Origin of the sequence: Acetobacterium wieringae, assembly GCF_023700225.1 — a bacterium.
Taxonomy (GTDB): domain Bacteria; phylum Bacillota; class Clostridia; order Eubacteriales; family Eubacteriaceae; genus Acetobacterium; species Acetobacterium wieringae.
Map to the genome: position 1 here is coordinate 1,839,642 of NZ_CP097897.1, position 230,686 is coordinate 2,070,327.

Genomic DNA, 230,686 nt, shown 5'->3' on the forward strand with positions numbered 1-230,686 from the left:
GATGCCCTTACCCTGCTCTGTGCCTTATTATACGCCTGTCATATTGTCGTGGTGGGGATTTACTCAAAAGAACATGATCCTTTTGCCTTAACCGTGATTCAACTGGGTTTTGCGGCAATTGTATCCTTAGCCTATGTTTTACTAACTGGCGAGTTTACTCTGGCGATCCCGATACCTGGTCTGATCAATGGCTTGTATCTGGGGATATTCTGTACCTTCCTGGCATTTTTAGGACAAACAGTGGCCCAAAAATATACCAATTCCACCCATGCCGCCATTATCCTTAGTCTTGAAGCGGTCTTTGGCAGTCTGTTATCAATCATGATCCTTGGCGAAGATTTTACGTTGATGATGTTTTTGGGTTGTCTGGTTATTTTTATGGGTATTCTCACCGCTGAAACCAAGTGGTCCTTTTTAAAGACAGCATTTCTTAAAACAAAACAGGATACTCCGGAAAAAATAACCGAGATTTAGCTTTTTCTTTACAGATTAATTCTCGATATGCTATGATTACCTCCAATCGCAAGAATAATTGCAAAGGAGGTTTTTTTTTGAAAACTCAATTTAATATTGGAAATCTTGAATTTTCCAAGCCGATTGTCCAGGGAGGCATGGGGATCGGTGTTTCACTTTCTAATCTGGCCGGACATGTCTCAAAACTTGGCGGTCTCGGTGTTTTATCGGCAGTGGAAATGGGTAGTGATTACCCTGACTATAAAAAAAATCCCAAGCTGGCCAATCGACAAGCAATGACGGATCACTTTAAACGAGCCAAAGCGCTATCCGGCAATCGACCCATCGGAATTAATATCATGGTGGCCTTAACCCAATACGAGCAACTGGTCAAAGATGCGGTACAAACCGGATATGATATCATTTTTGCCGGTGCCGGCCTGCCCTTAACCCTGCCGGAACTAACCCGCAATTCCTTAACTAGGATTGCACCAATTATTTCATCAAAGCGAGTGGCCAAGCTGATCTTAAAACACTGGTGGCGCCACTACGAAGTTGCTCCCGATGCCATCGTTCTGGAAGGTCCCCTGGCGGGCGGTCATTTAGGTTTTAAAACTGAAGATCTGACGCCCGAACGGTTGGCTGAACAAGCGCTGCCAGCATTAATTCCCGGCGTATTGGAAGAAATCAAACCCTATGAGGATCTGGTTGGACGACACATCCCTTTAATCGCCGGTGGCGGAATTACCACAGCAGCCGATGTCCGAGAAACGCTGGCAGCTGGTGCCGATGCCGTTCAGATTGGTTCCCGCTTCGTCACTACCATCGAATGCGATGCCTCACAGGCCTTTAAAGAAGCTATGGTTAAAGCAACCAAAGCCGACATTGAGATCATTGTCAGTCCTGCTGGTTTGCCAGGCCGGGCCATTCACAACCGCTTTCTGGAAGAAGTCAAAGCTGGATTGCGCCATCCTAAAAACTGTCCCATCAACTGTATCAAGAGTTGTGACTATAAAACGGCACCCTACTGTATCGGTTTGGCATTGATTGCTGGTAGAAAAGGCGATCTCGATAACGGCTATGTTTTTTCAGGGGCCAACGCCTATAAGATCTCAGAAATCACTACCGTGGAAGCCTTAATGAACGAATTAACCAGTGAGCTTGGTTAAAAAGTCGTTTTTAGAGAGCTGTAAAGTCTTAAGAGCTTCTAAGAAACTGTCCAGAGCCAGAGCTTTTCTTGACAAATATTTTTTTAGCGCTATAATTAGTTAGACAATCTAATAAATATGGAGGTGACCCTTTGGACTCTTTTTCTTCCCAACTCAACGCCGTTCTGGTTGATACATTCAATAATATTTTAAAGTTTGAAGAGGATTTACTCAAGCAATCGACAAATATTGATTTATCAATCAATGAAATGCATCTGATTGAGCATGTGGGAAAAAATACAAATGATGGAAGAACCATAAGTGATCTTGCCCAAAGTCTAAACATTACCCTCCCCTCAGTAACAGTAGCCATTAATAAACTGGCCAAGAAGGGGTATGTAAAAAAAGCCTGCAAATAAAAAGTCAATAGGAAATTGAGAGCTTTGTAAAAAAAAGTATATTCAAGAAATAAGCACGACAAAAAGACCAGCAAATATCGTTGGTCTGAAGATTAGGAAATCTGTGGTAAGTGTTACGAAAGAGACAGCAGGTATTCTTTTACTCTACCATAGTAGATACGCAGAAACTTATTAGCGCCTGCAGTCATGTAAACATAGTAAGGTTTACCCTGAGCACGTTTCTTGTCGAGAAACTGATAAACAGCATCATCTTGTGGCTTGGTTTTGATAAGAGCATCCATGACCTGAAATAGCGTTTTACGCAAAGACGAAGAACCTCGTTTGGAAGTATGGACACTTTTTTGTTCATAGGTTCCAGACTGGTTAACACCTGGATCAACGCCTGCAAAGGCAGTAAGAGCACCCTTATGTGTAAACCGTGTAACATCGCCGATTTCAGCAATCAACTGAGGGCCAAGAGATGATCCAACACCTTTCATTCCCATGACGATTGAGTATTCAGGAAGTTTGGATGCGGTTTCATTCATCAGAGTACGAAGTGATTCTACAGTTTTGGAAGCAATGTTTAATTGATCGACAGCTTGTTTCACAATGAGTTTGGTCAAATGATCTTTAGGAAGTACAGGAACAAGTTCCTTTGCTGCTCCATAGATTTCTTCAGCTTTTAATTGACTGAAGTTGTACTTATTTCGCTTACACCATTTCTGATAATGGACGGTGAAAGCGTGAAGAGACATTTTACGAACACAGTCTACATGCCAGTATGCAGCAGCGAAATCAACCCATTTCTGGCTGCCATCATCACGAGCAGGGCTGTTGAAGTAAGTATTGACACCTGGATAGGTTTGATCAAGTATGCCGATAAAATTATTTTTCATAGCCGTTTTGTGCTTCATGTAAAAACCAAACTGACGGTTCATTGTTTTTAACTGATTACGTATTTCATCCATAAGATTATACTGTTTCAAATCATTCCAACTGTCAAGAGCATAACGCGCTATTTTAATAGCATCTGCTTTATCAGATTTGACTTTACGTAGAGAGTTGTCACCGAAATCTTTAATAAGCTTAGGATTTATGGCACTTACAAAAAGATTTGCCTGAGAAAGCTCACGTGCCAGTGGCTCATAATAACGACCCGTATGCTCCATAACGATGCGGGATTCGCCGTCAATGGATTGGATCTGGTTGATGAGAGAACGGATTTCTTTGGAAGTGTGGCGAATCTCAAAAGGCAAAGAAACAATCTCACCATACGGGCGGATAATAGCGATCATGCTTTTGCCCTTGGAAACATCAATACCTACTGCGTTCATGTTCATAAATTTGTCACTCCTTAAAATTATTGCAATGGATAAACACCAGTTTTACTCATTGCCTATTCAATCTACTGTGGTGTGACACGAACGTACTGTAGGACAGCAGTTCAACCTGCATAAAACGAACGCTGCGAATGAGGAGCCGGTTATCAGTCTTTTTTACGGACGCGAAGTCCAAGAAAGGCAGACGATATACCTATTGCTCTTACATTCTAACAGCTTAAGCAACAAGATGGATAATGTCCTAACTGGTTGTTAGGTACTATGACCATAAATATATTGTAGTAGAAAAAAGCAATACCGATGGACGAGTTGTTTACGTCCGTCTTACCGACAAGGGCTTGCGAATCGATAAAATTCACCAGTATTTTCATGTAAAGATGGTGAAAGATATTTCTAAAGAAATGACTGATGAAGAAAAAGAAGTTTTAATTCATGGCATGGAAAAATTAAATGGTTTTTTCAGAAAAAAATTATCAAGACTCGCTGACGAAGATGAGTCGTCTGCGCCTTGATGTTTGGAGGAACAAATGTCCTTTACAATTATCGGAACCGGTTCTGCGTTGCCCAAAACAATTCAGACCAACGAAGACCTCGCCCAGTTTCTAGATACGTCCCATGAGTGGATCGTTTCTCGAACTGGCATTGAAGCCAGGCATATTTGTGTCGATGAGTCCATTTTGGATATCGCTCTGGAAGCCAGTGTGAACGCTCTGGCAAACGCCCAAATCAAACCAGCTGAGCTCGATCTGATTATCTGCCCCACCCTTGGCGGTGATACTGTCACTCCTTCTCTGGCCTGCCTGATTCAGGAACAACTTGGTGCGACCTGCCCCAGTTTTGACCTTAATGCGGCCTGTTCTGGCTTTGTCTATGGGCTGGACGTGGCTGATGCCTATTTTTCCCGCAATGGTGACATGAAAATTTTAGTCATTGCGGTGGATGCGATGTCCAAACTGGTGGACTGGCAGGATCGGGCTACCGCCGTTCTTTTTGGCGATGGTGCCGGTGCGACGGTGCTGACCAGCGGCGACAGCCTCAAAGCGATCCAACTGACTGCCGTCGGAAATCAGCATGCCTTAAGTATTCCTTGGCCCAAGGGTAACCATCCCCTGACCACAGGACAACCCCATCCAGCCCCCTATCTGCTGATGGATGGGCCGGAGGTTTATCGCTTTGCGGTAGCTGCCATCTGCAGTGATTTACGCTCGGTGACACAAAAAGCCGGTATTGCTCTTGCTGATCTTGATTATATTATTCCCCATCAGGCCAACCAGCGGATTATCGAAGGGGCGGCCAAACGCCTGAAGTTATCAATCGACAAATTTGTTCTGCGGGTCGACGGCTGCGGCAATACTTCTGCAGCCAGTATTCCTCTGGTATTGGATGAACTAAACCGCAATGGTTTATTCAAATCCGGTACCCGAATTGCCTTAACCGCTTTTGGTGGCGGACTGACAACTGGCGCCTGTGTAATTGAATGGGCCTGATAGGGTCTGCTAACAATTATAATTACTAAAGCAACTAAACCAATCTCAAGTAAAAATTTATTTTATAATCTTAGGAGGATTAATCAAATGGTATTAGAAAAAGTAGTGGAAATTTTACGGAATTACAAAGATGAACAGGATCTGGAAGTAACAATGGATTCAACCTTCGAAGAACTGGAACTGGACTCACTGGATACGGTAGAACTGGTTATGGAAATCGAAGAAGCCTTTGATACCAGCATTGAAATGGATGGCGAACTGACAACGATTGGTGATGTGGTAGAGCTGATCGAAAAAGCAATCGCTTAGGTGAAATAGGATGATTAAAACACCACTCTGCGATCTATTAAACATTGAATTTCCCATTCTTCAAGGAGGAATGGCGTGGATATCCGATGCTCAGCTTGCGGCTGCCGTGTCAAATGCAGGTGGTTTAGGGATTATTTCGTCAATGAACGCCGATGAAAATTGGCTCCGCACCGAAATTATCAAAGTAAAAAGCTTGACGGATAAACCTTTTGGGGTCAATGTCATGCTGATGAACCCCCATGTCGATAAAATTGCCCAGGTACTGATTGATGAAAAGGTTCCGGTGGTTACTACCGGAGCTGGCAATCCCGGAAAATTTATGAAAATGTGGATTGAAGCCGGTATTAAAGTGATTCCTGTCGTGCCTTCCACCGGGTTGGCACGGTTTTCCGAGCGGGCAGGCGCCACCGCCGTAATTGCCGAAGGTGGTGAATCCGGCGGACATGTCGGCGAAATGGCCACCATGCCATTGATTCCCCAGGTCTGTGACGCAGTTTCAATTCCGGTCATCGCTGCCGGTGGTATCGGTGATGGCCGGGGGATCGCTGCAGCGCTGATGCTGGGGGCCGTGGGCGTTCAACTGGGCACCCGATTCTTAGTCGCCCAAGAAACCAACATCCATGAAAATTATAAAGATAAAATTATTAAAGCCAAAGATATTGACACCATCCTCAGTGGACGAACATTGGGTCATCCGGTCCGATCTCTGAAAACAACCTTCTCAAAAGATTTCATAAAATTGGAAAATGACCCAACTGCGCCACCTGAAGCTCTGGAAGAATACGGTCGGGGTGCCCTTCGCATTGCCGCTCAGGAAGGTGATTCTCAAAAAGGTTGCTTCATGGCTGGCCAGATTGCCGGCATGATAAAAGAAAAACAAAGCGTGAAGGAAATCATCTTAACACTGGCCAAAGAAACCGAAACAGTATTAAAAGGAGGCTTACAATGGGTAAAATAGCACTGCTTTTCCCGGGTCAGGGATCTCAGTATGTTGGTATGGGCAAACCCCTCTACGAACACTGCGTGTCTTCGCGAACGATTTTTGACCAAGTTAATGCCGTTCATCAGGGCACCACTGCCCTCTGTTTTGAAGGGCCTTCCGAAGCCCTCAATCAAACCGAAAACACCCAACCCTGTATTTTTGCTGTCGAATTGGCAGCCCTGGCTGCTTTGCAATGTGTTGGCGTTGAAGCCCAGGGAATCGCTGGATTCTCGCTGGGGGAAGTAACCGGATTGGTAGCCGCCGGAGTTCTGTCAATGGACGATGGTTTAAAGTTTGTTAAAAAGCGTGGTCGGGCGATGGAAGAGGCCGCACAGATGACGCCTGCAACCATGGTAGCGGTTTTAAAACTTGAAAATCCCAAAGTGGAAGCACTCTGCAAGGAATTCAACCAGTGTTACCCGGTTAACTATAATTGTCCCGGGCAGCTGGTTGTCGCACTTTTAAAAGCCGATCAGGAATTGTTTTTAACCCGGGTTAAAGAGCTGGGCGGCCGGGGTATTCCCCTGACCCTGTCTGGCGGTTTTCACTCGCCTTTTATGACCTATGCCACTAAACTGCTTGAAAAGCGGATCTATGAATTGACCTTCACTGAAGCGTCAATTCCCCTCTATTCCAACGCCTATGCCAAGCCCTACCCTGATGCGCCGGTGGATATCCGGTCCTACATTCTGCACCAGATCAATCATCCCGTATTATGGGAACAAACCATGCGCAATATGATCGCCGATGGATTTACTACCTTTATTGAATGTGGCCCCGGCAAAACCCTGGGCGGATTCTTAAAAAAATTGACAAATCAGTAACCTGTCATCACGTTGAAACCCTGTTGACCGATTATCTGGAAGCTAAAAACGCTGGAAAGGAATGGACTTTTACATGCTAACAGGAAAAACTGCACTCATCACTGGTGGTGCCAAAGGAATTGGCCGGGCGATCGCCCTGAAAATTGCTGAAGCCCATGGAAATGTCGCCATTATCTACCGCGGTAGTCAAATAAATGCTGAAGCTACCATTGCGGAATTGCTGGCTTTTGGTGTTCAGGCCAGAAGCTATCAATGTGATGTCGCTGACTTCAGTGCCACTAAAGAACTGGTTGCTCAAATTATTAACGATTTTGGCGGCTTGGACATCCTGGTGAACAATGCCGGTATTACGAATGATAAGTTATTAATCGCCATGAAAGAAGAAGATTTTGACAGCGTCATCAACACCAACTTAAAAGGCGCTTTTAACATGACCAAACACGTCGGGGCCTACCTGCTTAAGCAGCGTAAAGGGCGAATTATCAATATTTCTTCAGTTTCCGGTCTGATGGGTAACGTCGGCCAATGTAATTACGCCGCTGCCAAAGCTGGACTGATCGGCCTGACCAAGTCAGCTGCCAAAGAAATGGCGCTGCGGGGAGTTACCTGTAATGCCATTGCCCCCGGTTTTATTGATACCGATATGACTAAGGCATTAAAACCCGAAATAAAGATAGAAATACTCAAACAAATTCCCTTAAAACGTTTGGGACAGGCTGATGACATTGCCAATCTCTGCGTTTATTTAAGTAGCGATTTATCCGGCTATATTACAGGAGAAGTCATTAAAGTTGATGGCGGTCTCTATATTTAGGAGTAATTTATGAATCGACGAGTTGTTATAACAGGATGCGGTGCCGTTTCTCCAGTGGGTAGCACTGTAGAACGTTTTTGGGAAAACCTGACAAACGGAAAATGCGGCATCGACTTTATTAAAAAGTTTGATACCACCGACTTAAAAGTGAAAATTGCAGGTGAGGTTCATGATTTTGAACCCCTTGATTATATTAAAAAAAGTGAAATCCGCAAAACCGATCTATTTACCCAATACGGCATTGGTGCGGCTGTTCAGGCGATGGAAGACAGCGGTGTCCAGGCTCATGTCGATCCCAGCCGACTGGGTGTTTTTATCGGTTCCGGCATCGGTGGTATTCATACCTTTATTGATGAATGCCACAAAATGGATGAAAAAGGTCCCAGTCGGATTTCACCCTTCTTTATCCCGATGATGATTTCAAACATCGCTGCTGGCACCATTGCCATTCGCTATAATGCGCAGGGACCCTGCTTGCCAATTGTTACGGCCTGCGCCACTGGCACCCATTCAATAGGTGAAGCCTTTCGCAGTATCAAACACGGTTATGCTGATGCGATTATTGCTGGCGGTACCGAAGCCAGTATTTCGCCACTATCAGTGGCCGGTTTCACAAATTTAACGGCGTTAACAACCGTTAACGACCCGGCCCGGGCCTCGATTCCCTTTGATAAGAATCGCAGCGGTTTTGTCATGAGCGAAGGCGCTGGTGCCCTGGTGCTGGAAGAAAGGGAATCGGCCCTGAACCGGGGCGCTAAAATTTATGGCGAAATTGTCGGCTACGGCAATACCTGTGACGCCTACCATATTACAGCCCCCCACCCTGACGCCATCGGCGGAACCCGGGCCATCCATCTGGCGATAGACGAAGCAACCCGGAGCGGTGTCAGTTTCGAAGAAGCTCAGATCTATGTCAATGCCCACGGTACCAGTACCCCCCTTAACGATAAATCAGAAACCATTGCCATTAAAAATGCCCTGGGTGAGCATATCAGCCGCACCCTGGTCAGCTCGACCAAATCAATGACTGGACATATGTTAGGCGCTGCCGGTGCCATCGAAGCGATTGCCTCAGTGTTGGCTTTAAAAGACGGCATTATTCCCCCCACCATTGGCTATCAGGAAGCTGACCCGGACTGTGACCTGGATTATGTTCCCAATCAGAAACGGGCAGTAGAAAGTGATATCGCCCTGTCGATTTCCCTTGGATTTGGTGGTCACAATGCGTGTCTGGCATTTGTTAAGTAGAGGAGAATAAGTAATGGAATTAACGACTGAAACCATTCAAGCCCTGGCGAAAATCATGTCGGCCGAAAAACTGACCAGTCTGGCTCTGGATCAGGGCAACCTGAAAATCGAAATGAAACGGGAAAGCGGTTTGACTTTCACAGGAGAAGCAACTTCTTGTGAACCACAAATAACGATCACTGCGCCACAGCCCCCACAAGATCTGCCTGTGATAGCCGAAACTCCTGAAGTCTCTAACAATGCCGAGTGGAAAGAAATTAAATCCCCGATGGTGGGTGTTTTTTACCAAAGTAGTCAACCCGGGAAGCCGCCCTATGTGACCAAGGGACAACACTTTGCTGACGGTGATACCCTATGTATCATTGAAGCGATGAAGCTGATGAACGAAATTACCGCCGAAACCGCCGGTACCATTATGGAAGTATGCGTCAGCAACGGCCAGGTTGTGGAATTCGGCCAGGTACTCTATCGCATTGTAGAGGACTAATATTTTAACGTAAAATCGATACCGTACTGATCCCATTCGGTACGGTTAAATCTTGTTGTGATTAAGCAATTACAAAAGCGAATTTTAGAAAAATTCAGAAGGAAATCAGAATGAAACGTGATGAATTAAAGAAGATCCTGCCTCACCGTGAGCCGATGCTGCTGATTGATGAGGCTGAAAAAATAGATGACACCACCGCCACTGGTCGCTACACGGTTACCGGCGATGAGTTTTTTTTACAGGGCCATTTTCCCGGTAACCCGGTCGTACCAGGGGTCATCCTCTGCGAAATTATGGCTCAGACCAGCTGTGTCTTATTGGCTGAGTTAGAAGGTGCCAACAAAACCCCCTACTTTACTGGTCTGAATAAAGTAAAATTCAAAGAAAAAGTTCGCGTTGGCGATACCATTGAAATTACCTGCAGTTTGACAAAATCCAAACCGCCGTTTTATTTTGCCAGCGGTTCGGGATCAGTGAACGGCAAGGTGGCGGTAGTCGGAGAATTTTCGTTTGCCCTGATTGAGTAAGGAGGCTTCCGATGTTTTCAAAGATACTGATTGCCAATCGGGGCGAAATTGCGTTGCGGATTATCCGTGCCTGTAAGGAAATGGGCGTTGCAACTGTGGCCGTCTTTTCCACCGCAGATGAAAACAGCCTTCACGTTAGCCTAGCCGATGAAAGTATTTGTATTGGCCCGGCAGCTGTGACAGATTCCTATCTGAATATTTCGGCAATTTTATCGGCGGCCGTATTAACCGGGGCGGAAGCCATCCACCCCGGTTACGGACTTTTATCGGAAAATCCCAAGTTCGCCCGGCTCTGCGCCCAATGCGGGATTGCCTTTATCGGACCGAGCTGGGAAATCATTTCAAAAATGGGCGATAAGGATCAGGCCCGGGCCACCATGGCGGCCGCTGGCGTTCCCATTGTCCCTGGTACCGATATTATAAGTGATCCCGATGAAGCCCATCGCAAAGCCGATGAAATTGGCTATCCATTATTAGTCAAGGCCCGGTCTGGCGGTGGTGGTAAAGGCATCCGACTGGTGGAACGATCCGAGGATTTCTTAAACGAATATTCGCTGGCCCGGCAGGAAGCCCAAAATGCTTTTAATGACGATGGGGTTTATCTGGAAAAGTTTTTAACCCGAGTCAAGCACATCGAAATTCAATTACTTTGCGATCAGCATCAGCATGTGGTGGCACTGGGTGAACGGGAGTGCTCGGTGCAACGCAAGAATCAGAAGTTGCTGGAAGAAAGCCCTTCCCCTTCCCTGACCCCAGAAATCCGCATGGCAATGATGGAAGTTTCCCGCCAGGCGGCGCTGGCCATTGGCTATGAAAATGCCGGTACCATCGAATTTTTAATGGATGCGCAGGGTCATTTTTACTTTATGGAAATGAACACCCGGTTGCAGGTCGAACATCCAATTACCGAAATGGTGACCGGGGTGGATATTGTCAAATGGCAGATCCGGATTGCGGCTGGATTACCTCTGACCTTTGGTCAGGAGGATGTCCATATTCAGGGCCACGCCATCGAATGCCGAATCAATGCCGAAAATCCCCTGCTCGATTTCAGGCCCAACTGCGGCACCATCAACTTTCTTCATGTACCCGGTGGCCCCTGGGTGCGTTTCGACACCCTGCTCTATCAGGGCTATGCGATTCCGCCCTATTATGATTCGATGGTTGGTAAACTGATTGTCCACTCTAAAACCAGGGAGCTGACGATCCGCAAAATGAAAGCCGCCCTGTGTGAGCTGGTGATTGAAGGAATTGACCACACCAGCCAGGTGCAGTTGGATATTCTTAGTCACCCCTTATTTATTGCGGGCGATTACTTTACTGATTTTATGGAAAATGAATTTGGCAAGACTTTGCCGGAATAAAAATGGAGGGTTTAAATGCTTAGTAAAGGTCTATTTAAAAAACCGAAAAATGAACTGGAAGCCCAGCACCGAATCAAGCGTAAAACCGATCCGGCGATTCCCTCGGAATTATGCCGAAGCTGTCCATCCTGCAAGCAGTTGAGCTTCACCTCCGATTTAGAAAGCAACTTCCACGTCTGCCCCAAGTGCGGACATCATTTTCGGATCAATGCCCGCCAACGCCTGAATATGATTATTGATCAGGATACCTTTGTGGAGCAGTATCATGAGCTGTCCTCAACCAATCGTCTGGGTTTTCCCGGATACGATGAAAAACTAGAGCAGGCCGCCCTTTTCAGCCACGAAAACGAAGGAGTCATTATTGGCACCGGAAAAATTGACAATCGGAAGGTAGCTCTATTCGTTATGGAAGCCACCTTTATGATGGGCAGTATGGGACAGGTTGTCGGAGAGAAGATCACGTTAATCTTTGAATACGCCCTAAAACACCAGCTCCCGGTGATTGGCTACACCGTTTCCGGTGGCGCCCGGATGCAGGAAGGGATGCTGGCACTGATGCAAATGGCTAAAACCAGCGGTGCCGTCAAACGACACAGTGATGCCGGTCTGCTTTACCTGACCATCCTCACCGACCCAACCACTGGCGGTGTCACTGCCAGCTTCGCCATGGAAGGCGATATTATTCTGGCTGAACCGGAAGCCTTAATTGCCTTTGCTGGCCCCCGGGTGATTGAGCAGACCATTCGTCAGCGTTTACCCAAAGGCTTTCAACGGGCCGAGTTTTTACTGGAAAAAGGCTTTGTCGATGCGATTGTTCCCCGTAGCACCCAAAAAGAAACCCTGACACAATTATTAACCCTTCACGGGATTCCCAAAGGTGGTGATCAAAATGGAAGCATATAAACGGGTTGCCCTGGCCCGGAAAAAGACCCGTCCGACCGGACAGGATTTTATTGATAATCTCTTTACCGATTTTATTGAATTGCATGGCGACCGCTGTTTTGGTGACGACCCGGCAGTAATTTCCGGTCTGGGTCACCTGATGGACATGCCAGTGACCGTCATTGCCCAGGAACGAGGTCAGAATACCAAATCCCGGGTCAAACGTAACTTTGGCTCCGCTCATCCGGAAGGTTACCGCAAGGCCCTACGGCAGATGAAACTGGCCGAAAAATTCAATCGCCCGATTGTTTGTCTAATTGACACATCCGGTGCCTTTTGTGGAATCGGTGCCGAAGAACGGGGCCAGGGACTAGCCATTGCCAATAATCTGATGGAGATGATGAGCCTAAAGGTTCCGATTCTGTCGGTTGTGATTGGCGAAGGTGGTAGTGGTGGCGCTTTGGCCCTGGGAGTGGCCGACGAGGTCTGGATGCTGGAAAATGCCATCTATTCGGTGATCTCACCGGAAGGCTGTGCCAGTATTCTCTGGAAAGACGCTTCCAAAACCAAAGATGCGGCTAATTGCCTAAAGCTGACCGCTCAAGACTTATTGGAGCTCCAGGTCATCGATAAGATTATATCGGAGAACCATCGTGATTTCAAAAACGTCTATCGGGAATTAAAAATCGGATTATATAAATGTTTTCAAAAAAACCAGGCTCTCGATCACGACCAATTGATCAACAACCGCTATCAACGGTTCCGCAAATACGGTGCCATTGATAGTATGACCAAATGATTAATGCCTGATCATCCAAGCAGCCTCAAAAAGCAGATAACTACCCGTAGTGCTGCTTTTTTTTATTGTTCCAGAACAAAATAAATGCTATTATAGTTAATAAGTAAATTTTCACAAAATTCACAAAAGGAGATGATGCCATGACTGGAGATCGAATTAAATGCGAACTTGTTTATAGTAAATTGCTTACCGCTGTTGAAGACATCATGTTGGAGGAATTTGAATTGCCGGAGGGTTGTATTGACATCGGGATCTTTACCACCCAATATGATGGCGTCGGTTACTGCCGCCGACGAAGCTACCAAAAACTCCAATGTTGAGGTCGCCTACGTAAAAACCCTTTATGGAGCTGGCGCCGGCCTCAACGACGGTCAGGTATTCGGTGTCATTACTGGCCCAACCATCTCTGACGTTGAAAATGGACTGCGCTATATTCGTGACTACGCTGAGAATAAAGCCAGTGTTTACAGCGTTAATGAAGATGACAGTAACCTGATTTATGCCCAGTTGGTTCCCAAGATCGGCAAGTATTTTTCAAAAACCTACGGCCTGCCGATGGGTTCCTCGATTGCTTTTCTGTTTGCTCCGGCCCTGGAAGGGGTTGTAGGTATCGATGAAGCTTTGACAGTTGCCGATGTGGAAGTGGTAAAATTTTTCGGACCACCGACCAATTCAAACCTCAGTGGCGCCATCCTGACGGGTACCCAGGCTAATTGCCGGACTGCCTGTGAAGCCTTTAAAAACGCCATTATCAGTTGTGTCGAAGACCCGGTTGATTATTAAAAGTATCATGAACGTAAAAAGAACCGTCAGCTGACGGTTCTTTTCTTTTTCGGTGTGAATTTTAGTAATAATACATCGACTGCATCATCGATGCGACAATGGCCATTACGATGCTGGAGAAGATAATCGAGAGGACAATCCCGATGCCCATAAAGATCAAGGTTGCCCAGGCAAAGTGTTTTTTCGTGGCTGCAGTTTTTGAATCAACGCTCCAGATAATCAGCATCACGATATTGACAATCGGAATATACAAGAGCAGCAGGGTCAGCATCCAGTCACCAAGTGTCATCGGGGCTTCGGCATTATCCGGAACTGCCTGAGATCTTGGTGGAGCCTGATAGGATGATCCACTTTGCGTCGATTCTGGGGGTGTCGTTGTGATGGTTTCTGAGATAATAACCGTTTCCTCGACAATACCATCAGCAATGATTTCATCGGCAACAATTTCTTGCGATAAGCTCTCTTCATCCGGGGTATCCCCAGGAATCTCTTTTCCGGAAACATCATGAGAAAGATTTTCATTGTCGAAAACGCCTGCCGTGAAATCTTCAACTTCACCAGGATTTTCCTTCAAAACATTACCACAGTTACCACAAACTACATCTTCGGAACTGATCCCGGCGTAACATTTGGGACAATACTTTGCCATTGCGCTCACATCCTTTTTATTTTATTTTATCATAAAAGCAGGATGATTTCAAAATATAATTCAGGACACAACTTCAATTTTTTTGATGACCTGATCGTTATAGGGTTTATCGGATCGATCACGGTCCACCGCCACAATGGCATCCGCTGTTTCAATGCCGGAAATCACCTTGCCAAAAGCGGCATACTGACCATCTAAGAATGGTGCATCATCAACCATGATAAAAAATTGTGAACCGGCCGAATTTGGCATCCCGGAACGGGCCATCGAAATGACACCCTTGACGTGTTTTAGGTCATTGACAACGCCATTGCCGGAAAACTCACCTAATATAGTGTGTCCCGGGCCGCCCATGCCAGTACCCTGGGGGCATCCGCCCTGAATCATAAAACCGGGAATGACTCGATGAAAAATTAAGCCATTATAGAACCCATCATTGACCAGGGTTAAAAAGTTTTCAACGGTGATCGGGGCAACTTCGGGATACAGTTCCACTTCCATGGTCTGGCCATTTTCCATTTCAATTTTTACAATTGGATTTACTGTTTCTGACATTATTTCCTCCAAATATTTCTGATAATTTTCATTTCAATGTAGTATACACCAAATGAAATAAAATGAAAAGAGGCGATCTGAGGTCTTAAGTATTTTGCATGCGATGGTTTTTAGACCGCATATTTGTATTCACCGGTTTGTTGATCGAGATCGTAAAAATCAGCAAAGCTTAAACCAAAGACATCTTTGTTTTTATCGGAAACATCAATTTTATTTTTGATCAGATATTGCCAGAAACCCGTTCCGCCAATATCGCCCTGCATGATTACGCCCTGGACGACGCCATTTTTTAGCACCACTTTCTGATAATTGTGGCGGTCTTCACGGATGAGGATCTCACAGTTTTCTTCCGGTTCCGGGTTGATATTCCCCAACGATAAGGTTGTCAGCCCATAGAAATTAACGGTGTTTTTAAGGGCATAGCGGTCTTCGTATAATAATTTTTCGCCCAGCATGTTGATCGCTGCGATGCGTCCCTGTTTCATGGCATTCGGCCAGATCCCGGCAATCCCGGTAACATCTCCGGCGGCATAAATATCGTCGATATTCGTCTTAAGATCATCACCAACGAGAATCGCCTGGTTGGTTTTTATCCCGGATCCCTGCGTAAAATTAAAGGCAGGGCGCACTCCAGCTGCAATCACAATGACATCGGCAGGAACCGCTTTACCACTGGCCAAATGGATTGTTGTGCCACGACCGACATCATTGACATCCACCGAAACAACCTTGTCTTCCAGGATAAACTCGGCGCCAGCTTCTTCAAACAGCTGCTGGTAGGCCACAGCAGCCTGATGATCAAGCTGCAAACTCATTACGTCCTTAGTCATTTCAATGACGGTGACGTTTAATCCCCGTTCCAATAAAGCCACAGCAGCGTCCATCCCCACCAGACCGGCACCGATAACCACCGCATTCTTTGCTGTTTGACATTCGCGGTCTAAAAGTTTTGCATCTTTTAAGTCCCGGAAGCCATAGACATTTTTCGATTCCCGCAGTCCCGGGATCGGCGGAATAAAGTAGCCTGCTCCGGTGGCAATCAGTAATTTGTCATAGCTGATTGTCTGATTGTCATGGGTTGTCACGGTCTTATGGTCAGGATCCAGGCTGATCACTGTGGTATTATTAAGCCAGGTTATTCCGGTTGTCTCAAAGAAATCATCGGCAATAAAGCTGATTCCTTTGGCATCCCGCTGATGCCCCAGAAACTTATGGAGCATACAACGGGAATGAACGCTGTCTTCCCTGGAAATAATGACGACTTCTGTTTCCGGCGCTGAGACTTTAATGGTTTTGGCTGCACTGATGCCAGCTGCACTGGCTCCGATGATTACAATTTTCATAGGTTTACCTCTTTCACAACGATGGCTTGTTTGGGACAGGCTTTGACACAACTGGGTCCATCCGGTTTATCATCGCAGAAATCACATTTTATGACCTTCGTCCGGGTTTTTTTATCTGGCTTTAACACCCCAAAAGGGCAGTTCATCACACACATATAACAGGCAGCACATTTGTTTTCATCATACTGCACATGGCCGCTAACCGGATCCTTTTCCAGCGCTCCACTCATACAGGAGAGCACACATTCCGGCTCGTCACAGTGACGACAGAAAATTGGCAGATAACCCTTCCCGGCATCGAACTTGATGAAATTCCGGGTTTCGGCATCAGGACTTTGCAGGTTGACGGTGTAAAAATTACTGCCTTTTTGATGGGCGCTGATACAGGCAATATTGCAGTTCAGGCAGCCATCGCATTTTTCACGATCAATGATGATTCGTTTCATGATTACACCTCCTTAGATGTTTAATTCCTGACGTTTCTTTTCAATGATGGCATCCAAAGTTTGGGCGGCTGACTGGGCATTGTCATCAATGATCAATTGTCCACCAGTGAGGCTTAACATGTCCTGAGTAAATACCTGTACCGCCACCGGGCTGCCGGTTACAAACGGTGGTAAACCCAAATGCAGTGGCAGACCAAGGGCTAAACCAAAGGCACCGTCAGCCAGTGCTTGTTCTTCCAGCCATTGCGCCGCTGATAAAACCAACGGCAATTGTGGCAGATCAACGCCGATGGCTTCGGCCAGTTCAGTGGCAACCAGTTCCAGTCGGCCAATCGCCAGACAGGGACCAAAGTTTAAAACCGGCGGAATTCCCAGGCTCTCACAGACGGCCCGCAGCTTTGGTCCGGCCAGAGATGCCGCTGAAGGGGACATTAAACCGACATTTTCCAACCCGCCGGATGAACATCCTGCCGATAAAACCAGAATATCTTTGGCAATCAATTCTTTAACCAGATTGACCGTCAGCACGTCATGACCGCCAGCCGTTAAACTGGAACATCCGACCACCCCGGCAATCCCTTTAATTTCACCTTTGACAATTAAGTCAATCATCGGTTTCCAGGTTCCCCCCAGGAATGATTTCAAGGAGCCTTCACTGACGCCGGTTAACGTATCATCATTGCCGTGTTCGGCATCCAGATTCAAGGCAACCACTCCCCGTCTGGCCTGATACGCTTCGATTACGGAATCGATAATTTCATTACTCTGGCTTTCTTTTTCTTCAAAAACAAAGGGTTTCATTTCAGCGTTGGCTTTTTTGGAAACATCGTCTAAGCAGATTTGTTTGATTTTTAATTCGTCACAGATCGGTTCAATCCCCGGTAAGGTACAGTTGAATTCGGATAACACCGCATCAATAGCGCCAGTAGCAAGAATCGCTTCACTGGTAAAATTGTTACCGGCATGACCGTTGAAGACTTCTTTATAATGTTCGCCGCGCAATTGCAGATCTTGACCGACACAGGTACAACCAACCAGTTTGAACCCTTTGGCCCCAACAGCTTTGGCCTTTTCAATGACATCCCCCTGAATCAACCGCTCCTGTAAATAGGCAAACATTGAGTGCTGATGACCCGTGATCATGATATTGATATAGTCGGTATCAATAACCCGTAAGCCCACTGGCGCCAAACGGATGGAAGGTTCTCCGAGCATCACATCATTTAGCAGATTCGTCAGTGTTAAACCATAGAGACCGGTAGAAATACCCAGCTTCAAGCAGTTAAGATACATATCGACGGGATCTGAATTGAGATTGGTAGACGTTTTGACAACCCCGGCAAACACTTCCGATTTTGCCCCGCCTGGCAAGATGCCCAATTCTTTCCAACGATCAAACCGGGGTTTATAAGCCATTTTTTCGACCAGTTCCATTTTGATATAGTCCGGTTTATATAAATCAGCTAAGACCAGATCGGCAATCTTTTCCGCACGGACGTGCTCATCGGCTTCATCCACTTCAAAAATATCTGCCAGTTTGGCCAGAGCAACCTTGCCTTTTAATACCCCTTTGCTGGCAGCGGTCTTTTTAAGCAACAGAGCTGTGTTTTCAACGATATGGATATAACATCCCGACCCGGCAGAAACCGCACGCAGGAAATTTCGGGCCACGATGGTGTCAGCCGTTGCGCCACAAACCCCTTTGGGTCCGTCTGGTGTGATTCGACATGGCCCATTGGAACAAAGCCGACAACAGATTCCCTGTAGCCCAAAGCCACATTTGACACTTTGCCCCTCCATCCGATGATGCGATGTATCCACGCTGAGATTGGAAATAAACGTTTCCAGTTTTTGATCCGCACTTGCACAGGTTTTACAACTAAAATTTGAATTCATATGATACCCTCCAGTAATTTATATTTGTAGCTGTTTTCGATGTTAATCTTACCTGTTTTCTTTAAAGAACTGTTCCGATTAAAATCATGTTTAAATTATATTTCTGGAACAAGTATTTGTCAAGAATGATTCAAGATAAATATTTATCATAACATTTAAGTCCAAAAATTCAAAAGCCTGATACCACGGCATCAGGCTTTTGATGTTAAAATTTATTTTTGTAAAAGTAGTAAGTTCCTTAATAATGATCAGGCAAAAAGAGAGACTTCCATACGGTTTAGCGACACATCATCCGGTAGTTTATTCTTAAAATAATCGGAAAGTAAGATTTCCAGTTCCGGATCAAAGTAGTCACAAATACCGTTGTTTTCTTTATTATAGATATGTACATGAAACTGAGTATTGGCATCAAAACGCATTACTTCCTGATTGTCCTTTAACTTTAAAATCAGACCTTTTTCAGAGAAGGTTTCAAGAATATTATAAATCGTCCCTACTGACATCACATACCCCTGATTTTCGATGGCTTCCATTAACATATCAGCGCTGGGATGCGAGGTCATTTCTGACAACACTTTTAAAACGCTGATCCGCTGGGGCGTGGCTTTTAATCCGACACTACGGATCATATCTGTATACATTTGGATCTTTTTACTTTTCATGATTAAGAATAACTCCTAACTAATAATTTCTGTTTTAATTATAGTATGATTTACTGATCTTGTCAAACTTCTTTTGATTTTTCTATTAAAAAAGTGTCCGATTCCACACGATCATACAATTACAGACCTTGTCTATGACAAGCTTGTAATTTAATCAGTGTGTCATCGGACACTCCCTCATCTTCACAAATTGCTTTTGATCAATCATCATTTAGTCATCTCTCACCTTCACAACTGCATTGATTTTGGGAGATTTGGTCGATTTTTATTTGCCAAAAATCCATCAGCTGTGATTTCATCTCCAATCATTTCTTCTGCAAAAAGCTCATCATTGCTCGTCAGGATTCGCCTTTCAACGGCAGGTATCATTTCCCGTCCCTGATCCAATAATCCTCTTGATAGACTCATAACTTCAAAAGCTTTTTCCGTTTCATCACTGAACCATTTGTCGCCAATGATCTCGTCAGCAATTAACTCGTCTGTCAAGACGACATCATCCGTTTGTAGTGGCTTTGCTTCTTTAGCCGGTGTCATTTCCCTGCCGCCATCGAGAAATTCCCGCGAAAAACTTCCGCTTGCCATCATTTCCTCTTCAAGGAATTCATCAGCGATCTTCTTATCAACAACGATTCCTGTTGTTATTACCATGCCGCAAAAACTGCATTTTGTATCGTCAATACTCAAAATGTAAGTACATCTCGGACAATACTTCGGCATTTTACTCACTTCCTTCCATCTGTATTTTATCATAGGTTCAGCATTTTTACAAATGAAAGAAATCGCAATCGCATCGAAACTACTTAAATAAAGCTTTGGTTAAGCAATGTAAACAGGCTGTTACAGAAATTTCTATCCTGCAACAGCCTGTTTGGTATTATCTATAAAATGGTTGTAAAAATAAAATTCTTGTTTATACAAATAGGGTGGTTCCGGCATTCTCATTACTGGCGATATAGGTTCCGACGCCGGCAAATTCAATCCCGTCAATCAATTCTTCTTCCTTTATCCCCATCAGATCCATACTCATGGTACAGGCAATGAAACGAACCCCGGCATTTTGCGCTTTTTTAATCATTGTATCGAGGTCATCGACGTGTTTCTTTTTCATGATGCCCTTAATCATCGCCGGGCCGGCTCCCAACATATTCATCATTGACAGTGGCAGTCGGGCAGCTCCCTTTGGCATCATCGCTCCAAACATTTTTTCGATAAAGGTTTTATTGTGACCTTTGCCGTCTCTTCGTCGCAATGCATTGAGCCCCCAGAATGTAAAAAAGAGGGTGACGTTTTTCCCTTGGGCAGCAGCCCCCTGAGCAATGATCATCGAGGCCAGAACCTTGTCCAGTTCACCACTAAAAACCACCAGGGTGGCATTCTTCTGAGTTGAAACAGCAGGCATCAGGCTACAGGTTTCGCCAGCATCACCTTTTCGAATCACACTGACAAAGCTTTTGCCTTGGGTTATCTGCGATACCAGCGTATGGCCGTTGGTTTCGCACCAGCTTTTGATATCACTGACAAAGCCAAAATCGGTAGCAATAATCTGCACCAGATCACCGGCTTCAACACCTTGAATCGCCTCATACGTAGCCATCAACGGCCCTGGACATTGCAATCCGGTGACATCCACCCTTTTTTTGATCACCTGGTTCCCATCACCGCCGTGATCGACATTGCCGCCATCGGCTTCGTCTTTCTTGGGGATGCATTCACCAATAGTGAAATCCGGCTGAGCCAGCTGATAGTGGGCTGTTTTGTAGGTGCTGTAGCCACCCGATAAGTTATAGACATTGGTGAAGCCATGACCTTTTAGGATTCGTATACCCAGATACGCCCGTTGGCCGACCTGGCAACTGACATAAATTGGGGTGTCCTTGGCAATCGGTATTTCATCAATGCGATCTCTTAAGGTATCGAGTTCAATATTGACAGCACCTTTTATGGCACCGGCGCTAAATTCAATTGGTGTCCGGACATCCAATAGAAAGCCGCCTTTTCTAATGATCTCGTCAATCTCAAACCATTCTACTGTTTTATAAACGCCGGTTTCAATGTTGCTGGCGATATAACCCAAAACATTGACCGGATCTTTGGCTGATGAAAAAGGCGGTGCATAGCATAATTCGAAATCCTGAAGATCCAACACCGTCGCACCGGTTTTCATGGCGGTGGCAATAACATCAATTCGTTTTTCAGTGCCATCCTGGCCAACCGCCTGGGCCCCTAAAATTTGGAGGCTCTTTGGATCATAAAGCAGTTTCAAGGCAATATTGGTGGAATTGGGATAATAACCGGCATGATTGGCCCGATGTGCAATGACCACCTGATAATTTATTTTTTTTATATCCAGCTGGGCGGCATTATTGCCGGTGGAAGCAATTGTTTTACTGAAAACCTTGGCGACAGCTGTACCCTGGATTCCCACGTTTTTTGTTTTAATACCATTAATATAATCGGCGACAACCCGGCCCTGACGGTTTGCCGGCCAGGCCAGGGGAATAGCGGTTTGGTTTTTCGTTGCGAAATCCTTTACTTCAATGGCATCACCAATGGCAAAAATATCGGGATTAACGGCTTCGGTATGGGCATTGATGACTTCATAGTTTTCAGTTGTGACGATATGTCCCCGGGGACCACACTTGAGGTTGGCTTTTTTTGCAAGTGCGTTTTCCGGAACAACACCGATGGCTAAAATAACCAGATCGGCCTGCAGTACCATGCCGCTCTCCAGAACCACCTCGGTTCCCTGTTTTTGGAAATGATCCACCCCATCTTCCAGTATCAGATTAACGCAATTGGCATTAATTTCCTGATGGACAAGTTGAGCCATTTCAAAATCCAGGGGCTTTAACACCTGATTCATTTTTTCGACCAAAGTTACGTTGATCCCAAGCTCCTGGAGGTTTTCAGCCATTTCAACGCCGATAAATCCGCCACCAATGACGACCGCCCGTCCGATCTTGCCGCCATCGACAATGGTTTTGATTTTGTCGGTATCCGGAATGTTTCTGAGGGTTAAGACATTTTGGGCTTCTGACAAACCGGGAATCGGGGGCGCAATTGGTTTTGCGCCGGGCGATAAGATCAGCTTATCGAAGCTTTCCGTATATACTTCATCGGTCTGGTGGTTTTTTACTGCCACGGTTTTGGCGATTGGATCAATGCTGATAACCTCGCTGAAATTTCGGATATCCAGATTAAAACGTTTTGACATGCCATCAACAGTTTGTACCAGTAATTTTTGACGATCTTTAATCACATTGCCAATATAATAGGGCAACCCACAATTAGCAAAAGAGATGTACTCATCCCGCTCAAACAAAATAATCTCGTCATCTTCACTTAAACGACGTAGACGGGCAGCAGCAGTCGCACCACCGGCGACGCCACCAACAATTAATATTTTTTTCATGATAAATCCTCTCCGTACAATGCCTTAATAATATTTTGAGCTGGTTTACTGATGACTTCGTAATAAATCTCATTTCCTGTCCGGTAGCCTTTGACAATGCCAGCATTTTTCAGCTTTGATAAGTGTTGGGAAACCCCTGATTGGGAAACTTCAAGGCACTCTTCCATATAGGAAACATTGCATCTGCCATTGGCGATCAACCCCTTTGTAATACATAAGCGGACTGGGTGTCCCAGTGCTTTAAGAATTTCTGCCGTAACCTCGTGATCTTTCAAATCCATTTCCATGAAAAACTCTCCTTGCATCAACATAATAAATCAGCCTATCATTATTATATTAGACTTTTCTAATATGTCAACTCTTTTTTATTTTGTTTTGCTTCCAACGCCTTAAATCGAATTTCTATCGTCAAAAATTCGATTAACGCTTAATTATTCTGAATGACGAAAAATGAACAGTTGTACCTGCTCTGCGAACAGTCAGGAATGTTACTCCTTTAACTGGTTTTTAATTGCTAATTACCTACACATTACCACATTCTAATACTTTAATCAAGGGGATTGTTTTGTCGTCTATTTTAAATAAAGTAATGAATTTTGTGATTCATTGTACAAAAAATGCTCAGTTTAATTTACTGAGCATTTGTTAGTATTTTTTTTAACCAAATAAACGGGGCTAAAGCCTTAGCATAATGAATCAATATGGTATTCCTTATTTAGTTCCTAATAACTTATATAATATATGGTATAGGGTAATTATTTCCTCTTGGGTGATGGGTAAGCATTCTTTAACTTTATCTGGAATCTGACTGGCAGGTTTCTTGAGGGCTTCGCCTTTTGGGGTGAGTTTAATAATCACGTTTCGCTCGTCATTGGGATCACGGTTTCGTTCAATTAATTCGATTAATTCCAGACGCTTCAATAACGGAGTCAGGGTTCCCGAATCCAGATAGAGATATTCGCCCATTTTTTTCACATTGATGGTTTTATGTTCCCACAGTACCATCATGGCCAGATATTGGGTATAGGTCAGTCCGATTTCATCCAGATAGGGTTTATAACGTTTAACCACCTCTTTGGCACTGGCATAAAGCGGAAAACACAATTGGTTTTCCAGTTTCAGTTGATCATTGTTCAAGTCAATCACTCCTTTGAAATAGTATACCAATCATTATACATCACAATTCTGTTGCAGGCAATTTTTCACAGGGGATTATTCGGCTAATAATTTTTTGATATCATTCTCAATTTTTTCGGGCACATCGGTTGGCGCAAATCGTTTAACGACCTGGCCATGTTTATTTACCAGAAATTTAGTGAAATTCCATTTTATATTGGAACCCAACATTCCTCCCTGCTCCTTTTTTAGGAAATTGAACAACGGATCGGCGTTGTCACCATTGACATCAATTTTATGAAAAATCTTAAAAGTGACACCAAATCGGGTTTCGCAAAAACTCTTTATTTCGTCATCAGAACCGGGGGCCTGATTGGCAAACTGATTACAGGGAAAATCAAGAATCTCAAAGCCCTGATCCTTATAAGTATCGTATAGCTCCTGAAGTCCGGCGTATTGTGGGGTTAGACCACAACCAGTGGCGGTATTGACAATCAATAACACCTTACCCTGATATTCTTTCATGGAAACATCCTGGCCAGTGGCGTCTTTTACGGTAAAATCATATATGTTCATGATCGTTCTCCTTTGCGATATTACATTGTATGCAATTATTATACATCACAATTTAATATCGTCAAGTGTTTTTTACGAAGCTTTAGTACGATTTAAACATTGAATGCATAACTCAAATAAATTGAACCGTACAGAATAAAACCCGCTCAAACTGGCTTTATTCCGTTAACCACACTGCGGATATTTCGGAGGCTGTTTTTTACTTCTTCAGGTGAACAGACATGGACACTCTGGGGCAGATAATTTAAGAAATCCCTAAATATAATTACGATTCCAATTTCTCTGACAATCAGTTTTTGGATGCTCTGGTTCATCCGATTGAGTATGATAAATTCAACGACTTCTTCATTGACATGATAGCGGATGCACAGGTTTTTTTCGCTGCCAACTACGCCGTCTCGCAGTACCGAAATACTAGATCGAAGAATGCCACCTGTTTCCTGAGGTGAGATCGTAGTAGCAACACCCTTCTTTTGCGGATTGGCGCTTTGATCCAGGATCGTTTCAAGCTGATCAAATGCAATGAACTTTTCTGAGATGGTGCTTTTTTTTATTTTTTCAAATGCTGGCAGGGTGTGGTCGACCCATTGTGCTGATTCTTTTTCAACAAAAGGTATGCATTTTCCCAGAATCATCTGGGATTTTTTTTGGTAATAGTCTAAAATTTCAGGATCTTCATAAATAATCGCACTTTCAAAATCCCGGTCAATGGTGATTACCTGCTTTGATGTGATAAAATAATTGGGAACAATAATACTGATATCATCATATATTTTGGTTCCTGAGTAGAAATAGTACGGCTCATAATCAATATTTGTGAGACTTTTTAGTAATAGAACGGTTTTGAGGATGTCGAGATTATTTCCCAGTTTTTTCTTATTGACTAAGGGAATAATATTCTGAATTTTTCCGCAGCGATGATTATGACAACTGATCCGCATAATTAACTCATACAAAAAATAGTGTTTGAAATTGATTGACATGATGACATGGGCATCTTCACTCCGCCCCATTTCTTCCATAAAACAACTTCGGATAATTCCCTCAATTTTTACCTGTCCGTTGATAATCCGAACTTTTTCTGAAGCTAACTGGGTTTTTACCAGATACTCTTCCGTCTCAATCCACATTTTCTTCTGATTGGTATGAGCACTGATTGCGTTATAAAGAGCAAAGATATCATGACTGTTTTTGAGAACTTCGCAATCGTCATACTCATTCTCATAAAGGGCGTATAATAACTTCTTTTTATCTTTGCTCAGGTTTAAAGCCACCATAATTTTCTGAAGATCCTCTAGATTAAGACGGCGCTTGCCTGACAAGAAATGCTGAAGGGTGGAGCGATCGACCCCCACTTCTTTAGCAAGTGAAAAATTCGTCATATTCTTTTCTTTTATCATTTCTTTTAGTACATTACCGATTTCCTGGCTCATTTTTTCCTCCGTCTTCCTCCTTCAATTGTGCGTCTTGCTGATATCGGGGTAATTTTATTTAATTCGTATTTTGCGATAATAACGTTTGCAGATTGATGCTTTTATTTTAACATTAAGATGCAAAATAATCAATAACAAAGAGCTAATATTCATGTAATGATTGACATGCGCTCGCTTTTATCCAACTGTTTTTTGAGCGCAAAAAAGCGCACGTCAGCCAAATGCTACGTACGCATGATAAAAATTGGTTCAAAATGGTTTAGAGGTAACGCTTTCTGTAAGAGTGTCTGAAGTTTACTAGATATAATCGAGTTCTTTCTGCCGTTCCAGTTGTCGTTGTGCGGCTTTGATGACCGACTCTGTATTATCTGACTCATCGTACTTGGTATAAAAACCAAAAGAAACCGACAATTTAATGGATTGAACCTTAACTTCGTCAAGACTCTTTTTAAAGCGCTCCAAAGCCCGCTCAACCTTGGCACCTTCGGTTCTGGGCATCAGAACAACAAATTCGTCACCTTCGTAGCGGGCCACCACATCATCGCCCCGAACGCCATACTTAAGAACCTGAACTGCTTTTCGCATGAGAATATCGCCAACAGCGTGACCATACTCACTATTGATCTTGGACATGCCATTGATGTTCATAAAAATGATCGATAGTGGGTAGTATTGCTCTTCATCCATTCGTTGCAGCTCTTTTTCATAGAACTTGCGGTTGTATACACCGGTTAATTGATCATAAAAGGACAAGGATTCCATGTTCTGGTCAAGACTGTTTTTTTCTTTAAGCATCTCCTTGATGAAACTCCGGTGCTCGGTGACATCCTGCATAAAGCAGAGGATCCCGATAATCTCACCATTGCTATTTTTGATTGGTGCCCAATGATTTTTACCAACAATGACATTCCCACTATCACCCTCATACTCTTCAAGAGACGAAAACTGTTCACCAGCCAGCACCCGATCAAAAAATCCCCGTAGATTATCCCGTTCCTCATTACTGTTAATGATATCCAAAATACGGGTTCCAATTGCAATGTCGGCCCCCCATTGATCTTTTGCCATTTCTTTATGTCGATTATTAAAGCTTAAATACCGATAGTCCCGATCCAGACCGAAAACAAGAAACTCATGGGTGGTTTCAAGCATGGTTTTTAGCAGGCTATTTGCCAACTCCAACTTCTCAGTCAAAGCTAGTACGGCTTCTTCAAATGACTGCTCTTCAAGTTTTTTTCGGTTATCTTCATTGATGGTCTCAATATTTACGACACTCATATTTTTACTCACTAAGCCTCAACCTCCAAAATTATTTTAATCTTAGATTTAATTAAAATATTCCTGTATTATTCAGGAATATTTATATATTGTAACATTTCCAACGTTAAGATTCTACTTTTTTTGACTATAATTTTTGCATCATTATTATTTGTAACGCAACCTGACTGAAGGTGTCCTGTAATTTTTTAACATTGTCAAGACCTTAGACTAAAGTTTAACCCCGTCTGGAAATCCGACTGAAAAGCCGGGTTGTTTAAGGATTTTCTGATTAGAGACGTCAATTTTCTCCAGTGCGTTACAGCCATAGAAAGCATATTCCCCGAGGGTTTCCAATTCATCAGGCAGATGAATTACATTCAGATTGTCACAGCCATAAAAACAGCTAATACCGATATGCTTTAACTGATTTGGCAGGATCATTTCACTGATTAAGACGCAATCTTTAAAGACATGACTGCCCAATGTTTCCAGTTGACTATTTTCAAGAAATGCAACGGATTGAAGGCGCTGACAGCCAAGAAATACCGCTTCTTCAATTTCAATTACGGCATCAGGAATGACCAGTTGTATTAACGAGCTGGCAGCCTTCAAACGCAGAGGTGCCAATCCTTTCCAGAACTCTGGCACTGTCTAAATTAATACTTTTTAACGACTCGCAGCCGTAGAAGGCAAAATCTTCAATAACTTTCAGGGTACTGGGAATGATCACCCGTTCCAACTGAGTACATTGATAAAACATACTGCGTTTGATGACCTCAACACCCTCGGGAATAACCACTGACTTTAGCTCAGAATCATGGCGATAGCCATGGCTTGCGGCTGTTTGAAATTCAGCAAAATCTTTAAAAACAAGTTCTTTTGTGCCATCCGCCTGATTAACGAGATCAGTTTCATTGTCAAAGCTGAGACCTGGATTTTTTTGAAAAAATGGCTTCGGTTCAGTTTTTGAGAAAAACCCCATTCCCTTTTCAATTGGTGCCTGCGAGGAGGCTTGGTCGTTAAAGGAATCTGGCTTGGAGTGATAATCGGTGGCTATTGATAAGTACTCATCAATTGTTATATCTGGTACAATCTCCGGCTCAAACGGTTTGACACTGGGTTCTGGCTCAACTGTTTCCTGTTTGACGCTGGCAGGCGTATCTGCTATGGGCTGATCGGAGCCATTAAATTGTTTTAGCACATTTTCTTTTTCTTTGAGGGCCAGGTCTGCCATGAGCATCTCGTTTTTGAGGTTATCCAATTCTGCCCGTAGCGGCAGTCGTTTTTCAGCGATGGGTTGTTTTACTGCTTGGTTTGCTTCCAGTTCATTTTGGGAGGCCAACAATTCGTTCTGGAGAATTTCCAGTTCTTTCTGGGATTGGCGGATTTTCTCTGTCAGTGTTTGAAATTCGGTTTCGGCATCAAAAAGATGCGCCTTCACGGTATGGAGTTTGCTGCGGGATAAATCGAGATCCTGACGGCTAGTCTCCAACTCCGCTGTGATCTGCGTCAGGGCGGCTTTTTTTAACGAAATTTCACTGTTAATCGCCATCAGTTCCTGATCAACTGCTGCGTTATTGCCCAATTCAATACTGTTAACAGTTTCTACTGCCGGATTCTGTTCAAAGATGACCAGATAAAAATCTTCTTTCTGGGCCGGGGAGCTTTCTTTTAAGAGCGGCAACACACGAATGATAAGCCCCTCGGTAGCCTTTTTCCGTCTGACTGCAATGATCGGAGAATCAACCGCTAAGCGACGGGTGATAGCCTGGTAGAGCGTTTTATTCAAATCACGACGGAATTTTTTACGGGCCATTTTTAAAATGTTATTGACCCCGGCATAACCCTGCGTCGGCTCTAAAAATAACCCGGTATGACCGTGAACATAGCGAATCGTTCCCAACTGATCCACCAGCACCGCCACCGGGGCATAGGTTTTTAAAAGTGCTTCTCTGGTCAGTTCCATAACGGTTTGCTCGGCTGACCGAACTCTGCGGGTAATGGTGAAAAAGCACGGCCATTCCAGGGCTCCTATTTCAGATAAAACACGATCTTTAATCCGGTATTTTTTTTCGCCTGCATTCCTGCAGTTACTTTATTTAGTTGTTCCATAACCGATCCTCCTCTACTTTTTGCGTTTGTTCCAGGTGGTGATGGCAAAATTAACAGGGCTTGCGATACACCGCTGGCATAATGAATTTAAAATTGGTCTGTTTCAGATTAAGTGACTCGGCATGACCAATAAAGAGATAGCCTCCGGGCTCCATATAATTGTACATCTTTTCGACTAAACGGTCTTTGGTTGCCTGATCAAAGTAAATCATCACATTACGACAGAAGATAACATCAAACTTTTTCTTAAAAACAAAAGTAGGCGTCATCAGATTGAAACGACGGTAAATCACTTCATTCTTGATCGCATCCACAATCATCATGTGGTTGCTGTCATAACTCTGAAAATACTTTAATTTCCAGTTAGGCGGGAGTACCTGTACCCGATCTTTTTCATAAATGCCTTTTTTAGCGGTATCCAGAACCTTGTTGGAGATATCGGTTGCCAACAGTTTTTTGTCCCAAAGATGTGCCTCAGTTCCGAAAAATTCGGCCATGATCATCGCCAGCGTATACGGCTCCTCACCAGTGGAACTGGCGGCGCACCACAGCCGGATATCACGGTTATTTTCGGCTTCCTTTTTTTTCTTGAGATAAGGTAACACGGTATTCTTAAAGAACTCAAAGTGCTCCGGCTCCCGCATAAAAAATGTATGGTTGGTGGAAACCTTATCAATGAGCACCGAACTGGCTTCTCCGGTTTTATCAGAGATTAAATAATGATAATAGTCGGTAAAGCTATCAAAGCCCAACTCCACCAGTAGCTTGTGAAGCCGCCCCATCAGTAGAAGTTGTTTTTCTTTTTTTAACTCAATACCATACTCACTGTGAATATATTCCGTTAACATGGCAAATTCTTTTTCGGTGATTTGAATCATTTTTCCACATCCTCAATCCTGTTATCCGCATTCACCCGTCGTCTGACGATGCCCAACAACGGCAAATACTTAGACTAGTTTAACTCAGACCGGGGCTCTTGTAAATACTGAATTTTGCCGGTGTTGCTGATGTTTTTTCGGAATTTATCATCTTCTTCAGTAAATAATTTTCTTGTCAATCCGATTAAAAAAAGCTATACTGGAATAAATCTAATTTAGAATGGAGAATGAATATGGCAATCGTATGGACACCAGCTCTGTCAGTGGGCGTAGACAACATTGATTCACAGCATAAAATCTGGTTTGAAAAAGCAGATCAACTTTTTGAAGCCGGCAAGACCGGAAAATCCAAGGAAGTTATTGCACAAATGTTTGATTTTCTTGACGATTATACCAAGCAGCATTTTAAAGATGAAGAAGCTTACATGGCCAAAATAAACTATCCCGAAATTGAAGAACAAAAAAAATTACACAAGGCGTTTATTGAAGAGCTGGCCAAACTAAAAAAAGATTATCAGGAATCCGGTGGAAATATCACCCTGATTATTAACGCCAATCAGATGATTGTAAATTGGCTGACCAAGCATATATCAAACGTTGATAAAAAAATTGGCACCTACGCCAAAACTCTATAAATCATCAAACCGCAGTCGCTGGCGATTGCGGTTTTTTTCTGATTAAGTAGTGCAAACAGTTCTCCAACGGGATAAGCCCATTTAAATAAATCCGATTTTCCCCAATACTGCTGTCAGTTTTTTCATGTCAAGGGGTTTTGATGCATAGGCATTGCAGTTATAATCAAAGGCTGACTGAACCACCGGGGTTTCTCCCAGAACGGTGGTCATGATTATTTTGCAGGCTTCGTTTTCCGGGATGCCTTGCTGACGTTCCAGATCCCTGATGGTTTTTAAAACCTGGATGCCATCAATTTTTGGCATCATCACATCCAGACAGATCAGATCATAGGGGTGGCCATCCTGACTGGCCAGGAGATAGGCATCGATGGCTTCCAGTCCATCCACCACCATATCGCAGTCGCCATAGCGGCTTAAAAATTTGGCCAAGAATTTGCGACTGACCATGTCGTCTTCCACAATTAAAATTCGTTTCATTTCAATTCTCCCGGGCAGCTCCGGCATTCTGCGCATACCAGATTGCTGAGATTTGTTCCATGTATTCACTGACTGCTCCGATCCGGCTTTTGCGGATTGCAAGTTCCATTTTAAAAACCAGATTTTTTAATTCTTCCGCATTCATTCCTTCAAATATTCCTTTTAGCTGATGGGCAATCACTTCCATTAGTTCCAGATTTTCCTGATCCAACAGTTGCTGCAACTGATCAATTTTTTGTGTAACCGCATTCGGATCCTGCCCATTTGGCTTGGGTGGTTTTATTAAAGCAGCTTCCGACATCAGCTGCACGTGCACATCAAAGCGATTGGTTGCGAGTGGCACAAATTGATTTTTTGCTTGCTGCTTATTATCCAGATATTTTTTTAGCAGGCTCTGCATCTCAAAGCGATCCACCGGTTTAGACAGATAACCATCCATCCCGCTGGTTTTAAATGACGCTTCATCTCCCTTCAAGGCAAAGGCAGTCAGGGCAATAATGGGTGTCTTCTGATTAAGATGGTTTTCCTGTTTATATAGATACCCATCTGAAGGATTGTAATGTTGGCCCCCTCGGATGATCCGGCTTGCTTCAAGGCCGTCCATCTTTGGCATCTGGATATCCATTAGAATGAGATCATACTTTTTTTGGGTCGCTGCATCAATACCCGCTACGCCATTTTCCGCCACATCGACAACGGCACCCATGCTTTTAAGCAATTTTGCTACAACAATCTGATTGACCGGATCGTCTTCCACCAATAGGATCTGACATTCTGAAAAACTGCTGTCGTCCCGGGTATCCATAGCAGTTTGCCCAGGTTTTTTAGTAACAAGCATTGGCAGAAAAACGGAAAAAGTGCTTCCGACCCCCAGTTGACTGCTGAAGGTCACACCACCACCCATCATTTCCAAGAGCTGCTTGGTGATCACCAGCCCCAAACCGGTCCCCCCGTATTCCCGGGTATAGGAACCGTCGATCTGGGTAAAGCTCTTGAAAAGCATGGAATAGTCTTTTACATCAATGCCGATCCCAGTGTCGGTGATGGCAATTTTTTGAATAATTTCGTAATTCTTTTCAGGAACGGGTTCCTGACTGACTATAATTTTAACCGAACCGGTATTGGTAAACTTGATGGCATTACTGAGCAAATTATTGATAATCTGTTTAAGGCGCATGCTGTCACCGATGACAAAGTTTGAAATGATGCTACGATAGTCGACCGATAAGTCAAGACCCTTTTCCAGTGCATGTTTTTTATGGGCTTTAACCGTCGATTCGATCAGATCCATGAGATTAAAACTCATCGGATTAATCATCAATTTTCCGGCTTCCATTTTGGCAAAATCGAGAATGTCGTTGATGATCCCAATCAGCGAGCTGACACAGACCTTGGCAGTCCGCAGATTATCCTGCTGCTCCTCGGTCAGTGGTTCCAGGGCGGTCAGATCAATCATCCCGACAATGCCATTGAGTGGCGTTCTTATTTCGTGGCTCATATTGGCCAGAAACTCGCTTTTGGCCCGATTGGCCTCCTCCGATCGGGCAATGTTTAATCTCGGTTTTTTTCTTGCTGTCGATGTCAGATGACAGCACCGCAATATATCCAGCTTCAGGGCTATATATTGAAGCCTCCACCCACTTTTTCAGGCGAATCATATAATATTCTTCCAGTTGGATGTTTTCTCCGCAACTAAAGACCTCCTGAAAGCGATTGAACAAACCCTGACTTTCTTCGGTTTCCAAAAACCCCATTTCCGATAATTTGTGCCCAATAACCTCATCCCGCTTGATGCCAAAGAGTCTTTCCGTAGCAGATTCATTTCCACCAGTTCGGCATCAACCAGATTTCGGCCTTCATCATAAAGGGCTTTGAAATAGGAAATACTGCTGTCCATGTATTTAAACAGCGAGTAGTATTTCTTCTGACTTTTTATAAACAACTCTTCAGCAAAACGTTCGTCATGGATATCCAGAAACATCCCAATCATGCCAGCATATTCCCGGTTTTTATCATATAAGGGTCGACCCATTCCCCGGAAGGTGCGATAGGTATTGTTGGGGGCCAATAGTTCCAGCTCCATATTAAAGTTGGATTGTTCTTCCAGCGAATCTTTGAGAATATCGATAAAGCGGGTCTGATCCGCTTTTTTCATATGACTCTGGATATCTTCCAGAAAAGACTCGCGGGCAATGTTCATAAAGGCTTTAAAGGGCAGTGGCGACAAATGCGCTGACAAATAGCTTTTATGGCCGTCCGGCCGGAGATAATAGCTGCGTCGGGGCAGTCCCACGGCTGTAGTGACTTGATTGTTTTCGCCATATTCCCAAAATTGAATCGGTTCCTGTTGACCATCCCGATACAGACGCAATACGTCATTTAGGGGTTTACCCAAAACATCCGACAGTCGCCGCCCCAGTATTCTTAGGGCTTCAGCATTGGCAAAGTCCAGCTGATTATCCAAATCACAGGTAATGATCGCATCGCCAGCGCTATTTAAAGTTGACACCAGCCAGGCTTTATCTTTGTTTTTGAGATGCAGTCTCATTTCATCCATCTGATTACTCCCGTCACGTTTTTTCTGAAGTCATAGCCCTATCCCGATGACTGGCTGTCAGTATTTACCATACTCATCGTCACTGAGGATGATGGTTTTTGGGACTGGCGCATGGGTGCTCTGACCGGATCGCTTTTTAACCGACTGGCGGTTTTGTTCTTTCATGGTTTCAAACATTCGCATCATATAGGGCTGACGTTTTCATAACCGGTCGCACCCATGAAACCGCTCCGTTTTAGTTTAAACCGGGACACCTGTTCTTTAAGGAGTTCTGCCTGACTGGCCAATTCTTCGCTGGCGGCCCGTTTCTTGAGAGGTCGCCGAGGTTCCTTGAACAACATTAGCAATTTGGGTAATGCCCTGATTGATCTGTTCCACACCAATCGCCTGTTCATTGGAGGCCACCGAAATATTATTAATCAGCCCGTAGACTTGTTCAATCGAGTCTACAATCGAAACCAGTGCAGCCGCCGTTTCATTGGCAATTTTAGTGCCACCTTCGACTTTTTTGATTGAACCTTCAATCAGGGCCGTAGTTTCCTTGGCGGCGCTGGCCGACCGGGCCGCCAGATTTCTAACTTCTACGGCGACAACGGCAAAGCCTTTGCCATTTTGTCCGGCTTTGGCCGCTTCAACTGTGGCATTCAGCGCCAGAATATTGGTCTAGAAGGCGATTTCATCAATTACCTTGATAATCTTGGAAATATTATTGGAGGATTCGCTGATGTCTTCCATGGAGCCCAGCATTTGTTGCATCCGGCTGTTGCCCTGGTTGGCATTTTCTTTGGTATCTTCAGCCAGCTGATTGGCCTGCTCGGCGTTTTCGGCGTTGAGCCGGGTCTGAGCAGCGATCTCTTCAATCGAGGCTGTCAGTTCTTCAATCGAAGAGGCCTGCTCGGTGGCACCCTGAGACAGGGAGATGCTGGAATCCGAAACCTGCCGGGAACCTGAAGCGACCTGTTCAGTGGCTTCGTTAATATTGACCATCACCTCATTGATATTGGTGGCCATCCGATTAAAGGCGCTGGCCAGATCGCCCATTTCATCTTTGGTAGTAATGTCAATGGCGACATCCAGATCGCCGTCGGCCATTCGTTTGGAAGCATCAACCATTTGATTGACCGGTTTTTTGATGGTGGAGGCAATAAAGATCCCCAGCAGAATCGAAAGAACCATCCCGATAACGATCAAGATAATGGTCATAAAGGTTGAGGAACTGGCAATGGCACTATTGCCATCGGCCGTTTCGCCAGCCACCTGAAGTTTTATTTCAATCATCCGGGCAATATCACTTTCCATCTGGGCGGCGGCACTGGCATAGTCACCATTCTTCATCAGCGCAATGGCTTCGGCCTGTTTTCCCTGTCGTACCAGGGCAATGATTGCGGCACTGGCCTGATTCATCTTTTCTTTTTGAGCAATGGCGCTTTCCACCAGCTTTTTACCTTCTTCGGAAATCAGTGTCGTCTGAAAACTCTGCATTTTACCATCAAACACCGTATTCTGTTCTTGAATACTGGCTTCCAACCGGGCGATTTCATCAGCATTTCCGGATAAAATAATCCCGTTGACATCGTTGGTAATGCCTTTGTAAGCATCGGTGATATAAATCAGTTCACCCAGAGGTACTGTCATTTTCTGATAGAGATAGGTGTCCTGACGATCCACCGTCTGGATGTTGATAACGCCCATCACCCCAATACCGCCAGCAATCAATGCAACCACAACAAAACCGAGAATCAACTTTGTGCCAATTTTCAGATTATAAAACCATCTCATCCTTGTACCTCTCATCTTTCTGATTGATTAGAATTTCCACTTCCTGGTTGGATAATAACTTGTCACAGTCCAGCAGTTGTTTGACCTCATTTCCCACCTTGCCGATGCTCTTAATAAACTGGTTGGAAATGCCTGAACTGAGCATTGGTTGTTCAATAATGTCTGCTGCTTCAAACGAAATCACCTCTGAAACACTGTCTACGATCAGACCAACGGTATTTTTTCCGACATCGATGACAATCACACAGGATCGTTCATCATACGCAACAAATTTTTTCTGAAACCGTAGACGCATATCCATTAAGGGAATAATCCGACCCCGGAGGTTGAAGATCCCCCGGACATAGGCCGGAAGCTCCGGCACTTCGGTAAAAGGCAGGATGCCAATAATCTCGGTCACATAACCAATCCATATCCCGTAGTACTCATTAGCCAGCTCAAAGGTTAAATACATCCCCTGTTGATCATCGTCCTGATCAAATTCTTCGGTCGCTTCTTTTATCATCGTACCACTCCTATCCATACAAATATTAGGTCATTGCGAAACTGACGTGAGCTCCAATTTATAAGTTGATTTGATCCATGGCGGTTATTGAACCCGTAAACCAGTCAGGCCGCTGATATCCATAATCAGACTGATACTGCCATCAGGCAGCAGGGTGCAACCAGCCAATCCCAGAACTTTTTTCATGGCATTGACATAGTTGGGGAGTGCTTTAACCACCACCTGTTGCTGCCCCAGGAGTTCATCGGCAAATACGCAGATCACCTTTTCGTCCTGCTCCACCATAATCAGAATCCCCTTGGTCAGATCAGTTTCGGCATTTTTTATCTGATAATGCTTGTGGAGCCGCAGGATCGGGAAGCATTGCCCCCGCACCATCACCATTTCGTTGTTGTCCGGATCCATCATACAGTCCTTTAGATTGGGCCGGAAGGATTCAGAAATCGTCGTTATCGGGATGGTGTAGCGGGACTTTCCGACCCGGATGTTCATCCCCTCAACAATCGCCAGGGTCAGGGGAATTTTCAGGGTGATGGTGGTGCCCCGGTCTATTTCACTGTCCACCAGTACCGTGCCACCAACCTCTTCGAGATTTTTGGTGACCACATCCATACCCACTCCCCGGCCGGAAAATTCGGTAATGCTTTCTTTGGTGGAAAAGCCTGGCAGTAGAATCAGTTTAAAAATCTCCCGGTCGCTCATTTCCGCTTCGGGTTTGGTCAAGAGGTCGTTTTCCCGGGCTTTTTTAAGAATTCGTTCCTTGTCCAGACCCCGGCCATCATCCTTAATAATAATCATCACATCACTGCCAACGTTTTTGGCTTCGAGAATGATCCGCCCGGCTTTTTCCTTGCCTTTTGACAACCGTTCCTGCTCGCTTTCAATACCATGATCAATGGCATTGCGGATGATGTGCATCAGCGGGTCGGAAATGTGTTCGATGATATTCTTATCGACTTCGGTTTCTTCGCCATAGAGATCGAGTACCACTTGCCGGTTGAGTTTTTTACACATGTCCCGGACAATCCGGTTCATTTTGACAAAGGTGGTCGATAGTGGCACCATCCGAATCGACATGACCATGTCCTGAAGTTCCACCGTGATTTTATGAAGCTCAATGGCTGCTTTATGAAAGTTCTCTGACTGAATCATTTCCACTTCCGGGCATTGGGTGACCATCGATTCGGTAATCATCAGTTCCCCCACCAGATTCATCATATTATCCAGTTTATCCACATTGACGCTGATCATCTTCTGGGTGGCCCCACCACTGCTTTTGGGGATATCCTCAGAAGCAGCGGTGGACGATACTGGTTTAGCTGGTTCCGGCAGAACAAAGCTTTCTGGGGGTGCTGTCGGCGCCTGCGGTTGCCTGAATGGATCCAGCCGTTCATCCTCAATTTCCCGGAACAGCAGCTGCTCCACATAGATAATATTTTCAAAATGAGATTTGATTTCTTCATAGCCCAGCTCGGTTCTAAAATAGATTTCAAAACCATTTTCCCGAATATAGGCCGCTGTGTCGGGATTCTCAGCAATGTCGGCTGGTAAATAATAAACCTCTTCGGCCAGCTCGGCCAACCCGAAGACCAGCGTATAAGCGCGGATATTTTCCATTGTGCAGTCGTCTTCATATTGAATAATCACCTGATAGCAGGAACCCGCAGCTTTCCCGTCGCTGTCCTGATTTGGTGACGCAGCAGTGGGCTCTGTTTTTTTTTCTTGAGGGATGTAATACTGCTGCTTTTTTTGCTGGCTCCGGTTTTGGCTGTCTTCCTCGCCAAAGATCTGCCGCAATTCGCCTAAAAACACCTTTAAAGATTCAATTAGAAAAGCAGGGTCACCGTCGGCGTCATAGCGATTGGTAATTTTTTCGATCTCCGCTTTAATAAAATCTACACATGACAACACCAGATCAGAAACTGCCGAAAAATCCAGTCCGGAGGGTTTTTGCTCACGGATATAGTAAAAAACATCCTCCATTGCATGGGCCACCTTTTCGATGTTATCAAATAGCATCATTGCCGATGAGCCCTTGATGGTATGCATAAACCGAAAGATCTCACTGACATCATCCGGGGTGAAACCAACGTTTTTTTCACTGCAGATGATCACCTGCTCCAGCTGCTCCAGATTTTGGATCGTTTCAAAAATGTAGACTTCCACCATTGGTTCGTTTTCGAAATTTCTTGTCACATTTGTCACCTCACGTACTTCGATTTTTCTTGAACTATCTTTTGTCTACCACAAACTGAATTATTTCGCCCAGATCGGCTAAAGCATCCACTTATTTAATAATCTGTTGCAATATCATTACAGATTACCCAATTAAGGCCTATTCCCTGTCATTTATACACCGATTTAGGGAATTTAAACAAAAAAATGATTTAGACGTTAATATTTCGAACAGTTCAGTTTTTTTTATCTATTTTTGCATAAATCCTGAGGCTTATTCATCGTTGACTGAACCTTAGACGGCTAGCTGGGGAAAAAAAGACGTTGTCCAACCAGATCCAAACAATCCGGTCGTGCAACGTCTTTAACACGAAATTTTTTCTATTTTAAAGCAAATAGGTGATCATACCATAGCAACCCACTCCTCGCATCAAAACGCACCATTTTTTATTCTATCGGCACCTTCAGAAACGGGTTAATCTGTGACCAGTTCAGCCAGCATGTTCTCCATTTGTTGCAGAAAATCAATGACACTGCAGATAATGGTGGATTTTTTGCTCATTTTTTGATTAAGCGTATCAATTTTTTCACCAAACGAATCGACAACCTCTGAAATGGCCCCAAACCCTTCTGCTGCACCATTGATCCGCTCGCTGGTGGCATCAATGCCTTTGATGATCTGTTTGCTGAAATTCTTAACCTCATCGGTACACTCGCTAACTTGGGTAATATTACTTTTTACCGCATTAACTTTATGCAGATTTGCCATACTTGCAGACTTTGACGCCTGAATTTCAATATTGACATCTTTGATGCTCTTATAAAGCGCTTTGACGCTGTCATCAATACCATCAACCAGTTCCTTGGTCGATGTCGATAAGACCCGCATTTGCTGGGCGACCACGGCAAAAGCCCGGCCCGCCTCACCAGCCCGTTCGGCTTCAATGGAGGCATTAAAAGCCAGCAGGTTGGATTGCATCGCTATACCATTAATACCGTTGGACATATTCTTAATGTTGGCAAAGTCTTTTTCCAACTGCAAAAAAACCTCGGCAATGTTATCAAGTTGATCATTGGTATGTAAAATATTGTTTGCCAGTTCGGTTACATTTGTGCCGGTTTGATTAATCATCGTATCCGAGTTATCGATAACCGTATTAATCTGATTGGCATAGGAACTGAAACTCTTAAAATCGTCATTAATATTGGTTGTCATTTCACTGATGTTGGTGATTTGCGAATAGGTTTTTGCCACATCATCCAAATAGTTTGAAACTTCCACCTCTTCCTGCATCAGCAGTTCGATTTTTTCTTCAATATGCTTAACGCCAAACTGGATGCTCTTTTCCATTGTTTTATCACGCTTTTTTATCATAAAACCGGTTTCATTTATCATGCTGCTGTTCACACAATTATTTTCTAACAAGTTCATCTCTCCCACTCTATTCAAATACTGCCAGCACCATAGTCTGGTTGAAGTGCTGTTCATTCAGCTGCTCGCCATAGCCTGCAAAACCGACATAATTGCCCAGGGCGTTTCCGACTGTGGTGGCAAACTGATTTAACTCACCATTGGATTCAAAAAGAATCGAACGGGCCAGACAATTGACCATTAGTGTCAAACTGGGGCGGCTGCATTCCTGCCGGGCCTTGTCAAGTGTTTTTTGAAGAACCGTTTGATAATCATCAGGCTCCAGTAGCACCATCTGGGAATTGTTGTAGATGCGGGCATGATATTCCATGCCGCTGCCATTGACAACCTGATTGTTCGCGACAATAAACATTTCATTGCCAATAATCCGGCCCAATGGATAACTATCCAGATATTTGGGCAATTCACTGACCTTGACACCTAAGGCGGCAGCCATTACGGAAGCAGCCGGTTTGTGATCATATTCGTAGACAATCCGTTTGCGCACATCTACCTTGGTGGATTTAAAATAATGACGGGTCGGTTTATAGATATTCTCCCGGTATAAACGGATTTTTCCACCGAGGTTTTCAATCATCACAAAGACGCAGGCATCTTGGTAGACCTGACCGTTTAAAGCGATGATGGTTTTTTCGGCCCGTCCCCGGTCACCAGAAGAGCCGCCAAAAACCGGGATCTTCTTTTTTGACAGCACCGCATTGAGGGTTGACAAAACCAATTCCTCACAGCTGATCAGGGCGCTGGAAAACTCCAGGCAGATGGTATTCTGCGGTTTATTGAACCGGGCTGCCGCTTTTTCAACCTGCTCCACATATTTTAGCGGATATTTATCTGCATCTTTTAAAAGACCCGCTTCACAGACGATCCCATCTTCAAAACCGATGACTAACAGGCTGTCTTTATACGCCCCATCTTTACAAAAGGCGGCAAAGGTGGTAGCGCCCATCGAAACAGCATCCGGAAATCGGGTCTTTATTTCTCTGGCATAGGCGGTAAAATCGTCCACCCCTGAAAAAAACAGAAGCAGCTGAGGCTTTTTCAGCTGACTGGTCGCCTCGGTGACGGCGGCATCGGGATTGGCTTTAGAGCTTTTTCCTATCTTATAATTCATTGTTACTCCCTTTCACATAACTAAACTGTCGATTTCCAAGTCATAGGGACAATACTACACCACTAAAAATATTAATTCAAGCTAACTTTTGTAAAGTTTTTCAAAAAAACAAAACTCAACTAATCGAGATTAGTATCGTCTCGACTAGTTGAGTTTATCTTTAACCAGCACCTATTAGTATCGTACAACAACTGTCAGACCGTCATCACAGCCCAGCAACGTGGCCAGTGGATATAAAACCTGGTTGTTATCGATTATGATTTCCTGCTCGGCGACCAACATAAGCAAGTCGATATAAGCATTCTTATCATAATTTGATTGAACAAACAGATTAACATTCAAATATTAGTTGCTGCTTTTCTTTACGGGAATCCAGATTTCACTTCTGTATTTAGGATTATGCAAATCTATACTTTCGTTCCAGAGTATTTCAGGGCCGTTTACGGATTCATATCCTGATGACGGAAACCATTCTGAATATATTCTGCCCCAAATGTTCTGTAGTGTTTCAGGAAATGGTCCAATTGATTCAAATACGGCCCAGGTATTCGACTCAACTTCCAGTTTATCAAAATATCCGGCATCATTGCTTGGGGTTGCAACACCAATGTAGTGATCCAGTTCGCCCTTTTCTTCCATTCTTCCTTCGGAAAAATTCGTCGATGCACTAATCATTCCAGCTGGTTCAATATTGGATAAACTTTTTAATTGAACAATTACTTCCGAAGTTAGCAGTTCATACATTTTAGTAATCTCTGGATTAACCCCACTAAAAACCATTGGTACTCTCTTTTTATACCCCACCAGTCTAAATGGTTCTTTTTCAACAATCCGATAATTCATTTCACATCCTCCTTGAATTGATAATTGGAAGGTCATTCTGGGAAATGCTTTAATTTGGGCACTTTCGTTTCTTGCTTCAGACGGCAAAATACCATGGACAGAATAAAAGGCTCTAGAAAATGAATCGGCTGATCCATACTCATATTTCATAGCAATATCGATGATTCTTAAATTTGAATCTTTTAATTCCAACGCCGCCAAAGTCAGCCGTCTTCTTCGAATATACTCAGATAAGCTGATGCCAGATAAAAAAGAAAACATACGTTTAAAATGATACTCCGAACAGAGTGCAATTTTTGACAATTCTTTAAAATCAATCACCTCTGTCAAGTGACTTTCAATATAGGTCAAGGCATTATTCATACTGCTTAACGAATCCATTTGATCCCCCCTTCCAATAACATATTATCAAAAGATGACTTCGTTCATCCGACAATTTGTGCACCGTTTAGTCGTTTCTTGCGATATATTCTTTGCTTGTATTAAACAGGGAACTATCAAAAAGAGCATATGCCTTTGATTTGCTCTTCCCATCAATCGTTTCATCGCTATAGCTAAACCATGCAATAAAACGATTTGCCTGTTTGCTCGGAAAATTTTTCGCAAGTTCGATATTTTTTCCCGTCAGCCGCTGTCAGTTTTAGTTGGTTAGCAGCACTAACCAACTCGTTGTTTTCTTTTTTAAGTTTCGTCTTTAAATATTTCCAATAATTTCTGTGTTTTGTGTAGTCGTCCTCGCCACACAAAACACCGATGATATCCAGAACAGAAAACCACCACTTGGCTTTTTGATCGTCCCAAACAGCCTGCACTTCCTTATCATCAAAAAAACGAATGGAGATTTTGCTCATTTCAATCACCCCCTATCAGTTTATTGGCTACCTTTAATCATTTTCGATAAATCTTACTACGCTCTCACCGCACTACTTACAGCGACCTTGCAGAACCAAACCGAATTGATCATTTTGAATACCATAGTCGACAATTGTCGGCACCCCACATTTTGAGCAAAACACATTTTGTAAGAGCCTTTGCTGCATCTCCACGGGAATTTTTGCCCATTTTCTCAGCTCATCCATATCTGATGAGTTACATTGATCTACTAAATTCATGTAGCACTTGCCTTTCTGATCTCGAAATTCTTTAAAAGGCCTTGTTAACAAAACATCTAAATCAACCACTCAACAAGTCCTAAAAACAAATTGTGAAAAAATAGGCGCAGGCCACCACGGGAGAAATCTTATGGTGGCTTTTCTTATGCAGAAAAATATGAACGAGCTCAAGCTTAAAATAAACCTTAATGCTCATCATAAGTTCGTATATGATGCGTACATTGAATTGACAATATGATCATTTCGAACTATAATGATGGTAGATAAGGAGGTGCTTATAATGGCTACTAGTACAAATTTGAATATTCGTACCGATAAAGATATCAAAGAAGCTGCAGAGAAAATTTTTGGAGAGCTTGGTCTTAACATGACAACAGCAATCAATATTTTTCTCAGACAAGCAATCCGGGAAAATGGGATACCTTTTGAAATGAAATTGTCTGTTCCAAATCAGGAAACAGTTGCTGCCATTACCGAAGGTCGAAAACTGGCCAAAGATAGCAGTGTCAAAGGTTATTCCAATATGGATGATTTGCGAGCTGCACTGGAAGAATGAAATACGAAGTTAAATTCACAAATCAGTTTAAAAAAGATCTTAAGCTTGCCAAAAAACAAGGCAGAGATATTGACCGACTTTATGCTGTTATTGAAAAACTTGCCGATGATGAACCTCTGGAACAAAAATATCGTGATCATGATTTAAGTGGTAATTATAAAGGATGCCGTGAATGTCATGTCGAACCCGATTGGCTTTTGGTCTATGAGGTGATGGACGATGTTCTGGTATTAATGCTTTATCGTATCGGAAGTCACTCAACGTTGTTCTGAGTTTATTACTCATAAAAATCTCTTTAAAAATAAAAAGCCCACCGAGTGTGCGTGTCAATGACAGAGGCCCGTGGGATTTGTTAGCGTTATATTACCGCTTTCTTGTGAGGTTGTCAATGCTTTTCAACGACCTTTAAAAAATCACATTTGAAGCAAGTGGAGAGTAAATGAGAGTTGATGTTAATACCCAATGTGTTATAATAGTATTGTGAAAAAAGTAGGCGCAGGCCACCACTGGAGAAATCTGATGGTGGCTTTTCTTATGCCCTGAAGGAGGCGAACACCATGCCTAGAAAGCCTAAACGCCCTTGAAGCTATCCTAGTTGTAAAGAATTAACCGCTGGCCGGTTCTGCGAGGAGCATCAGAAATTATCGGAGCAACACTACAATAAGTATCAGTGCGATCCTGAGACCCGGAAACGCTATGGCTGGGCATGGAAGCGTATCCGCGATTGTTACATCAAAGCCCACCCACTTTGTATGTTATGCCAAAAGAATGGCAAACTAACCCCAGCCCATGAAATTCATCACATCACTCCCCTATCCAAAGGCGGCAACCATGATGAAGAAAACCTGATGGCGTTGTGCAGCAGCTGTCACTCCACTATCACGGCTCAGGAAGGTGGCCGGTGGAAGTGAAAGACTACAAAATACGAAGCCAATCACGACGAGCATAAAGGATTCGTTCAACGTTGATAACTTTGGATTGTTCATCGATGGTAAAGAAAGCGACATAGTTCTTAACCAAAAGTTTCCGGTACCCCATTGAAGCCAGCCGGTCATCAGGAACAGCCGGACATTTCTGTGGCATTTCGGTTAAACCAAGCAGTGCTTCTTCAATCGTATCCATCATATTTATGGCCGTCATTGGTGATGACAATTGTGACGAGATGTACAGGACAATGTCTCGTAGGTCGTTTTCGGCTGGCTCTGAGATCTCAATGCTATACGTTGCCATCGGTTATCTCTTGTCGCAGGTCCTTTATGACATCAGTCAGTGGACGTTTTTTTCCGGCTTTAATGGCAGCTCGACCCTCATCAAGGGCACGATAAAGTTCAACCTTGCCGTTTAACATTTCGTATGCCTCGATGCTCATGACAGCCAAGTCTCCCTGACCATTCTTAGTGATGAAGATGGGTTCCTCGTGTTCGTGACAGAATTTAGAGATTTCGTTGTAATTATTTCTTAGATCCGTACTGGATTTGATATTAGGCATTTGATTGTCCCCCTTTGTTAATCTAAAGATATTATACCAGAATATCTTTAGATTAACAATGCAAGAACCTCAAGCCTGGCGATGCGGAATATGAGAAGCTCAAGCGGTCCATTAAGGAATTCGGCTACGTCGAACCTGTTATCTGGAACCAGCGCACCGGCAACGTCGTCGGTGGTCATCAGCGCTTTAAGGTACTGACCCAGCTGAGCGAAAAAGAAGTGGATTGCGTTATAGTGGATATTAATGAAGAAAAAGAGAAACATTGAATATTGCTCTAAATAAGCTCTCCGGAGATTGGGATATGCCGCTGTTAACGGATCTGCTAAAGGATCTTGATGATAGCGGCTTTGATCTGGCTGAAATCAATGAACTTTTTGGCGAACCCGATGCCCAAGAGTATGACTTTGATCCAGAGCAGGCTTTGGATGAGATCACTACCCCGATGACCCAAACCGGTGATGTTTGGTTATTGGGAAAGCACCGGTTAATCTGTGGCGATTCCACAGTCAAAGCAGATATGGACACCCTGATGGATGGCCGACTGGCTGATCTTGTTCTAACGGACCCCCCTTATAATGTCGACTACCAGGGCGGCACCAAAGAAAAACTCAAGATTCAAAATGATAAGCTTGATGATGTAGCCTTCCTGGAGTTTTTAACGGCCGCCTGTATATTCCGACCGTGAAATCCCATCTGCACGGTCAAACCGTCCCAGCGTCACGATTGAACTGACCCACCTTAACGAAAGGTGAGCCATTCATATAAATTGATCCTATAATGATGTTGGCACACAAATGTGTGACTATCATTACAGGAGGTCGATAATCATGGTGAATTATCGAGAAATTTTGAGACTGAACAGTCTCAATTACACCCAGCGACAGATTGCTGCAAGCGTGCATAGCTCGTGAAATACGATCCGGGAAGTGCTTGAAACCGCAACCAAATCGGGCATCGAATGGCCCCTGGACAAAACGACAACCAATGAAGTACTGATGGCCATCTTCTATCCCGATCGGCTGACAGCAAATAATCACAGAAAGGAGGCTGATTACAGCGCCATCCACAAAGAACTGGCCAAGCCGGGAGTGAATCTTTCTTTGCTCTGGAGCGAATACTGTGAAACCTGTTACACCAATGGCGATACCCCCTATATGTACTCCCAGTTCTGTGACAAGTACCGCCATTGGGCCAGAGTGACAAAGGCAACCATGCGGATCCGGCATAAGCCGGGTGATGTGATGCAGGTTGACTGGGCCGGTAATACCATTCCGATTCAGGATCCCTTTACCGGGGATACCACCGAAGCCTATCTGTTTGTTGCGGTGCTTCCCTGCAGTTGCTATGAATGTAAGCAAAAGCGTCACCGTACTTCCAGCTAGAAAGCAAACCAGAGCCAAAAATGAAGATGAGGAAAATGCGAGGTTACGGGTAGCAGCCTATTGCCGGGTTTCCACTGACAGTGATGAGCAAGCCACCAGCTATGAAGCGCAAATCGAACACTACACATCCTACATTAATAACCATCCGGACTGGGCACTGGCGGGTATTTATGCGGACGACGGTATATCTGGCACCAACACCAAAAAGCGTGAAGAATTCAACCGTATGATTGATGCGTGTATGGCTGGTGATATTGATATGGTCATCACCAAGTCCATCAGTCGGTTTGCCCGAAACACGCTGGATTGCCTGAAATATATCCGTCAACTAAAGGAGAAGAACATCGCGGTATTCTTCGAAAAAGAGAACATCAACTTCACGGATTCCAAAGGTGAAGTCATGCTCACGATCATGGCTTCACTCGCCCAGCAGGAAAGCCAATCGTTAAGCCAAAACGTGAAGATGGGCCTACAATACCGCTACCAACAAGGGGAAATCCAGGTCAACTGTAAATGGTTCCTCGGTTATACCAAAGACGAGAATAAAAAGCTGGTTATTGTTCCTGAGGAAGCTGAGGTTGTAAAACGCATCTACCGGGAATATCTCGAAGGTGCCAGTTTGTTAAAAATTGCCCGCGGTTTAGAGGCAGACGGCATCAAAAATGGCGCCGGGAGAGAAAAATGGTACACCAGCAACATCAACCAGATTTTACGAAATGAAAAATACATCGGCGACGCCCTCCTACAAAAAACTTATACCACGGACTTTCTCACAAAGACGCGAGTTAAGAATCATGGCATCGTTCCGCAGTATTATGTCGAAAATAACCATGAGGCCATCATCCCGCGGGGAATTTACATGCAGGTGCAGGAGGAACTGATCCAACGCCGCACCGTCCACACCAGTCCGAATGGGAAAAACCGAACCTTTAGCTGTACGCACTGTTTTTCAAACATGATTATTTGTGGCAATTGCGGTGAAGTTTTTCGCAGGGTCCATTGGAACAACCGCGGCAAAAAGTCCGTCGTTTGGCGCTGCGTCAGTCGCTTGGAAAACACCGGGCTATTCTGCGATGCCCGTACGGTTTCGGAAAGCCAAATCGAGCAGATTCTAGTCAACGCTATCAATCAGACGCTTGGCAAAAAAAACACCTTTCTTGCCACCCTGCAGAATAATATCGAAACCGTCCTCAGCCGTGAAAATAATCAACCCCTGATTGATATTGAATTGCGACTTCAGGAACTTCAACAAGAGCTTTTGAGACTCGCCAGTTCCAAGGCCGACTATGAAGAAGTTGGTGCTGAAATTCACCGTTTGCATGATGAAAAACAAAAACTTCAACTGGAAAGCGCCGGACAGGATGACGTTAAGAAACGAATTTCCGATATGAGTACTTTTTTGATGGATCAGTCAACCGCCCTGACCCAATATGACGAGGCGCTTGTCAGGCGGCTGATTGAAAAGGTCATTGTCTATGAGAACAAATTCACCGTGGAATTTAAGTCCGGAGTTACGGTAGATGTAAATGAATAAGGTTGAAAACGAACAAGGCACTCTACTGAATTGTGAAGTAGGGTGCCTTGATTATCATAATTCTAAGCGTTCAAAAATCCGATAACATAAATAGGTCAAATATGGTGATGGCATTTTTTTCTGCCCAAAATCCCAATCTTTCAATTTCAGATATACAGATTCAGGTGTGAAAAAACCATCATTATCTTGTTTGTTTCTTATGTGAGCAATCATTTCAAGATAACGCAGGTCATGCCGCACAAACTCATATTTGCTTAGTACTCCGGCTACACTGACAATATCATACCAGCACGATGGCGCTTTCAATTTACGAAAGTCCGTCCCCATGTAGAACATATACGGATGCTGACCAAGGCTGTTTTCCCAAAGGCTTAGCAGCACTTTGACGGAGGAAACTGCAACCTGGGAATCCCTATACTCCGGTATATATGATAATAAATTGGCCATTATCAGTGTCGCGTATGGACAGCAATCGTCCTTTCTCCCAGGACCACGGAATTTGCCAAGCTCAGGAGACACGGCGCAAGGGAATCCGTTATCACAATATAAAGATACCAGATGGTCAACTCCTTGCTTGATGAATTCATGGTATTCCACACCTGCCTTTAAAAGAGCAAGCAGAAGTAGCGGAGCATCGCACAGACACCAACTGAATACATCCACACCCGCTCCGCCAAAATGCTTTGGTACATTGGTCATAGACTGATAAATACCGTGATTATCCTTATGCTTAAGAATTTCATCAATGGCATCATTGATTTCGGGAACTTCTGCTCCGAAGCCGAGGTCCAGCAGAAACAGCAGCTTGTGTATCGGTAAATCGGGATTTTTATGATTTGTTACTAGAGTACCGTGAAAGACTGAAACATCCGCAAGGAACTTTTTGGATACGGCTATCCGCTAGTGTTGCATTTCTTAGTTCAGCAAGAGTTTCCTTTGGCTCATGGAGCAAGTGAAGATTGATCGCATATTTCAACCAGTCATCACTGCGGCTTAGTAGCTTTTTATATTCCATTTTTGCGATCATCCTCCTTTTCGTTAAGCTCAATTTATCTCATGGCCATCCCTTTATCAATGGCTTCCTGAATAATTTTATGGCAGCAAACGCCCAGCGGATTGTTTTCTTTACAATTAGAATTTTTCATAGCCCCGGTAATGGCATTCACTTCTTTAACCGTTTTCGCTCCGTTCTTAACCACTGCTTCAATTACCTGTTCTTCCGTGACTTTGCTGCAATAGCATACGTACTTGGGGTTTGCATCCTTTTTAAACCAAATAGGGACCCTAACTTGATCTTTCACAAATTTAACGCCTTTGTCCGTATCGTAATAGATCACATCACAGCTATCGTTCATGCAAATCCTGTAACGATCTCCTGCTACAGACTCGCGGTATTCGTCAGTGACCAAATGCTCAACAGTTATCTTGCCAACCGAAATCCCCTCATTATTGCAGGCAGGGCAATTGTTTATTTTCGTTAGATCTGCTAATTGAGTATTGCATCCGCAACAGCATTCATTATTTAAATTCATATCCGAATCCTCCGTTTACACATTATTTTAAGTCACGATTGATTTGCGTAACCATTCTGGCCACATAACCTCGGATTTTTCAAAAACATCTAAATCGACCACTGCAAGTCCATGTTATCTAAATCGACCACACGCAAACCCATGTTATCTAAATCGCTCTGTCACGTTCAAAATCATGCCTTTGGACTTGTTTCCACAAACAGATATTTTCACGATTTTCACACATCAGATTTTTACTCTGAAATCCCGGAAAGCTTTTATTTCAAGGCTTTTCTACACTCTTACTTATCTACCCTTGACATCAATACTACCGTCTCAACGTGACCAGTTCCCGGGAACAGATCCACCGGCTGAACGGTTTTAATAGCATAGCCAGCTTCGGTTATAAACTTTAAATCCCGGGCCAGGGTTGAGGGGTTACAGGATACATAGATAAGCTTGGGGGTGCCCAACTCGCTGATGGCTTGCAGCAAGGATTCGTCACAGCCTTTTCGAGGCGGATCGAGAACGATCAGATCGGGTTTGACTCCTTCATCTTTGATGATCTTGAGCATTTCATCTTCAGCCCGACCCAAAAAGAAGCGGGCATTGTCGATCTGATTGAGGCCAGCGTTTTCCCGGGCATCAAGAACTGCATCGCCGACGCTTTCAATCCCGATGACCTGTTTGGCCTGAGCCGCCAGATAAAGCCCGATGGTGCCGGTACCGCAATAGAGATCAAAGATGGTTTCTGTGCCGGTCAAGGCAGCAGCCGACTTGATGGCATCATAGAGTTTTTCTGTCTGCAGCGAATTGACCTGAAAGAAGGAGTTTGGTGAAATCGAAAAACTGAGATCCCCGATCTGCTCCACCAGTCGGGCCGCCCCGTAGACGCAGAGACTTTTTTTGCCCAGAATGACATTGCCTTTTTCCCGGTTGATGTTGGCGTAAATACTTTTGACATTGGGAATTCCGGCGACGATGCCCTCAATAATGGCCTGACGTTGACTTAACTCCTTACCGTTAATGATCAGGGTGATCATGTTTTCGCCCTGGAGGTTGGTACGCTGCAACACCCCCCGGAGATAACCCTTGTGGGTGCGCTCATCATAGATGCTTAAATTCAATTCCTGAACCAGAGCATTGATGGTTTTGATGGCCGCCGCTGCTGATTCCGGCTGGTTGAGGCAATCGTCAATATGAACCAGCTGATGAGATCTTTTGGCATAAAAACCCATTCCCTTGCGATCCAGTTTAAATTGTGCCTTATTGCGGTAGCGTAACGGATCTTCCATGCCGATAATCGGCGCCACTTCGAGCTCTTTAAAGCCCCCAATCCGTTGGAGTGCATCCCCCACCATCTTGGCCTTGGCCTTAAGTTGGCCCGGATAACTCATATGGCGGATCTGACAGCCGCCGCATTGGTCAAAATAGGAACAATCCGGGGTGACCCGAACGGGTGATGCCTGGCTGATTGACAGTAGTTTTCCCTGGGCGTAGGTTTTTTTGACATTCTTGATCTCCACCTCCACCACATCACCGGGCAGGCCACCGTCGACAAAGACAATCATGTTATCAAGCCGACCCACCCCTTCCCCACTATGGGTAATATCAATCAATTCCATGGAATACTGCTGTCCAACTTCTAACGGGTTGCTTGTTTCGTTCATTCTTACTTCCTTAATTTTCTTATTTTTTATTGCTCGAGATAAGCCTTCATTTTTTCGAAGGTTTCATCCGAGATAATATGCTCAATACCGCAGGCATCCTGTTCCGCATTGGCCAGGGACACATCCAGGGCTTTGACCAGAAACTCGGTAATCAGCCGATGCTTTTCATAAACCTTTACCGCCCGGCTTTTTCCAGTTTCGGTGAGATAGATCTGGCCATAGCGTTCATGTTCCACATAGCCTAATTCCTTAAGCTTGCGAACCGCATCATTGGCACTGGCCTTACTGACCTTGAGTTCCAGGGCAACATCGGTAATCCGTACCCCTTTGCCGTGTTTTTGACTCTCCAGATAAATGGTTTCGATATAATCCTCAATGGATTCTGTTAATTTTTTTTCCATTTTTACCTCTGCTTTTATCTTTTTGATTTATTTTTGATTGCTTTGCCTGAGCTGGCTTGGCAGGTCTGGTTTTATTGGTTTTTTTAGCCTGGGGTGACTGCGATTCGGATTTTTTTACCTTAGCCGGAATCAGTGCTTTTTTCCCTGTGCCGATTAAATCGTCCCGATAGGCTTTGGTCAGGGCCTCATGCACCAGCAGATAATTCTCCCGTTTGTTATACTGCACCAGCGCCCGCTGCATGTTTTTTTCCCGGCCCTTGGGTACATAAACCGCTTCCATCGTCAGCGGGTTGACACCAGTATGGTACATGGCCGTTGCCACCGAACCCGGTGTCGGGTAAAAATCCTGAACCTGTTCCGGGAAAAAGCCCATCTCCCGGATGTACTCCGCCAGCTTGACAGCATCCTGGAGGGTGCAGCCGGGATGGCCAGTAATGAAATAGGGCAATACAAACTGGTTTTTGCCCAGCTGCCCATCAATCTGTCTAAACTGCCGGACAAAGTTTTCATAGACGTTAAAGGCCGGTTTGCCCATGTGAGCAAGCACCGTATCGGATACATGTTCCGGAGCCACCCGCAGCTGGCCGCTGATATGGTGCTCCACCAATTCCCGAAAAAAAGCCTTGTCCGGGTCCAGCGCCAGATAATCATAGCGGATTCCCGAACGGATAAACACTTTCTTGATTCCCGGCAGTTTCCGGACTGCCCGGAGTGTCTCCAGATACGGCTTGTGGCTGGGATCAATGTTTTTGCAGGGGGTTGGAGCCAGACACTCCCGATCTTTGCAGTAACCCCGGACTGCCTGCTTTTTACAGGCCAGATGGGAAAAATTGGCCGTCGGTCCGCCGATGTCGTGGATGTAGCCCTTAAAATCAGGCTCTTTTGTCATTCGTTTGGCTTCCCGGACAATTGAATCGCGGCTGCGCATCTGGACATATTTGCCCTGATGTATGGCCAGGGCACAAAAGGTGCAGTTGCCATAGCAGCCCCGGTTGGCAGTGATACTGAACTTGACTTCGTTAAGCCCCGGCACACCCCCGACCGGATCATAGGCGGGATGCCAGCGATAGGTAAAGGGCAGATCATACAGATCATCAAACTCCGCCTGGGAAAGCGGCGGTTGGGGCGGGTTCTGCCACAGATAACGGTTGCCGGTGGGCTGAATATAGACCTGTGGGTCATGGGCATTATTGCTCTGATAAATCTGGGCAGTCGCCTCGGTATAGGCCTTTGTATCGGCGCTGACACTCTCGGTGGACGGCAGCATAACGCCTTCCCCGGCTTCCCGGCTGATTACCGCTGTGCCCCGGATATGGGTCAGCTGATGTACCGGAATGCCAGCTTCCAGATTTTCGGCAATCTCAAGTATCGCCCGTTCGCCCATGCCATAGACCAGCAGATCGGCCCGGGAATCAAAAAGAATCGGCCGTCTTACTTTCTCCTGCCAGTAATCGTAATGAGCGAAGCGCCGCAGGCTGGCTTCGATTCCACCAATAATCAACGGGATTTCACCAAAATTTTCACGAATCTTGCCGCAATAGACAATTGTGGCCCGATCCGGCCGCAGTCCGGCTTTACCTCCGGGGGCATAAACATCTTCCTGGCGGCGTTTTTTGTTGACGGTGAAATGATTGACCATCGAATCAAGGTTGCCAGCAGTGACCAGAAACCCCAGCCGGGGGGCGCCCAGCTGCATAAAATCGGCGTTTTCCTGCCACTTGGGCTGAGCAATAATCCCCACTGAAAAACCCCGGGACTGGAGCACCCGGCCGATAATCGCCGCCCCAAAGGAGGGATGATCGACATAGGCATCGCCAGTCACGAGTATAAAATCGCATTGGGTAATACCCTGGGCCTGCATTTCTTTTTTGGACATTGGCAGGAACCCCTTATTTTCTTTGGGGGTTTTATCGGCTCGGACTTTTTGCCCGGAATCCTTGCTTGACTTATTCATTCATACCCTTTCTTAATAATTTTTCACATTTTTTATATTAAACCGCTAAAAAGATTGAAATATGCCGGGAAGTTAATCAGGATGATTGCAAAGACCACCATAAAAAAGGTCTGGTTAAGTTCAATGGTCATCCCGATGGTGTCACCTGTCATCCCGCCGATTTTGTGCTGGAGATTTTTCATCAATAGCAGCGCTGGCAAGAGACAAATCACCGCTGTCAGTAGTCCTGGCAGACCCAGAATCAGGGTGGCATAACCCAGTAGCAGCACCAGATAGATAATAAAATGGTGGAGCTGGGTCATTTCCACAAAGCGTTTGCCCAAACCGCCACCGCCAGGGGCATAGGTCGAAAAGCAGGTCGACATGATCGCCATCGTTCGACCAAACACCGGCATCACCAGCAGGGCACTGCTGTATTCCGGCAGAATCATCGTATAAGCCATCCAATTGGTTAAAATAATCAGGATCAGTCCAATGGCGCCAAAGGCTCCAAGGCGGCTGTCTTTCATGATTTCCATCATCTTTTCCCGATCCCGGGCTGAGAACAGGGCGTCGGTGGTATCCGCAAAGCCGTCCAGATGAAGGCCGCCAGTAAGCCAGATATAGGCAATCACCATCAGCAGCGCCTGCAGCTGAACAAAGTGGATCAATGAAAACAGCTGGGCCGCTCCATACAGCACCACCCCGATAAAAACCCCCACCAGAGGAATCAGAATCATCGACTCATAAAACTCCTCGGCACTGACATCATTAAGCTTGATTGGGATGCGGGTAAAAAAAGATATTGCAATCAGTAGTTTTCTCATGTTGTTCTCCAAATATACTCTTAAAAATTCATAGTTTTTTGTTGTTTTAAAAATTAACACTGAGCTTACGCCAGTTTTTCCCGAAAAAAGAAAAGCATGAATTTGCATTCATACTTTATCCGGCCATGGTTTCTGAATTTTTGTTTTTAAAAGATTTTTATTATCTTAAACTTCATCCACAAAATCAAAACGATTTTCAATCATTTGTTTCAATTGTTCAATGGCCCGCTTTTCGTCATCGCCATTCGCTTCGATTTGTATCTCGTCACCTTTTTGAACAGCTAAAATCATCACACCCATAATGCTTTTGGCATTAACCCGGGTTGTTTCTTTTTTGATATAGATTTCGCTTTTAAACTCATTGGCTTTTTGGACAAAAAGAGAGGCTGGTTTTGCATGGAGTCCGGCCTTGTTATCAACGATTACTTTATCAACTATCACAATAATCCACCCCTTTACTATAAAATTCCCCTATGTTAGTATTATAACCCTAGACTGCAATTTTAGCAAGTCAACGACTTTTATTTCTTTTTAACTTGTAAAATCTTTTTTTAAGTTTTATAATGTATCATATGTCAAATGTGATTAACACTTTGCGGAGGTGAAAAAAATGAAAGTTACTAAAGATATGGGTATCCTTGATGCCGTTAACGCATATCCGGATTCTGTCAACGTCTTCCAGGCTTATGGCATGCATTGTTTTGGTTGTATGGCGGCACGTTTTGAAAGTATTGAAGAAGGCGCATTGGCCCACGGGATTGATGTTGACAACTTGATTAAATCAATCAATGACGCCATCGACGCGGTTGATCTGACAAAATAGTTTAAGCAAAATTAGCAACGTATTTTAACAGTACGTTACTCTATCTATCAAAAAGTTAAAGTAGTACCGACAATTGTTACATCATATTGTACGCATCGGAGCGGACACGGCGTAGCCTGTCCGATTCCGCGACGAACAACAGATTAACAATTGGTCGGTACGGTAGTTTAGAGCCAACCTTAGCAACGTATTTTAACCAATACGTTGCTTTTTTTTATTTTATTTATATTTTTCCCTTGAAATCACCAGGAATAATTGTTACAATGGTCAGAATCGAATACAACGATAGAGGTGCGGACTTTAAGATTAACGGCGGTGACCATGGCTAATGGGATGACACGTTGTGAAAGGAAAGCTCGCCGAAGGATCATGTTTTGCCAACCTTGTTCCTGGGCTTACTGTTAAGAGCAGTGAGACTGTCATCATTTTTTAATGATGGAGTGCTATCTAAAACCCAATGGAAGCTTTTTTGAGTGTTTTCTTTGTTTTTTAGCCGGTACCCGTTACCGGCTTTTTTTTAATTTCAAATGGAAGATTGCGAAAGGGATAAACACCTAACAATGATTGCTTTGGGTTCAGTTTCCACAAACAATTGAGTAACGTGTAGGCGAACTGGCGATAGCCTGTACGCCGTACAGTGTAGCAATTGTTTCGTGGGAAACTGAATCCAAAGCTCACGGCACTTTCGCAATTAACTATAATTTCAATTTTTGGAGGTACTATGAAATCTTATAATGTTGCAGTTGTTGGCGCCACCGGTATGGTGGGACAGAAAATGCTTCAGGTCCTGGCGGAACTTAAGTTCCCGGTCAAGAACCTGTATCCGATGGCATCGAAACGATCGGCTGGCAAAGAAATTATTTTTAACGGAAAACCCTACGTGGTTCAGGAGCTTTGTGATGAAGCCTTTGACCAGGATATTGATATTGCCCTATTCTCGGCCGGTGGTGACACCAGTGAACGATTCTCGCCGGTGGCGGCAGCTAAAGGCGTCATCGTCATTGACAACAGCAGCGCCTTCCGGATGGACCCAACCGTCCCCCTGGTGGTACCGGAAGTCAACCCCGAAGATCTGGACTGGCATAAAAACATCATTGCCAATCCCAACTGCTCGACGATCCAGGCGGTGGTGGCTTTAAAACCACTCTATGATGCCTTCGGTATCGACCGGATTGTCTATTCCACCTACCAGGCCGTGTCCGGTTCCGGGGTCAAGGGCTATGCCGATCTGGAAGGCGGAATCAAGGGCGAAGCCAATGCCTTCTACCCCCATCCGATTGCCTATAACGTCCTGCCCCACATCGATTCCTTCCTCGACAATGGCTATACCAAGGAAGAAATGAAGATGATCAACGAAACCCGCAAAATCCTCCATGACGACAGCCTGCGGATCACCGCCACCACGGTCCGGGTGCCGGTTTTCTACAGCCACAGCGAAAGCGTCAACGTCGAGCTGAAAAAACCCTTCGAGCTGGACGCCGTCCGCAAGCTTTTCAGCGACGCCCCGGGGATTGTCCTCCAGGATGACCCGGCCAACAACGTCTACCCGCTGGCCCGCACCGCTGAAAACACCGATGAGGTCTATGTCGGCCGACTGCGCCGCGATGAAAGCATCGCCAACGGCCTGAACCTCTGGGTCGTCGCCGACAACATCCGCAAAGGCGCCGCCTCCAACGCCGTCCAAATCGCCTTCGAACTGGCTAAACGGGGCCTGATCTAGGCTCATTAATTTAGTGCCGTTGGCTTTGCTACCGCTATACAGCAAACAGTTTCTACACTGTACGGCGGACAGGCTACCGCCTGTTCGCCTACACGTTACGAAACTGTTTCTGAATACCGGCATCAAAGCAATCAAGGTTATGCTCGTTAACGAACATAGATTAGAACACTAACCCAGTACCGACAATTGTTACATCATGTTGTACGCATCGGAGCGGACACGGCAAAGCCTGTCCGATTCCGCAGCGAACAACAGATTAACAATTGGTCGGTACGGTATTATACACAAAAACCACAATCAAAGGAGATTGAAATGAGTATTTTTACAGGAAGCTGTGTCGCCCTGGTGACCCCGTTTAAAGATGGGAAAGTTGATTTTGAACGCTTTCATAAGCTGATTGACTGGCAGATAGAAAAGAAAACCGATGCCATTCTGATTGCCGGCACCACCGGTGAAACCTCAACCCTGACTGATGATGAGCATCTGGCGCTGCTCCGGGATGCCGGTAAATACATCAACGGCCGGGTGCCCTTTGTGGCCGGAACAGGCAGTAATGACACTGCCTATTCGATCATGCTATCCCAGGAAGCCGAAAAAGCTGGTGCTGATGCCTGCCTGATTATCAACCCCTATTACAATAAATCGACCCAACGGGGCATCATCGCCCACATCACGGCCATTGCCAATGCCATCACGATTCCGGTGATCATCTATAATGTCCCCAGCCGTACCGGCATGAACATCTCGGTAGCCACCATTAAAGAGCTGAGCAAGATCCCCAATGTGGCGGCGGTTAAAGAAGCCAGCGGCGACATCAGCCAGGTCACTGAAATTGCCCGGGTCTGCGGCAATGACATTGACATTTACAGCGGTAATGACGACCATGTTCTGCCAATTATGGCGGTTGGCGGCAAGGGTGTGATCTCGGTCTCGGCCAATATTATCCCTGAAGACATGCACGAGCTGGTGGCTAGCTTTATGGCTGGGGATATCGAACGGGCCCGGGAACTGCAGTTTAAAACCAACCTGGTTAACCTGGCAATGTTCTATGAAACCAACCCGATTCCGGTTAAAACCGCCATGGGCCTGATGGGTCTGGATTCCGGTGAAATGCGACTGCCACTGATTGAGATGGAAGAAGCCAATAAAGCCAAACTAACTGCCGATTTAAAAACCTATGGTTTACTATAGGAGGTCGCAATGATCAATATTTTACTCAGCGGCGTCTCCGGCGCCATGGGTGGCACCCTGCAGCAGATCATTGCCGCCAACCCCGACACCCAGGTGGTGGCGGGCTTTGATCAGCAGGCGCTGACCACCCTGCCCTTTCCGGTTTACAATGATCTGACCAAATGTAACGAGGCGATCGATGTAATTATCGATTTTTCTCACTTTGCGGCCTTCCCGGCCATTTTCGGCTTTGCCCGGAGCCACAAAATCCCGATTGTGATCGCCACCACGGGCTTGTCTGAGGCTGATCTGGCCGCCATTGATGAAGGGGCCAAGGAATTTCCGGTCTTTAAAACTGCCAACCTGTCATTAGGCATCAACCTGATTGCCAAGATGCTGACCGAAATGGTTGCCAAACTGGAGCAAGGCTTTGACATTGAAATTATTGAGAAGCACCACAATAAAAAGCTGGATGCCCCCAGCGGCACCGCCCTGCTTTTGGCCGACGCTATCAACGACGGTCTGGCCACCAAAAAAGACTACACTTACGGCCGTTACGGCCGGGATGCCAAACGCAGCGACAACGAGCTGGGCATCCACGCCATCCTTGGCGGCACCATCCCGGGTGAACACTCGGTGATCTTTGCCGGTAATGACGAAATCATCGAAGTCAACCACATTGCCCTGTCCAAAAAAGTATTTGCCGAAGGCGCTGTCAAAGCCGCCCAATTCCTGGTCGGCCAGGCCCCTGGCCGCTATGACATGGCCATGGTCGTCAACGACTAGTTGACGACCATGGCCCTCAAGGCGCTTATATTAAGTACTGTTAGCCTAGCTACTGGTTTTCATAAAGCAATTTCTACACTGTACGGCGTACAGGCTATCGCCAGTTCGCCTACACGTTACGAAATTGATTATGAAACCCCTATCCAGGCAATTGAGTCTAGCTGTAAGCGCCTAAAAAAAAGCACGCACCAGTACCGTTAACAAGAAAACACTGTTTTTAATTCTTACCTTGAATCGTGAAACGTTTTGTATTATACCCAAGTAGTACCGACAATTGTTACATCATGTTGTTCGCATCGGAGCGAACAGGTTGATAAACCTGTCCGATTCCGCAGCGAACAACAGATTAATAATTGGTCGGTACGGTATTAAGATGCAACCCCCGATCTTAAGACCTCCGTGTAAGAATTACAGAGAACCGTATCGGTACGGTATTTCACATCGCTCCCCACACCATTAACAGAAAGGATCACATAACAGTCGACTTATCATAGCTGCTACTGATTTAGAGGTTCATCACATGAATATTGTTGTGCAGAAATACGGCGGAACCTCAGTAGGTTCCACCGAACGGATTATAAATGTTGCCAAGCGCATCATTGCCAAAAAACAAAGCGGCCATCAGGTTGTTGTGGTGGTTTCCGCCATGGGCAAAACCACCGATGATCTGGTCAAGCTGGCTTATGACATCAACCCCACCCCCCCCAAGCGAGAGCTGGATCGGCTTTTGTCCACCGGCGAGCAGATTTCCATTTCGCTGCTGTCGATGGCCCTGCAAGCCCTGGGTCACGACGCCATTTCCTTTACCGGCCCTCAAGTCGGCATCCGCACCAGCGGCCGCCATACCAAGTCCAGGATTGAAGGAATTGACACCACCAAGATTTTAGAATCGTTAAACGACGATAAAATTGTCATTATTGCCGGGTTTCAGGGCGTCAATGAAAATGATGATGTCACCACCCTTGGCCGGGGTGGGTCGGACACCAGTGCCGTGGCGCTGGCCTGTGTGCTTGAGGCCCCCTGCGAAATCTACACCGATGTCGAAGGCATCTACGGGGTTGATCCCCGGCTTTATCCCCAGGCCAAGAAGCTCGACACTGTATCTTACGAAGAAATGCTGGAAATGGCCAGCCTCGGCGCCGGGGTCATGCATCCCCGAGCCATTGAGTTGGGCAGCAAGTACGATACCCCCATCTGGGTCGCCTCCAGCGAACTGGAAATTCCCGGTACCATCATTACAAAAGGAGAAAACAACATGGAAGGACAATCCATCACCGGCGTGGCCATTGACAATGACGAAATTATGATCACCATCCGTGACGTTCCCTTTGACCGGAACATCACCTCCCAGTTTTTTAGTCAATTTGCCACCAAAAGCATTAACATCGATATGATCAGCCAAAGCGCCCCGATCGATGACCTGATCAATATTTCATTTACCGCCCCGGCTTCCGATCTGGCTGATGCCAAGAAAGTTCTGGCCGCTTTTCAGGACAAACACCCTGGCATCGGGGTGATTATCAACGAACAGGTTTCCAAGCTCTCAGTGGTTGGGATCGGGATGCGCAGCCAGTCCGGCGTCGCCGCCAAGTTTTTTTCCCTGCTGGCCGATAACAACATCCAGATGCTGATGATTACCACCTCCGAAATCCGGATCAGTTGTATCATTCCCGAAAAAGACAAGGATCTGGCAGTGACAGCTACCGCCCAGGCCTTCGATTTATAAAACGTATCGGATCACAAACAAAATAAGCCAGCATTTCAGACCCTGAGGTTTGAGATGCTGGCTTTTTATTGTTGGGCAGCGGTTTATGATTGTTTGGGATGACGGGGATTTTTTGAGACGATATCAATGGCCCGGGTCAGCTCGCTGGTCAGATCGGCCTTATGTTGGGTCGTCATTTCATCGATTTTAGAAAACAAGAGCCCTTCATGAGTCACAAAATAAGCGGGTTTTAGCTTGTTCAGGGCAATCGCTTTAATATCTTCAACACACAGCTCGCAGCGGCAAATATCCGGATACTGTTTGAGCATGTGTGGTAAAAATGAATCAACCGCATCCTCCATGTAATTTTTTAACATCTTTTCCCTCCAAAGTTTGTCGATTTAGTAATTGATTTTATCGATTCAGATAAACACTTTCCTGACATTAGTATACTATTAAAACAACGCCATTTCAACCGTTTTCAGCTCACGATTCGATATTTATTGTAAACATGACTAAATTTGCCTTTGCCCGCATCCCGTTTGCTCCGTCAGCACCCTGCTTACAAAAACCCCGGCAATGGTCGGGTCAAATTGGGTACCAGCGCCATGAACGATGGCATGAACCGCCTGACTGGGAGACAGGGCCGGATGATAGGGCCGGTCGCTGACCATCGCATCATAGGCTTCGGCAATGGCGATAATCCGGGCCAGCCGAGGAATTTTTTGGCCAGACAGACCCTTGGGGTAGCCACTGCCATCCCACCATTCGTGATGGCTAAGAATGGCTAGGGCAATTTCTACCATATCGGCGGCAATGTTGGTAATATGGTAACCGATTTCCGGGTGGCGTTTAATCGCCAGCCATTCTTCCGGGGTCAAGGTCCCGGTTTTATCGAGCAGGCCCGGGGCCAGGGTGACCTTGCCGATATCATGGAGCCGGGCCGCCCATTCCAGAGCTGCCAGCTCTTTTTCGCCCAGCCCCATGGCCTCTCCAATTTGCCGGGCATACTGGCTGACCATCTTGCCATGGTTTTTCTCAGCCCCGCATTTCTGATAAAGCGATGCCATAATCAGGTGGATGGTCGTGTCCCGAACCTGGGGTTTCATCTGTAGTTTATGTTTATACATGTAGTTTTCGGCGTTCTTAAAAACAGCCAGGACATCTTCGGACAGATTTTTTTTTGTGTCCCAGCCAAAGGCCATTGAAAGCATTCCCTGATCAACCGGGGCCAGGGCCACAGCCTGGTTCATCCGCTCGACGATTTTGGCGGTGGTTTCTGTATCGGTATTTGGTAGCAGCAATACAAATTCATCGCCGCCCCAGCGGGCCGCCACGTCGTTGGGGCGACAGAATTTTTGAGCATTTTACCGGCAGCATAGATCACCTGGTCGCCGGTCAGGTGGCCAAAGGCATCATTGATCATTTTTAAGTTGTTGATATCGCCCATGATAATCGATAGCGGAAAATGACGGCGGCCATCGATCCGCTTGAGTTCCTCTTCGAAATAGCGGCGGTTATAAAGGCCGGTCAGGTGATCATGGTAGCTAAGGTATTCAATCCGTTTATTTTGCGCCACCCGCTCGGAAACATCCCGAAAGATCAGCACCACCCCGGTGGTTGCCCCGTCTCCGTCTTTTACCGGGGTGGCACTGTCCTCGATATGAAAGCAATGGCCTTGGCGGTCCGTAATCACGGCATGGTGGGATGAGACGGTGCTGTGATCAGTTTTTAGGACCTCATCCACCGGATTGGAAACCTGATATTCGGGATTCTCATGGGACAGCTGAAAAACCAGCTCGAACCGTTTTCCCTGGGCCTCGTCACTTGACCAGCCGGTCAGTTCTTCGGCGACCCGGTTGAGCAGCGTCACCCGCTTCTCCAGATCAACCACGATAATGCCATCACCGACGCTTTTCATCACCCGGTCGAGATTTTTGTGACTGCTTTCTAACTGGTTGATCAGAAAATAAATCCCCGAGGCGACAAACAGCAGGATGCTGGCCCGCAGAATCGGCGCCATCAAGAATGCTCCCTGACTGAGATAATCCATGATGATGTGGAAGCCCCCCAGAAAAATCGCCACCTGAATGACGTAGCGTTTGTACCAGAGACCGACTAGCACAATCACCACATAAAAGAGGTGGGTGTAAACCACATCAATGCCTTTAAAGTAATTAAAATACACCGCCACAAATATCGTTCCCAGAAGACAGAGGCCGACGATGGTCATCCGGATTTGATGATTGGCGGTAATTGATTGCGATCTTTCCATAAATGTACCCTCTTTTCATTGCTTTGCTTGCCGGGACAATCACCGGTCGGTTGCTGCTGGCCTTTTTTAATTGGGACTGCTTCTTTAACAAACTGCGGCTGTCGATGCATTTTTGTTGTTTTGTCCCATGTATTTCGCTTTTTTTACTACTTTAACTAAACTTTTTTCTATTTTACCATAATAGCCCACCCCTGAACAGACTTTTAATCAACAAGCCTGTCTCTTTCCGCCGGGGTTTTTAATAATGCTTCGGGTGCTCAATCTAAAAAATAGTCTCGCCAAACAAATGTTATGATATAATAACAATAGAAAAAACTACGATCTCAGCAAAGCACCATCATTTTTGCTGGTTCTCATAAAATTTTGCATCCAGGAAGGAATAATTGCCCCATGAATGATCTTAACGACAAACAAGCCCAGCAAACCGCAAACGTTTCCGCCACCAGCGCAGCTGCCGCGGATGAGAGTCTTCGCTATTTCACCGGCATTTTTAGCGGACTGGAAATTGATTCCAAGCCGATTTATGATTTTCCCGAAAACTTAAGCCGCACGACCGTCCCCGAGGCCTGGGTGGGCAGCGATTTTTCCCGCCGCTTTGCCCCGGCGATAATCAATACCCGGCTGACTGCCGCTGGAATCACCGCCCCGGTACTTTTTTTGACGGCCTTTGCCTTCACCCTGGCCAAGTTTAGCGGCCAGGACGAAAGTGTTTTTGTATTTTGCCCAAGTGATAACGCCGATGGCATTTTGCCTATGTATCTTAAAATCGATGAAGACGCATCAATTAATGACTACCTTAAGACTGTTCAGACGAGCTTCTTAGAAACCCGCCGCCATAGTGGCTGCGCTTTTTCGCAGCTGGCCCGGGAGCTTAGTTTAAGCTCTGATCTGCGTTTTGTCTTTAATGAAAACCCGGAACAGCCGCTTGATCTTGGCCACGCCCATCTGGCTGCCGTGCTTGCGCCAAAGGGCGACAGCTTTTTTTTGCGCCTCCACTACCGGGCTGATCTTTACAAAGAAGAAACCATCCTCAGCTTTGCCGATCTGTTTGAGCGCACCATTGAGGGCTTGCTGACGGCTCCAACACTCTCGGCGATCACCCTGATTTCTGCGGCCGATACGCTGCGCTGTGAGGCCTTTAACCGCACGACCGTGCCCTACGACACCAGCCTGACGATGGTCTCGATGTTAAAAAACCAGGCCTTAAAAACCCCGGACAATATTGCCCTGGTCTATCAGGAGGTCAAACTTACCTATCGTGAGCTCGACGCTGTCACCGACCGACTGGCCAAACACATCAAAAGCTTTGGCATCGGCCGGGAAGATATTATCCCGATTCTGCTGCCCAAAAGCGAGCTGATGACAATTGCCTCCATTGGCGTGCTTAAGGCCGGGGCAGCCTATCAGCCGCTTGATCCCTCCTACCCCAGCGAGCGGCTGAGCTTTATGATTGGCGACACCAGCGCCCGACTACTGATTGCCGATGAAGCGCTGCTGGGACTGATCCCTGACTACAGCGGTCAGCTGATCCTGACCAAAGACATTAAGGATCTGCCAGACAGCACTGTGGTGCTGAGTGACCCTGCGCCTGAGGATCTGATGGTGATGCTCTACACCTCCGGCTCCACCGGGGTGCCCAAGGGCGTGATGCTGGAGCACCGCAACCTGGTCTGTTTCTGCCACTGGTACAACCGCTACTATGATCTGGACGAGACCGCCCGGGTGGCCGCCTATGCCAGCTTTGGTTTTGATGCCAATATGATGGACACCTATCCGGTCTTAACCGTGGGCGGCACCCTGCACATCATCGCCGATGAAATCCGTCTTGATCTGCTAAGGCTAAACGACTATTTTGAAGCCAATGGTGTCAGCCACATCTTTATGACCACCCAGGTGGGCCGCCAGTTTGCCGACACCATTACTAATCATTCACTTAAACACCTGTCGACCGGGGGCGAAAAGCTGGCCACCATCCACCCGCCCCATTATCATTTCCACAACCTCTACGGCCCCACCGAAACCGCCGTCATTGCCACCAGTTTTCTGGTTGATGGCGACTATGACAACATCCCGATTGGCAAGGCCCTCGATAACGTCAAAACCTACGTGGTTGACCGCTATAAACGAAAGCTGCCCATCGGCGTCCCCGGGGAGCTCTGTATTGCCGGGATGCATGTCGGCCGGGGCTACTTAAACCGCCCCGAGGCCACTGCCGCTGCCTTTGGGGTCAACCCCTTTTGTGATGTCGCCCCTGATGACCGGATCTATTATACCGGCGACATTGTCCGCTATCTGAGTGACGGCAACATCGAGTTTGTCGGCCGCCGGGATGCTCAGATCAAGATCCGCGGTTTCCGGGTCGAACTGACCGAAATTGAGGCGGTGATCCGCCAGTTCCCCGGTATTACCGATGCCACCGTGGTGGCCTATGATGACCCCAGCGGCGTCAAGTATATTGTCGCCTATGTGGTGGCCGAGATGCCGGTTGATGTCGCTGCATTAAACGCCTTTATCGAAGCCGAGAAGCCCCCCTATATGGTCCCGGCGGTAACGATGCAGTTAGAGGCCATTCCGCTTAACCAGAACCTGAAGGTCAATAAAAAGGCGCTGCCGCTGCCGGTTAAACAGCAGACTGATTTGACCCCACCGCAAAACCCCACCCAGAAACAGATCTTTGACTGCGTTGCCAAAATTCTCGGCCACGATCAGTTTGGCATTGCCACTGACTTGCAGGAAGCCGGGCTGACTTCAATTGGCACCGTGACCTTAAATGTGCGGCTGTCCCAGATCTTTGGGGTAGCGGTGCGGAACCGGGATCTGAAAGAACATAACACGGTTGCCAAACTGGAAACCTTCCTGACTGCCGCCGCAGCCACGACCCCGGATAACGATGCCCCCAAACTGACGGCCTATCCGCTGACCCAGACCCAGCTGGGCTTGTTTGTCGAATCGATGGCCAAACCCGATGAGCTGCTGTATCATATTCCCTTTTTGTTTAAGCTCCATCCCGATGTCAACCTGCCGCGGTTTAAAGCTGCCGTTGAAACGGCCATTTCGGCCCACGCCTACCTCAAAACCCGCTTCTTTATGGATGATGATGGCGAAATCATGCAGCGCCGCAGGGATGAGGCCCCCTTTACCCTGCGGATTCGGGATTATCTGGATCGCGACAAGCTGGTCACCCCCTTTAAACTGATTGATGGCCGACTCTTTAACGCCTCATTGTTTGCGACCAGAGACGGCAACTACTTCTTTATCGACATCCACCACAGCATCTGCGATGGCACTTCGCTGGTGATTTTAATTGAAGACATTAACCGGGCCTACGCCGGGCAGCCGGTGGAGCCGGAAAGCTACAGCTCTTTTGACGCCGCCCGGGACGAACAAATACGCCTGGCCAGCGCCGAGTACGCCCAGGCCGAGGCTTATTTTGCCGACCTGTTTTACGGCTGCGACACCCATTTTTTACCCGGCCCGGACAAAAGCGAGAGCGAAAAAACCCTTGGGATTGTCAGCCTGATCCCTGATCAGCTTACAGTCTCTGCCGTCGAGCACTACTGCGAAGCCCGGAAGATCACCCCCAACGCCTTTTTTGTCGGTCTGTTTGGTTACCTGCTGGGCCGCTACACGAATAAAAACCACAGCGTCTTTACGACCATCTACAATGGCCGCAGCGATTCCCGGACGGCCCGGTCGATGGGGATGTTCGTTAAAACCCTGCCGGTTACCTGCTGGCTCGATGCCCCGGCCAGTGCGCTGTTTACCGCCACCAAAAATCAGCTTATCGACAGTATGGATCACGATCTCTATTCCTTTGCACAAATCAGCCGGGCCTTTGGCATCTCAGCCGAAGCGATGTTTGTTTATCAGGGCGATAACTTTGAGTTTGAGACCCTGGCCGGTCTCCCCACCGAAGCCCTGGAGGTGATGAGCGAAGGGGTCATTGCCGCCATTTCGGTGGAAGTCTCAATCCGGGAGGGCCGCTACTATTTCCGGGCCACCTTTGAGAGTAACCGCTACGAGGACAGCTCGATGGATGCCCTGCTAGCCAATCTGGCACTGGCCGCAAAACAGGTTCTGACCACGGACGATCTCAATCAGATAAGGCTGCTCTTTGATGAGCCGCGGGAGATGGTCAATGACCCCCGTTTTTACGGCCACACCTTTGTCGATCTGTTTACGGATGCGGTACGCCCAATATCCCGAGCAAACAGCTATTGCCGACCGCAAGGGCAGCATCAGCTATGCCCAGCTTGACGCCGCTTCGGATGCGCTGGCGGTGCAGCTGCTTGGCGCCGGGGTCAAAAAAGGTGACTTTGTCGGCGTCCTGTCGGGCCGCACTCGGGAATTTTTAATTGGTGTCATTGCCACCATGAAGGCTGGCGCCGCCTATGTGCCGCTTGACCCCGAGTACCCGGAAGACCGGCTGCGCTATATGCTTTCCGACTCAGCGGCCGATATTTTGCTTTATGTCGATGACTACCAGCACCTGACCCGCTTTTTCCCGAACAGGCTAGTCAGTCTGGATGCCGTCACCGCCAGCGGTTTTTTGCCGGCTGATAAAAGCTGGCAGACCGCCAAACCCACCGGCAGCGATCTGGCCTATATGATCTACACCTCCGGCTCCACCGGCAAGCCCAAGGGGGTAATGATTGATCACGCCAACCTCAGCAATCTGATCATGAACGAAACCATCAATCAGCAGGTCAGTGAGCAGACCCGCTGCGCCCAGTATTCGAGCTTCTGCTTTGATGCCTCGGTCTTGGGGATCTTCCCCTATCTGGCAAACGGTGCCCTGGTCTATCTGTTTGCCGAAGACGACCGCAAGGATGCCGTCAAGGTCTGTCAGATTCTAAAAGATGAGGCCATCAACGTGGCCATCTTCCCGACCCAGATGGGCGAAATCATCATTGACAGCCTGACTGGTGACTGTAGCCTGACCCATATCATCGTCGGTGGCGAAAAGCTTAAGCATTATTACGACCGGCCCTATACCGTTGTCAATGCCTATGGCCCCACCGAAAGCACGGTGGAGACCACCTTCTTTAATGTCGATCAGGAATACCGCAATATTCCGATTGGCAAGTCACTAATCAACGTCCGCTCTTATGTGGTCGATGACCAGCTTGTGCCGGTGCCGATCGGGATGCCCGGCGAACTCTGCCATGCCGGTCGCCAGATTGCCCAGGGCTATCACAACCTGCCCGAAAAAACCGCTGCCGCCTTTGTCCCCAGTCCCTTTGCCAGCGGCCCTGATGATGGGGTACTCTACCGCACCGGCGATATGGTAAGGCGCCGGGGCGACGGCCTGATTGAGTACATCGGCCGGATCGATTCCCAGGTTAAGATCCGGGGCTATCGGATTGAGCTGTCAGAAATTGAAGGGGCGATGCTGGCCCACCCGGGCATCAAGGAAACTGCCGTGACGGTGCTTGAGCAAAGCGGCAACCAGTACATTATCGGTTACTATACCGGGCCGGAAGAAGCGCTTGACCCCAAGGTCTGGCACCATCTGCTGCTTTCGCAGCTGCCCGAATACATGATTCCGACCTTTTATGTCCTGCTTGACACGATGCCGCTGACCCCCGGCGGCAAAGTCGATAAAAAAGCCCTGCCCCAGCCGGAAACCGGGATTAAGACCGCCGACTATCTGGCCCCGGAAACGGCGCTGGAAAAACAACTGGCCGAAATTTTCGCCACCACCCTGGGACTGGAAACCGTCTCGGTGCTGGACGATTTCTTTGCCATCGGCGGCACCTCAATCTCGGCCACCAAGGTGGCGATGAAGTGCCTGAGCCTGCAGATCCCGCTGGCCTACGCTGACCTGTTCGAGTACAAAACGGTCAAGCAATTGGCGGCCTTTGTTGAAAAACACGTCGCCGCAGCAATTGACCCCAATGACCGCATTAAAAACTTTGACTACCCGGCGCTGGCGCAAGTGCTGGCGGCCAATACGCCCGACAGTCTCCCCGGCCTTAACACCAGCCCGCTGGGTGACATTATTTTAACCGGTGCCACCGGCTTTCTGGGGGCCCATATCCTAAAGGAATTCCTGGACCATTATGACGGCAGCGTCACCTGCTTTATCCGTCAGGGCAAGGCCCGGTCGTTACAGCAACGGATTGAAACGATGCTGGTCTACTATTTTGACCGCGATTATGCCGAGCTTTTTGGCAGCCGGATCTTCTGTGTTGAGGGCGATATCACCAATTTAGATAGTGTGATGGCGCTATCTGATGTAGCGGCCGATACGGTGATTAACTGCGCCGCCTGTGTTAAGCATTTTGTGGCCGATGATACGCTTGAGAAAATCAATGTCGAGGGGGTAGAAAACCTGGTGGCACTGTGCCTGAAAACCGGCAAGCAGCTGATTCAGGTTTCTACCGTCAGCATCGCCGGCGAAGGCATCAATGGCGCCCCTCCCCGGGAGAAACGGATTAACGAAAACGAGCTCTACTTTTCCCAGAGCCTTGAAAACGCCTATGTCCACTCCAAGTTTCTGGCTGAGCGGGCGGTACTTTCGGCCATCGCCAAGGACGGCCTGCGCGGTAAGATCATGCGGGTCGGCAATCTGATGAGCCGCAACAGCGACGGCGAGTTCCAGATCAACTTCCTCCACAACGGCTTTATGCGGGGGCTCAAGGGCTATAAGATTCTAAAATGCTTCCCCGTCGGGGGGCTGAGTCAGGCGGTTGAGTTTTCACCGATTGATCTGACCGCCCAGGCGATTTTAAGGCTGTCCCAGACCAACCGCGACCTGACGGTGTTTCACCCCTACAATAACCACACCGTCTATATGGCTGATGTACTGGCCGAAATGAACGCCTACGGCTTTGCCATTAAGGTGGTCTCTGATGCCGACTTTGACGCCGCCCTGCGGGCCGGAATGGCCGATGCCGAGGTGGCCCCGGCGATTTCCGGGCTGATTGTCTATTTAAACAGTGATACCGTTAATCACATCTACCCGATTGACCCCGAAAACCACTTTACCACCGAAGTGCTCTACCGGATCGGCCACCGCTGGCCGCTGACCAACGAAATCTATCTGCATAAGTCCATTGCCGCCCTGGATGGGCTGGGCTTCTTTGATATTGACGAAAATTAAGGGCCTAAAAAACAGGCCGCAGCACATCGCTGCGGCCTGTTCTTGTCGGTACTGAGTTATCTTATGTTGCTGTCTGAAGCCGGTCACCCGGCTATTTTTGTTGCATCCGTTTTTCACCCTTCACAAAAATGCCCCGCTTGTCAAGCCGATATTCCGATACCATCTCAGGCCCTTCCGCTACCGGACAGGTTGGTCTGATCCCACTCATTGGCGCTGCCTGCGGCGCTCAGGCCAGAGGCTGTTTTTTATCAAGATACGCCACCACCGCCCAGGCCGTCAGGCTGGTCAAAAACAGTAACGGTGTTCCCGGAAAAACCAGCATGATCGCAAAATTGACGGTGTTGTTCAGGGCGTGGAACCCCATCACCAGTGGCAGTGACTGGGTTTTCACGTATATGAAATTGGTGATATAGTTCATCGCCACGATTCCGGCAGTGAAACCGACCAGGGTTGGCAACAGCACCCAGGGGCCCTGACCGAGGTAGAGGATCACCATCAGCGGATAGTGCCAGACCGCCCAGATGATCCCGCCCTTCCAGGTGGCCAGCCAGAAACCGGCCGCTTTCTGGCGCAGATAGGGAAATAAGAAGCCCCGCCAGCCCAACTCCTCGGTACCACTGGTTAGAAAATTAGAAATAAAGTACAGCCCAATCAGACCCAGCAGTGCTCCGGGGGTTGCCTCACCGGGGTTAAAATAGCCCAGTATCAAGCTGACGACCACCGTGGGAATGCCGATCATCAGAGGCAGCAGCACCGCCAAGACAGCAAACCGTTTCGCCGCAGGTTTACTGATTGGTTTCTGTTCACCCCGGCCCACCAGCAGGAAGCCGATTAACGGGCCATAGACCCCCACCGCAAACAGCAGTTGCGGCAACCAGCCTTTGTCCGCCGGGACTAACGCCAGCAGATCAAAAAGGGTGCCCCCGGTAAGCAAGCTATAGCCGCTGGTCAGGCTGATCAGATAGGCTCCGATCCAGCAGAACCAGGTCCAACCGAAGGCAGCAATAAGATAAATGCGCAGGTTTTGTTTCATGGTGGGTACTCCTTTAGTCAATCGAAATCATGATACCCGATCAGCCGGGTCAATTAACAGTGCTTTATCTAAAAGCGCAGTTAAAAGGCCACCCCAAAGATCGCCCCGGAAACAAAAGGAATCAGCCAGATCAGCCAGACGATCAGACTGAGTTTATGAAAATTGGCCCGGGCTTTCTGATCATTCCTGACCAGCACCACCGTGGCCCAAACGGCATGAAAGAGCATCAGCAGAATCGCCAGCAGGCCGGTGATACCATGAAAGCTCAACAGCGTGACCCCGCCAGCCAGTTCGCCCATCAGCATGGTTCCGATGGTATCACACACCAGTCCAAGATAAAACACGACCAGATGCCACACTTTTAGCTGGCCCTGAAGCTTCTCGCTCCAGACCCCAATCGAATAGAACACCAGTGCCATCGTAATGGCGGTACTTGCATAAACTAACATTATTGATCCTCCTGTTTTTGACCTTCATAAAAATGACCCGATTTGGGATCAACGACAAGTGTATGCGGGTGGGACGGCCGCTCCCGGCCCGTTTTTATCAATTACTGTCCGGCCCGCCCTCGACTCGATTCCGGCCCCGTTTTTTGGCTAGATACAACGCATCATCCGCCCGCTTCATGACGGCATTAACCGCTTCTTCCGGAATATATTCCGCAATCCCAAAACTTGCTGTCTTGCGCACCACAATCGGAAATGAGTGTGCTTCAAGGGCTTTCCTTAACCCATTCGCAAGTGTTTTTGCACCGTCAAGATTTGTTTCGGGACAGATAATCAAGAATTCCTCCCCACCCCATCGCCCGATGAAGTCGGTTGGCCGGATCTTCTTCTTTAAAACAGTCACAAATTCTTCCAGCACCATATCGCCGACTTTATGACCATAGGTATCATTTACCGCCTTAAAGCTATCAATGTCCAGCATGATAATTGCCAGCGGATGGCTCGTCTGATTTACTTTTTGAATTTCCAGGCCGAGGATTTCTTCCGTTTTTTGCCGATTATAGATCTGGGTGAGTTTATCGATACTCGAAAGTAAGACCAGTTCTTTCTCCCTGATTTCGATGGCATCAGACATTTTTCCGATACTCTCAAGTATTTTTGAGAATTCAATAATATTGTTCGGGGGATATGTGATTTTATAATTTCCTTTACTGATTTCCTCAGTAATGCCAATGATCTCATTGAGCGGTTTAAATAATTGTCGCAACACCGAATAAAGGATTAAAAAAAGCACCAGTGAAAAAATCACAATCACCGGAATAAACCGAATCAGGTTATTGATAAAAATATCATTAACGGTATTCATATCAAAACCGGTACCGATATAAGCAATTATATTGCCATCGAAATCTTCAACGGGGTGGAAGGAAAAACCCATTTCCCGGTTATCGGTTGTTACCGTTGTAAATAGAATTTCCCCACGTTCAGCGGTGTCGAGACGATTCCCGAACGCATTTTTGTCAATCGGGATGGTCGATAACATCACCCCATCTTCGGCCCAGATGACGATTTCCTTATTTACTGAATTTTTAATCTGTTCCAGAATGGGGTCCCCTAATGCTTCTGTGACCACGGTCACGCCCTTGGGTTCACCCGAATAGATCCGGTCAACCCCTTTTAAGAATAATCTTCCTTCTTTTAAAGCGATGACGCCGAAGGGCTCAATGCTTGAAAATTTGTTATCGGCGCTGATCATGTACTGGATGTAGTTCTCTTTGCCGGTATCCATAAAACTGTCTTCAATACCCGGTACATCCGCCAGGGGATTGGCGTTGCCATCAAAAAATGCGACATTTTTGACCGAACTACTCGCTGCATATAAGGTCTTACCAAGGATTCTGCTTAATTGAAACGATAATTCTTTGTAGTTAAAGGGGCTCATCGCTTCAAATTCCGGGTTGCTTAAATTAAACGCGCTCTCATCATTAAAAGCGATATATTTCCCGTTAACAAAGGCAAAATGTGTTGTCGGGTAATTGACCACAAACCGGGCATCTTTGGCCATGCTGTCTTTTTCAGCATCCAATAATTGCTTCGCCGATTGGGCCGAATAACTGTTTTCGGAAATCAGCCGTTCTTTGATGTCCTGATAAGAAATTTTTTCAAAATAAAAAAACATAAACAGTGAGAACATCAGAAAAACCGCAAAGCTCACGATCATGATTGCTTTTCTAAATGAAATTTTTCCCATAGCCGTCTCCTTGGCATTCATTTAATTCAGGTAATTGCAAAACTGCCGTGAGCTTTGCGCCCAGTTCCGCAATTTCCAATCAATTCAGTTTAATTTTCCCGCTGATGATGTCCTTCTTGATTTGATCAAGTTTTGCTAATGCATCAGCCGGTAATTGATCTCGGGTATGGGTAAACGGACTGGTGTCAATTCCGCCATTGGCAATATTAAATTCCAGTATTCCTGATTTCAGTTCCCCTTTCATTGCCAACTCGATCGCCGTGTACACAGCGGTATCAATTTTTTTCATCATACTCGTAATGACCGTCCCCTTGGCAATATAATCCTGATCACTGTCAACACCAATTGCATAGATGCCTTTTTCCTTACAGGCTTCAATCGCCCCGATCCCGGTTGCCCCCGCCACGGTATAGACCACATCCGCTTGCTGGGCGATCAGCTCATTGGCCAGTTCATAGCCACGGTTGGGAACCGCAAAAGGGTTATCACCACCCACAATTCTTGAAGCAATCGAAACCTCGGGATTCACATAAACGGCACCCTGTTCATAGCCATTTCGAAATTCCTGAAAGATCTCCGTATCCTGAGCCCCGATATAGCCGATGGTATTGGTTTTGGTCACCATGCCAGCCACTGCGCCGACCAGAAACGAACCCTCATTGGTCTTAAAAGTCAGGGAGGTGACATTGGGGGCTGCGACAACGGAATCAATAATGACAAACTGCACATCCGGATATTCCTGGGCAACTTTTTCACAGGCATCTTTAAATAAAAAACCCGTGGCGATGACCAGGTCATAGTCTTCCTTGGCATACTGTCTTAAATGATGGGCCCCATACTCGATTTCAGTTTCAATCGAGGTGGCCGGTTCTGTATAACTAAATTCGATTCCCAGTTTTTCCTGAGCCAGTCGGGTACCTTCATAGGCTAAGTCGTTATATGATTTGTCGCCCAAACCACCAATCGATAACACAATGCCAACCTTAAAGGGCCTACCCGCCGCACTTTGTCCAGATTCGGCACTGTCAATTTTGATATTTTCATTATTTTCTCTATTTATTGCCACATATTGAGCAACGGCACCGGTTATCACAATACAGAGTATCACAATAAGTAACTTAGAAGTTTTAGACATAAGTTCCCCCTTTACGCCCGTGTGTGTTCTGGTCTTATTATAACTGATTTGTGCGGTTAATGAACAGACTTTTAATTTGACATTTACAGTTAAAACGTCACCAAAAAGCCATCATTATTGTCGATCCGCCGAGTCATCACCAGTGGGATACCTGGTCAATAAAACGGTCGACCAGCCGGGGGTCAAACTGGCTGCCGGACTGAGCACGTAATTCCCGGATGGCGTCTTCGTGAGACCGCGCGAGCTGGTAAACCTGATCATGGGTCATCACGTCATAGGCATCGACAATAGCCAGAATCCGGCTGTTAAGCGGGATCTTCTCACCACTAAGCCCCGAAGGATAGCCAGACCCGTCCCATTTTTCATGATGGTGGAGGATTTCCTCTGTGACAACATGGAGCTCCGGCACATTGGCGGCGATCCGGTAGCCGATTTCCGAATGGGTCTGCATGATCTGCCATTCTTCCTCGGTGAGGCGGCCGGGCTTGCCAAGGATGTGATCGGGAATCCCCACTTTGCCGATATCATGGAGCATCGTCAACAGAATCAGGCGGTTTTTGGCTTCAACGTTCAGGCTAAGCCGCTCGGCCAGCTTCATGACGTGATCGGACAGGCGCAGGGTATGGGCCTTGGTTTCGGACCGTTTTTCATCGAGGGCGGCCAGCAGGGCGTTGATGGTGGTGCCCCGCATGCTTTTGCTTTCGAGCAGCTTGATCTGATACATCATTTCCTCGGCTTTTTTAAGGACCGGCCCGGGTTCATCATCCCGGCTTTGTTTGAGCGCCATCCCAAACGAGACACTGGCTTCAATGGTGCCGTTTATGCAGATGTCCTTCAGCTGCTCCTTAATCTGTCTGACCAGCACTTCGGCATCCTTTAAGTCCGAGCCAGGCATCACAATCATGAATTCATCGCCACCCCAGCGGATCACCTGATGGCGGGCACCGGCGGTGCGCTTAAGGGTCCTGGCAATATCCTTAAGCAGCAGATCGCCGATGGTATGACCAAAGACGTCGTTGGTCATCTTCAGGCCATTGACATCGCCCATCACAAAAGCCATCGGATGGATCAGTTTGATCTCTTTCTGGCTGAAATACTGCTCATAAAAGCGCCGATTGTAAAGGCCGGTGAGCTCATCGTGATAGCTTAAATATTCAATGCGGCGTTTCTTTTCCCGGGACAGGGTAATATCCCGAAAGACCATGACCACCCCACCGATGCTGCCGTTTTGGCTGCGGATCGGGGCGATGCTGGTTTCGATGGGAATCATCACGCCATCCTTTTTAAACAGCACGGTTGGCGCGGTGATTTCGATGCTCTGGCCGTCTGCCAGCACCCCGGCCACAAGCCCGGTCAGGGGCTCTCTTGTATATTCATGACAGATCCGAAAAATCGCCTCAAAGGGTTTACCCAGCACCTCTATGCTTTGCCAGCCGCAGGCCTGCTCAGCCGCCGGATTGAGAGTGCTGATGCTGCCTTTGGCATCGGTGGTTATGACCCCGTCATGGATGGCCTCCATGGTGGTTTTGTAACGCTCCTTTTCCTGATAAAGGGCGGTACCGCGTTCTGTTCCCGTTCGGTGGCGTCGGTGATCACCGAAAAGAGATAGGGCTGACCGTCAAGCTCCAGCGGACTGGAATGGACATCGACCATCCGGATTTCGCCGTTTTTAAGCCGATGGGGAAATAAAAAGTACCGCTGCTGCCCCGCTAACGCCTGGTGGCGTAGCGCATCAACCGCCGCCTTAGACAGGGTGTTGATCTGGTCAATGGTCATGGCCGTGATCTCCTCCAGGCTATAGCCGTAAAAGGCCAGGGCCGCCGGGTTGGCCTCGACAATCCGCCCGGACACCGGTTCAATCAGCAGCATCGTGGCGGTGTGGGTCTGAAACATCGCATCAAAGCGGGTCGTGGCCAGATGGTTTTTTGCCATCCAGTCCTTAATCACTGTGGTATTTAGCTCTGTCACCACAATATAGTCCTGGGTAGCACCGGAAACCGGGGTCATCCGGCACATCCGCTCTCTGATTTGCCCATTCCAGCAGGCCTTGGCCTTAAAGAGAATGGTTTTTCCGCTTTTTAGGCAATCGTCGGCATTTTTTTCGTAGACCTTAAAATAGGCTTCCCCGAGGACGGTTTTTAAAGGCTGATTGCGAATCGCTTTCTGGCTGTAACCGGTTAGTTTTTCGTGCTCCCAGTTGTTATGGCAATAGACCCAGCCCGCTGTAGTTTTAAGCAGCAGCGCCATCGCCTCGGAATTGTACTCCACCATCATCTCCAGATAGTCTGCTTCGGCTGGCCGTCGGCGCCAGCCTTTTTTGACTTTGGGGGTCATCGTCGCGGCCTGAGCCCCGGTGTTTTTCTTTTTGGTAATCCGTTTTAACAAAAAGTTCTGGTCATGCTGTTTCATCGTTTCCCCTCTTTCTCCCAAAAGATAGTTTGATTTCGATTCTTCTTTAAACGTATATACCCCGGTTTGGTGGTTTCTATCGTTTCAGGTAACAGGGCGGGTGATTACGATGGCGGACAAAAACCAAAATGCAGCGCCGTCGCTGGCGGGCCGCATCACCTAAAGTTTAGGCCTCCGGGCCCTGATAGCGGGGGAATTTGTTGGGATCGGAACGGACGCCGTCGATGGTGATGGCGCCGGTGGGGCAAAAATTATAGCAGCGCATGCAGGCCGTGCAGCCGGATGAAAAAAAAAACCGGTTGCCCTTAAGCTGAATGCTGGCAGTGGGACAATTGTTGACACAGACCAGGCAGCGGGTACAGCTGGCGCCATCGACACCGAGGGTCTGATAAAATTCGGCAATCGCCTCGGGGATTTTTGCGGATCATCGCCCCGATCATCAGTTGCGGCCCATGGCCTTTGATCCGCTTGCGACCGGCCATCAGGCAATCGACCAGGCGCTCCAGTTCCTTTTGATCCTTTACCATCCGCTTAGCCAGCTTGGCCCGGTCCAGCGGTTTGCTGCTGGTGACATTATTGCAAAGCCGAATATTGACATAGGCCGACAGGGTCAGCCCCGATCCGGCCAGCAGCTTTTGCATCTCGGTGGGGCCAAAAGCGTTGACATAACCATAGGTGTTGATGGCATAGGCGCTTTTGGCCATTTTCTGCGGCCCGACCAAGCCCACCACCCGGCTTATAAAGGCCCGCATGATCGGGGGAATGTCGCCACCGTAGATGGGGTTGGCAAAACCGATGGCATCGGCTTGGGCGATCATCCCCCGGAGCTCTACATCTGTGAGGCTGATCTGGATATCGATGGATACCACATCGGCCTGATGGCCTTTTTCCCCGACGATTCTGGCAAATTCCCGGACAGCCCAGCGGGTGTTGCCGGTGCCGCTAAAATAAAAGGTTGTAAAGTTCATTGCATCTCCTTTTAATCTTATAAAATATCTGGGGAAGGATCATAGTCATTGACCCATTTATAGCGCTGTTCTGCCAGCAACAGATTGACCATTTTATGATAGCTGCTCACCCCATCGGTCTGGTTATTCGCCTTCAGATAGGCATCATTAACATTATTTGAAACATCTGAAACGATACCCTCATATTTAGACCAATACTGATCGCGCTCTATCATATCCTGCCGCACTTGCTCGGGCAGACTGGAGATAATCGCCAGGGCCTTTTGTTCATCAACTTTTGCAAGCGCCGAGATGGAATAATCAAAGGCCTGAAAAAGTCCACTATAACGGATCATGGGATCGTCCTGCTGCCGGCAGGCCAGATAGGAGATGAAATTCGCCTCATCTTCATACATAAAACCACACTGATGGGCCAGTTCATGGGTCATCGTGGCCGGTATCATCGAAACTGGCAGATCCGCATTAATATCCGATTCCAGCGTAAACGGGATAAAAATACCCATTATCCCGGCCCGCGACATCAGTTTTGACATGACCACTGGTTTTGGTGTTGAGTATAACGACCGCTCCAAAATCGGATACTGCTTTGCCAACAGCTGCATCGACAACACCGATTGTTGTGCATAATAAAAAAAATCATCGGGAGCATTTAGCATCAGGTCATGATTTTCATCGATTTTTTCTCTTGTCTGTCCCATTTCATCGGCAAGTGATTGACACAGTTTCACCAGTTCCTCCTCGCTGTAGGTCTCCTCATGATATGGGGTATAGGCTAAGAAAGAATCCCGATAATAATTCAAGCCCCCCAAGAAAGTAAAACAAAAATAGATCACGCTGGCCATCGCAACGATGCCCAAGCTAGCACGATAAACGGCCATCCCCCGGTCACCTTTACTGATGATAACCTGGTGCAGATAATAACCAAGGTATACTGGCAAAAATAATAAAACCGCGACCGCCAGCCATTCACTGACCGAAAATTTTACCAACGAAGGTAAAAAACCCACGGCATTTGATACTATCGGATATGCTGTCCGGCTGTATTGTTCCGCCCAGTTTGGATGATATTGGGCATATTGATTAAGCAGATAGGCCACCACTCCCGGTAAGATAACGAGCCATCGCAGCGATAAAAATTTTTTCATGATGCCCCCCTTTGATATAGTTTAAGATTGACTAGTTAATATCTCAATATCCATTTTCATTATCAAGGGTTTTTGGCCATAACGTATGGTATAATATTATCACTAAAAGCGGACTCCGCTTGTCTTGGAGGTAATACGATGGATGCTCACCCTAATATCGGACTGCTGGATAAAAGCAAACTGCTGGAAATATTCGACTACCTGAACCAGCAGCTTAAGGAAAATGCGATGCAGCTGGAACTGACCATTTACGGTGGATGTATTATGACCATGGTGTTTGATAATCGCCCGGCCACCAAAGATATCGACTGCGTGTTCAGCTTGGCCAATGACAAACTGCTGGAACATATCCTGAAGAATACCCAGTTTGTTTTTGACCTTTCTGATGGCTGGATCAATGATGAAATTAAAGAACCGCTAAAGTCGATTATCGCCGAAGAACTGGAAACCTTCAAAACCTATTCCAACCTGAAAATCCTAAAGCCCAAAGCCGAACAACTGCTGGCCATGAAAGTTCTGGCTGCCCGACCGGAACCGGCCAAAGATTTTACTGATGCGGCGCTGCTGTGTAAAACCTTGAACATCACCACCAAGGCAGCGCTGCTGGCGACCATTAAAGTTTTTGTCCCGCTGCGGCTGCTGGGGGAACGACAAATCAATTTTATAAAACATCTGGGGGAGGATCTCGGTTATGATTGGCAATAAGTATCTGAAAAATTTGTACAACTATCCCGATCTGGACACCAGCCTCAACCAACTGCTGGAGCTGCTGTTATCAAAAGACCCGGCTTTTCTGGAGAGTCTATCCGTGCCACTTGATATCGCCGCCCTGGACAAATCCGAACGCCACTATCTGACGATTATTTTTGCGATCATTGACCATCAGCTCCAGCTTTTACAAATCCCGGTTCCCAACTGGATCAGAGACCGCGCTTTTTGTTTTGATGAACCCTACTTCCACTCGCGTCACCTCAGTGACTTTGACAAGGTCAAGCTCCAGTACACCGTCCCCGGCCCCTTCCGGGCCCGACAGGTTTATCTTGACCCGGATGGTCTGAAACGGGTTTAGTCATCAGCATCCCGACCTTCGGTGCAGAGCTCATCCAGGTAGCCATCATCGATAGCCGAACCGGGGCTATTCGACCCGGTTTTTGCCCAGCTATTTCGCCAGATACAAGCGTTCATCGACCCGGTGCAAAACCGTATCCAGATTATCGCCATTTTTAAAGGCCGCCTTTTTCCCACTCTAACAAACGACACACATCTTCATAAGAATACTTTTGATACAGGGAGAATGACGATTTTCGATAGGGCTTGCCATAATATTTAGCATTGCGATATAAACCATACTCAACTAATTCCATCAGACCGGTTTTAAAGCGGTCATCCTTTAGTTGTTCATAAAACGAAGCGGCTGGGCGTTGGTCTTCTAAAAAAACGGCATTTTCAAAGCTGTTTCTGGCCGCCCCAACCTGAAATTGATTGGATAAGATATTATGGATTCTGCATTTATCAAATCAGCACCTCCAGATAGGTTTTTAAAACATCACTACACTTTAAACGTTCGGCATAACGATATAGTTTATTGATGTTGCGATCTTCTTTTTTTAAATATTTGGTCAATATTTCTTTAGTTTCTTCAATCCCTATCTTGTTACGGTAATAAATAATATCTACCACCGTTTTTTCAATGTCATAAATCTTAAATCTATTTTCTCCTGTCCATTGCTCAAGAATTCCAGTTTCATAACGTTCTTTCTGGAAGTAATATAAATTGAATGTTGGCCAGTCTGGTAAAGTTGTGATGTTTTTTCCCCTCGGTAAGGCAACATCAATTGAATCCGGCCGATAATTGGACAAACCATAATATACCGCGGCGCTCATCAGGCAAATAACACCAGTTGGCGCATAAGCATAAACATAGATTAAATCTGAAACTTCGCCGTTGAAATTGCAATTTTCATAGTTACTTTTATTCAACCTGTTGAGCTTACCTTCTTCAACAAATTTATTAATTTTGTAGTAGCTAAATCCCAGTTTTTGTAGTTCTTTTGTATTAATGATTTTTTTATCTTCAGGTATTTGTAGTTCTTTTTTCATTTGCCCTCACTCCATAAGCCAATTATACCCAGAACGCCGGTTATTATCAGTATTATTTTAAATTGCTGGTTCACTAGTCAAACCCTCAAGATCTAAATCAACTTACCCACCAAAATGCTGTGCTGACTTAGGTTAATAAGTTGTCGTCAGGCACTGTCAGAATTATGGGATCGTCCTGCTGCCGGCAGGCCAGATAGGCGATGAAATTATCCTCATCTTCATACATAAAACCACACTGATGTGCCAGTTCATGGGTCATCGTGGCCGGAATCATGTATAAATTGATGGCAGGCACCGTCAGCCTTCAAAAGCCCAGGATTTTTTCAAATCGCTGGTAAATCTGTTCGGGATCAATGCTGACCGTTGCCGGAGCATCACTGACTCATCTGTTTTTGTCACACAAGTGGTAAGCGGCAACGATATCTTTTATGGCTGTGGCAATATCTTTTGCTTTTTGATCCTTGATCCCAATTTTCCTGGCGACTTCCAAAATATCGCTAAACCCTGGATTTTTACCGTTGCCATTAACGCAGGTGGCATGTTCGCCGCCAATCGAAACACTATCCGTTAAATCATAAGCGGGTGAAAGAATCCAGCCCTGTTTTTTTTCATCATAAAGAAACGTGAAGTTCTTCGAATGATCATCGCGATTATGGGCAAAAACATTGAAACACATCAGCCGATACATCTTTTCAACCTCAGAAAAATCTTTTGTCAATTCCAGCGTCAATTTCATCAGAATGTTGTAATCCAAATTGGGGATACGATGGGAAGTTTCCAGCATCCCACTTACTGAAAGCATATGAATCCGTTTTTTCTTACCCTGTTCGTCCTGTTTTCGGTCAAATCTTTGGGTGCCAAAATATCCCGGACCAGTATTTGAGGTAAAGAGCTTTGTTTCCTCCATCTCAATACCGCATTCTCTGGCACACAAAGAATATCGATATTCCTGGACCCCAATGCTTTTTATATCTTCTGATGAAGGAAATTTGATGATCCAATCGATATCATTGATCTTTGTTAAGATCTTCGGTCTGGCCCCGCCGGAAGAACCGCCAAGACTGAAGAGATCATCCAGATTATCCGAATCGTCCGTTATGAGCATCTTTGCACACTCAGCTGCAATTTCATCAAGATCAACGGCCGGATTCGATAAATCAAAGTGATGAACCGGTTCATAGGTCAATGCGCCCATCCCCGATGAACCAACGATGGCCAAACGATCCAGACTACTGATTTCAAAGGGATTGATATGATTTTTTAATAACAACCGATCAACCAGCAACCGCCCCCAGCCATCCGGAAGACTATCCGCAAACACTCCAAATAAGCCTTCAAAGGGATCAACCTTGGGAATAAAGACACGCTGCACCAGTGGCAGTGAAAATGGGCTGATCGAAAAGCCATCAGACAACCATTCTTTGGTATATTCGAAAGCTACCTGCCGATTCTGGTAAAGTGCCATGACCCCCACAGGCCGATCATGATACCGAACCGTCAGTTTTTTAATCCTGTTCATCGATTACCTCCTGGATGGATAAAAAAGGTTGCTCCGCAAATAAGTTAATCAGTTCATCTTCACAGTTTAAGGCAATAGCGATTTTTGTCAGGGATAATAATGAGATTTCCCCACTGCGTTCAAACCGTTTCAGCGAACCCAGGCTGACCCCTGATTTTTCACTCAGTCTTTCCTGTGACAGCTTCTGCCGTTTACGGATGCTGCGAATTCGCCGGGCAATTAATATACCGATTTCGAGGGGTGTTTTTTGAGTTAAAAATTCTATATTCATAGTTAATATATTAGCTGATACGAGTGTTTTTGTCAATAATTAGCTATTATATTAGCTGACTTAATTCGTTTTTTGCAATATGTTGATAAGTTGCGGTCAGGTACCTATCCATCTTACAGGTAGCCATCAGCGATGGCCGAACCGGGACTATTCGACCCGGTTTTTGCCCAGCTTTTTCGCCAGATACAAGCGTTCATCGACCCGGTGCAAAACCGTATCCAGATTATCGCCATTTTTAAAGGCCGCCACCCCGAAACTGCAGGTAACCTGGCCGGCGGTTTCGAAGCGGTGTTCGGCGATAATCTTCTGGAGCCGCCAAGCCACTACCATCGCCGCCTCGCGCTGGCTGTCCGGGAGAATGATGACAAACTCTTCCCCACCCCATCTGGCAAAAAGATCGCTTTGATTGAGATTGCGCCGGACGATCCCGGTCAGTTCCTGCAAAACCTGATCGCCGATCAGATGCCCAAAACGGTCGTTGATGGCTTTAAAATCGTCAATATCAAACATGATCACGGCCAGATTCCGGTCGGTGTCGGCGATACTGTTCGCCAGTCGGGCATATTCCTGATTAAATTTGGCTTTGTTATCGATCCCGGTCAAGGCATCGGTTTCGGCCATTTTTATCAATTCAATGGTATGCAGATATTGGATTCGTTTATAATAATTGACACTGTAGGACGAAATACTGCTTAGCACAATGACGATCACGATGTGAATGATCGCAGCCAGAAAATCAGACCGATTGATTGCGGTAAAACTGACGCTGACAAAGACGAAATAGCCGATGCTGACAAACAGCGCTGTAAAAATAGAAAAAAGCCACCGGTTATTGATCAAAAAAACAGCCAGAATAATAATCATCACGCCAAAGGCCTGAATCAGGATATTCGGGTTGGGAATTTGGTTGGAGATATAAATAAACGACATGGCAATCAAGATTTCCAGTCCGGTAAACCAATAGATCAGCGATTCATAGCGGGTGACCCGCCTGACTTTGAAATACAAAACAAGCATGGCGGCCAGCACAACACTGCGACTGATAAAGACCGCCCTGAAAGCATCGGCCGCAGTGATCAGAAAATACTCCGGGATGATAAACGAAAAATAAACCATGGCGGTTATGAGAATGGTAAACGACACATAATTGATATTCCTGGCAATTTCGGCATTATAAAAGGCTTTTTCCAGTTCCTTATCCCGAAATTGGCCCCATTGAAGTGCCCCACTGGCGTTATTTTTTTTGTTCCGACGGTGTTATGGTCTTCCATTGCAACCCGCTTTCCATAAATTTGAATAGTTGGTTCTATTCTACCATAATGTGGGCCGGGCTGACAGGCTTTTTAATTCACGGTGGCGTCGTTGTCATAGCCCCGCTTTTCCCAATACCCTTTGTAGTTTTCATCACTGGACAGTTCGATTTCACTGACCCAGCGGGCCCACTTATAGCCCAGTTTATCTTCGGCCACCACAATAAAGGGAAATCCCATTGACGCTGGCAATACCACGCCATTGGCTGCATAGGCCAATAAGATCTCCTGGTCTTTAACGGTGGCCAGGGGCAGCGAGGTGGTATAGCCATCGACACAGTGAAAAATCACCGTGGTGGCTTCGTCTTTAATGCCGGCATCAGCCAGCAAATCGGTGATCCGCACCCCTTCCCAGAGCACCGTGGCCTGCCAGCCTTCGACACAATAGAGGGTGATCAGGCGCTGTTCCGGCGCTTTGGCCAGGACCTGATCATAGCTGAAGCTGACCGGCGTCTCAACCAGCCCGGTCAGCTTTAGCTGATAGCTGTCAAGGGCGACGGTTTGAATCCCGGCGATTGAATTATCCCGGGGACCGATGGCCGGGTCCAGCCGAACCCCCTGATAGTCGCGGATTTCTTTTTCCTGATAGCGGTCGGCCGTCGCCTGGGAAACCCCATCTGGGCCGCCCTGGTTATTGCCTGAAAACAAGTTCATCGTACTGACCAGGTAAACCGTTATCGCAATTGCGATAACCGCCCCCACCACCATAATTGTTCGTCGCATAATCAGATCTCCTTATCATTTTTTTACGCCGGGCCGCTTGAAATTGCTGCCCTGGACAAATCCGAACGCCACTATCTGACGATTATTTTTGCGATCATTGATCATCAGCTCCAGCTTTTACAAATCCCGGTTCCCAACTGGATCAGAGACTGCGCTTTTGTTTTGATGAACCCTATTTTCATTCAAAACGACTCAGCAACATCGACAAGGACAGGCTGCCATTTTGCCGGGACAGAGCGTTTAGATAACCCAGGAAAGCCCCCTGACGATCCGGTCGCGGGCGTTGTCGAAATGGTTGCCAGGGTTTTTCTCAAAGATCGTCTCAGCACCCAGGCTTTGCAACCGCTGTTCGATTTTTATGGTGTGATCCTCGACCCGGGCCATGCGTGGGTTCCGGGCGATCTTTTCGCGGTCACCCAAGGAAAAATAGACCCGCTGCAAAACCACAGGCGGCTGGTTATTTAAACAAAATTCGAGAAAGTCATCGTACCATAACGAGCCGGAGATTGAAGCAATGCGCGTAAACAAAGAACTGCGATAACCGGCATACAGGGCAAACAGACCCGCCAGCGAATACCCGGCCAACCCCCGGACGGTCGGGCTGATACCCAGAGCAGCTTCCACCGCCGGGACAATGGTGTCTGTCAGTTCCGCCAGATAGGCGTCGGCCCCGCCGCCAAAATCTTCGCCACCCCGGAAGGCCCGTTTGGCCGGCCAGGGGGTTAGCTCACGGTTCCAGTCAACCGCATCGATGGCCACCAGAACCGCCGGCTCACCAGCTTGTTTAACGGCCAAATCGGATAGCTCCGCCCCCGCCATGTGGAGGTAGATGATTGGGCCACTTTTTACTTTTGGGTCAGCCATCACTGTAACGTGTCGTTTACCAATTTCGATAATCTGTTGATTCATCCTCTTCTCCTTTTTAAAACACACCTGTCCAATGCCAGGTCTCATGGAAATGCCGGCCCGTTCGGGGCTTAGCGCGACAGTTTGGGGGAGTGCGTAGATGTGAGCCGCCTTTTTAAGATAGGCAATCAGCGTCAATCTGCGCCGGACCTCCTTTGTCGTCATAATCGATGTCAACTTAATATTTTGGGTTTCTTACCACCACGGGTAAACCGTCACCGTCTCTTTGTCAAAATCTACCTCACTCAGAACTTTCGCGATGACTTCTCGTCCATCTTCTGAAATGTTCTTGCTGGTTAATTTTTCTAAGTCTTCTTGGTAAAAAACAGTGTATTGGCAGTTTTCGACTTCTTTATCATCGTAAAAAGCGATCAAACTCAGTGCATCGAGCAGCTCATAATCATTTTTGACCGAATCAATGGTCCGCATTTGGCAACGCTCATTAAAGGCGATCTCATCGTAATCATCGTTATTCATATACTCTTCATTTTCATAAAACGTTTTTGTTTCACACACATCAAATATAATATCTAATCCCATCTTAGTCCCCTTTTTCTAATCATAGTCTGGCACATCACAAAGATATGCATAAATATCTTCTCTTACTGGCACATCCAGCTGATAATGAATCTCCACGGCTTTTTTATTGGCTTCTGCCATGACAATTTCAGTGGCTTTGCCAGTGGGAAACATTTTTCCCAAATAATAAAATTCTTTTGAGGTTTTATCGTCCTTATTTTTTCGGACAAACAATTCCACATCAACCCCTAATTGTTGAGCATTTAAGGCCACTTGGACGTCGTTCGAGGCGATTGAGCGGCCGGACTTCGAAATGGCAATCAGACTAGACGGTGCAATAAAACGATCTTCATAATTAATCGAGGATTCAATTGCATCACTTTTGTGATAATTAATAAAGACCGGATAGGTCGCTGATTTTTCATCGTATTTGTAGCCACCAATATTTAAAGAGACCTCATTTTTTTCCCACTCTAACAAACGACACACATCCTCATAAGAATATTTTTGATACAGGGAGAATGACGACTTTCGATAGTGCTTGCCATAATATTTGCTATTGCGGTATAAACCATATTCGATTAATTGCTGCAAACTGGCTTTAAAGCGATCATCTTTGAGCTGTGTTAAAAAAGACGCGGAGGGCCTTTGTTCTTCTAAAAAAACGGCATTTTCAAAGCTGTTTTTAGCCGCCCCTACTTGAAATTGATTGGATAAAATATTACTGACATTAATGATGGTTTTCGCTTTAACCGCAATGTTATACTCTTCAATCAGCGAATTTTCCATCTGGCGGAGGGGTTCAGGGTTTCCCGCTAAAATATATTTTAGCACCAATAATTCATGGGGGCCGTTTGCCCACCGCAAATTTTTTGAGATAAATGTCAGCATTTCTTCCTGGATCGGATTAAATTCTATTTGATATTCAGGTTCATATCGTTTTAGAAATTCATGATATGAGCCGATGCTACCCGTAAATAATACTTCTAAATCCATCGCATCGTGGGTTTCAAAATCGATTAATTGAGGAATTCGACCTAACAGGTATTTGAGGTTGGTATAGCTTTCACGCAGGTATTTAACACTTCTAAAATTGACCTGATCAATGGCCTCATAAATTTTACTGCGGGAAATCTCATCAAAATTGATGGTTGATGCGCCGGGGATCACCCGGGTCCCCTCGACGGTGTAACGGCGGATGGTATCCTTGTTATAACTCCGATCATCGGAGAGCGCCATCGGGATCATAAAATTATTTTTATAGTTGCCAATAAAATCGAGGATCACCACAAATTCTTTATTTGCCGCCTTTCTTAAGCCCCGCCCCAGCTGTTGGACAAAAATAATGGCCGACTGGGTTGGCCGCAGCATCACGATTTGATTCAGGGTGGGGACATCTAAGCCCTCATTAAATAAATCGACACTAAAAATATAGTCTAAGGCATCATCGCCGTCTGACTCGAGACGCCGAATCATTTCTTCCCGGTACTCGCCTGAGTCACTTCCGGATAAAGCCACAGTTCTGAAACCATATTGATTAAATAAAGCCGACAAAGCCGCGGCTTCGTCATTTCTTGAACAAAAGATAAGACCCGTAACCCGCGGGCCATCATGACCATAACGCTGGATTTGTTCAATCACATTTCTAGCCCGCACATCAGAGGTTAAATATTTAAATTCCGTGGTGTCATCAATTAATACCCCCTCAACGGTTATTTCGGAGATGCCAAAATAATGGAAGGGACACAGCATATCTTCTTGCATCGCTTCTTGCAAACGGATTTCGTAGGCAATGTTATAATCGAAATCGGCACAGATATTATGTTCATCGGTTCTTTCCGGGGTCGCCGTCATACCCAGTAAAAACTGCGGTTTGAAATAGTTTAAAATCTTTTGATAGGTGTGTGCCCCAGCGCGATGACTTTCATCAACAATAATATAATCAAATTCATGGGGTTTAAACGAATAGAGCTGTTCATCTTTGGAAATGGTTTGGACCGTGGAGAACAAATAGGGGCAACCGTATTGCTGGTACCCCCCGGTGAGTTTGCCACAGGTGATTTGGCCGCCAAACACCCGCTCAAAACTCTCAATGGCCTGGTTTAATAGCTGCTCGCGATGGGCTAAAAACAGTAAGCGATGCGGCCGAATCTTTTTGACATCAAATGCCGCCAGATAGGTTTTGCCAGTACCGGTTGCAGAAATGAGCAAGGCTTTATTTTCGCCGTCCTGACGAATTTTTTGAATCCCCGCCAGGGCTTTGACCTGCATTTTGTTGGGCATGATCGGTTCGAGTTGCCAGGTTGTAGAAGGCGGTACTAAATTCTGATGATCAACGTGATAGTGTGATTGGTTATCAGCGACATTTAAAAGTTCCGGCTTTTTTTCTTGATTTTTCAGGTTTTGCTTCACTAAGTTTTGGAGATAGATTTCTTCATACTGATCAATCCATTGGGCGTTGACTGTTACAGCCGCTTGATATAACCCATCAAATTCAGCCAACGTTTCATGGATTAACGAACCCTGCTCCATCGACGTTACTTTTAAATTCCATTCTTTATTGGTCGATAAAGCGTTTTGGGTCATATTACTGCTGCCGACGATCAGGCTATAAACGTCTTTTTTTCGAAAGATGTAGCCTTTGGTATGATGGTTACCGGTGGTGACGATTCGCAAATCGATATTCTTGAAGGCCAGCAGTCGTCGTAAGGCTTTGGGCTGGGTAAATTCCAGATAGCGGGAGGCAATGATCCGCCCTTTAATATTTTTCTTTTCCAATTCGATCAGGGTATTTAAAAGAGAGACCACCCCACTTTCAGTAATAAAGGCCACCGAGAAAAAGAACTCGTCGCATTGACTCAACTCACTAATTAAGCTGGTTAATACTTTTTGACCCTTGGTGATATCATTAATCAAGAGCCGGGGCCGGTATTGTTCTAAGGAGATACTATTTTTATCAATTAAGCCGGAATGAATCCCGGCTTGAACCGCTTGTGTCGATTCCATATTGCCACCTTTTCTCGCGATGCTATTTTAACATCAGTTTTTCCATAATGGGGATATCTGCTGGCGCCCAGTCCAGTTCGCTTAAGCGTTCGGCGGTCAGCCAGCAATGATGATGGTGTTCTAAGCGCTCAAAGGCTTTATTATCGACCCGAACAATATAGCTATGCATTTCGATTGAAAAATCGGGGTACTGGTGATTGACGGTTAAGAAAAAATCTTCCGGTTTCACCGTCACGGCCAGGGCCATTTCTTCTTGTAATTCTCGGGAAAGAGCGGCCTCGACAGTCTCCCCGGCTTCGATTTTGCCACCGGGGAATTCGTATTTATAAGAAAGATAGGGATAGCTGGATTCGGGGCGCTGCATGCATAAAATTTCGTTTTGGTAGGTGATGATGGCTGCTGCGACTTGGTAGTGTTTCATGGGGTACTCCTTTGAATAGAAGATTTACTAAAGCTAATTATAACATTTCGTTCATTGTGCTTCTCTTTTTTGTCTCTTAAGTTTCTCCATCCCTTTAGATTTTGGGTTGTTGCTGTTTTTAAAACAAAGTGATGGGCTATACTTTCCCTTATAAACTTTGCTGTGTACGTCTAATATTAAACTTCTCAGTTCATTATCCATACTATTTGGAAAATAACAAAATTTATAATAAAATTGCAATTTGAAATATGTGATTGTGAGCATACTTCTTGTCGTAGTCATATTAGCAAATTTCCTGATGTACTTCAATCCATCTTTTAAACCAAGATCTGCACATAAAAATGTAATCACAAGATTTTCGAAATCACTAAAATCTTGTCGATTTTCAAAGGCTTCTGACAAAATTATCTTTAGTTTCTCCGTTCCAATATTTTCTAGCGCCATGTTTTCTAGCACTAAAGGAAATGATATTTTGAAAACATCGCTTGCTATTCTAGAAAATTTTCTTTCTTGTGCTTCTTTTTCATCATCGGCACATGAATCAATCTTATTTTTATAGTAGCTCTCCAAATTCATTTTTAATTTTGCTAAGCAAATACTTAGGCCTTTTAAATAATTCTTTAATATTCTTTCTTTTTGATTTTTTGACAGAGTTTCGCAATTCTTTAATATTTGCCCATAGAGTAACATAGTCACCAGAAATTTCTCATCTTCTTTTTTTCTATATCACCTTCGACTCTTTTTTTATTAATCGAATCGTCTTGTGATGAATTATCATTTTTGTCGGTAATTTCATCCCGTTCTTCAATAGTTAGTCTTTTTTCTGCCAATAATTCAGTTTCTAGTTTTTCCTTTGTTATTGTGTGTTGAAACATGATGTTATAATCAGTTAGCTCATCTAATATAGATTCGTAATTATTCAACAGATTTTCAAATATATTTTCTATATATGCTAGTATTCCCTTTCCGTTTTTTACTAATCCTGTATAAAATACAAGTTCATTATAATAATCAAGATATCTGTCTTCACACATAATTTCATCCAAAAAATCAGTATTGTCTTTTGCTTTCTTTGCTATTAGATATTCAATCATACACGAATATCTAAATTTGATCTTTTCATCATCTTGTAGCAATATATTTTTTTTGAAAAACAAAGTATTAAATTGACTTGATCTCAGATCAAAACCATGATATTTATGATAATCAAGGGTAATTTGATTAAACTCCAAGCAAGAAAAATAAAATCTATTATTCTTCTTCATCTCCATTACTAAATACTGTAAAAAATCGATTTTTAAATTATAGTCATATTGGCTTCTTATGGCATCACCAGCAGAAATTTTTTCAAGCAGTATTTCCATAAAATTATCCATTATTATAGCTTCATTAACTGGTTCAAATGTCTTGTTTTCTTTACATACTGAAAGAATCAAAGATGTAACAAAAGGAGTTTTTGGTAAATTTGTGTTTTGAAAACACGTTAATAGTTTATCCACAATTGGCGTACATTTCTCGCTATCTGAAATACCAATAAGCCTTTCCGTTAGAGAACGAATCTGATTCTTGGACATCGATTGCATATATATTTTTTTATATTGACACGCGATATAAAGTTCATCTTCATAATCAAAGTTTCTTATAGTTTCATCTTCAGTAAAAAAATATCTACAATTTGGGTAGTTTGACAGAAATTCATTTATTGACTTTATACTTTTTTCATCTGAATCTTTCTTTAATGAATCAAAGTTGTCAAAAAGTACAATAACTAGACCTTTATTTAGTAAGCAAATTATATCATTCATATTAATCTTGAAATCATTATCAGCATAATTCATAATAAATGTTTGAATTAACTTTTCTATTGGTGTGTTTCCTCTAAATTTTTGCCCCAGACACTCAATTATTATAGGTACTTTACCAAATGTTTTAAAATTCTCACAGAAATGTTTAACAAAGTAGTGTAATAGAGTGGTTTTCCCAATTTCTTTTTTACCATTAATGAAATAATTATTATCATCTAAAAACAATTCTTTTAATTTAATTTCTTTATCACATTGTTCATCGATACCAGTTTCTAATTCTACATTTTCAACCGAATCGTGTTCCACCGTCAATTCTTTTTTATATTCAGTAAGTAATTTAAATTTTGGTTCTATGAAAAGTTGATCAAATGTATTTTTGTTGTAGCCTTCGACAACATTTGTCACCAGATAACTGTTAGCATATTCCATAAATGGTGTATTTATTGAATTAACTATTAAGTAAGCGTTCTGTTTATCTTTATCTTTGGATTTCAAATCTATCGAAAATTCCCCTGTACTATTTAAGTGTGCCGCTTTTTCATAACAGTTTCTCTTGTCTTGAAAATGACGTGCAACTATATTACAATTATATGAATTAGGATTGATTGCTAAAAAAGAGTAGCCATTATAATAATCACATGAATTATCAAACTTGCCCGTAACATTGTAAAGTGTTTCCCCAATAAAATCAGTAATATGTTTCGAATCCAATTCATGTATATGTCCATTTAATACCATGTCGAATCCATTTAGCTGTTTTTCTACATTTAGTTGTTCACAATCTGCCAACCAACTTGTGGGATGATGAAACATGCATATTTTTATATCACACTCATCTAATGCATTTGCACATTCTCTAACTTGATTTTCCCCTATAATCATTAAACCTTTTTCAATGCCCCCCCTACCACTTGATCTCCAGGCAGAATTTATGCACGCTAACCCTATTTCTAGACTACCTACTTTTGTTATATAGCATGAAGCCAATTGATTAATAACAATTTCTTTTTCCTTCTTAAAAAGCTTATTGAACTCATTAAATTCTGTTATTCTTTTTATGTTTTCATTTTCAAGATTCTTCATGAAACCATTAATTTTTTCTTTATCAATTAATGTGCTAATCATTCCACTTTCAGTAAATTCATTTATTTTTTTTGTATCTACTTCATGATTACCTGGTACTATAAAAACTCTTTCTTCTGGTATATGCAGTTCTTCAATTATCGGTAATAAAATATTTTCAAAAAAGAGATCATATTCAACTGAACCTTTTGAACCATCGTTTATCATATCCCCCGTGATACACAAGATCTCTATTTTTGCTTTTTTTTCAGCACTTACTGTTTTTGCATCATCAATAAAAATTTTATTTAAACGACTTAGTTTAGTTATACTTTCTTGACTTGTATGAAAATCTGATAGATGCAGAATACCAATATTTTCCATTTTAACTCCTTATAGTCTGAATTATGTGTTTTTTATAAAATAGATTTATACTTCAAGTTAATTTACTAATTTTGTGTTATTCACGATAATATTCAACCACCGCTCATCCCCCCGGCCTTCCCGCACATCCCCAGTCACAAAGGTCTCCACCACCGTCAATCCTGCCACCGGCTCAAGCACCGCCGCCAGCCGTGCTTCGGTCAGATCGGTAAAATAGCGGCCATTCCGCTCCCCTTCAAAATCCCCATATTTAAAGGAAGCGTATAAAAATCCGCCGGGTCGTAAGGCCCGGGCAATTCGCTCAAAGATGTCGGTCAGTTCGGCATAGGGTACATGTAAAAGCGAGGCACAGGCCCAGACGCCATCAAAGGACTGGTCAAAATCCAACTCGTCAAAGGTCTGGCAGAGCACCGGCTGGCCGATGTAATCGCCAGCCAGTCGGCAGCAGCCCTCAGAGCCGTCGATGGCGGTAACCTGATAACCGGCATCCATAAAGGCTTTGGCATCCCGGCCGGAGCCGCAGCCCAGATCGAGGATGTGGGCCTGGATCGGCAGCAGCTTTAAAAAGCGGCGGTGCAGCTTGCCCAGGTCGGCATCGATGGTGCCCTGGACAAAGGACTGGGCAGTCTGATTATAGTATTGCAGGGTTTTATTGGTTTTTCTCATGATGGTCTCCTATTATCTGGTGGTTTCGGCGACTTGCTCCTGAATTTCCAGTTTTTCCAGCCGCTCTTTATAAAATCGCTTGGTGCGGTAATCGATGATGTCTTTGAAATGTTCAACAAACACCGGGTTGGTCACAAAGACGCCCAGTTCCGGCGCCAGACAAAAACGGTCATCCTCCTGATAAAAGAACTCCCCGGCGGTTTGAGCCAGAAAATGCACCGGGTTGCGCCTGGCCAGACTGACGTATTCGCTTTTGCCCCAGTCCATGGCACCGGCGGTGGCTTTGTCCCGGAGCAGATCGATGCGGTTGGAGCCTTTTTCGTAGAAGGCTTTAAAGCTACGGTAGAGATCATCGTCATCAATCTCCCGTTTGATCTCGCCGACGTTATAAAAAGCCAGCAGCACCGGCATCTTATAGGTTTTGGCCATGGCGGTGTTTTCGATGGTGTTAAGAAACTGGTGGCCGAAGCTGCCCAATAGTTCTTTTTCAGCCGGGGTGGTCTGACCGATGGCCTCCAGAAAGCCCAGATAATCCCGAAAAACATTGAGTTCTTTTTTGCTGCGGATCTGCCGGTACAGGGTTTCATCCAGATGAATGTAAAGATCCCGGCGCAGCGGGCGGCGTCCCAGCAGATCGGCAATCCGGAAAAATTCGTCGCTGACCCGGTCTTTTAGTTTCTTCTGGTCGGCGGCCATTTTCTTAAACAGATCAATCAGCTTGAAATCAAAATCCACCAGGCAGTCCTCGGGATACTCCGTTTCGCCGGGCAGGGTATATCCCCGACGACCACCGCTTTCCGGCGGGGCGGTGCCGGTCAGGAAAAAGGGCACCAGATTGGCCTTTTTATAGTTCCCGATAAAATCCAGCACCTTGACATGGGTTTTGCCCCGGCTCTTACGCAGGCCCCGGCCCAGCTGCTGCAGAAAGACAATCGGCGACTGGGTCGGGCGCAGAAACAGCACCATGTCCAGTTCGGGAATATCCAGCCCCTCGTTGAACATATCTACCGAAAAAATGACCGCAAGCTTCCCGGTTTTCAGTTCGCTGATGGCGGCTTCCCGTTCCCGGGTCAGTTCCCGGTGTTCCGCATTGACGGCACCGCTGATCACCGCGCAGCAATTGATCCCCTGCTCCCGGAAATAAGCGGTCATATAGAGGGCGTGGCGGCGGTTGATGCAGAAGCCCAGGGCCCGGCGGCTGCCATATTTGGCGTAGTGTTTAAAAATCAGGTTGCCCCGTTTGTTGACGCTGGCCAGCTCGGCCAGCTGCTCGCTGTCATACTGGCCGTTACGGAAATCGACCTGGTCATAATCCAGAGCGTCATAAATGCCATAGTAGCGGAAGGGCACCAGCCAGCCCTTGTTGATGGCTTCTTTGAGCCGCACCTCGTAAACCACGTTGTAGTCGCAGAGGGCAAAAACATCCTGATTGTCCAGCCGTTCCGGGGTGGCGGTCAGGCCCAGCAGAAAGCGGGGCTTGAAATAATCAATGATGTGCTGGTAAGAGTCGGACACGGCGTGATGGAATTCATCGATGATCAGATAATCAAAGGCTTCCGGGGCAAAGGGGCCGTTTTCCAGATAGGCGGGATTCCCCAGGGTCTGGACCGAGGCAAAAATAATGTCAGCCCCTGTATCTTTGCGGCTGCCGTTGAAGTGGCCGGTGGTCAGCGCCGGGCGCACGCATTTAAAGCTGTGTTCAGCCTGACTGAGAATTTCATCGCGATGGGCGACAAACAGTATCCGCTTAAAGTCCCGGGAGACAAAGGCCGCCAGAAAGGTTTTGCCGATGCCGGTGGCAGCCACAATCAGGCCCTTGTCCAGCCCCTCCCGGCGGAACTGCTTGAGGGCATAAAGGGCTTCCACCTGGGCACCGGTGGGCTGGGGAAAGGCAATCAGCGGCGCCGGGGGTGTCGGTTCGTCCCCGGCCACGGCATAACCGGCCCGGGGCTGGGCCACCCGGTCAGTGGTATCCGGGGTTTCTTCGCCCGGCGCATCAGCGGTATCAAAGGCCTCCAGCTGGTTGTAGATTTTGGGCCGCACCCATTGTTTGGCATAGCGTTTCAGTTCCCGGTCATCAATGGGGATGCTGTGCTGATTCAGCAGGGTTTCGAAGCTCTGACGAAAAAAGGCGCAGTCGTCGGGACTGGTCCGGCCATCAATCCGGTAATTCCACTCGATGCCGCTGGTCAGGGCCGAACGGGACAAGTTGGAGGAACCGACAAAGACCTCCTCGTAATCGGGATAGGTAAAAAAATAGGCCTTGGCGTGAAAGGACTGGTTGGGAACATTGTAAAAACGCAGATCAAGCCGGTCCCCCAGGGCATCTTTAAGCAGAAACAGGGCTTCGGGCTGAGTAATGTTGAGATAATTGGTGCAGAGAATGGTCATCGGCACCCCGGCGGCGGTTGCGGCCTGAAGATCTTCAAGGAGCAGCCGGACACCGGAGGTCATTAAGAAGGATACGTTAAACTCAATCTTAACGGCCCGGCGGATGGCCTCCATAAGCTGGGGGTAAAAATGATCAGTCCCCCCGGTGATACAGTTGTGGGTGACGGCGCGCCGCCGATCTGATAGCTGCTCATACGGTCCTCTTTCTGTCTGCTGTTTCGCCGCCAGCTGCTTCCCTGTTGGGAAAGTAGGGGGCGGCTGCGGCGAATGATCTGTAAACGAATCACATCATTTAATTATACGCTTTTCCCGGCCGATTTCAAAACTTTCTCACAAAAAATCCGCCATTTTTGTCAACAAAAACGCCCTGTCCAGCATAGCGCGCTTTCAAATCGTGACATTTGCTAAAAAACCCGGTGCGGGCCACCACCACGCACCGGTTGAAACACCTGATCCTATTATTACATCCTTTCTTGGGCCTGACAAGATGTGGCACGGTGTGTGCCAGAATTTTTCAGCCCTAACTGATTGGCAGCTTGAAGCTGGCCGGGTAGGATTTGTAATTGTTGCCATAGACCTCCACCTGAACAGTGATTTCACCGCTGGCATTGACCAGCCCGTAAGCCTGCTGGGCGCCGACACAGCGGGCCCCGATGGGGGTTTTCTGGGGGTTGCCGGAGGTGCTGGCCGGGTAGGTGGCAGCCATCACTCCAGCCCCATCAATGACCTTGAAATTATTGGATGAGATATAAAGCTCCATGAAGTTCTTCTCGACCCCCAGATTTTCATAATCGTAGCTGAGAATCACTACCTGAGCCGGGTTTTGTTCAGAAAATTGGTTGCGCTCGTCAGTCAGGCTGGCGGCGGTGAAGGTCAGGGCAAACTGACCGTCAACAGTCCAGGTTTCACCGGGACCGTAGACCTTCTTTTCCGGGGCCGGTTTTGCCGCAGACTGGGCGGTGTTGCTGGTTGTGGTGGCATTGGCTGCCGGGACTGTGGTGCTGTCGGCAGTGACGGGTGTCGTGGTAGAAAAGACCCCACCGAGATTTCCCAGTATGATCAGAAAACCGAGGGCGAAAATAACGGTGGAAATAATTTTCGGCGCCAGGTTAAAACGCTTGCTGATCCAAAGCAGCACGATCCCCGCCGGCGGAAAGACGATCAGGGCCAGCGTAATCAGCCAGGCCTGCTGCCACCAGCGGCTTTCTTCCCAGACAGCATCGTCATAAAAGCCATCGACAATAAAAACCCGCGGCAAAGGCCCAGGCCATAAAAGACCAGAAATACAGATCGGTATAATTGCCGGCCTGGATTCCACCGAATAAGGCGGCGACCAGATAAAAGCCGGCGGCCGTAAGGGTGCCGCCTTTGCGGGTCGAATTGCGGGTGGCAACGCCGACAATCCCGGCGATGATCAGACACACGGCAACCATCACCCCGGCCGTCCCGCTGACTTGACCGCTGCCTTCTAACGAATTGACAATCCCGGCGGCGCAGGACTGAAACAGCACAAAGACCGAAAGAACCATCGAAATAATCCCAATCACTAATTTTGCAGTTTTCATTTTGTACCTCTTTCTTTATTTAATGCTTCCATCATACGCCCCGTCCCTGGTCAAAAATGGGACAGGTGGATACTTTTTTTCAAAAAATAAAAAAAATCCGGCCCTGTTCCGGATAAAGCAATGCCCGCAAGTGTCTGATCGGCGGGTCGGCAGCGGGGCGAGGCGCTTTTTAAACCTCGTCCCTCTTGTTGGGTCGTGTCATGACCCGGACCCGCTGCTTTTTGGTGTCGTCGCGATACTGATCCAAAGTCGCCCGGAGGCAATCCAGCAGTTCCTTTTTGACCGCTTCCGGAGCCAGCACCTTAACCTTGCTGCCATGCTGCATCAGCCAGTAGATCAGGCCCTGGCTGTGCATCACCCGGATATGGCATTCAAAGCCATCAGGGCGCTTGTTGTGAAAGTGGTCGCTGCCGAAATAATCGCAGATTTCATCCTCCATGCCGTACTGGCACAGCAGCCGCAGATTGATCTTTTTGCCGGTATGACAGTAGATCGCGGTGGCGATATAGTCATCAATCCGATGGCGGGGGTTTTTCCCCAGCAGCGCCACGGCATCTTTGACCGGTTCATCGAGGATGGTCAAATTGACGATCCGGTCGAGCCGGTAATAACCGAGGTTGTCATACTTGTCGAGATTGCAGATCAGATAATAGTGTTCGTCCTTCCAGGTCAGCGCATAGGGATTGATCCGGTAGCAGTAGCCGCCTTTGCGCAATTCTTTTTTCATTTCGGAATTGGTCGACTGATACTGAAACTGGACCTTCCGCTGCTGGCGGATGGCGGTGAGCAGGGCGCCGATGGTTTCTTTGATCTGCGGGTTATCCTGCTTGATGTGCGTATTGACCGGTGTTACCCGGGCTAATAACTGAGCGTTAGCCTGACTATCCTGGGCCATCAGTTTGGCGGCAATGGCGCGACTGTCCGCCTCGGTCAGAAACTTGGCACTGACGATGGCATCGATTAATACCTTCAGTTCCCAGGTTTCAAAGCTGTGGCTGGCCAGATAATAGCCCCGCTTGTTGTCCGGACAGAGCCGGATGTCGTAACCGGCCTGCTTAAGAACCTGGATATCGCGGTTGATTGCCTTGCGCTCGGCGCTAAGGTCGTAACGATTGAGTTGATCAGCGATCTGCGCGGTGGTCAGCGGATGATCAGCATCGGTTTGCCGGAGGATATCAAGCACCCGCAGCAATTTTAGTTTTGTATCAGCCATCGTATCTAGCCTTTCGATCTGATTAATTTTGACATGCTCAAGCCGGGGGAAATATGATCATTTCACCCGGTGAAACCGTGGTGGTTGACGGCAGCTGCTTCCCTGTTGGGAAAGTAGGGGCGGCTGCGGCGAATGATCTGTAAACGAATCACATTCTTTAATTATACGCTTTTCCCGGCCGATTTCAAAACTTTCTCACAATAATTCCGCCTTTTTTGTCAACAAAAACGCCCTATCGATTATATTGCTCCCGCAAACCCTGACATTTGCTAAAAAAAGCACCAACCCGTAAGAGCTGGTGCTTTTTGTGGCAAGATCGTCCTGAAAAATTTGATCCCGATTACCGGGCATCTCGGCTGGTCTTTGCTGATTCTCTACTTAATTTCCCCCTGCTGATAAAGCCTCTCTATATCCTCACAGCCTTCCCTGATTTCATCCCGGGAAAAGCCGGCCTCTGTCAGGGCTTCATCGTTGAGGGTCTCAAGCTGGGTATAAAAATCCCGGGCAACCGGCAGATAAGCCGGGTCGGGTCGGGCGGCGATTTTCTCAAACAGCAGGTTTTCAGCGTCATTGAGCCGGCCTTCGCCGATCAGTGCGAGCAGCTGCAGCTGTAATAAACCACTGGCGGAGAGGTTGCCCTGTTCGTCAAAGATTTCAATGGCGGCGGCGTTTTTGTGAAAAACCACATTGGCTAAAAAAACCGACATATCTTCAATCATCCGCATGATATAATCGTTGTTATACATTTTTTCTTCTTTCATGGGGGATTACCGGTCACTGCCGGGCAGCGAACCAGTCTATATATTATCAGTATATCTGATTTCTCTTAAAAAGCGATTATATTGGTGCTGCGCAAAATCACAAAAACCCCCATCCGGCAGTGTGATCCGGATGGGGGATGAAATGATGGGCTTGTGATGGCGTTAGCCGGGGCCTGTTATCACAATGGTGGTATCAACCACACCGTTGGTCATCTTGTAGCGCTTTGATCACGGCCTGGGCGTCGCTGTCACGGCCAGCCGGAATCAGCAGGCAAACCCAATCGTCAAAGGCCGCCTGACCGTAGCGCAGGTGCTCGGTACTATGATAGTGGATCTTCAGATAATGCCGATCCGTTTCGGTGTCCAGCTCTGCCGCCACCGCCGTCAGGGTATTGCGTTGATTAAAGACCGGGCGGACATTGCCCCAGATCAGAAAATGACGGCCGATTCGGGTTTCGCAGGGGGTGCTCAGAATTTGCTGTCGCAGATAAAGGTGATAAAGGCCCCGGATAACCCCGGGCAATCCCGCCGGCAGCAGCAACCACAGCCATTGCCAGAGTGGCGGTTCGGGAAACTGCTGATGCAGCACCACCACAAAAATACCGCCCATCAGGGCCAGACAGCCAGCTGTAAAGGGTGCCAGCCAGCGGTTTCGCTGGCGCTGCCAGGCTAGCAGATCCCGGGCTACCTGGCGGGCTTCAGCCCGGGAATAAGACCAACTGGCCAGCTCCGGGTCGGTTTCCGACCGGCCCAACCGCTTGGCTCGCAGCACCAACACCGGAATAAACAGCAACCCAAACACTAAAAAGCCCAGCCCCAGCCCCCAGACCAGCTCGTCCCCCAGCAGCAAGCCGCCAACCAGCGCTCCACCGGCTGGCACGATCAGTAGTAGCAACCACCAACCCTGTTTAATCATCAAGCTTCCTCCCTCCCATCATCCTGGGTCCGCTGATGCCAGCGGGCAAAACCACCCCGGGCCCGCTCATCGGGCCGCCATCTCCGGGATCACAAACTGACCGGGCAGGTGGTAACGGTGACAGAGTTCTTCATAAAGCCGCTCCATCGGAAAACCGGTCATGGTCTCATCCCACCGCCAATTGCCGTCCTCAAGCTGCAGTACAACCTCCAGCCCCAGGGCGGCCGGGGCATAACGCACCGCTGTGGTCATCGCTTCCCCGCGATAACGGTAACCCACCGCCAGTTCCCGGATCATCGCCTGCTCCAGAACCACCGCCTGCATCGCCGCTACCGGAATGAAGGTGGTCCGGCCCCAGGCGCGACAGGTGATCCCTGCTTCGTCTAGGTGGTAGGACCGTCTGATCCGCAGCATCGCCCCCACCCCCAGGGCCCCGGCCAGCCCAAAAATAACGGCGACGGTGCCGGTCAGCACAGTGGTCTGTCCAGCCGGGATGACCAACCCCAGCAAAATGGCGGCAGTCCAGAACAACAGGATTGCCGCGGCGATGGCGCCCTGATGCTGGGTCCGATGGCAGTTAAACCGCAGTTCGCGGTTTGATGGCCAAGCCTGGGCCAGCGTTGTTGACAGCTGTCCCCATAGTAACGGATAGCCCGGCAGCGCTTTATAGATGACCCCCCGGGCTGATCCGGCTTGCAGTTTGAGACAGGGCTGGAAAACACCCCCAAAGACGACGGGTTCCATTGCCGACCACGGCAGGACCACCCGCTGCCGGCCCCGCTCAATGATCAGCGCATCAGCGGTGATGGTGACGCCGCCGCGACCGGATCGGGACAGACTGACCCCATATAAACCCAGGGTGAGCATCATCAGGCTGATAACGCCACTGGCCGGCAGGGACCAGACAGTGTCCCCAAAACCAACCAGCAGAAAAAAGGTGAACAGCAGTTCACCGATCACCGCCGTCACCACCGCAGTGATCCCCCGGTGATGACGGGTGACCGGATACTGCCAGTGCGTCTTTTGATTTGTCATGTTCTCGCTCCTTTCCTGACCGACCGTTCACGCTGTTATCACAACCGGTTCGCAGTAAAACCATCATAGCCGATCAGGGCGTGGACCAGTTCGTTGGTATCCTTCATCGGAATGCAATAAAACGGCAGCACGGCTAGCTGGCAACGTCTGATTAATGATTTATTATACGTCATTCTGGCGATAATGCCAACCCTAGCCGGGATAAATGTTCGCTGGGGATAAGCAATGAACCCACAAAAGCCCCGCCAACCCAACCGTATGAGCTGATTAAACAGATCAATTATTTTTTATTTAAAGATACTGTCATGGAGTAATCAAAAAAGGATTAACAAACAGCTGATTGTTTATTCTCATCCTGACTCTTACAGTTCCCGCTGACCCGGCACTTGCATCACATCCGCCAGCCCCCGGGCATGGAGGCGGTAGACCCAGCGCAGATCATAGCCCATGCATCAGCAATCTTGGCAAAGGGCTGGTCATTGATGTAGCTGCGGCATGAGTCAGCAACTTTTACGGATACATATTTGTCATCACATCACTCTTAATTAATTTATCTCCGGAGTAGTTTAGAATCATTGCAATCGTTTTCCTGGTGTGGTAAAATAAACCATTCATAAGTCACAGTAATGCAATTGAGGTGATAACATGCTAGCAAAAACGATGGCCTTCATTAAGCAGAATTCCCGGATCCTGATCGTTGACGATACCCCGGCCAATGTCTTTTTATTGGAGCAATTATTAAAAATCAGCGGCTATACCCATATTGTCACCCTGACGGATTCCCGGGAGGTGGTGGCCACCTATCAGACCTTCAAGCCGGATCTGCTACTTTTGGATTTAAAAATGCCCTACCTTGACGGCTTTGACATTCTTAACCAATTAAATGCCTTGGAGAACGATGACTATCTGTCAGTGATTGTGATTACTGCTCAGAGCGATAAAGAAAACCGGCTAAAGTCGCTGGAGCTGGGCGCCCGGGATTTTATCGGCAAACCCTTTGATCATGCCGAAGTAATCATGCGGGTAACCAACCTGCTGGAGATTCGCCTGCTCCATAACGCCACCAAGCAAAATAATCGTCTGCTGGAGGAACGGGTTGCCGAACGAACCCGGGAAATTGAGAACATCCAGCTGGAACTGGTCAATAAACTGCTGATTGCAGCCGAATTCCGGGACGATGATACCGGCAACCACATCATACGGATCGGACAGTACGCCGCTGTGCTGGGCCTGTTGGCGGGACTTTCAGCAAGCCATTGCCAGCGCCTGACCCCGGCGGCGATGATGCATGATATCGGCAAAATCGGCATCCCTGATGGGATTCTCTTAAAACCCGGGCCCTTGACCGCCGCTGAAATGGCCATCATGAAAACCCATACCCAGAAGGGAGCCGACATTTTAACCGGCAGCGCCGGGGCGGTGCTGCAGCTGGGCGAGGTCATTGCCTTGAGTCATCACGAAAAATGGGATGGCAGCGGTTATCCGGCCGGATTAGCAGCTGACGCCATTCCCTTAGAGGGACGCATTACGGCCATCTGCGATGTTTTTGATGCACTCTTGTCGGTGCGCCCCTATAAACCAGCCTGGACGATGGTAAACACCCTGGACTTAATGACCCGGGAAGCCGGGCATCATTTTGATCCGGAGCTGCTGGGCCTGTTTTTGGACAATGTGGACCGGTTCATTAAAATCCGTACCGATTGTAATTAAGGTTTACTGTCAACACATCACCAAGGAGACTGGAGCAATGAAAAAAAATAATACCGAACCAATCCCGGTCTTTAAGTGGATTTGGCAATCCTATCTTAAAACAGCCCTGATCCCGCTGGTGGTGGTCGAGCTGGTTTTTGTGGGGATCTATTTTAGCGCCAACAACTGGTCCCGCTGGGAAACCACGGCGGCTCTGGAGGAATCCGTCAATCTGGAACTCAATCTACTGGCTGAAAAAGAAGCCGAGCTGATTGATAAACAGATTTACGATGTCGGCCAGGTGGCGGCGTTGTATCAGCAACAAACCAGCCAGGCCCTGGCAAGCCCATCGGCTTTGGGCAGTGACGATGCTACCCGTCTGGCTTATGCCGACAACGGCGCCTATGTAACCACCAGCGATAAGCCTGATGGCGGGGCGGCGGTTTTTTACAGCGGCGTCCTGCCGATTGATGCCCCCGAACGGGATAAGACCGCCCGGCTACTGGCGCTGCAGCCACTGATGAAAGACATCATTGCCACCCATCCCTTAACGACCTCCGTTTATTTTAACAGTTTTGATTCCCTCAACATTATCTATCCCTATTTTAATGTACTGGAACAATATCCGGAAAAAATGAACATCCCCGACTATAATTTTTATTATGAGGCCGATTATATTCATAATGCCCAGAAAAAAGTGGTCTGGACCGATGCCTACCTTGATCCGGCCGGTCAGGGTTGGATGGCTTCGGCGATTGCCCCGGTTTATAACGGCGATTTTCTGGAAGGGGTGGTCGGCATCGATGTCACCATCAGCACCATTGCCAACCAGATCCTCAACTGGGAATTTCCATGGCAGGGCTATGGCATCCTGGTTGGTAAGGACGGCACCATTCTGGCCCTGCCCCAACAGGGTGAGGCCGACTGGGGACTGCATGAATTAACCGACCATCATTACGACGAAGCCATTACTCAGGACACCTTTAAACCGGATGATTTCAATGTCTACAAACGGCCGGAATTTGCCGCCGTGGCCGAACGATTAAAACGCGCTCAAAATGGCGCAACTGAAATTACCTTAAACAACCAACCCCAGCTGGTTTCCTGGAATACCGTGGCATCAACCGGTTGGAAACTATTGGTAATTGTCCCAAAGGCCCATGTCTATCAACAGACCAATGCCATCAACCAGTCGCTTAACCAAATCGGGCTGTTGATGATTGCCGGGCTGATTCTGTTTTACTCGGTGTTTTTTATATTTTATTCAAGCGCTCCTATGTCATGAGCAAAAATATCTCGCAGCCGCTTAATAAAATCAATGCCGTTCTGGAGCAAATCGGTCAGGGTGATTATTATCAGCCGGAACCACCAATGCCGGTGACTGAGCTCAAAGAAACCGCCCACAACCTGATTGCCATGGGCCAGAAACTGGGCGCTACCAACCAGGAGCTGGAAAAAGCCAATCGGGCCAAGTCGAAGTTTTTATCCAGTATGAGTCATGAATTGCGGACCCCGCTTAACGCAATTTTAGGCTTTTCTCAGCTGATGGAACTCAATCCCAAGGAACCCCTTTCCGAATCGCAAAGACAATATGTCACTGAAATCATCCGGGCCGGGGACCATCTGTTGAATCTAATCAATGAAATTCTCGATCTGTCCCGGATCGAATCCGGCCGGTTTTCGCTGTCTAATGAACCGGTGGAGCTGATCACACTTGTGGGCGAAATCCTCTCGCTGATGCAGCCATTGGCCGATCAGAACCAGGTCACACTCAGCTTTGAGCCCCCGGAACCGGCTACCCTGACCACCGTGACCGACCGCACCCGACTCAAACAGATCCTGATCAATCTGATTTCCAATGCCATCAAGTATAACCGCCCAGACGGCCAGGTAACCATCCGCCTGGAAGAAAACGGCGATCACCTGTACTTCCATGTCATCGACACCGGTCTGGGCATTCCCGCTGACCAGCTGAGCGCGATCTTTGAGCCCTTCCTGCGGCTGCCCGAAACCAGTAACGTCGTTGAGGGCACCGGCATTGGCTTAACCCTGGTTAAGCAGCTCAGCCAACTGATTAACGGAAGCATTGAGGTGACCAGCACCCCTGGCGATGGCAGTCATTTCTGTCTGACAATCCCCTTTACCGAGCGGGCTGACCGCCCTGATGATGCCCTTCTGATCGCTGACGACGTGCTTCAAACCCTGGCTGTCCACCCTTGTCGGCTGCTGTATGTGGAAGATAATCAGACCAACCTGAAACTGATGGAATCGACCTTTGCCAAAATCCCCAACATTGAGCTGCTAACGGCCAATAGCGGAGAGCAGGGGCTTGAGCTGGCTCATAGCCAACAACCGGATTTGATTATTCTGGATATACATCTCTCCGGAATGGACGGTTACGAGGTGCTGGCACGGCTGAAAACCACTGCCGAAACCAGCAGCATCCCGGTGGTGGCCCTCAGCGCCAGCGCCATGGCCCCCGATATCGACAAGGGCCTTGCCATGGGCTTTGCCGATTACTTCACCAAACCGGTGAACATCACGATGTTTTTGTCCCGAATTCTGGCCCTGTTAAACCCGCCGAAATAAAGAGTGCCCTCAGGGCAAAAAAAGCACCAACCGTTTTTGGTTGGTGCCTTTTTTTATCGGCTCCTCACAGCACCCGGTTCTCGGCAAAACTGTAATAGCCATCCCCGGCCACAATGATATGATCCACCACCGGGATGGCGATGGCCTCGGTGGCCTGCCTGATCCTCCGGGTGACATCAAGATCGGCCTGGGAGGGCCGCTGGCTGCCGCCGGGGTGGTTGTGGGCCAGAATGATGCTGGCGGCCTGATGGCGCAGGGCGGTTTCGACAATCAGCCGGGGGTAAACCGGAGCTTCGTTGATGGTGCCTTCGTGAAGCAGGGTGGCCTGGTTGACCTTGTTCTGGCTATCCAGACAGATCACGTAAAAGACCTCGTTAAGCCGCCCAGTAAATAACGACACGGCGTATTCACCGGCGGCGGTGGTACTGCCAAGCACCGCCTTGGGCACCAGCTTGCCCTGCTGATAGCGCCGGGCCAGGGCCGGGATCAGGCTCAGCAGCAGGGCGGTGTTTTCGGTGACCCCGACCAAAGCGCTAAGATCCCGGGGATTCGCATCAAAAACCCCGGCCAGCGAGCCATAATGGCCAATCAGCCGATGGGCCAGGGCGTTGGTGTCCTTCATCGGGATGGCGTAAAACAGCAGCAGCTCCAGAATCTGATGGTCCTCAAAATTGTCGATCCCTTCACTTAAGACCCGGGCTTTAAGCCGCTGACGGTGGCCCTGATGGGGGTTTTTGGGGTTTTTATCCATAGCGTGTCCCTTTCCTGATGCGCAGTTTGCCGTTGGCGTGCATTGCTTTCATTATAAGCCATCTGCCCTCGGATGCAACAAAAAAATTGGTCTGTTGGCAATTTTTATGAAGCGCACAAAAAAGCAGCCCCAAAGGAGCTGCCGGGGCTGCCCGACAACCTGACCGGCCGGTCAGGCAGGGCCAGCCACAAATTCCGACCCAACCACCAGTCCCTGGGGCAGGTTAAGATAAACAACCGCATAGGAGCCATCGGGATTGAACCAGCCCAACCCGGTAACCTGCTTGGTACTTCCGGCTTCCGGTTTGCTCAGGCTGACTTCAATGCCATCGCTGCCCATCACATCCTGAACCTCGTAGAAGGGCATGCCGGCGGCCATCCGATAGGCCTGTTTGTCGGTCACCGGAAAGGGGTTGAGCGCCGCCAGTTCCGGGGATCGGCCCGACGGCAACAGCCGCTTGGCAAAAACGGCATCGTCTTCCCCAAAGCGGATCAGTACCCCATAGCCGCTGTCCGAATCCCGATAGGCCACCTGGCCATCGGCCTGGATTTCACCGGGCACCCCCAGCATTGTTTCCAGCTGGGCCCGGGACTGATCCAGGGTTACTGCCAGATAAAATTTCATAGCCGCCTGGTAGCCGCCGCATTGGCCGGATTAACCGTGGTGGTGACGGTGGTTTCCGGTATTTTGGTGGGATTATTGGTGGCGGTGGAAGCGGTGGTGCAGCCACTTAGCAGCAGCCCTCCCAGCACCAGGGCGGCCCCCAGTGGCGCCAGTTTATATTTTAAGGATCGCATCAGTAGTTCCCCCTTTTATTATTTAGATTAGTGAGCGGATGTTTTTATTGATACCCCCAAACCCGGCGCTTTAAACAGTGACTTTTTGAATAATCGTCCCCAAAGGTGGTATATCATGAGTAACACCCATCGGATTAAGACGTCACGTAATCGTTCTTTGCCATGCCCGATTCATTCACACCTGATCGCTTGGTCATTGTGAAGCGGGGCGCAACGCTTGCGGCAGTTTTGCCATGACCCAACCTGATCATGTCTGAAAGAAAGGATGATCAAAATGAAAAAACGAGTAAAACACGCTTTGGCGGTGCTTCTCCTTGGTCTGGCCAGTTTTCTGATCGTCTCGCCCGGTGTCTGGGCGGATGATCCCCCCACCCTCACCAAAGCTCCGCAAAATCCCGAATTTGTCCAGTATCTGTCCGACCTGGAAGCCGGAACGATTGCCACCGCCACCGCCACTGGTTATGGACTTGGCTATATTCCCGAACCACTGGCCCGGGTCGAAACGGTGACAACCGACAGCATCGACACCGCCAGCTTCCCGGCCAGCTATGATCTGCGCTTAACCGGCCGCCTCACCCCTGTCAAGCATCAGGGTAACCTGGGGGTCTGTTGGACCTTTGCCAGCCTCGGTTCGCTGGAATCGACACTGCGACCATCTGTCACCGCCGATCTGTCCGAAAATAACATCCGCTGGAATCACGGCTTTGACAACGGCCCCGAAAGCGGTGGCAACGCCAGCATGTCGCTGGCCTACATGGCCCGCTGGAACGGTCCCGTCAGTGAAAGCAGCGACCCCTACCCCACCGGCCAAACCGGTCTGGCTCCCATTTATCACATCCAGCAGGCTGAGTTTCTGCCCAAATCAGCTACCGCTTTAAAGCAGGCGCTGATGGATGGCGGCGCTGTCTTTACCTCCCTTTACGCCAGCGCTGTGGATAACCCCAGTTACTTTAACCAAAACACCTCAGCCCTCTACTACAACGGCTCAGCCGGTACCGATCACGCCGTGCTGGTGGTCGGCTGGGATGACAACTACGACCGCAGCAATTTTGCCACCCCACCGCCGGGAAAAGGCGCCTGGATCATCAAGAACAGCTGGGGCAGCGATTGGGGTGATGGGGGCTATTTCTATCTCTCCTACTACGACACCTATGCCACCAATTCCTTAGCTGCCTTTAACAATGCCGAAGCCACCACAAATTACAACCGCATCTACCAGTATGATCCCCTGGGTAGAACGGCATCCCAGGGCTACAACACCCCCGACGGGTCAGCCTGGGGAGCCAATATCTTTACCGCCGCCGCCAGTGAAAACCTGACCGCCATTTCCACCTATTCGGCTGGCCCCAATACCACTGCCGAAATCCGGATCTATACCGACGTTGCCGCCAGCAACCCCAGCAGCGGTCAGTTGCGGGCCACCCAGACTGTCACCTTTGCCCAAGATGGCTATTACACCGCAAAACTCAATACCCCAGTGGGACTGACCGCCAACCAGAAATTTGCGGTGGTGATCAAGTACGTAAGTCCCCAGACCAGTTCGCCGATTCCGATGGAAACGGTCATTTCCAATTATACCAGCCAGGCCAGAGCCAATGCCGGGGAAAGCTTTATCAGCTATGACCTCAATGGCAACTGGTATGACACCGGCGCCAATGATGGCGACAATGTCTGTATCAAGGCCTTTACCGGCGGCCAGAGCGCCGTCACCTTAACCGGCATTGCCATTACCACCCCAGCCAATAAGCTGGTCTATCAGCTGGGTGAGTCCCTGGATCTTTCCGGTCTGGTGGTCACCGGCAGCTACAGCGATGGTTCCACCCGGACCGAAACGGTGACGGCCGCCAATGTCAGCGGCTTTGATTCATCCACCACCGGCACCAAAACCCTGACCATTGCCGTCGGCGGCCAGACCACCAGCTACACGATTACTGTAAAAGGTGCCGCAACTTCCGACGTAGATGTCTATTACCGCACCCATATTCAGAACGTGGGCTGGCAGTATGACTGCAAAAACGGCGAAGTCTCCGGCACCTCCGGCATGGGTCTGCGCCTCGAAGCGATCCAGATTCAGTTGGTCCAATCCGGCTACGACCTGGGCGTCGCCTATCGCACCCATATCCAGAACATCGGCTGGGCCCCCTGGCACTACGACAAAGAAGTCAGTGGCACCTCCGGCATGGGTCTGCGGCTGGAAGCCATTGAAATTCAGTTAGTCGGCGCCGACGCCGACCAGTTTGATGTCTATTACCGGGTCCATTGCCAGAACTTCGGCTGGATGGGCTGGGGTAAAAACGGCGAAATGGCTGGTACCTCCGGCTACGGCTACCGCCTCGAAGCGATCCAGATCGAGGTCGCCCCCAAGGGCACCTACTTTAGTGTTGACTCCGCCGAGCAACCGCCTTATCAGGTAGCCAATTGACCACTGACCGGGCTGAGGCCGGCGCACAATACCGTACCGACCAATTGTTAATCTGTTGTTCGCTACGGAATCGGACAGGTTACGCCGTGTCCGCTCCGATGCGTAGGGTCTGACCCCTAGGTCACAACATGATGTAACAATTGTCGGTACTGGATTAGTTTTTGAAGTTCATCTGGGCGAGAGTCTGACCTGTGGTCATTATTAATCGCCCGAATCACCAAACCGGTATCAAGACAAACCGATGAAAGCGAGGTTAACAAAATGAAAAACAAATTGTACCGGCTTGCGGTCATGTTGGTGACAATCCTGATGGTGCTGACACTGCCCCAGAGCATTCTGGCTGAAACCATCGGCACCGAAACGGTGCTGCCCACTGCCAACTATCGCACCCATGTCCAGAATATCGGCTGGCAGGACTGAAAAAGCGCCGGCCAGACAAGCGGCACCTCGGGCCAGTCCCTGCGGCTGGAAAATACGAAAACAACGTCACCGCAGCGATTACCTATAACAATAACAATATCATCTCAGTGACCCAGGAACAGTATCGCTATAGCGGCGGCGCCCATGGCAACAGCGAGATCACCGCCCACAGCTTTGGCACCAGAACCGGGGATGAACTGCTGCTGGGGGATCTGCTGGCAATCCCCGATAGCCAGATCAGCACCAAACTGACCGCCGAATTCCAGCAGCTTAAAAATACCGACCCCAACTACAGCGACATTGACCTGACCGCCATTGCTGGCAAGCTGGGGACCAACTCCCCCTACTACCTCACTACCACCGGGGTCTGCGTCTTCTTTAACCCCTACGAGGTCGCCCCCGGCGCCGTCGGCCGGGTTGAACTGATCATCCCCTATACCCGCACCGATCTGCTGGTGGAGGTGGAGACCCTGATTTAAACAGAGCCCGCCCGGTTTTCATTTAACCAAAAATCCGCCCAAAAATAGCGGCCAAAAGGCCGCCATTCTCCCCCGTCCCGGCAATAGCTGGGGCGGGGGAATTTTTTAGGAGAATACTATTTAGACCAAGCCGCTGATCCTGAATCATACTGATAGATGCCAGCACCGCCAGCTAGATATGCTGCCAGAAACCCGGTGCCATTGGTGCCCATGGTTGCGGGATCCCCACCAATCGACACCCCGTCTGGTAAGGTGATGGTGGTCAGAGGCTGGAATTTAAAGGCTGACGGCCGAATATTAACGCCTCCGGTGCTCTGAATGGTCAGGGTTTCCAGGCTTGACAGATGGGTTGCCCCATTCATTTTTCCTTCAAAGGCATTATCACCGATATAGGTTACCGTCGCCGGAATCGTCAGACTGCCACTTAGGTGGTTATGATAGAAGCTGTAATTACTGATGATTTGCAACTGACTCGGCAGCATCAGGCTGGTTAGTGGGCATTCGGAAAAACCATCTAAATCAATGCTGATTAACTGTGAACCGGGTGAAAAATCAACGGTTGTCAAATTATGACACATATGAAAAGCCGCTTCCCCAATACTGGTAACACTCGCGGGGATGGTCACTTCGGTCAGGGTTTGATTAAAGTAAAATGCCTGTTTACCAATGGCCACCACCGGTTTCCCGCCTATCGTCTCGGGGATCGAAACAGTAGCTGCACTCCCCAGGTATCCGGTAATGGTCACCTTTCCGTCGGTTACCGTGAATGAATAAGGCAGCACCGTTACCGTACAGGAAGCGTAAGCACCTCCGCCATCGGCGGCGGTGGCGGTAATTTCCGCAGTTCCAGGCTTTTTCGCCATCACCAGACCGTTACCATCAACCGTGGCAATGTTAGCATCGCTGGTTGTCCAATTGAGGTTTTTGTTAATTGCATTATCCGGTGTCACGGTCGCCGTTAAGGTGTCGCTGCTGTTTTGACTCAGATCCAGGGTCGTTTTATCCAGAGTGATCTCAGTCACCGCCACTAGGGTGTTCAGATTGACCACCCGTGATGGCCCGTCATTATCACCGCCGGTGACCAGCAGCCGGAAATCGTAGCTGGTGCCGGGGGTTAGCCCGGTGGCGATGGCGGTCGTTGAGGCGCTGGTAAGCGCTTCAGTTGTTGCGTCGGTCCAGGCGCTATCTGTGTGGATCTTCTTCTGCAGTTTCACCTCAGTCGCTTCATCCTGAGCATCAAAACTGAAGCTGGCCGTATTGATGGTCACATCGGTCTGGTTCAGGCTGATATTGCGCAGCACTAAATGATACTTACTATTTGTCCAGGGGGCGCCCGTAAAGCCGGTTTTATCTTCCCAGTATGCAAAGGTCGTCCCGTCAGGAAAGGCTGTGCTGTCAACCGAGCCCGGGGCATTGCCATCAAAACGCAGCACCAGATTAGCTGGACAGCCGCTAAAGGCACTCACCTCAATGGTGGTGACCGTTTCGGGAATCCTCAGACTGGTCAGGGCGGTACAGGCTTGAAAGGTATAGCCGGGAATCTTAGTCAATCCTGGCGGCAGGGTCACGTTGTTTAGCTTGCTGCAGCCGTTGAACAGCCCCCATGCATTAAAGACCGCTTTAGAGTCAGCCGCAAAGGTCACAGACTCCAGGGCCGTACATCCCGAAAAGACCCAGCCATTGAGAGTCTGCGCATTTTCGCCCCCTAAAAAGATCACTGTTTTTAAGCCAGTACAGTCTGCAAAAACACTGCTATTAATCACTTTAACCGAATTGGGAATCGTCAGACTTGCTAAACTATTACATTGACTAAAGGCCTTTTCGCCAATGGTCTCAACGCTCCCCAAATTTAAATCTTTCAGGGCGAAACACTGCAAAAATCCATATGCACCAATCGTCTTAACACTGCTGGGGAGACTGACACTTTCCAGTATCTTACAGCCCTGAAAGGCTTTGTCGCCAATGGACACCAGCGTCGGGCTGCCCGTAAAGCTCAGTGTCGTCATCTTGTTGCAGCCTTCAAAGGCGCTCACCCCAATACTGGTCACCGTTTGGGGAATCGTTACTGCCGTCACGTTGGTTTGGCCTTTAAAGGCATTATCGCCAATCCCGGTGATGGTTTTACCGCCGACTTTTTCCGGAATCACCACCGCCCCGCCGGGGCCGGTATAGGCAGTGATCACGCCATTTGCATCGATATTCGCCGGGTCGATGACAGCCACACTCATATCCGCCGTCATCTCATTGGACAACAGTGATTCGCCGTCAGCATCCCTGGCTTTGATCACAAAATAGTAGGTCTTGGTACTGTCCAAACCGGTGATTGTTGCCGTCAGATCAGCAGTTATGATCGCCGTTGTTGGATAACTACCCGAGGTATCACCGTATAAAACCTCATAATCAGTGGCGCCAGCGACGGTGTTCCAGTTAACCGTAACGGATGGGCTGCCAGAATTTGCTATTTCCAGGCCGGTCTGGATCGGAGTTGTTAAAATAAATTCCTTAGTACACCCACTCCAATCGCCGGCATTAAACCCGGAGCAATTTGCATAATAGCAGATCGTCGGTTTTGGTGTTGTCGGGATCGCTCCGGCCCCCAGTGTGGTCGGCGCATTGCCCCGGAAGGTATAGCTGCGACTGCTCGGTTCTTTGCCCCCTTCATACCCAAAGGCGCCACTGCTAATCGTATTGACCCCTTTAGGGATGGTGACCGTTGTCAACTTGGTACAATTGTTAAAGGCACCCATCCCGATGGCGGTTAGCCCCGATGGTAAGGTCACTGTTGTTAAAGCACGACACTCGGAAAAGGCCTCCAGAGGAATAGCGGTGACCCCGCCGGAAATCGAAATGGACTCAAGCAACGAGCAACCTAAGAAAGCCCGATCACCAATGGTGTTAAGGCTTGCCGGTAAGGTCAGGTTCATCGCCCCAATACCGACAAAGGCAGCGGCACCAATAGCGGTAAGGCTTGAATCCGCCGCAAAGGTCACGGTTGTCAGATCAAGACAATCATAAAATGCCATAGAACCGATTGTTTTAACGGTTCGGGGGATTGTCACACTGGTCATGTCGCTATTATAAAAAGCCTGGTCACCGATCCCCGAAACGGTTACCCCGTCAATGGTTTCGGGAATAAGGATAACCTTGCTACTGCCGTTCATCCCGGTGATCACAGCGGTTCCGTCAGCGATTTGAGTCACCTCAAAGCTGGTCGTCACGGTTACCTTGCAGCTGGCGGTTTTGTTGCCGTCATCGGTCTTAACCGTGATGGCGGCCTGCCCTTCTTTCTTTCCGGTGACCTTCCCGGTGGCATCCACGGTGGCAATGGTATCATCACTGGATGTCCAGGTTACTGTTTTATTGGCAGCATTGTTTGGTAACACCGTGGCGTTTAGCTGTGCCGTTCTGGATACCCCCAACGAAAGGTTCGCCTGATCCAGGCTGACCCCAGTCACGGCCACCGGTGCTGGCGAGTTATAGCCCCCACCGCCATCACTGGGCGTCGGAAACACCGGCGGAATCACCACCCCCGGCGCCACCGTGTAGCTGGCCGGTTTCTTATCAAACACCGCACCATCGGCCTTGACTTCGGCTTTAACCACATTGCCCTGGCCTTTGATGGCAGCTTTGCCATCAAGCACCAGTTCACTGACCGTGGTCCCGGGATTCAGAGTCACGGTGCTGCTGCCACCGGTTTCCCCTACCGTCATCTTACCGATGGTGGTGGTATTGCCCTGGGTGGTGACGGTCATGTTGGGGGCGTTAATCTCCACGCTGTCAAAGGCACCTTCTAAAATAATCGTCTCGCCACTGGCATCTTCAGCAATGATCACATCCAGACCATCCACGCCCGTGGCCACAATCCGCACCGCACCGCTGGCGGTTTTCTCCATTACAATGCGGCTGTAACGGCCGCCATTAATATGAATACTGTTGGCTCCGCCGCCCCGAACAAGAGTGTCTCCATCCACCGTCACATTGTTCAGGGTTACGGTGCCATTTCCGACGGCCTCACTGATTAACATATCCCCGGTGATGGTCAGATTCTGCAGGATCACCCCATCAGCTGCGATCCTCACATCGCCATCAATGGTCTGGGAGCCGGAAGCCGGGCCATAGGTACCCGCTTTGTCATAGACTGTCGGTCCGGTTTTCTTCGTAAGCCCCTCATAAGCCGCCTGGATCATTGCTACGGCTGCATCCACCTCTGCTTGTGTCCGGTCGGCCGTAACCGCATGCTCTTTTAATGCCATTTGCAGAGCTGTCCAGGACGGGGCCGTAAAATCGGCTTCGTTGAGCTTATCTACCTTTGCCACCAGGGCATTGTAAGCCGTCAAGTCGGCATTATTCTTAACCACCCGCACCAGCAGCGCTTCCAGCCGCAGGGAGCTCCCCACGGTACCCAGCTGAGCGCCATCAGCCAGCCAGATATCGGCCGCCTGTGGCTGATCGCCAAGGTTCTGAACATGGCCCCGATACTGGACACTGTACCCCGGCACCGGTTTTCCGGCGCTGTCAGTCAGCACAATTTTAACCGCTTCAATCCGCAAGCTTTCGCCCCGGGTTCCGGCATAGACACCATCCCGAGGCCAGTCCGTCGGGTCATTCTCGTCATAGAGCCAGCCCCTGTTCTGAACATGGACATTATAGCGGATCGACATCTCCATGGGCAGATCCTCATTGAGTTTGATTTCAAACCCCTCAATCCGCTTGCTCTGACCAGTGGTTCCAATGATTTCAGGGCTGTCCACCCAACTGCCGTCACGCGGATAGTCCCCCCGATCCTGAATATGCCCCCGGTAGGCAACCCCTACCGGCAGTTCCGTCGCTGTAGCTGACAGCGGCACCGCCAGAAAAATCAGTGCCCAGCAGACACACCAGTATACTAATTTCTTCTTCATTTTCTTTTCTCCATTTTATTTTTTTACATCGAATCCATTAATGGTTTAATCATATCACAGAGTCGATTCTCAAAAAGGCGTAGATTTCTTTTTAAATGGCGTATTTTTTAATTCTTTCTGTCAATCAGACCCAAAGCCACTGTCCCAATCCGGCAGATTCTGTTATACTGGAAGTATCACAAGAGCTGTCTGATAAAGGCCCAATTGCAGGCCTTTAAACCAGCCGATTCATGCCTTACCCGCCCCGAGATCAAATAACCTAATTTTATTGAAGGAGCACCTCATGAAAAGAAGAAAATGGATTTCCCTGATGGTTTCTCTGCTGGCCCTGATTCTTTGCGGTTGCACCGCTGCCCAGGACAAAGCTCCCCAGACCGAAACGTCGGATGCCATTGTGCCCACCGACTATAGTGACAGCGCCCACTGGCTTGCCCTACCCACCGCCCTTGACAAGGATGTCGATGTCTTCTATCTCTACCCCACCGCCTGGGCCAGAGCCAATGCCGATGCCCCGATTGTCAGCACCGTCGATGACCCGGTCATGATCACCAATGCCAATCTGGCTTATGCCCGTCAGGCCACCGCCTTTGAAACATCGGCCAATATCTATGCCCCCTATTACCGGCAGTTCGATCCATCCGCCACCGCCAACATGTCCTACGACGAACAGCAGGATGTCTTAAAAGGGACCACCTTAACCGATGCCACCGCCGCCTTTGACTATTACATGGAGCACTACAACAACGGCCGCCCCTTTATTCTGGCCAGCCATTCCCAGGGCTCCAACGTGATGATCTATCTGCTGTCGAACTACATGAAGGCGCATCCCGAGGCTCAGAAGCAGATGGTGGCAGCCTATATTATTGGTTATTCCATCACCGACGACTATCTGGCCGATAATCCCAACCTTAAGTTTGCCACCGGCTCCGGGGATACCGGGGTGATCATTTCCTACAACACCCAGGCCCCCACCATTGAAGGCACCGATTTTGTGGTGCTGCCCACCGCCCATGTCATCAACCCCCTTAACTGGACGACCGATGAAACCCTGGCACCAGCCAGTGCCAACCTCGGTTCACTGCAGATCAATGCCGATGGCACCGTGGCTAAAAATCCCGACGGCAGCAATGTCAAGGTAATGAATTTTGCCGATGCACAGGTCAGCCTGGAAAAAGGCGTACTGATCTGCAGCACCGTCGATGTGGACACCTACGCTCCCGGCAGCGCCGCCTTTGGCCGAGGCGTCTTCCATAGCTACGACTACCCCTTCTATTACTACAATATCCAGGCCAACGCCGAAGAACGGGTCGCCAACTACTTAAAAGCCCACAAAAAATAGCCAAAAAAAAACTCCCAACACTGGAAGGTATAAACTGACAAAAAAGAAAACCCAGTACCGACAATAGTTAGATCATGTTGTCCGCATCGGAGCGGACACGGCAAAGCCTGTCCGATTCCGCAGCGTACAACAGATTAACAATTGGTCGGTACGGTAGATTTACAACAACCTCAACCGCCCATTTAATGTGGCGTTTTTTTTACATCAGCACAATCAGACTCAGGGCCATGATCATCATCCCGGCAATCAGGCCGTAGATGGAGAGGTGGTGTTCGCCGTATTCCCGGGCGGTGGGCAGCAGCTCGTCCAGCGAGATAAAGACCATGATCCCGGCGATCCCGGCAAAGAGAATTCCAAAGACGGTATCATTCAAAAAAGGGCAGCAAAATAAAATAGGCGGCAATCGCCCCGACTGGCTCGGCCATGCCCGAAAACAGCGACCAGCCGAGGGCCTTTTTGCGGGATCCGGTGGCACAAAAACCGGAATCGCCACTGACATCCCCTCGGGAATATTGTGAATCGCCACCGCAATGGCAATGGCCAAACCCAGGGAAGGCTGCTGGATGGTTGAGACAAAGGTGGCCATCCCTTCGGGAAAATTATGGATGGCGATGATTACTGCCGTAAAAATCCCGGTCCGCAATAGTTTCTGGCTGCCATCCACCGGACAGGATGCCGTTTCTTCCAGCATGTGGGTTTCGTGGGGATTTTCATAGGACGGCACCAGCTTATCGATAATGGCAATCAGCAGCATGCCCCCGAAAAAAGCGATGACGTTGACCCAGACCCCGGCCTCCGCACCCAGATTGGCAATCAGTAGCCGCCGGGACTCAAAAAACAGCTCCACAAAGGAGACATAAATCATCACCCCGGCCGAAAACCCCAGAGCGATGGATAAAAGTTTGGTATTGGTTTTTTCAAAAAGCAGCACAATCAGCCCGCCGATGCCGGTGGATAAACCAGCCAACACCGTCAGCAGAATGGCTACCCCTAAATTGGAAAAATTCATGGTTCACATCCTTATGGTATCTAACAAAAATAGCGCAACAAAAATAATATACCACGAATGGTCGAAAAATGAAACAGTAAAAAGTCATCACACTTCGGAAACAGGCATAAAAAAAAGAAGCGTTCACCGGATGATAGAGATCCGGCCCGGTGCTTCTTTTCAGGTTTATGCTTGTCTATCTAAGCATCAAAAATGCAAGCATTAAAAAATACTGTTAGTGCCCTTACGGCGGAGCTGACCGGCAGCCAGGTTCTGCAGCTGCTGAGTTTGCTGCTGTGGTGATGGCGGGGTCGGCAGTACAGATGCCGTCAGGTCGGCCGCCTGGGATGACGCTGCAACCGCTTTCTCCTGGCGATTCTTGATTTCGGCATTATAGGTGGCCATGGTAATCTTACCAGCTAAAACCAGACCCTTCAGCTCCGAATTGGTGTAGCTGCCCAACTGATTGCTGGCAACGGCCTCGTCCTCGGTCTGCTCGGCTTTGGCAGCCTGGCGGCGGGCGTCTTTCTCCTCGCGGGTGTCGTCGTCATCGCCGGGGATGCGCTTGAGCTTCTGATCAATGGTGGAAGTCTCCTGGTCGGTATCACTGTTTATGTTGCTGTTCTCGCTTTTCATCCGGTAACCGACATATTCACGGCTCAGCTCCATGCTGTCAAACTTGTAGTAGGAATTAGCCTCGTTGGCGGCCTGCTGGGGGTTGACACTGTCAGCGGTGGGCTTAACGGTTACTGTTTCAACTTTCTTGGCTAGCGAACTGGCAGCAGCCTGTGGCGCAGCGGCGTTAATAATTATTGGATCCATCCTGATTCCCCTTTCCCGGCAATTTTCTCAGACCCCCTGATTCGGCACCTGAAAATGATCGCATGATTTTTTTGTATTATACCACAGATCCCCGCACATTTCATCAATTTTTCGTAAAATCACCGGCAATTCTTCAAAAAAACACCCCGGCAAGCCGAGGTGTTTTGAACGATGATCGGTTAAAATTTTTTATACGCTTTGGCCCCGGCCAGCACCTCGACGACTTCTTCAAAGGAGGAGCCGATGGATGCTTCCACTGAACCAAAGATGGTGCCTTCGACAATCGGAGCATCGATGATCTTGACCTGGCTGCTGTCACTAAGCATTTCCATGGCCATTTCCGAACTCATCACAGCACTGCCCAGATCCACCAGAATCACCACGCCATCGCCTTCTTCAACGGTCTCGATGGCGGCTAGAATTTTGGAGACATCGGTGCCGATGCTGCCATCTTCCATCCCGCCAGCGGCGGCAATTCGGGCTTCCGGCGCCATTTGCCGGGCCAGTTCCACGGCCCCTTCAGCTACCTTCTGACTATGCGAAACAACTACGATTCCAACCACTTTTAGTTACCTGCCTTTTGCGCCACTTCGTTGATGGCCTGAAAGGCATAGGCCATCGAGGTTGCCCCGGGATCCTGATGGCCGATGCTGCGTTCGCCCAGATAAGAGGCCCGGCCTTTGGTGGCAATGATTGTTTTGGTATACTCGACCCCGTTCCAGGCAGCGGTTTCACCAGCCACCAGAGCCTCAGCCATGGTTTGGCCATCCGCCAGACTGGCTTTAATGGCGTTGATGGCGGGAATCATGCTGTCGAGAATGGTTTTTTCACCTTCGACTGCTTTACCCCGAAACTGGATACCGCCCACTGCTTCATCCAGAGCCAGCAGAATATCCTCGTTGGATAATTCTTCTTTACCTTTAACAGCCGCTCCGGCTTTCATAAATGCGGTACCATAAAGTGGACCGGAAGCCCCGCCAACGGTGGATACCAGGGTCATCCCCACTGCTTTTAAAATATCGTCGATATTTTTCTCTTCAACTGTTGGTAATTTTTCGATGACCGCCTTAAAGCCTCGGCTCATGTTAATACCATGATCTCCATCACCAATGGCCTGGTCATAATCGGTCAATTCTTGTCGATGTTCAGCCATCTTATCCGCATAAATCCGGATAAAATCCAGCACTTCTGCCTTTGTTGCCATGTATTTTCCTCGTTTCTATGTTCTTCTCATTTAGTTCTCTAAAAGCCTTTATGTTAACAACCAAACTAAGTACCGACAATTGTTACATCATGTTGTACGCATCGGAGCGGACACGGCGTAGCCTGTCCGATTCCGCAGCGTACAACAGATTAACAATTGGTCGGTACGCCAGCGAAGTGCTAACCAATTAGTATTGCGAAATTTTAGTACATTTTAAAGCCGATGGTATCAGCCTTGGCCAGTAACAGGTCTTTAAGTTCAGCATCCAGTTTTAACAGTGTGATGGAAGCCCCAGCCATATCGATGGAAGTCATGTAATCACCAACGAAGGTTTTAAAGACTTTAATGCCTTTGTCAGCCAGAATCTGCTGAACCCGACGGTTTAAGATATACAGTTCCATTGGTGGGGTTGCGCCAGCACCATTGATCATCACGGCCACTTCGTCACCAGCGGCGGGAGCCATATCTTTTAAGATCCGTTCCATCAGGTAATCAACGATTTCGTCAGCGGTCTGAATCGGTTTACGTTCGGTTCCCGGTTCGCCGTGAATCCCGATACCCAGTTCCATTTCTTCTTCGGTCAGCTCAAAGCCCGGTTTTCCAGCAGCTGGTACGGTACACGGTTTTAACGCAACGCCCATGGTGCGGACATTAGCAATAACCTTTTGGGCCACGGCTTTAACGTCATCCAGGCTGGCACCGGTTTCAGCTTTGGCACCGGCAATTTTATGAACAAACACGGTACCGGCCACGCCCCGACGGCCAGTGGTGTATAGACTATCTTCAACGGCAACATCATCATTGGTAACCACGTTGGCAACCTTGATGCCTTCAGCTTCGGCCAGTTCAGCGGCCATTTCGAAGTTCATAATATCCCCGGTGTAATTCTTGATAACTAATAATACCCCTTCACCGGCATCAACCGCTTTGATCGCTTCAAATACCTGATCAGGTGTGGGAGAAGTGAATACCGAACCGGCTACAGCGCCGTCAAGCATCCCCGTGCCGACAAATCCGCCGTGAGATGGTTCGTGGCCGCTGCCACCACCGCTGACTAAAGCGACCTTGCCGACTTTTTTGTCAGCCCGAACCAGCACGTCAAAACCTTCCAGACGGGCTACATATTCAGGGTGGGCCAGAACGATACCTTCCAGCATTTCATTTTCCACATTTTCGACATCGTTAATAAATTTTTTCATAAGACTTCCTCCTATAAACATTATTAGTACTCTAAACCATACTATAACACGTTTCTACCCATTTGGCAGGTAAAAAAAACGATATCAACTGATTTATTTTGGCCAATGTTGAGTGATTCCTGAAAAATAGCACGTTAAATCTGCAAAAATTCGATCCGTCAAGATGGTTGGGGAAAATAATATCCAATTTGTGTTAATCTTTTGTAAATTTTAAGCGCTTTCGTCAAACCAAACCACGATTAAAGCGCTCCGATAAAACACTGAACCACGCCCTAAACCAGCGCCGCCTTCATCGTACGAACGTAGTCACTCAGGACTGGGGTGGCGGCGGGGCCGTGCTCGGCGATGATGCGGACAATGGCGCTGCCGACAATGACGCCATCGGCAAGCTTAGAAATCGTCATCGCCTGTTCCGGGGTGGCGATCCCAAAGCCTACTGCCACCGGCGTCTCGGTCACCGCCCGGATATCGCTGATGATGGCGGCCAGATCGGTTTTGATCTCGCTGCGGACCCCGGTAACCCCCAGCGATGAGACCAGATAGATAAAGCCGGTTGCTTCACTGGCCAGCATCTGAATGCGATCCTGGGAGGTCGGGGCAATCAGGGTAATCAGATCCAGGCCATGGCTACCGGCAAGCTCCAGGATCTCACCCTTTTCCTCAAAGGGCAGATCGGGAATGATCACCCCATTGATCCCCACTTCCTCGCAGGTGGCAAAAAAGCGTTCCCCACCATATACAAAAATCGGGTTCATATAGGTTAAAAAGACCAGCGGGATGGCGGTTTTCGCCCGGATCCGTTTAACCATGGCAAAAATCTTATCAGTGGTGGTACCGACCCGCAGAGCCCGTTCATTGGCGGCTTCAATCACCGGCCCTTCGGCGATGGGATCCGAAAAAGGAATCCCGATTTCAATTAGATCGGCCCCGGCATCCGCCATGGCCAGAATAAATTCTTCGGTTTTATCGAGACTGGGATCGCCCGCAGTCAGAAAAGCGATAAAGGCTTTCTGATCGGCAAAGATCCGGGATATTTTATTGGTTTTTAAATTATTTAGCTTACTCATAGATATTTTCCCCCTTGTAACGGGCAATCGCTGCCACATCCTTGTCGCCCCGACCAGACACATTGACGATGATGATCTGGTCTTTACTCATCGTCGGCGCCAGCACCATGGCATAAGCAATGGCATGGGCCGATTCAATGGCCGGAATTATTCCCTCGGTCCGGGACAGGTAGAAAAAGGCCGCAACAGCCTCATCATCGGTGATCGGCACATACTCGGCCCGTTTGCTGTCGTGAAGATGGGCATGTTCCGGGCCAATGCCGGGATAGTCCAAACCGGCGGAGATGGAATACACCGGGGCAATCTGGCCGTATTCATCCTGACAGAAATAGGACTTCATGCCGTGGAAGATCCCCAGGCTACCCCGGGCGATAGTGGCTGCGTGTTCCTCTGTTTCCACCCCTTTACCGGCGGCTTCACAGCCGATTAATCGGACGGATTCATCGGGAATAAAATTGTAGAAAGCCCCCATGGCATTGCTGCCACCGCCGACACAGGCGATAACGGCATCTGGCAGTTTACCTTCTTTTTTAAGAATCTGCTCCCGGGCTTCTTTGCTGATGACACTTTGAAAATCCCGAACCATTTCCGGGAAGGGATGGGGTCCCATTACCGAACCGAGAACATAGTGGGTGTCGTCCACCCGGGTAGTCCATTCCCGGAAGGTTTCGTTGACGGCGTCCTTTAAGGTCATGGTGCCGGAGGTAACGACATGTACCGTGGCCCCCAGCAGTCGCATCCGGAAAACGTTGAGGGCCTGACGGTCGGTGTCTTCCTTACCCATAAAGATCTCGCATTCAAAACCCATCAGTGCCGCAGCGGTGGCGGTGGCGACCCCATGCTGACCAGCCCCGGTTTCGGCAATCAGCCGGGTTTTTCCCATTTTCTTGGCCAGCAGGGCCTGCCCCAGGACGTTGTTGATCTTATGCGACCCGGTATGGTTTAAATCTTCCCGCTTGAGATAGATCTTGGCACCGCCCAGATCGGCAGTCATTTTTTTGGCAAAATACAGCCGCGAAGGGCGACCGGCGTATTCGTTTAACAGCTCGGTTAACTCATCCTGAAAGGCCGGATCATTTTTATAGTGTTCATAGGCTTTTTCCACTTCAATTATGGCATTCATCAGGGTTTCGGGGGTGTACTGACCCCCGTGGATCCCATATTTTCCTTTACTCATTTTCTTTCTCCTTTTTGTATCATGTCTCCGTGCATTATAAACAGCGCCGTCAATCACGTTTTGTAGGGGCGATTCGCATTCGCCCGAACGCTGTTGATTTTTAGATTAACGTTTGGCATTAAATCAACGTTCCGGGCGGTCAATGACCGCTCCTACGGAATAATGCTCTGGGTTAGGGCTTTTATTTGGATCATTTATTAACGGTTAATCGTCCTGATCATTTCCACAATCTCAATAATCTTGTCCCGGTCTTTGACCCCATCGGTTTCGACGCCGCTACTGATATCGATACAATAGGGGCCCACCTGGTTGATGGCGGCGACGATGTTGTTGCTGTTGAGGCCCCCGGCCAGAAAAAAGTCGCCGCTGACACCGGCCAGCAGATCCCAGTTGAAGACGGCTCCGGAACCGCCGTATTGCTTGGGGTCGTAGGTGTCAAAGAGGCGGTAGTCGGCGGTAGTTTCCTTAATGTCGGCCGGGCTCTTGATCCGGAAGGCCCGGATCACCGGCAAACCGGTTTGGGCCTGCAGCAGCCGGACGGTGGCCTCGTCCTCATCGCCATGGAGCTGGATCAGGTCAATGATGCCGGCCCCGGCCAGGGCGCTGATCTCGGCCACCGGATGGTTGACAAAAACCCCCACCGCGGCAATGCCGGGGTCCAGGGCCTGCTTTAAGGCCCGGGCCGTTTCGAAATTGACCTGGCGCTTACTTTTGGCAAAGACAAAGCCAATATAATCCGGCCGGGCGGCGTTCACCGCGGCAATGTCTGCCAGGCGGGATAAGCCGCAGATTTTTATTTTTGTCATGGTAACCTCCTCGTTCTTTATTACATCCGCAGCTGTTTTTATAATAAATGTTTAGCATAAATTTCACGTGCCGGGCGGGTACGATCCACCTCTACAATCTAATGCATCATATCTGTGCATTTATTAAACAACGCTGCCGATCATTGGTTCGTAGGGGCGAATCGCATTCGCCCGAGAGTTATTGATTATTAAGATCAACCTTTATTATAAAATCCACGCTTGCGGGCGGACACTGTCCGCCCCTACAACCTAAGACATCACGTTGGTGGATACTATTTAAACAGCACCGTTTATCATCAATTCGTAGAGGCGATCCGTGATGACCAAGGGGTCAGACCCTCGCCCGCACCACAGCCAGCCGCTACCCCCGCAGCTGATCCAGCGCCGCCTGCTTATCCCCACTTCGCATCAAGGTTTCGCCAATCAGCACCGCATTGGTTCCATTTTCCCGCAGTTTAACCATGTCTTCCGGGGTTTGTATCCCACTTTCCGACACAAACAAAATTTCCGGGGGCACCAGCTGGCGGAGTCGGATGCTGTTGTTTAAATCCACCGCAAAAGTCTTCAGGTTGCGGTTATTGACCCCCATCACCCGGGCCCCGGCAGCCAGGGCCTGGGCTACTTCGGCTTCGTCATGGGCTTCCACCAGGGCTGACAAACCCAATTCATCGGCCAGGGCAAGGTATTCCCGGATCTGTTCGGTGGTCAGAATCGCGCAGATCAGTAAAATCGCATCAGCACCGATCTGGCGGGCTTCAACAATCTGAATCGGGTCGATGATAAAATCCTTGCGCAGCACCGGGATGCTTACCTGAGCCTTGATTGCCGTCAGATAATCATTAGACCCCTGAAAAAAGTCCGGCTCGGTGAGCACCGAAATGGCATCGGCGCCGGCGGCCTGATAGTCCCGGGCGATCTCGACATATGGGAAATCAACCGCAATCACCCCCTTCGATGGCGAGGCTTTTTTCACTTCGCAGATAAAAGCCATCGTCCCGGCATCCCGGCGTCTGGCCAGGGCTTTTTCAAAGGCAAACGGCGTTTCCGACCGTTTGACCTGACTTTTCAGGTTTTCCAGTGATGTCGTTTCTTTAAGCGCCGCCACCCGTTTGGCGGTAGCCGCCACAATCTGATCCAAGATCATGCCAGCACCTCAATGGCCAGCGCATTGCTGCGCTTGACAAAGGCCTCCAGCTTGGCCTTGGCCTTGCCGGAGTCAATCAGATCCTGTGCCATCTTGACGCAATCCCGGAGGGTGATATTGTTGTGAGACATATACAGACAGAAGGCCGAGTTGAGCACCACCACATCCCGTTTGGGCCCTTTTTCGCCGTTTAGGATGCTCAGGGCAATGGCGGCATTTTCTTCTTTCTCGCCGCCAATCAAATCGGATAATTCACAGCGCTTCAGACCCAATTGTTCCGGGGTGATAAAGAAGCTGTTGATCTTACCATCAGCAATTTCGCAGATGGTGGTGGTGTTAGTCAGGGTAATCTCATCCAGACCGTCGTGGCCGTGAACCACCATCCCCCGCTTGACCTTAAGCCTGTTGAGCACATTGGCCAGGGGCTCCACCAGATTTTCGTCATAGACCCCCAGCAGCTGCATATTGGCCCCGGCGGGATTAGCCAGCGGGCCGAGAATATTAAAGATGGTCCGGATGCCCAGTTCCTTGCGCACCGGTCCGGCGTATTTCATCGAGGCGTGATAGGTGGGGGCAAACATAAAGCAGATCCCCAGTTCGTCCAGCAGCACGGCGCTTTTTTCGGCCGACAGTTCAATGTTCACCCCCAGGGCTTCCAGCAGATCGGCCGAGCCGCATTTGCTGGAGACACTGCGGTTACCGTGTTTGGCCACCGGCACCCCACCAGCGGCAATCACCAGGGCGGACACTGTGGAAATATTAAAGGTGGACACCTCGTCGCCGCCGGTACCGACAATGTCCAGCACATCAGTTTTGGGGAAAATCTTGGTGCACTTGTCCCGCATGACCATGGCGCAGGCGGTAATCTCATCGATGGTTTCCCCCTTCATCCGCATGGCCGTCAGAAACGAGGCGATCTGGGCGTTGGTAGCCTGCCCGTTCATAATCTGATCCATAACCTCCCGGGTCCGCTCCAGAGACAGGTCTTTGCCGTTGACAATATCGTAAATGGCTGACTTAATCATATTTCGCCTCCAATCTTTAAAAAATTCTCAATCATCTGGTGACCGGCCTCGGTAAGAATCGATTCGGGATGGAACTGCACCCCGTAAACATTATAACTGCGGTGTTTCACCGCCATGACCTCGCCCTCGTCATCCTCGGCGATAATCAGCAGCTCATCCGGCAGGGTACTCCGCTCAGCACTGAGGGAGTGATAGCGACCGGCGGCAATAATCGGCGGTAGCCCCCGAAAAATCGGGCTGCCGTTGGCGATGTGAACGGTGCTCTGTTTCCCATGCATCAGGGTGCTGGCATAGGTAACGGTACCACCGAAGACCTCGCAGATGGCCTGATGCCCCAGGCAGACCCCCAGAATCGGGGTTTTGTCCTTGAAATACTCGATGACCTCTTCACAGATCCCGGCATCAGCGGGTCGTCCCGGCCCCGGTGAGACGATGATGTGATCCGGCGCCAGGGCGGCGATTTCAGCCAGACTCAGTTCATCATTTTTAATCACCCGGATATCGGGATTGATCATCCCCACATATTGATACAGGTTATAGGAAAAGCTGTCGTAATTGTCAATCAGTAAAATCATTATTCCACCTCCTGAGCCCGTTCCAGGGCTTCAAACATCGCCCGGGCTTTGTTTTGTGATTCGTTATACTCTTTTTCGGGGATGCTGTCAGCGACGATGCCGGCCCCGGCGGAGACATAAACCCTGTCGTTCTTTTTAACCGCCATCCGAATGGCAATGCACATGTCCATGTTGCCGGAAAAGTCGATATAACCAACGGCTCCACCATAAACACCCCGCTTCTGACCTTCTAACGCATCGATAATTTCAATCGCCCGTTTTTTCGGCGCTCCGGACAGGGTTCCCGCCGGAAGCACGGCCCCCAGGGCATCCAGCTGATCCAGGCCCGCTTTCAGGGTGCCGGTAACGGTTGAGGAAATGTGGGAGACGTGGGAATAGCGAACCACCTCCTGATAGGTTTCCACCTGAACCGAGCCAAATTCACTGACCTTGCCTAGATCGTTGCGGCCCAGATCGACCAGCATGTTGTGTTCACTGAGTTCTTTTTCATCTTTAAGAAGCTCGGCAATCAAAGCTTCATCTTCCGCCGGGGTGGCGCCCCGGGGACAGGTACCAGCAATCGGAAAGGTCGACAACTGGCCGTTTTTAAGCGATACCAGGGTTTCCGGTGACGCCCCGGCTACCTGCATCCCTTCAAAGTCGATATAAAACATGTAGGGCGAGGGATTGATGGTCCGCAGTACCCGATAGGCCGACAAGAGATCGCCGGAAAAATCAGCTTCCAGGCGGTTGGAAATCACCGCCTGAAAAATATCCCCCTGATAAATGTGCTCTCTTGTTTTTTTAACCATCTCGCAATAATAGTCTTTCGTGAAAAGTGAGCGGTACTCCGAAGTTACCTGCCCCCGGAAGGGCACGGTGCTGCTGCCGTTTTTAATCAGCGCCTCAATTTCCTTGAGCTTAATCACCCCGTCGATATAGTTTTTCTCAAAGTTGTCGGTTTTAATATTGACGATGACCACAATTTTCTGGCGTAGATGATCATAGGCGATGACCTTGTCAAAGAGCATCAGATTGAGGTCATCAAAGTTTTCGGTATTTTCATTGGTCAGCACCAGATTGGCTTCGGTGTATTTGACAAAGTCATAGGCAATATAACCGACAAAGCCGCCGGTAAAGACCGGCAGAAAATCTAGTTTGGGGCTTTTCCAATCCGCCAGAATTTCCCGGAGCACCGTTCGGGGATCATCGGCCAGGGTATCCTTTGTCTTGCCATTTTTGACAACTACTTCCCCATCCAGACAGGTCACCGCCAGGGTCGGGTCAAAACCGAGAAATGAATACCGCCCCCATTTTTCGCCGCCCTCGACACTTTCCAGCAAATAACACATTTTGCCCGTAGCTTTTAAAATTTTAAGCACCTCAATCGGTGTCTTGATATCTGAAAATAGCTCCAGACTGATCGGGATGCTCTGATAATCCCCGCAATACCCTCTGGCCTCTTCCATCGATGGTTTAATCATAATCGTATCCTTTCGTTCATTGGTTTTGTCTCTGCTATTTTATGCGCTTTTTAAGTAATAAAAAAACGCCCGCCCCTGATTAATAAAAATTAATCAAGGACGAGCGCAAAAATTCTGCCCGCGGTACCACCTTCATTTACAGAGAAAAATCCCTGTACACTCTGCAGGATACTAACATATCCCTCGCAACTGACGTATGCGTCACGTCGCAGAATACTCGGAAAATTTTATTTCCTTTGACTGCGCCCTCAGTGGTCCATTTGATGCTCTGCGTTGTGCGAGGCTCTCAGCCTTCCCCGCTCTCTGTAACTGCACGATACACCGTTATCTCCACGTCAACGGTTTATTGATGTATTAAATTAAATAAAGCATAATCGATCTAGCCGCTTTTGTCAAATGTTTTTTGGCAACGTATCTTTTTTTGAGGCATTTCTCAGAATCAATTAATAATTTTCGCTACGACTCAGGCTACCATCCGAATACCAGTAGGTCCAGGTTCCGGTTTTTTGATTGTTGCTATAGTTGCCTTCAGCCTTTTTGACCCCATTGTCATGCCACTGCGTCCAAACCCCGGTCTTTTGATCATTGCTGTAGGTGCCGCTTTCCTGAAGTGTTCCATTTTCATACCAGTAGGCATAACTGCCATTTTTCAAGTCATTGAGATAGACGGTTTCTTCACGCTTATAGCCATTTTCATACCAGTAGGTATGGGTGCCAATCCGAGCTTCATTGTCGAAGTTGCCTTCATATAAGCGGTTACCATTTTCCCACCAGGTTTTGGTCAAACCATGCTGCATCCCATACTGATACTCGATACGCTCGCCGATGGTGCCATTTTCATACCAGGCGGTGGCGATGCCATGAATCTTGTTTTCATAATAAGCCCAGGCATATTTTGGCTTGGTCATTTCCGGATCATAGTAGAGGAGATAGAGTCCATGTTTCCGACCGGCGGAATCATAATGGTAGTATCCATAATTACCCAGACTGCTATCCAGATCTTCCTTGATCAGGTTGGCATAGTCCGGTTGCCAGCCACAATCGTAATCGTCAGGTGCAGTGGCACCTTTTTGCAGCTTGCTTAGTGCTTCTTTGAGCTTGATAACTTCCGCATCAATAGCGGTCTGACTGTCAGCTGATGTCAGCTTCAGATTACAGCCAGCCAGATAAACCTGATACATTTCCCAGCTGTTTCGGGTATAGGTCTGGCTGTCATTATTTGTCGGCAACGAAGCCACCAGGGCATCATAGGCACTGGTATCAGAACCAAAAATGATTTCGGCATCAATGATTGCCGTGCGAGTTTCGTTCATCCCCGCTGCAGTTGGCTGCCATTTAGTCGCCGTTATCAGACTCAGGGTTTGTATTCCTTCACTAGGCAGATCGCCCAGCACATATGGCGTATCCGAGTCGATAGTAGCGAGCAACTCGGCATCGCCGTTGTCTTTCTTTTTAAACAGGTAAACCGTCACGTCGGCACTATTGCCGTTGGTTATTTTTAAACTGGCCTTTTCACTGGGGGCAAATCCTTTGGTGTTATACCGCAGAAAAATCATATGCGTCTGAGCCGAAAGCGCATAAACTTCCGAGCTGAACCGATATTTCATCTGGGTGTAGGGATCATCGACCTTATAACTTTTCCCCGAGTCAATCACCGCATTGGTATGGATTGACCAGGTGGTATCTGGCATCGCTTTGGTCAAGTCCCCGGAAAACAGTTTTTTGACAAAATCCGGCCAGTTATTATACCAGTTGATATCATTAAATCCCGCACTGAGTGCCTTAAACAACTCATCATCGGTTTTAACCGCTTGCCAGAGCTTACCCATCGCCTGGGTGCCGTTCTTCTCACTCATGTATTTGAGATAAAGGGCGGTGGCGTAGGCGTGGGCATCCTGATTATGACAGGCGGTTTTACTGACCCGCAGTAAGCCATATTTACCGAACCAGCCGACATTTTCCGGATCCAATACACTGGGCCAAAAATTAGGATAGTTTTTCATCATTTCAAATTCCATCCATACCGCTGAGGCTTCCTGCAACAGGCTCTGATTGCGGCCATCAGTTGGGAGATACAATTGCTCGTAGTAGTGGAAAAGCTCATGGGCGACTGTTGCCCGAATTTGCCGGGCCGCATCAGCGTCTTTAAATTTACCGGAGTTAATGCTGATCCAGGCATTGGACAACTGACTGGCCCGGGTGTAACCGGATACCTCCAGATAACCCCAGGCTGTGGCACTGCGACCGCCAAGATAACGTTCGATCAGACAATTAAAATCAAATATATCTACCGGCAACGGATTCCGCCCCCCAGTATAAGGCAGATTTACCCCGGTTTCGCTTTTAATGAAAGCGGCCGTCTCGGTTAGGGCCGTTTTTATTTCCGCAATTAACTGCGGATTGGCTTTGGCCACCGATACCGGAACGGTCAGATTAAAGCCGCCAACCGTTTCAGTCCGGACATCCGGCATGACGTAAAAGAGCAGTACATAATTGGGTATCGCCGTCTCAATGGTGCCTTCATCACCCAAAGTCGTGACAATATCGGTATTCATAACCGGTAACAAAATTTTAGCCTGGCCGTTGACGACCTCCGCTTTAATCAACTGGCGGTTGGTTCCCCCGCTATCCGATGACGGCTGAAAACTGCTGTTGTGATAAACTGCCACATAGGTATCGCCCGTGTTTGCCGGTAGCGTATTTAGCGGCAGGGTCACTTCAAAATTGCCCTGCCAGACATCGGGAACCCCATTGAGCTGATAAAAAGATTCCCCGCCACTCCCTTCGGAAAGTCGACTGAAATGGAAACTGCTGGTTTGGCTTAAGGCCCCGGACGGAACCGTCACCGCTGCGCCGTCAGAAAGACTGACCACACCGCCAGTTGACGAAACTTCCGCCGTCCCGGTTAAATCGGTCACCACCGATACCGCATCCTTTACCAGCCGGATCTGAATTCCTTCGAGCCGTAGTCCCTGTCCCTGAGTTCCGGCGATTTCGCCATTTTTAGCCCATTTGCTTTCCCAACCGAGATTCTGGACATGGGTTCGGTATTCCACCGAATAGCCTGGCAGATCAATCAATTGGATTTGAATTCCCTCCAACCGTAGACCCTGACCCTGGGTACCGGCCGTCGAACCGTTGATTGCCCAGAAATTCTCCCAGCCAACATTCTGGACGTGGGTTCGATATTCAATGGCGGCGCCGTCCGGGACATCGCCGGTCAGTTCAATTTCAATCCCTTCCAGCCGGTATCCATACCCCTCGGTACCGGCACTTTCACCGTTTTTTGCCCATTGTGTTTCCCAGCCAATATTCTGGACATGGGTATGGTAACTTATCCCGATGGCTTCACTTGTTTCGATAGCGGCAGTCGTTGAACTAGCTTGCGTCGTTGGCAAATTTGATTCGGCCATAACGGGACTGACACCAAGGCTTACCAAGCCCACTAGGATGGCCAGGATGCTGATAACAGATGCTGTTCTCTTTTTCATTTTTTCCTCTCTTTCATTCTTTTCTTTCCCACTTATATTGATTACTTAACTTATTTTGTAAACCTTACCATCTGTCGGGAATTCTGTCAATTACATATACTTCAGCAATTGCTAAACTTTTTTCCAGAATTATTCTTTTAGTTGTGGTTTCAAATCAAAAGAAGCGCTTTGATGATCCTCAATGCGTATCATCAAAGCGCTTTTTATTATTTCTCTGGCGAGTGTTTCGCGGCCATTTTGCCTAACCGGATCAGTTACTCGTGTTGATTAATTGTCATCTTCATCGGTACAAAGCGGATGCCGTTATTTTCCTGTTCCCCGGCGATATCCACAAAGCCAAAGCGGTGGTAAACGGCCACCGCATAGGGGGACGAATTAACGGTCAGGACAAAGGGGTCTCCCGGGTGCTGGCTTTTTAGTTCGGCCAGTACCGTGTCAAAGAGCGCCCGGGCAATGCCCCGGTGGTGATAGTCCTTGTCGACAAACATCAGTGAGATATGAAGTTCATCCCGGGTACCAATCACCCCGACGATCCGGCCCTCCTCATAAAAACCCCAGAGAATCTTATGACCGCTTTCGAGATCCTCGGTCATTTCTTCCAGCTTGAAGTCCAGATAATTGGTAAAGGTCTGGCGACCTTCTTCGCTGTAACCCTCGGCAATGAATTCGTGAAAAACTTGATTGGCCAGATTCACTGCGACTTCTAAATCAGTATTGTCAATTTTTTTAATCATCTAACCCTCTCTCCTGGATGTCAATTCGAATTCACCCGCTTAGTTCTAATTATTTGTTATTGGTCGGAAAAGTCGGCAAGGCATCGACTCCGGAAAAAGCGTGCCGGATCTTCATATCTTTGCCACCATGCCGCTAATCACTCCACTCTTTAGCGTTTGTTTTTATTCTTGGCATGACGCATCAGCTGTTTCATTTCGCCTTTACTGCCAAACATTTTTTTGATCTTTTCAGCCTCCAGCTGCCGGGAATTAAGCCCCTCATAACCTAATTCCTTTTGCAGCTTGCGATAGTTTTCCAGCCGCTTTTCAGACAGGTGGCCGGATTCTACAGCCGCTTTTACCGCACACCCCGGCTCACCGAGGTGGCTGCAATCCCCAAAGCGGCATTGCGCAGCCAAGCCTTCAATATCCTCAAAGGACCGGGACAAGTCCGCACTGTCCAGATGGAGTTCCCGCATCCCCGGGGTATCAATAACCACCCCGCCGCCTGGAAGTCGCAGCAGCTGCCGATGGGTGGTGGTGTGCCGACCCTTGTCATCACTTCTCAGGCCCTTGGTCGCCAGAACCTCGGCCCCGATCAGATGGTTGATAATGGTTGATTTGCCAACCCCGGACGAACCCAGAAAGACAATCGTTTTGCACGGGGCCAGATAAGCGGCAATCTGTTCGTAACCACGGTTATCGACACTGGAGCAAACCACCACATCGGTGCCCACCCGAACCGCCGAAATCTCCCTGAGCCGGGCTGCTAAATCATCGCAGAGGTCGGCCTTGGTCAGAACAATCACCGGTCGGGCCATGCTGTTCCAGGCAATTGACAAATAACGCTCCAGCCGCCGCAGATTAAAATCATTGTTGAGTGACATGCAAATAAAGACCAGATCAAAATTAGCCGCCACAATCTGGCTGCCACCACTGGTACCGGCGGCTTTTCGCTCAAACAGCGACTTGCGACTTAACACCTGATGGATCACCGCATGACCAGAATCTGCCTCGGTGCGATCAATCATCACCCAGTCGCCAACCACCGGAAAGCTGGTATTATCCCCGGCATCAAAGGCAAACTTCCCCGATACCTCAGCCAGCAGTTCGCCCTCCTCAGCCATTACCTTATACAGGTCGCGATGCTGTTCCGTCACCCGGGCCACAAACAAATTGCTATATAAACTGGCTTCCTGCAAAAACCGCTGATCCAATCCGTAATTTTCCAAATCGATCTTATTCATTTTTTCCTCCAAATTTTATTGATCTAGATAATTGCGAGAAATTTTCAAACGCCGAACAATGATTGCTTTGGGTTCAGTTTCCACAAACAATTTTGTAACGTGTAGGCGAACAGGCGATAGCCTGTACGTCGTACAGTGTAAAAATTGTTTCGTGCGAAACTGGACCTAAAGCTCACGGCACTTTCTCAATTACCTATATAAATTTCATCCTATTGGAGGGCTAAAGGCCTAGTATCGTGCTTTGCCCTCCGGCGTCACGACACTATCCATTTGATTGATTTTTTTCATAAATTCTCCTTTTTTAAGCGATTCAGGTGTATTCGAAACATCGAACGATGATTGCTTGGTGTTTAGTTTCCACAACAATAAGAAATCGCTATGCGAATTTCTCAGACTGTCAAAAAAGCTAACCCAGTACCGACAATTGTTAGATCATGTTGTACCCAAAGGGCAGACCCTGTGCCTCAAGGCGAACAGTTGCGCTGAAACGCCTATAATTAGCCGTATCTTTAATAGCAACTGTACGAATTGTGCGCATACAACAGATTAACAATTGGTCGGTACGGTAGCACTGCATTTCTCGATTAACACCCGGTGCTATTATTGTAAATGATTCTTTTTAATCAAGTCAAGGTAAATAAATTGCTTTCGCGGGGATAATCTGAAAACTCCCCAAGAAAATAAATGCATTCCAGTCTAAAATCGGATAAAATAGAAGTCAATAACTATTTGACGAAAGGCTTAAACACAATGAGAACACTAAAATATGCCATCCTCGGCTTAATCAACCGGGAAACCATGACCGGCTACGATTTAATGAAGGTCTTTAATATGGAGCTGGTCAATTTCTGGTATGCCAGACATAGCCAAATCTACCCGGAACTCAAAAAACTCACCGACGAAGGTCTAATCACCTACGAAATTTTACCCGAAGATGAAAAGCTCCGCAAAAAAATCTATTCGATCACCGAGAAAGGCCGCCAGGAATTTCATAACTGGGTTTTACAGCAGGATTTGCTGGAGCCCACCCCCAAGGATATTTTTCGGCTGAAAGCTTATTTTATCGAATCCCTGTCCCACGACGAAATTCTGGCCCACTTTCACTACCAGCTGACCCAGCGACAGGAAAAGCTCCACAAGCTTAAGCACAACATGACGGTGCTGCTTGACACCAAAGACATTTCCAAAATCCAGAGCCCGGAATACGGTGACTACATTGTCTTAAAGTCAGCCATCAAGCGGGAAAAATCCTACATCGAATGGCTTTGCGAATGCATCGAAGAAGTGTCCACCAACACCCGCATCTATTGATTTTGACTGCCGTAAGCTTTGCTACAATTTTGCAGCTAAAAAAGGAACTTGGTTTAATAATCAGACCTAGTACCGACAATTGTTATATCATGTTGTACGCATCAAGGCGAACAGGTCATCGACCTGTCCGAGCTTGCGTGAAGGCAACGAGCCAATCACAAACTTGCTTGTAGTTGGCGACTGCCCGCGACCAATGCGAAAGGAGCTAGCGGATTTCGCATTGGTGTGGCGAACAACAGATTAACAATTGGTCGGTATGGTAGCGAAGTGCCAACCTCAAGTTTTATCCAAAATTGTTTTTAGAACCACCGGCATTGTTCACTATTTTCAACTATATAAATTTTTACATCCAAGGAGGCCTTTATGAGCCCAATTATCTGCCCGAAATGCGGCGGCGCCAACACCAGCCCGGCGACCCGGCCCTTGCTTTATTGCGTAGACTGCCAGTCTGAATTTGGCGGCGATCACCGTGACCTTATGGCAACCACCCGTCAGATTGTTCTTACCACCAATCAAAAGGGTACTGCCAGCCAGAATCTGACCTTTACCCGAACCCCGACCGGGGCCACCATTGAAGGACCCTTTCTCTGTTACTACCCGGATCTGCCGGAGATTTACATCGACCCCCAACAGTGGCAGCAGTTGCTGGCCGATTTTTTTAAGCTGTACGTTCTTGACTGGCGGTCCGACTATCAAAATGACGTCAAAAACAGTGACACTGCCTTCAGCTGGGAGCTAAAAATCAGCTTCGATCACCAGCAACCCTTTTGCTCCCGGGGCCAGGATCTCTACCCGCCCTACTGGGAAGCCCTGATGACGCTCTTTACCAAGCTCGGCCTGCCCAACATCGGAAAAGCCCTGGGCCAGAATTTTTTACAGCTCCAGACCCAAACTGTTTCGTAACCCAAAATTTAACCGGGATTTTATGGCACTCTCGTTTAGAATACGCTAAAATGTGGTATAGAATAACAATACAAAAAAATTCAAAGGCGGAAATCACAATGAAGATTTTTAACAAGCATTCCATCGGTAATAAAATCACCTCGATGGTGATTATTTTTGTCGCCCTGGCCTTCTGGTGATCGGTATCACCGTCACCGTTTTAAGCATCACCACCGAAAACCAGCAAATCAAAGAACAGATGAATCTGCAACTCACTCAGACCATCACCGAGGTGGAACAGGCCCTGGACAAACACAGCAAGGTGGTCGAAAGCCTCGGCACCACCATTGGGGTCAACGGCACCCAGATGACCCCAGCTGAATACAGCGCCCTGCAAACCCAATTTGTGGCCCTGAATCCCGATACCTACGGGGTCGGAGTCTGGTATGACTATAACGGCTATCAGCCGGGAATGAAGTATTTCGGTCCCTATGCTTATCGGGATGGCGAGAATATCAGCTTTGCCGAAGCCCTGTACAGTACCGACGACTACGATTATCCTAACCAGGAATGGTATCTGGCCGGGAAAAACGACAACAAGGCGGTGGCCTGGTCACCACCCTATCAGGATGAAACCCTGGGGATTTCTCTGGTTACGGCCACTCAGGGCTTTTATGACAGCAACCAGCAGTTTAAAGGCGTGGTCACCGGCGACATCGATCTTTCCAGCCTCCAGCAAATGATCAGTGAGATCAAGGTCGGCGAGACCGGTCGGGCCTTTCTGGTTGATCGGGACGGCCTTTATATTGCCGATGCCGATGCCGAAAAGGCCATGAGCGTCAATCTGCGGGAGGATCCCAACACCAGTCTGGCCGCCCTGAGCGAAAACATCCTCAGTGGAGACGCTGGATCCGGAGCGTTCACCGATGCGGCCGGTAAAAACAACATTTATTATGCGCCAATTCCTGCCACTGGCTGGACGCTGGCCATTATGGAACCCCAAAGCGAACTCAACGCCCCGATTATGATGCTGATTTTTCAGCTCATTGGACTGTTTTTTCTGACCCTGATTGTGCTGAGCTTTATCATTATCAAACAGGTCAAAGGGGTGGTCAACCCGATTGTCCTGATTACCGACCTTTTCCAAAAAGCCGAACTGGGTGATTTTGACAGTCAAATCCCCGCCGACATTGTCAACCGTCAGGATGAGTTGGGACAGCTGGGGCTGTCCTTCCAGAAGCTGTCGGAAAATATTCAGGAAAATATCGCCACCCTTGAACAGATTTCCCTAGGTAATCTGAATGTGGCCGTCGATGTCAAGTCTGACAAAGACATCCAATCCAAGAGTCTGATTGAGGTGGTGGACAACCTTAAAAACCTCGAAAACGAAGTCAACATGTTAACCCAATCGGCCACCGATGGTCACTTATCAATTCGGGGCGATGCCGATAAATTCCAGGGCAAGTACCGGGATATTGTAGTCGGCGTCAATAATACCCTGGATGCCGTGGTTGAGCCGCTCAACATGTCGGCTGACTACGTCGATAAGATCAGCCGGGGCCAACTGCCGGAAAAAATCACCGCCACCTATCACGGCGATTTTAATACCATTAAAGAAAACCTGAACGCTTGTATCGATAATATCAAGGCCCTGGTTGCCGATGTCAACATGCTGGCCCAGGCGGCCACCGCCGGGCAACTGGAAATCCAGGCCGATGCCACCACCCATAGTGGCGATTACCGCAAAATTATCGAAGGCTTTAACAACACCCTAAATTCCCTGCTGGCACCGATTAATGAGGCCCGCCAGGTGATGACTAAAATGGCCGCCAATGATTACACCCTGTCGATGACTGGCCATTATCAGGGCAGCATGGCCGAGTTTGCCGCCGAAATCAATCTGGTTCATTCTCGACTGCTTACCGTTCAGGATGCCTTTATTGATATTTCCAATGGCGATACCAGCCAATTGGCCGAGTTTGTGGCCGTCGGCAAACGTTCGGATAACGATAAGCTGATCCCCTCAGTCATTGCCACCCTGACCACCATCGAGAATTTGATTGCCGAGTCCCGCAATCTGGCCGAGGCAGGAATCAGTGGTAATCTGCAGATTCGCAGCGATGCCTACCCGCTTTTCCGGCGGATATCGGGACATTGTTTCAGGCTTTAATCAGACTCTGGACGCCATCGAACAACCCATCAACGAAGCCGCCATCGTGCTGGCTCAAATGGCCGCTGGCAATCTGACCCAGCCGATGGAAGGCGATTACCAGGGCTCCTATGCGATTATCAAGAATTCCTTAAATGATACGATGGCCTCACTTAACGAGATCCTTGGTAACATCAATCATTCTGCCGATGAGGTCGCCTCCGGTTCCCGGCAAGTTTCTGACGGCAGTCAGGCCCTGGCGCAAGGCGCCACCGAGCAGGCCAGTTCCATGGAAGAGCTCAATGCCTCCATTGAAGAGGTGGCCGTCCAAACCCGGGAAAACGCCATTAACGCCAATCAGGCCAACCAGCTGACGCTGGCCGCCCAGCAGAATGCCCAAAACGGCAATCGCCAGATGCAGCAGATGCTGGGTTCGATGGCCGAAATCAATGACGCTTCAGCGAAGATTTCCAATATCATCAAGGTTATCGATGATATCGCCTTCCAGACCAATATCCTGGCCTTAAATGCCGCCGTTGAAGCGGCCCGGGCCGGACAGCAGGGCAAGGGCTTTGCGGTGGTCGCCGAAGAGGTTCGAACCCTGGCCGGTCGCAGCGCCGAAGCCGCCAAGCAAACCACCGAGCTGATTGAAGGCTCCATTAACAAGGTCTCTGAAGGCACCCGGATCGCCAACGATACCGCCGTATCCCTTGATGAAATTGTATCCGGCGTGGCCAAGGTCGCTGCTCTGGTTAGCAAAATTGATGTCGCCTCCAATGAACAAACGGCCTCCATCAGCCAGATCAACGTCGGCATCGACCAGGTGGCCCAGGTGGTTCAACAAAACTCTGCCACCGCCGAAGAAAGCGCCGCCGCCAGCGAAGAGCTCTACAGCCAGGCGGAACTGCTTAAAAACATGGTCAGCAAATTTGAATTGAACAGGTAAACATCCTATCTCCCACCTACCTATAATAAAAAAAGAGCCTCATCCACATTGGAAGAGGCTCTTTTTCGTATTATTTAAAATAATTTAATGCTTAATCCAAAGCCACATTGATTTCAATCTTGATACCATCGACATCAAATTCCACACACATGACCTGATCCTTACTCATACTCAGTTCAATGCTTTCACCCGTCAGCATGGTTGGCGGCGAAATATCGACCACGATATTTTCATTGGAGAAATTGATGGCGGCATTGGCGGTTAGCATGTTGGACAGCTCGGAAATGGCACTCTTGGCCATATCATCAAGTTCCTCCACCGGCATCCCCATCATCATAATCGAGGCAATCTGTTTCGCCCCTTCTGTATCGATGGCATAGGCGACATTGCCCTTTTTATCGCCAACAATCCCCAGCGTTAAAACAATCCCGCTGGCCACAATTTTTTTTGTTTTTTCGCTTTGTTCTTTTAAATTAATGTTCGAAAAACCCAATTGCGGCATCACATCAGTAATGGAAGCGATAAAAGGATTAATAATTGTTACATCCATTCCACATCCCCCTTTTGAAAGCCGACATTCATAAAGACGTCCCCAAGATCGGTTTTAATCACAAAGGATTCGCTCATTATATCCCCAATCGAAATAATAATGTCCTTGCCCCGAAAGACGGTTGGCGGTGAAACCCGTAAACCAAAGGAACGATTAAGGCCATTTAAGAGCGAACAGGCATTGCCGCCAATGACATTGGTAAATTCGCTTAAAAAGTTAATGGCGTCATCAATCTGTTGGCCATCATCCTGTAATATTTTCCGGGTCATGGCCAGCGCCGTATTCTCGGACATATCCATAATCAGGCGGCCGTCGTGACGGCCAATGATCCCAATGGCTACCGAAATTCCCGAAGAACTGGTGGTCATCGGATGATCTGCAAGCTTTTCAACGATCACTTCTCCGCCGATTTCCCGTTTTAGAAAACTGAAAATTGATTCTTTAAAGGCTTCTTCGAAATTATTTTTTAGGATTCCATACAGCTCTTCACCCTCAAAAAGCCGTTCAATGGCAGCATCCAGATCAGTTTGATCCACCGGTTTCTGCAGATAGCCTTTGATCCCGACCTTTCGGGCCCGCTGGATGATTTCCTCATCCATCATGGCACTGATGGCAATTATTTTGGTGCCCTGTAAATGTTTTAAAATTTGTTTTGAGCACTCGATGCCGTCACCATCCGGCAAGGTCATATCCATTGTTATCAAATCTGGTTTAATTTCCTGAGCTTTCTGGATTGCTTCGCTCATATTCAGGGCTGTGCCCACTATTTCAATTCCGTCTTTTTGGAGCATCCGCTTAAGCACTGCTATTGAAAAAGTTGAATCATCGACTATCATCACTCTAATATTTCCCATAAATCCACCGCCTTTTTAATCGAATCGAAAAAATCCCTATTTGTTAATTTTACTGGTTATGACCAGCATTCGTCAAGCACTATTTAAAGCGTGCTCAATCTTTTGATACCCCGATTAAGCCTAATTATTCAGGCTACTGCGATTATCTTTTTTCTTGCTTTTGGCATAAAATCGATCCCGCTCTTTTTTGCCCCGGCTGTCACCATGGCTGCGTCGATTTTTGGGGGCAGCCCCCTGATGACCGAGCGAGCGTCGGGATGGGCCAGGATTGACTTCCACTGGCCCAGGTACCATCGGGAAGGGATGAACTTCTACCACCGGAATGGATTTTAAGGTCAGTTTTTCGATCCCTGCCAGTAAAGGCATTTCGTCCTGGTCACAAAAGGCAATGGCACTCCCGCCCAGGCCCGCCCGACCGGTTCGGCCAATCCGATGAACATATGTCTCCGGCACTTCCGGCAGGTCGTAATTAAAAACATGGGACAGTTCATCAATATCAATCCCCCGGGCGGCAATATCGGTCGCCACCAGTACCCGGGTTTTACGTTCTTTGAAATTGTTCAGGGCCAGTTGTCGGGCGTTCTGGGATTTGTTGCCGTGAATGGCCTGGGCTTTGTGTCCGGCTCGTTCCAGATGTTTGACGATTTTATCCGCCCCATGCTTGGTCCGGGAAAAAACCAGGGCCGAAACAATTTCCTTGTTTTTTAGCAGATGGTTAAGCAGATTGATCTTATTGGCTTTATTGACATGATAAACATTCTGCTCAATCACTTCAACCGTAGATGACACCGGAGTAATCGTAACCTTGACTGGTTTATTTAACATCGTTCCTGCCAGTTTGGCAATTTCTGTTGGCATGGTTGCTGAAAAAAGCATATTCTGCCGCTCCACTGGCATATGTTTGATGATTTTCCGAACCTCCTGGAGCATCCCCATGTCCAACATCATATCCGCCTCATCCAGAACAAAGGACTCGATCTGGTTCAGACGAATGTACTTCTGATTGATCAAATCCAACAGTCGGCCCGGCGTGGCGACCAGTATATCAACCCCGGCGGATAAGGCTTTGGTCTGGGGATTCTGCGATACGCCGCCGTAAATTACCAGGGTTTTAAGGCCCAGAAACTTGCCATAGGCTTTAAAGGAATCACTGATCTGCAAGGCCAGCTCCCGGGTCGGTGCCAGTACCAGCGCTTTAATCGGGCGGTTGCCCTTGAGATTCCGCTGTTGATAAGAAAGCTTCTGTAAAATCGGAATCGCAAAGGCGGCGGTTTTGCCGGTACCGGTCTGGGCGCATCCCAATAAATCGTTACCTTCCAGCAACGGTGGAATCGCCTGCTCCTGAATTGGTGTCGGCTGGGTATAACCTTCAGCTTTTAAAGCCTTCTGAATCGGTTCAATAATATCTAAATTTTTAAATTGCAATCGGTACTCCTTTTTATATCTATACTATACGGGTGATCCGTAGTCGATCAACCCTGATCATAAATAAAGAACGCCAGTAGCGTTCTTTAAGAAAATTACTTTACTTGTCGAAGAAGCCGCCACGCTTGGTTGTTTTAAAGGCTTTTCGCTGACTGACTCTGGTTTGACCCGCTTTGTCAGTTTTGTTGCCCTGCTGGGCGCTCTGTTTTTTCTTCGCTTCAATAATTTTTTTCATCGCTTCTATGTTATTGGTCGACATAAAACCCCTCTTTTTCTCTGGTCATAAACGGCAACCCCAGGGCTCCGCGCGAAATTGATGACAGGATAAAAAAAAACTTATGCCGTTTTCAGGCATAAGTTTAAACGTTCTTGTTACTTAAATAACTTGAATATTTTCGGCTTGTGGGCCTTTAGGTCCTTGTGTGATTTCGAAAGAAACTTCCTGACCTTCTTCTAATGTTTTATAACCGCTCGATTGGATTTGTGAGAAATGTGCAAATACATCTTTACCATCTTCCCCTGTAATAAAACCAAATCCTTTTTCTGCGTTAAACCATTTTACTGTACCATTCATCATGCGTACCTCCTAATTTTATTCCCTAAATCCTGGTAATACGGATAACAACTACATTTCTAAATTAGGATAATACTGTAAAGCATAGTACCAATTAAAAATAAAACTGTTAAATTCATTTACTGTTAATTTAAGTTCTTATACATAATAACACGAAATAATTAATTATGCAAACTTTTATTTTTAGCTAACTTAAAACGCTTAATTAAACGCCCCATTGTTCCACTATTTTTTTCTTTGAAAGGATGGCAAATCTTTCTCTAAAATGGTACAATATAACAACTGTTTCTAAATTCTTACTGACATTAACATCCTAAAGGGCATGCGGCTTGTAGACTTGTGAATAAAGCAGTACCGACAATTGTTATATCATGTTGTTTGCATCGGGGCGAACACGGCGTAGCCTGTCCGAACCCGCAGGAAACAACAGATTAACAAGGGTCTGACCCCTTGGTCATTGGTCGGTACGGTAGTTTGTCGACACCCTGTGGCCCCGGAGGCTTTTAAATTTAAGGTAGCATTTAGCTAGTATTTTTTCTTAGGAGGTTTCATATGCGTTTAGTTACTCGTTCAGATTTTGACGGTTTAATCTGCGGCATGCTGTTAAAAGAAGCCGGCATTATTGACGATTGGATTTTTGTACATCCCAAAGACCTGCAGGACGGGCTCTTTTCCCCCACCGAAAATGATGTGCTGGCCAATGTTCCCTATGTGCCCGGTTGTGGGATGTGGTTTGACCACCATTCATCCGAGCAAGACCGGATGGGGTGGCACCCCGGGGTAGCCGGTGAAAGCCGTCTGGCACCATCAGCCGCTCGAATTATCTATGAATATTATGGCGGTGCCGAAAAATTCCCCCATTACGGGGACATGATTGTTTCTGTCGATAAGGTGGACTCCGGCAATCTGACCAGGGACGAGATTTTAAACCCCACTGGCTGGATTCTGTTGGGCTTTATCTCCGATCCCCGCACCGGTTTGGGCCGCTTTCGGGATTTTCGGATCAGCAACTACCAGTTAATGGAAGAACTGATCAACCTGTTTCGCAATCTGTCGATTGAAGAAATTCTGCAATTACCGGATGTTAAAGAACGGGTTGAGCTCTACAATGACCAGGCCCGCCTCTTTACCGAAATGGTCAACGCCCACACCCGCATCGAAGCAAACGTGATCGTCACCGATCTGCGGGACGTCGAAACCATCTACACCGGTAACCGTTTTATGATTTACAGCCTCTTCCCGGATCAGAACGTCAGTCTCTGGATTGTCGATGGCAAGCAAAAACAGAATGTTTCAATTGCCTGCGGCTACAGTATCTTAAACCGCTCCTGCACCGCTGATATTGGCAAGCTGATGCTCAAATACGGCGGTGGCGGACATCACATGGTCGGCACCTGCCAGGTTCCCTACGCTGACGCCGATGCCACCATCACCGCCATTGTCGACGTGCTAAAGGGCGCATAAAAAAAGCGCAACCGTTACTGGTTGCGTTCAGACTGTCAAAAAAAGCTAACCCAGTACCGACAATTGTTAGATCATGTTGTACGCATCGGAGCGGACACGGCAACGCCTGTCCGATTCCGCGGCGAACAACAGATTAACAATTGGTCGGTACGGTAGTTTATTGATAACTTCAGCGCAACCGTTACTGGTTGCGCTTTTTTTATTTCGCCGGCCGGAATTCAAAGACTTTCAGGGAGCCCTGATACCCCTGAAAGGTCAGGTAGGCCACCGAGTGGTCGGGGTTAAACCAGGCCATCACCGAGTAGGCGTTGGCGGGATCTTTTTTGTTATAGGCTGAGTTGATTTCGGTTCCGTCGACGCCGCCCATAATGGTCTTGACCTCTTCATAAGCCATCCCCTCTTTAAGGGAATTAACCTGATCTGCCGTGACATTAGCATTAACCAGGCCGTCCAGATAGGTGTCGTCAGGTACATAGAGCTGTTTGAAAACTGCGATCTCCGGGGCTTCTTCCGAATCGGCTGTTTCTTCACCGGTGTTGGCCACCGTATCATAGCTTACCGTCACACCATAGCCGGTGTTTTCATCAATATAGTTAAAACCTTTTCCCTTGGCCGAACCCTCAACCGCCAGAATTTTTTCCGCTTCTTCTTTGGTCATGCCCACCAGCACCTGATTATAAAGGTTCAGGGGATCGGTGCTGACCTCTTTCTTGGCACCGCCGAAAATCACAAACACCACACCAGCAACAACAGCTAAAACGATCAGGGCAATACCGCCGATCAGTAGTGGTTTGGGAATTTTCTTGTTCGACATCTTGGGAATTTTTAATTTCATAATTCTTCTCCTGTTTAACATTTCAATACTTGTGTCAACACGGGCAGAGCCCACCGCCGGTTGCTAAAAAAAGTGATATCGTCCATCTCTACAATACCACTTTTCGCTGAACTAATTCTAAACAAAAGCGATCCCTTTGTCAATTCTAAAGAACACCTCGGCTTTCATCTTCCCATAATCACTGCTCTTTTGACGTCTCACTACTGCAACACAAAATAATATCCTTTCAACTTTTGAATGCTCAATTATTTCCAGATTGATGTAGATTTTTTTTCATTCAATTTGTTTGACAGCGTCTTCATCTCGTGATAATGTTTGCATATGTAAACAAACCGCCGGGGTATATGTAATATTTTCAGATCAGTGGGATCAATCTGTATAACTGATGGTCTGGTATTCGCCAAGAGTGGATTGCTTGATTTATTCTGAGATGACCCGGTCAATTTAAAAGGAGGCTATTTTTATGGCAGCAAAAATTTTATTAGTCGGCAGTGTAATGATGGATCTAATTCTTCGGTGCGAACGGGCACCAGAACCCAGTGAAAGTGTTTTAGGACACGATTACCGCAATGCTCCCGGTGGTAAAGGCAGCAATGCCGCAGTGGTCGCCGCCCGCACCGGCGCCCAGGTTTCTGCTTATGCCACCATTGGCGATGATGCCAATGGTGAATACCTGTTGGATTGCTGGAAAAAAGAAGGGGTTGACACCACCTTTACGATCACCAAGCCTGGTGCCAACACCGGTTTTGTGGCCATTACCCTGGAAGACAACGGCCAGAATCGGTTGATCATCTTCCCCGGAGCTAACATGCTGACCCCTCCCGATGAACTCGAAAATGTTTTTGAAAACGATTTTGATGCGGTTCTACTGCAATTTGAAATCCCCCTGGAAACCAATGCCAAAGCCATTGAACTGGCCAATAAAAAGGGCATCATCACCGTGCTGGATGCCGGTCCGGCCCAGGATTATCCGCTAGAAAAACTGCCCCCGGTCACCATCCTGTCCCCCAACGAGACCGAAACCAAGGCTCTGGTCGGTATCTATCCCGCCGATCACGCATCCTGCCGGGAAGCTGCCCAAAAACTGATGGCCCGCAATGGCTGCAAATTCGTGGTCCTGAAACTGGGCGAACGGGGCTCCTACCTTTACGGAGAAGGTTTGGATGTGATGGTTCCCCCCTATAAGGTTGATGCCATCGATCCCACCGCCGCAGGGGATGCTTTCACGGGTACCCTGGCGAAAGCCTTTGTGGAAATGGGCGATCTGGTTGAAGCAGCCAAATATGCCAGCGCTTCTGGGGCCCTGACCTGTACCCAGCTCGGCGCCCAGCCATCCCTGCCCACCGCCGCCGAAATTGACGCCTTCCTGGCCACCCAGAAATAAGTCTTAAAACACAAAAAGCAACAACCACTGATGCCGGTTTGTTGCTTTTTTTGTACCAGTTTTTATGCCAGTTCCAGCCCGAAATAGCTTTTTAGGGTATCTTTGATGGCGGCGTCGCCGGTGATGGTGGTTTCGGTCAGGGTTTCACCGTCAATGATCTTTAAGTGGCCATCAAAATAGGTGATCTTGCCGGTTTCGGTGACCAGAGCGCACATCATTGCCTGCCGGAAAAAGGATTCCGGGTAGGTGGCGGTATAATGATTGGCAATCAGATAATCGGCCGGACAGCAGGCTTCCCGGGTAAAGGCGTAGATTGGCTCAAAACCGGCTGCAGTTTTAAACTCCACCCGGTAACCGTAATCCGGATCGGTCATCAGCCGATGACAGCGGCCCAGATGCTCCTGCTCCAAACCTTCTTCAAACAACAGTGGGGCCACCAGGCCATTACCACCAAAGCCCACATCACAGAGCCATGCCTGGCCATCGGCTTTTACCAGCAGCACCCGGTGGGTTTTTCCCGAATGGTCAAAACTGCCCTGATAGACCCTGGCCAGATGGCTGCTGACCAAAAATCCCATTTCGGTCAGCACCCCCGCAAACAAGCCGTTCATCTCAAAGCAGTATCCACCACGATGGTTGATGACAATTTTTCTAAAGAGATCGTCAAGCTCCAGGGAAATGGGTTTTCTGGCATAAACGTCCAAGTTTTCAAAGGGAATCGCCTTCACATGTCCAAGATGCAACTGTTTCAGGGTTGCCGCCGACACCTGGGTGCCACCGCTATAGCGAATTCGTTTAAAATAGTCCTCAAGTTTAAATAATTTTTCTGGCATTGGTTCTCCTCTTTAATTCGTTTTGTTTAAAAGATAAGGCTAGTATAACAGAATTATCAGAAAAACAATAACACTTTTAATGTTGCTTTTTGTCAGTTATAGCACTAGCCAATCTAGAAATACAGATTTCCAATAAAATATAGTACCACGATATGGAGCGGATAAAAGACATAGAACAGGTATTTCAGTCCCCGCCCTTTTTCACCATTATAGGACAACATCAACGGCAATGAAGCGATCATCATCCACTGATAATTATTGTAAAGCAGCGCCGTTGGGCGGGGGTCAAGCGACCATTCCAGGCCCAGGAAAGCCAGACAGAACAGCCCATAGGACAGGATCAGCCGCTTCTTGTCGGTGCGGTTAAAATAGATCAGCACTCCCAGAAAGACAAAGATAAAACTACCCTCATTAAAAATCAGATTGCCGGTGATGGCGCCGACAAAGCTCATCATCCCCATCAGCGGCACGATCTGAGCAATCAGAATACAAAGAATCGTGGTCAACACCTGATAGCCGGCGAACAGAGCCAGGTAGCGGTTGCCTTTGGGCTTGTCGGTTTTGCGCAGCTCAATCAGCCAGACAAGCACCGCCACCAGCAGCAGGGTTACAAAAATATTGTTGGTCATCATGGCGTAAGGATCAGCCACGATATTATTACAAATAAGGGCGATCATTGCCATGCCCACCCCAAATAAATACATCCTGAGCAGGTATTTCTGGCGGTCATGGGTGTAATAAAATCCCCAGGCCATACAAAACATAAAGACCGGGGCTGAAACCCGCCCCACCCAGTGGAGCCACAGCGGAGCACCGGGAATAAACTGCCCGATGTGGTCCAGCAGCATCAAAATCAGGGCAATCAGTTTTAAGCTTGTCGAGGTCATCGTTTCTCCAATCTACTGTAAGCCATTTTTATGGATCACAATTTTAATCTCGGCATAGGAATAGTGCTCCGGCAGGGCTTCTTTGATCGGTCGCAAGGCTTCCAGGCCAACAGTGCCGATGGCGTTGATGATTTCCAGCTCTTTCTCGGGATCGACAAAATCCGACCAGTCAATGGTCCGACCTTCCTGATCACAGCGGATCAGGTGAGCCAGGACGGTGTTTTCCGTCAGCTCCCGCTGCCTGGCGATTTCGGCAATCGTCAGCCCCCCGGCAAACAGTTCGTAGCTGATTTCCCAGGAAGCGGTCTTCGGCTCCTTTTCTCCCGCTTGCGGCCGGGCCACCCGGAGTTCCGGCGCGACTGGCTCCGGCCGGGGCCGGAGGGTAATCGGATTGTTATCAGCAAAACGGCTAATCGCTTCGATAAAGACCGAACCATAATGATCATAGCGGGCCTGACCGACGCCGGTGATGTTTAGAAATTCGGCTTCGGTGCGGGGAAAATAGGCGGCCATCTCTTTTAAAGCCGCATCGGGAAAGATCACATAGGGTGGCAGGGCTTTGTCCTTTGCGATCTCCCGGCGCAGCGTTCGCAACTGTTCAAACAGAGCGGCATCACAATCCACCGGGGCGATGGCCTTGCCTGCGCTACGAGTTTTGGCGACCGTAAGATTAAGCAGGTGTTTTTTATGAAAGACGGTCTCGTGGCCTTTCAGGACCCGCCCCGCCGCTGGGGTCAATTTCAGTACTGGGTACTCGTCGGCAGTGACGACAAGATAGCCCTTGGCCACCAGGGTCATAATCATTTCCCGGAGGCTTTCGGCGCTCTGTTCGCCCATCAGGCCATAGGTGGACAGCTGATCAAAGCCCAGCTCCAATACCTTTTTGTTTTTGGAGCCCCGCAGCACCGCAATCACCATATTCAGACCAAAACGATTTTTCATCCGATAAACACAGGACAGGATCTTCTGGGCATCCCGGGTGATGTCCACCATTTCCGACTGATCCAGACAGTTGCCGCAATTGCCGCAGCGCTCATAATCGGCCGCTTCCCCAAAATAGTGGAGGATGCTTTTTCTGAGGCAGTCATTGGTGTGACAATAATCGACCAGATACTGGAGATTCTCAAACAGCAACGTTTGCCGCTCCGGGGAAGTCTGATTAAGCCCAATCAGCTGCTTCTGCTTAACAATATCCGCTGGCGAATAAAGAATGGTGCAGTGACTGGGCTCGCCATCCCGGCCCCCGCGACCGGCCTCCTGATAATAGGCCTCCATATTCTGGGGCATATTGTAATGGATGATAAAGCGCACATCCGGTTTGTTGATCCCCATCCCAAAAGCATTGGTGGCTACCATGATCGGCAGCTGGTCATTGATGAAATCCTGCTGATTACGCTCCCGTTCCTCGGGACTCATGCCACCGTGATAAGCGCCAGCAGAAAACCCCAGACCAATCAGCCTGGCCGTGACGCTTTCAACGGTTTTGCGGGTGGCACAATAGATAATCCCCGCCTGACCGGGAAAGATCCGGGTGATGGTGTCGGTAATATAACCAAGCTTATCCCCGGTCTTAACCACCTGATAAAGCAGGTTGGGCCGATCAAAGCCGATAATTGATTCCACCGGATCACGTAGTGCCAGCAGCGCTTTGATTTCCTTTATAACCGGGATCGTGGCGGTGGCGGTATAGGCAGCCACCACCGGCCGGGGTGTAAGACTCCCGATAAAACCGGGGATCTCCCGGTAATGGGGCCGGAAATCATGACCCCATTGACTGATACAATGGGCTTCATCCACCGCCACCAGAGATACCGAAAGCGCTCTCATCAACTCTACAAAGGCTGGAACACAAAGCCGTTCCGGAGCAATATAGAGGAGCTTGTAGCGATTTGCCCGGATCTCCGTCAACCGTTTTTGATAACTGGCCTCATCGAGACTGCTGTTTAAAAAGGTGGCCGGGATGCCCATTTCCCCCAGGGCATCGACCTGATCCTTCATCAGTGAAATCAGCGGTGAGATCACCAGGGTGATGCCGGGCAACTCGATGGCCGGAAGCTGATAACACAACGATTTTCCCCCGCCGGTGGGCATAATCCCCAGCACATCCTGGCCACTAACCACTGCCGTTATGATTTTTTCCTGCCCCTCTTTAAATGTATCGTAGCCAAAATACTGGCTCAGGTTTTTTTTAAGCGTCAATCGATACCTCCTGTGAATCCTTGTCTCCGAATAGACGGTTCTCCTGAGAACCCTGACTCTTGTCATCTGCTTTATTATAAGATAAAAGACCGCCCCTGACAAGGAAAGCGGCGCTGATAAACTGCCGTATCAACCAATTGTTATTCTGTTATATTTAACAATCTTCATTAAACCTTAACATTTTGTTCAAAAGTCCTTAACAAATTTCGTTTATACTAAAAACAGATCAGCAGTCGATCTGTTACACACCAAATTAGCAACAAAAATTTGCACTACTTTTACAGTTATATGAATCTTGTTTAACGAAAGGAAATAACAATGGTACAGTCACGATTTGCAACCTATTATGAAAACCATCCAGAGACTAACGATATTTCACTGATTCTAAAAACAGGCAATAATCAAACGATCACGCCCTGTCACACCAGCATGCCTTCAAAAAGGAAATTGCTTTAGTTAAAAAGCAACGATCTGATGAATGGGATTATCTTAAAAAAAGCATCGAAATGAAACTGGAGTTGGCTTTGCTTTATCTCAATCGTTCCAACGCCCATCTGCAAACCCTGTAACAACACAAAAGGAGCTTATGCCATCGTGACCGATGGCATAAGCTCCTTTTATTTTAGCAATCGTACTTAATTCCACCCTTTACAGATCAAAATGGGCAACCCGTCGATACTCAGCATTGTCTGAATCATCCTGGATAAAATGCCAGTTAGATGGGAAACTCATTTCTTTAGCCAGTCCCTCCAGGAAAAACAGCATAATCCCGGCATCGGTATAATTTTCTTCCTGCTCCGGATTAATCACACACAGTTCTCCATAACCATCTTTAAGAATCAAACGGCACGGTTGCGCATTCTGATAGGAAGGCGAATTTCTGACATAATAGAGCAAATCCAGCACCCCCCGTTTTTCCATTTCTTCATAGGGAGCCACATTTCCCCAGGTCTTAAGAAAAATGGTCTCAACCACGGACAACCGACTTTCATCAGGCGTGGAAATAATCGCCAGTCCATAGGGATCCTGCTCATACTTGGCATCACAATTAACAATCGTTTTATGTTTATCGCCTTTGCTGTCTTTTTTCTCGGGTTTACCGAACACCAGTAAATGCTGAATGATCCCTGGCTGACCAGCCAGTAATCGTTCTACCTGCGACGGAATGATGCCATCAACGGTGATCCAGCAACTACCCAGACCCATGTCATAGAGTTTTTTAACCACGGATTGCAGGTAAAATGCTCCGTAAACTTCAATCTCATGATCGAGCCGATCCAGCCGCAGGGCGATATAATGAGGGCCCTTGATCATAACTCCACCATAACCACCAAAACCTTCCAGATCCTCAAAAACCTCAGCACCATTTTCCAGTAGAATCAAGGAAAAGCCTTTTTCTTTTCCGTTCGTACTGTTGAGCTCATCTAAATAGGCTTTAATTGCACCGATATCCACTTGGTTCACGCGGTCATCCATAAATTCTCTCGTAGAGTGATTATTTACCGTAAATTCTCTGAATTTCATAAGTTAGACCTCCTTGTATTGGCTGATTATTATATACCCCCTTTGACGGGGATTAATCGAAGGAAACCTAAAACCGCCGTGAAATCCGATTAATTACTAAGGCGGTGACTAAAACGCCAAGCAGCGCCCCGGCACCATCAATGAGTACGTCCCGGAACTGGCCGGAGCGACCGGGCACAAACAATTGATGGAATTCGTCGGAAATGGCGTACAAAAGACAGATCAGTAGGGCCAGGTTAGCCGCTTTGGGAACGGCGCTTTGAAGAAGCGCCAACAGCATCAAAACCGCCAAAATAAAGTAGGCAATAAAATGAGCATTTTTGCGAATATAAAAATCGAGACTGCGAATTTCCAGGGTTTCGATCCCTGGGATAAAATGTCCCAATATCCCCAGTAATTCATCTTTCAAGCCGGTGCTGAGATGTGCCGACTGGGTGGCTGGCTGACTGGAAAGATAAAAGATGACGCCCATCCAGATCAGGGTAGCCGTCCAGGTCAATAATAATATTAATCGCTTTTTATCCATTTCTTCACCCTTTCTTGATCCCGTCCATCAGAAGTCATTCTTTTTATCCGCTTCTTTCCAATCCATCCAATCAGTAGCGACCCATTAATTTTATCACGACCACTCCCCTTTTGGCTGGAATTATGTTAAACTGAAGAAAAAACTGGAGAATGCCATGAAACGACATGATTATATTACCTGGGAAGAATATTTTATGGGGATTGCGCTGTTATCGGCCCGTCGCAGCAAGGATCCCAACACTCAGGTTGGGGCCTGCATTGTCAATAAAGACAATATTATTCTATCCACCGGTTACAACGGCATGCCCAAAGGCTGCAGCGATGATGTTCTGCCCTGGGAGCGGGACGGTTCTTTTCAGGATACCAAATATGCCTATGTCTGCCACGCCGAATTAAACGCCATCTTAAATTCCGACGGCCGCTCACTGGCTGATTCGATTTTGTATGTTACCTGTTTTCCCTGTAACGAATGCGCCAAGGCGATTATTCAGGCCGGGATTAAAAAGGTGGTGTATCTGGAAGACAAATACCCGGATGCCGATGCCACCCAGGTTTCCCGGCGGCTCTTTAAAATGGCTGACATTACCCTGAAAGAATTTCTCAATCCCACCTTTTACAGTGACTTGTCGCTGTATTAAAAGCATTCTGAAACGACCCTCCCGACCAGCGGACAGATCGCTGCAGTTAGTGGCTGGCGATCTGCTCCAGCATTTTGCCGAGTCGGCGATTGAGTTTGGCAATCGGCAAGCCGACGATATTGTTGTAGTCACCTTTAATCCACTTGACCCAGAGACCGGCTTCTTCCTGAATACCATAGGCGCCAGCCTTGTCCATGGCCTTGCCAGAAGCCACGTAGTCCGCCACCTGCCGCTGCATCTGGTGATCCCAGGGATAAAAACGGATCGTTGAGGTAACAACAAAGCACTCTTCCTGATCCCGGTAGCGGATGCTGACTCCGGTTAAGACCTGATGGGTATTCCCGGCCAGCGCTTTAATCATCTGGTAGGCCGCCACTTCATCGGCTGGCTTACCAAGAATCTCCTCCTCAAGAACCACCATTGTATCGGCACCCACCACCAACGCCCGGGGATTAAGCTTCTGGATCACCCGAGCTTTTCGGTTGGCCAGCTCCACGGCCAGTTTTTTGACCGTTTCCTGAAAGTCTCCGTCACACTTTTCCAGAATTTCCGCTTCAATTCGTTTTTCATCGATTTCAGCCGCCTGAATACTAAACTCATTGATGCCATAACTGCTGAGAACTAGCTTAAACAGTTCCCGGCGGCGGGGCGACTGACTGGCCAGAATTATTTGGGGTTGCAAGGTATACCTCCAATTTTTCAAAAAGATAGGGCTATTGTATCATTTTTTCGTAAACAAAACCACCCGTCGATGTTTTTGTCTTCATCGACGGGTGACCATAAGCATCAAAAAAAACAGCTCAATTACGTTTATTTCGGTGAAAATAGTCTATAAACACAACAGGCATGTATTTTTTGCGATCACGGGATGACTAAACAACGAACCGCTATGTTACCAATTCCCGTGGGTGCAAGCGTCAAAATGAAAGGATCAGGATATGAACAGAAAAATAATATGGATTGGTTATTGTCTTCTCATCGCCGGACTGGTTCTGGCCACCACCAGCTGCACAACAAGTGGCTCGGCTACAAAAAAGAATCGGCGTACGCAAAAACCATCGCTGCCACCCGAACCGAAATCTGGCAGACGATCTCTGCCGGTGGAGCGTCCAGTGCTGCAGTGGCAATCTGTGAAGACGGAAAAATTGTCTACGAAGAAGGTTTTGCCATGGCCAACCGTACCGCCGCTATTCCAGTTGACACCGATACCCAATTTAATGTCGGCTCGGTCAGTAAGATGTTTGCCACCATGGCGGTGCTTAAGCTCTGTCAGGATGGTCAGCTGGATCTGGATCAGCCGGTGACTGGCTATCTGCCGGAATTCACCATGGAAGATCCCCGCTACCAGCAGATCACGGTGCGGATGCTGCTCAATCACACCTCGGCTCTGAACGGCACCTACAGTTATGACACCAGCACAGCGGCACCCAGCGCTGAATTCATGGACTATTTTCTGGCCAACTTAAACGCATCCTCGTTGAAAAGTGATCCCGGGATTATCAGCATCTACTGCAATGACGGCTTCACCCTGGCCCAGGCCCTGGTTGAAAAGGTTTCCGGCATGCCTTTTGCTGATTATCTGAGTAAAAACATTTTAACCCCTGCCAGCCTGGACAATACCAGCTGTTACTTCAAAGAAGGCAATGACAATGTGGCCCTGGCCTACAACAATGACGGCAGTGCGTGCGCACTGGAGTATCTCAACAGCCTTGGTGCCGGGGGGATTGCCTCCAACGCCCATGATCTTGCTAAATTTGGAGATGCCATCCTGGCTGGAAAAATCGTTGAGCGCAAATGGGTGGACGAATCTTTCACCGCCCAGTACGGCCCGCAGACGGTTCCCGCCGGCACCCCCAAAATGGCCTTCGGGCTGGGCTGGGACAGCGTCACTGATGAAGCCTATGAAAAACTGGGCGTCCGCCTGATCTATAAAGGCGGCGATACCAGTTATTATCATTCGATGCTGTATCTGCTACCCGATCAGAACATCACCATCGCCCTGACCTTTGCCGGTCCGGCGGACACCACTGCGATCACCGATGTGATCGCTACCACCCTGCTCGCTGAAAAAGGCGTGATCCCCAGTGGATCAACAACCATTGCCACCGCACCACAAGCTGCAGCAGTCCCGGAGCAACTGCTGGCCTATGCCGGATATTACACGCTATCTGGCAATATTCTCAAACTCGACTTTAATCAGGCCGCCGGAGTGATGAATCTCTACAGCAATTCCGACGCTGGCTTCACCCTGGTGGATACCCTCAACTACAAGGATGATGGCTTCTTTTACGGCACCGACAAACGCCTGAAACTTGAAGAAAACTTTGGCACCAAATTTCTGATGTCCTATGCCCTGACTGGAGAGACCGGCTCGATCAATGCCACCATGCTACCAGCCCGAACCGCTGGCATCAGCCCGGATCAGTTTGCCAATAAACAGTGGATCACCATCAATACTCTGCCGGAGGATACGGTTTTTCTGGCCGGTTCAACCTGGGTGATGGATGAATTCCCCGGCGATGTGCTGTTTGGCGGTAACGGATACTATCTGATCAATCAACTAATTGATGAGCGCATCACCCTGCCCAATCTGAAATATACCCGGGACACCATGGAATTCAAACTGATTGAAGAACAGGGCCAGACCCTGCTTGATGTGGGCAGCTTTAAACTGATCAATACCGCCACCGTACCAATGCTGCAAACTGGCGAAGTAATCACCATTGGAGCACAGAATGTCTGTCGCAAACTACCATCAGACGGCTTGATCAAACCCCGTGAGGGAAGGCTTGTGGTGCTGAGCCCAACCCTTGAAGGGCAGTATGACAGCCTACTTAACGGCCCCGAGGGTACGGCTGTGACCGCTGGTTCCTATGTGGTCTTTATCGGTGATGACGGTGATACGATCAGCTATGATTACCAGATTTAGTGCGATAGCCTACGTTTACAAAGATCTGTCGTGGATCTTCCAATGATGAGATCTTAACAAAATCTATTCAAAGAAAGGATCTGAAATGAAAAAAAGTATGTTCAAATCCCTTACCGGCCGTCTTGTGATTCTTGTGTTGATGCTGTCGATGATTTTTACCACCGGGGTTTTTGCGGCGGTGGACGTTAACAGTAATGATTCAGCCGATGGTACCGCCATTGATACCCAAGCTACGACAGACATTGGTGTCCAGTATCGCGGCCATGTCCAGAATAAGGGCGATGTACCGTTGCCGGTTGGCAGCTTTGTTACCGGTCCCGACGAACTCGGCTCCCGGGGCGAAGGACTCCGTCTGGAAGGCCTCCGGATTGAGCTCACTGGGGATATCCCGGCCGGTGCTGGCATCAGCTATGATGTCCATGTCCAGAATAAAGGTTGGCAAGGCCCTGTATCAAATGGTGCTTATGCCGGAACAACTGCCCAGGGTTTGCGGATTGAAGCCATCAAAATCAACCTGACCGGTCTTGATGGCTATGAGGTTTATTACCGGGGCCACGTCCAGAACAAAGGCGATATCCCGGTAGTCGATGAGTCCTGGGGTTGGGTGAAAAACGGCGCCCAATTGGGAACCACCGGCGAAAGTCTTCGGCTGGAATCGATCCAGATAAAAATTGTTAAAACGGAAAACTACACTGCCCTGGGCGATTCCATTGCCTATGGGATGAGTGCTACGCCGGGTTCCGGTTATGTTAATCTGTTCTACAACCATTTAACCAGTCAGACCGGAAATGAAAATCTGCAGCTGGTTAATCTGGGGGTTCCCGGTTACACCTCCAGTCAACTGTTAAACCAGCTCCAGAACGATCCGGCCACGATGGCGGCGCTGAGCCAGGCCAAAGTAATTACCATCAGTGTCGGCGGTAACAATATTCTTGCACCCGTTATCGCCGGTTTGGCAGTCGCTTTCCAGTTGGATCCCAACTCACCAACCTTCCCCGCTGATCTGGCCACCGCTTTAGCCCAGCCCGGAGCTGCGGATATCATAACCGCTGCTCTCCCTGAAATCCAGACCTCCGTAACCGCCAGTGTTACCCAATTTGGAACCGATTGGCCGCAGATTGTCGCCACTGTCAAAACCCTGGCACCCCAGGCTGATATTTACGTGACCACCCTGTACGATCCGATTAACCTCCAGGATCCGCTCTACACCGTATTTGATCCAGCCATCCAGACCATTAACACCGCCATTAAGACCCCCGGGGCCGGTTATAAAGTAGCGGATGTCTACACCGCCTTTGCCAACTACCAGGGCAGTGAACCACTGGTCAATTTCAACTGGTACACCGGTAATCTGGATCCCCACCCGACTACCGCTGGCCATGACGTGATTTACCAGTGCCACCTGAGTGCCGGATTTATTAATTAGGACGGCATCAACAATTACCAGTCTATCTGATCTACCTGCGTGCGTGTCATTTGAGATTTGATCAGCATAATACCAAATAAAAAAGCGAAGCGGTTTTCACTGAGCACTGGCTTCGCTTTTTTTATTTACATCTGTGAGGCAGTTATTCTTAAAATCGATCGCCCACCATTTAGGCAATAAAAAACCGACTCGCTACGAGAACCGGTTTTTGGGACTGATTGGTTATTCTTCGGATTCATCCAGGGTCGCACTTTCAATGTAGTTGATATGGCGACGCAGCTTCCGGGATTGCTCGATGGTGATCTTACCCGACTCATACATTCGCTGGATTTCCTGGCGTTCGCTGTCCATCGCTTTAATCCGCAATTCTTCTTTTAATACTTCATTTACTTCTTTGTTTTCTGGGCGCTCACGGGTCAGTCGCCGAATCATTCCCTGATAGCCAAGGATGACAGCAGCAATGATCTCACCATCGGCTTGGTTTTGTGGCTGCAGCTGTTCCTGCTCGAGACTGGCAATGGCGGCCTGAAAGGCATTGATCTGGAGTTCCTTGACCGTATTGATGGTCGCCTTCAGTTTTTCCGGTTCCTGTTTGAAATGGCGACGGAACTGATGCCAGAGTCGCAGGGTTTTGGCCAGAAAATAGCGTACACTGAAGCGGACATCATTGGACAGGGCTTCTTCCCGGCGATCCAGGGTGGCTTCAAATTTTTCGTAGACAACCGGATCAATGCGATTATTTTCCCGGGCGTCACGGAGATAGTCCGCTTCAGCCCGCAGCCCCTTGTACTTCATTTCATTGAGCTTTTTTAGATAGACCTGGGTTTCGGGAGAATTTTCTTCGTTTTGAATCCGCTTGACCATCCGCTTGTATTCACCAATCAATTCATCGGCAACCAACTCGTTTTCCGGGGTAATTTCCGCTCGGATCCGCTTGATCGTCGCCAGAAAAATCCGCATCATGGCGGCATTGAAGTCCAATTGTCGGGGAGCACTGAGCGGCTCCCTGGCAGTTTTACAAAGCAGCGGTAAAAACAGGGTAGCGGCTACCAGGGTCACCAGGATTACCCCGGTGGCGATAAACAAAATCAGTGATCGCTGGGGGAAGTCTTCGCCACTGGCCAGCAGGGTCGGCACCGACAGTACCGCAACCATCGTCACCGCTCCTCGAACCCCAGTGAGGCTGATCAACAGGCTGGTTTTAATGCTGGGGCTCTCGGCACCCTGACGTTTTGCAAACCAATAATGGACTGCAGTGGAGAGATAGGAATACACAAAACGAATGCCAAAAATTCCCAACCAGATCACCAGAACCCCGGCAATGGCCAGCCAATTGTTGATGTCCTCACTGGCCACCGCCGCCCCCATCGATAAGGGTATGTTTAAGCCCAGGAGGATAAAAACCACCCCATTGAGGACAAACAACAGCACCGACCAGACATTTTCAGAAATCACCTTTTCTTTGGCCAACATTGTCGACGTGTGTTCGGTAATGGCGGCGTGAGCGATTCCCGCCACGACTACAGCAATAACCCCGGATGCATGAAACACTTCTTCAGTGACAATATAAATGATAAAAGGCGTTAAAATCTGCAACAGACTGTGGAAGGTGGCGTCCCGGATTCCTTTTTTTCGGAGAATAAAACCAATCCAGTCAATCATCAGACCCAGCGTCAAGCCCAGAATAGCACCAACAATAAACATATAGGTAAAATTAAGCGCCGCATCCCGCAGCGAAAAATAACCGGTAACCACTGCCGCAATGGCATAGTTAAAGGCGACCAGTCCCGAGGCATCATTAATCAGCGATTCTCCCCGAACCAGGGTCAACACCTTGGGGGGAATATGAACCCGCCTGGCAATCCCATTAACTGCCACCGGATCGGTGGGCGAAAGCACTGCCGCCAGGGCAAAAGCCGCTGCCAGTGGCATATAGGGCATCAGCCAATGAATGAAATAGCCACCCAGAATGGTGGTCAGCAGCACTAGAATAATGGCATTGCCAAATATCGGTTCCCGCATTTTCCAGAGATTTTCCCGGGAAAAGTGACGGCCATCATCATATAAAAGCGGGGCCACAAACAGAATCAAAAACCATTCCGTTTCCAGTTCAATGGCTCGGCTATGCATGATAAAGGCAATGCCCAGGCCCAAGCCAATCTGGATCAGGGCGGTGGGAATAAAGGGGATAAAATGACTGATGACATCTGAGATCAGTAAGCACAGCAGCAACATTAAGATAATAAGCAGTAAATTCAAGCCAATCTCCTTTGAACCTTTTTTTATTATCTTACCGCATGATCCGTTTTTTCTCAAGAAAATCCTGATGGTTTCATAATATTATACGGCCTGTTTTTGCTTCACCGTTATCAGTTTTTTTCATCCATTTCTTTGTATATAAATTCATTCTGTGCTATAATACACTGGAATTTATTTGAGGAGGAAAAGAATGAGTACTGATAACATCCAAATACTGATTGCCATGATTATTTACATTGTGGCAATACTCGGTATCGGCGTCTATTTTTTAAAGATCGCCAACGAGAACAGTGACAATTATTTTATCGGCGGCCGTTCCCTGGGTCCCTGGGTAGCGGCAATGAGTGCAGAAGCATCCGACATGAGCGGCTGGCTGCTAATGGGATTACCGGGGGTCGCCTACTGGTGCGGCTGGAGTGATGCCTTCTGGACGGCTTTAGGCCTGGCCCTGGGAACCTACCTGAACTGGAAGATTACCGCCAAACGTCTGCGTAATTATTCGGCCATTGCGGGGGATGCCATTACCATTCCCGAGTATTTCAGCAACCGTTTCAAAGAAAAGAGCAAAGTCATCATGCTGATTGCTTCGGTGTTTATTCTGGTTTTCTTTACGGTTTATGCCGCCAGTTGTTTTGTTACGGTGGGCAAGCTGTTTAATTCACTGTTTGGCATTCAATACCAGGTTGTCATGATCGCCGGTGCATTTTTTGTTATTTTATATACCTTACTGGGTGGCTTCCTGGCAGAAAGTGTTTCTGACTTTCTGCAGGGCATCATCATGTTTATTGCCCTGACCCTGGTGCTGGTTCTGGGGATAACTGCCGCTGGCGGTATCAGCGGCGTGATGGAAAACATCCAACAGATCCCCGGCTTCTTTGATTTCTTTGGCATTGCCAACCCCACCGTGGTGGACGGTACCCAACAGGTTCTGGCCGGGAACCCGGTGTTTGGCCCGGCCCTCCCCTACACCTTTTTAACGATCATCTCGACGATGTCCTGGGGTCTTGGTTATTTTGGGATGCCCCAGGTATTGTTGCGGTTTATTGCCATCAGGGATTCAGCCGAGATTCCTAAAGCACGTCGGATTGCCACCACCTGGTGTGTGATTTCACTGTTTGCAGCCGTCATTATCGGTCTGATTGGTCGGGTACTTTTCCCAACTGAACTGCTCACTGCCAGCCAGGCGGAAAGTATTTTTATTGTCATGTCCACCAACCTGCTGCCCCCTTTGCTGGCCGGTTTTGTCATGGCTGGGATTCTGGCAGCAACAATGAGCTCGTCAGACTCCTATCTGTTGATTGCTGCTTCGGCTTTTTCCAAAAACATCTACGAAGGCATTCTCAAAAAAGATGCCACCGAAAAACAGATCATGCGGGTTTCCCATCTGACCTTGATTGCCGTGTCAATCATCGGTATTCTGCTGGCTCTGGATGAAACCAGCGTTATCTTTAACATCGTCGCGTTTGCCTGGGCCGGTTTTGGGGCCACCTTCGGACCACTGATGCTGTTCTCACTGTTCTGGAAACGGACCAACCGGGAAGGTGCCATTGCCGGCATGCTGGCCGGTGGTGGAATGGTCTTTATCTGGCGACTACTGATCAAACCAATGGGTGGCGTCTTCGGGATCTATGAACTGATGCCAGCCTTCCTGATCTCCTGCCTCTTTATCGTGGTGGTTTCCCTGTTGACCAAGGAACCCTCCCAGGAAATCCAGGATGAATTTGAACAGGCCAAGGCCGCTTCACTGTAGTAAATAACCTACCCATTTAAAAAGCCAGCGGTTACGCTGGCTTTAGACTGTCAAAAAAGCTAACCCAGTACCGACAATTGTTACATCATGTTGTACGCATCGGAGCGGACACGGCAGAGCCTGTCCGATTCCGCAGCGTACAACAGATTAACAATTGGTCGGTACGGTAGTTTAGCGACAAGTTCAAGCCAGCGTCTACGCTGGCTTTTGTTTTTGGCTCTGTTTTGTCACTAAATATATTTTTGCGACAAAATGATGTTTTTTTTCTGGCCGTGTCGCTAGCTGCTGATGGCGGCCTTCTTCTCAATCTCGGTGACACAGGTGGTCTTGATGGTTTCAACCAGAAACTGCAGGGCATCGATGACCCGGGGCCGAATATCGCCACCGATCAACACGACCATGATGTCATCGCCAACCGCCAGTTCACCATCAGCCAGCCACACCCGCACGTGAAAGATACCTTCCCGCGCTTTGGTGGCGGCGATGGCCGCGACCACTTTTTCTTCATCGTAGCTAAAGGTCATTCCGGTGATCTGGGAGCCGTCATCGAGCCCCTGACGCACCTGCGTCTTGGGGGTCTGGCGAACCGTGCCGTTATGAACCAGATACATCCCCTCCTGCCTGGCTTGTGGGTCGCTTTTGGCCTCTTTCAGCCAGGCATCAATGGAGGGTGGGGTGTTCTTTTTTTGCATTGTCATGGTTCTATCTCCTTTTTGTAACGGTATCCGTTAATTACTTCGGGTTTTTTCAAATCATCTGCTATGTTATCATTCTCCGGCCATATTTTCAAGGGACCATTTGCCCAGACACAAATCCATGAACTCCGTTTTCTCAAGCGGCTTGGAAAAATAGTAACCCTGATAAATTCTGCCGCCGTTCTGGCCATGAAAGTCCACCTGTTCCCGGGTTTCCACCCCTTCCACAATGGTTTGCAGATTGAGCACCTCGCCGATGGAAATAATCATCGCTGCCAGTTTTTTCTCCTTTTCCAGGCCGATACCCTGGGTAAAACACTTATCGACCTTAATCAGATCAAAAGGCATCTGACTGATCAACCCCAGAGACGAATAGCCCTTGCCAAAATCATCCAAAACGATTTTGATCCCCAGCTCTTTTAAGGCTTTAATGGCCGTCAGTGTCTTTTTTTCATCCTCCACAAAAATATTTTCAGTCAATTCCATATACAGTAATTGCGGATCAATCCGGTTTTCTTTAACCGCCTGTTTAACAGTCCCAACCAGATCGTCGCTTTTAAATTGCGTCACTGAAACATTAATGCTGATGGGAACGGCAATCCCCAGCGCCATAAATTCCCTGATGGCCTGGCAGGCTTCATTAATAACCCATTGCCCCAGGGCATTGATCATTCCGGTTTCTTCCGCCAGAGCGATAAAATCGTCCGGCATATAGGTATGACCGTCTTCATCGGTCCAACGAATCAGCGCTTCGGCCCCGAAGATTTGGCAACGACCAGCTTCCACGACAATCTGAGGCTGATATGAGAGATGAAAGGCATTGCTGATAATGGCCCGTTTCAGGCGATTAATCATGACAATCTTGGGAATCTCCAGCTGCTGCTCGGGACTTTTGGCAAAGGTATAGCAATTTTTCCCGCTGGATTTAGAAACGTACATGGCCTTGTCGGCATTAATCATAATCTGTTCAATGCTGTCACCGGCATCGGGAAAAATAGCAATTCCAACGCTGGCACCAATGCTGATGCACTCTCCGGCGATCATTATTTCCCGGGAAATATGATAGAGCAGATCGCTGACAATTTTTTTTACATCAGACTTTTCCCGAATATTATCAAGAATTACCGTAAATTCGTCACCACCCCAGCGGGATAACAAATCCGTTTCCCGGATATGCTGGCCGATCCGTTTACCCACCTCAATCAACAGCTGATCGCCGTTACTGTGCCCAAAAGTGTCATTGACCAGTTTAAAACCGTCCAGATCAATAAATAAGACGGCCATTTTTCCCCCATCTTGTTTGATTCGGGATACCACCTTGCGCAAATGAATATAAAAAAGAGAGCGATTGGGCAAGCCGGTTAACCCATCATAAAAAGCCATCTGCTCCAACTGATCCTCCATCTCTTTCTGGCCGGTCAGATCGGAACAGGCCCCAACATAATGGGTAATTTTCTTGTCCTCATTCCTAATCGCATTGAAACTAAGCCAGATCGGCTTGATGGTATGGTTTTTGTGAAGATAGCAGAGCTCGCCTTCCCAGCTGCCCCGGGTTTTTAACGCATCCCAGAGGACCTCATAAAAGTCGCTTTGATCAGTAACCGGATTGACTAGCTGAGGCTTTTGCCCCACCAGCTCGTCTCTGCTGCAGCCGGACAGGGCCGAAAACGCCTTATTGCACATGATAATGTGCCCCTGGGGATCGGTAACCAGCAAGCCTTCGCTGGTTTCTTCAAAGGACTCTCCATAAAGAATCAGCTTGGCATTGGCTGCCTTCAGGGCTTTAGTCCGATCCAATACCATGGTTTCCAATTGATTGTTAATGCGCTTGTTTTCGGCATTGGCGGCTTTGATATCCGCACTGACATACAAAAATTTCTGATACAGCTCGCCAATTTCATCCTGGCGCCGCTGCAAGCCGGGGTTATATCCTGAAGCCGGGATCGCCCCCGGATCAATCAGCGTATCCAAACCAATTTTTAAATGATTCAAGGGATCGATAATAAAGCGGCGGACAAATAATGCCGTCAGAGCAGCAATGGTGATGCCAAACAACACCAGGATCACGCCCGTTTGATGGAGGCTGTTCTGGCCTTCGGCAATGATATTGGCCGATGTTTTAGAACGGATCACGGCAAACCGCTGACCCTCCAGATTGGTTAAAAACGAATAGACCACCAGCTCCCGGGCATTGATTGGCTCGCCAAACACCAGCCGTCCCGTAGCCGCATTGGCGCCCTGGCCCAGGTAGTTCTGAAAAACACGCTCGATGTGAAGCTGCTGCGCTTCTGTCATACCCTGAAATTCGATGATTTCCAGCTTCGCCCCGGGAATCTCAGCCAGTTTTTGATTGACTGTTTCCAGATAGTCACGCAGAAAAATGATGTGAAAGTCCGCGTGCTGACTTTCATCGGTGGTTGAAATTACTTCGCAAGAAAACATATAGGTTTTATCACCCACAGTGATAAAACCGGTTCTTTCATGCTGTTCGGGATCAAAACGGGCCACCACTTCATTTTTAATGGCCGCTGCTTGAGAACTGTCGGCAAGTCGATCGTAGGAAAACAAAAAGCCATCTTTTCCGTAAATACCAACCAGGGCCATATTCAGGTTGTCCATGGTTGCATCCGTAAAATTATTCGCAATAAAGTTCTCATCTCTGGTAAAGGTGTAGTTATAGGTGTCATCCCAGATGGCATAGTCACTGACAATCATGGCAATATTATCAAGCTCATCCCCCATCACCCGGAGCCCCTCGTCCACAGTGTCGGTGGCTTTTTCCAGATTGATCTTTTCAAATCGGGGTAGAATTAAAAAAATCTGCTCTGCAGAAATAATCAGAATAAAGGCGATGACGATGATTAAAATACTGATGGTGGTTTTATTTTGTAGTTTCATCAGATAATCCTACTTAATCTTTCTTATGGTTTATTGATTTTCCCGAGCCACTTCAGTTACCTTTTAAATTTCTTACCCAATCTGATTAAAAATATCCATACTGCTTGATCACTTTATCAGGATTTTGCCAATCAAAAAAGAACCCGATCGCCCAGGTTCTTTTTGTTCAGATGGTGATGCCAATTGCCCTTAGTGAATAATGTAGGCGATATTGCCGGACTCGGCCCAGGCAGCGGCAAACTGATCGAGCCGGTATTTTACCCGAACACCCGCATTGCTGGCGGTACGCCGGATCGTTGATGATGATATAGTCGGTGCCATTTTCCTGGGTGAAACCGCAGACCACAATCAGGTGGCCCGGAGTCTGACGAATCGGGGCGCCATCGATTACCGGCAGATTGCCACTGACGGCAGCGCTATTTTTATAAGCCACCGCCACCGCCACCGGATGGCCCCCGACGATTTCCCGCTTGAGACCCTCGATGGTGGAATAATCGACATAGGCCTGGTAACCCAGACTGGCCGCATAGGCAGTGTTAAAGGGCCAGTTGCCAAAATCCTGATAACCGTAATCATAGGCCCCCCAGGCCGCCGTTTCCGGCTGGACAACGGTGCCATAATACGCAAGCATCATCGTCACACTGGTGGGGCTGCAGATGGAATCGGCAATGGCCGGATCCCGAACCATCTGGGAAAGTTGGGGCACATTGAGTACCGGCAAATTAAACAGATTGGGCGTGTCATAAAAAACCTTGGTGATCTCCTGACCAGGGTTCTGATTGCGCAGAGCAAGAGCTACCAGTCGCAGGTTTGGGGTGATGCCGGGGCTGCCGGAGTGAAGAATCACCCGGTATTGGATTTTGTTGGCAGTCTTGCCATTTTTAACCACCAGCGTATCAACATCCAGTTTAGCCAGCGGGCTATCGGTCGTTCCGATGCCGGAAGCCCGGTTGATACTGCTTCCCCAGCGTCCCCAGGAGAGCCAGTCCGACCAGTTTTCGGTGGACTGGCCGTTTGCATCCACGGCATTCTCACAAACCCGGGCTTCCACCTGAACCAGGCTGCCCGCTGGGGTATCAGCATTCCAGGACAGCACCGCCTTGGTAAAAGGGCTGGTATTAAAGACATTGGAGGTATAGACGCCAGCCTGGTTCCCGTTATTCAGAACAATGGCCCCGTCACCGGCATCCGAAACAATCGCAACCCGATCCAGCCCCAGAGCATTGCTGTTAAAGTCACTGGCGGTGGTCTGGATCAGCAGGTTTCCCGGCACTGACTTGCGTTCGACAAAGGGCGTCGGCTGATCGACGATACCCTCCGGCGGGTTGGTGCCGCGGGGCTGGATGATGATATGAATCCCTTCCAGTCGATAGGCATAGCCAGCGGTTCCGGCGCTTTCACCGTTTTTGGCCCAGCCCAGCCAGCCAAAATTCTGGGCGTGCACCTGATAATAGACATCAAAGGCATCGGCAGCAGCCCCGGTCAAACTGATCTGGATGGCCTCCAGGCGGTAGCTAAGCCCCTCGGTCCCGCTCATGGCGCCGTCATTCTTAAAGCCCCGATCTGTATCCGCTTCCCAGCCGATGTTCTGGATATGGGTCTGGTAACGAACGCCGAGGTCATAATCCGCAGCCTCCAGCTTGATTTCAATCCCTTCCAATCGCAGACTGCGGCCGGCAGTGCCACTGAGGACGCCATCACTGACAAAATCCTGCCAGCCATCATTCTGAACATGGGTGCGGTAGAGCACCCGGGGGGCGGTCGCCGCCAGCACCCCGGATGATAGCAGACCGGCCAATACAGTCAGGGTCAACAACAGCACTAATTGTATGAGTAAGTATTTCTTCATCGATTTCTCCATTTTTTCTGTGATCCTTGAGTCTGTGGCGCCGATAACCATTCAGACGCCACTTCGTCCAGTTAGCGCATCAGGCAGGCAGTTAAACCCTCCCGGTCGAGAATCCGAAAGGAATTCTGGTAATAATCCAGCAGGCCTTCGTCTTTCATCCGGCTCAGTTCCCGACTCATCGATGTCCGGGAAACATTGAGGTACTCGGCCAGCTCATTGCGGTTAAGGACAATATCAAAGCTGTGGCTGTTGTTTTGGCTGGCCTGATCAAGCAGATAGGTAGCCAGCTTTTCCCGCATCCCCTTTAACATCAGTAATTCGATTTTTACATTCATCCGAAAGTTTTTTTCACCCAACAGCATCATCATATTCTGAATCAGCTGAAAGTGAAAACCACAGGACTTGCCACAGGTTTTAATGATCCGCTCAAAGGGAATCACAAGAATTTGTGACGCTGCTTTAACACGGACACTGACCGGGGCAATCCGGGCTTTGGTGCAGACGATTCCCTCCCCAAAAATATGACCCGGCCCCAGCACATCCATAATCAAACGGGCTCCGGCAGGATTTTCTTTGATGATTTCGACTGCCCCGCTCAGCACAATCCCGACAAAAGCGATCTGGCTACCGGCCAGAATTACATAATCATCACTGTTGTAGTGACGGATACTGGCGTTGATGCAGGTCATCAGATTTTGATACTCGTCTCTATTGACCATATCAAACAGGGGGCATTGTGCGATCACCGGATAAAATTGCTCCATTTTTTTCTCTCCTTTTTGCAATTAACCCTATTATATGACAGCCACCCGATTCCGTAAAGGCCGAAAAAAAAGCGCCGGTTACGGCGCAACAGACTGTCAAAAAAGATAACCCAGTACCGACAATTGTTACATCATGTTGTACGCATCGGAGCGGACACGGTGCAACCTGTCCGATTCCGCAGCGAACAACAGATTAACAATTGGTCGGTACGGTAGTTTATCGTCAACCTCAAGCGCCGGTTACGGTGCTGGGGGGTATGGTGCGTTAGGCGTTAAGCGAAGCCAGATGGGCGTTGAGCTTGTCGACCAGGGCATCGGCGCTGGTGCTGTGAACCTGGCAGGCTTCTTCAATGGTTTCCATTTGTGAGGACGGACAGCCCAGACAATGCATCCCGATTTCCAATAGAATCGGAGCAAAGCCACCGTCAATTCTTAATAACTCACCAATTTTCATATCTTTACTTACTTTTTGCATGGTAAAACCTCCTGATATAATTGTTCAAACAATTATTTGTTTTTTAACTTGAACCCAGTATAGCACAAAAATAGCAGATAATTGTAGCCATAGCTACAATTATCTGTCTGAAAGTGGTTATAATAAAATCATCAAATAAAAACACCGCGCGAAACGATAGGCGCAACTCAGGAGGACGAACATGAGTAAATTTTTAGGACCGATTCATTTTTGGGTATATCATAAAATTCAGTTACAGGAAGCGATCATCACCGAAATCATCGCTTTAAATGGTAACCAGGCAAATCAGCTTCAGGCCGAGCTGGATCACCGTTATGGAGTTTCCGAAACCCGGCCGTTGGAGACGGTCATTGATCCTGGCAACATTCACGGCTGGCTCCAAACCAATGTCACCCGGGCCGAATACAAGCTGGCAGCGGCCATCACAACACTACTTGACCAGAACCCCGACAGCTATCCTCATATTGAAGCGATTTTCCGGTCCCAGGGACAGGCTTTATCGCAGTCCGATTTAACCCCAGCGGTACCGCCTATAAGCTGCTGAGCGACAGTCTGCTGGACGGAATGCCCTGTGATCACGCCAATGTTCTGATTGAAGAGGGGGATAACCAGGTTGTCTGGCAACGTAACCGCTGCGTTCACAGCTCCTACTGGCAGGCTGTCGGTGGTGACATTGCCGTCTATTATCGACTACGGGAAGCTCTAATCGAGGGCCTGCTGGCTGGCACCGGACAGGTTTATCAAAAACGTGACGCGCTCACCAGTATTATCAGGAGGTCTAACCAATGAACAGTATTACGTTAATGGTCGATGAGCATACCCATATTATCCGAATGCTGGCCGTGGTTCGCAAAGCCAGTACCCAGGTGATGCAGGGCCAGCCGATAAATTACGACGACTTTGACAAGATGATTGATTTCATCGCCAATTACGCCGACGTCCACCATCATGGCAAGGAAGAAGCCTTTCTTTTTAAAGCAATGGTCGATCACCTCGGTAAAATGGGCAGTAATCTGATTTCCCATGGGATGCTGGTGGAGCACGACTGGGGCCGCCTGTTTATCGCCGAGCTGAAAGCCGCCTTAATCCGGGTTCAGGCCGGAGACGACGACAGTCGTCTGGACGTCATTGCCAATGCCGTTGGTTACGCCAATCACCTGACCCGTCACATTGTCAAAGAAGACACGGTGGTTTATCCCTTTGCTGAAAAGCAACTGGCCCCAGAAATTCTGGCCCGGGTCAATGTCCAGACCGCCGAATTTGAAACCGCGGCTAATCAGCAGGGCATTCCCGCTTACTACCTGGGGATTTTAACCGAGCTCGAAGCCAAATACTGATGGCCGTTGACTGAACCAGCCCCACACTTGAGCAACACCACGAAAAAAAGTCCACTGTGTTTACAATGGACTTTTTTAAATTTAATTAACTGATCTGTTCATAACTGACAAAGGTCACATAGTCGTATTCACAATCCATCCGGGATTCATCACCTTTGGGAATGGACTTAATCCCACCCACCAGTTTGCCGCCTCTTTCAAACGCCTCACTGAGTTTACGGTGAAAATCCCGTGCATTGCTGCTAGTAATAATGCTAACTTTACCCATTTTTTTACCCTCCTGTGCTACTTCGAAGTTTTCATCCAGTATAGCACAGCAAATAATTGTTAAATAGCAGTAATTTTTATGCAAACCTTTACCAGTTCAATTTCTTAAGGTTTCTTTCAATTATCCTAAACGGATCGGTTGGACAGCATCACTCCGGCGACCCCGCTTTGTCATCGGGGACATAATCCCGAACAATTTTTAAGTTCTTTTTCAGGATTTTCTTTTCCCGATACATTTTCTCATCAGCCTGGTTGATAATCGAATCGATGTATTCATTGGAGCTGCCACTAATGGTTTCAATGCCGTGGCTGGCGCTAATCAGGTAACGGCGGTTTTCTGTGGCATTGATCTGTTCATATTCGGCCACAATCCGCTGCCACGCTGCTTCGGCCTCCGCTTCGTCGAGTCCTTCAAAAATAATCAAAAACTCGTCCCCGCCCAGTCGGGCCAGAAAGTCATTGCTGCGGATATTATTTTGAATGCCCCTGGTTACCGCGATAATCAGTTCATCACCGGCATCATGCCCGAGAAAATCATTAACATCCTTGAGGCCATTGATATCAATAAAACAGACCGATACCAGCTTTTCGTTTTTCTCAATATTTTTATAGAGCTGCTTCAGTTTTTCAAAGCCAGTGCGACGGTTAAAGACCCCGGTCATGGCGTCGTACTCCGAGTAATATTTGATTTCGTCATTCTTCACCTGATTGATGGTCAGAATCACTCCGGCAAAGACTGCCAGCGTCAAGATCAGCAGATAGGCAAAGAGATTATTACGCAATACCAAGAGCATTGTTGCAGCAAGACTACGGGTCAACAGCTGGCCTTCCGGGGTTGTGGCCGGAATAAAGGAGACCATTGTCCAATCTCCCAGCCCCGGCGCCAGGGTATGGTGCAAATCCAGTTCCAGTTCGGTAGCGGTAAGAATATTGGTATAGGCAAATACCCCGGCGGTCGTAGTCAGGGTACTATTTTTTTGGCTTTGGATGGTCGACCAGACTTCTGGAAAATCGGTTTTAAAGCTGTCGTTTAGGCGGTTGTCGTACATAAATCCCCAGGCCCTGTTCGGATCAGCACTGTTATACAACCAATAGCCATCGGCATTGAGCATAAAAACCTGGCCTTGGCTGGCAGTAGCAATTTTTTCCACCTGCGCCAGCAGATCATTGGCGGTATAATTCAGTACCACCAACCCCAGCAGCTGGCCTCTGGCACCATAGTAAGGGGTTGCCAGGCGGATCATCGGTTTGATTGGCTGCTCAATCTGGTCGTTTTCCTTGTTTAAATCCAGTGGTGACACATAAATCTGGTTTTGGGCCAGATTTATGCCCGCAGTAAAATAATAACGGTCAGCCTTGTTCTGAAGATCGTCGCTATCGGTCAGAGTCGCACCATTTTCATCATAATTAACCCGAATCACCTCATTACCATCAACATCGATAAAACGAATCTGGTCATAGATCATTTTACGGTTGGCAAAGGCCAGCCAGTGGTCTTCGGCGTCCGAGTAATCCCCCCGGCCGTTATCCCCCAGGGCCAGGGCATCAGTGGCGTAGAGCAGATCGGTGGCCAAACGGTTAACCTTATTTGAGATAATCGTTTTTTCGACTGCTACCAGCTGTTGCTGCTGAGCCAACAGCTTATTTTTTGGGCGGTATCGGCATTGATCTGGATCACCAGGGTGATCAGAAAATAGCCCAGACTGAAAATCAGGAATACCCCCAGGGTATAGAGTATCGTTTTTTTGGTATCTTTAAAGGTTTTATCGATCAAGGTTTAAACTCCTTTGTGGTAATCAAATCGCTCATTGCAAAACCGCCATGAGCTTTGCGCCCAGTTTCGCAATTATCCTGTAATCACGGTCATTGGCATCGGGCCCAGTCATTTCATTTTACCCCAATCAAGCCCTTAAAACAAGGGTGGCCATCAGCTTTTCTGTTAATCCCAAGGTTTTAAAGGCGCGGAATTTTCAGGCCATGCCCAGAAAGCGCAGCCACTTGGGCAAATCCCGCTGGCCCTGAGCATAGCCCTTTTGGTAGCTGTCGGCCAGTTTGTCGAAACTCACCTCCCGGTTTGATACCGGCATGGTCTCAGGGTAAACAAGAAAGGCCCGGCCCTGGCGCTCCAGAGCTTCCAGCTCATCCAGCGTTTTATTATAAATGACGTGACGATTAAGCATGGCCTGGGCCACCTTGGGATAGTTGCGATAGTAGGCTCTAATTGCGTGTTTAAATTTAAGCGGTGATTTCCGGTAGCCCTTTTCCCGGGTCAGCACCACAAAATATTTCTGATATCCGTCCTGTTTGGCAATGTCCAATGCAATCCCGCCGCCCAATCCGCCATCCACAAAGGAGCGGCCATCGTAATCGGTAGGCGGCATAAAAATCGGCAGGGATGAAGACCCCCGGACGATTTTCATCAGGTCTTCCATTGCGGTGATGTCTTCCTTGCGGTAATAGATTACCTTGCCCAGGCGACGCTCAAACAAACCAATACGCAACTGCGCCGGATTGGTCATAAAGGTGTCAAAATCCAGCGGCAGAGTGCCCCCCGGCAGGGAGGTTTCTTCATAAAGATAAGAGGACCTGAAAAAGCCCTCTCCTTTTATAAAGGACTTCCAGCCACCGAAATTAGGATCCTGAGCAATTTCCACGAAGGAACGCCGGGCCCGTTCCGGATCCCGGGATAAATAATTGACGCAATGGCTGGAACCCGCCGAGATTCCGGCCACATAGTCAAAGTGAAGCTGATTTTTAAGCAACGTATTTAAAAAACCGGCGGTATAGCTGGCCCGCATCCCCCACCTTCAAAGATCAGGGCGGTATCCTTGATATTACTTTTAATGGTCTTGCTGGCTGTCTTTTTTTCTTCCATTTTGTCTCCTGTATCTGTGTTTCGTGTTTGTCCCTGCTTAGTTTAACTGAAAAAACCGTCAAATTCAATCCTTATCACGGGGAGCCAAAACAAAGCCATCCTCTCAGAAAGAAAGAACAGCTTTGTGACGAGGAAAACTTTAGCGATGCCCAACCGCTTTTTTTGATTCCATTTATTGCTGCTTAAACCATTTTTGATTTTTTCGTTACCAGCGCAACGCCACCGACCAGCAGGATGGCCAGAACAAGGGGAATGACATTTTCCCAGACTTCGGTCTCGACATAGGCCGTCGGGTTCCCGGTCAGAACGCCATAGGCCTGGCCCATCAGTAGGTGCTCATAGCCGTCACCACTGTTGTTTTTGGCGGCAGTCATCGAAAAACCGGCGCCATTCTGGAAGATCATTACATAATCAGAGCCACCAAAGAGGAAATAGCCCAACATATCTCCTTTTTTGACAACCATTCCGGGTTTGATATTCTCTTCAAAAAGCACCGATGAAACCTGTGACATGCCCACCGGAATCAGGGCTACCAGTCCATAATCAACGGTCTCAAGAATAACACTGCCCCGGGTTTCAACTGCCTGCCAACCATAGTCCTCGGCATTAAGCATATAGCGCTGGGCTTGTTCGTCCCAGTAGGTGATCCCGCCAACAGCATCGTCCTGATAAATGCTACGGACTTCACGGATCGTCCCGCCGACTGGAAAGTGGAAGCGATGATAATCCTGAACGTTCAGGAAGGTATGGGTCAGCACCCCACCGGCAAAGGCATCGCTGTATTCACTACCGGCCCCGAGCAGCGCCGGGATCGAATCAAAGGTCAGCGATTTTATTTTCACACCATCCCCGACAACCCGGGAATCGCCGTCGATCTGCCAGACACCCTGAGGAACCGAATCCGCTGGTGCCACTACGACAGCCTCGTCCTCCGGTGCCGCAATCGGACGAACATCTGGCGAAACCAGGTAGCGGCTAAAAAAATCGTTAAAACTGTGCCAGTTGGCAGGATCTTCATACCAGCCATTTTGTAAGCCGAAATCGAGATTGTTATAGGCAGTCTGATAATAGCTGTCATTCCAGGACGCTGGAGTGCTCAGGTATTGGCCCCACTCTTTGGTGAATTTAATCATCCAGGAACGGTAGGGCTCATGGTATTGCAGCGAATTATTATAATACCCCATATCCGCCAGCTCTTCTAAGGGCTGATCGGTGATGAAGTAAAAATAATCCAGACTCTGATCGATCTGGTCATAGAGGGCCGGGTAAGTCTCACCGACATTGGGGAGAATCGTCCAGGGCATGGCTTTTGAAGCCCAGTCAATGTAGTCATAAAACGCCTCCAGCGACTGCACCGGATTGGAGTTTTTATCAGGATTAACGGTTTTTGCCTGGTCAATCGATTTTTCCAGGAGTGTTTGCAGCTCCGGGTTATGGTCTACCATTAAGATCAGTTCCTCAGTGATGGGCTCATGTACCGGGTTTTGGGCCCAGGCGACAGGGGTTGACAGCAGCAGTAAACTGACAACCAGAAACAGTGATACCAGCTTTCTCATTCGCTTCCTCCAAAATAAATTTGCGATCCATTCCTGAATCTGAAATCTATATACCCCGATCAGCCCCAACTATGTCAGCGCTCTGAAAAAAAGCAGTCAAACCGATAAACCTGTCTGTTTACTCTGCGACGCTTTATAAAGGGCTCACTAAACACTGATTCGCCGAGGCGGCAGCAAGCAAATCCGATACTTTTGGGTTGTGTTAATCCCGCCATCCTGTTAAACTGAAGCTGGTACCCTGGCAAAAGCACTTAAGCCCTGGTATGGATAAAATTTTAAAAGGAGTCATCGATGTTAAATGATACCACTAATAATTACCTGAAGGCCTGTGAGACCTGGCGGCAAAAGATTCTGGGGATGCATATCCCGGAGCTGCTTGACAAACTGCCGGAACTTCAGTGTGAAGAAGACTATCTGACGGTGAAACTGTTTGCTAAAAAATTTGGGATGGATTTAAAAACCGGCGTTATTGTCAATCTTGACGATTTTTCGCCTGCGGAGATCATCAGTCAATTAAATATTTATACCTTTCTGTGGTTTTCGAGCCCCCAGGCCCGTTGTACCGATTTATGGGTGCCATTCCGGGAATTATCCGGGGCCTCCCCGTTTGCCATGGCCTTTGAGAAAAATGTTCTGGAGCCCCTGGCAATGACTTTTTCCGGCCAGACCGAGGCCCTTTCCCAGGCCTACGAAACCCTGGGTGGCACCCGACTGTCCCATTCTGATGCCGGTGGACTGGTCAAGTCGTTTGACAGCATTCCCCTCAAATTTCTGTTCTGGGATGGCGATGATGAATTCCCGGCTCAGGCCAATATTCTCTATGACCGCAGCGCCACTGATTTCATCCACGTAGAAAGCACCGTCAGCCTGGCCATGGAGGGCATCGAACGACTGGCCGCAGTGGCTGGGGTGGCGATCAAGGGGCCGCTTTTTAAGATGTAGCGGCAGGGGGGCCGCTGATCCAAGAACCACAGATTTCGACTGATCTACCCCCATATAGCCTGGTTCAGCCCTGAACAACTCTATTTTTGCCCTGGGTTTTGGCCGTATCCAGACGCTGGTCGGCCCGACGGACGAGACTGTCCAGTTGATCCCCTTCTTCAAAGGCAGCCACCCCAAAACTGCAGGACAGGTGGCCGACTTGGGCAAAATCATGATCGCCAATGAGCACTCGCAATTTTTCTGCGATTTCGGCCGCCAGGGGCAAGGGGATGTCGGGAAACGTCAGAATAAATTTATCGCCACCCCAACGCACAAAAATATCCGAGCTGCGAATATGCAACTGAATGAAATTGGCCAGCTCTAATAAGATGGCATCGCCGACCAAATGACCGTGCTGTGTATTAATTTCTTTAAAATTATCAATGTCAAACATCACCACCGATAAATGGCCCTGCTGGCGTCGGGCCCGTTCGGTCAGTCCGTCGTAATCCTTATTGAATTTTGCTTTATTATAGATCCCGGTCAGGGCGTCAAATTCAGCCAACCGGATCAGCTCGAGCAGATTCAGATAATGAAACCGCTTGTAGGTGTTGCTGCGGTAGGACGCCAGACTGCTGATGACAATAATCAGCAACACCCCCAGACCTGCGACCCAAGCATCGGCACTCAGGCCATTTTCGACCACCACCATCACAAAATAACTGACACCCAGCAAAAGCGTGGTAAAAACAGCCAGTAACCAGCGACTATTAATCAGAAAAACCACCAGGATCATCACAATCAAGCTGAGCACCTGAACCAGTGGGGCCACCGGCATCAGGTTGGTGAGCAGATAAAGCAGGGCCAGCCCAACAGCAATTTCGTACCCGGTAAACCAGTAGCTCAGCAAGGTACCTACGGTAGCGAATGAGACCTTAAAAAATAAAAAGAACAGCGCCACAGTCACCACCACAATCATACTGGCAGCGATACGAAAATCATGGTGATCGACAATCCGATCATACACCGGCAGTAACAGTACCAGAAAAAATAATGCCGCCGCCAGAATCCCCAGCCGAATCCAATTGAAATGAGCCACGATTTCTGCCTGATAAAATTCCTGTTCCAGCCGTTCATCCCTGAATTCGCCTAAATAGATCGGTGCTTTGGATTCCTGTTCCGAATTCATTTTGATCACCCTTTCTGTATCGATTGGCGCTCATTATGATCTGCGTGACGCTTCCCACTCTGATGACCATGTCTATTTTTATTATACCCGAAATGCATGAGGATACGCAGAACGGCGATTTAAAAACGCACCATCCGCCACTAAAAATGCGACTGGTCCCACCGCAAACAAACCCACTGGATTAATCCCAGTGGGTTTGTTTAGGTTTGATTAAACGCTCATACGCACACGATCTGATTCTTACCGGTTTTTTTGGCCCGATACATGGCATCGTCCACCAATTTAAAAACATTGCGGGCATGATCATCTGCCCGGGAACCGGAAATACCAATACTTAACGTAATTGCCAGGGTAATGGGATAATCCCCATTCTCTACCGCCTGCCGCATCGCTTCAGCCAGCTCATAGGCGGTGTCAACACCGGTTTCCGGCAATAGGATGACAAACTCATCGCCACCCCAACGGGCCACAACATCGGTTTTTCTAGCAATATTTGAAATGGTGGCGGCCACTGTTTTTAATATATCGTCCCCAATTAAATGGCCGTTCATGTCATTAATCTGTTTAAAGTCATCGATATCCAACAAAATCAGGGCGTAATTTCTTTGAAAGTTTTTAAAACGCCGCTGTTCGTTTAGCAGGGCTTCCTCAAAATAGTGACGGGAGGCTACCTTGGTCAGACGATCGCGGTTGATCAGATCGCTGAGTTCGTCATAGGCCTGCTTTAAACTTTTGGTGCGCTTTTCCACCATTTCCTGGAGCAGGTGGGCCCGTTCTTCCAGCTCTTTTAACGGAAAGGACTCCTCATCGCCATGGACATCGGTGGGAAAGGACAGGTGCATCCCGACGATAGCGACCGTGTCTTGGTTGCGATGCATCACCAGCAGCAGCCGTAAATTGTTGAATTTGACCCACTGCTCAAGAATCACGGTTTTCATATCAAGCTCCGCTGCCACCAGGGCGTTGTCGGCATCCAGCAACAGAAATTGTTTCTGATGGAAGGTAACCGCAATCGGGTTGGGAGCTGATTCAATATCCTGCTGGTAGAGCAGCATGGCTTCGGCCTTGGTATAGGTTCGTTCTGCCAGACCGGTACCAAAACCAAAAAACGATTCGGCAAACAAGCTTGCTGTTTTGTTAAGATCACGTTCTGTTAAATAAGCGGTGATAAAGTCGTCAAAGTGTTTCTGGAAAGGGATCAGTTCTTTATTTATCGTTTCATTCATAATTCACCGGGCTGATCTTGACTGCGGCAAGTATCAACCTGTTCCTTTCATAATAGTTTATGTGTTCGGGGGTGTGGGAAAATGGCATTTACTGCCTGACTAGCCAAGTCATTAAGCCTTCTTACCCGGAATAATAACGCCATCGCGCGACGATAACATTACTCCACAAAGATGCTTAAATTGTCCATATAGTTACAGTTTAATCGATTACCAGTCGAATGTCAATCATTGTCTGAACAGTCGGGTCGCACCATTTCATCACCCAATAATCAATTGCATTTAATAACTGTTCGTGCTATACTGACTCAACACCGTCATTGCTTTGGCAGTGGCCTTAACTAATCAATGAACAGGAGAAATAAGATGGAAGACTTTACCGCACTAACCAACGAAGAATTAAAAAATCGGTTGGCATACCTGAAAGAAGAATTACAGGATGTTGAAAATGAACGTAGCTTTATCTTTAAGCAATCCGGCATGCATGTTTCCAGCAGCAAAATATCGATGCAGATGGAAGAATTTGACACCGAAATCAAACGGCTTAAAAGTCAGATTGATGCCTGTTGTGAAGCCATGACCAGTGGCCAGGCCTAAGGGCTGACCCCGGGACAAGAGCAACCGAGGTACAACCGTGACCGCCATCGAAAGGAACCTAACTACCCAACAGCTTGAAAAAATCCAGGCACTGGTTGGCACCATTTCAGAAGATGATTTAAAATACGTCGATGCCTATATTTCTGATTATCTGGGGATTTTTATCCCCAGTGTAGGCTTCTGTCAATATGCCATCCGGGTGGGACATACCCACCCCAGCTATTCCTTTGTGGTTTTTTTCACTGCCGAACAACAGTTTTTAAAAACCACCATTGCCCTTGCCGACGACCATTATCTAGGGGCCTGTCTATCACCGGGGCTGCCCCATGAGGAAGAAGAAACCGACCAGTTCACCCGCTATGCCGCTCTTTTTATTGACCGGAACTATTTTGAGCTACGCTGCCGCCACTATCTGGCCGCTGCCCCGACGCCGGTTTATTTCTGGCAGCAGTTTGCGGTTTCACCAGAAACCATGATCGACATCAAACGCTTTATTGATGCTGGTGACCGACCCACCCGCTATAGCCTCCCCTACCGCAACGCCCTAGCTGAGTTGATTACCCAGGGTCTGTTACAGGGGCTGTTTCCCAGTGATTCCGGGGTCTCGCTTCTGTCCCCAAAAATGGATGTGGTAGCAATCATCGACTACATGGAAGATCATTTCGGAGACAAGCTGACCGTCCCCCTACTGGCCCGCAAAATGGGGCTGTCGGCATCCCAGTTCAATCGCCGTTTTAAACAGGAGACCGGTTCGTCACCAATGGACTTCTTTCTCGAACTTCGTCTTAAAAAAGCCCGGAAGCTGCTGCGGAGTAGCACCAAGACCATTACTGAAATCGCACAGGATTGCGGATTTGCCAGCGCCTCCCATTTTTCTACCGCCTTTAAAAAACACACCAGCCTCAGTCCCAGTGACTATCAACAGCTCTATCAAAGAGCTACATAGCCGAATCATATAAGTGGATGCGTGTTTTTTGAAAGCAATCCCTGCAGTTTTTCGATATAGTAACCTCCAAGAAAGATATCGGTGGGGTATTTGCCACGTTACGGCCGTTTCCGGACTGTGCCGGAAAACCGACCCCTGGCGCCCCCTTGAAATTAAGACGAGGTGATTGTAATGAACAAACAGGAAATGTATACCCTAATGAATCAGAACCCAGCCTTTTATCTGGCCACCGCTGACGGCGATCAGCCCCGGGTGCGGGGCATGTTACTCTATCGGGCCGACGAAAACGGGATTATTTTTCACTCCGGAACCATGAAAGACGTTTATGCTCAGATCTGCCAGAACCCCAAAGTCGAACTTTGTTTTAACGATTATCAAAGCGGCTGCCAACTGCGGGTGCGGGGCCAACTAGAAATTATTGATGACAACAACCTCAAAGACGAAATTGCCAACCATCCCAGCCGGGCTTTTTTAAAACCCTGGAAAGAAAGTGGTGAACTGTCGGATTTTTATCAGACCTTTGCTGTCTTTAAGCTCACTGGCGGCACCGCCATCACCTGGACGATGGACACCAATTTCGCTCCCAAAGTGGACACCCTCCTCTAAACGATTTAACCGCCGGGGTTTATTTTAAACCCCGGCGGTTTTTTTTCGCTATCCGTTGCTGCCAACTGCTTCGGCAGATTAACCAATTCTTGACAGCTTTTTTTATAAATGATTGTTTTTCTGATTAATTTTATACTATAATAAGTCGTGACTGAGATTACTTACAGAAAGGATGAAAAATTGAAAACACACATGTATAATAATATTTTGGAAACCATTGGCCATACGCCGATGGTTCGGATTAATCATTTAAATCCCAACCCTCAGGTGGAAATGCTGGCCAAGTATGAGGGTGTTAACCCCACCGGCAGCATCAAGGATCGGATTGCCTTAAAAATGGTGGAACAGGCCGAGGCCGAAGGTATTTTAACCAGAGATAAGATTATTATTGAGCCCACCAGCGGCAACACCGGCATTGGTCTGGCGATGATCGCCGCTGTCAAGGGCTACCAGCTGGAAATCGTCATGAGCGAAGCCGTTTCCATCGAACGCCGAAAAATGATCCAGGCCTTCGGGGCTACTGTCACCCTGACTTCCCCCAACGAAGGTACCGACGGGGCCATCCGCAAGGTTCGGGAGCTGATTGCTAAGTACCCGGATCGCTACTTTAATCCCGATCAGTTCAGTAATAAATATAATAAGCTGGCCCACTACTCCACCACCGCCGAAGAAATCTGGGCACAGACCGAAGGAAAAGTGACCCACCTGGTGTCTTCCTTAGGCACCTCCGGCACCATTATGGGGGTGGGCATGGGCCTGCGCCATCATAACCCTGAGGTGAAAATTGTGGAAGCCCAGCCGGTGCTTGGTCATTATATTCAGGGCCTGAAAAACATGGAAGAAGCCATTGTCCCAGCCCTCTACCAGCCTGACGCCATTGACGAACATATCATGGTTGAATCGGAAATCGCCTTTGATTATGCCCGCCAGATTGTCAAAAAAGAAGGGATTTTTGTGGGTATGAGCAGTGGCGCCGCTATGTATGCCGCCACCGAAGTGGCCAAGAAAATTGATTCCGGCCTGATTGTGGTAATCTTCCCGGATCGGGGCGAAAAATATCTCAGCACCGATTTATTTAAGCTGTAACAATTATTAATCAGTTTAATGTAACTTTGTAAAAAAACAAAATTCAACTGCGTTATAAAAAGTCTTCATGGGATCTTTCGTTTCCCGTGAAGACTTTTTTCAAGCTCTATTCAAGTTCCATTGGCTATAAATAATCGGGACACTTTTTCGGTCACCGTGATCGACGCTTCGGACTGTGGGCTAAAAGCTAGCCATCGTCGTTTTTGGAGCCATCGCTTCACTCTCAAAGTGATCCCCAGACAGTCAGCAGTGAACGATTCTGTGGCCATCCGGACAGGTTTCTTGAATCGTCAGGTGAACTCATCCCAGATCGTTTCTCTTGCCTGCTGAAAATTTTACGAAAGGAGAACCAAAAATGATCAGTTCAATCAGTCAAAGTGGTAGTGCTTCCAGTATCTGGCAGGCTTATCAAGCCAAACTTACGGCCGCCAGCGAGACCAGCGATACTGGCGAGACCAGCCAGGTCGATGGCTCCATGCCGCCTCCGCCAAAAGGTCCGCCACCACCGCCACCACCAGATGCCAGTGCCACATCCGACTCCACCGACTCAACCATCCTGACAGCGGAACAGGAAGATTTAATCAGCTCGCTGCTTGAAGAGTACGACGCCGCCTCACTCAGTGAAGAGGATGCCAGCACCATCGTATCAACCTTGCGAGACGCCGGTATTCCGGCTGGCAGCGCCTTAGCTGATGCGGTTGAAGCAAACGGCTTTGATCTCCAGGAAATCCTGGACCTTGTTCCTGCGACAGAGAGCATGCCTAATGGCGGTATTTCGCAAAACTACATGCAAATCCGGGAATCAATGGGCAGCTTAAGCTTCCTGGATGATACCGAATCAAGCCAAAGCACCCAGACCAACCAATCATTACTATCGCTATTTCAACAATACCAGAACAACCAGAACACCAGTCAGGCCAGTGTGAATGTCCTGGCGTGATATGAATTAACACATTTACTAAACCCAAAGACACCCCTGGCGGATTATCGGCCAGGGGTGTTTTAGTTGTATTGCAACGGAAACGTAACATAATTAAAGAAATTTAAGACAGGGGGCCATGATATAAAAAGTTGCTATTCAAAGTTCTAAGCGGTTCAAAAAAGCCAAACATGGTGCTGTTGGATCAAGTTGAGAACATTTTAATTCTACTCTTTTAGTTCTTCAATCACCGCCACAAAGGTATCCACTGGTTGCGCGCCACTGACAGCCGTTGTTCCGTTAAACAAAAAATAGGGGACGCCATGTATCTGGCGGGAACGGGCATTTTCCTCATCTTGACGGACTTCTTTTTCATACGCCGATGATTCTAAAATGCGTAAGACTTCCACTTGATCTAATCCCACTTCACCTGCAATGGCCGTTAACACGTCAAAATCTGAAATGTTCAATCCCTCCGTAAAATAGCTTTTCATCACCGCTTCGGTATAGACCTGCTGCTTGCCCTGATCCTTGGCGTAATGGGACAACCGGTGCGCATCAAAGGTATTGGTCGGCTGCAGTTTGTCAAAATTAAAATCCAGGTCAACTTCTCTGGCCGCATTGATGATATTGTTGTTAGCCGCTATGGCCTGTTCCAAACTCATTCCATATTTCTTGGCAATCAGTTGATTAATGTTCTCATCATAGCTCTTCCTGGCATTTGGATCCAATTCATACGCATTAAAAACGATCTCGGCTGCTGCTGTCATCCCTGTTTTTTCGAGGGCTAAGGCAAGTTTTCTTTCTCCGATATAACAAAAGGGACAGACATAATCTGACCAAATTTCTACTTTCACTGTTATTACCTCACAATTCTTACCGCTGGCAAGACCTTTCCATTAATTTTGCGTGCCTGACATACCAGCCACTGGTTTACAAACGTTGTGATCCCCTATGTTCGCTAATTATTGGGGCGAATCGAAGCGCAGGATCATATCATACCATTTTGAGCCACCATGCACCGATTGCGATTCGCCGGAATTTTCAAACCCGAATTTTTGATAATAATCAATCAGCGAAGCTTTGCAGGTGAGAATCACGCCTTTGCGACTGGCTGATCGTGATACTGCAATCAAATGCTCCATTAACCGGGCGGCGATTCCCTGATTACGATAACCGGGGATCACATCGAGACCAAAAACGGTCTGGTAAGCGCCGTCTGGAACATGTCGATCAGCGTCCTGAAATAATTCATCCCCAATTGTCGTTTCATTGATGACACCCCCATTGATAAACCCGACGATTTTGTCATCCATTTCGGCGATAAAAAAACTCTCCGGAAAGACCTTGATGCGTTGTGCAAATGCGCTCCTGGTTGCGGCCTCGGCTGCCGGAAAGCAGCTGGCTTCCACTGCGGTGACTGCTTTTAGATCTTCAATTGTCACGTTTCTGATTTTAGTGTCATTGTTTTATTGCTCCTTTTGCATGAATGATTGGGGACTTGCGAAACAGATCGTACTTTTGCAATTCGTTTGGAATGGCACTATTGTATCATTTAATGGTGTTGTGGGAAAGATCATATCTGCTTTCTGGCAAAAAAACAAACCCACCGGTTTGATACCTGTGAGTATGTCTAAATATGATCCGGATGAAATTTTTATTCTTGACGCTGGTTTTAAACATATTGACATAAAGATGATTGCCAGCTATACTGTGCTTATCGTGCATGCACAGTATTTGAATCTGGAGGTAATAGGAAAGTGAACATCATCATTAAAAATTCTGCTGAAGTGCCTATTTACGAGCAGATTATGAACCAAATCAAAGCTGAGATCCTGTCTGGCGAATTAAAGGAGGGCGATCTTCTGCCTTCTGTCAGAGGCCTGGCCAGGGATTTGAATGTCAGCGTGATTACGACCAGAAAAGCCTATGACTGCCTCGAAGCTGAAGGATTCACCATTAATATGATGGGTAAAGGCTCTTTTGTTGCGCCTCAAAACATGGAGCTGTTGCGTGAAACCCGCTTGATGGAAATTGAAAAAAGGTTGACCGATATCCTTGACTATGGTAAACCTGTCGGCATTTCAGGTGCGGATTTAAAAAATATTATCGACGTGTTAATCAGGGAGGAATAAACGTGAATGCAGTTTTAGAAATCAATAACCTTTGCAAAAACTATGCCGATTTCAGCTTGCAGAATATCAATATGTCGCTGGAAAAAGGAACACTGACCGGCTTTATCGGACCCAATGGCGCCGGAAAAACAACCACGATCAAAAGCATTCTGAACATGATCCAACCCGATCAGGGAAAAATCACCGTTTTGGGTTTGGATAGTGTCCACAACGATCTGGCAATCAAATCAAAGCTGGGGGTTGTGCTGGATGACGGTCATTTTTATGAAGACTTGACCTTACAGAAAATGACACGCCTGATTGCTCCGATGTATTCAACCTGGGACAATCAGGCCTATCATGCTTATCTGGATAAACTTGAATTGCCCGAGGATAAAAAGATCAAGCATTTGTCCCGGGGAATGCGGATGAAATACGCCCTGGTGCTGGCCCTTTCCCATGGGGCTGAGCTTTTTATTCTGGACGAGCCAACAGCTGGCCTCGATCCGCTGGTACGAAGTGAACTGATTGAAATCCTCAAAGACATTGTGTTGGCGGACAACAAAACGGTATTAATGGCGACGCATATCACCTCCGACCTTGATAAAATAGCGGATTATTTGTTTTTTATTGTTAACGGCCAAATTATCCTCCACGGGCCAAAGGACGAAATAAAAGATCAGCACGCCATAGTTAAAGGCGATCCTGCCCTGTTACTGCCCGATCACGCCGATCACTTTGTCGGCCTGAATAAATCCAGCTACGGCTTTGAGGGGCTAACCGATAATAAAGCCGCCCTCAAAAAAGTTCTGCCCAGCCAAACGGTCTATGAAGTTCCCTCAATTGAGGATATTTTAAACTACTATGCCAGGAGGCCATCATGCTAAAGTCAAACTTTCTTCATTTCACCAAAATGCAGATTTCGACATTCAGTCAAATTGTCTGGTTGCAGCTGCTCTGTATTGTGTTGTACCCAATGTATTTTAATCAGATTAACATAAACAATGATCGTGCCAATGTCATTGTTTTTGCAGTGGGACTTTTGATGCTATCCTATTTGCTTTTGCGGAATTTTGCTTTTAACGACGCCAAATATAAAACGAAGTTTCTATTTTGCCTCCTCCCGGTTACCCCGACAATCATTATCGGAGCCCGGGGCATCATCCTTTATCTCTTTTGTCTGGTTGCCACACCGCTGATCATTTTGTTTTCTCACATCAACCACGCCATCAAACCGGACATCTTTGCGATTGTGCAAACCGCTATTGTCCCTGATGGGTTATTGTTTGTTGCACTGTTTTTACCCCTCGATTTTCTGATTTTTTATCTGTTCGAGGCCCAAAAATCCGATATTATCGGGGTGTTAGCGCTATTCCCGGCGATGGGCCTGATGTTGCTTTTATATAACGTGCTGCAGAGCAGTCTTTGGATTGCCGTGTTGATCCTTGCCATTTTTGCCAATGTCATCAGTTTCCGGTTTTCCCGGATGCTTTATCAACGCAAAAGTTAATGTGTAATTCTAGCTACTTGCATCGGAATACTCGGAACGTATCATTAAAATTTCTTCCCAGTTGTCAAGAAACAAGGTGATTACCCGAGGATCAAACATCTTCCCGCATTGCTCCACCAGATAGTGTCTTACCTGATCCAACGGCCAGGCCTCCTTATAGCAGCGCTTGTGAGAAACGGCATCAAAAACATCGGCTACCGATACGATGCGACTGAACACATTGATCTGCTCCCCGGCTATTCCCTGGGGATAACCGGTGCCATCCCAGCGTTCATGATGGCTTAAGGCAATGATCCCAGCTATTTTTAAAATTTTGTGGCTTGATTTTTTCATAATATTATAGCCGATGGTCGTGTGGGTTTTAATACAATCGAACTCTTCCCGGGTCAAGGGGCCCGGTTTGTTGAGAATATGATCCGGTATCCCGATTTTGCCAATGTCATGCATCGGTGCTGCGATTTTTAACAGCATAGCGTCTTCCTGATTCAAGCCATACTTAAGCCCGATCAGATGTGAGTATTCCGCTACCCGCACCACATGCTTGGCAGCCTCCTGAGAACGGGTCTCGATGATCTCACCCAGAGTATAAATGACTTCTTTCTGGGTATCAATTATTTCTTCATTCACCTTCTGTAGATATTCCTGAGCCTGTTTCATCTCGGTAATGTCCTGAATAACACCGATGATCCCCGCCACTTCACCAGCCTGGTCAGTAAAGATAGATTTGTTAAAAATAACACTTTTATTTTTGCCAGTCGAGGACACGATTTGGAAATCATAAACCTGAGGTTTTTTAGTCTTCAACAGTTCGACATCGGCCTGATGATAAGCCTCTGCCAATTCCCGGGACGAAATATCAAACACCGTTTTACCGATATAATCCGATGGCGCCAAACCAATCGCCTCTTCGAAGGTTTTGTTGCCACCAAGATAGACCAGATCTTTATTCTTGTAAAAAATCGGTGAAGGTACCGCATCCATTAGAGCATTTTGAAAATTCATGACATTATACAGTTCAATCATGGTTTGATGGATCTTGATGTTGGTAAAACTCAATTGCGAGATGTAACTGGCCATCTTGGTATAAAACTTCATAGCGGTTTCCACCTGTCGATGACTAAAGCGTGGAACCCGCTCCAATGCCGCCATATAAGCTTCCTCATCAAATCCAAATTCTCTGGCTTGATTTTGAAAATAGTCGTAATCGATGGATTCATCAGTGTAAAAAAACTGACCCAGGTAAATATGCCCCATCCGCTGATTTCCCAGATAAATCGGGGTGGCAATGTCCCAAAGGTTATTTTTACACTTATAGCTCCGGTATTCACCCACTTCGATTCCTTTGGTTATTTCAAAATCACTTTCCAGGCAGTTTTTACAGGAAGCCGGATTAAGCCGATGAAAGTTGACACAGATATCCTGCCATCCTTCTTTGACAATGATATTGCCATTCATATCAATAATCCCCACCGGGATCCCGGTCAGTTCGTAAAAATAGTCCATGATATTCTGGAACAGGGTGGCGTCCATCACATCACCCAGACTCAATTCAACAGCGGTAGTCGGGAATTCCATCAGCAGCTTTTTGGGATCGCTGAAATAATTTTTTGTTTCTTCCGGAACACCTGCACTGATGTTTAGTAGCACCAACTCCTGAGAATCCACATAAATTCCCCGCACGTCGATATGAATCATGTGGTTAGCCTGATTGGTAAAATAAGTTTTGAAAGCAAAGTGATGGTCCTTTTTTATCTTTTCAAAATATGCCAAAAATTGGGTTAAGGTTAGGCCGAAATTCAGATCTAAAATATAAATGCCGTTTAGTTGCTCAAGCTTCTGCTCAAGAAATTCGGCACAGGCGGCGCTGGCACCCAGGACAATCCCCTGGGCATTGACCATCATGATCTTGTCATTGATTGTGTTTTGTTCCATCACATTCTCCTTTTGGCGGCATCCAATTCTGGCCGAGATCAACAGCGCTACCTCCGTTACTACAACGAAGGTAGCGCTGCACCACGGCTTCCCAGGTGTAGTTGTCAACACAAATTTTCCGGGCCCGGTTGCGGACTTCCTGTCGGGCACTGTTGCTGAGCCCCGCATAATAGTTAAGCAGATAATTTAGCGACCCTGCTAGGTCAAAAACCAGCTCACTATCAAGTGCTGGCGGCCTAAAAGCCCCATCGGCTTCGCCCTGGTCAAAAATGTCTCCAAAAATCTGGCGATAGATGCTGATCACTTCGGCAAAACCACTGTGGTTGGTCAGCACCGGGATGATCCCTGATGCCAGTGCTTCAACGGCCACCAACCCAAATGCCTCGGGAAAAATTGATGGAGCTACGGTAATTTTGCAACAGGCAATCAGGCTTTTTAAATGTTGATGATCAAGATAGCCGGTGAAAACAATCGCTTCCCGGATGGCTCCGGTGGCGGCTGCTAGATAAGCGCTGGCAAAATCCGGGTCATTCAATTTATTTAACAATGCTTCAAAATAAACGGAAGCATCGGCAGCAATGGTGGCATCGACACTGTCCGGTTTCCTGATTAGTGTGATAAAGGTGCCAGATCCCCCTGATCCAGAGCCTTTATCAGAGTTTCAAAATAATCCCGGGATGACCCAAAGCCTACCAGAATGATTCGCAGTCGGTGATTTTTCATCAGCATCAGCGGCGCTGCCGCAATCAGTAACTGTACCCCTTTTGTCCACAAATACTTGCCATAATATAAGATGATTTTTTCATCCGTAAAGTCAATCCGACCCAGCTTACGAACGACGTCTTCATCGGTCTGCAAGAGCGCCGTCGCAGCTGAGGGCTGTCCAGCGATCAAGGGGGGCGCTGCCAGCCTGGCCAGCAGACCATCGATCTCGGCCTGTTTCTCACTGCTATCATTTAAACTGATAAAATTCTTCAGATCCACCCCGCCCGGAATCACCAGCGATTTTGCGTAAAGACTTGGGTCATTGTCAAAAAACGCCAGAAACTCCAGTCTGGAATACTGACTGATAAAAACTACCCACTCGGCATTGGCCAGAGCTTCCCGGGCGTATTCCTTTAACAAGAGACTGTGGCGCACCGAAAAATTCAAACAGCTACCGTGAACGGTCATCACGTGGCGGCAGTGGCCCAGTCGACTCCGGGCTACATAAACCGGCTGCATAATGCTATGGTTGCTTAAGACCAGAGCGGTGCGCCCCGGGTCGACGACAGCATCCAGCGCTCAACGGTTATCTTCAATATAGGCTTCAATTTCTGCTGGGGTACAGTCAGAATAGGTTTTTACCACATAACCCGGGTAATTGTCATAAACATAGACTGGTAAAAAACCATTCAGATTGGGTCGATACAACTGACATTTCCCCGGATAGGGGGTCGCTTGTTGATAAACTATTGTAATATTGTGGTTGTGGCGATCAAAGTCCCAGGCGGTTTCGATAAAGTCAAACAACTGGGGCTTTTCTTCCTGACAGAACAACTTTACCTGATGCCCCAGCTTACACAATTCCCGACAGGTATTTGCGACAAAGAGGTTACTGCCGGTACCTCGTAAAAAGTATCCGTGTACCATTACAATCTCCATCTTTCTTCCCCCATTTGATCGTAAACTAGCCTCAGTTTTGATGCTGCGACAAGGCCAACCGGCTTGCTCGTTGTATACCCCATCCTGTTATTTTTTCTCAAAAATATTTTTAAAGCGATACCTCTGGGCAAATTTTTTTATCATTTCACAATTTTTTATAATTTTTGGTGACAGTGCTGATTATTTGTACTTTGATTGGTTATAAATATAACAAAATAAACAAATCACTTTCACCGTAACTTGTTAGGAGAATACCAATGAATAAATATGGAACCCTGAGAGAAAAAAAGGCAACAGCCTGATTGACTTTCCCGATAATTATGTCATCATTGACATCGAAACCACCGGATTCAGTCCCCACAACTGCGAAATCATCGAAATCGGCGCCGTCAAGGTACGGGACAATAAAATCGTTTCGGTTTTTCAGATGCTTTGTAAACCCCGCAACCCCATCAGTTCCTATATCACCAGCCTGACGGGAATCACCAATAACATGCTGGCCGATGCGGCCCCCATTGCAGAAGTGCTTTCCGCCTTTACTGCGTTTATCGGCGACCTTATTTTAATTGGCCATAAGGTCAATGCCGACGTCAATTTTTTGTATGATCACTGTAAGCTTTACATCAATCATGATCTGACCAATGATTTTATCGACATCCGGGAGTTGTTTAGGGAACGGCAGCGTTCGGTTCTCAATTCCCAACTGACCTCACTGTGTGAAAAATGCGCCATTCAGAACACAAATGCCCACCGGGCTCTATCCGACTGTCTAGTCAGCAATAATCTTTATCAGTCCCTGAAATATCATCAGGGTTCTCTGACCTGTGTGGATGAACTCAATACCCTGATCCTGGCCAGGGAGTTTAATCACAAACATTCCCCCTATAAAAAGAAATGCCAGCATCTGACCACCAGCAGGGATCAGTTTGCCCGGATTTCGCTGTGATTGCCAACTTTCTATTTTCCCCTCAATAAGGGCGACGGCTGCTTTGGCACCGCCGCCCTTTTTTAATCAGCACCACGGCATTTTCTGGATGTCTCGATCATGAAAGGAAGGAATTTATGAAATTTCGCAATCTTTCCATTAAATACTCAATGATGATCGTCCTGGTTGCGATCATTACACCCCTTTATTTTCTCTTTGTGATGATCAACTACAACAGCATCCGCAACGGCATTCTGAATAATACCCAGCTGGCCATCAACCAGACCCGGATCAACATCATTGATACCATTATCAGCACTGAAAAAAGCTACGAGCTGGTATCCACCTATTATGATGAGATGATGGCCGAGAGTCTCCAGCTGTTTAATGCCGAATATGAGACGCAAAAGGGCAATGTCTCGGCCATCGATCTGGACGCCATCAAAGCGCGTTACCATAATAATCTGGATCTGTATATTATTGATGAAAACGGAGTCATCATCCGGACTACCTTCCCCTCGGCCCTGGGCATTGATTTTAAAACGGTACCGGATTTTTTTAAGACTCTCACCGAACTGCGCCAGAGGCATGATCCGGAAATCTCCCATGTCACCACCGATTTAGTCACCGGGGAGCTGCGCAAGTGGGGGTATATCCCCACCGCCGACCATCGTTATGTGCTAGAGGTGGGCATTTCGCCCGGCTCGCTGTCACAATTTATTACCCAGCTCAACTACACCGATATGGAAAAAACTGTACAGGACAATAACCCCTTTATTGCTGACATCACGGTCTATGACAAAAACCACATCATGCTGGGTAGCGGTCAAACCGAAACCGACCCGGCCCGGATCGCCATGATTGATACCGTCATCAGTAATGGCACCGACCAGATCATCACGGGCGACCTGGGCCTGCTTGATCAGGAATACATTTATGTCAACACCTTCCCCGGCGGCATGAACGATTCCCAGAAGGTCATTGCCATCCGTTATCAGTATGACGATATTATCCGCCAGATCAATGGCACCCGGATGGCCACCCTGCTGGTCTTTCTGACTTACACCGTCTTTAGCCTGCTGCTGATCTATTTCCTGGTGACCCGCTCCATCACCGAGCCTTTGATCCGCCTGACCAACCGGATTAAAGGGGTCTCCGGCACCAACCTGGATTTTTTCATGCCGGTTTCCGGCAGCAACGAACTGGGCCAGCTGACCCAGTCCTTTAATGAGCTGTCGGCCAAGCTGCAGTCGACCCTGGTTACCAAAACCTACCTGGAAAACGTCATCGATTCGGTCGGTGATATTCTGATTATTATGGATAGTGATCTTAAAATCCTCCGGATCAATCAATATACTAGGCTGTTTCTGGGCAAGCACTGTGGCCAAATCGTCGGTAGCCCGATTGACACCATCTTTGACGGCAGTAGCAGCCTGCGTGATTTGCAGGCAAAGTTGATTTTAAACCCCCGCCTGGAAAACATCGAAGGCACCATGATTAAAGACAACCATCAGAAAACCACCGTAATCGCCTCGATTTCTGCCTACCGCAGCGAGGATGGGCAAATCCTCGGCTATATCTTAAACGCAAAAGACATCAGTAAAACCAAGCAGATCTTAAAAAAACTGGAAGAATCCAACCTGTTTTTGAAAAAGCAGGAGTCGATTCTGCTTACGCAATCCACCATCGATGCCCTCACCGGAGCCTGCAACCGGGGCTGTATCTTTAACATTCTGGAGGATATCCATGCCAATACCCCATTACTTTATTCGACCTTTTCGGTGATGATGATCGACCTTGATCATTTTAAATCCGTCAACGACCGCTTTGGCCATCAGGCTGGTGATACGGTACTGGTGGAAACTGTCCAGATCATCATGGATAACCTCCGCAAAAGCGATTTTCTGGGCCGCTATGGCGGCGAAGAGTTCCTAATTGTGATGCCGGACACCACCCTCAACGAGGGCTACCAGATTGCCCAGCGGATCCGGATCAAAATCAAAGATACCCGTTTCTACCACGATCGCATCGAGCTGACCATCAGCGGCGGAATTGCCGAGTGGGATCACAACAGTGTCAGCGAGCTGATCGAAACGGCCGACCGGCTCCTCTATCAGGCTAAAAAACAGGGCCGCAACACCATTTTGCGGACCGAAAAATCTTAATCAAATTAACTATATTCAAAACATTGAATTATCCCTTGCAATCGCTTGCGATCTGATTTATAATAAAATCAAATATCTCCGATAATGGCAAACCTGGTGAAAGTCAGGGACGCAAAGCCACGGGTCTAAGGCATTTTGCTACGACAGCCGGGTTGCCGAAGAGGGCGCAGGGTCTTTAACTGTATGCCTTTTTAGGCATACAGTTTTTTTAATGGAGATCAATTGAAAGGAGTCTTTTATGAAAAAAAGATTGTTTCTCGTTTTGGTCCTGGCACTGGCCCTTTCCACCCCAGCAACGGCTTTGGCTGCCCCAAAGAATTCAGACAAAAGCAATGGCAATGCGTCCCCTAAAAAGGATGTCGTCGTTGCTCCCGCTCCGGTTCCTGAACCGGTGGTGGTTCCGGTTGAAACTGGCACCCCTGACAGCAGCGAACCGACTGTGACTGATCCGGTCACTGAACCCGTTGAAGATGGGACCACTGAAGCAGTAACCTCCCCGGAAGTCAGCAAACCCGGTAAAAAACCGGCCAAACCGCAACAAGTCTTCAAACAGGAACTGAACGAAAAGAAAAAAGAACTGACCCAACAGAAAAGTCTTTTAGCTGAAGAAAAAGAAGCCCTCGAAGCCGAACTGGCCGATCTGCTGGCAGCTGGCGACACGGCCGGAGCCGAAGCCCTGCAAGCCGAGCTGGACAGTCTCCAAAGCGAACTGGCGGGACTCCAATCACAAATCAAAGCGATCATCAATCAGCGCTATATGGTGGTGAAAACCATGTATAGCGATGAAGAACTGGCCCAGTTTGAAAATGTTTCGGCTCTGATTGAAAAGATGATGGAAGATGCCAAAGCCCTGGATGCCGGCAGTGTTACCATTAACAATCAGCTGATTAAATTTGATGCGCCCGCTTACATCAAAGGCGGTGACATTATGGTTCCAGTTAAGGCCATCACTGAAAAATTGGAAGCCGAGGTAGTCTTTAATGAAGAAACCAAAACCCTGACCATCACCAAAGACACGGCCGTGATCGAAATCACCGCGGCTGGCATCACCGCCACTATCGATGGCACCCCGGTGGATATCACCGACCGGGTTCAGGTTACCTGCGGTCGTACCTTTATTCCCCTCGATCTGCTGGCAGAAATCCTGAATCTTGATGTCAGTTACGACAGCGACACCGGTATCGTCGATGTCGATGATCCGGCGACTGAAACGCCTGTCGATGACGGCAGCACCGATCCCGCCACCGAAACCCCAGTTGACGATTGCACCACCGATCCAGTCACCGAAACCCCAGTTGACGATGGCACCACCGATCCGGTCACCGAAACCCCAGTTGACGACGGCACCACCGATCCAGCCACCGAAACCCCGGTTGACGATGGCACCACCGATCCAGTCACCGAAACCCCGGTTGACGATGGCAGCACCGATCCGGCCGCTGAAATCCCGGTCATTGAACTGACTCCCGACCCCGTTGTCCCGGAATTGGAACCGGTTGTTTAATTCATTTAATCATCTATTCTGAATCAAGATATCTGGCAAAAGCAATTTTGCTGAGATAAATTTTCTTCTTCTTTTGCCAGCCTGAGCACTCAGTTCAGGTTGGCCTTTTTTTGTGTAATTTTTCGATCGTATTTGAATCCTTTTTGAGGGTAATAATATTCGCTACAATAAAAAACCATTTGATGGGAGCTTACCGTTTTTTTTTTAACTGCGCTATTTACACCAAATGATTTTTTTATTATTATTCACCACCAAGTCTTTAGATGATTGCGTTAACCCTGAAACACCTTGATAGCCCGGATCACATCGGCCTGCATGGCCGCCTGGCCAATCTCCGCAATCTCATCAAAGCGCAGCACCTGGCCGGGCTGCTGTTCAAACCAGGTTTTGACAGCCTGCCCCCCAGCCAGCGACATGTAGGTAAAATAATTGATTTTGGTGATCCCGGCAGCAATGGCCTGGCGGAAGTCGCTATCACTGACTCCCGAACCGCCGTGCATCACCAATGGGACATCCACCTGCTGATGAATGGCGGCGATCCGCTCAAAATCGAGACAGGGTTCGGCCTCGTAAAGACCGTGGGCGGTACCAAAGGCAATCGCCAGGGCATCCACTCCGGTAGCCTCTACAAAGTCGCTGGCCTGCTCGGGATCGGTGTAGCATGCTGCCGGAGTCAGCTCTTTTTCTTCGGGATCAGCAGCCCCGCCACCTTCCGGCCGCAATACCCGGCCCAACTCAGCTTCCACCGAAACGCCGAGATAATGGGCCACCCGGACAATTTCCCGGGTGTTGCTCAAATTTTCTGCATAGGGCAGTCTTGACCCGTCATACATCACCGAGGTGAAACCCATTTTCATGGCATGAAGCAGATAGCCCAGGTCTTCACCGTGATCGAGATGGACACAGACATCCACCCGGGCCTGGTCGGCCAGCCGGATCATCACCGGGCCGATGACTTCCAGGGGAATCAGGCTTTCATGGATCTGGGCATGCATGATGATCACTGGCTGGTTTGCGGCTTCGGCCGCTGCGATCACCGCCCGGACGCTTTCCAGATTAGGGGTGTTAAAAGCTCCCACCCCTGTTCCGTCAGCCTGAGCCTGCTTTAAAATCGTCGTCAGATTAACACGCATGATTCTCCTCCTTAATACTCCGGCAGGCCACCACATCCACCCCGGTACCGCAGATGTTTGAGATGACCACATCCCCCATCTGACAAGGCCCGATGAGTCTGGCTTTGCGGATGACATTCATGGCCATCGCCAGATCTTTTTTAGGAATCGGGTCAGCCGTTTTGACTGGCAGTAGATAAACCTTGTCTCCATATTCCACCAGTATCGTAGTGGTTAAAGTTCTTTCCGGGTTTGTTAACTCTTTTTCGGCAAATTTTTTGCCCCGTTTACAGCCTTGTCCCTCTACCCTGTCGATTACCCCATCTGTTAGAGAAACCGTGATCACACATTCCTGAGGACAGGTGGTACAGCAAACTTTGATCGCTGTTTTATCGGATTCTTTAATCATTTTTTCTTGCTGTTTCATGTTTTTCTGTCTCATTTTTTTACCTCTCGAACTGATACGGTGATGGGTTCGTCGGACTCGTTTAGACGGTTGAGTTCTTCCGGATGCAAGGCTACTGCCTCCATCACACTGGGTTTATAGGCCTGGACTTTACCCTGGTAAAAGATTTCTGTACCGGTGTGAATCACGACTGCAGCCTGATCCAGAGGTGTTCGGACCCGGAATAAAATCCGGATTGGCTTTTGTGGCGGAATGGTCAGCTTGGCCGGTACGGTATAGCCGACATTTTCGCCGGGACTGATTGTGATCGTTGCTTTATTTTCGGCCGGCCTGTTTTCGCTGACCGCCGCCTTTTGCTCTAACGCATAGACTGCGGCAGCGGTTCCGGCCTGTTCAGCTTCCAGGGTCACATTGTCGACCAGATCGTGAACGTGGAGAACATTGCCACAGGCAAAGATTCCCGGTTGGTCGGTGGCCAGCTCTTCATCAACCAGCGGACCGTTGGTCCGGGGATTGAGGCTGACTCCGGAATTTTGCGACAGCTCATTCTCGGGAATCAGACCAATCGACAGCAACAGGGTATCACAGGCAATCACTTCCCGGGTCTCGTCAATCACCGCAAAGTTCTCATCAACCTTAGCCACCTCGACTGCTTCCAGATGCGGGTAGCCGATGATATTTGTTACCGTGGTTGACAGATGCAGGGGGATATCAAAATCGTCGAGGCAATTTTTGATGTTCCGGTATAGCCCGTTGGCATAGGGCATCAACTCGTAAACCCCCAGCACCTGCATCCCTTCCAGGGTCAGCCGTCGGGCCATGATCAGGCCGATGTCGCCGGAACCGAGAATAACAATGCGTTCGCCTGGTTTGCGGTTTTCAATGTTGACATAACGCTGGGCCAGCCCGGCGGTCAGCACTCCGGCCGGTCGGGAGCCGGGAATCTTAATCGCCCCCCGGGTTCGTTCGCGACAGCCCATTGCCAGCACAATCGCCCCGGCTGCCAGAACCAGCATGCCGTCTTGATTGACTGCGGTGATCCGGTGGTCTGGTGCTAAATCGATAACCATGGTGTTCAGATAAACATCAATATCGCTATCCTTCACCCGGTTAATAAACAGATCGGCGTATTCCGGGCCGGTTAACTCCTGCTTGAAATAACTGAGGCCAAAACCGCTGTGAATACACTGATTGAGAATCCCCCCCAACTCGTCGTTGCGTTCGATAATCGCCACGGTGGCGCCCTTTTCGTTGGCTTTCAGAGCTGCCGCCATGCCGGCCGGGCCGCCGCCGATGACGACCACGTCGTAGTCTAACTGTTTCATTTCGCACCTCCCTTGACTGCCCCGCAAAGCAGTTGCGAGCCGGCATCTTCAAGACAGATGGCATCCGCCGACAGGCCCAGCTCCCGGGCCAGAATCGCAATCACCTTATACTGGCAGAAACCACCCTGACAACGGCCCATCCCCGCCCGGGTCCGGCGCTTAATCGCATCCAGGGTGTGGGCCGGAATCGCCCCATGGATGGCAGCGATGATTTCACCCTCGGTTACCGTTTCACAGCGGCAAACAATCCGACCATAGGCGGGATGCTCATTAATTAGCGCATCCTGTTCAGCAAGCGACAGCTCCGTAAAAACCGTCAGTTTCTCCCGATAGGGATTATAATCCGCTTTAGGCACCATTTCCAACCCGGCATTATCCAGCAGATCCCGAACTAGCTCGGCAATCGCCGGGGCCGAGGCCACCCCCGGAGACTGAATTCCAGCCGCATGGATAAAACCTTTAACCGTCGGGGATTCGGCAATGTAAAAATCATTGTTGTTGTCCAGCACCACCGGCCGCAACCCGGCAAAGGTGCGGATGATCTTAGCGGCGTCGAGTTCTGGCAAAATCTTGTGAACCCCGTCAATCAGAGCCTGAATCCCCGGCGCATAATTGTTGACGGCTTCCTTGTCATCCAACATCGTGGCCGTGGAACCAACGATGGTGTTACCATGCACCGTAGGTATGCAGGCAATCCCCTTGGTGTCCGGCCCGGGACAGGGAAACATCACCGTTTTGGGCTTATTAACCATGTCCTTATCCAACACCAGCAAATCGCCATGGCGGGGTTTCATCTGGTATTCAGCGATCCCGGCCAGCCTGGCCACATCATCGGCATGATTACCGGCGGCGTTGACGATATAAGTACAGGTAAATTGCTGATCGGGGGTGTTCAGCAGAAAATTGCCGTCCGTTCTTTTTTTAATGGCGGTAACTGGCTGACTGGTCAGAATCTCGACGCCGTTGGCTTTGGCATTTTCAGCAAAAGCAATGGCCACCTCAAACGGATCAACCACAGTAGCCGTCGGGGCGTAGAGCGCATGTCTGGCAGTGGTGGCCAGCTGGGGCTCACGGTTGCGCATCTGCACGGCATCAATAATCGCCAGATCTTTAACCCCGTTTTTGATGCCGAAATCCAGTTTGTGTTTTAGCACCGCCTCATCGGCATCACTAAAGCCGATCACAAAGATTCCCGGATTGATGATGCCAAAGTTCAGGTCCCGGGCCAGCTGCGGATAGCGGTTGGCGCCCCGGACATTGATCTTCGCTTTCAGACTCCCTGGGGTGGGATCATAACCCGGGTGAACCACCCCGCCATTTCCTTTGGTGGCCCCGATCCCGATATCGGTGCCCCGCTCCAGCAGCGCTGCCGTCAATTGATATTTTGAACACTCATGGGCAATGGCGGTACCGGTAATACCGCCGCCAATGATGATGATGTCATAATGATTCATGTGATTTCCTTTCGTTAGTGGTGTGAGTATTTTGTGCCGTTGTTTATTTTGGTTCGTAGCGGCGGGTTGTACCCAACCGCATTCATTTGGTTGGTGATCAACGTTTCGGGCGAATACTATTCGCCCCTACAAGATAATGCGTAACGCAGCTGGTGAGTTTTTTACGTCACTGCAAATTCTGGTTCGTAGGGGCGAACCGTGTTCGCCCATCCGCAGATAATGGCTACCGCATCAACATTCCGCCAGTGGCGTCGATGGTAGTACCAGTGAGGTAAGACGCCGGTTCGGAGGCCATAAAGACGACGATATTGGCGATATCTTCCGGCTGGGCGACCCGCCCGATGGGAATCCGACTTTCGTAATAGCCGGGGTTAGCGGCAATCTTATCCCGGATCATGTCGGTATACACCACCCCCAGGGCGATGCCGTTAACAGTAATCCCATAGGACGATAGTTCCCGGGCCATCGAAATGGTCAGGGCCACCATCCCGGCTTTGCTGGCAGCGTAATGAGCATGGCCGGTGGTGGAACCGTTAAAGGCCGCCTGGGAATTAATGTTGATGATCCGCCCGGGCCGCTGCCTGGCCAGATTGATTTTAGCAAAATACTGAGAGGTCAGAAAGGGTGCTGTCAGATTGACATCCATGGTCTCTTCCCAATCCGATAAGGGAATATCCTTAATCCAGCCGGTCAGCCAGATCCCGGCGTTGTTGATCAGAATATCCAGATCCCCCAACAGTGCTTCGGCCTCCTTCATCATCACCTGGACATCATCGGCATTATTCATATTTGCCCCCAAAGGATAGGCTTTTACCCCCATCGATTTGGCTTCTTCCACCACTTCCAATAATTCTTTCGACGATTTCCGGGCTGTGACTACCACATTAACCCCTTCCGCCGCCAAGCCCAGAGCAATCGCCCGGCCCACCCCCCGGGAACCCCCGGTAATGATCGCATTTTTTCCGTTAAGTTTCAAATCCATTTTAATCTCCAATCTTCACTCAGCCATCCAAATCAGTAACTTGCTTTGATGTTATTTGAATAATTCTTAAAACAAAGCAACGAACCGTACCGACAATTGTTACATCATGTTGTTTGCATCGGGGCGAACATGGCGATAGCCTGTCCGATCCCGCAGCAAACAACAGATTAACAATTGGTCGGTACTTGTTTTCGTCGTTGTCTCTTTTAGCATCATCCTGACATCAAAGCTCAGCGGAACTGATCTTAATACTCGTCCCAGATCCCATCCAGGGCCTTGATGACCTTCAGGTAGCGGTTGTACTTCTTTTCGTACATCGCCCGTTTATCCGGGTTGGGCACCGCCGTAAAGGCAATTTCCACCATCACGTCCGAAGCCGCCTTGAAGCTTTCGTAGGCACCAGTGGCGACTCCGGCACAGATGGCCGCACCCAGGGCCCCCAACTCGGTACATTCGGTGACTTCGATGGGCACCTGCAGAATATCGGCAAACATCTGCACCCACACCCGGGATTTGGCCACCCCGCCAGCAATCCGGATGCTTTTGGGAGCCTTCCGATATTTCAATAACTTTTCAATATGATACTTATGGCTGAAGACAATCCCTTCATAAACGGCTCGCAGCATATTGTCCCGGTTGTGGTAGCTGGACAGCCCAACAAAACAGGCCTTGGCGTTAATGTTGACATTGCTGGCATAGAGAAAGGGCAGGAAAACCACACCGCAATCTTCATCAGCGACACAGTTGACACAATTGTTGGAATACTCATAGACATCCTGCTCTTTTAAGTCAATGTCCCGGAGAATTTCAGTTAAAAACCATTCCAGATTGCTGGCCGAGGTCGGGCTGCCTTCGAGGATCATCCAATAGCCCGGAATCGGATAAATGGAGGTCATAAAGAGATCCTTGTCGACCACCGGCTGCTTGCTGATATATTCGTTAATGCTCCAGGTGCCGGCCACCACGCACAGCTTATCTTCATCAGTGATCCCCACGGCCATCGCTGAGGCATGAATATCCATGCAGCCCCCGGCCACTGGCGTGCCTTCAGCCAGACCAGTCAGTGCGGCTACTTCTTTGGTGATGGTGCCGCAGACTTCGCCGGAATATCGCAGTGGCGGCAATTTATCATAAATGCTTTCCAGCCCCATATCACGAAGCAGCTCCCGATCGTATTTAACGTCTCTAACATTCATCAGGCTGGAACCGGACATATCGGCAATTTCCCCATAGGCTTCGCCGGTTAAGCGGAAACGGATGTAGTCCTTGCACATAAAGATCCAGCGGGTTTCCTCAAGCACTTCGGGCTGATGATCAATAAACCAGCGCAATAGCGTGGTCGGCTGTCCGGCAAAGACGCTCTGCATCGTTTTCGGTAAGATCTTGTCGTGGGTGCCGTCGTTTTGCCATTTGATCACGTATTCACGACCCCGGACATCGGTGGAGATCATCCCGTTGGTCGTCTGGCTACCATCCGCCCGAACCAGATAGAGGCCATTGCCATGACCGGTGGCCGCAAGGCCGATGATCTCACTGCCGTCAATGCCAGCTTTGGCAATCACCCCTTTGATGGCAGTGACATTGGCCTGCCACATTTCTTCGACATTGCGCTCAGTAAAGCCCGGTTGCGGCTGGTACATCACCGTTTTAGAACTGGAAATGGCTACCTCATTGCCTTTTAAATCATAAAGCGCAGCCTTAATCATCGTGCCGCCATTGTCCAGACCCAATAAATATTTACCCATTTTGTTACCTCCAATGTATTTTTTGAATTTTAAACGAGTTAGTGTTCGACGCTTCGAGCGATTGACAATGACCAAAAAATCAGACCCTTGCCCGAACATTATGATGCCCGCCGCTTTTGTTGATACTTTACAGCGTAGTCGATCATCGGTTCGTAGGGATCATTGACCGCCGACATCCCCCTGCTTACGAAAAAAAGTCCTGCTTAATAAATGCGACATATCATCACATTTATTAAGCAGGACTCACACAATTACCATCCGGCACATGCTATTCTGTTTTATTATAAATTCATCGCCAACCTACCACAGTGACTTGTCGCTAACCGTCAAACCTTTAAAGCCGCAGCCTTTGATCTTGTCCATCATCTTCCGGTCACGGATAAAACCACCGGCCAATAAGGGAATTTTGGCCACCGTCATCAGTTTTTGATAACAATCCAGGGCCATCACTGCCGGTAGCAGCTCAGCGCCGTCAACCCGGGAACAATCTATGATTTTAAGGGCTGTCTCAAACGAGCGTGAATCATGCAGAAAAAATCGTTGAAAGGTTACCAGACCGCATTGTTTGGCCATCCCCAGCTTGCCACTGTCGGTTGACATCACCCCATCGACATGATAATAGTTTTTTAATAGCTTCATGCCAACCTGGTCTTTGCCAAAACCACCCAGTAATTCCAGATTAACCAGGGCTTTTTTATCCTTAGCGTGAACCAGCTTGACCAGCTCCTGGAGATTGGCAATATGGGCTTCGGTCAGTAAAATAACCTGGGCCTCGCTGTTTAGGGCAATTTCCAGATCACCCAAGCGACGAATCGAAGGGATCACCTGAAATTCTGAAAAATCAATCCAACTCATTTGCTCTCCTCATTGTCTAGATCATAGCACAAGGGGAATAAAACCGTCAACTTTTTTTTAAGCGGCGACCCTGATTGAGTGGCATAATTTCCTGGCGCTACTTATCGCTTAAAAACTCCCGGACAATCGTTTTGTAAATAAGCGGCTGTTCAATATGATGGAGATGGGCCGCACCGGGAATCACCGCCATCGCCCCCTGGGGAAAGGCCATTTGAAAATCCTTCACCATTTTGACCCCGGCTTCATCGTTGTCGCCACAGGTCAAGAGCACCGGCACCGGGATTTCGTGTAGCCGGGGCATCAGGTCAAACTGTTTGAGTTTACCGTTAACCGTGAATTCGCTGGGGCCCCACATCGGTAGATAAACATCCATATTCAGTTTACCAAATGATGCCATCACGCTATCCGGCCAGGGCTCCAGGCGACAGAGGTATTTTTGGTAATAAACGCCAGTGGCCATCTCATAGTCGGCACCAAACTGCTGATTTTTTTCGGCGGCAACGATGATCTTTTGGATCGCTTCGGGCAGGTTGGAAATGTTTTCGATGGCACATTCCTCCCACAGCGGGGTGCTCAGATAGGGCGCCGAAAGAATCAGCGCAGTAACAAACTGCAGCTTTTTATCCAGCATATAGGCAACACTGAGCCCACACCCCCAGGACAACCCCAATAAAATCACCTCGCTGAGCTGCAATCCCTGAATCACCGCATCGAGCTCGGAGACGAAGTACTCCAGGCAATAATCATCGGGCTGATCAGCTTTGTCCGAGTTTCCGCAGCCCAATTGGTCATAAAAATAGACCGGCCGCTCGTCACTGAAGTCAGCCAGCACGTCCGGGATACTTAAAAATCCCGGCCCCCCATGAACCACCAGTAGCGGCGTCTGCTGTAACGACTCGCCATAAGCGGAATACCAGATTTTCTTGCCCTGATAATTGATATAATCTTCTCTCATCATAATTCTCCTCAATTTTATTTTGTGTTTATCCTGGAAAAAGGTCTTGCGTTTGATAGCTGTTTTAGGCTTTTACTTACGCATTACCCGTTTTTTTATCATACTAACAATTTGAGCTATCAATCCCATCGCTTAATGGCGTATTTTTGGTCATTTTCATTCTACGCCTTTACAATCCCGTGAAAGGATTATATATTATAGCCATATCAATTTTATAATTAATAGAGGTGTAAACATGAGCCATTCATACGATGATAATGATTATCGTAGACATGATCACCATCATGGTGTCGTCGGAAGTATTTTAGATTTCATTGAAGATGAAGATGCCTTGAAAGCGGGCCTGAATCAGTCACAGACTGCTGTTCATCAGGACACCATGGTTTGCAGTCACTGCAAAATGGTGATTCCTTCGCACTCCAAATTTTGCCCGGAATGCGGGTTCAAACAAACTGAAGCCCTGCACTGCAGCAACTGTGGTACGATCCTGGCCGCCGACTCGAAATTCTGCTTAAACTGCGGTCAGAAAGTCAGTCCCTAAATGCGATTTCCGCAAGCTGCAATTGTCTGACCGCACTGATCTAAGCCTTAACAGCAAACAGACCTGAAAAGCCACTCCGTATTTTCAGGTCTTGTTTTGGTTCTGAAAATAGATAAGGGATTTTGTCATCATGTGTTCAAGTCCGCAGGGTCGCCACGATCCGATCCTTGTTCAACAGCAAATCAAGCGCATCCAATGGGCTATTTACAGCGATATCCGCTGCTAGCAGGGACTTCACACAACAGCCTTCTTCTCCCATCACCACAATCGCCAGTTGACTGACCGCAAACATTTCCCGATCATTGTTGCCATTGCCGATGGCAACATTGGTCGCACCGCCAAGCGCCTCAACAAAGGCCTTTTTCTTTTGGGCAATATTGTCCCAGGTAAAAATCTCAATCGTCACCGGCAGATCACCGCATTGCTCACGTACCAACCCAAAGGTATCGGCAGTGAGAATATGCACCTCTACCAATTCCGCCAAAGCCACCAACCGTTCTTTGAGCCCCGCCACCAGATAGCCATCGACCGCCAGGGTGCCATTATAATCAAAGGTCACATGTTCGACCACCATGGTCTCATGACCAGGAATTTCCAGATTAATCATTTTTCACCTCGTTGTTTTCGTTATCTACATTTAAAACAATCACCGTCACCGCTTTCTTTTGGCAGTCTTTTTTGAGTCGGTTACACATAACCTGATAAGCTGCGGGGTTGAGTCCCCGGGGTGGGGGATTGACGATGATCAGTTTAGGGCCGCCGGATCCGGGCCATGCCATACTCCAGCCGGATGTATTCGGCTTCGCTGAGATCGATGATCCGGGTTTTCAGTTTATCATCAAGCCCCATCATTTTAGCCACCATACTGAGATTTACCCGGTTTTCCCGGAGCTGGAGCAATAGCCTCATCAGCACCGTGCTGACCCGGGTTCTGGCCTGCCGCAGCTGAGGGTGCTCAAAGATAACGGCATACTCCTGCCGCCGTAATCGCTTTAACTGCTCCGGTTTGTCGCAGGTAAAGGTGATCCGGTTAAAAATCAACCGTTCGTTGGGTTCCAACGACAGACCTGATATCTTTTTTAGGAAAGCATTCTTGTCAGTCTGGGAGCCAAAGGTTTTTTCCTTAAAACCGTTTTTTTCGACCGCAAAGATCCGCTGGCCACCTTTACGGATCTGCAGCAACGAAAAATCCCGGTAACTGTCCAGCGACTGTCCAGATTTTTTAAACAAATCCAGCATCGCCAGGGTCATCTCATTGACCAGCGCAAAATCTTCCAGTGAAAAGACCCCGTCCAGCTTGTTTACCAATTCCAGGGCGCCAAATACATCAGCTTCATCAATCCCCAGCGGCACCGCAATCTCGGAGGTGATGGTCAGGCCCAAGACCCGGTTCAAACTAGCAACTGGCAGCCGATAATGTCGGGAATCTCTGATATACAGTGGCAATCCCTCAAAAACGGATTGGGCGGCAATCCCCTGGCCTGGCCGCAGTTTCAGCTGATAGAGATCCTCCGCCCCGGGACTCTTAATAATCAGCGGATAAATAAAAGGGCCCCGGTCATCTTCATCCTTTAACCAGATTATCGCCACCCGGGCTTCGGTGACCAGCAGGATCTCGTCCAGGGTGGTGCTGAACAGCCGCGGCAGCGAGGTGATTTCGGAAAGTTTTTCCTGAAAGCGGGCCATGCATTCGTCATGAGTCAGTCGCTTTTCGGCGGCATAGTCATGAAACAGCCGGGATTTCAGCTGGCTGGCGGTTTCCCGGATAACCCGGGCCCCTTCGAGATTTCCAAATTCGTCAAATTTCACCTCAGCAAAGCCGTGAATATCAATAAAACGCCGGGATGCATAGCGATTAAGGGGGGCCGTCCGGCTGATATAAGAAACATAACTGGCCTTGCGGGTGGGATCATTCTGATGAACAATGTACTCAAAACGGTCCGTCTTCAGAGCTTCCTTCTGAGTATCATTCATGGTATACCAGCAGTAGGGCTGGGCGTTAACACAGTAGGCCCGGGTGTTTTGGTCAAGGCGGTTGATATAAACATAGGTCGCCAGATTGCCGCCTTTGGAATGTCCCAAGATATTGCGTTCACCGAGGATTCCGGCCATGTAATGGTCGTAAAAGTTCATGGCCTGATGATGGTGTGAAGTAACCACACCCAGCGAGGCAATCAGGCATCCGCCCCAGTCCAACACAATGCTACTGGGATACATCTGCTCGCAGCCACTGAAAACTACAGCCCCATTATTGTCCTGGTCAGCCAGGGCGAGGCCCACAAAGCTGGTTTTATTTTTGTCAGTCGTGTTGCCAAAGCGGCCATAATTATCATTGACATAACCCGTTATCACAACGTCATCAAGATTCTCACTGGATGCAAAGATTCGTTTAAAATGAGCCTGCCGGCGTTTTTTATATTGATAGCCATTTGCTGAACAGCTGATAAAGCCAGGATACACCGAGTAACCACAGTATTCCACCAGGTCGATATACTCGTCCAGCTTCATCGGGGCTTCATGGCTAATCCGGTTTTTGTGCTCCGGCGGTAAATGAAAATAAACCAGTTCCAGTAACAGATATTTTTCCACATCCAGCAGGTTGCTCATTTTTAGGCTCATGATATTCCTCTTTTCATTGCTTATTGTCAAATGATATCATAATCAGTTTCGGAATAAAAGACGTGATTGCCTCGTCTCAACATAAATTAATTTAATTTTTTTTAATATATGTTGCATTTGCAACTGACAAAAGAGCTGATATGTAGTATCATTACGTCATCGTCAGTGATACTACCACTGATAGCCCAAAAACCCATCACCCAAACTGCGGAATTTTTTATGAATACGATTAAAGTTTGTAAAGACAAAAAATTGTAAGCTTTTAAGAATAAAGGGTTATAAGGCAATGTTTCTGGGTAGACTATAAGTAGTTGTGCTATTGCATGGTTATTTCCCGTTAATTCGGGTTAACAGATAAAATATTTTACGAGAGAGGTAAAAAGATGAAAGATATGTTTTGTTTTCAATGTGAACAAACGGCCAAAGGAACTGGATGTGAGGTCAGCGGTGTCTGTGGTAAAACACCGGTTGTTGCCGGCGATCAGGATAAGTTAGTCGGTGCCTGTATTGGACTGGCCAAAGCCGTTCAAAAAACGGCTGCCACCGAAGCCACTGATGCATGTATTAAAAAAGCCCTGTTTACCACGGTTACTAATGTTAGCTTCGATGACGAAAGCATCAAAGCGATGGTCGCCTGTGTCGACAAAATGAAAGCGGATCTTGATCCAACCGCTGAAGATTATGACATGGCCCAATTATGGGACGACAACGAAGACATCCGTTCTTTAAAAACCCTGATCCTGTTAGGGATAAAAGGGGTTGCGGCCTATGCTCATCATGCCGAAATACTTGGTTACAAAGACGCTGACGTTGATGCTTTCTTCTATGAAGCTTTAGCTGCTGTAGGCTCTGACTTAGGGATGGATACACTGCTACCACTGGTGCTTAAAACTGGAGAAATCAATTTAAAAGTAATGGCGCTGCTTGACAAAGCCAACACCGAAACCTACGGCACCCCAGTCCCCACCGAAGTGCCATTAACCATTGAAAAAGGACCATTTATCATCATTACCGGTCATGATTTACATGATTTGAAATTATTACTGGAACAAACCGAAGGCAAAGGCATCAATATTTACACCCACGGTGAAATGTTACCTGCCCATGCTTATCCAGAACTCAAAAAACATGCCCACTTAAAAGGAAACTTCGGAACCGCATGGCAGAATCAACAAAAAGAATTTGCTGATGTTCCAGCACCAGTTCTGTTCACTACCAACTGCATTATGCCAGTAAAAGAAAGCTATTCAGACCGTATTTTCACCACTGATGTGGTTCAATACCCCGGAATGATCCATGTTGGCAAAGAAAAAGACTTTGCTCCTGTGATTGCCAAAGCGCTGGAACTGGGAGGATATCCGGAAGACAAAGCCATGACTGGAATCAATGGCGGTACTAAAGTCCTGACCGGATTTGGCCGGGGTACGGTGCTGGGCGTAGCGGATAAGGTCATCGACGCTGTTAAAGCCGGCGCCATCAAACACTTCTTCCTGGTTGGCGGATGTGACGGTGCGAAACCAGGCCGTAACTACTACACCGATTTCGTTAAACAAACTCCTGACGACACCGTTGTCCTGACCCTGGCCTGTGGCAAATACCGCTTCAACGACCTGGATCTGGGCACCATCGGCGGCTTGCCACGACTGATGGATATGGGCCAATGTAATGATGCTTACTCAGCGATTATGGTTGCGGTTGCCCTGGCTGAAGCCTTCGACTGTGGCGTCAACGAACTGCCGCTGTCGATGGTATTGTCCTGGTACGAACAAAAAGCGGTTTGTATCCTGTTGACCCTGCTGCACCTCGGCATTAAAAACATCTTATTGGGACCATCACTGCCCGCCTTTGTTTCACCAAATGTATTAAACGTGCTGGTTGAAAACTACAATATCGGACCAATCTCGACTCCAGAAGCTGACATGGCAAAATGTCTGGGTCAAGCTTAATCTAAAGCAATAGCGTAGCAGTACCATCGGGCTTTTCTGATGCTGCCGTACCGACCAATTGTTAATCTGTTGTATGCGCACAATTCGTACAGTTGCGCAGACAGTTTTTGCTGATCCATCAGCCATTTCCCGCAACTGTTCGCCTTGAGGCACACAACATGATATAACAATTGTCGGTACTGGTGTAACGCTGTGCTTATACTATTTGGCACACTGATGGTACCTTATTGCACATCATAATACTCACCAATTTTTAACATCTTCTAACCAATAATAAGTCTGTCAAAGATCCCCTAAAAAGGACTTTTGACAGACTTCAGTTTTACCGCAACAATCACCAAAAAACTTGAAGGAGGACTTGTTTATGGGTTACCAAACTACTGCAGCGAAAATGAATACGATTTTTGCTGACTTGTCAAAAGACTACCTTATCTATGCCCCCAAACGGTATGTCGGCGATGGCACCTTTGTCCATATCGACACCATCCGTTACGGTGAAATCACCGATCTTGCTGAAATTGAATTTGCCGAAAAATCAAACTATTCGTTTAAAGAGGTTTTACTGCCCATTTCTGAAACCCTATTTTACTTTACCGAAAATGAAATGAAAGAAGCAGATGCTCCAAAAAAAGGCGCCATTGTTTTCTTGCGCAGCTGTGATCTCCACGGTCTGAAACGAATGGACACCATCTATCTGGAAAACGGTGCTGTGGACACCTATTACAAACGGCTCCGGGACAATACCAAATTTATTCTAATGGGCTGCGAAAACTCCTTTGAAAATTGTTTCTGTGTGTCCATGGGCACCCAGACCAGTGATGATTATGACGCTTATCTTAAAGTAACTGGCGAAACCGTACTGGTGAACAGCCATTGGGATGCTCTCGATGCTGCCCTGGCTGGAGCAACTCCAGCCTCGGTCATTCCGGATTCGGTCACCGCCAATGAGACGGTGGTGACAATTCCCGAAACGGTTCCCCAGACCCTGTTTGATGACCCCTTCTGGGAGGATTACGGCAATCGTTGCATTGCCTGCGGTCGCTGTAATTTTGTCTGTCCCACCTGTACCTGTTTCACCATGCAGGACATCTTCTACACCGACAACGGCAAAGCTGGCGAACGGCGGCGGGTTTGGGCATCCTGTCATATCGATGGTTATACCGATATGGCCGGCGGTCATGCCTTTCGAAACGACAAGGGTCAACGGATGCGTTTTAAGGTACTGCACAAGGTCAACGACTATAAACGGCGCTTCGGCACCCATATGTGTATCGGCTGCGGTCGCTGCGACGATGTCTGTCCCGAATATATTTCTTTTGCCAATTGCATCAATAAGCTCAACACCCTAGTCAATGACACCGCAAAGGAGGAAAACTAAATGGCTGAACTTAATCCTTATATTCCTTTTCTTTCGGAAATCACTGAAGTGATCAAACACACCGAAATCGAATATACCTTCCGGATGACCTACACTGGTGATGTCAAACCGGGTCAGTTTTTTGAGGTATCCCTACCGAAGTTCGGGGAAGCACCAATTTCAGTCAGCGGCATCGGTGATGGCACCGTCGATCTGACCATCCGTAAAGTCGGCAAGGTTACCGATGAGATCTTTGAAAATTATGTGGGTGACACCCTGTTCTTACGGGGGCCCTATGGCAATGGTTTTGATATCGAGAACTACAAGGGCAAAGAAATTCTGCTGGTGGCCGGCGGTACCGGTCTTTCCCCGGTTAAAGGGATTGTTGATTATTTCTCGGCCCATCCGGACGACTGCAAAAGCTTTACCCTGCTGGTGGGCTTTAAATCTCCCAAGGATATGCTCTTCAAGAAAGACTTTGAAGAGTGGGAAAAGAACATCAAGGTGGTCCTCACCGTTGATTACCCGGATGATGACTATTCCGGCAATTGCGGCCTGGTCACCCATTATATTCCCGAGCTGCTGGTCAAAGACCTTAAAGAAGCCGTCGGCATCGTCGTCGGTCCACCGGTCATGATGAAATGCGTCATCAGTGATCTGCTGGCCAAGGGCTTTTTCGAAGAAAACCTGTGGATCTCCCAGGAACGAAAAATGTGTTGTGGCATCGGTAAATGCGGCCACTGTAAAATTGATGATACCTATATTTGTCTGGATGGCCCGGTATTTAATTACACCAAGGGAAAATTTTTAAAGGATTAGGAGGAGCGCTATGTTAGATCTGAATACCAAGAAGATAAAGAAGAATGCCTATCGCATCACCAAGGTTCGTGGGGAAACCGCTTCCCGAATCCGGGTTCCCGGGGGACTGTTAACCGCCGAGCTACTACCATTGATCCAGAACATTGCCCAAACCTATGGCAATGGCAAGATCCATTTAACCACCCGTCAGGGCTTTGAAATCCCGGGGATTAAATACGGGGACATCGACACCGTCAATGCCCTACTGCAGCCGATTATCGAAAAGCTGGAAATCAATCAGGAAATCCCCGGCAAGGGTTATACCTCCGCCGGTACCCGGAATGTTTCGGCCTGCATCGGCAGCAATGTCTGTCCTTTTGCCACCTATAACACCACCAATTTTGCCAAGCGGATGGAGAAGGAAATCTTCCCCAACGATCTGCATTTCAAGGTGGCCTTCACCGGCTGTGCCAATGACTGCATCAAAACCCGGATGCATGATTTTGGGATCATCGGTATGACCGAACCCCAATATGAAAAAGAACGTTGTATGGGCTGTCAGGCCTGCGTCAAAGCCTGCAAGAAAAAATCGGTGGATGCTTTGTCGGTGGAAAACTACCGGATTGTCCGCAACACTGAAAAATGTGTGGGCTGCGGCGAATGTGTCATCAACTGCCCCACCCGGGCCTGGACCCGCAGCCCGGAAACCTACTACCGACTGGTGATCATGGGCCGTACTGGCAAACGGAACCCGCGGCTGGCTGAAGACTTCCTGGTCTGGGCCACCGAAGATGCGATTATCAAAATTGTCAAAAACACCTACAGTTTTGTGACCAATTACATCGACCGGGATGCTCCTGGCGGCAAAGAACACATCGGCTACATCATTGACCGCACCGGTTTTGAAGAATTTAAAAAATGGGCCATGGATGGCGTGGAACTGGATTCCCGCACCATCGTCAAAAACCCCGTTTACTGGAGCGGCATACACTATGTCTGATTTTTAATGATCGAACAAAAACCGACCTCCAATCGTTAGATTTTTTGTCTAACTTTTGGGGGTCGGTTCAGTTCACGATTAAGTCGTTTTTTATATTATGTTCTTATTATTCACAAATCGATTTCTAAGCTTTGGCGATTTGTTTGCCAAAGTCAATGGCCAGTTCCTGTTGGGCGGTGTCCGGGTTCCACTGATTGCGGATACCCTCGTTGATGATTTCAAAGCCGGCACCAGTCAGCCATTCATTTAATACCTTGGTGGACTCGCCACTCCAGCCGTAACAGCCAAAGGCGGCGGCTTTTTTATTTTTAAACTTCAGCTCTTTCATCAGGTGAACAAAACCAGCAATGGAATGAAGAATACTGCCGCCGATGGTCGGTGAGCCAATCAACACCGTTTTTGATTTAAAGACCTCGGTGATCAGATCATTCTCATCGCTTTTGGCCAGGTTGAAGACCTTCACTTCGACATCCGGGTCGGTCAGACCGATGCCCTCAGCTATTTTTTCAGCCAGGGTTTTGGTGCCGTTCCACATCGTGTCGTAGATAATGGTAATCTGATTTTCCTGATAATCTCCGGCCCACTGGGCATATTTCTCAACGATCTGCATCGGGTTGTCGTTCCAGATCACGCCATGGCTGGTGGCAATGATATCAATGGTCAGATTGAAGGCAATAATTTCGTCCAGTTTTTTCCGCAGGATGGCACTGAACGGGGTGAGAATATTGGCATAATATTTCATCGCTTCTTTGTACAAGTCACATTGATCAACCAGGTTATTATACAATCTTTCGGTGGCATAATGCTGGCCAAAGGCGTCATTACTGAATAGTATATTGTCCCCTGTCATATAGGTAGCCATACTGTCCGGCCAGTGGAGCATCTTCATTTCCACAAAAATCAGTTCTTTGCCATTACCCAGATCCAGCTTGTCCCCGGTTTTAACCACCTGGAAGTTCCAGTCCTGATGATACTGACCCTTTAACGATTTAACTGCGTTTTCGGTACAGTAAATCGGTACATCGGGAATTTTCTCCATCAGTGCTGGTAAGGCCCCGCTGTGGTCAACTTCCCCATGGTTGGCCACAATATAGTCGATCTCACTCAAGTCAATGACCTGGGCGAGATTTTCAACAAACTCTTTGGCATAGGGCATCCACACCGTGTCAATTAATACCGTTTTTTCTTCTTGAATCAAATAGGAATTGTAGGTGGAGCCATGATTTGTTGAAAATTCATTGCCATGAAACTGCTGCAGTTCCCAATCCACTTTACCAACCCAGCTAACATTGTTTTTGATTAATTTTTTCATCATTTTCCCTCTCATACACTACTAAATTCACAAAACCTTACGCTTAAAAATATCCTTTAATGATATCTACCCGGAATTCTTATAAATAATCGGTTGTTTTACCCAACCTGTGGATAAAAAAACACCGATATTACAACCAATCACTGTAATACCGGTGTTTTAAATTATTTCAAATGCTTAGCAAGCCATTTTTGACTGCAGTTTTGATGGCAGCACTTTTACCATTTACTTCGAGTTTTTTATAGACATTCTGGAGATGGGTTTTTACCGTGCCCGGAGCAATAAAAAGCCGATTGGCGATTTCTTCACGCTTTAACCCCCTGGCGGTCAGCAGTAACACTTCGTGTTCCCGTTGGGTCAGCGTTACCCGGAACAATTCGCCATTTTTCAGACTCTGACAATAGCTTTCACTCAGTGACACCAGTTTGTGGCGATATGGGTCCTCCGGGTGCTCGGCCGCCGACGCTTTGAGCATTGGCAAAAGCTGCGGTGCATTCTCCACAAAAGGCATGACAATCCCGTCCGGCTGTGCTTCGGTGAGCACCCGGTTAAGGACTTTTTGCCCAGCTCCCAGGCCGTTAAGATGGTATTTGGCAATGGCGTCAAAAATGCCGTTATGAATAAAGCCCAACTGGTTATGATAGATCGAAAAATACTCCCCAAAGCTTTCAACCAGTACCTCAAGCTTGACAAAATTCCGGGAGGCCACAACCGCCTTGCCATAAACCAGATAATTAAAGGCCACCCCCTGATAAAACAGATCCGCCGTTGTCATATTGCCGATCTGGAGCCAAAAGGGAATTTTTTCCACCTGATCCAGGCAGGCATAAATATAACCCTTACAAATATCCAGTGTGGTGTTGAAAATAGGGTTTTTGACGGCCAGAATTTCTTTTTCCAATTCCCGGAAGCGATTCAGGGCGTCATTGATATGCCCCTGAAAAATCTCCAGCCGAATTAAATTAAAGTTGGCGCAAATGATAATGCTGTACTGCTCTTTGGTTCGGGCTTTATAAATCGCCTTGTCACTGTTTATTTGCGCCTCGGTCCAGTTGCCGGTTTCCAGAGCAAATTCAGCCCTGGCCAGGTGTTCTGAACCGGTGCCATTGCCGTTGGCATAGCGGGGGTAAACTGGAAATTTCTTGATCACCAGGGCGGCGGTTTTTTCGAAGGCCCCCGGATCCCGGAAATAATTGTAAAGTAAATGGGGCGAGCCAAAGGTAAACTCATTATCCCGCTGCATAATGTAGGACTGCTCCCCATTTAGCAGCTCAATGATCAGATCATTCCGGGCAGTGGACGCTTCGACATGATTAAAGAGGGTGAACTTGCGGACAATATTAAGCTCCGCCAAAATCCGGTTTTTATCGGGTCGGGTGTGATCATCCAAAGCGGTAAAATACTGCTCCAATTCGGCCAGCTGTTGGCAGCAGACCGCCGCCGTTTCGTCATTTCCCCGCAGCAGCGAAACCAGAATATGCTGCAAATAGGCCAGCGGGTATTGATGCAGCACTGCGATCGGGGTTTTGGCAAACAGCTCCCCGGCGCCATCAAATTCAGCCAACTCATTGCGGATATTTTCGGGATTATTTAAATGCTCAAGGATGCGCCGATCGGCGCCGGCCTGATAAAAATAACGATAAGCTTTGGGAAACTCCTGCTGCATCAGATACCATTCCCCCAACCGATAATACACCATCTGTCGTTGTTCTGGGGAAAACCGCTGTCTGGTTCGCAAAAAATCCAGCAGCACATGATGAATCTGATAGCTTTTATTGATCTCATCAAAATAAATAAAGGAGTTTTCCTTTTTCAGATGACCAAGAATCACGCCAGCCTTGGCTTCGCTGGTAATAAACCGGGCCTGTTCTTCGGTAAAGGCGTCCATCACCGACAGTTGAATCAGAAAATCCTGGATGGTGTTGTCATAACCGGAAAAAATGGTTTGATTGATCAGCTCTTCAATGGTCATGTTCAGGCCCACTGGAATCCCCTGCTCCAGTCCAAGCAGCAGCATATAGGTCAGGGTTATCCAGCCGCCGGCATAGTCGTTTACTTGCTGTACATCTTTTTCAGAAATGGTGTCCATCATCATCAGGCAATAATCCCGGACTTCTGCCTCGGTGAATTTGAGCAGATCCTGATTGATCAATTGACAATATCCTTTGGCCACCAGTTCGGCGCTGTTTAAATGAACCGTATTGCGGGTGATCAGGATCAGAGTAAAATTTTCGATCCCCTCCGAAACAATCAGCGCCACCAGGCGATTCAGCGGTTCGCTATTGGTCAAGTGATAGTCATCCAACACCAGAATAATTTTCTCATCACTAACCATGTCCGACAGCACCGAAATTACCTGATCCATCTGCGGGACATCCACCGGAAAGCCCAGCTGTTTCAGGGTCTCGCCACTGGCTTGATCGATCCGGCTAACTGCGGTGGCAAATTTGTGCCAGTAATAATCAATAAACCCCGTCTCCGGCTGAAATGTGATCCAGATCGGCTGATGCCCCGCTGCTTTAAGAAAATTCCGGACTGCCGTTGTTTTTCCGTAACCCATGGGCGCTTCGACGATGGTCAACGGATAATCAAAAAGATTGGCCAATATTTTATTGATGCGTTCTCGCTGTAAAAATTGTATTTTCACGAATGTCTCATTTCATTGTGTGATTTTATTTTCGATCAGGCAAATTATAACTACCGATTAATTTATTATAGCCGGATTTTTTACATCTGTTAAGTTTTTTTTGAGGACATCGTTTATTATTGGCATTAACCTTCTATATTGATGATCGCATCAGCCCAGTCCTCATAAAAAGAGGATTCATGGGAGACCAGAATCAGACTGCCAGTCCATTTGATCAGCTCTTTTTTTAACACCTCTTTGGCATCGGCATCGAGGTGGTTGGTCGGCTCATCAAGGATTAAAAAATTGGCCGGTGTCAGCATCAGGATGCAGATTTTAACCTTGGCCTGTTCCCCACCGCTAAGGGTGTCGACGCTCTGAAGCATACTTTTGGCCTTTAAACCACACTGGGCCAGATAGCGCCGCAACTGACTCTGAGACAGTTTGGGATAAGCATCGGAGACCACCTGAATGGGGGTCAGGGTGGGATTATCCCAGTTGAGATCCTGTTCAAAATAGGCGACCTTGATATTGTCGGCAAATTTAAATTTGCCGGAAATCGCCGGGATCTGCTTGATCAGGGTTTTAAGCAGGGTGGATTTGCCAATCCCGTTAAACCCGGTAATCACGGTTTTCTGACCTGACTCGATTTTAAAATTAAGTTTAGATAGCAGCGGATAATCATAGCCAATTTCCAGATCTTTGGCACTCAAAGAACGTTGGGCCGAAATGTGCAATGCGTTAAAGCGGAAATTGGGTTTGGGCACCAGTTCCGGTGGTGGCAGCCGATCAATTTTATCCAATTGCTTCTGCCGGCTTTTGGCCATACTGGCGGTGGCAGCCCGGGCTTTGTTTTTGGAAATATAGTCTTCAAATTTCTTGATCTCCTTTTTCTGGGCCTCAAATTCCCGGATATAACTTTCCCGTCTGAGACCTTTCAGCTCAATGAACTTTGAAATGTTACCGCTGTATTTTTTAATGGTGCAGAATTCGATGTCGCAGACACAGGTGGTAATCTTGTCCAGAAAATCAAAGTCATGAGAAATCACCAGAAAGGTGCCCTCATAGGTTTTTAAATAATCGGTGAGCCAGGTCACATGCTCCTTGTCCAAAAAGTTGGTGGGTTCATCCAGCAGCAGCACATTGGGTTCTTCCAACAGCAGCTTGGCCAGAATAACCTTGGCCCGCTGCCCTCCGCTGAGCGTCTCCAGAATGGTGTCCATCCCCAAAGCGGTAATTCCCAAACCGTCAGCAATTTTTAAAACACGGCTTTCCAATTCGTAAAAGCCCGAGTTTTCCAGTAGGCTCTGCAGATCTGCGGCCCGGTTCATGGCTTTTTCACTGCAGTCGCTGGCCATGTTTTCATAAATTCTGGTCAACTGGGCTTCGGTTTCGTAGAGCTCATGAAACGATGTTTTCAGATAGTCAAACACCGTAATCTCCTGATCAATCTGGGCATGCTGATCCAGATATCCGACCTTAATGCCCTTTTGCCAGCGAATCTCCCCACCATCGGGAATGATTTCACCAATTAGGGTATTTAACAAAGTGGTCTTGCCAGTACCATTACGTCCGACAATCCCCATGTGCTCACCTTTGAACAGTTCAAAGGAAGCCTCTTGATATAAAATTTTATCACCAAACGAATGTGATAAATTGATAACGTCCAATAGTCCCATTTTTTTCTCCTTTAAAAATTCACAAAATAAAAACAGAGAGTCACCCTTATACTGACTCTCTGTCATTATAAAAGGCCATAACGAGCATTGCGTTATGGCCTTAAAACTTTTTGTATGGCTATCGGTTTAGGCGCAGTAAAACAAAGTATAGCATGCTATAGCCTATAATCAAACAAATAACGTAGTACCGACAATTGTTATATCATGTTGTTTGCATCAGAGCGGACACGGCGATAGCCTGTCCGAGTCTGCAGGAAACAACAGATTAACAATTGGTCGGTACGGGAGTTTGCCAATAAACTCTAGTAAACTGCTATCCTATCAAGCGCTTAGACCGATGAGAATAAAAGTTTTACACTTTATCTTTAGGCTCTAAACAATGTCTCATCGATAATCCCATTGTCAGAGCTGCTTCAATTGTTAAAATCATCATCTCATACCTTTCAGTTACTGTTATTAGTGTAGCAAAATTGCCAGCACTTGTCAAATAGCACTGGCATCTCGGTAATTGTTGTGATTGAAAATAAGGTAAATTAGCAATAACGCAGTACCGACAATTGTTAGATCATGTTGTTTGCATCAGAGCGGACACGGCGATAGCCTGCGCAAAGGCAACGAGCCAATCACAAGCTGGCTTGTAGTTGGCGACTGCCTGCGACTAATAAGAAATTTATAATTTCTTATTAGTGTCCGATTCTGCAGCAAACAACAGATTAACAATTGATCGGTACGGTATCTCAAGCGAATCTCTGATTACATCAGCTTGCTGATATTTTTGGTAAAGGCCACCACATCGTCCAGTGGCAGTCCGGCAATCAGGCGGGCTTGATTGTAAAGCAGTTCGGTGTAAAGGGCAAATTGCTCGTCGTCGGCTTCATAGAAAGTTTTCAGTTTTTCATAAACCGGATGGTTTTTGTTGATTTCCAGCACTTTCTTGGCCTTCACATCGCCACCCTGGGGCATGGTGTTTAAGGTCATTTCCATTTCAATGGACAGATCCCCTTCAGTGGACAGATAGGCCACGTCATCTTTTAAATGAGCGGTGGTTTTAACCTTGACCACCTCATCACCGATCAGTTCTTTCATTTTTGCCAACAGCTTTTCATCCATTTCGGAAGTCTGCTCAGCATCATCTTTCTGATCTTCTTCCGGTGCCTCCAGGCCCAGATTCTGGCTGGATACGGAACGGAATTCTTTTTCTCCGTATTGTCTTAAAGTCTGGGTAACAAACTCATCAATGGTTTCGGTTAAATACAGGATCTCATAATCTTTATCCTTGATGATGGAAACCTGGGGCAGCTTTTCAAGCTGACTGACCGATGAGCCGGTGGCATAATAGATGTATTTCTGATCTTCCGGCATCCGCTCGACGTATTCCTTGAGGGTGACCATATTGCCTTCTTTAGACGAATAGAAGAGCAGGAAGTCCTGAAGTTTTTCTTTGTCCTGGCCCCATTTATCATAGGTTCCTACTTTTAACTGATTGCCAAAGGCTTTAAAGAATTTTTCATAGGTTTCCCGATCGTTTTCCTGCATTTTCTTCAGTTCTTCGGAGATTCGGGAATCGATTTTACGGCTGATCAGACGCAGCTGACGATCCTGCTGGAGCATTTCCCGGGAAATATTCAGGGAAATATCTTCCGAATCTACCACCCCTTTGACAAAGCTGAAGTAATCCGGCAGCAGCTCACTGCATTTTTCCATAATCAGCACGCCATTGGAATAAAGCTCCAGACCTTTTTCATAGTCCCGGGTGTAGTAGTCAAAAGGCGCCTGACCGGGAATATAAAGAATCGCCTTATAGCTCATGGCCCCTTCAATACTGAGGTGGACATGAGCGAGCGGTGCATCAAAGCCCAATCGTTTGTCATGATAGAAATTGTTGTAATCTTCATCGGTGAGCTCATTTTTATTTTTGCGCCAGATCGGGATCATCGAGTTTAACACATCATCCGATAGATAGGTTTCATATTCCGGCTTGTCGCTGTCTTTGGTTTCTTCTTTAATACGGCTGTTTTCAACTACCATTTTAATGGGGTAGCGGATAAAGTTGGAGTAATGCTCTACCAGATGACGGATTCGGTAGGGCTCCAGATAGTCGTCATAATTGTTGTCTTCGGTATTTTCTTTGAGATGCAGGGTAATTTTAGAGCCATGGGTTTTACGGGTTCCCGGTTCGATGGTATAACCGTCAGCCCCTTCTGAAACCCATAAATAAGACTGCTCGGAATCAACCGCCCTGGTTTCCACAGTAACCTTATCAGCCACCATAAAGGCTGAATAGAAACCGACCCCAAACTGACCGATGATATCAAAATCTTCTTCCATTTCCTGTTCACTTTTGAAATCGCTGGAGCCGCTTTTGGCAATGGTTCCCAGATTGTCGTCCAATTCCGCTTCGGTCATCCCGATCCCAGTGTCTTCAATGGTCAGGGTGCGGTTGTCCTTGTCGGGATGAATCCGGATATAGTAGTCGTCTTTATTAAAGGTTTTATCTTTGTCGGTTAATGTTTTGTAGTAAACCTTGTCAATGGCATCCGATGCATTTGAAATCAATTCCCGTAGAAAAATTTCTTTATTGGTATAAATTGAATTGATCATCAAATCCATCAGACGTTTGGATTCTGATTTAAACTGCTTCTTTTCCATAACATACCTCTTCTTCATTTTGTATATTGTTAGCACTCTTTCTGAAAGAGTGCTAACAATATTGTAAGTAACTTTATTAAAAGTGTCAACACTTTTAATGATTTTTTAAGGCTGAATGACTGCTTTGGGGTAAGTAACTATTCCCATAAAAAATACCCGGACAAGCATTGTTGCCGGGTATCTTTTGTTTAGCAGGATCTTATAATTTAAATTCGGTGGTGAAACGCCTTATCGCTTCTTCGGTGTTTTCTTTGCTGCCGAAGGCGGTAAGCCTAAAATAGCCTTCACCGCTGGGACCAAAGCCCACCCCAGGAGTTCCGACAATGTTGACCTCGGTGAGGAGTTTGTCAAAGAAGCTCCATGAATCCATGCCCTCTGGCGTTTTCAGCCAGATATAGGGAGCATTGACACCGCCAAAAACTTCAATGCCAGTACTGGCAACCCCTTCACGGATCATCTTGGCGTTATTCATATAGTATGCCACCAGAGCCTTAATCTGCGCTTGACCGGCTTCGGTATACACCGCTTCAGCGCCTTTTTGAATGATGTAGGGCACACCATTGAATTTAGTACAGTGGCGACGGTTCCATAGTTTATTGATTTCAACCGGCTCCCCGGCTTCAGTGTAGCCCATCACTTCTTTGGGCACCACCACATAGGAGCAACGGGTTCCGGTGAAGCCAGCATTTTTTGAGAAGCTACGGAATTCAATGGCAACCGCTTTGGCACCTTCGATCTCATAGATACTATGAGGGACATCATCTTCCTGAATATAGGCTTCATAAGCTGCGTCATACAGAATAATGGCCTGGTTAGCTTTGGCATAATCCACCCACTTTTTCAGTTCGGTTTTATTAATGGTGGTGCCAGTCGGGTTATTGGGAAAACAAAGATAGATCAGATCCACCTTTTCGGTTGGTAATTGGGGAACAAAGCCATTTTCAGCGGTACAGGGAATGTAGACCATGTCGCTCCATTTGCCATCGGCCCCTAAGGTACCACTGCGACCAGCCATAACGTTGCTGTCGACATAGACCGGGTATACCGGATCGGTGATAGCAATTCTGGTATTCTGACTGAAGATTTCCTGAAAATTGGCAGTGTCGCTTTTGGAACCGTCACTGACAAAGATTTCGTCCACCGCCAGTTCAACGCCCCGGGCTTTAAAATCAAACTCGATAATTTTTTCCAGCAGGAAATCATAGCCCTGTTCTGGGCCATAACCCTTAAATGTTGCTTCGCTGGCCATTTCGTCAACAGCGCTGTGCAAACCAGCAATCACGGCTTCGGGTAGCGGTTTAGTGACATCACCAATCCCCAACCGGATAATGTTCGCCTCGGGATTTGCATTTTTGTAAGCTTCAACCCGTCGTGCGATTTCTGAAAATAGGTAGGAACCAGGTAATTTTAGATAATTTTCATTAATTAATGCCATTTTATTTTTTTCCTTTCGTTATCGTCTCTTGATAATTTAATAAAGTCCTCTTGAAAGAACCGTACCGACAAATGTTAATCTGTTGTATGCTGCAGGATCGAACAGGTCAATGACCTGTTCGATCCTGCAGCATACAACATGATGTAACATTTTTAGGTACTCAGTTTTTTTAATATTAGTGTTACTATTTAAAACTACTTTTTCCACTTGGAAAAATCCAGGGTGGCGAAATAGTCCGCTGGGGTTTCAGCCCGACGGATCAGTTCGGTGCTGCCATCTTCTTTTAGCAGTACTTCTGCAGAACGCAGCTTGCCGTTGTAGTTGTAGCCCATGGCAAAACCGTGGGCCCCAGTATCGTGAAGAACCACCAGATCACCGATATCAATTTTAGGAAGCTTGCGGTCGATGGCGAACTTGTCGTTATTTTCACATAAGCCCCCGGTGACATCGTAAACGTGATCCAAGGGGGCATCTTCCTTACCCATCACGGTGATGTGATGATAGGCCCCATACATGGCCGGTCGCATCAGGTTGGCCGCACAGGCATCAAGACCAATATATTCTTTGTGGGTATGTTTTTCATGGAGGGCAGTGGTAATCAGATGACCAAATGGTCCCAGTACAAAACGGCCGAGTTCAGTGTAGATGGCAATATCGCCCATGCCAGCCGGTACCAGTATTTCTTCAAAGGCTTTTTGAACGCCCCGGCCGACTTCATAAATATCGGTGGGTTGCTGATCGGGCAGATAGGGAATCCCAACCCCACCGGACAGGTTGATAAAGGCAATGTGAGCCCCCGTTTCCTGATTCAGCTCCACCGCCGTCTGAAACAGAATCCGGGCCAAAGCCGGATAGTATTCATTGGCAATGGTGTTGCTGGCTAAAAAAGCATGAATTCCAAAATGCTTAACGCCTTTATCTTTTAAGATCGCAAATCCTTCTGACATCTGTTCCCGGGTGAAACCATATTTAGCCACCTGGGGAGTATCCATAATGGCGTTATCGATAACAAAGTCGCCACCGGGATTAAAGCGGCAGCTGATCGTTTCCGGCAGTCCTGCCACCTCTTCCAGAAAGTCAATATGGGTAATATCATCCAGGGTAATCAGGGCATTAAGCTTTCGTGCTAAAACAAAATCTTCCCGAGGCGTCACATTGGAGGTAAACATGATATCCTCACCAGCAAAACCAACTGTATCTGACATCATCAGTTCCGTATAGGATGAGCAGTCAACCCCACAGCCTTCTTCTTTTAATATCTGCAAAATAGTCGGGTTGGGCGTCGCTTTGACGGCAAAGTATTCTTTATAACCCTTATTCCAGGAAAATGCCTCCTGGAGGTTACGAACATTTTCGCGGATACCTTTTTCATCATACAGATGGAATGGAGTTGGGTATTGTTTGACAATTGCTTCTAACTTTTCTTTGTTAACAAACGTTTTTTTCATATTATTGATTTCCTTTCGTCATTTCAATCAGCTTTATTTCATTTTTCATGGCGTCTTTAAACAAATCCACCAGATTCTGTTTCCGGGAATAAAGGCAGGTGGAATACTCGCCATTATTGATATCTCCGGTAAGGACATTGGTGGAATCGGCAATCAGCCGAATCTGCTGGAGCGGTTGATCGGAACGATGGATAATCGTTCCTGCCAGCTCCCAGCTACCATTAGTGATGATCACCATCTTGATACCCCGGTCAATCGCTGCTTTTATATCCGGGGTTACGGTTTCCAGAATCTGACCGGGTACCGAAATGTATACCCGCTCCCGGGCTTCCAGAATCATATTGCGCAGTTTATTAAGGATATTCCCTTCTCCTTTGATGGTGATATAACCTTCCACCGCATCCCGTTTGCGGGGAATGGTATCAATCAGCTCCTGCCTGGCAGCCTGGAGCTTTCGAATCTTATTGTCACAGAATTCAGAAATAGCTACCGGGGTATAACGGATGGTTGCTTCCTCGATCACGTAAGCCCCCCCTTTTTCCACCAGGGACGCCAGCGAGGTATAGGCATTGGATCTTGAGATACCGGTCGTCTTGGCCACCTCATACCCGTTCAAATCGCCTTCGGACAGCAGGGTTAAATAAATCACCGCCTCATGGCGGGTCAGCCCAAATTGTGTCAATCGTTCAACTATTTCCATAATCATCAGTCCTTATTACTAGTCTGTTGGCACTTTTACCATAACACTTTAATCACCAGTTCCGTTTTTTAACGTGTGTAATATATAGTGTTCCTACTTAGTAAGTCTACACTAGTTTGTCGCTGCTGTCAAGAATGATTATAAAAAAACAGCATGAAAAAATCATGCTGTTTTAAATCACTGTCTCGATTACTTACGGCCCCACGTATTGATCATTGGCAAAAGTTCCCACATAAGTGGTTCCGTCAGCCATGGTCAGCGTACCTTTTCCATGCATCATGCCTTCTTTAAACTCCCCCACATAGGTGTTGCCCTGATCCGTCTTGGTTCCGTAACCATCCAGCTTGCCATACTTCCATTCGCCCTGAAATTTTGTTCCCTCATATCCAGTGGCTGTCCCCTGGCCATGCAGCTTGCCATCCTTCCATTCGCCTTCATAGATCACATTCTCAGAATACTCAAACTTGCCGTAACCGTTCGGCATGCCATTTTTCCATTCTCCGGTATAGACGCCACCACCAAAAGTATGGGTGCGAACGCAACCACTGGTTATCAACAGCAGACTTGACACCATTAATAACGTAACTAATCTTGAAATCATCTTTGTGCTCATTTGTTCCCCCTATTTTTTTGCATCCTTTTCTGCTGTCTCAGCTAATCAAGAATTATGATTTCATTATATCGCATCGAGAGCAGTTAATAAATATTAAAACGGCTCGTTGGGTAATAATTTACACATTTTTCTGATCAACCAAATAGATGAAGTCACCCAAGCAGTCAGCTGCCGATCAAAAACAGCGTTCGAATTAATACCATATACAGTCCCGTTCCGGCAGCAATGCTTAAAAAAACATTATTTCTGAGGCAATGAACAATAATCACCGCAGCCACACTTAATAGCTCTGCTAATCCATAGGGATAAGCAGTCAAAATCGTATTTCGCAAACAAAAAACCACCAATATAATCATGATTGCTGCCGGTAAAACCGTTCCCAGATAGCTGACCGTATCTGGTAATTTTTTTGCCGCCAAAAACAGGAACGGCAGTGCTCGGGTAAAAATCGTTACCAGCGCTACCACTGCCAATGCTTCGATGGTGCTGATCCAGTTAGTATTCATAGATGATCTCCTCTTCCCCGTCAATTGACGCTGGCTTACACTCTTTTACCGGTTGCATTTTTTGTCCAGCTGTTAATCTCGGTTTCATCATAATCAGCACCAGCACACTGAGGGTTAAGGCTGGCAAAATAAACTGATTGGGGCCCAGAATAGTATAAAATACCACGGCGCTGATTAACCCGGTAAGAGCTGGCCAGTGTGAATTCATCGACTTCCACTGATTCATGCAGACGGTAATAAAAAAAGCCGTCGCAGAAAATTCGATTCCAGTCAGATCATAGGGGATCAACTGTCCAAATAGAGCCCCTGCCAGACAGCTTAAAATCCAGACCAGATGCAGAATCAGGGTTATATAGAAATCACTCTGCCGGGCATCCACATCCACTGGATATTTAATATTACACAGGATGGAGTACACCTCATCAGTCAAGGTTACAACCATATATGGATACTTTCGTCCCATCTTCCGGAATCGCTCAATAAAGGCAAGACCATAAAAAATATGCCGGGCATTGACAAAAAAAGTCATCATCGCAATGGTACCCAGTGAAGCGCCAGCGGTAAGCAGCGAAACCATCACGATCTGCATCGATCCGGCATAAATAAAAAGACCCGAAATGAGTGACCACCCCGCGGTATAACCCGCCTCATCCATCAAAACGCCAAAAGCGATCCCAATAAACAAATATGGAAACAGTACCGGAATTGTTTGTTTAAAGGCAAAAATAAAACTCTTCATGAGACACTCCCTTACTATTTAGTACGATTTTTGCTTTATTTTAACACGCAAAAATACGCCATACAATAAATTAAATGTATGGCGTACAAATTAACAGCAATCATCCAGAAGGTTTTTTAATATGATCAGTCCCTGTTCCAATTCAGCCAGGGTTTCCGGAGCACAGACCGACATCCGGACTGCCCGACTGGGGATACTATTGCCGACGGTAAATCGCTCGGCACCGTAAACCCGAACCCCCTGCTCCATTGCCAGCGCCTCAAAAACAGATCCGGTTATCGTCCCAGGCAACTCCAGCCACCGAAAGATGCTGGTTTCGTCGCCGTGACAGAGATAGTCGCTGAGGGTGCGATTTACCAATTGATTGCGCTGTCTGGCATTTTGCTGATGGCTTTTAATAAATTGATCCAGCTGGCCCGAGACAATAACCCGGGCTGCCAGCACGGCCATTAGCGGCGAAACGGAGATATTGAGGTTATACAAAGCCTTTGATACTTGTTTGCGATAGGCCTGGGGCACCGACAGATAGGCCATCCGTAAACCGGGTGCCAGGGTTTTTGACATACTGGCGATATAAATGGTCTGCTCCGGAGCAAAGGATGCCACGGCTGGCCGGGCATTTTCTGCCAGTAAATGATAGGCCCCGTCCTCGATGATAAAAATATTCTGCTCTCTGGCAATCTCTGCCAACGCACGACGACGGTCAATGGACATCGTATGAGTGGTGGGATTGTGATGATCCGGAATCAGATAAATCCCCTTAATGTTTTCATTGCGACAGCTATCCATCAGTGCATCACCATCCATTTCCCCATCACGATGACGAATGGGAATCAGCTGTATCCCCAACATTGAAGCAGTCGTTTTAAGCCCGGAATAGGTGTGGGGATCAGCTCCGATTTTGTCACCATGACGGCATAGTCCAGCCAGAATGGCTGATATGGCGTTTTGACCACCGTTGGAAAACAAGATGTTTGCCGGTGCTGGACAAAATCCTCCTTTTTCCATCAGCTTCACTGCCGTATCTTTCAACCAGATATTTGCGTTGGGTCGGCTGTAATTAAATAGTTTATCGGCATCAGCTTCGTTAAGCATATCTTTCAAACAACCAATGAGTGGCGAAAAGGTGGCTGTATCCGGAAAAACTGCGCCCAACTCAATCAGATTCCGGGGTTTATCATCTGGCAGCAGATAAGCATTAGCCAGGGCATCGAAGGACACAAAGGTGCCACTCCCGACAGTAGCACTGAGGAGCCCTTTTAACTCACAAACCTTGCAGGCCTTGGAGACGGTGCTGACATTAATATCCAGAAAATCTGCCAGTTCCCGCTGCGGTGGCAGCTTTGTTCCCGGTAAGAGCTTCCCGGTTTTGATGTCTTGCTCCATTTGCCGGGCCAGGGAGAGGTACAAGGGTTTTACCTGATGATTCAGGACGGGTTTCCAGGACATTGGATAATCTTCAAATGAATTAACTGGCATGGCTCTAACTCCTTTAAAACACTATTTTTCCCATTCTATCGAAAACCCCTGCAAACGTCAAGTTGGCAGGGGTTTTCTGGTTTAATCAAATCATGTTAATTTTTAATCATGATTTTTAATTCTTCGCAAGTTTTTTTAAGATCTCTAGTCAGAGCCTCGAGGTCTTCCACTTTTTCATCTGGAAATGCCTCACTCATCTCTACCCCAGGAATAGCCAGCAAATTATCCAGTTCATCATGGATGTCGCCCAGATTATCCTTTAGTTTATTGATCTGATTTTTTAAATCAATCCGTTCTTTGATTCCGTCCACCGTCAAAGCATCGTCATCCAGGCTGTATTCGGATACATCCTCAACCACCGTACAGTCAAAACCCAAAATTCTTTTTACTGTATTGGCAAAGGTTTTTTTTGCTTCTTCTTCCCCGTGCACCAGGAATATTTTTTTAGGTTTCTCTTTAAATCCTGACAGCCACTTCAGCAGATCATTTTTATCGGCATGGGCTGAGAATCCTTCCAGAAAATATATTTCGGCACTGACATGAATACGTTCACGGAGAATGCGAACGTACTTTTCACCACTGATAATTGCCCGTCCGGTGGTGCCTTCTGCCTGATAGCCGACAAAAATAATGCTGGATTTCGGTTTCCAGAGATAGTGTTTCAGATGATGTCGAACCCGACCAGCATCAGCCATTCCGCTGGAAGAAATAATGACCTTCGGTGAAGCATTCTCATTGAGGGCCTTGGACTGATCGATGCTCTTTGTAAAATTGAGATTTCTGAAATAAAAAAGTTCCTCGCCATTTTTGATCCGCTCTTTGATTGCATCATTGAAATAATGGGCATTTTTCCGGAAAATGGCCGTGGCATCAGTGGCCAAAGGGCTGTCAACATAGACGTTTACTTTGTCCAACTGATTCTGATGAAAGTCATGGTGGTCATAAAACAGTTCCAGTTCATGAATCAGATCCTGGGTTCTCCCCAGCGCAAAGGCCGGTACGACCACCGTCCCCCCCCGGGCCACTGTTTTAAAGATAATTTCCAGAAACCGCTTACCACTTTCCTGTTGTGTTTCATGGGCACGATCGCCGTAAGTCGTTTCCATAATCAGATAATCGGCCGCTGCAATCAGGGTCGGATTATTGAGCATTCGCTGGTTAACGGCTCCAATATCCCCAGAATAAACCAGCTTGGTGGTTTTTCCACCGTCCTCAATCCACATTTCGATGATGGCAGCACCCAATATATGGCCAGCTTCATTGAGACGAATCTTGATTTGGGAATTAATCTCAAAACATTGCCCATATGCTACCGGAAAGAAATACTGGGAGCAGCGGGCCGCATCTTCCTCGGTGTACAGCGGTTGAACCTGTCGCTGTCCGGAACGGCTTGTTCGTTTATTAATCCATTTCGCATCCATTTCGTGAATAGTGCCGCTGTCCTGAAGCATGATATCGGCTATTTCGGCGGTTGCCCCGGTACAGTAAATTCTCCCGGTAAATCCCTGTTTAACCAGCAACGGAATCCGGCCGCAATGATCCACATGAGCATGACTTAATAGTATAAAATCAATCTCAGCCGGATCAAAATCAAATGCCTGATAGTTTAATTCTTCCAGTGCTTCACTACCCTGAAACAAACCGCAGTCCATGAGAAATTTACTGTGATCGGTCGTCACCAGATGACAGGAACCAGTGACAGACATCGCCGCTCCTAAAAATTTTATTTTCATTTTCTTACTCCTGTTCGTGTAATTTCCAATTCAAGCAGGTCGTATTTTAAACAATTAACATAATCGCTATTTACACCCCCGCATTTTTTCTTGTAACGCTTTCCAATGCGGTGTTAAATCCCTGGAGTTTTTTATTGACACAGTCATAGATACTCCCATCCGGATAGTTGCCATCTGCATCCATTTTTCCTGCTGGAATACCCGTGAGAATCTCCAACCCCTCTTCGATATGATTGATGGCATAAATGTTGAAGCGTCCCTGCGCAACTGCCTCGATCACCTCATCTTTTAACATCAGATTAATGGTATTGCTGGCAGGAATGATAACACCCTGGTCTCCGGTTAGTCCAGCCGTCTGACAAACATCAAAGAAACCTTCGATTTTTTCATTGACACCCCCAATGGGCTGGATTTCACCGCGCTGATCCACCGAACCGGTAACAGCCAGACACTGCCGGATACCAACTCCTGCTAAACTTGAAATGATCGCATAGAGCTCGGCACTAGAGGCACTGTCCCCCTCGACGCCATCGTATAATTGTTCAAAGGTAATCTGGGCTGTCAATCCCAGTGGTTTATCCTGAGCAAACTTTCCGCCCAGATATCCGGCCAGCGTCAATACACCCTTGGAATGAATATTACCGCTCATTTCGGTTTCCCGCTCGATGTTCACGACCCCGCCGTGCCCCACATGAGTAATTGCAGTAATCCGGGAAGGTAGCCCAAATGTATAACCACCGGTCTGAATGATAAACAACCCATTAATCTGCCCCACTGTTATTCCCGTCGTGTCAATGATAATCCGTCGATCCGCAATCTCTTCCTGAATTTTTTCCTCCAACCGGTTAAACCGATAGTTACGATCATTGACGGCCTTTTTCACATGAACCATGCGCACGGTCTCACTACCGTCTGATTTTGCTCGGGCAATGGATTCATAGATAACCTCCCTGACATCGCCAAATCGGGTTGACAATTTTTTCTGGTTTCCCGCCAGTCGTGATCCATATTCAATGATACCGGCCAAACCGGTCTGATCAAAACAATGAACATCTTTTTCCTCGCAAATTCCACTGACAAAGGAAACATACTTACGAATATTCTCCTGATTACGGGGCATTTCTGAATCGAAATCAACTTTCACCTTAAAAAGCTCCCGGAAATCCTCATCACTGGAAAGAACCAGATAGAAAAGCGGACTACCAATGAGAATGACCTTAATGTTGAGTGGAATTGCTTCCGGTTTCAACGTAACCGTCGGAACGGTTCGATATTGCTCCCCAATATTTTCAATTACTGCAGCCCTGTTCCTGAGCATTTTTTTTAAAACATTCCAGACAAAGGGATCAGTCAGTAAATCTTTTGCCTGCAAAACCAGATACCCTCCGTTGGCCAGATGGATGGCTCCAGGTTTCACCATGGTAAAATCGGTATTAACCAGAAAAAGCTGACTTTTATACTCAATTTTTCCAAAGATATTGTAATAATATGGATTTGACTCCGTAATAACGGGTGCCCCCTGCAGATTTTCATTATTGATAAATAAATTGACGCGATAGCGATTATATGGATCAGTTTCACCCTGACCGGTAAACCCATTAAAAGTAACTGGACTGTCACCATCACTCTCCTGTTGATTTGTTTCATCCGGCTGATGAGTGGCAGGATGTGTTTCCTGATTAGTAAAGATGCCATAGCGATCTGCCACATCATGCAAAACATTATCGAGATACTCAACAATTTGTGAGGACGCCTGGTATTTTTCTTTTAATGAAACAATTAGTGGTTGCGCCCCACGATATGCTGTTTCTCTGGTCAGCTCGATAATTTGAGCAGTCATTTTTTTTTCGGCCTGTTGACCATCTGCCAATATTCGTTCCAACTTTTTGACCAATAGATAACGCTTTTCGTTGATGATATTGCGCTGTTCGTCGCTCAGGTTACTATACTCTTCCGGTTGATAGGGTCGGCCATCATAGAGTGGAATAAACACAAATTTCATCCCCACCGTTTTGACACCAAAACCATCCTCAAGTGCTTTCTGATTGATGATCATCACCAATTCTTCCATTTTAAGCTGATAGGTGTTAAAGATCCGATCTTTTTTGAGTTCATAATCGGTGCTTTCAAAATTTTTTCCGAATTACATTTTTAAGTTCTAGAATCAGCTTGTCCATATCCTTCTGAAAGATCCGGCCCTTCCCTGCTGGCAGTGAAACCGCCAATGGTTTGTCCTTATTGCTGAAATTGTAAATATAACACCAGTCGTCAGGAACCGGACGCAAGGCTGCCGCCCGATTAACGACATCATTGGTGTACTCGCTCTTGCCCGTCCCTGATGGACCAACGACAAAAATATGATATCCATCATCCTCCATGGCAATACCAAATTCCATGGACTTGACTGCCCGTTCTTGTCCGGCAATCGCATCCAGGGTCGAATTGCAGAATTTCAATTCTTCTGCGTTGCAGACTTTTTTTAGTTTATCGATGGGAACCCGATACTGATCATGTATTTTCATATCCTGCCACCTTTCCAATTTTGAAAGCAAAGAAAATCAACAGTCTCTTTTTCGTTAAACCTTTATTATATTGATATCCAACTTGTTTGAAATTACGCAAGTTTTGCAAATAAAAATGCACCATAGACGCATTTAGTCGACGGTGCATTTTGTTACTGCTTAAGGGTTTATTCTAATTATTCATCTGTTTGTTGATCTATCGCAATTGAAACTGGTCAATCATCTGTTTTAACAGAATCGACTGGCCGGAAAGCTCTTCGCTGGCTGCTGCACTTTCTTCTGCCGTGGCCGAGTTCAGTCGGTCATTTTTTGCGGACAGTTCATACATGCTATCCTTTTCTGTTCTCTGCTCCTGCGTTTGCTCTCGTTTGATTTCTCCCTCCGTATCTTCTTGGCACAAGCAGGACAATACCTTGATGCACCAGAGCCCGGGACATATTCAACGCCGCACACCGTACAATTTTTAGCGGGCATTGCTGCCCACCGTTTTGTAGGTATGATATGTAATTCATCGACAAAGCCGATGAATTTATAGTAAATCTTGATTTCCTGCTTCACTGTTCCGTCTGCCATCTTCTCACGCTCCGAAACAAGTATCTTGTCTATGAGTGCGTTTATAACTGTTGCATCCAGTTCTTTTAAGCCTTGATAATTTCGGATAAGGGCGAGGAAGTCACGGATTCCCCGTGATTTCTCGTAGCTTTCATTAAGAGTTTCCGTCACCTCTTTCAGCCTTGCTTCAATTTCAAGCTGCTCTTTCTGGTATTTCCCCGACATCATCTCAAAATTCCGCTCGGTAATACGCTCCATGACCTTATCCTCGTAGAGAGAGGAAAACAGCCTGTCCAGTTCCGCAAGGCGTTTGTTCAGCTTCTTACGTTCTTTCTCTAATGCTTTCGCCCTGCTCTGGTCTGTTTCCGTGAGCCGCTTTTCTATGGCCCTGACCGCCTTTTCATCATTCACTGCCATATCCGCAAAACAGTTGATGTCGGCAAGAACGGCATTGAATAAATCCCTTGCTTCTATATTGTGGGCACTACACTCGCTTCTTCCGTTTCTTGCATAATTATTACATGAATACTGTACACAGTCGATAATCTCTGGGCGTTTCCTCCTGTGTACGTTCATTGCCCGCAGAGCACATCCGCAGTCCACACACTTGATAACGCCTGCAAAAATATTTACAAATCCTCCCTTGTTCTGTGGAAGCCTACGACTTGTAATAAGCTGTTGGACAATATCAAATTCCTCCTGCGTGACTATTCCCTCATGGGTATTGGGTATCACTTCCCATTCTTCGGGCAGCTTAGAGGGGCGTTTCTTGCTTTTCATATTGGCGGCAA

217 protein-coding genes, 3 pseudogenes and 2 riboswitches (2 of these 222 only partly in view) are annotated in these 230,686 nt (G+C 47.6%); of the genes and pseudogenes, 71 read left to right on the forward strand and 149 right to left on the reverse strand.

From position 1 onward, the window contains the following. From CHL1_RS09000 to CHL1_RS09010, 3 genes are all read left to right on the forward strand, one after another. Positions 1-474 carry the 3' portion of a DMT family transporter gene (locus CHL1_RS09000; RefSeq protein ID WP_228879696.1) on the forward strand. The gene continues 456 nt to the left of window position 1, outside the view, so the window shows 474 of its 930 coding nt (coding positions 457-930); its start codon lies beyond the left edge, outside the window; the stop codon is at positions 472-474. A 77-nt stretch (positions 475-551) separates the two neighbouring features. Next, on the forward strand, positions 552-1,622 hold the full coding sequence (locus tag CHL1_RS09005) for an NAD(P)H-dependent flavin oxidoreductase (protein WP_250936179.1): 1,071 nt from the start codon (positions 552-554) through the stop codon (positions 1,620-1,622). 131 nt (positions 1,623-1,753) lie between these two features. Then, a complete protein-coding gene (locus CHL1_RS09010; protein ID WP_250936181.1) occupies positions 1,754-2,020 on the forward strand; it encodes a MarR family transcriptional regulator in 267 nt (88 codons plus the stop codon). A gap of 113 nt (positions 2,021-2,133) precedes the next feature. Here the strand turns inward: CHL1_RS09010 and CHL1_RS09015 are convergent, their stop codons facing one another. Continuing rightward, a complete protein-coding gene (locus CHL1_RS09015; RefSeq protein WP_187389181.1) occupies positions 2,134-3,336 on the reverse strand; it encodes an IS110 family RNA-guided transposase in 1,203 nt (400 codons plus the stop codon). A 533-nt stretch (positions 3,337-3,869) separates the two neighbouring features. Between CHL1_RS09015 and CHL1_RS09020 the strand changes: the two genes are divergently transcribed. The 13 genes from CHL1_RS09020 (at position 3,870) to CHL1_RS09080 (ending at position 13,848) form a co-directional block, all read left to right on the forward strand. Then, positions 3,870-4,829, forward strand: a complete 960-nt coding sequence (locus CHL1_RS09020) for a beta-ketoacyl-ACP synthase III (RefSeq protein ID WP_070372238.1) — start codon at positions 3,870-3,872, stop codon at positions 4,827-4,829. A gap of 87 nt (positions 4,830-4,916) precedes the next feature. Further along, on the forward strand, positions 4,917-5,138 hold the full coding sequence (locus tag CHL1_RS09025; protein WP_070372239.1) for an acyl carrier protein: 222 nt from the start codon (positions 4,917-4,919) through the stop codon (positions 5,136-5,138). Between the two features lie 10 nt (positions 5,139-5,148). Further along, a complete protein-coding gene (gene fabK / locus CHL1_RS09030; RefSeq protein WP_070372240.1) occupies positions 5,149-6,096 on the forward strand; it encodes an enoyl-[acyl-carrier-protein] reductase FabK in 948 nt (315 codons plus the stop codon). Then, positions 6,084-6,944 (forward strand): ACP S-malonyltransferase, encoded by an 861-nt coding sequence (locus CHL1_RS09035; RefSeq protein WP_250936183.1) that lies wholly within the window; start codon positions 6,084-6,086, stop codon positions 6,942-6,944. The genes fabK and CHL1_RS09035 overlap by 13 nt, the downstream gene beginning before the upstream one ends. 73 nt (positions 6,945-7,017) lie before the next feature. Further along, positions 7,018-7,758, forward strand: coding sequence for a 3-oxoacyl-[acyl-carrier-protein] reductase (gene fabG, locus CHL1_RS09040; protein WP_250936185.1), 741 nt, complete (start codon positions 7,018-7,020; stop codon positions 7,756-7,758). A 9-nt stretch (positions 7,759-7,767) separates the two neighbouring features. Beyond that, entirely contained in the window at positions 7,768-9,006 is a 1,239-nt protein-coding gene (gene fabF, locus CHL1_RS09045; protein WP_250936187.1) for a beta-ketoacyl-ACP synthase II, read from the forward strand. 13 nt (positions 9,007-9,019) lie between these two features. Further along, positions 9,020-9,493 carry an acetyl-CoA carboxylase biotin carboxyl carrier protein gene (gene accB, locus CHL1_RS09050; protein ID WP_070372244.1) on the forward strand — a complete coding sequence of 158 codons (474 nt, stop codon included), beginning with the start codon at positions 9,020-9,022 and terminating at the stop codon, positions 9,491-9,493. 110 nt (positions 9,494-9,603) lie between these two features. After that, a complete protein-coding gene (fabZ, locus tag CHL1_RS09055; RefSeq protein WP_250936189.1) occupies positions 9,604-10,020 on the forward strand; it encodes a 3-hydroxyacyl-ACP dehydratase FabZ in 417 nt (138 codons plus the stop codon). Positions 10,021-10,031: 11 nt separating this feature from the next. Then, positions 10,032-11,384 carry an acetyl-CoA carboxylase biotin carboxylase subunit gene (accC, locus tag CHL1_RS09060; protein ID WP_070372246.1) on the forward strand — a complete coding sequence of 451 codons (1,353 nt, stop codon included), beginning with the start codon at positions 10,032-10,034 and terminating at the stop codon, positions 11,382-11,384. Between the two features lie 15 nt (positions 11,385-11,399). Continuing rightward, entirely contained in the window at positions 11,400-12,287 is an 888-nt protein-coding gene (gene accD, locus CHL1_RS09065; RefSeq protein ID WP_070372247.1) for an acetyl-CoA carboxylase, carboxyltransferase subunit beta, read from the forward strand. After that, complete coding sequence (locus CHL1_RS09070; protein ID WP_148637122.1) at positions 12,274-13,065, forward strand: acetyl-CoA carboxylase carboxyltransferase subunit alpha; 792 nt, start codon at positions 12,274-12,276, stop codon at positions 13,063-13,065. Before accD ends, CHL1_RS09070 begins: the two co-directional genes overlap by 14 nt. 140 nt (positions 13,066-13,205) lie before the next feature. After that, positions 13,206-13,385 carry a hypothetical protein gene (locus CHL1_RS09075; protein WP_250936191.1) on the forward strand — a complete coding sequence of 60 codons (180 nt, stop codon included), beginning with the start codon at positions 13,206-13,208 and terminating at the stop codon, positions 13,383-13,385. Further along, positions 13,306-13,848 carry a BMC domain-containing protein gene (locus tag CHL1_RS09080; RefSeq protein WP_250936193.1) on the forward strand — a complete coding sequence of 181 codons (543 nt, stop codon included), beginning with the start codon at positions 13,306-13,308 and terminating at the stop codon, positions 13,846-13,848. Before CHL1_RS09075 ends, CHL1_RS09080 begins: the two co-directional genes overlap by 80 nt. 61 nt (positions 13,849-13,909) lie before the next feature. Here CHL1_RS09080 and CHL1_RS09085 read toward each other — a convergent pair whose 3' ends face one another. The 16 genes from CHL1_RS09085 to CHL1_RS09160 form a co-directional block, all read right to left on the reverse strand. Next, positions 13,910-14,497: a zinc ribbon domain-containing protein gene (locus tag CHL1_RS09085; RefSeq protein ID WP_084633734.1), complete on the reverse strand. Its 588-nt coding sequence runs from the start codon at positions 14,495-14,497 to the stop codon at positions 13,910-13,912. Between the two features lie 60 nt (positions 14,498-14,557). Beyond that, complete coding sequence (locus tag CHL1_RS09090; protein ID WP_070372250.1) at positions 14,558-15,052, reverse strand: peptidylprolyl isomerase; 495 nt, start codon at positions 15,050-15,052, stop codon at positions 14,558-14,560. A gap of 110 nt (positions 15,053-15,162) precedes the next feature. Continuing rightward, positions 15,163-16,395: an NAD(P)/FAD-dependent oxidoreductase gene (locus CHL1_RS09095; RefSeq protein ID WP_250936195.1), complete on the reverse strand. Its 1,233-nt coding sequence runs from the start codon at positions 16,393-16,395 to the stop codon at positions 15,163-15,165. Next, on the reverse strand, positions 16,392-16,841 hold the full coding sequence (locus CHL1_RS09100; protein ID WP_250932453.1) for a 4Fe-4S dicluster domain-containing protein: 450 nt from the start codon (positions 16,839-16,841) through the stop codon (positions 16,392-16,394). The genes CHL1_RS09095 and CHL1_RS09100 overlap by 4 nt, the downstream gene beginning before the upstream one ends. A 12-nt stretch (positions 16,842-16,853) precedes the next feature. Next, positions 16,854-18,737: an anaerobic carbon-monoxide dehydrogenase catalytic subunit gene (cooS, locus tag CHL1_RS09105; protein ID WP_250932455.1), complete on the reverse strand. Its 1,884-nt coding sequence runs from the start codon at positions 18,735-18,737 to the stop codon at positions 16,854-16,856. A gap of 248 nt (positions 18,738-18,985) precedes the next feature. Beyond that, entirely contained in the window at positions 18,986-19,399 is a 414-nt protein-coding gene (locus tag CHL1_RS09110; protein WP_070372254.1) for a Fur family transcriptional regulator, read from the reverse strand. Between the two features lie 228 nt (positions 19,400-19,627). After that, positions 19,628-20,116 (reverse strand): zinc ribbon domain-containing protein, encoded by a 489-nt coding sequence (locus tag CHL1_RS09115; protein WP_250932457.1) that lies wholly within the window; start codon positions 20,114-20,116, stop codon positions 19,628-19,630. 193 nt (positions 20,117-20,309) lie between these two features. After that, positions 20,310-22,811, reverse strand: coding sequence for an FAD-dependent oxidoreductase (locus tag CHL1_RS09120; RefSeq protein ID WP_250932459.1), 2,502 nt, complete (start codon positions 22,809-22,811; stop codon positions 20,310-20,312). Continuing rightward, positions 22,808-23,098, reverse strand: coding sequence for an ArsR/SmtB family transcription factor (locus CHL1_RS09125; protein WP_070372257.1), 291 nt, complete (start codon positions 23,096-23,098; stop codon positions 22,808-22,810). The genes CHL1_RS09120 and CHL1_RS09125 overlap by 4 nt, the downstream gene beginning before the upstream one ends. 424 nt (positions 23,099-23,522) lie before the next feature. Further along, entirely contained in the window at positions 23,523-23,948 is a 426-nt protein-coding gene (locus CHL1_RS09130; protein WP_276520374.1) for a MarR family winged helix-turn-helix transcriptional regulator, read from the reverse strand. A gap of 75 nt (positions 23,949-24,023) precedes the next feature. Beyond that, positions 24,024-24,503 carry a glutathione peroxidase gene (locus CHL1_RS09135; protein ID WP_070372258.1) on the reverse strand — a complete coding sequence of 160 codons (480 nt, stop codon included), beginning with the start codon at positions 24,501-24,503 and terminating at the stop codon, positions 24,024-24,026. A 146-nt stretch (positions 24,504-24,649) separates the two neighbouring features. Further along, positions 24,650-25,936, reverse strand: a complete 1,287-nt coding sequence (locus CHL1_RS09140) for a helix-turn-helix transcriptional regulator (protein ID WP_250932461.1) — start codon at positions 25,934-25,936, stop codon at positions 24,650-24,652. A gap of 297 nt (positions 25,937-26,233) precedes the next feature. Beyond that, complete coding sequence (locus CHL1_RS09145) at positions 26,234-27,226, reverse strand: sensor domain-containing diguanylate cyclase (RefSeq protein WP_070372260.1); 993 nt, start codon at positions 27,224-27,226, stop codon at positions 26,234-26,236. 198 nt (positions 27,227-27,424) lie between these two features. Beyond that, positions 27,425-27,808 (reverse strand): leucine-rich repeat domain-containing protein, encoded by a 384-nt coding sequence (locus CHL1_RS09150; protein WP_250932463.1) that lies wholly within the window; start codon positions 27,806-27,808, stop codon positions 27,425-27,427. Further along, the gene (locus tag CHL1_RS09155; protein ID WP_250932465.1) at positions 27,768-29,162 is read right to left on the reverse strand and encodes a leucine-rich repeat protein; all 1,395 of its coding nucleotides are present in this window, start codon (positions 29,160-29,162) and stop codon (positions 27,768-27,770) included. Before CHL1_RS09155 ends, CHL1_RS09150 begins: the two co-directional genes overlap by 41 nt. Positions 29,163-29,358: 196 nt before the next feature. Continuing rightward, positions 29,359-30,186, reverse strand: coding sequence for a CheR family methyltransferase (locus tag CHL1_RS09160; RefSeq protein ID WP_070372262.1), 828 nt, complete (start codon positions 30,184-30,186; stop codon positions 29,359-29,361). 233 nt (positions 30,187-30,419) lie between these two features. On the opposite strand from CHL1_RS09160, the gene CHL1_RS09165 reads away from it, so the two are divergent. Further along, positions 30,420-30,821: a bacteriohemerythrin gene (locus CHL1_RS09165; RefSeq protein WP_070372263.1), complete on the forward strand. Its 402-nt coding sequence runs from the start codon at positions 30,420-30,422 to the stop codon at positions 30,819-30,821. An 81-nt stretch (positions 30,822-30,902) separates the two neighbouring features. Here CHL1_RS09165 and CHL1_RS09170 read toward each other — a convergent pair whose 3' ends face one another. From CHL1_RS09170 to CHL1_RS09220, 11 genes and pseudogenes are all read right to left on the reverse strand, one after another. Continuing rightward, positions 30,903-31,298 (reverse strand): response regulator, encoded by a 396-nt coding sequence (locus CHL1_RS09170; RefSeq protein WP_070372264.1) that lies wholly within the window; start codon positions 31,296-31,298, stop codon positions 30,903-30,905. 1 nt (position 31,299) lies between these two features. Beyond that, positions 31,300-32,898 carry an ATP-binding protein gene (locus CHL1_RS09175; protein ID WP_250932467.1) on the reverse strand — a complete coding sequence of 533 codons (1,599 nt, stop codon included), beginning with the start codon at positions 32,896-32,898 and terminating at the stop codon, positions 31,300-31,302. A gap of 54 nt (positions 32,899-32,952) precedes the next feature. After that, positions 32,953-33,855 carry a PAS domain-containing protein gene (locus tag CHL1_RS09180; protein ID WP_250932469.1) on the reverse strand — a complete coding sequence of 301 codons (903 nt, stop codon included), beginning with the start codon at positions 33,853-33,855 and terminating at the stop codon, positions 32,953-32,955. Positions 33,856-33,912: 57 nt separating this feature from the next. Continuing rightward, positions 33,913-35,634: pseudogene (locus CHL1_RS09185) on the reverse strand (methyl-accepting chemotaxis protein). Further along, positions 35,618-36,139, reverse strand: a complete 522-nt coding sequence (locus tag CHL1_RS09190) for a chemotaxis protein CheW (RefSeq protein ID WP_148637107.1) — start codon at positions 36,137-36,139, stop codon at positions 35,618-35,620. The pseudogene CHL1_RS09185 and the gene CHL1_RS09190 overlap by 17 nt, the downstream one beginning before the upstream one ends. Positions 36,140-36,223: 84 nt before the next feature. Next, entirely contained in the window at positions 36,224-38,335 is a 2,112-nt protein-coding gene (locus CHL1_RS09195) for a chemotaxis protein CheA (protein ID WP_250932471.1), read from the reverse strand. Positions 38,336-38,789: 454 nt separating this feature from the next. Continuing rightward, on the reverse strand, positions 38,790-39,740 hold the full coding sequence (locus tag CHL1_RS09200) for a methyl-accepting chemotaxis protein (RefSeq protein WP_187389199.1): 951 nt from the start codon (positions 39,738-39,740) through the stop codon (positions 38,790-38,792). Between the two features lie 16 nt (positions 39,741-39,756). After that, entirely contained in the window at positions 39,757-40,857 is a 1,101-nt protein-coding gene (locus CHL1_RS09205) for an FIST signal transduction protein (RefSeq protein WP_250932473.1), read from the reverse strand. A 345-nt stretch (positions 40,858-41,202) separates the two neighbouring features. Next, positions 41,203-42,081 carry an AraC family transcriptional regulator gene (locus CHL1_RS09210; RefSeq protein ID WP_250932475.1) on the reverse strand — a complete coding sequence of 293 codons (879 nt, stop codon included), beginning with the start codon at positions 42,079-42,081 and terminating at the stop codon, positions 41,203-41,205. 173 nt (positions 42,082-42,254) lie between these two features. After that, complete coding sequence (locus tag CHL1_RS09215; RefSeq protein WP_250932477.1) at positions 42,255-42,560, reverse strand: hypothetical protein; 306 nt, start codon at positions 42,558-42,560, stop codon at positions 42,255-42,257. Between the two features lie 63 nt (positions 42,561-42,623). After that, positions 42,624-42,881, reverse strand: coding sequence for a hypothetical protein (locus tag CHL1_RS09220; RefSeq protein ID WP_250932479.1), 258 nt, complete (start codon positions 42,879-42,881; stop codon positions 42,624-42,626). Positions 42,882-43,092: 211 nt separating this feature from the next. On the opposite strand from CHL1_RS09220, the gene CHL1_RS09225 reads away from it, so the two are divergent. The 3 genes from CHL1_RS09225 (at position 43,093) to CHL1_RS18625 (ending at position 44,279) form a co-directional block, all read left to right on the forward strand. Continuing rightward, positions 43,093-43,368: a type II toxin-antitoxin system RelB/DinJ family antitoxin gene (locus CHL1_RS09225; protein WP_070372269.1), complete on the forward strand. Its 276-nt coding sequence runs from the start codon at positions 43,093-43,095 to the stop codon at positions 43,366-43,368. Next, positions 43,365-43,640 (forward strand): type II toxin-antitoxin system YafQ family toxin, encoded by a 276-nt coding sequence (locus tag CHL1_RS09230; RefSeq protein WP_070372270.1) that lies wholly within the window; start codon positions 43,365-43,367, stop codon positions 43,638-43,640. Before CHL1_RS09225 ends, CHL1_RS09230 begins: the two co-directional genes overlap by 4 nt. 480 nt (positions 43,641-44,120) lie before the next feature. Then, positions 44,121-44,279, forward strand: a complete 159-nt coding sequence (locus tag CHL1_RS18625; protein WP_476723729.1) for an HNH endonuclease — start codon at positions 44,121-44,123, stop codon at positions 44,277-44,279. A 4-nt stretch (positions 44,280-44,283) separates the two neighbouring features. On the opposite strand, the gene CHL1_RS09240 is transcribed toward CHL1_RS18625, so the two are convergent. Continuing rightward, positions 44,284-44,598 (reverse strand): type II toxin-antitoxin system RelE/ParE family toxin, encoded by a 315-nt coding sequence (locus CHL1_RS09240; RefSeq protein WP_148637100.1) that lies wholly within the window; start codon positions 44,596-44,598, stop codon positions 44,284-44,286. Beyond that, complete coding sequence (locus tag CHL1_RS09245) at positions 44,585-44,857, reverse strand: type II toxin-antitoxin system prevent-host-death family antitoxin (protein WP_070372273.1); 273 nt, start codon at positions 44,855-44,857, stop codon at positions 44,585-44,587. Before CHL1_RS09245 ends, CHL1_RS09240 begins: the two co-directional genes overlap by 14 nt. A gap of 140 nt (positions 44,858-44,997) precedes the next feature. Between CHL1_RS09245 and CHL1_RS18630 the strand changes: the two genes are divergently transcribed. The 4 genes from CHL1_RS18630 (at position 44,998) to CHL1_RS09260 (ending at position 47,773) form a co-directional block, all read left to right on the forward strand. Continuing rightward, positions 44,998-45,123, forward strand: a complete 126-nt coding sequence (locus CHL1_RS18630; RefSeq protein WP_476723735.1) for a ParB N-terminal domain-containing protein — start codon at positions 44,998-45,000, stop codon at positions 45,121-45,123. Next, entirely contained in the window at positions 45,120-45,542 is a 423-nt protein-coding gene (locus CHL1_RS09250; RefSeq protein ID WP_476723730.1) for a hypothetical protein, read from the forward strand. The genes CHL1_RS18630 and CHL1_RS09250 overlap by 4 nt, the downstream gene beginning before the upstream one ends. 241 nt (positions 45,543-45,783) lie before the next feature. Beyond that, complete coding sequence (locus CHL1_RS09255) at positions 45,784-46,239, forward strand: hypothetical protein (RefSeq protein WP_250932481.1); 456 nt, start codon at positions 45,784-45,786, stop codon at positions 46,237-46,239. Next, positions 46,202-47,773 carry a recombinase family protein gene (locus tag CHL1_RS09260; RefSeq protein WP_250932482.1) on the forward strand — a complete coding sequence of 524 codons (1,572 nt, stop codon included), beginning with the start codon at positions 46,202-46,204 and terminating at the stop codon, positions 47,771-47,773. The genes CHL1_RS09255 and CHL1_RS09260 overlap by 38 nt, the downstream gene beginning before the upstream one ends. 54 nt (positions 47,774-47,827) lie before the next feature. Here the strand turns inward: CHL1_RS09260 and CHL1_RS09265 are convergent, their stop codons facing one another. The 7 genes from CHL1_RS09265 to CHL1_RS09295 form a co-directional block, all read right to left on the reverse strand. After that, positions 47,828-48,472, reverse strand: coding sequence for a hypothetical protein (locus CHL1_RS09265; protein ID WP_250932484.1), 645 nt, complete (start codon positions 48,470-48,472; stop codon positions 47,828-47,830). Positions 48,473-48,822: 350 nt separating this feature from the next. Next, positions 48,823-49,305 (reverse strand): Csac_0668 family 2Fe-2S cluster-binding (seleno)protein, encoded by a 483-nt coding sequence (locus CHL1_RS09270; protein WP_186893473.1) that lies wholly within the window; start codon positions 49,303-49,305, stop codon positions 48,823-48,825. A gap of 281 nt (positions 49,306-49,586) precedes the next feature. Further along, positions 49,587-50,954 carry a 23S rRNA (uracil(1939)-C(5))-methyltransferase RlmD gene (gene rlmD, locus CHL1_RS09275; RefSeq protein ID WP_250932486.1) on the reverse strand — a complete coding sequence of 456 codons (1,368 nt, stop codon included), beginning with the start codon at positions 50,952-50,954 and terminating at the stop codon, positions 49,587-49,589. Positions 50,955-50,980: 26 nt separating this feature from the next. Continuing rightward, positions 50,981-51,355, reverse strand: coding sequence for a metal-dependent transcriptional regulator (locus tag CHL1_RS09280; protein WP_070372282.1), 375 nt, complete (start codon positions 51,353-51,355; stop codon positions 50,981-50,983). Beyond that, positions 51,327-53,309, reverse strand: coding sequence for a YgiQ family radical SAM protein (locus CHL1_RS09285; protein ID WP_250932488.1), 1,983 nt, complete (start codon positions 53,307-53,309; stop codon positions 51,327-51,329). The genes CHL1_RS09280 and CHL1_RS09285 overlap by 29 nt, the downstream gene beginning before the upstream one ends. Positions 53,310-53,341: 32 nt before the next feature. After that, the gene (gene cobS / locus CHL1_RS09290; protein WP_250932490.1) at positions 53,342-54,115 is read right to left on the reverse strand and encodes an adenosylcobinamide-GDP ribazoletransferase; all 774 of its coding nucleotides are present in this window, start codon (positions 54,113-54,115) and stop codon (positions 53,342-53,344) included. Between the two features lie 165 nt (positions 54,116-54,280). Beyond that, positions 54,281-54,556 (reverse strand): HPr family phosphocarrier protein, encoded by a 276-nt coding sequence (locus CHL1_RS09295; protein WP_148637829.1) that lies wholly within the window; start codon positions 54,554-54,556, stop codon positions 54,281-54,283. 169 nt (positions 54,557-54,725) lie between these two features. On the opposite strand from CHL1_RS09295, the gene CHL1_RS09300 reads away from it, so the two are divergent. The 5 genes from CHL1_RS09300 to CHL1_RS09320 all read left to right on the forward strand — a co-directional run bounded on the left by CHL1_RS09300 (position 54,726) and on the right by CHL1_RS09320 (position 60,340). Next, entirely contained in the window at positions 54,726-54,938 is a 213-nt protein-coding gene (locus CHL1_RS09300) for a DUF1858 domain-containing protein (RefSeq protein WP_250932492.1), read from the forward strand. Positions 54,939-55,216: 278 nt separating this feature from the next. Next, a riboswitch (Lysine riboswitch) is annotated at positions 55,217-55,392 on the forward strand. Between the two features lie 267 nt (positions 55,393-55,659). Next, complete coding sequence (locus CHL1_RS09305) at positions 55,660-56,658, forward strand: aspartate-semialdehyde dehydrogenase (protein ID WP_250932493.1); 999 nt, start codon at positions 55,660-55,662, stop codon at positions 56,656-56,658. A gap of 312 nt (positions 56,659-56,970) precedes the next feature. After that, positions 56,971-57,849, forward strand: a complete 879-nt coding sequence (gene dapA, locus CHL1_RS09310; protein ID WP_228879620.1) for a 4-hydroxy-tetrahydrodipicolinate synthase — start codon at positions 56,971-56,973, stop codon at positions 57,847-57,849. 9 nt (positions 57,850-57,858) lie between these two features. Further along, entirely contained in the window at positions 57,859-58,614 is a 756-nt protein-coding gene (gene dapB / locus CHL1_RS09315) for a 4-hydroxy-tetrahydrodipicolinate reductase (protein WP_250932495.1), read from the forward strand. 520 nt (positions 58,615-59,134) lie between these two features. After that, the gene (locus tag CHL1_RS09320; RefSeq protein WP_070372290.1) at positions 59,135-60,340 is read left to right on the forward strand and encodes an aspartate kinase; all 1,206 of its coding nucleotides are present in this window, start codon (positions 59,135-59,137) and stop codon (positions 60,338-60,340) included. Between the two features lie 83 nt (positions 60,341-60,423). On the opposite strand, the gene CHL1_RS09325 is transcribed toward CHL1_RS09320, so the two are convergent. From CHL1_RS09325 to CHL1_RS09335, 3 genes and pseudogenes are all read right to left on the reverse strand, one after another. Beyond that, positions 60,424-60,696, reverse strand: coding sequence for a late competence development ComFB family protein (locus CHL1_RS09325; protein WP_070372291.1), 273 nt, complete (start codon positions 60,694-60,696; stop codon positions 60,424-60,426). 138 nt (positions 60,697-60,834) lie between these two features. Then, positions 60,835-61,449 carry an HD-GYP domain-containing protein gene (locus CHL1_RS09330; protein ID WP_420840495.1) on the reverse strand — a complete coding sequence of 205 codons (615 nt, stop codon included), beginning with the start codon at positions 61,447-61,449 and terminating at the stop codon, positions 60,835-60,837. 24 nt (positions 61,450-61,473) lie between these two features. Continuing rightward, positions 61,474-62,594, reverse strand: a pseudogene (locus CHL1_RS09335) (sensor domain-containing diguanylate cyclase); the annotation flags it as partial. 390 nt (positions 62,595-62,984) lie between these two features. Between CHL1_RS09335 and CHL1_RS09340 the strand changes: the two are divergent. Further along, a complete protein-coding gene (locus CHL1_RS09340; protein ID WP_250932501.1) occupies positions 62,985-66,851 on the forward strand; it encodes a non-ribosomal peptide synthetase in 3,867 nt (1,288 codons plus the stop codon). Further along, a complete protein-coding gene (locus CHL1_RS09345; protein WP_250932503.1) occupies positions 66,733-69,699 on the forward strand; it encodes an amino acid adenylation domain-containing protein in 2,967 nt (988 codons plus the stop codon). Before CHL1_RS09340 ends, CHL1_RS09345 begins: the two co-directional genes overlap by 119 nt. Positions 69,700-69,925: 226 nt before the next feature. Here CHL1_RS09345 and CHL1_RS09350 read toward each other — a convergent pair whose 3' ends face one another. The 9 genes from CHL1_RS09350 to CHL1_RS09385 form a co-directional block, all read right to left on the reverse strand. Next, positions 69,926-70,732, reverse strand: coding sequence for a CPBP family intramembrane glutamic endopeptidase (locus tag CHL1_RS09350; protein ID WP_250932505.1), 807 nt, complete (start codon positions 70,730-70,732; stop codon positions 69,926-69,928). An 80-nt stretch (positions 70,733-70,812) separates the two neighbouring features. Beyond that, positions 70,813-71,181 (reverse strand): HsmA family protein, encoded by a 369-nt coding sequence (locus tag CHL1_RS09355; protein WP_148637837.1) that lies wholly within the window; start codon positions 71,179-71,181, stop codon positions 70,813-70,815. A gap of 97 nt (positions 71,182-71,278) precedes the next feature. Further along, on the reverse strand, positions 71,279-72,928 hold the full coding sequence (locus CHL1_RS09360) for a sensor domain-containing diguanylate cyclase (protein WP_250932507.1): 1,650 nt from the start codon (positions 72,926-72,928) through the stop codon (positions 71,279-71,281). Positions 72,929-73,007: 79 nt separating this feature from the next. Next, positions 73,008-74,063, reverse strand: coding sequence for a BMP family lipoprotein (locus CHL1_RS09365; protein WP_250932509.1), 1,056 nt, complete (start codon positions 74,061-74,063; stop codon positions 73,008-73,010). 136 nt (positions 74,064-74,199) lie between these two features. After that, entirely contained in the window at positions 74,200-75,582 is a 1,383-nt protein-coding gene (locus tag CHL1_RS09370; RefSeq protein WP_250932511.1) for a sensor domain-containing diguanylate cyclase/phosphohydrolase, read from the reverse strand. Further along, the gene (locus tag CHL1_RS09375; protein WP_250932513.1) at positions 75,555-76,472 is read right to left on the reverse strand and encodes a PAS domain-containing protein; all 918 of its coding nucleotides are present in this window, start codon (positions 76,470-76,472) and stop codon (positions 75,555-75,557) included. The genes CHL1_RS09370 and CHL1_RS09375 overlap by 28 nt, the downstream gene beginning before the upstream one ends. A gap of 166 nt (positions 76,473-76,638) precedes the next feature. Next, positions 76,639-76,887, reverse strand: a complete 249-nt coding sequence (locus CHL1_RS18420) for a 4Fe-4S binding protein (RefSeq protein WP_338078313.1) — start codon at positions 76,885-76,887, stop codon at positions 76,639-76,641. Then, complete coding sequence (locus CHL1_RS09380; protein WP_250932515.1) at positions 76,778-77,440, reverse strand: hypothetical protein; 663 nt, start codon at positions 77,438-77,440, stop codon at positions 76,778-76,780. Before CHL1_RS09380 ends, CHL1_RS18420 begins: the two co-directional genes overlap by 110 nt. Positions 77,441-77,457: 17 nt before the next feature. Then, entirely contained in the window at positions 77,458-78,585 is a 1,128-nt protein-coding gene (locus tag CHL1_RS09385) for a DUF3810 domain-containing protein (RefSeq protein WP_250932517.1), read from the reverse strand. Positions 78,586-78,723: 138 nt separating this feature from the next. Between CHL1_RS09385 and CHL1_RS09390 the strand changes: the two genes are divergently transcribed. Both CHL1_RS09390 and CHL1_RS09395 read left to right on the forward strand, forming a co-directional pair. Continuing rightward, entirely contained in the window at positions 78,724-79,290 is a 567-nt protein-coding gene (locus CHL1_RS09390; protein WP_250932519.1) for a DUF6036 family nucleotidyltransferase, read from the forward strand. Continuing rightward, positions 79,277-79,654 carry a hypothetical protein gene (locus CHL1_RS09395; RefSeq protein WP_148637843.1) on the forward strand — a complete coding sequence of 126 codons (378 nt, stop codon included), beginning with the start codon at positions 79,277-79,279 and terminating at the stop codon, positions 79,652-79,654. The genes CHL1_RS09390 and CHL1_RS09395 overlap by 14 nt, the downstream gene beginning before the upstream one ends. Here the strand turns inward: CHL1_RS09395 and CHL1_RS09400 are convergent. The 23 genes from CHL1_RS09400 to CHL1_RS18345 all read right to left on the reverse strand — a co-directional run bounded on the left by CHL1_RS09400 (position 79,651) and on the right by CHL1_RS18345 (position 101,331). Next, entirely contained in the window at positions 79,651-79,806 is a 156-nt protein-coding gene (locus CHL1_RS09400) for a hypothetical protein (protein ID WP_175440958.1), read from the reverse strand. The genes CHL1_RS09395 and CHL1_RS09400 overlap by 4 nt on opposite strands. Before the next feature lie 2 nt (positions 79,807-79,808). Continuing rightward, positions 79,809-80,087 carry a DUF8090 domain-containing protein gene (locus tag CHL1_RS18500; RefSeq protein ID WP_420840496.1) on the reverse strand — a complete coding sequence of 93 codons (279 nt, stop codon included), beginning with the start codon at positions 80,085-80,087 and terminating at the stop codon, positions 79,809-79,811. Positions 80,088-80,097: 10 nt separating this feature from the next. Beyond that, positions 80,098-80,685 carry a type IV toxin-antitoxin system AbiEi family antitoxin domain-containing protein gene (locus CHL1_RS09405; RefSeq protein ID WP_250932521.1) on the reverse strand — a complete coding sequence of 196 codons (588 nt, stop codon included), beginning with the start codon at positions 80,683-80,685 and terminating at the stop codon, positions 80,098-80,100. 127 nt (positions 80,686-80,812) lie between these two features. Beyond that, positions 80,813-80,980 (reverse strand): DUF3810 family protein, encoded by a 168-nt coding sequence (locus CHL1_RS18505; RefSeq protein ID WP_084633741.1) that lies wholly within the window; start codon positions 80,978-80,980, stop codon positions 80,813-80,815. Between the two features lie 87 nt (positions 80,981-81,067). After that, positions 81,068-82,204 (reverse strand): type II toxin-antitoxin system HipA family toxin, encoded by a 1,137-nt coding sequence (locus tag CHL1_RS09415; RefSeq protein WP_070372306.1) that lies wholly within the window; start codon positions 82,202-82,204, stop codon positions 81,068-81,070. After that, on the reverse strand, positions 82,191-82,475 hold the full coding sequence (locus CHL1_RS09420; RefSeq protein ID WP_070372307.1) for a helix-turn-helix domain-containing protein: 285 nt from the start codon (positions 82,473-82,475) through the stop codon (positions 82,191-82,193). The genes CHL1_RS09415 and CHL1_RS09420 overlap by 14 nt, the downstream gene beginning before the upstream one ends. A 147-nt stretch (positions 82,476-82,622) precedes the next feature. Next, complete coding sequence (locus CHL1_RS09425) at positions 82,623-83,618, reverse strand: GGDEF domain-containing protein (RefSeq protein ID WP_250932523.1); 996 nt, start codon at positions 83,616-83,618, stop codon at positions 82,623-82,625. Between the two features lie 200 nt (positions 83,619-83,818). Beyond that, the gene (locus tag CHL1_RS09430; protein WP_250932525.1) at positions 83,819-84,508 is read right to left on the reverse strand and encodes a molybdopterin-dependent oxidoreductase; all 690 of its coding nucleotides are present in this window, start codon (positions 84,506-84,508) and stop codon (positions 83,819-83,821) included. A gap of 240 nt (positions 84,509-84,748) precedes the next feature. Continuing rightward, a complete protein-coding gene (locus CHL1_RS09435) occupies positions 84,749-85,417 on the reverse strand; it encodes an alpha/beta hydrolase (protein WP_250932527.1) in 669 nt (222 codons plus the stop codon). Between the two features lie 192 nt (positions 85,418-85,609). Beyond that, the gene (locus CHL1_RS09440) at positions 85,610-85,954 is read right to left on the reverse strand and encodes a hypothetical protein (RefSeq protein ID WP_250932529.1); all 345 of its coding nucleotides are present in this window, start codon (positions 85,952-85,954) and stop codon (positions 85,610-85,612) included. Positions 85,955-85,969: 15 nt separating this feature from the next. Continuing rightward, positions 85,970-88,939 carry a DEAD/DEAH box helicase gene (locus CHL1_RS09445; protein WP_250932531.1) on the reverse strand — a complete coding sequence of 990 codons (2,970 nt, stop codon included), beginning with the start codon at positions 88,937-88,939 and terminating at the stop codon, positions 85,970-85,972. Between the two features lie 22 nt (positions 88,940-88,961). Next, entirely contained in the window at positions 88,962-89,360 is a 399-nt protein-coding gene (locus tag CHL1_RS09450; protein WP_250932532.1) for a (deoxy)nucleoside triphosphate pyrophosphohydrolase, read from the reverse strand. A 51-nt stretch (positions 89,361-89,411) separates the two neighbouring features. Next, a complete protein-coding gene (locus CHL1_RS09455; RefSeq protein WP_250932534.1) occupies positions 89,412-90,056 on the reverse strand; it encodes a hypothetical protein in 645 nt (214 codons plus the stop codon). Then, positions 90,053-92,611 (reverse strand): metallophosphoesterase, encoded by a 2,559-nt coding sequence (locus tag CHL1_RS09460; RefSeq protein WP_250932536.1) that lies wholly within the window; start codon positions 92,609-92,611, stop codon positions 90,053-90,055. Before CHL1_RS09460 ends, CHL1_RS09455 begins: the two co-directional genes overlap by 4 nt. A gap of 57 nt (positions 92,612-92,668) precedes the next feature. Beyond that, a complete protein-coding gene (locus tag CHL1_RS09465; RefSeq protein ID WP_250932538.1) occupies positions 92,669-93,277 on the reverse strand; it encodes a class I SAM-dependent methyltransferase in 609 nt (202 codons plus the stop codon). Between the two features lie 12 nt (positions 93,278-93,289). Beyond that, entirely contained in the window at positions 93,290-95,782 is a 2,493-nt protein-coding gene (locus CHL1_RS09470; RefSeq protein ID WP_250932540.1) for a DEAD/DEAH box helicase family protein, read from the reverse strand. A gap of 406 nt (positions 95,783-96,188) precedes the next feature. After that, positions 96,189-96,926 carry a hypothetical protein gene (locus CHL1_RS09475; protein WP_250932542.1) on the reverse strand — a complete coding sequence of 246 codons (738 nt, stop codon included), beginning with the start codon at positions 96,924-96,926 and terminating at the stop codon, positions 96,189-96,191. Beyond that, positions 96,892-97,233 (reverse strand): hypothetical protein, encoded by a 342-nt coding sequence (locus tag CHL1_RS09480; protein WP_250932544.1) that lies wholly within the window; start codon positions 97,231-97,233, stop codon positions 96,892-96,894. The genes CHL1_RS09475 and CHL1_RS09480 overlap by 35 nt, the downstream gene beginning before the upstream one ends. 169 nt (positions 97,234-97,402) lie before the next feature. Further along, the gene (locus CHL1_RS09485) at positions 97,403-98,446 is read right to left on the reverse strand and encodes a helix-turn-helix transcriptional regulator (RefSeq protein ID WP_250932546.1); all 1,044 of its coding nucleotides are present in this window, start codon (positions 98,444-98,446) and stop codon (positions 97,403-97,405) included. A gap of 374 nt (positions 98,447-98,820) precedes the next feature. Further along, positions 98,821-99,207 carry a DUF6483 family protein gene (locus CHL1_RS09490; protein ID WP_250932547.1) on the reverse strand — a complete coding sequence of 129 codons (387 nt, stop codon included), beginning with the start codon at positions 99,205-99,207 and terminating at the stop codon, positions 98,821-98,823. A gap of 193 nt (positions 99,208-99,400) precedes the next feature. Next, positions 99,401-100,123, reverse strand: a complete 723-nt coding sequence (locus CHL1_RS09495; RefSeq protein WP_250932549.1) for a hypothetical protein — start codon at positions 100,121-100,123, stop codon at positions 99,401-99,403. A 66-nt stretch (positions 100,124-100,189) separates the two neighbouring features. Continuing rightward, positions 100,190-101,158 carry a hypothetical protein gene (locus CHL1_RS09500; protein ID WP_250932551.1) on the reverse strand — a complete coding sequence of 323 codons (969 nt, stop codon included), beginning with the start codon at positions 101,156-101,158 and terminating at the stop codon, positions 100,190-100,192. 38 nt (positions 101,159-101,196) lie between these two features. After that, positions 101,197-101,331, reverse strand: a complete 135-nt coding sequence (locus CHL1_RS18345) for a hypothetical protein (RefSeq protein ID WP_276520375.1) — start codon at positions 101,329-101,331, stop codon at positions 101,197-101,199. Between the two features lie 472 nt (positions 101,332-101,803). Here CHL1_RS18345 and CHL1_RS09505 point away from each other — a divergent pair, with 472 nt between their 5' ends. From CHL1_RS09505 to CHL1_RS09515, 3 genes are read left to right on the forward strand one after another with little or no spacing between them, the layout of a single operon-like run. Then, the gene (locus tag CHL1_RS09505) at positions 101,804-102,868 is read left to right on the forward strand and encodes an HD domain-containing phosphohydrolase (protein ID WP_250932553.1); all 1,065 of its coding nucleotides are present in this window, start codon (positions 101,804-101,806) and stop codon (positions 102,866-102,868) included. A 37-nt stretch (positions 102,869-102,905) separates the two neighbouring features. Continuing rightward, positions 102,906-104,132, forward strand: a complete 1,227-nt coding sequence (locus CHL1_RS09510; protein ID WP_250932555.1) for a PDC sensor domain-containing protein — start codon at positions 102,906-102,908, stop codon at positions 104,130-104,132. Further along, positions 104,129-105,436, forward strand: a complete 1,308-nt coding sequence (locus CHL1_RS09515) for an ATP-binding protein (protein WP_250932557.1) — start codon at positions 104,129-104,131, stop codon at positions 105,434-105,436. Before CHL1_RS09510 ends, CHL1_RS09515 begins: the two co-directional genes overlap by 4 nt. Positions 105,437-105,500: 64 nt before the next feature. Here the strand turns inward: CHL1_RS09515 and radC are convergent, their stop codons facing one another. The 3 genes from radC to CHL1_RS09530 form a co-directional block, all read right to left on the reverse strand. After that, entirely contained in the window at positions 105,501-106,187 is a 687-nt protein-coding gene (radC, locus tag CHL1_RS09520; RefSeq protein WP_250932559.1) for a RadC family protein, read from the reverse strand. A gap of 171 nt (positions 106,188-106,358) precedes the next feature. Next, complete coding sequence (locus CHL1_RS09525) at positions 106,359-106,811, reverse strand: hypothetical protein (protein ID WP_250932560.1); 453 nt, start codon at positions 106,809-106,811, stop codon at positions 106,359-106,361. Next, the gene (locus CHL1_RS09530; protein WP_250932561.1) at positions 106,808-106,984 is read right to left on the reverse strand and encodes a hypothetical protein; all 177 of its coding nucleotides are present in this window, start codon (positions 106,982-106,984) and stop codon (positions 106,808-106,810) included. The genes CHL1_RS09525 and CHL1_RS09530 overlap by 4 nt, the downstream gene beginning before the upstream one ends. A gap of 274 nt (positions 106,985-107,258) precedes the next feature. On the opposite strand from CHL1_RS09530, the gene CHL1_RS09535 reads away from it, so the two are divergent. The 4 genes and pseudogenes from CHL1_RS09535 to CHL1_RS09545 all read left to right on the forward strand — a co-directional run bounded on the left by CHL1_RS09535 (position 107,259) and on the right by CHL1_RS09545 (position 110,305). Then, positions 107,259-109,406, forward strand: a complete 2,148-nt coding sequence (locus tag CHL1_RS09535) for a lectin like domain-containing protein (RefSeq protein ID WP_250932563.1) — start codon at positions 107,259-107,261, stop codon at positions 109,404-109,406. 261 nt (positions 109,407-109,667) lie between these two features. Further along, positions 109,668-109,826 (forward strand): hypothetical protein, encoded by a 159-nt coding sequence (locus CHL1_RS09540; protein WP_250932565.1) that lies wholly within the window; start codon positions 109,668-109,670, stop codon positions 109,824-109,826. 3 nt (positions 109,827-109,829) lie between these two features. Next, positions 109,830-109,877 (forward strand): annotated as a pseudogene (locus CHL1_RS18510) (hypothetical protein); the annotation flags it as partial. 56 nt (positions 109,878-109,933) lie between these two features. Then, on the forward strand, positions 109,934-110,305 hold the full coding sequence (locus CHL1_RS09545) for an RsiV family protein (protein ID WP_250932567.1): 372 nt from the start codon (positions 109,934-109,936) through the stop codon (positions 110,303-110,305). A gap of 116 nt (positions 110,306-110,421) precedes the next feature. Here the strand turns inward: CHL1_RS09545 and CHL1_RS09550 are convergent, their stop codons facing one another. Further along, the gene (locus CHL1_RS09550) at positions 110,422-115,206 is read right to left on the reverse strand and encodes a leucine-rich repeat protein (RefSeq protein WP_250932569.1); all 4,785 of its coding nucleotides are present in this window, start codon (positions 115,204-115,206) and stop codon (positions 110,422-110,424) included. 283 nt (positions 115,207-115,489) lie between these two features. On the opposite strand from CHL1_RS09550, the gene CHL1_RS09555 reads away from it, so the two are divergent. Beyond that, positions 115,490-116,545 carry a DUF3089 domain-containing protein gene (locus tag CHL1_RS09555; RefSeq protein WP_250932571.1) on the forward strand — a complete coding sequence of 352 codons (1,056 nt, stop codon included), beginning with the start codon at positions 115,490-115,492 and terminating at the stop codon, positions 116,543-116,545. A gap of 199 nt (positions 116,546-116,744) precedes the next feature. Here CHL1_RS09555 and zupT read toward each other — a convergent pair whose 3' ends face one another. From zupT to rsgA, 15 genes are all read right to left on the reverse strand, one after another. Next, positions 116,745-117,554: a zinc transporter ZupT gene (gene zupT / locus CHL1_RS09560; protein WP_250932573.1), complete on the reverse strand. Its 810-nt coding sequence runs from the start codon at positions 117,552-117,554 to the stop codon at positions 116,745-116,747. A gap of 201 nt (positions 117,555-117,755) precedes the next feature. Further along, a complete protein-coding gene (locus tag CHL1_RS09565) occupies positions 117,756-118,355 on the reverse strand; it encodes a hypothetical protein (protein ID WP_070369878.1) in 600 nt (199 codons plus the stop codon). A 179-nt stretch (positions 118,356-118,534) separates the two neighbouring features. Beyond that, on the reverse strand, positions 118,535-118,918 hold the full coding sequence (gene dhaM / locus CHL1_RS09570; protein ID WP_070369877.1) for a dihydroxyacetone kinase phosphoryl donor subunit DhaM: 384 nt from the start codon (positions 118,916-118,918) through the stop codon (positions 118,535-118,537). Positions 118,919-118,920: 2 nt separating this feature from the next. Further along, positions 118,921-119,559 (reverse strand): dihydroxyacetone kinase subunit DhaL, encoded by a 639-nt coding sequence (gene dhaL, locus CHL1_RS09575; RefSeq protein WP_148636551.1) that lies wholly within the window; start codon positions 119,557-119,559, stop codon positions 118,921-118,923. Between the two features lie 203 nt (positions 119,560-119,762). Beyond that, entirely contained in the window at positions 119,763-120,758 is a 996-nt protein-coding gene (dhaK, locus tag CHL1_RS09580) for a dihydroxyacetone kinase subunit DhaK (RefSeq protein ID WP_148636550.1), read from the reverse strand. 272 nt (positions 120,759-121,030) lie between these two features. Further along, positions 121,031-121,825, reverse strand: a complete 795-nt coding sequence (trpA, locus tag CHL1_RS09585; RefSeq protein WP_250932574.1) for a tryptophan synthase subunit alpha — start codon at positions 121,823-121,825, stop codon at positions 121,031-121,033. Continuing rightward, on the reverse strand, positions 121,818-123,002 hold the full coding sequence (gene trpB, locus CHL1_RS09590) for a tryptophan synthase subunit beta (RefSeq protein ID WP_250932576.1): 1,185 nt from the start codon (positions 123,000-123,002) through the stop codon (positions 121,818-121,820). The genes trpA and trpB overlap by 8 nt, the downstream gene beginning before the upstream one ends. A gap of 197 nt (positions 123,003-123,199) precedes the next feature. Further along, on the reverse strand, positions 123,200-123,808 hold the full coding sequence (locus CHL1_RS09595) for a phosphoribosylanthranilate isomerase (protein ID WP_250932578.1): 609 nt from the start codon (positions 123,806-123,808) through the stop codon (positions 123,200-123,202). Between the two features lie 361 nt (positions 123,809-124,169). Beyond that, the gene (gene trpC / locus CHL1_RS09600) at positions 124,170-124,952 is read right to left on the reverse strand and encodes an indole-3-glycerol phosphate synthase TrpC (protein ID WP_250932580.1); all 783 of its coding nucleotides are present in this window, start codon (positions 124,950-124,952) and stop codon (positions 124,170-124,172) included. Further along, entirely contained in the window at positions 124,949-125,977 is a 1,029-nt protein-coding gene (trpD, locus tag CHL1_RS09605; RefSeq protein ID WP_250932581.1) for an anthranilate phosphoribosyltransferase, read from the reverse strand. The genes trpC and trpD overlap by 4 nt, the downstream gene beginning before the upstream one ends. Next, complete coding sequence (locus tag CHL1_RS09610) at positions 125,974-126,552, reverse strand: anthranilate synthase component II (RefSeq protein WP_070369869.1); 579 nt, start codon at positions 126,550-126,552, stop codon at positions 125,974-125,976. The genes trpD and CHL1_RS09610 overlap by 4 nt, the downstream gene beginning before the upstream one ends. Continuing rightward, positions 126,552-128,015, reverse strand: a complete 1,464-nt coding sequence (gene trpE, locus CHL1_RS09615) for an anthranilate synthase component I (RefSeq protein ID WP_250932583.1) — start codon at positions 128,013-128,015, stop codon at positions 126,552-126,554. Before trpE ends, CHL1_RS09610 begins: the two co-directional genes overlap by 1 nt. A 443-nt stretch (positions 128,016-128,458) precedes the next feature. After that, on the reverse strand, positions 128,459-131,506 hold the full coding sequence (locus CHL1_RS09620) for a hypothetical protein (protein WP_250932585.1): 3,048 nt from the start codon (positions 131,504-131,506) through the stop codon (positions 128,459-128,461). A gap of 254 nt (positions 131,507-131,760) precedes the next feature. Then, a complete protein-coding gene (locus CHL1_RS09625) occupies positions 131,761-132,240 on the reverse strand; it encodes a GNAT family N-acetyltransferase (RefSeq protein WP_250932587.1) in 480 nt (159 codons plus the stop codon). 149 nt (positions 132,241-132,389) lie between these two features. Next, complete coding sequence (gene rsgA, locus CHL1_RS09630; protein ID WP_250932589.1) at positions 132,390-133,466, reverse strand: ribosome small subunit-dependent GTPase A; 1,077 nt, start codon at positions 133,464-133,466, stop codon at positions 132,390-132,392. Between the two features lie 750 nt (positions 133,467-134,216). Here rsgA and CHL1_RS09635 point away from each other — a divergent pair. The 4 genes from CHL1_RS09635 to CHL1_RS09650 all read left to right on the forward strand — a co-directional run bounded on the left by CHL1_RS09635 (position 134,217) and on the right by CHL1_RS09650 (position 138,754). Beyond that, a complete protein-coding gene (locus CHL1_RS09635) occupies positions 134,217-134,777 on the forward strand; it encodes a PadR family transcriptional regulator (protein ID WP_070369909.1) in 561 nt (186 codons plus the stop codon). A 363-nt stretch (positions 134,778-135,140) separates the two neighbouring features. Further along, positions 135,141-135,680, forward strand: coding sequence for a hypothetical protein (locus CHL1_RS09640; protein ID WP_228883649.1), 540 nt, complete (start codon positions 135,141-135,143; stop codon positions 135,678-135,680). Positions 135,681-135,855: 175 nt separating this feature from the next. Then, positions 135,856-137,829 carry a cache domain-containing protein gene (locus tag CHL1_RS09645; RefSeq protein ID WP_250932591.1) on the forward strand — a complete coding sequence of 658 codons (1,974 nt, stop codon included), beginning with the start codon at positions 135,856-135,858 and terminating at the stop codon, positions 137,827-137,829. Beyond that, on the forward strand, positions 137,780-138,754 hold the full coding sequence (locus CHL1_RS09650; RefSeq protein WP_250932592.1) for a methyl-accepting chemotaxis protein: 975 nt from the start codon (positions 137,780-137,782) through the stop codon (positions 138,752-138,754). Before CHL1_RS09645 ends, CHL1_RS09650 begins: the two co-directional genes overlap by 50 nt. Positions 138,755-138,845: 91 nt before the next feature. Here the strand turns inward: CHL1_RS09650 and CHL1_RS09655 are convergent, their stop codons facing one another. The 5 genes from CHL1_RS09655 to CHL1_RS09675 all read right to left on the reverse strand — a co-directional run bounded on the left by CHL1_RS09655 (position 138,846) and on the right by CHL1_RS09675 (position 142,157). After that, positions 138,846-139,304: a chemotaxis protein CheX gene (locus tag CHL1_RS09655; protein WP_070369862.1), complete on the reverse strand. Its 459-nt coding sequence runs from the start codon at positions 139,302-139,304 to the stop codon at positions 138,846-138,848. Continuing rightward, positions 139,295-140,158: a response regulator gene (locus CHL1_RS09660; protein ID WP_228883646.1), complete on the reverse strand. Its 864-nt coding sequence runs from the start codon at positions 140,156-140,158 to the stop codon at positions 139,295-139,297. Before CHL1_RS09660 ends, CHL1_RS09655 begins: the two co-directional genes overlap by 10 nt. 120 nt (positions 140,159-140,278) lie before the next feature. Further along, positions 140,279-141,583, reverse strand: a complete 1,305-nt coding sequence (locus tag CHL1_RS09665; protein ID WP_228883644.1) for a DEAD/DEAH box helicase — start codon at positions 141,581-141,583, stop codon at positions 140,279-140,281. Positions 141,584-141,683: 100 nt separating this feature from the next. Continuing rightward, entirely contained in the window at positions 141,684-141,842 is a 159-nt protein-coding gene (locus CHL1_RS09670; RefSeq protein WP_187389155.1) for a hypothetical protein, read from the reverse strand. A gap of 117 nt (positions 141,843-141,959) precedes the next feature. Next, positions 141,960-142,157, reverse strand: coding sequence for a cold-shock protein (locus tag CHL1_RS09675; RefSeq protein ID WP_070369908.1), 198 nt, complete (start codon positions 142,155-142,157; stop codon positions 141,960-141,962). Positions 142,158-142,709: 552 nt separating this feature from the next. Here CHL1_RS09675 and CHL1_RS09680 point away from each other — a divergent pair. After that, positions 142,710-143,621 carry a DHH family phosphoesterase gene (locus tag CHL1_RS09680; RefSeq protein ID WP_250932596.1) on the forward strand — a complete coding sequence of 304 codons (912 nt, stop codon included), beginning with the start codon at positions 142,710-142,712 and terminating at the stop codon, positions 143,619-143,621. Between the two features lie 199 nt (positions 143,622-143,820). Here CHL1_RS09680 and CHL1_RS09685 read toward each other — a convergent pair whose 3' ends face one another. Continuing rightward, positions 143,821-144,456 carry a hypothetical protein gene (locus tag CHL1_RS09685; protein WP_250932597.1) on the reverse strand — a complete coding sequence of 212 codons (636 nt, stop codon included), beginning with the start codon at positions 144,454-144,456 and terminating at the stop codon, positions 143,821-143,823. A gap of 463 nt (positions 144,457-144,919) precedes the next feature. Between CHL1_RS09685 and CHL1_RS09690 the strand changes: the two genes are divergently transcribed. After that, on the forward strand, positions 144,920-145,840 hold the full coding sequence (locus CHL1_RS09690; protein ID WP_250932599.1) for a PfkB family carbohydrate kinase: 921 nt from the start codon (positions 144,920-144,922) through the stop codon (positions 145,838-145,840). A 62-nt stretch (positions 145,841-145,902) separates the two neighbouring features. Here the strand turns inward: CHL1_RS09690 and CHL1_RS09695 are convergent, their stop codons facing one another. The 5 genes from CHL1_RS09695 to CHL1_RS09715 all read right to left on the reverse strand — a co-directional run bounded on the left by CHL1_RS09695 (position 145,903) and on the right by CHL1_RS09715 (position 151,809). Continuing rightward, positions 145,903-146,673, reverse strand: coding sequence for an arylamine N-acetyltransferase family protein (locus CHL1_RS09695; RefSeq protein WP_250932601.1), 771 nt, complete (start codon positions 146,671-146,673; stop codon positions 145,903-145,905). 113 nt (positions 146,674-146,786) lie between these two features. Then, complete coding sequence (locus CHL1_RS09700; RefSeq protein WP_148636535.1) at positions 146,787-147,560, reverse strand: TraX family protein; 774 nt, start codon at positions 147,558-147,560, stop codon at positions 146,787-146,789. Positions 147,561-147,572: 12 nt separating this feature from the next. Further along, positions 147,573-149,759: a DNA helicase RecQ gene (gene recQ / locus CHL1_RS09705; RefSeq protein WP_250932603.1), complete on the reverse strand. Its 2,187-nt coding sequence runs from the start codon at positions 149,757-149,759 to the stop codon at positions 147,573-147,575. Positions 149,760-150,407: 648 nt separating this feature from the next. Next, positions 150,408-151,283, reverse strand: coding sequence for a nitroreductase family protein (locus tag CHL1_RS09710; protein ID WP_250932604.1), 876 nt, complete (start codon positions 151,281-151,283; stop codon positions 150,408-150,410). Between the two features lie 67 nt (positions 151,284-151,350). Further along, positions 151,351-151,809 (reverse strand): VanZ family protein, encoded by a 459-nt coding sequence (locus CHL1_RS09715; RefSeq protein WP_070369851.1) that lies wholly within the window; start codon positions 151,807-151,809, stop codon positions 151,351-151,353. A 154-nt stretch (positions 151,810-151,963) separates the two neighbouring features. On the opposite strand from CHL1_RS09715, the gene CHL1_RS09720 reads away from it, so the two are divergent. Further along, on the forward strand, positions 151,964-152,446 hold the full coding sequence (locus CHL1_RS09720) for a deoxycytidylate deaminase (RefSeq protein WP_228883626.1): 483 nt from the start codon (positions 151,964-151,966) through the stop codon (positions 152,444-152,446). Between the two features lie 46 nt (positions 152,447-152,492). Here CHL1_RS09720 and CHL1_RS09725 read toward each other — a convergent pair whose 3' ends face one another. Further along, positions 152,493-153,128, reverse strand: a complete 636-nt coding sequence (locus CHL1_RS09725) for a Maf family protein (protein ID WP_187389154.1) — start codon at positions 153,126-153,128, stop codon at positions 152,493-152,495. A 240-nt stretch (positions 153,129-153,368) separates the two neighbouring features. Between CHL1_RS09725 and CHL1_RS09730 the strand changes: the two genes are divergently transcribed. Both CHL1_RS09730 and CHL1_RS09735 read left to right on the forward strand, forming a co-directional pair. After that, positions 153,369-155,375, forward strand: coding sequence for a serine hydrolase domain-containing protein (locus CHL1_RS09730; protein WP_250932606.1), 2,007 nt, complete (start codon positions 153,369-153,371; stop codon positions 155,373-155,375). Positions 155,376-155,460: 85 nt separating this feature from the next. Then, the gene (locus CHL1_RS09735) at positions 155,461-156,801 is read left to right on the forward strand and encodes a GDSL-type esterase/lipase family protein (RefSeq protein ID WP_250932608.1); all 1,341 of its coding nucleotides are present in this window, start codon (positions 155,461-155,463) and stop codon (positions 156,799-156,801) included. Positions 156,802-157,023: 222 nt separating this feature from the next. Here the strand turns inward: CHL1_RS09735 and CHL1_RS09740 are convergent, their stop codons facing one another. Beyond that, positions 157,024-159,060, reverse strand: a complete 2,037-nt coding sequence (locus CHL1_RS09740; RefSeq protein WP_250932610.1) for a Na+/H+ antiporter — start codon at positions 159,058-159,060, stop codon at positions 157,024-157,026. A gap of 190 nt (positions 159,061-159,250) precedes the next feature. Between CHL1_RS09740 and putP the strand changes: the two genes are divergently transcribed. Then, positions 159,251-160,810: a sodium/proline symporter PutP gene (putP, locus tag CHL1_RS09745; protein WP_250932612.1), complete on the forward strand. Its 1,560-nt coding sequence runs from the start codon at positions 159,251-159,253 to the stop codon at positions 160,808-160,810. Between the two features lie 278 nt (positions 160,811-161,088). Here the strand turns inward: putP and CHL1_RS09750 are convergent, their stop codons facing one another. From CHL1_RS09750 to CHL1_RS09770, 5 genes are all read right to left on the reverse strand, one after another. Next, positions 161,089-161,508: a molybdenum cofactor biosynthesis protein MoaE gene (locus CHL1_RS09750; RefSeq protein WP_250932614.1), complete on the reverse strand. Its 420-nt coding sequence runs from the start codon at positions 161,506-161,508 to the stop codon at positions 161,089-161,091. Positions 161,509-161,577: 69 nt separating this feature from the next. Continuing rightward, positions 161,578-164,403 (reverse strand): EAL domain-containing protein, encoded by a 2,826-nt coding sequence (locus CHL1_RS09755; RefSeq protein ID WP_250932616.1) that lies wholly within the window; start codon positions 164,401-164,403, stop codon positions 161,578-161,580. 166 nt (positions 164,404-164,569) lie between these two features. Next, positions 164,570-166,252 (reverse strand): C39 family peptidase, encoded by a 1,683-nt coding sequence (locus CHL1_RS09760; protein WP_250932618.1) that lies wholly within the window; start codon positions 166,250-166,252, stop codon positions 164,570-164,572. 71 nt (positions 166,253-166,323) lie between these two features. Beyond that, positions 166,324-167,016, reverse strand: a complete 693-nt coding sequence (locus CHL1_RS09765) for a Crp/Fnr family transcriptional regulator (protein ID WP_250932620.1) — start codon at positions 167,014-167,016, stop codon at positions 166,324-166,326. Positions 167,017-167,281: 265 nt separating this feature from the next. Further along, positions 167,282-167,491, reverse strand: coding sequence for a DUF1858 domain-containing protein (locus tag CHL1_RS09770; RefSeq protein ID WP_070369841.1), 210 nt, complete (start codon positions 167,489-167,491; stop codon positions 167,282-167,284). Between the two features lie 181 nt (positions 167,492-167,672). Between CHL1_RS09770 and CHL1_RS09775 the strand changes: the two genes are divergently transcribed. From CHL1_RS09775 to CHL1_RS09785, 3 genes are read left to right on the forward strand one after another with little or no spacing between them, the layout of a single operon-like run. Then, a complete protein-coding gene (locus CHL1_RS09775; RefSeq protein WP_250932622.1) occupies positions 167,673-168,035 on the forward strand; it encodes a hypothetical protein in 363 nt (120 codons plus the stop codon). 20 nt (positions 168,036-168,055) lie between these two features. Then, positions 168,056-168,280: a hypothetical protein gene (locus CHL1_RS09780; RefSeq protein ID WP_250932624.1), complete on the forward strand. Its 225-nt coding sequence runs from the start codon at positions 168,056-168,058 to the stop codon at positions 168,278-168,280. After that, positions 168,277-168,828, forward strand: coding sequence for a hemerythrin domain-containing protein (locus CHL1_RS09785; RefSeq protein WP_070369839.1), 552 nt, complete (start codon positions 168,277-168,279; stop codon positions 168,826-168,828). The genes CHL1_RS09780 and CHL1_RS09785 overlap by 4 nt, the downstream gene beginning before the upstream one ends. An 85-nt stretch (positions 168,829-168,913) precedes the next feature. Here CHL1_RS09785 and CHL1_RS09790 read toward each other — a convergent pair whose 3' ends face one another. From CHL1_RS09790 to CHL1_RS09810, 5 genes are all read right to left on the reverse strand, one after another. Continuing rightward, entirely contained in the window at positions 168,914-169,096 is a 183-nt protein-coding gene (locus CHL1_RS09790) for a hypothetical protein (RefSeq protein WP_070369838.1), read from the reverse strand. 148 nt (positions 169,097-169,244) lie between these two features. Further along, positions 169,245-170,732, reverse strand: a complete 1,488-nt coding sequence (locus CHL1_RS09795) for a sensor domain-containing diguanylate cyclase (RefSeq protein ID WP_250932626.1) — start codon at positions 170,730-170,732, stop codon at positions 169,245-169,247. Next, positions 170,708-170,869, reverse strand: coding sequence for a hypothetical protein (locus tag CHL1_RS09800; protein ID WP_250932628.1), 162 nt, complete (start codon positions 170,867-170,869; stop codon positions 170,708-170,710). Before CHL1_RS09800 ends, CHL1_RS09795 begins: the two co-directional genes overlap by 25 nt. A gap of 196 nt (positions 170,870-171,065) precedes the next feature. Beyond that, on the reverse strand, positions 171,066-171,893 hold the full coding sequence (locus CHL1_RS09805; protein ID WP_250932630.1) for a patatin-like phospholipase family protein: 828 nt from the start codon (positions 171,891-171,893) through the stop codon (positions 171,066-171,068). A gap of 259 nt (positions 171,894-172,152) precedes the next feature. Continuing rightward, positions 172,153-173,526: a phosphatidylserine decarboxylase gene (locus tag CHL1_RS09810; protein ID WP_250932632.1), complete on the reverse strand. Its 1,374-nt coding sequence runs from the start codon at positions 173,524-173,526 to the stop codon at positions 172,153-172,155. 291 nt (positions 173,527-173,817) lie between these two features. Here CHL1_RS09810 and CHL1_RS09815 point away from each other — a divergent pair, with 291 nt between their 5' ends. After that, positions 173,818-174,468: a DUF3786 domain-containing protein gene (locus CHL1_RS09815; protein WP_148636518.1), complete on the forward strand. Its 651-nt coding sequence runs from the start codon at positions 173,818-173,820 to the stop codon at positions 174,466-174,468. Positions 174,469-174,532: 64 nt separating this feature from the next. Here CHL1_RS09815 and CHL1_RS09820 read toward each other — a convergent pair whose 3' ends face one another. Next, positions 174,533-175,636 (reverse strand): GGDEF domain-containing protein, encoded by a 1,104-nt coding sequence (locus CHL1_RS09820; RefSeq protein ID WP_250932633.1) that lies wholly within the window; start codon positions 175,634-175,636, stop codon positions 174,533-174,535. A 218-nt stretch (positions 175,637-175,854) separates the two neighbouring features. Beyond that, positions 175,855-176,862, reverse strand: coding sequence for a diguanylate cyclase (locus tag CHL1_RS09825; protein ID WP_250932635.1), 1,008 nt, complete (start codon positions 176,860-176,862; stop codon positions 175,855-175,857). Positions 176,863-177,225: 363 nt separating this feature from the next. Between CHL1_RS09825 and CHL1_RS09830 the strand changes: the two genes are divergently transcribed. From CHL1_RS09830 to CHL1_RS09850, 5 genes are all read left to right on the forward strand, one after another. Next, on the forward strand, positions 177,226-177,456 hold the full coding sequence (locus CHL1_RS09830; protein ID WP_148636515.1) for a hypothetical protein: 231 nt from the start codon (positions 177,226-177,228) through the stop codon (positions 177,454-177,456). 37 nt (positions 177,457-177,493) lie between these two features. Then, a complete protein-coding gene (locus tag CHL1_RS09835) occupies positions 177,494-178,402 on the forward strand; it encodes an AraC family transcriptional regulator (protein WP_250932637.1) in 909 nt (302 codons plus the stop codon). Between the two features lie 171 nt (positions 178,403-178,573). Beyond that, positions 178,574-179,008 carry a pyridoxamine 5'-phosphate oxidase family protein gene (locus CHL1_RS09840; RefSeq protein ID WP_250932639.1) on the forward strand — a complete coding sequence of 145 codons (435 nt, stop codon included), beginning with the start codon at positions 178,574-178,576 and terminating at the stop codon, positions 179,006-179,008. Positions 179,009-179,200: 192 nt separating this feature from the next. Continuing rightward, on the forward strand, positions 179,201-180,094 hold the full coding sequence (locus CHL1_RS09845; RefSeq protein ID WP_250936266.1) for a PLP-dependent cysteine synthase family protein: 894 nt from the start codon (positions 179,201-179,203) through the stop codon (positions 180,092-180,094). A gap of 355 nt (positions 180,095-180,449) precedes the next feature. After that, entirely contained in the window at positions 180,450-181,034 is a 585-nt protein-coding gene (locus CHL1_RS09850; protein ID WP_250932641.1) for a hypothetical protein, read from the forward strand. A 206-nt stretch (positions 181,035-181,240) separates the two neighbouring features. Here CHL1_RS09850 and CHL1_RS09855 read toward each other — a convergent pair whose 3' ends face one another. Both CHL1_RS09855 and CHL1_RS09860 read right to left on the reverse strand, forming a co-directional pair. Further along, positions 181,241-181,870 (reverse strand): DsbA family oxidoreductase, encoded by a 630-nt coding sequence (locus CHL1_RS09855; RefSeq protein WP_250932643.1) that lies wholly within the window; start codon positions 181,868-181,870, stop codon positions 181,241-181,243. Positions 181,871-181,978: 108 nt separating this feature from the next. Beyond that, entirely contained in the window at positions 181,979-182,458 is a 480-nt protein-coding gene (locus CHL1_RS09860; protein ID WP_250932645.1) for a GNAT family N-acetyltransferase, read from the reverse strand. A 315-nt stretch (positions 182,459-182,773) separates the two neighbouring features. Here CHL1_RS09860 and CHL1_RS09865 point away from each other — a divergent pair, with 315 nt between their 5' ends. The 3 genes from CHL1_RS09865 to CHL1_RS09875 are packed head-to-tail and all read left to right on the forward strand — an operon-like array spanning position 182,774 to position 184,637. Next, positions 182,774-183,148, forward strand: coding sequence for a GntR family transcriptional regulator (locus CHL1_RS09865; protein WP_228883578.1), 375 nt, complete (start codon positions 182,774-182,776; stop codon positions 183,146-183,148). Between the two features lie 2 nt (positions 183,149-183,150). Continuing rightward, the gene (locus tag CHL1_RS09870) at positions 183,151-184,014 is read left to right on the forward strand and encodes an ABC transporter ATP-binding protein (RefSeq protein WP_250932647.1); all 864 of its coding nucleotides are present in this window, start codon (positions 183,151-183,153) and stop codon (positions 184,012-184,014) included. After that, complete coding sequence (locus CHL1_RS09875; RefSeq protein WP_250932649.1) at positions 184,008-184,637, forward strand: ABC-2 transporter permease; 630 nt, start codon at positions 184,008-184,010, stop codon at positions 184,635-184,637. Before CHL1_RS09870 ends, CHL1_RS09875 begins: the two co-directional genes overlap by 7 nt. Positions 184,638-184,646: 9 nt before the next feature. Here the strand turns inward: CHL1_RS09875 and CHL1_RS09880 are convergent, their stop codons facing one another. The 4 genes from CHL1_RS09880 to CHL1_RS09895 all read right to left on the reverse strand — a co-directional run bounded on the left by CHL1_RS09880 (position 184,647) and on the right by CHL1_RS09895 (position 188,213). Beyond that, on the reverse strand, positions 184,647-186,569 hold the full coding sequence (locus CHL1_RS09880) for a PocR ligand-binding domain-containing protein (protein ID WP_250932651.1): 1,923 nt from the start codon (positions 186,567-186,569) through the stop codon (positions 184,647-184,649). Continuing rightward, positions 186,547-187,116 (reverse strand): glycosyltransferase, encoded by a 570-nt coding sequence (locus CHL1_RS09885; protein ID WP_250932653.1) that lies wholly within the window; start codon positions 187,114-187,116, stop codon positions 186,547-186,549. The genes CHL1_RS09880 and CHL1_RS09885 overlap by 23 nt, the downstream gene beginning before the upstream one ends. 62 nt (positions 187,117-187,178) lie before the next feature. After that, positions 187,179-187,793 (reverse strand): glycosyltransferase family 1 protein, encoded by a 615-nt coding sequence (locus CHL1_RS09890; RefSeq protein WP_250932655.1) that lies wholly within the window; start codon positions 187,791-187,793, stop codon positions 187,179-187,181. 60 nt (positions 187,794-187,853) lie between these two features. Then, a complete protein-coding gene (locus CHL1_RS09895; RefSeq protein WP_070369820.1) occupies positions 187,854-188,213 on the reverse strand; it encodes an NADPH-dependent FMN reductase family protein in 360 nt (119 codons plus the stop codon). Positions 188,214-188,538: 325 nt separating this feature from the next. On the opposite strand from CHL1_RS09895, the gene CHL1_RS09900 reads away from it, so the two are divergent. From CHL1_RS09900 to CHL1_RS09910, 3 genes are all read left to right on the forward strand, one after another. Continuing rightward, positions 188,539-189,159: a 3'-5' exonuclease gene (locus tag CHL1_RS09900; RefSeq protein ID WP_276520497.1), complete on the forward strand. Its 621-nt coding sequence runs from the start codon at positions 188,539-188,541 to the stop codon at positions 189,157-189,159. 116 nt (positions 189,160-189,275) lie between these two features. Further along, on the forward strand, positions 189,276-191,303 hold the full coding sequence (locus tag CHL1_RS09905; protein ID WP_250932657.1) for a sensor domain-containing diguanylate cyclase: 2,028 nt from the start codon (positions 189,276-189,278) through the stop codon (positions 191,301-191,303). Positions 191,304-191,379: 76 nt separating this feature from the next. After that, positions 191,380-191,463, forward strand: a riboswitch (cyclic di-GMP riboswitch). Between the two features lie 78 nt (positions 191,464-191,541). Continuing rightward, positions 191,542-192,807: a stalk domain-containing protein gene (locus CHL1_RS09910; protein WP_250932659.1), complete on the forward strand. Its 1,266-nt coding sequence runs from the start codon at positions 191,542-191,544 to the stop codon at positions 192,805-192,807. A 272-nt stretch (positions 192,808-193,079) separates the two neighbouring features. Here the strand turns inward: CHL1_RS09910 and CHL1_RS09915 are convergent, their stop codons facing one another. The 8 genes from CHL1_RS09915 to CHL1_RS09950 form a co-directional block, all read right to left on the reverse strand. After that, on the reverse strand, positions 193,080-193,940 hold the full coding sequence (locus tag CHL1_RS09915) for a class II fructose-bisphosphate aldolase (protein ID WP_250932661.1): 861 nt from the start codon (positions 193,938-193,940) through the stop codon (positions 193,080-193,082). After that, positions 193,930-194,361, reverse strand: a complete 432-nt coding sequence (locus tag CHL1_RS09920) for a DUF1667 domain-containing protein (protein ID WP_250932663.1) — start codon at positions 194,359-194,361, stop codon at positions 193,930-193,932. The genes CHL1_RS09915 and CHL1_RS09920 overlap by 11 nt, the downstream gene beginning before the upstream one ends. Then, a complete protein-coding gene (locus CHL1_RS09925; protein ID WP_250932665.1) occupies positions 194,358-195,650 on the reverse strand; it encodes an NAD(P)/FAD-dependent oxidoreductase in 1,293 nt (430 codons plus the stop codon). Before CHL1_RS09925 ends, CHL1_RS09920 begins: the two co-directional genes overlap by 4 nt. After that, positions 195,647-197,104 (reverse strand): NAD(P)/FAD-dependent oxidoreductase, encoded by a 1,458-nt coding sequence (locus CHL1_RS09930; RefSeq protein ID WP_148636500.1) that lies wholly within the window; start codon positions 197,102-197,104, stop codon positions 195,647-195,649. The genes CHL1_RS09925 and CHL1_RS09930 overlap by 4 nt, the downstream gene beginning before the upstream one ends. A 223-nt stretch (positions 197,105-197,327) precedes the next feature. Then, positions 197,328-198,086 carry an SDR family NAD(P)-dependent oxidoreductase gene (locus tag CHL1_RS09935; RefSeq protein ID WP_250932667.1) on the reverse strand — a complete coding sequence of 253 codons (759 nt, stop codon included), beginning with the start codon at positions 198,084-198,086 and terminating at the stop codon, positions 197,328-197,330. 245 nt (positions 198,087-198,331) lie between these two features. Next, complete coding sequence (locus CHL1_RS09940; RefSeq protein WP_250932669.1) at positions 198,332-199,831, reverse strand: FGGY-family carbohydrate kinase; 1,500 nt, start codon at positions 199,829-199,831, stop codon at positions 198,332-198,334. A 300-nt stretch (positions 199,832-200,131) separates the two neighbouring features. After that, the gene (locus tag CHL1_RS09945; RefSeq protein ID WP_070369812.1) at positions 200,132-200,686 is read right to left on the reverse strand and encodes a glycerol-3-phosphate responsive antiterminator; all 555 of its coding nucleotides are present in this window, start codon (positions 200,684-200,686) and stop codon (positions 200,132-200,134) included. Between the two features lie 97 nt (positions 200,687-200,783). Beyond that, positions 200,784-201,644 carry a proline iminopeptidase-family hydrolase gene (locus tag CHL1_RS09950; protein WP_250932672.1) on the reverse strand — a complete coding sequence of 287 codons (861 nt, stop codon included), beginning with the start codon at positions 201,642-201,644 and terminating at the stop codon, positions 200,784-200,786. A 232-nt stretch (positions 201,645-201,876) separates the two neighbouring features. Between CHL1_RS09950 and CHL1_RS09955 the strand changes: the two genes are divergently transcribed. After that, positions 201,877-202,182 (forward strand): zinc ribbon domain-containing protein, encoded by a 306-nt coding sequence (locus CHL1_RS09955; protein WP_148636497.1) that lies wholly within the window; start codon positions 201,877-201,879, stop codon positions 202,180-202,182. 136 nt (positions 202,183-202,318) lie between these two features. Here the strand turns inward: CHL1_RS09955 and CHL1_RS09960 are convergent, their stop codons facing one another. The 3 genes from CHL1_RS09960 to CHL1_RS09970 are packed head-to-tail and all read right to left on the reverse strand — an operon-like array spanning position 202,319 to position 204,801. After that, the gene (locus CHL1_RS09960) at positions 202,319-202,789 is read right to left on the reverse strand and encodes an HAD family hydrolase (RefSeq protein ID WP_250932674.1); all 471 of its coding nucleotides are present in this window, start codon (positions 202,787-202,789) and stop codon (positions 202,319-202,321) included. Further along, on the reverse strand, positions 202,782-202,961 hold the full coding sequence (locus tag CHL1_RS09965; protein ID WP_250932676.1) for a hypothetical protein: 180 nt from the start codon (positions 202,959-202,961) through the stop codon (positions 202,782-202,784). Before CHL1_RS09965 ends, CHL1_RS09960 begins: the two co-directional genes overlap by 8 nt. Continuing rightward, a complete protein-coding gene (locus CHL1_RS09970; protein ID WP_250932678.1) occupies positions 202,933-204,801 on the reverse strand; it encodes a GAF domain-containing protein in 1,869 nt (622 codons plus the stop codon). Before CHL1_RS09970 ends, CHL1_RS09965 begins: the two co-directional genes overlap by 29 nt. Positions 204,802-205,184: 383 nt before the next feature. On the opposite strand from CHL1_RS09970, the gene hcp reads away from it, so the two are divergent. The 4 genes from hcp to asrC all read left to right on the forward strand — a co-directional run bounded on the left by hcp (position 205,185) and on the right by asrC (position 209,902). After that, positions 205,185-206,747 (forward strand): hydroxylamine reductase, encoded by a 1,563-nt coding sequence (gene hcp / locus CHL1_RS09975; RefSeq protein WP_250932680.1) that lies wholly within the window; start codon positions 205,185-205,187, stop codon positions 206,745-206,747. 364 nt (positions 206,748-207,111) lie between these two features. Next, positions 207,112-208,125: an anaerobic sulfite reductase subunit AsrA gene (gene asrA, locus CHL1_RS09980; protein WP_250932683.1), complete on the forward strand. Its 1,014-nt coding sequence runs from the start codon at positions 207,112-207,114 to the stop codon at positions 208,123-208,125. Further along, positions 208,126-208,923 (forward strand): anaerobic sulfite reductase subunit AsrB, encoded by a 798-nt coding sequence (asrB, locus tag CHL1_RS09985; RefSeq protein WP_070369806.1) that lies wholly within the window; start codon positions 208,126-208,128, stop codon positions 208,921-208,923. Between the two features lie 10 nt (positions 208,924-208,933). Next, entirely contained in the window at positions 208,934-209,902 is a 969-nt protein-coding gene (asrC, locus tag CHL1_RS09990; RefSeq protein ID WP_070369805.1) for a sulfite reductase subunit C, read from the forward strand. Positions 209,903-210,026: 124 nt separating this feature from the next. Here asrC and CHL1_RS09995 read toward each other — a convergent pair whose 3' ends face one another. The 16 genes from CHL1_RS09995 to CHL1_RS10065 form a co-directional block, all read right to left on the reverse strand. Further along, on the reverse strand, positions 210,027-211,214 hold the full coding sequence (locus CHL1_RS09995; protein WP_070369902.1) for an anaerobic nitric oxide reductase flavorubredoxin: 1,188 nt from the start codon (positions 211,212-211,214) through the stop codon (positions 210,027-210,029). A 169-nt stretch (positions 211,215-211,383) separates the two neighbouring features. Further along, positions 211,384-213,861, reverse strand: coding sequence for a LuxR C-terminal-related transcriptional regulator (locus tag CHL1_RS10000; protein ID WP_250932685.1), 2,478 nt, complete (start codon positions 213,859-213,861; stop codon positions 211,384-211,386). 125 nt (positions 213,862-213,986) lie between these two features. Next, positions 213,987-215,519 carry an ABC-F family ATP-binding cassette domain-containing protein gene (locus CHL1_RS10005; protein ID WP_070369803.1) on the reverse strand — a complete coding sequence of 511 codons (1,533 nt, stop codon included), beginning with the start codon at positions 215,517-215,519 and terminating at the stop codon, positions 213,987-213,989. 753 nt (positions 215,520-216,272) lie between these two features. Continuing rightward, a complete protein-coding gene (gene htpG / locus CHL1_RS10010; RefSeq protein WP_250932687.1) occupies positions 216,273-218,168 on the reverse strand; it encodes a molecular chaperone HtpG in 1,896 nt (631 codons plus the stop codon). Between the two features lie 199 nt (positions 218,169-218,367). After that, entirely contained in the window at positions 218,368-219,603 is a 1,236-nt protein-coding gene (locus tag CHL1_RS10015; RefSeq protein ID WP_250932689.1) for an LL-diaminopimelate aminotransferase, read from the reverse strand. 194 nt (positions 219,604-219,797) lie between these two features. Next, entirely contained in the window at positions 219,798-221,051 is a 1,254-nt protein-coding gene (locus CHL1_RS10020; protein ID WP_070369473.1) for a diaminopimelate decarboxylase, read from the reverse strand. Between the two features lies 1 nt (position 221,052). Next, positions 221,053-221,751 (reverse strand): TrmB family transcriptional regulator, encoded by a 699-nt coding sequence (locus CHL1_RS10025; RefSeq protein WP_148636491.1) that lies wholly within the window; start codon positions 221,749-221,751, stop codon positions 221,053-221,055. 193 nt (positions 221,752-221,944) lie between these two features. Next, positions 221,945-222,364, reverse strand: coding sequence for an MORN repeat-containing protein (locus CHL1_RS10030; RefSeq protein ID WP_070369472.1), 420 nt, complete (start codon positions 222,362-222,364; stop codon positions 221,945-221,947). A gap of 164 nt (positions 222,365-222,528) precedes the next feature. After that, positions 222,529-222,870, reverse strand: coding sequence for a branched-chain amino acid transporter permease (locus tag CHL1_RS10035; protein ID WP_250932691.1), 342 nt, complete (start codon positions 222,868-222,870; stop codon positions 222,529-222,531). Beyond that, positions 222,860-223,609: an AzlC family ABC transporter permease gene (locus tag CHL1_RS10040; protein WP_148636489.1), complete on the reverse strand. Its 750-nt coding sequence runs from the start codon at positions 223,607-223,609 to the stop codon at positions 222,860-222,862. The genes CHL1_RS10035 and CHL1_RS10040 overlap by 11 nt, the downstream gene beginning before the upstream one ends. Before the next feature lie 90 nt (positions 223,610-223,699). Further along, entirely contained in the window at positions 223,700-225,088 is a 1,389-nt protein-coding gene (locus CHL1_RS10045) for an aminotransferase-like domain-containing protein (RefSeq protein ID WP_070369470.1), read from the reverse strand. A gap of 95 nt (positions 225,089-225,183) precedes the next feature. Then, the gene (locus tag CHL1_RS10050) at positions 225,184-226,821 is read right to left on the reverse strand and encodes an MBL fold metallo-hydrolase RNA specificity domain-containing protein (protein WP_228883506.1); all 1,638 of its coding nucleotides are present in this window, start codon (positions 226,819-226,821) and stop codon (positions 225,184-225,186) included. A 70-nt stretch (positions 226,822-226,891) separates the two neighbouring features. Beyond that, on the reverse strand, positions 226,892-228,877 hold the full coding sequence (locus CHL1_RS10055; RefSeq protein WP_338078213.1) for a Lon protease family protein: 1,986 nt from the start codon (positions 228,875-228,877) through the stop codon (positions 226,892-226,894). 70 nt (positions 228,878-228,947) lie between these two features. Then, positions 228,948-229,343, reverse strand: coding sequence for a Lon-like protease helical domain-containing protein (locus tag CHL1_RS10060; RefSeq protein WP_250932693.1), 396 nt, complete (start codon positions 229,341-229,343; stop codon positions 228,948-228,950). Between the two features lie 196 nt (positions 229,344-229,539). Beyond that, positions 229,540-229,671 (reverse strand): hypothetical protein, encoded by a 132-nt coding sequence (locus CHL1_RS18350; RefSeq protein WP_276520376.1) that lies wholly within the window; start codon positions 229,669-229,671, stop codon positions 229,540-229,542. After that, positions 229,638-230,686: the 3' portion of a recombinase family protein gene (locus CHL1_RS10065; RefSeq protein ID WP_001820670.1), read on the reverse strand. 808 nt of this gene lie beyond the right edge of the window; only the last 1,049 of its 1,857 coding nucleotides appear in the window; the start codon falls outside the window, past its right edge; its stop codon occupies positions 229,638-229,640. The genes CHL1_RS18350 and CHL1_RS10065 overlap by 34 nt, the downstream gene beginning before the upstream one ends.

What these genes read in the sequence shown, in the direction of transcription:
- CHL1_RS09015 (WP_187389181.1), bottom strand. Translation starts at nt 3,336, where the DNA reads ATGAACGCAGTAGGTATTGATGTTTCCAAGGGCAAAAGCATGATCGCT.
- CHL1_RS09020 (WP_070372238.1), top strand. Translation starts at nt 3,870, where the DNA reads ATGTCCTTTACAATTATCGGAACCGGTTCTGCGTTGCCCAAAACAATT.
- CHL1_RS09025 (WP_070372239.1), top strand. Translation starts at nt 4,917, where the DNA reads ATGGTATTAGAAAAAGTAGTGGAAATTTTACGGAATTACAAAGATGAA.
- fabK (WP_070372240.1), top strand. Translation starts at nt 5,149, where the DNA reads ATGATTAAAACACCACTCTGCGATCTATTAAACATTGAATTTCCCATT.
- CHL1_RS09035 (WP_250936183.1), top strand. Translation starts at nt 6,084, where the DNA reads ATGGGTAAAATAGCACTGCTTTTCCCGGGTCAGGGATCTCAGTATGTT.
- fabG (WP_250936185.1), top strand. Translation starts at nt 7,018, where the DNA reads ATGCTAACAGGAAAAACTGCACTCATCACTGGTGGTGCCAAAGGAATT.
- fabF (WP_250936187.1), top strand. Translation starts at nt 7,768, where the DNA reads ATGAATCGACGAGTTGTTATAACAGGATGCGGTGCCGTTTCTCCAGTG.
- accB (WP_070372244.1), top strand. Translation starts at nt 9,020, where the DNA reads ATGGAATTAACGACTGAAACCATTCAAGCCCTGGCGAAAATCATGTCG.
- fabZ (WP_250936189.1), top strand. Translation starts at nt 9,604, where the DNA reads ATGAAACGTGATGAATTAAAGAAGATCCTGCCTCACCGTGAGCCGATG.
- accC (WP_070372246.1), top strand. Translation starts at nt 10,032, where the DNA reads ATGTTTTCAAAGATACTGATTGCCAATCGGGGCGAAATTGCGTTGCGG.
- accD (WP_070372247.1), top strand. Translation starts at nt 11,400, where the DNA reads ATGCTTAGTAAAGGTCTATTTAAAAAACCGAAAAATGAACTGGAAGCC.
- CHL1_RS09070 (WP_148637122.1), top strand. Translation starts at nt 12,274, where the DNA reads ATGGAAGCATATAAACGGGTTGCCCTGGCCCGGAAAAAGACCCGTCCG.
- CHL1_RS09075 (WP_250936191.1), top strand. Translation starts at nt 13,206, where the DNA reads ATGACTGGAGATCGAATTAAATGCGAACTTGTTTATAGTAAATTGCTT.
- CHL1_RS09085 (WP_084633734.1), bottom strand. Translation starts at nt 14,497, where the DNA reads ATGGCAAAGTATTGTCCCAAATGTTACGCCGGGATCAGTTCCGAAGAT.
- CHL1_RS09090 (WP_070372250.1), bottom strand. Translation starts at nt 15,052, where the DNA reads ATGTCAGAAACAGTAAATCCAATTGTAAAAATTGAAATGGAAAATGGC.
- CHL1_RS09095 (WP_250936195.1), bottom strand. Translation starts at nt 16,395, where the DNA reads ATGAAAATTGTAATCATCGGAGCCAGTGCAGCTGGCATCAGTGCAGCC.
- CHL1_RS09100 (WP_250932453.1), bottom strand. Translation starts at nt 16,841, where the DNA reads ATGAAACGAATCATCATTGATCGTGAAAAATGCGATGGCTGCCTGAAC.
- cooS (WP_250932455.1), bottom strand. Translation starts at nt 18,737, where the DNA reads ATGAATTCAAATTTTAGTTGTAAAACCTGTGCAAGTGCGGATCAAAAA.
- CHL1_RS09110 (WP_070372254.1), bottom strand. Translation starts at nt 19,399, where the DNA reads ATGAAAAGTAAAAAGATCCAAATGTATACAGATATGATCCGTAGTGTC.
- CHL1_RS09115 (WP_250932457.1), bottom strand. Translation starts at nt 20,116, where the DNA reads ATGCCGAAGTATTGTCCGAGATGTACTTACATTTTGAGTATTGACGAT.
- CHL1_RS09120 (WP_250932459.1), bottom strand. Translation starts at nt 22,811, where the DNA reads ATGAAAAAAATATTAATTGTTGGTGGCGTCGCCGGTGGTGCGACTGCT.
- CHL1_RS09125 (WP_070372257.1), bottom strand. Translation starts at nt 23,098, where the DNA reads ATGGAAATGGATTTGAAAGATCACGAGGTTACGGCAGAAATTCTTAAA.
- CHL1_RS09135 (WP_070372258.1), bottom strand. Translation starts at nt 24,503, where the DNA reads ATGAACATATATGATTTTACCGTAAAAGACGCCACTGGCCAGGATGTT.
- CHL1_RS09140 (WP_250932461.1), bottom strand. Translation starts at nt 25,936, where the DNA reads ATGAGCCAGGAAATCGGTAATGTACTAAAAGAAATGATAAAAGAAAAG.
- CHL1_RS09155 (WP_250932465.1), bottom strand. Translation starts at nt 29,162, where the DNA reads ATGGAACTGACCAGAGAAGCACTTTTAAAAACCTATGCCCCGGTGGCG.
- CHL1_RS09160 (WP_070372262.1), bottom strand. Translation starts at nt 30,186, where the DNA reads ATGATTCAAATCACCGAAAAAGAATTTGCCATGTTAACGGAATATATT.
- CHL1_RS09165 (WP_070372263.1), top strand. Translation starts at nt 30,420, where the DNA reads ATGGCAATCGTATGGACACCAGCTCTGTCAGTGGGCGTAGACAACATT.
- CHL1_RS09170 (WP_070372264.1), bottom strand. Translation starts at nt 31,298, where the DNA reads ATGAAACGAATTTTAATTGTGGAAGACGACATGGTCAGTCGCAAATTC.
- CHL1_RS09180 (WP_250932469.1), bottom strand. Translation starts at nt 33,855, where the DNA reads ATGGATGAAATGAGACTGCATCTCAAAAACAAAGATAAAGCCTGGCTG.
- CHL1_RS09190 (WP_148637107.1), bottom strand. Translation starts at nt 36,139, where the DNA reads ATGATAAAAGAAGCGACCGAAGAATTTGATCAGGACGATGATCAACAG.
- CHL1_RS09205 (WP_250932473.1), bottom strand. Translation starts at nt 40,857, where the DNA reads ATGAATTATAAGATAGGAAAAAGCTCTAAAGCCAATCCCGATGCCGCC.
- CHL1_RS09210 (WP_250932475.1), bottom strand. Translation starts at nt 42,081, where the DNA reads ATGGATTCGTTAAGCAGTATGAATAATGCCTTGACCTATATTGAAAGT.
- CHL1_RS09225 (WP_070372269.1), top strand. Translation starts at nt 43,093, where the DNA reads ATGGCTACTAGTACAAATTTGAATATTCGTACCGATAAAGATATCAAA.
- CHL1_RS09230 (WP_070372270.1), top strand. Translation starts at nt 43,365, where the DNA reads ATGAAATACGAAGTTAAATTCACAAATCAGTTTAAAAAAGATCTTAAG.
- CHL1_RS18625 (WP_476723729.1), top strand. Translation starts at nt 44,121, where the DNA reads ATGTTATGCCAAAAGAATGGCAAACTAACCCCAGCCCATGAAATTCAT.
- CHL1_RS09240 (WP_148637100.1), bottom strand. Translation starts at nt 44,598, where the DNA reads ATGGCAACGTATAGCATTGAGATCTCAGAGCCAGCCGAAAACGACCTA.
- CHL1_RS09245 (WP_070372273.1), bottom strand. Translation starts at nt 44,857, where the DNA reads ATGCCTAATATCAAATCCAGTACGGATCTAAGAAATAATTACAACGAA.
- CHL1_RS09260 (WP_250932482.1), top strand. Translation starts at nt 46,202, where the DNA reads ATGAATGTAAGCAAAAGCGTCACCGTACTTCCAGCTAGAAAGCAAACC.
- CHL1_RS09265 (WP_250932484.1), bottom strand. Translation starts at nt 48,472, where the DNA reads ATGACCAATGTACCAAAGCATTTTGGCGGAGCGGGTGTGGATGTATTC.
- CHL1_RS09270 (WP_186893473.1), bottom strand. Translation starts at nt 49,305, where the DNA reads ATGAATTTAAATAATGAATGCTGTTGCGGATGCAATACTCAATTAGCA.
- rlmD (WP_250932486.1), bottom strand. Translation starts at nt 50,954, where the DNA reads ATGAACGAAACAAGCAACCCGTTAGAAGTTGGACAGCAGTATTCCATG.
- CHL1_RS09280 (WP_070372282.1), bottom strand. Translation starts at nt 51,355, where the DNA reads ATGGAAAAAAAATTAACAGAATCCATTGAGGATTATATCGAAACCATT.
- CHL1_RS09285 (WP_250932488.1), bottom strand. Translation starts at nt 53,309, where the DNA reads ATGAATAAGTCAAGCAAGGATTCCGGGCAAAAAGTCCGAGCCGATAAA.
- cobS (WP_250932490.1), bottom strand. Translation starts at nt 54,115, where the DNA reads ATGAGAAAACTACTGATTGCAATATCTTTTTTTACCCGCATCCCAATC.
- CHL1_RS09300 (WP_250932492.1), top strand. Translation starts at nt 54,726, where the DNA reads ATGAAAGTTACTAAAGATATGGGTATCCTTGATGCCGTTAACGCATAT.
- CHL1_RS09305 (WP_250932493.1), top strand. Translation starts at nt 55,660, where the DNA reads ATGAAATCTTATAATGTTGCAGTTGTTGGCGCCACCGGTATGGTGGGA.
- dapA (WP_228879620.1), top strand. Translation starts at nt 56,971, where the DNA reads ATGAGTATTTTTACAGGAAGCTGTGTCGCCCTGGTGACCCCGTTTAAA.
- dapB (WP_250932495.1), top strand. Translation starts at nt 57,859, where the DNA reads ATGATCAATATTTTACTCAGCGGCGTCTCCGGCGCCATGGGTGGCACC.
- CHL1_RS09320 (WP_070372290.1), top strand. Translation starts at nt 59,135, where the DNA reads ATGAATATTGTTGTGCAGAAATACGGCGGAACCTCAGTAGGTTCCACC.
- CHL1_RS09325 (WP_070372291.1), bottom strand. Translation starts at nt 60,696, where the DNA reads ATGTTAAAAAATTACATGGAGGATGCGGTTGATTCATTTTTACCACAC.
- CHL1_RS09330 (WP_420840495.1), bottom strand. Translation starts at nt 61,449, where the DNA reads ATGTATAAACATAAACTACAGATGAAACCCCAGGTTCGGGACACGACC.
- CHL1_RS09340 (WP_250932501.1), top strand. Translation starts at nt 62,985, where the DNA reads ATGAATGATCTTAACGACAAACAAGCCCAGCAAACCGCAAACGTTTCC.
- CHL1_RS09345 (WP_250932503.1), top strand. Translation starts at nt 66,733, where the DNA reads ATGACCCCCGTTTTTACGGCCACACCTTTGTCGATCTGTTTACGGATG.
- CHL1_RS09350 (WP_250932505.1), bottom strand. Translation starts at nt 70,732, where the DNA reads ATGAAACAAAACCTGCGCATTTATCTTATTGCTGCCTTCGGTTGGACC.
- CHL1_RS09355 (WP_148637837.1), bottom strand. Translation starts at nt 71,181, where the DNA reads ATGTTAGTTTATGCAAGTACCGCCATTACGATGGCACTGGTGTTCTAT.
- CHL1_RS09360 (WP_250932507.1), bottom strand. Translation starts at nt 72,928, where the DNA reads ATGGGAAAAATTTCATTTAGAAAAGCAATCATGATCGTGAGCTTTGCG.
- CHL1_RS09365 (WP_250932509.1), bottom strand. Translation starts at nt 74,063, where the DNA reads ATGTCTAAAACTTCTAAGTTACTTATTGTGATACTCTGTATTGTGATA.
- CHL1_RS09370 (WP_250932511.1), bottom strand. Translation starts at nt 75,582, where the DNA reads ATGGAGGCCATCCATGACGGGGTCATAACCACCGATGCCAAAGGCAGC.
- CHL1_RS09375 (WP_250932513.1), bottom strand. Translation starts at nt 76,472, where the DNA reads ATGAAACAGCATGACCAGAACTTTTTGTTAAAACGGATTACCAAAAAG.
- CHL1_RS09380 (WP_250932515.1), bottom strand. Translation starts at nt 77,440, where the DNA reads ATGAACTTTACAACCTTTTATTTTAGCGGCACCGGCAACACCCGCTGG.
- CHL1_RS09385 (WP_250932517.1), bottom strand. Translation starts at nt 78,585, where the DNA reads ATGAAAAAATTTTTATCGCTGCGATGGCTCGTTATCTTACCGGGAGTG.
- CHL1_RS09390 (WP_250932519.1), top strand. Translation starts at nt 78,724, where the DNA reads ATGGATGCTCACCCTAATATCGGACTGCTGGATAAAAGCAAACTGCTG.
- CHL1_RS09395 (WP_148637843.1), top strand. Translation starts at nt 79,277, where the DNA reads ATGATTGGCAATAAGTATCTGAAAAATTTGTACAACTATCCCGATCTG.
- CHL1_RS09400 (WP_175440958.1), bottom strand. Translation starts at nt 79,806, where the DNA reads ATGGCGATAATCTGGATACGGTTTTGCACCGGGTCGATGAACGCTTGT.
- CHL1_RS09405 (WP_250932521.1), bottom strand. Translation starts at nt 80,685, where the DNA reads ATGAAAAAAGAACTACAAATACCTGAAGATAAAAAAATCATTAATACA.
- CHL1_RS09415 (WP_070372306.1), bottom strand. Translation starts at nt 82,204, where the DNA reads ATGAACAGGATTAAAAAACTGACGGTTCGGTATCATGATCGGCCTGTG.
- CHL1_RS09420 (WP_070372307.1), bottom strand. Translation starts at nt 82,475, where the DNA reads ATGAATATAGAATTTTTAACTCAAAAAACACCCCTCGAAATCGGTATA.
- CHL1_RS09430 (WP_250932525.1), bottom strand. Translation starts at nt 84,508, where the DNA reads ATGCGACGAACAATTATGGTGGTGGGGGCGGTTATCGCAATTGCGATA.
- CHL1_RS09435 (WP_250932527.1), bottom strand. Translation starts at nt 85,417, where the DNA reads ATGAATCAACAGATTATCGAAATTGGTAAACGACACGTTACAGTGATG.
- CHL1_RS09440 (WP_250932529.1), bottom strand. Translation starts at nt 85,954, where the DNA reads ATGGGATTAGATATTATATTTGATGTGTGTGAAACAAAAACGTTTTAT.
- CHL1_RS09445 (WP_250932531.1), bottom strand. Translation starts at nt 88,939, where the DNA reads ATGGAATCGACACAAGCGGTTCAAGCCGGGATTCATTCCGGCTTAATT.
- CHL1_RS09450 (WP_250932532.1), bottom strand. Translation starts at nt 89,360, where the DNA reads ATGAAACACTACCAAGTCGCAGCAGCCATCATCACCTACCAAAACGAA.
- CHL1_RS09460 (WP_250932536.1), bottom strand. Translation starts at nt 92,611, where the DNA reads ATGGAAAATATTGGTATTCTGCATCTATCAGATTTTCATACAAGTCAA.
- CHL1_RS09465 (WP_250932538.1), bottom strand. Translation starts at nt 93,277, where the DNA reads ATGAGAAAAACCAATAAAACCCTGCAATACTATAATCAGACTGCCCAG.
- CHL1_RS09470 (WP_250932540.1), bottom strand. Translation starts at nt 95,782, where the DNA reads ATGGAGGCCATCCGCCGGGCCGTTAAGATTGAGTTTAACGTATCCTTC.
- CHL1_RS09480 (WP_250932544.1), bottom strand. Translation starts at nt 97,233, where the DNA reads ATGAAAACTGCAAAATTAGTGATTGGGATTATTTCGATGGTTCTTTCG.
- CHL1_RS09485 (WP_250932546.1), bottom strand. Translation starts at nt 98,446, where the DNA reads ATGGCTGATACAAAACTAAAATTGCTGCGGGTGCTTGATATCCTCCGG.
- CHL1_RS09490 (WP_250932547.1), bottom strand. Translation starts at nt 99,207, where the DNA reads ATGAAAGAAGAAAAAATGTATAACAACGATTATATCATGCGGATGATT.
- CHL1_RS09495 (WP_250932549.1), bottom strand. Translation starts at nt 100,123, where the DNA reads ATGATTAAACAGGGTTGGTGGTTGCTACTACTGATCGTGCCAGCCGGT.
- CHL1_RS09500 (WP_250932551.1), bottom strand. Translation starts at nt 101,158, where the DNA reads ATGACAAATCAAAAGACGCACTGGCAGTATCCGGTCACCCGTCATCAC.
- CHL1_RS18345 (WP_276520375.1), bottom strand. Translation starts at nt 101,331, where the DNA reads ATGACGTATAATAAATCATTAATCAGACGTTGCCAGCTAGCCGTGCTG.
- CHL1_RS09505 (WP_250932553.1), top strand. Translation starts at nt 101,804, where the DNA reads ATGCTAGCAAAAACGATGGCCTTCATTAAGCAGAATTCCCGGATCCTG.
- CHL1_RS09510 (WP_250932555.1), top strand. Translation starts at nt 102,906, where the DNA reads ATGAAAAAAAATAATACCGAACCAATCCCGGTCTTTAAGTGGATTTGG.
- CHL1_RS09515 (WP_250932557.1), top strand. Translation starts at nt 104,129, where the DNA reads ATGAGCAAAAATATCTCGCAGCCGCTTAATAAAATCAATGCCGTTCTG.
- radC (WP_250932559.1), bottom strand. Translation starts at nt 106,187, where the DNA reads ATGGATAAAAACCCCAAAAACCCCCATCAGGGCCACCGTCAGCGGCTT.
- CHL1_RS09525 (WP_250932560.1), bottom strand. Translation starts at nt 106,811, where the DNA reads ATGAAATTTTATCTGGCAGTAACCCTGGATCAGTCCCGGGCCCAGCTG.
- CHL1_RS09530 (WP_250932561.1), bottom strand. Translation starts at nt 106,984, where the DNA reads ATGCGATCCTTAAAATATAAACTGGCGCCACTGGGGGCCGCCCTGGTG.
- CHL1_RS09535 (WP_250932563.1), top strand. Translation starts at nt 107,259, where the DNA reads ATGAAAAAACGAGTAAAACACGCTTTGGCGGTGCTTCTCCTTGGTCTG.
- CHL1_RS09540 (WP_250932565.1), top strand. Translation starts at nt 109,668, where the DNA reads ATGAAAAACAAATTGTACCGGCTTGCGGTCATGTTGGTGACAATCCTG.
- CHL1_RS09550 (WP_250932569.1), bottom strand. Translation starts at nt 115,206, where the DNA reads ATGAAGAAGAAATTAGTATACTGGTGTGTCTGCTGGGCACTGATTTTT.
- CHL1_RS09555 (WP_250932571.1), top strand. Translation starts at nt 115,490, where the DNA reads ATGAAAAGAAGAAAATGGATTTCCCTGATGGTTTCTCTGCTGGCCCTG.
- zupT (WP_250932573.1), bottom strand. Translation starts at nt 117,554, where the DNA reads ATGAATTTTTCCAATTTAGGGGTAGCCATTCTGCTGACGGTGTTGGCT.
- CHL1_RS09565 (WP_070369878.1), bottom strand. Translation starts at nt 118,355, where the DNA reads ATGGATCCAATAATTATTAACGCCGCTGCGCCACAGGCTGCTGCCAGT.
- dhaL (WP_148636551.1), bottom strand. Translation starts at nt 119,559, where the DNA reads ATGGCAACAAAGGCAGAAGTGCTGGATTTTATCCGGATTTATGCGGAT.
- dhaK (WP_148636550.1), bottom strand. Translation starts at nt 120,758, where the DNA reads ATGAAAAAATTTATTAACGATGTCGAAAATGTGGAAAATGAAATGCTG.
- trpA (WP_250932574.1), bottom strand. Translation starts at nt 121,825, where the DNA reads ATGAGTAAGCTAAATAATTTAAAAACCAATAAAATATCCCGGATCTTT.
- trpB (WP_250932576.1), bottom strand. Translation starts at nt 123,002, where the DNA reads ATGAGTAAAGGAAAATATGGGATCCACGGGGGTCAGTACACCCCCGAA.
- CHL1_RS09595 (WP_250932578.1), bottom strand. Translation starts at nt 123,808, where the DNA reads ATGACAAAAATAAAAATCTGCGGCTTATCCCGCCTGGCAGACATTGCC.
- trpC (WP_250932580.1), bottom strand. Translation starts at nt 124,952, where the DNA reads ATGATCTTGGATCAGATTGTGGCGGCTACCGCCAAACGGGTGGCGGCG.
- trpD (WP_250932581.1), bottom strand. Translation starts at nt 125,977, where the DNA reads ATGATTAAGTCAGCCATTTACGATATTGTCAACGGCAAAGACCTGTCT.
- CHL1_RS09610 (WP_070369869.1), bottom strand. Translation starts at nt 126,552, where the DNA reads ATGATTTTACTGATTGACAATTACGACAGCTTTTCCTATAACCTGTAT.
- trpE (WP_250932583.1), bottom strand. Translation starts at nt 128,015, where the DNA reads ATGATTAAACCATCGATGGAAGAGGCCAGAGGGTATTGCGGGGATTAT.
- CHL1_RS09620 (WP_250932585.1), bottom strand. Translation starts at nt 131,506, where the DNA reads ATGAAAAAGAGAACAGCATCTGTTATCAGCATCCTGGCCATCCTAGTG.
- CHL1_RS09625 (WP_250932587.1), bottom strand. Translation starts at nt 132,240, where the DNA reads ATGATTAAAAAAATTGACAATACTGATTTAGAAGTCGCAGTGAATCTG.
- rsgA (WP_250932589.1), bottom strand. Translation starts at nt 133,466, where the DNA reads ATGAATAAGATCGATTTGGAAAATTACGGATTGGATCAGCGGTTTTTG.
- CHL1_RS09635 (WP_070369909.1), top strand. Translation starts at nt 134,217, where the DNA reads ATGAGAACACTAAAATATGCCATCCTCGGCTTAATCAACCGGGAAACC.
- CHL1_RS09640 (WP_228883649.1), top strand. Translation starts at nt 135,141, where the DNA reads ATGAGCCCAATTATCTGCCCGAAATGCGGCGGCGCCAACACCAGCCCG.
- CHL1_RS09650 (WP_250932592.1), top strand. Translation starts at nt 137,780, where the DNA reads ATGCCTACCCGCTTTTCCGGCGGATATCGGGACATTGTTTCAGGCTTT.
- CHL1_RS09655 (WP_070369862.1), bottom strand. Translation starts at nt 139,304, where the DNA reads ATGGATGTAACAATTATTAATCCTTTTATCGCTTCCATTACTGATGTG.
- CHL1_RS09660 (WP_228883646.1), bottom strand. Translation starts at nt 140,158, where the DNA reads ATGGGAAATATTAGAGTGATGATAGTCGATGATTCAACTTTTTCAATA.
- CHL1_RS09670 (WP_187389155.1), bottom strand. Translation starts at nt 141,842, where the DNA reads ATGTCGACCAATAACATAGAAGCGATGAAAAAAATTATTGAAGCGAAG.
- CHL1_RS09675 (WP_070369908.1), bottom strand. Translation starts at nt 142,157, where the DNA reads ATGAATGGTACAGTAAAATGGTTTAACGCAGAAAAAGGATTTGGTTTT.
- CHL1_RS09680 (WP_250932596.1), top strand. Translation starts at nt 142,710, where the DNA reads ATGCGTTTAGTTACTCGTTCAGATTTTGACGGTTTAATCTGCGGCATG.
- CHL1_RS09685 (WP_250932597.1), bottom strand. Translation starts at nt 144,456, where the DNA reads ATGAAATTAAAAATTCCCAAGATGTCGAACAAGAAAATTCCCAAACCA.
- CHL1_RS09690 (WP_250932599.1), top strand. Translation starts at nt 144,920, where the DNA reads ATGGCAGCAAAAATTTTATTAGTCGGCAGTGTAATGATGGATCTAATT.
- CHL1_RS09695 (WP_250932601.1), bottom strand. Translation starts at nt 146,673, where the DNA reads ATGCCAGAAAAATTATTTAAACTTGAGGACTATTTTAAACGAATTCGC.
- CHL1_RS09700 (WP_148636535.1), bottom strand. Translation starts at nt 147,560, where the DNA reads ATGACCTCGACAAGCTTAAAACTGATTGCCCTGATTTTGATGCTGCTG.
- CHL1_RS09710 (WP_250932604.1), bottom strand. Translation starts at nt 151,283, where the DNA reads ATGAAATTCAGAGAATTTACGGTAAATAATCACTCTACGAGAGAATTT.
- CHL1_RS09715 (WP_070369851.1), bottom strand. Translation starts at nt 151,809, where the DNA reads ATGGATAAAAAGCGATTAATATTATTATTGACCTGGACGGCTACCCTG.
- CHL1_RS09720 (WP_228883626.1), top strand. Translation starts at nt 151,964, where the DNA reads ATGAAACGACATGATTATATTACCTGGGAAGAATATTTTATGGGGATT.
- CHL1_RS09730 (WP_250932606.1), top strand. Translation starts at nt 153,369, where the DNA reads ATGAAAGGATCAGGATATGAACAGAAAAATAATATGGATTGGTTATTG.
- CHL1_RS09735 (WP_250932608.1), top strand. Translation starts at nt 155,461, where the DNA reads ATGAAAAAAAGTATGTTCAAATCCCTTACCGGCCGTCTTGTGATTCTT.
- putP (WP_250932612.1), top strand. Translation starts at nt 159,251, where the DNA reads ATGAGTACTGATAACATCCAAATACTGATTGCCATGATTATTTACATT.
- CHL1_RS09750 (WP_250932614.1), bottom strand. Translation starts at nt 161,508, where the DNA reads ATGACAATGCAAAAAAAGAACACCCCACCCTCCATTGATGCCTGGCTG.
- CHL1_RS09755 (WP_250932616.1), bottom strand. Translation starts at nt 164,403, where the DNA reads ATGAAACTACAAAATAAAACCACCATCAGTATTTTAATCATCGTCATC.
- CHL1_RS09760 (WP_250932618.1), bottom strand. Translation starts at nt 166,252, where the DNA reads ATGAAGAAATACTTACTCATACAATTAGTGCTGTTGTTGACCCTGACT.
- CHL1_RS09765 (WP_250932620.1), bottom strand. Translation starts at nt 167,016, where the DNA reads ATGGAGCAATTTTATCCGGTGATCGCACAATGCCCCCTGTTTGATATG.
- CHL1_RS09770 (WP_070369841.1), bottom strand. Translation starts at nt 167,491, where the DNA reads ATGCAAAAAGTAAGTAAAGATATGAAAATTGGTGAGTTATTAAGAATT.
- CHL1_RS09775 (WP_250932622.1), top strand. Translation starts at nt 167,673, where the DNA reads ATGAGTAAATTTTTAGGACCGATTCATTTTTGGGTATATCATAAAATT.
- CHL1_RS09780 (WP_250932624.1), top strand. Translation starts at nt 168,056, where the DNA reads ATGCCCTGTGATCACGCCAATGTTCTGATTGAAGAGGGGGATAACCAG.
- CHL1_RS09785 (WP_070369839.1), top strand. Translation starts at nt 168,277, where the DNA reads ATGAACAGTATTACGTTAATGGTCGATGAGCATACCCATATTATCCGA.
- CHL1_RS09790 (WP_070369838.1), bottom strand. Translation starts at nt 169,096, where the DNA reads ATGGGTAAAGTTAGCATTATTACTAGCAGCAATGCACGGGATTTTCAC.
- CHL1_RS09805 (WP_250932630.1), bottom strand. Translation starts at nt 171,893, where the DNA reads ATGCGGGCCAGCTATACCGCCGGTTTTTTAAATACGTTGCTTAAAAAT.
- CHL1_RS09810 (WP_250932632.1), bottom strand. Translation starts at nt 173,526, where the DNA reads ATGAGAAAGCTGGTATCACTGTTTCTGGTTGTCAGTTTACTGCTGCTG.
- CHL1_RS09815 (WP_148636518.1), top strand. Translation starts at nt 173,818, where the DNA reads ATGTTAAATGATACCACTAATAATTACCTGAAGGCCTGTGAGACCTGG.
- CHL1_RS09820 (WP_250932633.1), bottom strand. Translation starts at nt 175,636, where the DNA reads ATGAATTCGGAACAGGAATCCAAAGCACCGATCTATTTAGGCGAATTC.
- CHL1_RS09825 (WP_250932635.1), bottom strand. Translation starts at nt 176,862, where the DNA reads ATGAATGAAACGATAAATAAAGAACTGATCCCTTTCCAGAAACACTTT.
- CHL1_RS09830 (WP_148636515.1), top strand. Translation starts at nt 177,226, where the DNA reads ATGGAAGACTTTACCGCACTAACCAACGAAGAATTAAAAAATCGGTTG.
- CHL1_RS09840 (WP_250932639.1), top strand. Translation starts at nt 178,574, where the DNA reads ATGAACAAACAGGAAATGTATACCCTAATGAATCAGAACCCAGCCTTT.
- CHL1_RS09845 (WP_250936266.1), top strand. Translation starts at nt 179,201, where the DNA reads ATGTATAATAATATTTTGGAAACCATTGGCCATACGCCGATGGTTCGG.
- CHL1_RS09850 (WP_250932641.1), top strand. Translation starts at nt 180,450, where the DNA reads ATGATCAGTTCAATCAGTCAAAGTGGTAGTGCTTCCAGTATCTGGCAG.
- CHL1_RS09875 (WP_250932649.1), top strand. Translation starts at nt 184,008, where the DNA reads ATGCTAAAGTCAAACTTTCTTCATTTCACCAAAATGCAGATTTCGACA.
- CHL1_RS09880 (WP_250932651.1), bottom strand. Translation starts at nt 186,569, where the DNA reads ATGGAACAAAACACAATCAATGACAAGATCATGATGGTCAATGCCCAG.
- CHL1_RS09890 (WP_250932655.1), bottom strand. Translation starts at nt 187,793, where the DNA reads ATGCAGCCGGTTTATGTAGCCCGGAGTCGACTGGGCCACTGCCGCCAC.
- CHL1_RS09895 (WP_070369820.1), bottom strand. Translation starts at nt 188,213, where the DNA reads ATGGAGATTGTAATGGTACACGGATACTTTTTACGAGGTACCGGCAGT.
- CHL1_RS09905 (WP_250932657.1), top strand. Translation starts at nt 189,276, where the DNA reads ATGAAATTTCGCAATCTTTCCATTAAATACTCAATGATGATCGTCCTG.
- CHL1_RS09910 (WP_250932659.1), top strand. Translation starts at nt 191,542, where the DNA reads ATGAAAAAAAGATTGTTTCTCGTTTTGGTCCTGGCACTGGCCCTTTCC.
- CHL1_RS09915 (WP_250932661.1), bottom strand. Translation starts at nt 193,940, where the DNA reads ATGCGTGTTAATCTGACGACGATTTTAAAGCAGGCTCAGGCTGACGGA.
- CHL1_RS09920 (WP_250932663.1), bottom strand. Translation starts at nt 194,361, where the DNA reads ATGAGACAGAAAAACATGAAACAGCAAGAAAAAATGATTAAAGAATCC.
- CHL1_RS09925 (WP_250932665.1), bottom strand. Translation starts at nt 195,650, where the DNA reads ATGAAACAGTTAGACTACGACGTGGTCGTCATCGGCGGCGGCCCGGCC.
- CHL1_RS09930 (WP_148636500.1), bottom strand. Translation starts at nt 197,104, where the DNA reads ATGAATCATTATGACATCATCATCATTGGCGGCGGTATTACCGGTACC.
- CHL1_RS09935 (WP_250932667.1), bottom strand. Translation starts at nt 198,086, where the DNA reads ATGGATTTGAAACTTAACGGAAAAAATGCGATCATTACCGGGGGTTCC.
- CHL1_RS09940 (WP_250932669.1), bottom strand. Translation starts at nt 199,831, where the DNA reads ATGGGTAAATATTTATTGGGTCTGGACAATGGCGGCACGATGATTAAG.
- CHL1_RS09945 (WP_070369812.1), bottom strand. Translation starts at nt 200,686, where the DNA reads ATGAGTTGGATTGATTTTTCAGAATTTCAGGTGATCCCTTCGATTCGT.
- CHL1_RS09950 (WP_250932672.1), bottom strand. Translation starts at nt 201,644, where the DNA reads ATGATGAGAGAAGATTATATCAATTATCAGGGCAAGAAAATCTGGTAT.
- CHL1_RS09955 (WP_148636497.1), top strand. Translation starts at nt 201,877, where the DNA reads ATGAGCCATTCATACGATGATAATGATTATCGTAGACATGATCACCAT.
- CHL1_RS09960 (WP_250932674.1), bottom strand. Translation starts at nt 202,789, where the DNA reads ATGATTAATCTGGAAATTCCTGGTCATGAGACCATGGTGGTCGAACAT.
- CHL1_RS09965 (WP_250932676.1), bottom strand. Translation starts at nt 202,961, where the DNA reads ATGGCATGGCCCGGATCCGGCGGCCCTAAACTGATCATCGTCAATCCC.
- CHL1_RS09970 (WP_250932678.1), bottom strand. Translation starts at nt 204,801, where the DNA reads ATGAGCCTAAAAATGAGCAACCTGCTGGATGTGGAAAAATATCTGTTA.
- hcp (WP_250932680.1), top strand. Translation starts at nt 205,185, where the DNA reads ATGAAAGATATGTTTTGTTTTCAATGTGAACAAACGGCCAAAGGAACT.
- asrA (WP_250932683.1), top strand. Translation starts at nt 207,112, where the DNA reads ATGGGTTACCAAACTACTGCAGCGAAAATGAATACGATTTTTGCTGAC.
- asrB (WP_070369806.1), top strand. Translation starts at nt 208,126, where the DNA reads ATGGCTGAACTTAATCCTTATATTCCTTTTCTTTCGGAAATCACTGAA.
- asrC (WP_070369805.1), top strand. Translation starts at nt 208,934, where the DNA reads ATGTTAGATCTGAATACCAAGAAGATAAAGAAGAATGCCTATCGCATC.
- CHL1_RS09995 (WP_070369902.1), bottom strand. Translation starts at nt 211,214, where the DNA reads ATGAAAAAATTAATCAAAAACAATGTTAGCTGGGTTGGTAAAGTGGAT.
- CHL1_RS10005 (WP_070369803.1), bottom strand. Translation starts at nt 215,519, where the DNA reads ATGGGACTATTGGACGTTATCAATTTATCACATTCGTTTGGTGATAAA.
- htpG (WP_250932687.1), bottom strand. Translation starts at nt 218,168, where the DNA reads ATGGAAAAGAAGCAGTTTAAATCAGAATCCAAACGTCTGATGGATTTG.
- CHL1_RS10015 (WP_250932689.1), bottom strand. Translation starts at nt 219,603, where the DNA reads ATGGCATTAATTAATGAAAATTATCTAAAATTACCTGGTTCCTACCTA.
- CHL1_RS10020 (WP_070369473.1), bottom strand. Translation starts at nt 221,051, where the DNA reads ATGAAAAAAACGTTTGTTAACAAAGAAAAGTTAGAAGCAATTGTCAAA.
- CHL1_RS10025 (WP_148636491.1), bottom strand. Translation starts at nt 221,751, where the DNA reads ATGGAAATAGTTGAACGATTGACACAATTTGGGCTGACCCGCCATGAG.
- CHL1_RS10030 (WP_070369472.1), bottom strand. Translation starts at nt 222,364, where the DNA reads ATGAGCACAAAGATGATTTCAAGATTAGTTACGTTATTAATGGTGTCA.
- CHL1_RS10035 (WP_250932691.1), bottom strand. Translation starts at nt 222,870, where the DNA reads ATGAATACTAACTGGATCAGCACCATCGAAGCATTGGCAGTGGTAGCG.
- CHL1_RS10040 (WP_148636489.1), bottom strand. Translation starts at nt 223,609, where the DNA reads ATGAAGAGTTTTATTTTTGCCTTTAAACAAACAATTCCGGTACTGTTT.
- CHL1_RS10045 (WP_070369470.1), bottom strand. Translation starts at nt 225,088, where the DNA reads ATGCCAGTTAATTCATTTGAAGATTATCCAATGTCCTGGAAACCCGTC.
- CHL1_RS10050 (WP_228883506.1), bottom strand. Translation starts at nt 226,821, where the DNA reads ATGAAAATAAAATTTTTAGGAGCGGCGATGTCTGTCACTGGTTCCTGT.
- CHL1_RS10055 (WP_338078213.1), bottom strand. Translation starts at nt 228,877, where the DNA reads ATGATCATCAATCAGAAAGCACTTGAGGATGGTTTTGGTGTCAAAACG.
- CHL1_RS10060 (WP_250932693.1), bottom strand. Translation starts at nt 229,343, where the DNA reads ATGAAAATACATGATCAGTATCGGGTTCCCATCGATAAACTAAAAAAA.
- CHL1_RS18350 (WP_276520376.1), bottom strand. Translation starts at nt 229,671, where the DNA reads ATGTATGAACTGTCCGCAAAAAATGACCGACTGAACTCGGCCACGGCA.